This is a genomic window from Lentzea sp. NPDC092896 (genome assembly GCF_044754905.1).
Lineage (GTDB): Bacteria > Actinomycetota > Actinomycetes > Mycobacteriales > Pseudonocardiaceae > Lentzea.
In genome coordinates, this window is sequence record NZ_JBIVPX010000002.1 from 113,078 (window position 1) to 322,568 (window position 209,491).

The 209,491-nt window shown below is 69.6% G+C and carries 165 protein-coding genes (1 of these 165 only partly in view); 82 read left to right on the plus strand and 83 right to left on the minus strand.

All coding sequences use genetic code 11. The features are described 5' to 3' along the window. Positions 1-899: the 5' portion of a cellulase family glycosylhydrolase gene (locus ACIQF0_RS12070; protein WP_401028084.1), read on the minus strand. Its footprint begins 697 nt before the window's first position; the window shows 899 of its 1,596 coding nt (coding positions 1-899); the start codon lies at positions 897-899; its stop codon lies off the left edge, out of view. A 23-nt stretch (positions 900-922) separates the two neighbouring features. Continuing rightward, positions 923-2,938 (minus strand): cellulose binding domain-containing protein, encoded by a 2,016-nt coding sequence (locus tag ACIQF0_RS12075; RefSeq protein ID WP_401028087.1) that lies wholly within the window; start codon positions 2,936-2,938, stop codon positions 923-925. 301 nt (positions 2,939-3,239) lie between these two features. Between ACIQF0_RS12075 and ACIQF0_RS12080 the strand changes: the two genes are divergently transcribed. Then, positions 3,240-3,902: a lytic polysaccharide monooxygenase gene (locus ACIQF0_RS12080; RefSeq protein WP_401028090.1), complete on the plus strand. Its 663-nt coding sequence runs from the start codon at positions 3,240-3,242 to the stop codon at positions 3,900-3,902. A 59-nt stretch (positions 3,903-3,961) separates the two neighbouring features. Here ACIQF0_RS12080 and ACIQF0_RS12085 read toward each other — a convergent pair whose 3' ends face one another. From ACIQF0_RS12085 to ACIQF0_RS12100, 4 genes are all read right to left on the minus strand, one after another. Further along, positions 3,962-6,277 carry a beta-L-arabinofuranosidase domain-containing protein gene (locus ACIQF0_RS12085; protein WP_401028093.1) on the minus strand — a complete coding sequence of 772 codons (2,316 nt, stop codon included), beginning with the start codon at positions 6,275-6,277 and terminating at the stop codon, positions 3,962-3,964. A gap of 321 nt (positions 6,278-6,598) precedes the next feature. After that, the gene (locus ACIQF0_RS12090; protein WP_401028096.1) at positions 6,599-9,280 is read right to left on the minus strand and encodes a BTAD domain-containing putative transcriptional regulator; all 2,682 of its coding nucleotides are present in this window, start codon (positions 9,278-9,280) and stop codon (positions 6,599-6,601) included. A 13-nt stretch (positions 9,281-9,293) separates the two neighbouring features. Continuing rightward, on the minus strand, positions 9,294-9,680 hold the full coding sequence (locus tag ACIQF0_RS12095; protein WP_401028099.1) for a hypothetical protein: 387 nt from the start codon (positions 9,678-9,680) through the stop codon (positions 9,294-9,296). Continuing rightward, complete coding sequence (locus ACIQF0_RS12100; RefSeq protein ID WP_401028102.1) at positions 9,677-10,594, minus strand: alpha/beta hydrolase; 918 nt, start codon at positions 10,592-10,594, stop codon at positions 9,677-9,679. The genes ACIQF0_RS12095 and ACIQF0_RS12100 overlap by 4 nt, the downstream gene beginning before the upstream one ends. A 22-nt stretch (positions 10,595-10,616) precedes the next feature. On the opposite strand from ACIQF0_RS12100, the gene ACIQF0_RS12105 reads away from it, so the two are divergent. The 4 genes from ACIQF0_RS12105 to ACIQF0_RS12120 all read left to right on the plus strand — a co-directional run bounded on the left by ACIQF0_RS12105 (position 10,617) and on the right by ACIQF0_RS12120 (position 13,154). Next, on the plus strand, positions 10,617-11,165 hold the full coding sequence (locus tag ACIQF0_RS12105) for a PH domain-containing protein (RefSeq protein ID WP_401028105.1): 549 nt from the start codon (positions 10,617-10,619) through the stop codon (positions 11,163-11,165). Positions 11,166-11,234: 69 nt separating this feature from the next. After that, a complete protein-coding gene (locus tag ACIQF0_RS12110) occupies positions 11,235-11,654 on the plus strand; it encodes a pyridoxamine 5'-phosphate oxidase family protein (protein ID WP_401028107.1) in 420 nt (139 codons plus the stop codon). A 215-nt stretch (positions 11,655-11,869) separates the two neighbouring features. Beyond that, a complete protein-coding gene (locus ACIQF0_RS12115; protein WP_401028109.1) occupies positions 11,870-12,178 on the plus strand; it encodes a hypothetical protein in 309 nt (102 codons plus the stop codon). Between the two features lie 100 nt (positions 12,179-12,278). Then, positions 12,279-13,154: a cellulose binding domain-containing protein gene (locus ACIQF0_RS12120; protein ID WP_401028111.1), complete on the plus strand. Its 876-nt coding sequence runs from the start codon at positions 12,279-12,281 to the stop codon at positions 13,152-13,154. Here ACIQF0_RS12120 and ACIQF0_RS12125 read toward each other — a convergent pair. From ACIQF0_RS12125 to ACIQF0_RS12135, 3 genes are read right to left on the minus strand one after another with little or no spacing between them, the layout of a single operon-like run. Then, on the minus strand, positions 13,126-13,458 hold the full coding sequence (locus ACIQF0_RS12125; RefSeq protein ID WP_401028114.1) for a DUF4387 domain-containing protein: 333 nt from the start codon (positions 13,456-13,458) through the stop codon (positions 13,126-13,128). The two genes, ACIQF0_RS12120 and ACIQF0_RS12125, sit on opposite strands and share 29 nt — an antisense overlap. Beyond that, positions 13,451-14,833 (minus strand): acyclic terpene utilization AtuA family protein, encoded by a 1,383-nt coding sequence (locus ACIQF0_RS12130; RefSeq protein WP_401028117.1) that lies wholly within the window; start codon positions 14,831-14,833, stop codon positions 13,451-13,453. The genes ACIQF0_RS12125 and ACIQF0_RS12130 overlap by 8 nt, the downstream gene beginning before the upstream one ends. A gap of 14 nt (positions 14,834-14,847) precedes the next feature. Next, positions 14,848-16,104 carry an MFS transporter gene (locus ACIQF0_RS12135; RefSeq protein WP_401028120.1) on the minus strand — a complete coding sequence of 419 codons (1,257 nt, stop codon included), beginning with the start codon at positions 16,102-16,104 and terminating at the stop codon, positions 14,848-14,850. A gap of 81 nt (positions 16,105-16,185) precedes the next feature. On the opposite strand from ACIQF0_RS12135, the gene ACIQF0_RS12140 reads away from it, so the two are divergent. Continuing rightward, positions 16,186-16,935 carry a GntR family transcriptional regulator gene (locus tag ACIQF0_RS12140; protein WP_401028123.1) on the plus strand — a complete coding sequence of 250 codons (750 nt, stop codon included), beginning with the start codon at positions 16,186-16,188 and terminating at the stop codon, positions 16,933-16,935. Here ACIQF0_RS12140 and ACIQF0_RS12145 read toward each other — a convergent pair. Beyond that, positions 16,924-17,658: an alpha/beta fold hydrolase gene (locus tag ACIQF0_RS12145; protein ID WP_401028125.1), complete on the minus strand. Its 735-nt coding sequence runs from the start codon at positions 17,656-17,658 to the stop codon at positions 16,924-16,926. The genes ACIQF0_RS12140 and ACIQF0_RS12145 overlap by 12 nt on opposite strands. A gap of 65 nt (positions 17,659-17,723) precedes the next feature. Here ACIQF0_RS12145 and ACIQF0_RS12150 point away from each other — a divergent pair, with 65 nt between their 5' ends. Next, entirely contained in the window at positions 17,724-18,146 is a 423-nt protein-coding gene (locus ACIQF0_RS12150) for a MarR family winged helix-turn-helix transcriptional regulator (RefSeq protein WP_401028128.1), read from the plus strand. Here the strand turns inward: ACIQF0_RS12150 and ACIQF0_RS12155 are convergent, their stop codons facing one another. The 4 genes from ACIQF0_RS12155 to ACIQF0_RS12170 form a co-directional block, all read right to left on the minus strand. Then, complete coding sequence (locus tag ACIQF0_RS12155) at positions 18,147-19,235, minus strand: alanine racemase (RefSeq protein ID WP_401028130.1); 1,089 nt, start codon at positions 19,233-19,235, stop codon at positions 18,147-18,149. Further along, positions 19,232-20,161 carry an ornithine cyclodeaminase family protein gene (locus ACIQF0_RS12160; RefSeq protein WP_401028132.1) on the minus strand — a complete coding sequence of 310 codons (930 nt, stop codon included), beginning with the start codon at positions 20,159-20,161 and terminating at the stop codon, positions 19,232-19,234. The genes ACIQF0_RS12155 and ACIQF0_RS12160 overlap by 4 nt, the downstream gene beginning before the upstream one ends. After that, entirely contained in the window at positions 20,158-20,889 is a 732-nt protein-coding gene (locus ACIQF0_RS12165; RefSeq protein WP_401028135.1) for a transcriptional regulator, read from the minus strand. The genes ACIQF0_RS12160 and ACIQF0_RS12165 overlap by 4 nt, the downstream gene beginning before the upstream one ends. Positions 20,890-20,967: 78 nt before the next feature. Beyond that, positions 20,968-21,717 carry an SDR family NAD(P)-dependent oxidoreductase gene (locus ACIQF0_RS12170; protein ID WP_401028137.1) on the minus strand — a complete coding sequence of 250 codons (750 nt, stop codon included), beginning with the start codon at positions 21,715-21,717 and terminating at the stop codon, positions 20,968-20,970. Positions 21,718-21,808: 91 nt separating this feature from the next. Between ACIQF0_RS12170 and ACIQF0_RS12175 the strand changes: the two genes are divergently transcribed. Beyond that, positions 21,809-22,408, plus strand: a complete 600-nt coding sequence (locus tag ACIQF0_RS12175; RefSeq protein ID WP_401028140.1) for a TetR/AcrR family transcriptional regulator — start codon at positions 21,809-21,811, stop codon at positions 22,406-22,408. Between the two features lie 6 nt (positions 22,409-22,414). Here ACIQF0_RS12175 and ACIQF0_RS12180 read toward each other — a convergent pair whose 3' ends face one another. The 6 genes from ACIQF0_RS12180 to ACIQF0_RS12205 are packed head-to-tail and all read right to left on the minus strand — an operon-like array spanning position 22,415 to position 30,784. Beyond that, positions 22,415-23,254 (minus strand): LacI family DNA-binding transcriptional regulator, encoded by an 840-nt coding sequence (locus ACIQF0_RS12180; protein ID WP_401028143.1) that lies wholly within the window; start codon positions 23,252-23,254, stop codon positions 22,415-22,417. Next, complete coding sequence (locus ACIQF0_RS12185; protein WP_401028149.1) at positions 23,244-25,700, minus strand: glycoside hydrolase family 2 protein; 2,457 nt, start codon at positions 25,698-25,700, stop codon at positions 23,244-23,246. Before ACIQF0_RS12185 ends, ACIQF0_RS12180 begins: the two co-directional genes overlap by 11 nt. Then, on the minus strand, positions 25,697-26,452 hold the full coding sequence (locus ACIQF0_RS12190; RefSeq protein WP_401028151.1) for an ABC transporter ATP-binding protein: 756 nt from the start codon (positions 26,450-26,452) through the stop codon (positions 25,697-25,699). Before ACIQF0_RS12190 ends, ACIQF0_RS12185 begins: the two co-directional genes overlap by 4 nt. Continuing rightward, entirely contained in the window at positions 26,449-28,122 is a 1,674-nt protein-coding gene (locus ACIQF0_RS12195; RefSeq protein ID WP_401028154.1) for a dipeptide/oligopeptide/nickel ABC transporter permease/ATP-binding protein, read from the minus strand. The genes ACIQF0_RS12190 and ACIQF0_RS12195 overlap by 4 nt, the downstream gene beginning before the upstream one ends. Continuing rightward, a complete protein-coding gene (locus ACIQF0_RS12200) occupies positions 28,119-29,117 on the minus strand; it encodes an ABC transporter permease (RefSeq protein WP_401028157.1) in 999 nt (332 codons plus the stop codon). Before ACIQF0_RS12200 ends, ACIQF0_RS12195 begins: the two co-directional genes overlap by 4 nt. 2 nt (positions 29,118-29,119) lie before the next feature. Then, positions 29,120-30,784: an ABC transporter substrate-binding protein gene (locus ACIQF0_RS12205; RefSeq protein WP_401028160.1), complete on the minus strand. Its 1,665-nt coding sequence runs from the start codon at positions 30,782-30,784 to the stop codon at positions 29,120-29,122. A gap of 137 nt (positions 30,785-30,921) precedes the next feature. On the opposite strand from ACIQF0_RS12205, the gene ACIQF0_RS12210 reads away from it, so the two are divergent. The 10 genes from ACIQF0_RS12210 (at position 30,922) to ACIQF0_RS12255 (ending at position 40,111) form a co-directional block, all read left to right on the plus strand. Beyond that, complete coding sequence (locus ACIQF0_RS12210) at positions 30,922-32,151, plus strand: ROK family protein (RefSeq protein ID WP_401028163.1); 1,230 nt, start codon at positions 30,922-30,924, stop codon at positions 32,149-32,151. 72 nt (positions 32,152-32,223) lie between these two features. Continuing rightward, positions 32,224-32,838, plus strand: a complete 615-nt coding sequence (locus ACIQF0_RS12215; RefSeq protein WP_401028166.1) for an NPCBM/NEW2 domain-containing protein — start codon at positions 32,224-32,226, stop codon at positions 32,836-32,838. Positions 32,839-32,920: 82 nt separating this feature from the next. Beyond that, complete coding sequence (locus ACIQF0_RS12220) at positions 32,921-33,376, plus strand: hypothetical protein (protein WP_401028168.1); 456 nt, start codon at positions 32,921-32,923, stop codon at positions 33,374-33,376. A gap of 158 nt (positions 33,377-33,534) precedes the next feature. Then, entirely contained in the window at positions 33,535-34,458 is a 924-nt protein-coding gene (locus ACIQF0_RS12225) for a carbohydrate ABC transporter permease (RefSeq protein WP_401028171.1), read from the plus strand. Further along, complete coding sequence (locus ACIQF0_RS12230; RefSeq protein ID WP_401028173.1) at positions 34,448-35,281, plus strand: carbohydrate ABC transporter permease; 834 nt, start codon at positions 34,448-34,450, stop codon at positions 35,279-35,281. Before ACIQF0_RS12225 ends, ACIQF0_RS12230 begins: the two co-directional genes overlap by 11 nt. Before the next feature lie 15 nt (positions 35,282-35,296). Beyond that, positions 35,297-36,604: an ABC transporter substrate-binding protein gene (locus tag ACIQF0_RS12235; RefSeq protein WP_401028176.1), complete on the plus strand. Its 1,308-nt coding sequence runs from the start codon at positions 35,297-35,299 to the stop codon at positions 36,602-36,604. Further along, positions 36,601-37,683 carry a Gfo/Idh/MocA family protein gene (locus ACIQF0_RS12240; protein ID WP_401028179.1) on the plus strand — a complete coding sequence of 361 codons (1,083 nt, stop codon included), beginning with the start codon at positions 36,601-36,603 and terminating at the stop codon, positions 37,681-37,683. Before ACIQF0_RS12235 ends, ACIQF0_RS12240 begins: the two co-directional genes overlap by 4 nt. Continuing rightward, the gene (locus ACIQF0_RS12245) at positions 37,665-38,546 is read left to right on the plus strand and encodes a PmoA family protein (protein ID WP_401028182.1); all 882 of its coding nucleotides are present in this window, start codon (positions 37,665-37,667) and stop codon (positions 38,544-38,546) included. Before ACIQF0_RS12240 ends, ACIQF0_RS12245 begins: the two co-directional genes overlap by 19 nt. Continuing rightward, complete coding sequence (locus ACIQF0_RS12250) at positions 38,540-39,253, plus strand: cupin domain-containing protein (protein WP_401028184.1); 714 nt, start codon at positions 38,540-38,542, stop codon at positions 39,251-39,253. Before ACIQF0_RS12245 ends, ACIQF0_RS12250 begins: the two co-directional genes overlap by 7 nt. Before the next feature lie 75 nt (positions 39,254-39,328). Next, positions 39,329-40,111 (plus strand): family 16 glycosylhydrolase, encoded by a 783-nt coding sequence (locus ACIQF0_RS12255; protein ID WP_401028186.1) that lies wholly within the window; start codon positions 39,329-39,331, stop codon positions 40,109-40,111. A gap of 43 nt (positions 40,112-40,154) precedes the next feature. Here ACIQF0_RS12255 and ACIQF0_RS12260 read toward each other — a convergent pair whose 3' ends face one another. Continuing rightward, positions 40,155-43,844, minus strand: a complete 3,690-nt coding sequence (locus ACIQF0_RS12260) for a glycoside hydrolase family 2 TIM barrel-domain containing protein (RefSeq protein WP_401028189.1) — start codon at positions 43,842-43,844, stop codon at positions 40,155-40,157. A 238-nt stretch (positions 43,845-44,082) separates the two neighbouring features. On the opposite strand from ACIQF0_RS12260, the gene ACIQF0_RS12265 reads away from it, so the two are divergent. Continuing rightward, complete coding sequence (locus ACIQF0_RS12265) at positions 44,083-45,474, plus strand: BNR repeat-containing protein (protein WP_401028191.1); 1,392 nt, start codon at positions 44,083-44,085, stop codon at positions 45,472-45,474. 152 nt (positions 45,475-45,626) lie between these two features. Next, complete coding sequence (locus tag ACIQF0_RS12270) at positions 45,627-47,387, plus strand: rhamnogalacturonan lyase (protein WP_401028194.1); 1,761 nt, start codon at positions 45,627-45,629, stop codon at positions 47,385-47,387. A 59-nt stretch (positions 47,388-47,446) separates the two neighbouring features. Here ACIQF0_RS12270 and ACIQF0_RS12275 read toward each other — a convergent pair whose 3' ends face one another. Continuing rightward, on the minus strand, positions 47,447-48,454 hold the full coding sequence (locus tag ACIQF0_RS12275) for a GDSL-type esterase/lipase family protein (protein WP_401028196.1): 1,008 nt from the start codon (positions 48,452-48,454) through the stop codon (positions 47,447-47,449). Next, positions 48,451-50,700, minus strand: coding sequence for a rhamnogalacturonan lyase (locus ACIQF0_RS12280; protein WP_401028199.1), 2,250 nt, complete (start codon positions 50,698-50,700; stop codon positions 48,451-48,453). The genes ACIQF0_RS12275 and ACIQF0_RS12280 overlap by 4 nt, the downstream gene beginning before the upstream one ends. A gap of 97 nt (positions 50,701-50,797) precedes the next feature. On the opposite strand from ACIQF0_RS12280, the gene ACIQF0_RS12285 reads away from it, so the two are divergent. Further along, positions 50,798-53,014: a glycosyl hydrolase family 95 catalytic domain-containing protein gene (locus ACIQF0_RS12285; protein WP_401028202.1), complete on the plus strand. Its 2,217-nt coding sequence runs from the start codon at positions 50,798-50,800 to the stop codon at positions 53,012-53,014. Between the two features lie 45 nt (positions 53,015-53,059). On the opposite strand, the gene ACIQF0_RS12290 is transcribed toward ACIQF0_RS12285, so the two are convergent. Together ACIQF0_RS12290 and ACIQF0_RS12295 are read right to left on the minus strand one after the other, a co-directional pair. Then, positions 53,060-54,352, minus strand: a complete 1,293-nt coding sequence (locus tag ACIQF0_RS12290) for a jacalin-like lectin (protein ID WP_401028205.1) — start codon at positions 54,350-54,352, stop codon at positions 53,060-53,062. Next, the gene (locus ACIQF0_RS12295; protein WP_401028207.1) at positions 54,352-56,268 is read right to left on the minus strand and encodes a ricin-type beta-trefoil lectin domain protein; all 1,917 of its coding nucleotides are present in this window, start codon (positions 56,266-56,268) and stop codon (positions 54,352-54,354) included. Before ACIQF0_RS12295 ends, ACIQF0_RS12290 begins: the two co-directional genes overlap by 1 nt. Positions 56,269-56,595: 327 nt before the next feature. Between ACIQF0_RS12295 and ACIQF0_RS12300 the strand changes: the two genes are divergently transcribed. From ACIQF0_RS12300 to ACIQF0_RS12310, 3 genes are all read left to right on the plus strand, one after another. Continuing rightward, positions 56,596-58,857: a cellulase family glycosylhydrolase gene (locus ACIQF0_RS12300; RefSeq protein ID WP_401028210.1), complete on the plus strand. Its 2,262-nt coding sequence runs from the start codon at positions 56,596-56,598 to the stop codon at positions 58,855-58,857. Between the two features lie 139 nt (positions 58,858-58,996). Next, positions 58,997-62,116: a family 78 glycoside hydrolase catalytic domain gene (locus ACIQF0_RS12305; RefSeq protein ID WP_401028213.1), complete on the plus strand. Its 3,120-nt coding sequence runs from the start codon at positions 58,997-58,999 to the stop codon at positions 62,114-62,116. A gap of 119 nt (positions 62,117-62,235) precedes the next feature. Then, entirely contained in the window at positions 62,236-63,117 is an 882-nt protein-coding gene (locus ACIQF0_RS12310) for a lysostaphin resistance A-like protein (protein WP_401028216.1), read from the plus strand. Here the strand turns inward: ACIQF0_RS12310 and ACIQF0_RS12315 are convergent. From ACIQF0_RS12315 to ACIQF0_RS12350, 8 genes are read right to left on the minus strand one after another with little or no spacing between them, the layout of a single operon-like run. Next, the gene (locus ACIQF0_RS12315; RefSeq protein ID WP_401028219.1) at positions 63,081-64,400 is read right to left on the minus strand and encodes a rhamnulokinase family protein; all 1,320 of its coding nucleotides are present in this window, start codon (positions 64,398-64,400) and stop codon (positions 63,081-63,083) included. The genes ACIQF0_RS12310 and ACIQF0_RS12315 overlap by 37 nt on opposite strands. Continuing rightward, a complete protein-coding gene (locus ACIQF0_RS12320; RefSeq protein ID WP_401028222.1) occupies positions 64,397-66,421 on the minus strand; it encodes a bifunctional aldolase/short-chain dehydrogenase in 2,025 nt (674 codons plus the stop codon). The genes ACIQF0_RS12315 and ACIQF0_RS12320 overlap by 4 nt, the downstream gene beginning before the upstream one ends. Beyond that, positions 66,421-67,575 (minus strand): L-rhamnose isomerase, encoded by a 1,155-nt coding sequence (gene rhaI / locus ACIQF0_RS12325; RefSeq protein ID WP_401028225.1) that lies wholly within the window; start codon positions 67,573-67,575, stop codon positions 66,421-66,423. Before rhaI ends, ACIQF0_RS12320 begins: the two co-directional genes overlap by 1 nt. 18 nt (positions 67,576-67,593) lie before the next feature. Beyond that, entirely contained in the window at positions 67,594-67,905 is a 312-nt protein-coding gene (locus ACIQF0_RS12330) for an L-rhamnose mutarotase (protein WP_319974774.1), read from the minus strand. Position 67,906: 1 nt separating this feature from the next. Then, positions 67,907-68,968 (minus strand): rhamnose ABC transporter substrate-binding protein, encoded by a 1,062-nt coding sequence (rhaS, locus tag ACIQF0_RS12335; RefSeq protein ID WP_401028229.1) that lies wholly within the window; start codon positions 68,966-68,968, stop codon positions 67,907-67,909. Beyond that, positions 68,965-69,924: an ABC transporter permease gene (locus tag ACIQF0_RS12340; RefSeq protein ID WP_401028232.1), complete on the minus strand. Its 960-nt coding sequence runs from the start codon at positions 69,922-69,924 to the stop codon at positions 68,965-68,967. Before ACIQF0_RS12340 ends, rhaS begins: the two co-directional genes overlap by 4 nt. Continuing rightward, the gene (locus tag ACIQF0_RS12345) at positions 69,917-70,960 is read right to left on the minus strand and encodes an ABC transporter permease (protein WP_401028235.1); all 1,044 of its coding nucleotides are present in this window, start codon (positions 70,958-70,960) and stop codon (positions 69,917-69,919) included. Before ACIQF0_RS12345 ends, ACIQF0_RS12340 begins: the two co-directional genes overlap by 8 nt. Further along, positions 70,957-72,474: a sugar ABC transporter ATP-binding protein gene (locus ACIQF0_RS12350; RefSeq protein WP_401029918.1), complete on the minus strand. Its 1,518-nt coding sequence runs from the start codon at positions 72,472-72,474 to the stop codon at positions 70,957-70,959. Before ACIQF0_RS12350 ends, ACIQF0_RS12345 begins: the two co-directional genes overlap by 4 nt. 108 nt (positions 72,475-72,582) lie before the next feature. Here ACIQF0_RS12350 and ACIQF0_RS12355 point away from each other — a divergent pair, with 108 nt between their 5' ends. Beyond that, positions 72,583-73,596: a LacI family DNA-binding transcriptional regulator gene (locus ACIQF0_RS12355; RefSeq protein ID WP_401028238.1), complete on the plus strand. Its 1,014-nt coding sequence runs from the start codon at positions 72,583-72,585 to the stop codon at positions 73,594-73,596. 69 nt (positions 73,597-73,665) lie between these two features. Beyond that, the gene (locus tag ACIQF0_RS12360; protein WP_401028241.1) at positions 73,666-74,802 is read left to right on the plus strand and encodes a serine/threonine-protein kinase; all 1,137 of its coding nucleotides are present in this window, start codon (positions 73,666-73,668) and stop codon (positions 74,800-74,802) included. 1 nt (position 74,803) lies between these two features. Here ACIQF0_RS12360 and ACIQF0_RS12365 read toward each other — a convergent pair whose 3' ends face one another. The 5 genes from ACIQF0_RS12365 to ACIQF0_RS12385 all read right to left on the minus strand — a co-directional run bounded on the left by ACIQF0_RS12365 (position 74,804) and on the right by ACIQF0_RS12385 (position 81,393). Further along, entirely contained in the window at positions 74,804-76,393 is a 1,590-nt protein-coding gene (locus ACIQF0_RS12365) for a CocE/NonD family hydrolase (protein ID WP_401028244.1), read from the minus strand. After that, positions 76,390-76,968 carry a TetR/AcrR family transcriptional regulator gene (locus ACIQF0_RS12370; protein ID WP_401028247.1) on the minus strand — a complete coding sequence of 193 codons (579 nt, stop codon included), beginning with the start codon at positions 76,966-76,968 and terminating at the stop codon, positions 76,390-76,392. The genes ACIQF0_RS12365 and ACIQF0_RS12370 overlap by 4 nt, the downstream gene beginning before the upstream one ends. Before the next feature lie 40 nt (positions 76,969-77,008). Then, positions 77,009-78,004 carry a TerC family protein gene (locus tag ACIQF0_RS12375; RefSeq protein ID WP_401028250.1) on the minus strand — a complete coding sequence of 332 codons (996 nt, stop codon included), beginning with the start codon at positions 78,002-78,004 and terminating at the stop codon, positions 77,009-77,011. A gap of 67 nt (positions 78,005-78,071) precedes the next feature. Next, complete coding sequence (locus ACIQF0_RS12380) at positions 78,072-80,372, minus strand: glycoside hydrolase family 3 N-terminal domain-containing protein (RefSeq protein ID WP_401028253.1); 2,301 nt, start codon at positions 80,370-80,372, stop codon at positions 78,072-78,074. A 7-nt stretch (positions 80,373-80,379) separates the two neighbouring features. Then, positions 80,380-81,393, minus strand: coding sequence for a LacI family DNA-binding transcriptional regulator (locus ACIQF0_RS12385; RefSeq protein ID WP_360035549.1), 1,014 nt, complete (start codon positions 81,391-81,393; stop codon positions 80,380-80,382). Positions 81,394-81,515: 122 nt separating this feature from the next. Here ACIQF0_RS12385 and ACIQF0_RS12390 point away from each other — a divergent pair, with 122 nt between their 5' ends. Genes ACIQF0_RS12390 through ACIQF0_RS12410 form a run of 5 tightly spaced genes read left to right on the plus strand, consistent with a single transcriptional unit; the run spans position 81,516 to position 87,147 of the window. Further along, entirely contained in the window at positions 81,516-82,793 is a 1,278-nt protein-coding gene (locus tag ACIQF0_RS12390; RefSeq protein ID WP_360035546.1) for an extracellular solute-binding protein, read from the plus strand. Beyond that, positions 82,793-83,764, plus strand: coding sequence for a carbohydrate ABC transporter permease (locus tag ACIQF0_RS12395; protein WP_401028257.1), 972 nt, complete (start codon positions 82,793-82,795; stop codon positions 83,762-83,764). Before ACIQF0_RS12390 ends, ACIQF0_RS12395 begins: the two co-directional genes overlap by 1 nt. A 1-nt stretch (position 83,765) precedes the next feature. After that, positions 83,766-84,581 (plus strand): carbohydrate ABC transporter permease, encoded by an 816-nt coding sequence (locus ACIQF0_RS12400; RefSeq protein WP_401028260.1) that lies wholly within the window; start codon positions 83,766-83,768, stop codon positions 84,579-84,581. Between the two features lie 18 nt (positions 84,582-84,599). Further along, positions 84,600-85,592, plus strand: coding sequence for an endo-1,4-beta-xylanase (locus tag ACIQF0_RS12405; protein WP_401028262.1), 993 nt, complete (start codon positions 84,600-84,602; stop codon positions 85,590-85,592). A gap of 13 nt (positions 85,593-85,605) precedes the next feature. Next, positions 85,606-87,147 carry a glycoside hydrolase family 43 protein gene (locus tag ACIQF0_RS12410; protein ID WP_401028265.1) on the plus strand — a complete coding sequence of 514 codons (1,542 nt, stop codon included), beginning with the start codon at positions 85,606-85,608 and terminating at the stop codon, positions 87,145-87,147. 4 nt (positions 87,148-87,151) lie between these two features. Here ACIQF0_RS12410 and ACIQF0_RS12415 read toward each other — a convergent pair whose 3' ends face one another. From ACIQF0_RS12415 to ACIQF0_RS12430, 4 genes are all read right to left on the minus strand, one after another. Further along, entirely contained in the window at positions 87,152-87,631 is a 480-nt protein-coding gene (locus ACIQF0_RS12415) for a roadblock/LC7 domain-containing protein (RefSeq protein WP_360036070.1), read from the minus strand. Between the two features lie 5 nt (positions 87,632-87,636). Further along, complete coding sequence (locus ACIQF0_RS12420) at positions 87,637-88,011, minus strand: hypothetical protein (RefSeq protein ID WP_360035531.1); 375 nt, start codon at positions 88,009-88,011, stop codon at positions 87,637-87,639. 191 nt (positions 88,012-88,202) lie between these two features. Further along, entirely contained in the window at positions 88,203-89,042 is an 840-nt protein-coding gene (locus ACIQF0_RS12425) for a cellulose binding domain-containing protein (RefSeq protein ID WP_401028268.1), read from the minus strand. A 284-nt stretch (positions 89,043-89,326) separates the two neighbouring features. Then, positions 89,327-90,328 carry a LacI family DNA-binding transcriptional regulator gene (locus ACIQF0_RS12430; protein WP_401028271.1) on the minus strand — a complete coding sequence of 334 codons (1,002 nt, stop codon included), beginning with the start codon at positions 90,326-90,328 and terminating at the stop codon, positions 89,327-89,329. A 212-nt stretch (positions 90,329-90,540) separates the two neighbouring features. Between ACIQF0_RS12430 and ACIQF0_RS12435 the strand changes: the two genes are divergently transcribed. Then, positions 90,541-91,524: a LacI family DNA-binding transcriptional regulator gene (locus ACIQF0_RS12435; protein ID WP_401028274.1), complete on the plus strand. Its 984-nt coding sequence runs from the start codon at positions 90,541-90,543 to the stop codon at positions 91,522-91,524. Positions 91,525-91,686: 162 nt separating this feature from the next. After that, positions 91,687-92,376, plus strand: a complete 690-nt coding sequence (locus ACIQF0_RS12440; protein WP_401028277.1) for a hypothetical protein — start codon at positions 91,687-91,689, stop codon at positions 92,374-92,376. 4 nt (positions 92,377-92,380) lie between these two features. On the opposite strand, the gene ACIQF0_RS12445 is transcribed toward ACIQF0_RS12440, so the two are convergent. Together ACIQF0_RS12445 and ACIQF0_RS12450 are read right to left on the minus strand one after the other, a co-directional pair. Continuing rightward, entirely contained in the window at positions 92,381-93,358 is a 978-nt protein-coding gene (locus ACIQF0_RS12445; RefSeq protein WP_401028280.1) for an acetylxylan esterase, read from the minus strand. Between the two features lie 27 nt (positions 93,359-93,385). Further along, on the minus strand, positions 93,386-96,193 hold the full coding sequence (locus ACIQF0_RS12450) for a glycoside hydrolase family 3 C-terminal domain-containing protein (RefSeq protein ID WP_401028283.1): 2,808 nt from the start codon (positions 96,191-96,193) through the stop codon (positions 93,386-93,388). 160 nt (positions 96,194-96,353) lie between these two features. Here ACIQF0_RS12450 and ACIQF0_RS12455 point away from each other — a divergent pair, with 160 nt between their 5' ends. From ACIQF0_RS12455 to ACIQF0_RS12490, 8 genes are read left to right on the plus strand one after another with little or no spacing between them, the layout of a single operon-like run. Continuing rightward, positions 96,354-98,036: a hypothetical protein gene (locus ACIQF0_RS12455; RefSeq protein WP_360035510.1), complete on the plus strand. Its 1,683-nt coding sequence runs from the start codon at positions 96,354-96,356 to the stop codon at positions 98,034-98,036. Further along, entirely contained in the window at positions 98,033-98,989 is a 957-nt protein-coding gene (locus tag ACIQF0_RS12460; protein WP_401028288.1) for an ABC transporter permease, read from the plus strand. Before ACIQF0_RS12455 ends, ACIQF0_RS12460 begins: the two co-directional genes overlap by 4 nt. Positions 98,990-98,994: 5 nt before the next feature. Next, positions 98,995-99,963 (plus strand): carbohydrate ABC transporter permease, encoded by a 969-nt coding sequence (locus ACIQF0_RS12465; RefSeq protein ID WP_401028291.1) that lies wholly within the window; start codon positions 98,995-98,997, stop codon positions 99,961-99,963. A 6-nt stretch (positions 99,964-99,969) separates the two neighbouring features. Beyond that, positions 99,970-100,998, plus strand: coding sequence for a LacI family DNA-binding transcriptional regulator (locus tag ACIQF0_RS12470; protein ID WP_401028294.1), 1,029 nt, complete (start codon positions 99,970-99,972; stop codon positions 100,996-100,998). 29 nt (positions 100,999-101,027) lie between these two features. Then, positions 101,028-103,064 (plus strand): TIM-barrel domain-containing protein, encoded by a 2,037-nt coding sequence (locus ACIQF0_RS12475; protein WP_401028297.1) that lies wholly within the window; start codon positions 101,028-101,030, stop codon positions 103,062-103,064. After that, on the plus strand, positions 103,061-105,028 hold the full coding sequence (locus tag ACIQF0_RS12480) for a beta-galactosidase (protein WP_401028301.1): 1,968 nt from the start codon (positions 103,061-103,063) through the stop codon (positions 105,026-105,028). The genes ACIQF0_RS12475 and ACIQF0_RS12480 overlap by 4 nt, the downstream gene beginning before the upstream one ends. Continuing rightward, positions 105,025-106,479, plus strand: coding sequence for a glycoside hydrolase family 43 protein (locus ACIQF0_RS12485; protein ID WP_401028304.1), 1,455 nt, complete (start codon positions 105,025-105,027; stop codon positions 106,477-106,479). The genes ACIQF0_RS12480 and ACIQF0_RS12485 overlap by 4 nt, the downstream gene beginning before the upstream one ends. Positions 106,480-106,491: 12 nt before the next feature. Then, positions 106,492-107,586, plus strand: coding sequence for an SGNH/GDSL hydrolase family protein (locus ACIQF0_RS12490; protein WP_401028307.1), 1,095 nt, complete (start codon positions 106,492-106,494; stop codon positions 107,584-107,586). A 4-nt stretch (positions 107,587-107,590) separates the two neighbouring features. Here the strand turns inward: ACIQF0_RS12490 and ACIQF0_RS12495 are convergent, their stop codons facing one another. The 6 genes from ACIQF0_RS12495 to ACIQF0_RS12520 all read right to left on the minus strand — a co-directional run bounded on the left by ACIQF0_RS12495 (position 107,591) and on the right by ACIQF0_RS12520 (position 113,412). Next, entirely contained in the window at positions 107,591-108,016 is a 426-nt protein-coding gene (locus ACIQF0_RS12495; protein WP_401029921.1) for a nitroreductase family deazaflavin-dependent oxidoreductase, read from the minus strand. 29 nt (positions 108,017-108,045) lie between these two features. After that, entirely contained in the window at positions 108,046-108,876 is an 831-nt protein-coding gene (locus ACIQF0_RS12500) for an expansin EXLX1 family cellulose-binding protein (RefSeq protein WP_401028310.1), read from the minus strand. Continuing rightward, entirely contained in the window at positions 108,873-109,835 is a 963-nt protein-coding gene (gene yjfF, locus ACIQF0_RS12505) for a galactofuranose ABC transporter, permease protein YjfF (RefSeq protein WP_401028313.1), read from the minus strand. The genes ACIQF0_RS12500 and yjfF overlap by 4 nt, the downstream gene beginning before the upstream one ends. Continuing rightward, a complete protein-coding gene (locus tag ACIQF0_RS12510; RefSeq protein WP_401028316.1) occupies positions 109,832-110,812 on the minus strand; it encodes an ABC transporter permease in 981 nt (326 codons plus the stop codon). Before ACIQF0_RS12510 ends, yjfF begins: the two co-directional genes overlap by 4 nt. Next, a complete protein-coding gene (locus ACIQF0_RS12515; RefSeq protein WP_401028319.1) occupies positions 110,809-112,341 on the minus strand; it encodes a sugar ABC transporter ATP-binding protein in 1,533 nt (510 codons plus the stop codon). The genes ACIQF0_RS12510 and ACIQF0_RS12515 overlap by 4 nt, the downstream gene beginning before the upstream one ends. Before the next feature lie 102 nt (positions 112,342-112,443). Next, complete coding sequence (locus ACIQF0_RS12520) at positions 112,444-113,412, minus strand: ABC transporter substrate-binding protein (protein WP_401028322.1); 969 nt, start codon at positions 113,410-113,412, stop codon at positions 112,444-112,446. 163 nt (positions 113,413-113,575) lie between these two features. Between ACIQF0_RS12520 and ACIQF0_RS12525 the strand changes: the two genes are divergently transcribed. From ACIQF0_RS12525 to araA, 6 genes are all read left to right on the plus strand, one after another. After that, entirely contained in the window at positions 113,576-116,047 is a 2,472-nt protein-coding gene (locus tag ACIQF0_RS12525; RefSeq protein ID WP_401028325.1) for an alpha-L-arabinofuranosidase C-terminal domain-containing protein, read from the plus strand. After that, positions 116,044-117,480, plus strand: coding sequence for a family 43 glycosylhydrolase (locus ACIQF0_RS12530; RefSeq protein WP_401028328.1), 1,437 nt, complete (start codon positions 116,044-116,046; stop codon positions 117,478-117,480). The genes ACIQF0_RS12525 and ACIQF0_RS12530 overlap by 4 nt, the downstream gene beginning before the upstream one ends. Positions 117,481-117,588: 108 nt before the next feature. Further along, positions 117,589-118,575, plus strand: coding sequence for a LacI family DNA-binding transcriptional regulator (locus ACIQF0_RS12535; RefSeq protein ID WP_401029924.1), 987 nt, complete (start codon positions 117,589-117,591; stop codon positions 118,573-118,575). Between the two features lie 686 nt (positions 118,576-119,261). Then, on the plus strand, positions 119,262-120,935 hold the full coding sequence (gene araB, locus ACIQF0_RS12540) for a ribulokinase (RefSeq protein WP_401029926.1): 1,674 nt from the start codon (positions 119,262-119,264) through the stop codon (positions 120,933-120,935). Then, positions 120,935-121,588, plus strand: a complete 654-nt coding sequence (locus tag ACIQF0_RS12545; RefSeq protein WP_360035462.1) for an L-ribulose-5-phosphate 4-epimerase — start codon at positions 120,935-120,937, stop codon at positions 121,586-121,588. The genes araB and ACIQF0_RS12545 overlap by 1 nt, the downstream gene beginning before the upstream one ends. A 17-nt stretch (positions 121,589-121,605) precedes the next feature. Next, a complete protein-coding gene (araA, locus tag ACIQF0_RS12550; RefSeq protein WP_401028331.1) occupies positions 121,606-123,108 on the plus strand; it encodes an L-arabinose isomerase in 1,503 nt (500 codons plus the stop codon). Here araA and ACIQF0_RS12555 read toward each other — a convergent pair. Continuing rightward, on the minus strand, positions 123,078-123,905 hold the full coding sequence (locus ACIQF0_RS12555) for an alpha/beta fold hydrolase (protein ID WP_401028334.1): 828 nt from the start codon (positions 123,903-123,905) through the stop codon (positions 123,078-123,080). The two genes, araA and ACIQF0_RS12555, sit on opposite strands and share 31 nt — an antisense overlap. A 154-nt stretch (positions 123,906-124,059) precedes the next feature. Here ACIQF0_RS12555 and ACIQF0_RS12560 point away from each other — a divergent pair, with 154 nt between their 5' ends. The 3 genes from ACIQF0_RS12560 to ACIQF0_RS12570 all read left to right on the plus strand — a co-directional run bounded on the left by ACIQF0_RS12560 (position 124,060) and on the right by ACIQF0_RS12570 (position 127,976). Beyond that, the gene (locus tag ACIQF0_RS12560) at positions 124,060-124,827 is read left to right on the plus strand and encodes a hypothetical protein (protein WP_401028336.1); all 768 of its coding nucleotides are present in this window, start codon (positions 124,060-124,062) and stop codon (positions 124,825-124,827) included. A 156-nt stretch (positions 124,828-124,983) separates the two neighbouring features. Then, a complete protein-coding gene (locus ACIQF0_RS12565; protein ID WP_401028338.1) occupies positions 124,984-126,960 on the plus strand; it encodes an RICIN domain-containing protein in 1,977 nt (658 codons plus the stop codon). A gap of 77 nt (positions 126,961-127,037) precedes the next feature. After that, complete coding sequence (locus ACIQF0_RS12570; protein WP_401028340.1) at positions 127,038-127,976, plus strand: cellulose binding domain-containing protein; 939 nt, start codon at positions 127,038-127,040, stop codon at positions 127,974-127,976. Here ACIQF0_RS12570 and ACIQF0_RS12575 read toward each other — a convergent pair whose 3' ends face one another. Next, positions 127,977-128,960 carry a LacI family DNA-binding transcriptional regulator gene (locus tag ACIQF0_RS12575; protein WP_401028343.1) on the minus strand — a complete coding sequence of 328 codons (984 nt, stop codon included), beginning with the start codon at positions 128,958-128,960 and terminating at the stop codon, positions 127,977-127,979. 74 nt (positions 128,961-129,034) lie between these two features. Between ACIQF0_RS12575 and ACIQF0_RS12580 the strand changes: the two genes are divergently transcribed. From ACIQF0_RS12580 to ACIQF0_RS12605, 6 genes are all read left to right on the plus strand, one after another. Beyond that, on the plus strand, positions 129,035-130,207 hold the full coding sequence (locus ACIQF0_RS12580; RefSeq protein WP_401028346.1) for an MFS transporter: 1,173 nt from the start codon (positions 129,035-129,037) through the stop codon (positions 130,205-130,207). Positions 130,208-130,424: 217 nt separating this feature from the next. Further along, the gene (locus ACIQF0_RS12585) at positions 130,425-132,608 is read left to right on the plus strand and encodes a pectinesterase family protein (protein ID WP_401028349.1); all 2,184 of its coding nucleotides are present in this window, start codon (positions 130,425-130,427) and stop codon (positions 132,606-132,608) included. Continuing rightward, the gene (locus ACIQF0_RS12590; RefSeq protein WP_401028351.1) at positions 132,605-133,480 is read left to right on the plus strand and encodes a carbohydrate ABC transporter permease; all 876 of its coding nucleotides are present in this window, start codon (positions 132,605-132,607) and stop codon (positions 133,478-133,480) included. The genes ACIQF0_RS12585 and ACIQF0_RS12590 overlap by 4 nt, the downstream gene beginning before the upstream one ends. Next, positions 133,477-134,358, plus strand: coding sequence for a carbohydrate ABC transporter permease (locus ACIQF0_RS12595; protein WP_401028354.1), 882 nt, complete (start codon positions 133,477-133,479; stop codon positions 134,356-134,358). Before ACIQF0_RS12590 ends, ACIQF0_RS12595 begins: the two co-directional genes overlap by 4 nt. A gap of 7 nt (positions 134,359-134,365) precedes the next feature. After that, complete coding sequence (locus ACIQF0_RS12600) at positions 134,366-135,634, plus strand: ABC transporter substrate-binding protein (protein WP_401028356.1); 1,269 nt, start codon at positions 134,366-134,368, stop codon at positions 135,632-135,634. Continuing rightward, a complete protein-coding gene (locus tag ACIQF0_RS12605) occupies positions 135,631-136,776 on the plus strand; it encodes an enolase C-terminal domain-like protein (RefSeq protein ID WP_401028359.1) in 1,146 nt (381 codons plus the stop codon). The genes ACIQF0_RS12600 and ACIQF0_RS12605 overlap by 4 nt, the downstream gene beginning before the upstream one ends. A 33-nt stretch (positions 136,777-136,809) precedes the next feature. On the opposite strand, the gene ACIQF0_RS12610 is transcribed toward ACIQF0_RS12605, so the two are convergent. Further along, complete coding sequence (locus tag ACIQF0_RS12610) at positions 136,810-137,574, minus strand: pectate lyase (protein ID WP_401028362.1); 765 nt, start codon at positions 137,572-137,574, stop codon at positions 136,810-136,812. A 191-nt stretch (positions 137,575-137,765) separates the two neighbouring features. Between ACIQF0_RS12610 and ACIQF0_RS12615 the strand changes: the two genes are divergently transcribed. The 7 genes from ACIQF0_RS12615 to mmuM all read left to right on the plus strand — a co-directional run bounded on the left by ACIQF0_RS12615 (position 137,766) and on the right by mmuM (position 147,755). Further along, positions 137,766-138,677, plus strand: coding sequence for a polysaccharide lyase family 1 protein (locus tag ACIQF0_RS12615; RefSeq protein WP_401028364.1), 912 nt, complete (start codon positions 137,766-137,768; stop codon positions 138,675-138,677). Between the two features lie 244 nt (positions 138,678-138,921). After that, positions 138,922-141,798 carry a glycoside hydrolase family 48 protein gene (locus ACIQF0_RS12620; protein WP_401028367.1) on the plus strand — a complete coding sequence of 959 codons (2,877 nt, stop codon included), beginning with the start codon at positions 138,922-138,924 and terminating at the stop codon, positions 141,796-141,798. 11 nt (positions 141,799-141,809) lie between these two features. Continuing rightward, positions 141,810-143,075, plus strand: a complete 1,266-nt coding sequence (locus ACIQF0_RS12625; protein WP_360035414.1) for a lytic polysaccharide monooxygenase — start codon at positions 141,810-141,812, stop codon at positions 143,073-143,075. Then, complete coding sequence (locus tag ACIQF0_RS12630; protein ID WP_401028371.1) at positions 143,075-143,527, plus strand: hypothetical protein; 453 nt, start codon at positions 143,075-143,077, stop codon at positions 143,525-143,527. The genes ACIQF0_RS12625 and ACIQF0_RS12630 overlap by 1 nt, the downstream gene beginning before the upstream one ends. Before the next feature lie 20 nt (positions 143,528-143,547). Next, on the plus strand, positions 143,548-145,293 hold the full coding sequence (locus ACIQF0_RS12635; protein ID WP_401028373.1) for a glycoside hydrolase family 6 protein: 1,746 nt from the start codon (positions 143,548-143,550) through the stop codon (positions 145,291-145,293). 235 nt (positions 145,294-145,528) lie between these two features. Further along, positions 145,529-146,551, plus strand: coding sequence for a LacI family DNA-binding transcriptional regulator (locus tag ACIQF0_RS12640; protein WP_360035406.1), 1,023 nt, complete (start codon positions 145,529-145,531; stop codon positions 146,549-146,551). A 358-nt stretch (positions 146,552-146,909) separates the two neighbouring features. After that, complete coding sequence (mmuM, locus tag ACIQF0_RS12645) at positions 146,910-147,755, plus strand: homocysteine S-methyltransferase (protein WP_401029929.1); 846 nt, start codon at positions 146,910-146,912, stop codon at positions 147,753-147,755. Between the two features lie 65 nt (positions 147,756-147,820). On the opposite strand, the gene ACIQF0_RS12650 is transcribed toward mmuM, so the two are convergent. The 3 genes from ACIQF0_RS12650 to ACIQF0_RS12660 all read right to left on the minus strand — a co-directional run bounded on the left by ACIQF0_RS12650 (position 147,821) and on the right by ACIQF0_RS12660 (position 151,917). Beyond that, positions 147,821-149,113 carry a cellulose binding domain-containing protein gene (locus ACIQF0_RS12650; protein WP_401028376.1) on the minus strand — a complete coding sequence of 431 codons (1,293 nt, stop codon included), beginning with the start codon at positions 149,111-149,113 and terminating at the stop codon, positions 147,821-147,823. Positions 149,114-149,136: 23 nt separating this feature from the next. Further along, a complete protein-coding gene (locus tag ACIQF0_RS12655) occupies positions 149,137-150,459 on the minus strand; it encodes a PHB depolymerase family esterase (RefSeq protein WP_401028379.1) in 1,323 nt (440 codons plus the stop codon). 84 nt (positions 150,460-150,543) lie between these two features. Beyond that, positions 150,544-151,917 carry an endo-1,4-beta-xylanase gene (locus ACIQF0_RS12660; RefSeq protein WP_401028382.1) on the minus strand — a complete coding sequence of 458 codons (1,374 nt, stop codon included), beginning with the start codon at positions 151,915-151,917 and terminating at the stop codon, positions 150,544-150,546. 569 nt (positions 151,918-152,486) lie between these two features. On the opposite strand from ACIQF0_RS12660, the gene ACIQF0_RS12665 reads away from it, so the two are divergent. From ACIQF0_RS12665 to ACIQF0_RS12690, 6 genes are all read left to right on the plus strand, one after another. Continuing rightward, a complete protein-coding gene (locus ACIQF0_RS12665) occupies positions 152,487-153,824 on the plus strand; it encodes a glycoside hydrolase family 6 protein (protein WP_401028385.1) in 1,338 nt (445 codons plus the stop codon). 70 nt (positions 153,825-153,894) lie between these two features. Beyond that, positions 153,895-154,017, plus strand: coding sequence for a hypothetical protein (locus ACIQF0_RS12670; RefSeq protein WP_401028388.1), 123 nt, complete (start codon positions 153,895-153,897; stop codon positions 154,015-154,017). Beyond that, a complete protein-coding gene (locus tag ACIQF0_RS12675) occupies positions 153,999-155,045 on the plus strand; it encodes a LacI family DNA-binding transcriptional regulator (RefSeq protein ID WP_401028391.1) in 1,047 nt (348 codons plus the stop codon). The genes ACIQF0_RS12670 and ACIQF0_RS12675 overlap by 19 nt, the downstream gene beginning before the upstream one ends. A gap of 206 nt (positions 155,046-155,251) precedes the next feature. Then, entirely contained in the window at positions 155,252-156,715 is a 1,464-nt protein-coding gene (locus ACIQF0_RS12680) for a non-reducing end alpha-L-arabinofuranosidase family hydrolase (RefSeq protein ID WP_401028394.1), read from the plus strand. Positions 156,716-156,771: 56 nt separating this feature from the next. Continuing rightward, positions 156,772-158,400, plus strand: a complete 1,629-nt coding sequence (locus tag ACIQF0_RS12685; RefSeq protein ID WP_401028396.1) for a glycoside hydrolase family 27 protein — start codon at positions 156,772-156,774, stop codon at positions 158,398-158,400. Next, the gene (locus ACIQF0_RS12690) at positions 158,397-160,325 is read left to right on the plus strand and encodes a family 43 glycosylhydrolase (protein ID WP_401028399.1); all 1,929 of its coding nucleotides are present in this window, start codon (positions 158,397-158,399) and stop codon (positions 160,323-160,325) included. Before ACIQF0_RS12685 ends, ACIQF0_RS12690 begins: the two co-directional genes overlap by 4 nt. On the opposite strand, the gene ACIQF0_RS12695 is transcribed toward ACIQF0_RS12690, so the two are convergent. Together ACIQF0_RS12695 and ACIQF0_RS12700 are read right to left on the minus strand one after the other, a co-directional pair. Further along, entirely contained in the window at positions 160,312-160,542 is a 231-nt protein-coding gene (locus ACIQF0_RS12695; protein ID WP_401028402.1) for a sigma factor-like helix-turn-helix DNA-binding protein, read from the minus strand. The genes ACIQF0_RS12690 and ACIQF0_RS12695 overlap by 14 nt on opposite strands. Positions 160,543-160,554: 12 nt before the next feature. Continuing rightward, entirely contained in the window at positions 160,555-162,072 is a 1,518-nt protein-coding gene (locus ACIQF0_RS12700; RefSeq protein ID WP_401028404.1) for an AMP-binding protein, read from the minus strand. A gap of 207 nt (positions 162,073-162,279) precedes the next feature. Between ACIQF0_RS12700 and ACIQF0_RS12705 the strand changes: the two genes are divergently transcribed. Then, positions 162,280-162,612, plus strand: a complete 333-nt coding sequence (locus ACIQF0_RS12705) for a hypothetical protein (RefSeq protein WP_401028407.1) — start codon at positions 162,280-162,282, stop codon at positions 162,610-162,612. A 1-nt stretch (position 162,613) separates the two neighbouring features. Here the strand turns inward: ACIQF0_RS12705 and ACIQF0_RS12710 are convergent, their stop codons facing one another. The 7 genes from ACIQF0_RS12710 to ACIQF0_RS12740 all read right to left on the minus strand — a co-directional run bounded on the left by ACIQF0_RS12710 (position 162,614) and on the right by ACIQF0_RS12740 (position 174,121). After that, positions 162,614-163,699, minus strand: a complete 1,086-nt coding sequence (locus tag ACIQF0_RS12710; RefSeq protein WP_401028410.1) for an aldose epimerase family protein — start codon at positions 163,697-163,699, stop codon at positions 162,614-162,616. Between the two features lie 13 nt (positions 163,700-163,712). Next, positions 163,713-166,748: a family 43 glycosylhydrolase gene (locus ACIQF0_RS12715; protein ID WP_401028413.1), complete on the minus strand. Its 3,036-nt coding sequence runs from the start codon at positions 166,746-166,748 to the stop codon at positions 163,713-163,715. Positions 166,749-166,824: 76 nt separating this feature from the next. After that, a complete protein-coding gene (gene mmsB / locus ACIQF0_RS12720; RefSeq protein WP_401028415.1) occupies positions 166,825-168,039 on the minus strand; it encodes a multiple monosaccharide ABC transporter permease in 1,215 nt (404 codons plus the stop codon). Further along, positions 168,039-169,541 carry a multiple monosaccharide ABC transporter ATP-binding protein gene (gene mmsA / locus ACIQF0_RS12725; RefSeq protein WP_360036062.1) on the minus strand — a complete coding sequence of 501 codons (1,503 nt, stop codon included), beginning with the start codon at positions 169,539-169,541 and terminating at the stop codon, positions 168,039-168,041. Before mmsA ends, mmsB begins: the two co-directional genes overlap by 1 nt. Before the next feature lie 27 nt (positions 169,542-169,568). Further along, positions 169,569-170,654, minus strand: a complete 1,086-nt coding sequence (gene chvE / locus ACIQF0_RS12730) for a multiple monosaccharide ABC transporter substrate-binding protein (protein WP_093589882.1) — start codon at positions 170,652-170,654, stop codon at positions 169,569-169,571. 180 nt (positions 170,655-170,834) lie between these two features. Further along, a complete protein-coding gene (locus tag ACIQF0_RS12735) occupies positions 170,835-173,399 on the minus strand; it encodes a glycoside hydrolase family 9 protein (RefSeq protein WP_401028419.1) in 2,565 nt (854 codons plus the stop codon). Between the two features lie 122 nt (positions 173,400-173,521). Beyond that, complete coding sequence (locus ACIQF0_RS12740) at positions 173,522-174,121, minus strand: TetR/AcrR family transcriptional regulator (protein WP_401028422.1); 600 nt, start codon at positions 174,119-174,121, stop codon at positions 173,522-173,524. A gap of 87 nt (positions 174,122-174,208) precedes the next feature. On the opposite strand from ACIQF0_RS12740, the gene ACIQF0_RS12745 reads away from it, so the two are divergent. Beyond that, positions 174,209-174,766, plus strand: a complete 558-nt coding sequence (locus tag ACIQF0_RS12745; protein ID WP_360035362.1) for an NADPH-dependent FMN reductase — start codon at positions 174,209-174,211, stop codon at positions 174,764-174,766. Positions 174,767-174,769: 3 nt separating this feature from the next. Here ACIQF0_RS12745 and ACIQF0_RS12750 read toward each other — a convergent pair whose 3' ends face one another. From ACIQF0_RS12750 to ACIQF0_RS12785, 8 genes are all read right to left on the minus strand, one after another. Continuing rightward, complete coding sequence (locus ACIQF0_RS12750; protein WP_401028425.1) at positions 174,770-175,102, minus strand: hypothetical protein; 333 nt, start codon at positions 175,100-175,102, stop codon at positions 174,770-174,772. 79 nt (positions 175,103-175,181) lie between these two features. Beyond that, positions 175,182-176,204 (minus strand): LacI family DNA-binding transcriptional regulator, encoded by a 1,023-nt coding sequence (locus ACIQF0_RS12755; RefSeq protein ID WP_401028428.1) that lies wholly within the window; start codon positions 176,202-176,204, stop codon positions 175,182-175,184. Next, the gene (locus ACIQF0_RS12760; RefSeq protein WP_401028431.1) at positions 176,201-177,577 is read right to left on the minus strand and encodes a GH1 family beta-glucosidase; all 1,377 of its coding nucleotides are present in this window, start codon (positions 177,575-177,577) and stop codon (positions 176,201-176,203) included. Before ACIQF0_RS12760 ends, ACIQF0_RS12755 begins: the two co-directional genes overlap by 4 nt. A 2-nt stretch (positions 177,578-177,579) precedes the next feature. Continuing rightward, a complete protein-coding gene (locus ACIQF0_RS12765) occupies positions 177,580-178,395 on the minus strand; it encodes a carbohydrate ABC transporter permease (protein ID WP_401028434.1) in 816 nt (271 codons plus the stop codon). Beyond that, entirely contained in the window at positions 178,392-179,351 is a 960-nt protein-coding gene (locus ACIQF0_RS12770) for a carbohydrate ABC transporter permease (protein ID WP_401028437.1), read from the minus strand. The genes ACIQF0_RS12765 and ACIQF0_RS12770 overlap by 4 nt, the downstream gene beginning before the upstream one ends. Then, positions 179,351-180,631, minus strand: a complete 1,281-nt coding sequence (locus ACIQF0_RS12775; protein WP_401028439.1) for an extracellular solute-binding protein — start codon at positions 180,629-180,631, stop codon at positions 179,351-179,353. The genes ACIQF0_RS12770 and ACIQF0_RS12775 overlap by 1 nt, the downstream gene beginning before the upstream one ends. A gap of 229 nt (positions 180,632-180,860) precedes the next feature. Continuing rightward, the gene (locus ACIQF0_RS12780; protein ID WP_401028442.1) at positions 180,861-181,883 is read right to left on the minus strand and encodes a LacI family DNA-binding transcriptional regulator; all 1,023 of its coding nucleotides are present in this window, start codon (positions 181,881-181,883) and stop codon (positions 180,861-180,863) included. Positions 181,884-181,995: 112 nt separating this feature from the next. Next, on the minus strand, positions 181,996-184,638 hold the full coding sequence (locus tag ACIQF0_RS12785; protein ID WP_401028445.1) for a glycoside hydrolase family 9 protein: 2,643 nt from the start codon (positions 184,636-184,638) through the stop codon (positions 181,996-181,998). 218 nt (positions 184,639-184,856) lie between these two features. Between ACIQF0_RS12785 and ACIQF0_RS12790 the strand changes: the two genes are divergently transcribed. Beyond that, the gene (locus tag ACIQF0_RS12790; RefSeq protein ID WP_401028448.1) at positions 184,857-186,905 is read left to right on the plus strand and encodes a cellulase family glycosylhydrolase; all 2,049 of its coding nucleotides are present in this window, start codon (positions 184,857-184,859) and stop codon (positions 186,903-186,905) included. On the opposite strand, the gene ACIQF0_RS12795 is transcribed toward ACIQF0_RS12790, so the two are convergent. Further along, positions 186,889-187,851 carry an alpha/beta hydrolase gene (locus ACIQF0_RS12795; protein ID WP_401028451.1) on the minus strand — a complete coding sequence of 321 codons (963 nt, stop codon included), beginning with the start codon at positions 187,849-187,851 and terminating at the stop codon, positions 186,889-186,891. The two genes, ACIQF0_RS12790 and ACIQF0_RS12795, sit on opposite strands and share 17 nt — an antisense overlap. 98 nt (positions 187,852-187,949) lie before the next feature. On the opposite strand from ACIQF0_RS12795, the gene ACIQF0_RS12800 reads away from it, so the two are divergent. Further along, a complete protein-coding gene (locus tag ACIQF0_RS12800) occupies positions 187,950-188,927 on the plus strand; it encodes a helix-turn-helix domain-containing protein (RefSeq protein WP_401028454.1) in 978 nt (325 codons plus the stop codon). Here ACIQF0_RS12800 and ACIQF0_RS12805 read toward each other — a convergent pair. Beyond that, positions 188,924-189,574, minus strand: a complete 651-nt coding sequence (locus tag ACIQF0_RS12805; RefSeq protein WP_401028456.1) for a TetR/AcrR family transcriptional regulator — start codon at positions 189,572-189,574, stop codon at positions 188,924-188,926. The two genes, ACIQF0_RS12800 and ACIQF0_RS12805, sit on opposite strands and share 4 nt — an antisense overlap. A gap of 117 nt (positions 189,575-189,691) precedes the next feature. On the opposite strand from ACIQF0_RS12805, the gene ACIQF0_RS12810 reads away from it, so the two are divergent. Further along, positions 189,692-191,071, plus strand: a complete 1,380-nt coding sequence (locus ACIQF0_RS12810; protein ID WP_401028459.1) for an MFS transporter — start codon at positions 189,692-189,694, stop codon at positions 191,069-191,071. Here ACIQF0_RS12810 and ACIQF0_RS12815 read toward each other — a convergent pair. The 3 genes from ACIQF0_RS12815 to ACIQF0_RS12825 all read right to left on the minus strand — a co-directional run bounded on the left by ACIQF0_RS12815 (position 191,064) and on the right by ACIQF0_RS12825 (position 193,399). Beyond that, positions 191,064-192,011 (minus strand): alpha/beta fold hydrolase, encoded by a 948-nt coding sequence (locus tag ACIQF0_RS12815; RefSeq protein ID WP_401028462.1) that lies wholly within the window; start codon positions 192,009-192,011, stop codon positions 191,064-191,066. The genes ACIQF0_RS12810 and ACIQF0_RS12815 overlap by 8 nt on opposite strands. Positions 192,012-192,077: 66 nt before the next feature. Continuing rightward, positions 192,078-192,551: a GNAT family N-acetyltransferase gene (locus ACIQF0_RS12820; protein ID WP_401028465.1), complete on the minus strand. Its 474-nt coding sequence runs from the start codon at positions 192,549-192,551 to the stop codon at positions 192,078-192,080. Next, complete coding sequence (locus ACIQF0_RS12825; RefSeq protein ID WP_360035316.1) at positions 192,548-193,399, minus strand: NAD(+)/NADH kinase; 852 nt, start codon at positions 193,397-193,399, stop codon at positions 192,548-192,550. The genes ACIQF0_RS12820 and ACIQF0_RS12825 overlap by 4 nt, the downstream gene beginning before the upstream one ends. Before the next feature lie 166 nt (positions 193,400-193,565). Here ACIQF0_RS12825 and ACIQF0_RS12830 point away from each other — a divergent pair, with 166 nt between their 5' ends. From ACIQF0_RS12830 to ACIQF0_RS12845, 4 genes are read left to right on the plus strand one after another with little or no spacing between them, the layout of a single operon-like run. Then, positions 193,566-194,183: a M15 family metallopeptidase gene (locus tag ACIQF0_RS12830; RefSeq protein ID WP_401028468.1), complete on the plus strand. Its 618-nt coding sequence runs from the start codon at positions 193,566-193,568 to the stop codon at positions 194,181-194,183. After that, positions 194,168-195,271: an alanine racemase gene (gene alr, locus ACIQF0_RS12835; RefSeq protein WP_401028471.1), complete on the plus strand. Its 1,104-nt coding sequence runs from the start codon at positions 194,168-194,170 to the stop codon at positions 195,269-195,271. The genes ACIQF0_RS12830 and alr overlap by 16 nt, the downstream gene beginning before the upstream one ends. Continuing rightward, a complete protein-coding gene (locus ACIQF0_RS12840) occupies positions 195,268-196,221 on the plus strand; it encodes a D-alanine--D-alanine ligase (protein WP_401028473.1) in 954 nt (317 codons plus the stop codon). The genes alr and ACIQF0_RS12840 overlap by 4 nt, the downstream gene beginning before the upstream one ends. Beyond that, entirely contained in the window at positions 196,218-197,210 is a 993-nt protein-coding gene (locus tag ACIQF0_RS12845; protein WP_401028476.1) for an acyltransferase family protein, read from the plus strand. The genes ACIQF0_RS12840 and ACIQF0_RS12845 overlap by 4 nt, the downstream gene beginning before the upstream one ends. Here the strand turns inward: ACIQF0_RS12845 and ACIQF0_RS12850 are convergent. The 4 genes from ACIQF0_RS12850 to ACIQF0_RS12865 all read right to left on the minus strand — a co-directional run bounded on the left by ACIQF0_RS12850 (position 197,164) and on the right by ACIQF0_RS12865 (position 204,129). Then, on the minus strand, positions 197,164-198,183 hold the full coding sequence (locus ACIQF0_RS12850) for a glycoside hydrolase family 5 protein (protein ID WP_401028478.1): 1,020 nt from the start codon (positions 198,181-198,183) through the stop codon (positions 197,164-197,166). The genes ACIQF0_RS12845 and ACIQF0_RS12850 overlap by 47 nt on opposite strands. 238 nt (positions 198,184-198,421) lie before the next feature. Further along, positions 198,422-201,967 (minus strand): helix-turn-helix domain-containing protein, encoded by a 3,546-nt coding sequence (locus tag ACIQF0_RS12855; protein WP_401028480.1) that lies wholly within the window; start codon positions 201,965-201,967, stop codon positions 198,422-198,424. Between the two features lie 36 nt (positions 201,968-202,003). Then, positions 202,004-203,125 (minus strand): M20/M25/M40 family metallo-hydrolase, encoded by a 1,122-nt coding sequence (locus tag ACIQF0_RS12860; protein ID WP_401028482.1) that lies wholly within the window; start codon positions 203,123-203,125, stop codon positions 202,004-202,006. Beyond that, positions 203,122-204,129 carry a pyridoxal-phosphate dependent enzyme gene (locus tag ACIQF0_RS12865; RefSeq protein WP_401028484.1) on the minus strand — a complete coding sequence of 336 codons (1,008 nt, stop codon included), beginning with the start codon at positions 204,127-204,129 and terminating at the stop codon, positions 203,122-203,124. The genes ACIQF0_RS12860 and ACIQF0_RS12865 overlap by 4 nt, the downstream gene beginning before the upstream one ends. Positions 204,130-204,198: 69 nt before the next feature. Between ACIQF0_RS12865 and ACIQF0_RS12870 the strand changes: the two genes are divergently transcribed. Continuing rightward, the gene (locus tag ACIQF0_RS12870) at positions 204,199-204,429 is read left to right on the plus strand and encodes a hypothetical protein (protein WP_360035291.1); all 231 of its coding nucleotides are present in this window, start codon (positions 204,199-204,201) and stop codon (positions 204,427-204,429) included. Here the strand turns inward: ACIQF0_RS12870 and ACIQF0_RS12875 are convergent. Beyond that, positions 204,426-205,283, minus strand: coding sequence for a LysR family transcriptional regulator (locus tag ACIQF0_RS12875; protein ID WP_401029932.1), 858 nt, complete (start codon positions 205,281-205,283; stop codon positions 204,426-204,428). The two genes, ACIQF0_RS12870 and ACIQF0_RS12875, sit on opposite strands and share 4 nt — an antisense overlap. A gap of 86 nt (positions 205,284-205,369) precedes the next feature. On the opposite strand from ACIQF0_RS12875, the gene ACIQF0_RS12880 reads away from it, so the two are divergent. Genes ACIQF0_RS12880 through ligA form a run of 3 tightly spaced genes read left to right on the plus strand, consistent with a single transcriptional unit; the run spans position 205,370 to position 209,034 of the window. Beyond that, positions 205,370-206,182, plus strand: coding sequence for an LLM class flavin-dependent oxidoreductase (locus ACIQF0_RS12880; protein ID WP_401028486.1), 813 nt, complete (start codon positions 205,370-205,372; stop codon positions 206,180-206,182). Next, complete coding sequence (locus ACIQF0_RS12885) at positions 206,182-206,982, plus strand: alpha/beta fold hydrolase (protein WP_401028489.1); 801 nt, start codon at positions 206,182-206,184, stop codon at positions 206,980-206,982. The genes ACIQF0_RS12880 and ACIQF0_RS12885 overlap by 1 nt, the downstream gene beginning before the upstream one ends. A gap of 57 nt (positions 206,983-207,039) precedes the next feature. Next, entirely contained in the window at positions 207,040-209,034 is a 1,995-nt protein-coding gene (ligA, locus tag ACIQF0_RS12890; protein WP_401028492.1) for an NAD-dependent DNA ligase LigA, read from the plus strand. Positions 209,035-209,491: the final 457 nt, after the last annotated feature.

The window sequence follows — 209,491 nt, forward strand, 5'->3', positions numbered from 1 at the left end:
GCGTACTCGTGCGGGGAGTAGACCAGCCGGCCGGGCACGGACAGGCGCACCGGGAACTGGCCCGCCTTCGACAGGTTCCCGCCCCACCAGCCGCAGTCCTCGTCGTTGGACGGGTCGCCGTCCCACACGTTCGACAGTCCGCCGCTCGGGCAGCTCACGCCCTCGACGAAGATCAGCCAGTTCGGCTGCACGCCCAGGATCGCGTTGCCCGCGCGTTCGGCGGCCAGCCGCCAGTCGCGGGCGGTGTCGCCGCAGCCCCAGCACGAACCGGTCGCGGCCGGGTTGGTGCCCTCGGCGTGCGGCTCGTTGTGCAGGTCGGCGCCGATGACCGTGGTGTTGCCCGCGTAGCGCTGGGCGAGCATCTTCCAGTCGGTGATCCAGGTGCTCTCCGGGACGCCCGCCGTGTACCAGAGGGCGCTCTGGCCCGCGCTGGTCGGCCGGTGCCGGTCGAGGATGACGCGCATCCCCTTCTGGCCCACGTAGTCGATGACCTTGTCGAGGATCTGCAACGGGGACAGGCCCACCAGGTCGGGATTGGTGTAGTCGTTGATGCCGGTCGCTCTGGCGTCGGACTTCAGCGCGTCGTTGGAGAACGGGACGCGCAGCGTGTTGTAGCCCAGCTGCGCCATGTGGTCGAGCTGCTGGCGCCACGTGACGCTGGCCCACAGGCCGTGGAAGGTCTTGTTGTCTGTCTCCATCCCGAACCAGTTGATGCCGGTCAGCCGGACCGTCGCGCCGGTGCTGTCCAGGATCCTGCTCCCGCTGGTGTGCAGGTACCCGGTGCCCGTGCCGCCCGCCGCCACCGCAGTGACCTGGCCGGTGGTGCCGATGGCGACCAGTGCGCTCGCGGCCGTCACAGCCGCGAGCAGCGCGCCAAGAACCTTGTTCCGCCGCTTCATCCGCTCTCCTTCGAGCAAGAGGTTCACGCCGCCGTGCGGCAGAGCGTTCCGTTGAGCCTGAACACCGCCGGTGGGATGTTCGGTCCGGTGTAGTTGCCGACGTAGCCGACGCCGATGGTCGCGTCCGGTTCGATGCGGGTGGATCCCGTGACGGTGACCGCGGTCCCGGTCTGGGCCCACGTCGCGTTCCAGCCCGAGCCCACCTGCTGGCGCCCGGTGGGCCAGTCGAACGTCAGCGTCCAGTCGGAGATCGGGTGGGTGCTGGTGATGTCGATGCCGCCGACGTACCCGCTGCTCCAGTCGGACACTGTGGACAGTCGCACGGTGCAGGTGCTCTGCGCGGGACTGCCGGTGGTGATCGTGAGCGGGGGAGAGGCCCAGGACACGACACCCGCGGCGGTGCGCGCCAGCACGTTGACCGTGTACCTGGTGCCGGGGTTGAGGTTGCCGACGGTGAACGAGGTGCCGGACGTCTCGCCCCACTGCTCGCCGGTCGTGCCGAGCTGACGGTGGACCTCGTACTTCACGACGCCGGGAACCGGTGGCCAGGTGATCGTCGCGGTCCGGTCGGTGACCTGGGCCGAGACCGGTTGTCCTGGCGCGGCGGGGAGTTGAGCCGGAGCGGACGGGTGCAGGACGAGCGTCGTGAGCGAGAACGGCGGCAGCGTCCGGCTGAGCGCGGTGCCGTCGGTCGAGGTCGAGATCTCGGTGGCACCGTTGGTGAACGTGTGGACCGTCGGCGAGGCGGCGGACGGCGAGTAGCCGGCGTAGTCGATGGCGACCGTGCGCGCGTTGTCCGGGTCGGAATTGAGCAACAACACCGCGAGATCACCGTTCGGCCGCCGTGCCGCGTGCGCCCGGACCGACGGGTCGCCGGAACCCGCGCGGACGAGCTGATCACCGGGGCGGGCGAAGAGACCGAGCATCTTCAGCGCGTGGTACGGCGCGAACGGGGTGTTCAGCGGCGGCTCACAGGCGCCGTCCTCCAGGCAGGTTCCGCTGGAGAGCAGGCCGAAGTCGTCGTAGTCAGGCTGACCGGCCACAGTGGACGCTCTGGCGGGACCGTTGTGGGTGTTCCACCAGTCGACGGTGAAAACGCCGTTCTCCAGCAACGAGGTGTAGGCCTCGGCCGCGAACAGCGCGCCCGGCTGGGTGTTGCGGCCGTACGTGGTGTTCAGCTCGGTCATGGCGATCCCGATGCGGTCCGCGTCCGGCCCGGCGTACTGGGAGATCTGCCGGCGCAGCAGGTACGTCATGTCGGTGACCTGGTCCGCGCTCGCCATCGTCTCCGCCGCCGTCGACCCGCTCGGGTACCAGTGCACGACGACGAAGTCCACGTGCGGGCCCGCGATCGAGAGCACCGTCTGGTTCCAGCTCGCGGCGTCACCGGCGGCGACGATCGCGTCCGGCCAGTTCGCCGGCGTGGTGAGCACGGCACCGATCTTGATCGTCGGGTCGACCGCCTTCATCGCCTGTGCGTAGGCCACGGTTTCCCTGGCGTAGCCGGCGGGACTCTTGTCGGGGTGGTCGTCCGCCTCCCACGCGGAGCCGTAGTGGCCGTTGCCGTAGAGCTCGTTGCCGATCTCCCAGTACTTGGCGCCGTACCCCTTGGTGATGTTGGCGTAGCGCACCCAGTCGGCGGCTTCCTGCGGCGTGCCGGTGCCGTAGTTCGCGATGATGATCGGCTGCGCCTGAGCCCGGCGCACACCGCTCATGAACGTGTCGAAGTCCGTGTTCGGCGCGACGTACCCGCCGGGGGCCGTGTGGTCCTTCCAGTGGTAGATGTCGCCGTACGAACCGCCTGGGTACCGCATCATCCGCACGCCCGCGTCTCCGAGCAGGTCGGCCACCGAGTTCGTGCCGAGCTGGCTGTCCCAGATCGCGTGGTTCACGCCGAGCGCGGTGTCCGGCACGGTGGCCAGCCCCGCCCTCGCGTTGACCACGACGGTGGCGTCGGGCGCACCGGACGCGGTGGTCGGTGCGGCCGGTAGTCCGGCCGCCACGAGCACGGCCACCAGGAGAAGGCGGCGCCTTGCCATGCGCATCACGTCCTCGTCGACGATTCTGGGAGCGCTCCCAGAATCGTGGCCCGGTCGTGGGTGGTCAAGAGGACGTTCTTCGCGTGGTCCACATTCGACAGTCGAATCGAGTCGAAGCGTTGGGGGAATGCGAAAACTGCGAACGCGGTGTGAGGTCGGCCGACTTGGATTCGACGGGGCTCGCGTCGTCTCTGTCACTCAATGCATCGTTGCGATCTCGGAGGGTTACGGATAGCCTGAATTTGGGAGCGCTCCCAGATCGATCGCTGTTGCTCGATCATCGGAGAATGGAGGCTCAACCATGCGTCCGCGCACTACCTCCGGTTCCGTCGCCAGACGTCGAGGCATCATCGCCGTGATCGTCGGCGTGCTGGCCTGCACCGTCCTCTGGGCCCCACCGGCCTCGGCGCACGGCACCATCGTCGGCCCCGCGACCCGCGCCTACCAGTGCTGGCAGACCTGGGGCAGTCAGCACACGAATCCCGCCATGCAGCAACAGGATCCCATGTGCTGGCAGGCCTTCCAGGCCAACGCCGACACCATGTGGAACTGGATGAGCGCGCTGCGGGACGGGCTCGGCGGGAACTTCCAGGGCAGGACCCCGGACGGACAGCTCTGCAGCAACGCCCTGTCCCGCAACAACTCCCTGAACACACCTGGCCGGTGGAAGACCACCAACGTCGGCAGCACCTTCTCGATGCACCTGTACGACCAGGCCACTCACGGTGCCGACTACTTCAGGGTCTACGTGAGCAAGAACGGGTACGACCCCACCACCCAGAGACTCGGCTGGGGCAACCTCGACTTCATCACGCAGACCGGCAGGTACGCCCCTGCCAAGGACATCACGTTCAACGTCCAGACCTCCGGCGCCTACCGCGGACACCACGTCGTGTTCACGATCTGGCAGGCCTCGCACCTGGACCAGGCCTACATGTGGTGCAGTGACGTGAACTTCGGTTAGAAGATCCGTCCGATGTGGTGCGTGCCCTCGGTGCTTCCCGTGGGCACGCACCCACGTCGTCAGTTGGCGACCAGGCGCCAGCGGTTGTCCGTGCTGCCGTTGTCGGAGTCCTGCACGACCTGCGCGCCCGCGCTGGTGGAACCGTTGAGGACGCCGAGCAGCTTGCCGCTGTTGGCGTTGCGGACCTTGTGGGTGCCGTCGCCGTTGGGGATCAACGTCCACCTGTGGTCGGCGGTCCCGTTGTCCGACCATTGCAGGACGCGGGCGTTGTCGGCGGTGGACATGTTCTCCACGCCCAGCACCTTGCCGCTGTGGACGTTGCGCAGCCGCACGTCGGATCCGTCGGTGACCAGCTGCCAGTTGTGGTCGGCGGTCCCGCTGTCGTGCCACTGCACGGCCAGGCCGCCGTCCGAAGTGGACATGTTCTGGACGCCCAGCACCATGCCGGTGCCGGCGTTGACCAACCGGTAACTCGTCGTGCCGCCACCGCCGGTGCTCCAGTAGACGGTGTAGTTGAAGCCGTGCGCGTCGTGGAACGGCCCGAGGTTCACCTGCGTGCCGTTCGCCGTCGCGGTGAACGCCAGCGACGACGTGCTGGTGCGGGTGACGGAGCCGATGTCCAGCGAGGGCAACGCGGACAGGCCGGTGTTGCCGTAGTTGCCCGCCAGCACGGCCGGGCCGTAGGTCAGCGCGACGACGTTGGCGCTGTCGTTGGCCGGCTGGGCGACCACGCGCATCGGCAGCCGCAGCGTCACCACGTCGCCGGACGTCCACGTTCGAGTCAGGGACGCGTAGGTGCCGGGTGTGGTGGTCACGTTCTGCGCGACGCCGTTGACGCTGATCGTCGCGCCCGTGGTCCAGGCGGGGATGCGGAACCGCATCGTCCACGACCCGCCCGCGTTGCCGGTGACGGTCAGCGTCGTGGTGTCGCTCGCCGGGTAGCTCGTGGTCTGGGCGACCGTGATGGCGCGGGACGACCACGTCAGCACCGACGGCGTGTAGAGGTTCACCGTGAGCGTGGTGCCGCTGAAGAAGTAGACGGAGTCGGCGAGCTTGGTGTTGGTCTCCAGCGCGGTGCCCTGGCAGCACCAGAACGTGCCGTAGTCCGTGCTCCAGTTGCCGCCGCCCCACGCGGGACCGGTGTTGCCGCGCCGGTGGCCGGGGTTGAGGCCGGTGAAGTAGCAGATGTTGCCGTGGGGGTCCGCCGGGTTCTGCTGGCCGATCAGGTGGTTGAGCAGCGCGCGCTCGTAGTAGTCGAAGTAGGCCGCGCGGCCGGGATCGGTCAGCCACAGCTCGCGGGTCAGCTTGAGCATGTTGAAGGTGTTGCACGCTTCGCACGTGTCGGTGTTGAGGTAGGCGGCGATGGCGTTGGGCGCGCGGAAGTGCTCTGCCTGGCTGTTGCCGCCGATGACGTAGGTGTGCGCGCCGACGGTGATGGTCCAGGCGTTGGCGGCGATGTCGCGGTAGCGGGTGGTCCCGGTCGCCTTGTACTCGCGGGCCGCGCCGATCCACTTCGGTACCTGGGTGTTGGCGTGCAGGCCGTTGAGCCTGTCCTGGTTGGTGGCGAGAGGATCGAACACCGCGGCGTGGTCGAACCGCTGGGCCGTCGTCAGCCAGCGGGAGTCGCCCGTCTGCTGGTAGAGGTCGGCGAGCACCGCGTTCATGCCGCCGAACTCCGTGCCCAGGACGCTCTGCATCGTGCTGTAGGACAACCGGGCCGTGCGCCAGTCCACCCACCCGGCGAGGCGCAGCAGCACGTCCCGCGCCTGCGTGTTACCGATGTAGCGCCATGCGTCCAGCAGTCCGGCAAGGGTCTTGTGCAGGGCGTAGTACGACACGGACTTGGGCGAACCTGCCTCCATCGCGTCGAAGTCCGACTCCGGGAAGCCTGACAGATAGCCGGAGTTGAACCCCGCCGCCGAGTTGTTCGCCTGGCACTTGGCCAGCTCGGCCACCAGGTGGTTCGCCTTGTCGCGGCACGTCGTGTCGCCCAGGACCGCCCACGCCTGCGCCCAGGCCGTGAGGAAGTGTCCCTGGCTGTGCGTGCGGAACGGGAAGTCCGGCGCTTCCCAGCCGCCGAGCGCGGCGGCGCCGTTCGTCGACAGCCGGTGGTTGGCGCGGAAGTTGTAGAGCAACCGGTCGACGTCGACGAACCTCAGGTAGGACAGCGTCCGGCTCTGGTTGTCCAGCCATCGGCCCTGCGTCAGCCGGACCTCGGACAGGTCGAACGGGTGGGCGGACACGCCCGCGTCGCCACGGGCAGGGGGCACGGTGGCGGCGTGGGCCGGCCCTGCCATCAGCGACGGTGCCGTGGTCGCGACGGCGGCCACCCCCGCGGCTTGGAAGAGCCTGCGTCGACTCAACGATGAGGACATGAGGATGCTCCAGTCGCTCGGTTCAGCGCTGGATGTTAGCGCTAACTTCGCTCGACTGGCAGGCATGGAGTCGAATAGTCGAATGGAGGTCGGTAGGCGGCTGATGGGTCGATTGAGTCGACGCGAGCTGGTGTTAGCGCTCACATGACGGTCGGTCCACGATGGTCAGAGGTCGTGGCCTGATCTGGTACTCGCGGGCGGCGTCGACCAGGAGTTGGTGCGCAGCCAGTTCGGCGGGTGCATGCAGCTGGTCCTGGTGGTGTGTCGGCAGGACGCGCCGAGCCGGAACCGCTGCTACCGGCTCGTTCTGATCCCGTGCGGTCATGTTCGGGGCCGGAGTTGCTCGCGCAGGCGCCCGGCCTCCTCCTCGCGGCCCTGTTGTTCGAGCATGCCCAGCGCCCGTTGCCAGACCTCGGCGGCCCGTTCGGCCTGGCCGAGCGCGAGGTGGGTGCGGCCGAGGTTCATCAACGTGTTGGCGGTGCCGTAGTCGTCGTCCGCCGTCCGGTACAGCTCGATCGCGCGCTCGTAGTGGGTGATCGCCACCGCGTGGTTGCCGCTCTGGTGCTCGACGCGGGCCAGGGTGTCGACGGCGGTCGCCTCGCCGTGCCGGTCGCCGAGTTCGTGCAGCAGTTCGAGGGCTTTGGTGGCGGAGAGGCGGCCCTGTGCGGTGTCGCCGACCTCCGCCGCGCAATGGCCGATGTTGTTGTGCGCCATGGCGATCAGCATCTTGTTGCCGGACTTCTCGTAGTGCGGGAGCGCGGCCTTGGCGTGGTCGAAGGCGCGTCCGTAGTCCGACCGGCTGGCCCACAGCCACGCGGCTGTGCCGTGCGCGTCGGCGAGCGGCAGCGGCTCCCCGACCTGTTCGGCGAGGGCGAGTGCCTCGCTCAGGTGGTGCTGGGCCTCGTCGTGCCGCTGGACCTGGCCGAGACTGCTGCCCATGATCCGGTGCGCGACGGCCCGGTCCGCCGGGTCCTTCGCCGCGTCGATGGCCGTCTGCCACATGGCCAGCCCGTCGTCGAGATGGCCGCGCTGCTGGTGGTACGCGTGCGACACCCTGGCCAGCAGCACGACCTTGTCGTTCCAGCCGCGCCAGGCCGCCGCCTGCTGCACGGCCAGACGCGTGCCCCGTTCCGCGTCGAACCACGCCCGCGCACCGGCTTTGTCCGTGGCGGCGGTGATGTGCGTGCCGGGGACCGGGTCGTCGAGGCTGATCAACGGGCGGTGCGGGTCGATCAGCCGGTCGTTGGCGTGCGCGGTGTGGACGTGGTGGTCGACCAGGCGGCGCAACGGCTCGTCGTGGTCGGTGTGCTTGGCCTGCTCGGCCGCGTAGGCCCGGACCAGGTCGTGCATCCTGCCGCGGCACCCGGTGCCGATCGAGACCAGCGACGCCTGTTCCAGAGACCGCAACGTCGTTCGCGCGTCCTCAACGGACAGACCGGCGAGGCTGGCCGCCGCGGTGAGATCGATGTCCTCGCCGGGCGCGATTCCCAGCAGTGCGAACAGGTCCCGTTGCCGGCTGGTCAGCGCCCGGTACGACCACGACAGCACGACCGGCACGCTGACGCTGGAGTCCGCGTCCAAAGCGTCGAGCCCGAGTTCCTCCAGCTGCCGGGTGATGGCGGCGAGCGACAGGTCGGGTTCGGTGAGAATCCGCGCGCCCACGATGCTCAGCGCGAGCGGCAACCCGCCGCACAGCGCGATCAGCCTGGCCACCGCGAGAGGTTCGGCGCTCAGCCGGCTCGCGCCGATGCGTGCCGCCAGCAACGTGTTCGCGTCGCCGTCGGCGAGCACCTCCAGACCGACGGCCTTCGCGCCGAGCCCCGGCAGTCTGTTCCGGCTGGTCACGAGCACGCGGCAGGTGTCGCCACCGGGCAGGAGCGGCACGACCTGGGAGGCGTCGGCGGCGTTGTCGACGACCACGAGCAGCCGCCGGCGCGCGGTGAGGTCGCGGAACAACGCGGCTCTGGACGACGAATCGGGCGGAACGGCCGCGGCGTCGAGTCCGAGCGCGTGCAGGAACCCGCGGATGGCGACGTCCGGTTCCATCGGCGTCTCGTCGGGGCTGAACCCGCGCAGGTCCACGAACAGCTGGCCGTCCGGGAAGCGGCCCAGGTTGCGGTGCGCCCACTGCAACGCGAGCCACGTCTTGCCCATGCCGCCCGCGCCCGCGATCGTCGCCACGCCGGCCGTGCGCATCGCGTCGTCCAGTTCGGTCAGGTCCTGCTCGCGGCCGACGAACTGCGCCGGCGCGGACGGCAGCTGCCTCGGCACGACGTGGCGCGGTTCGGGATCGCTGAGCAGCAGTTTCCCGTGCAGCTCACGGAGTTCCCTGTTCGGTTCGGCGCCGAGCTCACCGATCAGCCGGGCTCGGACCGCGCGGAACTCCTCCAGCGCCTCGGAGATCCGGCCCGCCTGCGCGAGGGCCCGCATGTGTTGTGCGGCAACGCGTTCGTCCAGCGGGTTCGTCGCGGCACGTGCGGAGACCGCCGCGAGCAGTTCGGGGCCCTGACCGAGCCGCAGCCGTGCGTCGAGGAGATCGAGTTCGGCGGCGGTGCGTTCGGCGGTGAGCCGGTCGCGGGCCTCGCCGGCCCAGTCGCCGCCGATGCCGGTCAGCGGTTCGCCCCGCCACAGCGTCAGGGCTTCGGTGAGGACGCCGACGTCGTCGGTCAGCCCGCGGGCCTCGTCGCGGAGCTTCCTGAACCGCGCGAGGTCCACAGAGGACTCGTCAGCGACGAGCACGTACCCGGTGGGCCGGCCGACGAGCGTGACGGCGTCGGCGAAGGCGTGGCGCAACCGGGAGAGGTAGCTGTGCAGCGTGGCCCGCGACCGCTGCGGCGGGTCGGCACCCCAGACGCGTTCGATCAGCTGCCGCACGGTCACGACCTTGCCGACGTCGATCGCCAGCGCGGCCAGCACGCACCGCTGCCGCGCGTGCCCCAGCTCGACGGGGTGACCGCCGACCCGCGCGCTCACCTCTCCGAGCAGCGTGATCTCGACCGTCACGGCGGCCCTCCGATCAGCTGTCCTTCTCGGCGGCGAGGAGCGACACGACGGCCAGCCCGGTGTTGACGGCGGAGATGATCGTGGTCAGCTTCGCCGCCCTGGCCGGCAGCTCGCCGCGCCTGCCAGCGTAGACAGCGGCGGCGGTGTCCGTGGCGTGAATGAGCACGGCCTGCCGCAGCACTCGGCGGGCGTTCGCGTCACCGCTCTTCAACGTCAGCAGGTCCACGCCGAGGACGAGCGTGCGGATGCCGAACATGCGGGCCGGGTAGACGAACCGCTTGTCGTCACCCAGTTCGTCACCGAGGCTCTTCGCCATCCGGTCGGCGGCGACCAGGCCCAGCGCGCCGTTGAAGATCCGGACGCAGGCCAGAGCGGTCCGCGTGACATCGCCCAGCTTCATGTCGCCACCTCGTGTTGATCACTGTTGAACCGAGTCCAGGAGAGCCTGACCATGAGCCACTGCTCGATGTCGTGCCAGGCCGCGCGGGCCATGCCGTTGTCCCGGTTGGTGAAGCCGTGCCGCGACTCCGGGTAGATCTTGAGGTCGACCTCGCCACCCGCCCCGACGATGCGGGCCGCCATGGCCAGGTTGTCCTCCAGGATGACGTCCTGGTCGCCGACGACCATCAGGAAGTCCGGCAGTCCGCGCAGGTCACCGTAGACGGGTGAGATGTCCGGGTTCGTCCTGTCCTGCACGTGGCCCGCGTAGGCCTCGATGAAGTACTCGTCCGCGATCGACCGGCCGGCCGGGGTCAGCCCGCTCATGTCGTAGGTGCCGGCCTGGAGGACTGCGCCCGCGACCCGGCCCGCCTCGCCCCGGTCGCGCAGCCGCAGCAGCGTGGTGACGACGAGGGTGGATCCCGCCGAGAAGCCGCCGATGACGAGCCGGTCCGTGCCGAACTGCTCCTCGGCCTGGTCGAGCAGCCAGAGCGCGGCCGTCTCGGCGTCGTCCGGAGCGGCCGGCCAGGGGTGTTCCGGGGCCAGCCGGTAGTCGACGCTCACGACGACGGCCCCGACCGCGTTCGCGAGCCGCTGGTTGCGGGCGTCGTCCTGGGCCGCGGAACCCATGAAGAAGCCGCCGGCGTGGAAGTCCAGGTAGACCCCTCGGGGCGTGCCCTCCGGCCTCAGGATCCGGACGGGCACCTGGCGGCCGCGGGCCTCGACCACGGTGTTGTCCTCGGCTGGGGCGACCCGGAAGCTCCGCAGCTCGTCCGCGTTGCCCGGGCCGCGCCGGACACCTCGCTCGGCGTTCGTCCGGCGCGACTCCTCGACGTGCGCGGCCAGTTCCGGGTCGATGAAGGTCTCCAGGTTCATGGACAAGTCCTATCGTGTGGCCATGAGCCGGGGCAGGGCGGCAGTGGTGCTGCGCAGGAAGTTCGACAGCGTCCTCAGCTGGACCGTGACGGTGGGCATGCTGGTCACGACCGTGTACGTGCTGCTCTCCCCGTTCCCCGGCAACGGGTTCGCCCAGCGGCTGGAGTTCATCGCGATCATCGCGCCGATCACCTGGTTCGTGTGGATGGTCGGCGCGCACGCGGCGGTGAAGATCTACGGCTCGGGCGTGCTGGTCGTGAACTGGTTCCGCGCGTACTGGGTGCCGTGGGCCGACCTCGCGTCGGTCGAGTCGGAACGCGAGGTCCACCTCGTCACCACCGACGGCGAGCGGATCAACGTCGCCGCGGGCGCGTTCTCCGTGGCCAGTTCCCTGAACGGAAGCCGGGTGCAGCACCGGATCCGGGAGGAGATCGAGCGGCGCCGGCCGGACCCCGTGCCTGCGGAGACCGGGGTGCGCAGGAGCTTCGACCTGGTGTTGTGGCAGTTCGCGGGCGTGGTGGGGGTCCTGCTCGTCATCGCGTGGATCGGCGCGCGGACCACCGCGATCTAGACGGTTGGACAGGTGACGCGGCTTCTCGCCCATGTGCCGGTCGTGATCAGGCCGTGTTCAATCGGGCCCATGAGCGATTCGCTGACCACCGAGGACCTGGAGTTCCTGAGCCGCCCGCTGTACGGGTTCCTGTCCGTCGCGGCGGGGCCGGTTCCGGCGCAGCCGCGACCGGTGTGGTTCGAGGCCACGGCCGAGGGGACGATCCAGCTGTTCACCGACCCGAACTCGCTGAAGGTGCGCCGCCTGCGCCGCGATCCCCGCGCCTCGATCGTCGTCGCCGCCCCGGTGGGGGAGCGCGAGCGGTGGCTGGCGGTCTCCGGCGCCGTCACGGTGGAGTCCGGCGGAGCGCACGAACTGGCCGAACGCCTGGCCGCCCGCTACTGGGACGCCGACGACCCGTCGCGTGTCGCCGACCTCGCCGAAATCCTTGGCACGGAACAGGTCAGGCTCGTCCTCCAGCCGGACGACGTGCGCCGGTTCGTCTACTGAGCCGTCAGTTCCACGGTGGATCCCGTTTCCAGCGCACGCCGTAGACGCCGGGTGCCGCGTCCGGCTGGGTGATCACCCGGAAGTACTCGTCCTCGGCCAGTGACCGGTCGAAGACGCAGTCGTACTCGATGACGAACGTCTCGTCGCGCCGGTAGACCCGGTCCGGCAGCGGCGGCCTCGGTCAGGAGCACGCGGACCGGCGCGTTCGAGCCGAGGTGGCTGATCATCGCGGCGACCGCGCGCAACGACTCGGCTCGTTCCGGCCGGTTCCGGCTCGACTGCTAGCTGCTCAGCGTCGCCAGGCCGATCGCAACGCCGCGCCGAACTCGGCCTGGCTCATCTCTCCTCCGGGGAAGACGCAGGATTTCCAGAGTTCTTCCAGAGACTCGCGTCGTGCCAGGCACTGCGCTCGCTTCGCGAACGGTCGCGCGGCGACGCCCGTCGAGTCCGTCGAGTGGGTCGTCGAACCGCCTTCGTCCGAACTGGACCTGGCGCTCGCGGGCGAGCAGGTGGTAACGCGCTGATCACCTGGGCCGACAGTCCAGCAGTGAGTCGCGTGAGGACGGTGCACGAATCGTTTTGTGCCAAGCGACTTCCGTGTCGGGTGGACGGTCGGGGGTTGTGGTGGCGCGCAGGTATCTGCTGGTGACGTTGTTGTGCATCGGCGCGTGCTCGGCCCAACCCGCGGCGCCGTCACCGTCGCCGCAGACCTCGGTCCAGGTGCCGACGCTGGTCAACGAGGTGGTGCCGCCGCAGGACGTGCTGACCGTCGTGCGGGACGTGGTCGACGGCCGCACCGTCGAGTTCGCCGACGGCACGAAGGTCCGCGTCGCCCTGCTGGCGGAACCGAAGGAGTGCTTCGCGAAGGCCGCGCTCGACTTCGCGAGATCGAAGCTGCTGGCGAGCTCCGTCAGGTTCACCGTTCTGTCGATCGGCGAGGTGAACCTGGAGTTGGAGGACGGCACGGACTACGCGGTGCTCGCGGTGCGGCAGGGCGCGTTGAAGCCCGAAGGCGTCGACGGCGGGCCGTTGATCGCGGCACGGGACGAGGCCACCGCGGCCAAGCGCGGTTTGTGGGGGCCGCCGTGCGAGGGCTCCGACACGACCAAGCCCGCTCCTTCCACGACCACGACGACCACGGCCCCGCCGCCGACCGCCGCGGCCCCGCCCAAGCCGGCGAAGGCCTGCGCCGCCGCCTACCGGATCACCGGGCAGTCGCAGGGCAGGTTCCAGGCGACCCTGACCGTGCGCAACACCGGTACCGAGGCGGTGAACGGCTGGTCGCTGCTCTGGACGGTGTCGAACGGGGACACCCTCCAGAACGTGACGAACGCTACCGGCCGGCAGTACGGGTCGATCGTCAGCGTCGCCAACGAGACCGCCAACCGTCAGATCGCCTCGGGCGGGTCGGTGCAGCTCGGGATCACCGGCACCACGCGCAGCACGCACAAAGCGCCGACCGCGTTCGTCTTCAACGGCCTGCAGTGCGCGGTGGAGTAGCCAGCGAGGCCAGCGGGACGTGGTGCTGTCCGGCGTGGATGTCGCGGTCCAGCAACCCACCCTGCGGAACGGGGCGGGGGAACGAGATCTTGACGACGTTCAGCGACGGGATCCGGAAGATCTGCACGTCCTCGGCGCGCACGCAGTAGAGGAACGCGATGGCGTCCTCGTTGATGATCTCCGGTGCGGCCGCCAGCGCGTAGTCCTCGGGGTTGCGCATGAACAGTTCCATCGTCACCCAGAACGGTCCGGCGTTCTTGGAACGGACCTCCAGCGCGATGTCGCCGAACGTGGTCTCAGCCATGGGAGTGCGCCTTCCGGTGCTCGGTGCGGAACATCTCGGTGGGGGTGCGGGTGTCGACGACGTGGTTGAGCACGAACTCGTAGACGGGGCCGCGTTCGGTCTCGGCGGGGGAGGTCGCGAACGCGAGGCTGGGCAGGTAGGCCATGTCCGGGGTCGGCAGGTGCAGCATCAACGGGTTGGCGACCTTGGCGACGGCCGTCGCGAGCTCCTGGGTGGCGGCGCGGACCAGCAGCATCACGCCGATCTCGCGCGGGGGACGGGTGGCCGGTTCGAGCGAGCCCAGCACGGCGTCGTAGCCGTAGCGGCGCAGGTCGAACGAGTAGTCGGCGCTGTCGAGGCCGAGGGTCTGCTCGACGCGGGAGGTGAAGACCTTGACGAACAGGTCGGTCCAGTCCTCGATGTTCGCGAGGATGTGCTCGTCGCGGATGGCCGTGAACGACATCGTCTCGTAGCCGGTGATCCTGGCGCCCTCGAGCTTGACCGTGTGCTGGGCGGCCGGGTGGAACTGCGAGCCTTCGACGCGCACGCGCCGTTCGTCCAGCGCCGTGTAGGTGGCCTCGGTGACGTCCAGTTCGCCGGCGGGCTCGCGCATCCGGAACGGGTTCACCGTCTCGTAGAGCATGTGCGCGGCAACGGAGATCGGCGTGCAGGCGGCGTCGGGGTCGAGCGGTTCGATGGTGAAACCGGTGTGGTCGATGGTGGCGAGAACGCCGCCGGTGCGCGGGTTCGTCGTGCACTGCCCGCCGCACTCGACGATCTTCGCCGCGTGCCAGGCCGGACCCGCCGGCATGCCCCTCATCAACGGCACGGCGGCGGCGAGGGCGGTGTCGGTCGCGCGGCCCGCGAGCACCACGTCGGCTCCGGCGCGCAGCGCCTCCTCGATCGGTTCGTGGCCCATCATCCCGACGATGTGGGTGCAACTGTCCACAGTGGTCTCGTTCAGCGCGGCGGCCGGTGCCAGCGGATGCACCGCGCGTTCCCGGAGGCGTGTCTTGACGAAGTCGGCGCGTTGCCCGCTGAAGATCGTCGCGACGGACAGGTCGAGCTTCTCCTCGCACAGGACGTCCTCGACGATCCCGGCGACCCAGGCGACACCCGAGTCGGTTCCGCTGGTGCCGCAGGACCCGACGATCAGCGGGATGCGGGCCTGGGCGGCGGCGCGGAGCAGGATCCTCAGGTCGCGGGCGACGGCGGCGGCGGTCGTCTTGGCGGTGCCCGAGCCGAGGTAGTGCGGGCCCGAGTCCGTCGAGCCACCGTCGACGGCGATGACGTCGGCGCCCAGCTCCAGCCCTCGGTCCACGGAGGACTGGGTGAAGCCGGCGCCGAGCATGCCGGTGGGCGTCAGGACGCGGACAGCTCCCGTGGGAGCGTTCATAAGAGTTTTCCTTTCTACAGCGAGACGGAGTGACGTCGGCTCAGGACGCCGACGCGCAGGATCACGGCGGTGGCGAGCGCGGTGATGAGGGCGATGTCGAGCAGCATGTAGCGCCAGCCGGTGATGTCGACCATCGCGCCGACCACTCCCGGTCCGATGAACCCGCCGGCCGCCCAGCTCACCGTGTACAGGCCCGTGTACACGCCGATCACGCGGGCGGACGGCGCCAGGTTCCACAGCACGACGGCGGCGTTGATCAGGAACCCGGACGCTCCGGCGGCCGCGACGCAGAAGGCGATGACGGTGGTGGTGGGGGTCGGCACGAGGCTGCCGAAGGCGAGGGAGGCGCCGAAGACGACCATCCCGATCGTCATCGTCCGGATGCGCCCGATGCGTTCGGCGAGCAACGCGGCGGGGTAGGCGGCGAGGAGGAACGCGACACCGCTCGGGAACGTGAGCGAGCCCGCCTCACCCCGGGACAGGTCAAGGGTCTCCATGCCGTACGGGGTGAACAACGACCGCGAGGAGAACCAGGCGGACGCGAACAGCAGCACCGCGGTGACGACGAGCAGCCGGCTGCGGTTGGGGTCGCGCAGGATGTCCTTGGCCAGGTCGCGCAGCCGCACGGACGACTCGTCGTGGGCGTCCTCGGTGAGTGCGAGCTGGTAGCCCCTCGACGTGTTGTCGCGCACCCGTGAGACGAGAACGGCCGTGCACACCAGCATGATCAGGGCGGGGACGGTGAACGCGAGCTTCGGGTGGTCGTCCACCATGAACGCGCTGATGAGCGCGGACACGATGACCGTCGTGCCGGAGGCGATCTTCACCACCGCGTTGGCCCTGCCCCGGCGGTCCGGCTCGATGAAGTCCGGCAGCAGCGCCTGGGCGATGGGCTTGAAGCTGTTGCCCACCAACGAGTAGACGAAGATGACCGCGATCAGCGCCGGCAGCGCGGTCGCCAGCGGGATGAAGACGAACAGCACCGCGGCGAGTGGCATGCCGACCGCCAGATAGGGAATCCGGCGGCCCCACCGCGTGCGGGTGTTGTCCGAGCGGTTCGCGATCCACGGCTGCACGAAGATGCCGAGCAGGTTGTCCATGCCCATGAGCAGGCCGACGATCGCGGTGCTGGCGATGTGCTCGCGCAGCAGCGGCGGCACCTGGGCGTCGTAGAAGTCCCAGGTCGTCTCCTGCGCGAACACGGCGAGCGCGACGAAGAACGTGATGCGCCTGGTGAGCCGCCGGTCGACCGGCGCGGCGAGTGACGACATCAGAAGCCTCCGTTGGCTCGGGAACGTCGCGGCGACCCCCAAGTTAGGATGCTATAGCAAAATAAGCAAGCAATAGCTTAGATGCTTGTCGTAGTATCGGTGCTCGTGATGGCCGACAAGGATCCTCAGTCCGACACGCTGGCAGGCCGGGCCTACCGCTCGGTCCAGGAGGCCATCGCCGCAGGTGGCCTGGCCCCCGGCGAGAAGATCACCGAACGCGGCCTCGCCGAACGGCTGTCGATGAGCCCCACGCCGGTGCGCGAGGCCATCCGCAGGCTGGAGCAGGACGGCCTGATCGAGAGGGTCGGCCCGCGCACGGTCGTCGTCGCGGACATCGGCGCCTCCGCCGTCGAGGACCTGGCCGAGGTCGAGATCGCGCTGCGCGGCCTCATCGCCCGGTTCGCCGCCCGGCACGCGACCACCGCCCAGCTCGACGAGCTCGACGCCGTTCTCGACGAGGCGGACGACCTGCTGATCGTCATCAAGCAGCGCGACGCCGAGGGCCGTCCGGTCGAGAAGCACCTCAACGTCCTGCTGGACACCATGCAACGCTTCAACGACGCGGTCGCCGCCTGTGCGGGCAACGCCGTTCTGGCCAGGCTGCTGGAGCAGACCAGGGTGTTCACCAGGGCGGAGCGCCGGACCCGGATGCTGGACCGGGTGCTCGCGAACCACGAGTTCGGCCTCGACCGCTACACCAGTCACCGCGCCCTGGTCCGCGCGCTGCGTGCGGGCGACTCGGCCGCCGCGGAGCAGATCACGATCGACGACGTCCGCGGCGGGCTGGCCGACCTGCGGCGCGAGCCCGGCCAGGTGCCGTCAGCGAACTGAGAGCACCGCGTCGAGCAGTGCCTCGGGTGACTCGACCTGTGGCAGGTGCCCGGTACGGGGCAGCAGGGTGAACGTCGCCTGGGGGAAAGCGGCGGCGAACGCCTTGCCGTACTCGGGGGAGACGATGCCGTCGCTCTCGCCCCACATCACGTGGGCCGGCACCGGAGTTGCGCCGAGCCGTTCGGCGAGCGTCGGATCGGCCATCGCCGGACCGGTGTAGCCGAGCAGGGCCTGCACGTCCGGGCCCGGTCCGGCGGTTGCGGGCTGCGAGGTCTGGCCGGGCTGCGGGGCCTTGCTCGGGTCGTGCCACGAGAGCTTCCGCAGCTCTGCCGGCGAGAGGCCGCGGACGTCGGTGACGGGGTGGCCGTCGACCTCGACGCCGATCCCGTTGGCGATCACCGCGCCGCTCACCCGCGGGCTGCCCAGCAACGCGATCTCGGCGGCCACCCAGCCGCCGAAGGAGTTGCCGAGCACGGTGACGTTCGTGAGGTCGAGGCGGTCGAGCAGGTCGACGTACGTCCGGGCCAGGCCGGCGACGCCGACGAGGTCCGCCGGTTTCGGGGTGCCGCCGAAACCGGGGTGCGTGGGCAGCAGCACCCGTGCGTGAGCGTGTTCGGCGAGCAGGTGGGCGAAACCGGTCATCGTCGGCACGCCACCGCCGCCGTGCAGCAGCAGGAACGTCCGGGTGCGGTCGAGGTCCAGCAGGGTCAGCTCAGGAGTCATATAAGGAACCTTAGATAAGGATCCTTATATAAGCAACCTGTCTTCAGTCGGGTAGGCTGACCCGCATGCCTCACCGTCCCGCCGACGTCGGCCTGGCCGTCAAGCGCCTGCAGCACCGCCACCACCGAACGATGAGCCACGCGCTGGCGCCGCTCGGGTTGTCGCTGGTGCAGTGGGACACGCTGCGGCACCTGGCCCGCAACCCGGACGCCTCGCTGCACGACCTCGCGGTGCTGACCTTCCAGACCGACCAATCCTTCGGGTCGCTGGCCACGCGGATGGCCGACCGCGGCCTGATCGAACGGGTGCCGGGACCGGGACGGCCTGTGCGGCACCGGCTCACCGAGGAGGGGGAGAGGCTGCTCGTGGCAGGCCAGGACCTCGCCGACGGTGTCCTGGACACGTCGTTCCGGAACCTCTCGGCGGCTCAGCTCGACCAGCTGGGTGACCTGCTCGCCCTCGCGCTCGGCGCCGACCCGACGGCGTGATCACCAGCCGCGCAGGCGGCTCCACGTGGTGCCGTCGACGACGTGGTAGCGGTCGTGCTGGGCGGCGGTGGCGCAGGCGTGGTTGGGCAGGATCCGCAGGCGGGTGCCGATGGGCAGGTCGGGTACCGGCTTGCCGTCGCGCGTGCTCAGAACGCCGTGTTCCTGGCTCGCCCCGGTCATGAGGAGATCGGGGATCAGCTCGCCGTGCTCGTCGGCGACGAGTCCGTAGCCCTGGTCGACGGCCTGCGCCTGCGTGCCGCGGTCCCGTGAGGTAGCCATCCAGCCGCCGTCGGTGAGCACCCAGTTCTTGTCGTGCCGGTGGCCGATCACGGTGACGACCACGGAGAGCGCGAGGTCGTCCACCTCGCAGACGCCGATGCCGGCCATGACGAGGTCGAAGAAGACGTAGTTGCCGGCGCGGACCTCGGTGACGCCCGCCAGATCGGTCGCCGCGTGCGCGGTGGGCGTCGAGCCGACGCTGACGATCGGGCAGCGCAGCCCGGCGGCCCGCAACGCCTCGGCGGCGGCCACGGCGACGTCCCGCTCGTTCTGCGCGGCCTGGTGCAACGCCTCTGGTGTGTAGGCGAAGTAGGACTCGCCCGCGTGGGTGAGCACCCCGGCGAGGTGCGGGCCGAGTGACTGTCCGATGTGGACGAGTGCGGGATCGTCGGGTGCGATGCCGCCCCGGTGCCCGTCGCAGTCGATCTCGACCAGGGCGGGGATCCGGAGGTTCTCCTCGGCAGCGAAACGGGTCAGCGCCTCAGCTTGCGCGAGGGTGTCGAGCAGGACGGTGAGGGTGACGCCGCGACGCAGCAGGGCGGCGACGCGAGGCAGTTTGTGCGGATCCAGGCCGACGGCGTAGAGGACGTCCCGGTAACCCGCGTCGGCGAAGTGCTCGGCCTCGGCGAGGGTGGACACCGTGATCGGCCCGTCCCCGTGGACCCGCCGCGCGACCTCGACGGACTTGGACGTCTTCACGTGCAGCCGCAACGGCACGCCCAGTCCGTGCAGGTGGTCGCGGAGCCGGGCCGCGTTGCGGTCCAGCCGGTCCGTGTCGATCAGGGCGTACGGGGTGTCCACAGTGGTCATTCGGAGTCTCCGTGGGAAGCGGCGCGGCGACGCAGCAGGGCGGCGGCGAGAGTGAGGTCCTGCAGGGCGAATCCGGAGCTGTCGAACACCGTCACGTCCTCCGGTGAGGTGCGCCCTTCGGCGTCGCCGGCGAGCACGGCGCCGAGTGCGACGGGCACGGAGCCGGCGTGCTGGAACTCGCCGATGGTCCGGGACTGCTCGGGGAGGTCGCAGAACAGCGAGGCGCGGTCGTACAGCGCGACCGGCAGCTCCTGCTTGCCGGGACCGTCGGCCCCCATGGCGGAGATGTGCGTGCCCGGTGCGACCCAGCTCGCGTCGAACAGGGGCTCGCGGGCGGTGGTGGCCGTGACGAGCACGTCCGCCGCGACGACCCCGGTCCGGGCGTCGACCGGTTCGGCCTTCAAACCGGTCACGGCGGTCACCTCAGCTGCGAACGCCTGTGCCGCGTCCGCGCGTCTGCCGACGACGAAGACCCGGTCGATCGGCCGCACCCGGCTCACGGCGCGGACCTCGTGCAGGGCCTGGTGCCCGGTTCCGATCACGGTCAGCGTGCGGGAGTCGTTGCGGGCCAACGTGTCCACGGCGAGCGCGTCGGCGGCGGCCGTGCGGTAGGCGTTGGCGGCCGCGGCCTCGACGACCGCGCTCAGCCGACCGGTGGCGGGGTCGAGCAGCACGATCGTGGAGCTGTGGCGGGGGAGTTCCACGTTGTCAGGCCAGAAGCTGCCGATCTTCACGCCGACGAGGTCACCGGCGGCGCCCGACTTGAGGGTGAACCTGTTGTGCGGCAACGACTGCCCGATCACGACCGGGAACGTCGCGCCCGTCGCGGTGGCCAGGAACGCCTCGCGGGCGGCGGCCAATGCGAGGTCGTCGTCGACGAGGGCGGCCGACTCGGACTCGCTGACGAAGGCGGGGCTGTCGGTCACGGGGTGTCCTTCTTCAGCTCGGCGAGGTCGTTGTACAGACCGGTGCGGGAGATGCCCAGTCGCTGGGCGATACGTCCTGGCGCGCCGCGCAACGCGAACACGCCGGCCTCGTTCAGCGACCGGACGAGCACCAGCCGCTCGTCCCGTCCCAGTGCCGCGACCGGCACGGCGTGCGCGCGTTCGGCACGTTCGATCAGCGACTCGACCACCTGGTCCAGGTCACCGGAGAAGTTCGTGGACGCGGTCGGTTCCTCCAGCGCGGACAGGCCGAGCAGGTCCGAGAGCACGCCGGTCGCGCGGTTGATCGCCGAGACGTCGATGTTGACGCACAACGCGCCGATCAACGTCCCGTCGACGTCGCGCAACGGCAGAGTCGTGCACTTGAGCACCCGCCCGTCCTGCGCGCGGGTGACGTAGCCGACCTCGTTGCGGGCGTCGTCCCCGGCGGCGAGGACGCGCAGGCCGATCTCGCTCATCGCGTCGCCGACTTCCCTGCCCGTGACGGATCCGGCGACCGCGACGACCGATCGTTCCTGGTCGCGGTAGTCGTGCAGCACCACCTCGCAGCTTCGCCCGAACGTCGCCGCGATGCCCTCGACGACGGGGGACAACGCGGCGAACACGGCGTCCGCGGTGGTGTCTTGGTGGGTGTCGACACGCGTGCGCTTTTCTCGCGTGTCGACACCCACCAACTCGGCTTCCAGGGATGTCACAGCGGGGTCTCGCACGGGGTCTCCAGAACTGAACGAAGTGTCAGATGCTGGACAAAGTGTCACACGTGCGAGTTCCCGGCGTCCAGTGAGGGGTCAGATCTGGTTCTCGCCGCCGTCGACGTACACGTTGGCGCCGAGCATGAAACTGCTGTCCGGGGACGCGAGGAAGGCCACCGCCGCCGCGACCTCGTCCACGTGACCCATCCGCCCGATCGCGATCCGGGCGGCCTCGTTCGCCTTGAACGCCTCCGCGTTCTGCTCGCCCACGAGCTCGGTGATCCCGTTGGTGTCGGTCGGTCCCGGCGAGATGGCGTTCACCCGGACACCGCGGTCCTTGAGCTCGTTCGCCCAGGCGCGCGTGAACGTCCGCAGCGCCGCCTTGGACGCGGCGTAGATCCCGAATCCGGCGGTGCCCCTGTCGGCGGCGGTGGACGCGTTGATGATCACCGAGGCGCCCTTGTTGAGGAGCGGAATCGCTTTCTGCACCGTGAAGATGGTGCCCTTCACGTTGACGCCGAAGGTCTGGTCGTAGTCCTCTTCGGTCATCGTCTCGATGGTCGCGAACGACGCGGTGGCCGAGTTGGCGAACAGCACGTCCAGGCCCTGGCCGTGGGCGGCGACCGTCTCGTAGAGCCGGTCCAGGTCGTCCGGGTTCGTGATGTCGCCCGGCACCGCCGTCACGTTCCGGCCGATGGCCTCCACGGCCTCGTCCAGCTCGGCCTTGCGGCGGCCGGTGATGAACACGTGCGCACCCTCTTCGACCAGTCGTGCCGCGGTGGCCCTGCCGATGCCTCGCGTGCCGCCGCCGGTGATGACCGCGGTCTTGCCTTCCAGCCTGCGCATTACCTGACCTCCACGCTTTTGTGCACCGATCGGTGCATATTGCGACCGTAGCACTTCCGCACCGATCGGTGTGGAAGGGTAGGATGAGGCCGTGGAGAAGGCTCAGATCGGTCGGCCGCGAGAGTTCGACGCCGAGGAGGCGCTCCAGAAGGCGATGGTGGTCTTCTGGGAGCAGGGGTACGAGGGCGCGAGCCTCGCCGACCTGACCGAGCGCATGGGGATCTCCCGCAAGAGCATGTACGCGGCCTTCGGCAACAAGGAGGAGCTCTTCCGCAAGGCGTTGCAGCGCTACTCGGAAGGCACGGTCTCTTACGCCGTCGAAGCCCTCCAGGCAGCGACCGCCCGCGAGGTCGCGGAGACGTTCCTCGGTGGCTCGGTGCGCGCCAACACCCGGCCCGGCTGCCCCGTCGGCTGTCTCGGGGTGCAGGGCGCGCTGGCCGTCGGCGAGGCCGGACGGGTCGCGCGCGACATCCTGACCGAGTGGCGCAACGGGGGGCAGGGGCTGCTGCGCGACCGGTTCGAACGGGCCGTCGCGGAGGGTGACCTGCCCGCCGGCGCCGATCCGGACCTGATCTCCCGCTACGTCATGACGATCGCGAACGGGATGGCCGTGCAGGCGGCCGGTGGCGCGTCCCGCGAGGACCTCCAGCGGGTGGCCGACGCCGCGCTGCGGAGCTGGCCACCGGCCTGAGGTGTCCTAAATGGACGCGGTGGTCGTCGTGCCGCGCGGCAGATAGCGGGCGGTCGGCGACCAGCGCGGGGTGACGGGGCCGCCGTCGATCCGTTCGAGCACCGACTCCGCCACCGACACACCGAACTGGTGCACGTCGACGCTCATCGTCGTGAGAGCGGGGGAGGCGAGCCGGCACAGCGTCGAGTCGTCCCACGCCACCAGGCTCACGCTCGCCGGCACCGCGACACCGAGTTCGGCTGCCGCGGCGAGTCCGGCGACCGCCATCACGTCGTTGTCGTAGAGGATCGCGGTGGGCGGCTCCGGTCCGCTGAGGAGCGAGGCGGTGAGCTTGGCACCCGCCTCCTCCGAGTAGTCGCCCTCGACGATCACCGGGTCGACACCGGCCTGCGCGCACCCGGCCAGCAACGCGTCCGTGCGGGCCCGCGTGTGCAGCAACGCCGACGGGCCGGTGACCCTGGCGATCCGCTGGTGCCCCAACGAGAGCAGGTGCCCGAGCGCCTCGGCGACCGGGCCGGCGTGGTCGGTGCGGACCGAGGGCAGCACCGGGTCGTCGCCGACGACGACCGCGGGCAGCGCGATCTCGGCGAGCACGGCGGGGCGTGGATCGTCCACCACCGGGTTCACCACCACGACGGCGTCGACCAGACCGCGACTCGCCCAGCGGCGGTAGGCGGTGATCTCGGCCTCGTGGTCCGCGACGACGTGCAGCAGGACGGACAGGTCGCGCTCGGCGAGCCGTTCCTCGATTCCCGCGATGAACTCCATGAAGAACGGCTCGACGCCGAGCAGGCGCGCGGGCCGCGCGAGCACCAGCCCGATCGCGCCGGTCGGTTCAGCGGGCATCGGGCACCACGCAAAGGTCGTTGGCGCAGCGGAGAACCAGTGGATCGGTGAAAGCCGCCGGATCGACGAAAGCGTCCGTGCGGATGTGGAACACGCGCACCTCTCCGGCCAGCATCGGCACGAGCGAGTCGTCGGCGACCGCGTCCGGCGCGACCCGGTCGGCCAGGATCGCGACGTCCTGGGCGAACGAACCGGCGCGCACCTCGACCTCGTAACCGCCCGGCACGGCGTGTGCCTGGGCGGAAAGGGGACGCGGGTCGTACGCCAGCTCGACGTCCTCCCGGAACGGCAGGATCGCGCGGGCTTCGGCGGTGGTCGCCACCATCACCTCCGCGTCGTCGTTCGCCGGTCGCAGCAGCGCCTCGTCGAGGTCCAGTGCGAGGACCGAGCGAGGTGCCACCGTCCGGCGCAGTCTAGTCAGGTGCAGCGTGACTCCCCGGAACGTCTGGCGCTCCAAGGTGAGGTGCGCGTCCCACGGCTCGTCGTGGTCGTTGACGGCGATGAGCACCAGCCGGTCGCCGCGTGGCTGGAAGGTGAGCAGCCGGGGCGCGCAGGCGTGCCGCAGCCCGTACCAGAGCGGTTTCACCCGTTCCTCGCTGTCGATCGCCGCCCAGGACGTGACGGGCCAGCAGTCGTTGAGCTGCCAGACGATCGCACCGGCCGTGCGTGGCCACCACGAACGGAAGTGCTCGATGCCGAAGGTCACCGCTCGCGCCTGGTTGAGCTGCGTCGCCCAGTGCCAGTCCTCGAAGGCCGACGGCACCGGCAGGTGCGGTGCCAGGCCGCGCGCGAGCTTTCCGTTGCCGTCGTCCGCTTTCTGGTGCGCCAGGAAGCTCGGCGAATCCGGGGTCAGCGGCTCGTCGTGGATCCACCGGGTCAGCGTGGACCACGCCGGCGGGCCCTGGAACCCGAACTCCGAGCAGAACCGCGGCACGTGGTCGCGGTAGCGCTGGTAGCCGACCTGGTTCCAGACCTGCCAGTCGTGGCGTGTGCCGTGGTTCTCGTCGTTCGGGTGCACGCCGTCGACCGGGCTGTACGGGCTGCTGGGGCAGTAGAACCGGGTCGGGTCGAGCTCGGCCACGATTCCCGGCAGCAGGTCGTCGTAGTAGCCCAGACCCCACGTCCGGCCGTCGAGCTGCTCCGGCCAGCCCCAGTCGGCGAACCCCCACAGGTTCTCGTTGCCGCCGTTCCAGAGCGCCAGCGAGGCGTGCGACATCAGGCGCACGACGTTCTCGCGGGCCTCGGCCTCCAACTCCCCGCGCACCGGCTCCTCCTCCGGGTACGCGGCGCAGGCGAGCGGGAAGTCCTGCCACACCAGGACTCCGCGTTCGTCGCAGACGTCGTAGAAGTCGTCGGACTCGTAGATCCCGCCGCCCCACACCCGCAGCAGGTTGACGTGCGCGGTCACGGCCTGGTCGACCCGCCGTGCCAGCCGGTCGCGGGTGATCCGGGTGAGGAAGTGGTCGTCGGGAATCCAGTTGGCGCCCTTGACGAAGACGGGCTTGTCGTTGACGGCGATCGTGAACGGGGTGCCGTGCTCGTCCGGGGTCGTGTCGACGGTGATCGTGCGGAACCCGATCCGCTTGGCAGTGCTGTCGAGCTGTTCGGATCCGCGCAGCACGACATCCAGGTTGTAGAGCGGTTGGTCGCCGTACCCGGTGGGCCACCAGAGTTCGGCGCCGGGCACGTCCACGCGGGCGACCACCGTCGTCTGACCTGCCGGCACGACGACGGTGCGCTTGTGCGCGCCCACGGTGATCAGCAGCGTCAGGGTCTCGGCGGCGTCCGGCGCCCACTCGACGTCGACGTGCAGCTCGACCTGGCCGGTCCCGTTCGGGGCGACGGTCACGATCGGACGGACTCGGGCCAGCCGCGCGGTGTGCCAGCGCTCCAGCCGGACCGGCCGCCAGATCCCCGCGGTCTGCAGGTCCGGTCCCCAGTCCCAGCCGAAGCTGCAGGCCATCTTGCGGATCATGTTGAACGGGTGGGCGTTGACGTGCTCGCGCCGGCCCAGCGCGGCCTCGACCTTCTCGGCGTGGGTCAGCGCGGAGGAGAACGACACGGTGAGGTCGTTGGCACCGTCCACGAGGAACGGCCGGACGTCGAAGCGGTGGCCGCGGTGCATGTTCGCGGTGTGGCCGAGCAGGTGGCCGTTGAGCTCGACGGCGGCGATGGTGTCCAGGCCGTCGAAGACGAGCTCGGCCTGTCCGGACGGGACGGCGGCGGCGAGGAACCTGGTGCTGTACCGCCAGTCCGCGCGGTGCGTCCAGGCCAGCTCCTCCTCGGCGCGGTCGAGGAACGGATCGGTGATCAGCCCGGACGCGAGCAGGTCGAGGTGGGTGCTGCCGGGCACGGTCGCGGGCACCGTCCTGCCCCGGACGTTGTCCGGCACCTCGTTCGTGGTCGCGGTCAGCTGCCAGCCGTCGTGCAGGTACTGCCGGATCAAGACGGACCTCCCTGGAGGAAGCGGGTTTCGGGGTCGGGCGCGGCGGCGGCCAGCTGCCGGGTGTACGGGTCCTGGGGACGCAGCAGCACGTCGTCGCCAGGACCGCGTTCGACGATGCGGCCCCGGTGCATCACCAGGACCTCGTCGGAGAAGTGCCGGGCGGTGGCGAGGTCGTGCGTGATGTAGAGGACGGCGAGGTCCTCCTCGCGGCGCAGCCGGTCGAGCAGCTTGAGCACGCCGAGCCGGATCGAGACGTCCAGCATGGACACCGGTTCGTCCGCGACGATCACCGTGGCACCCGGTGCGAGCGCGCGGGCGATGGCGACGCGTTGCCGTTGCCCGCCGGACAGTTCGTGCGGACGGCGGCGCGCGAAGTCCGGGGTGAGGCTCACCCGCTCCAGCAGGTGGGGCACCTCCGCCCGAGTGCGGCCGTGCAGCAGCAACGGCCGGGCGAGGTGGTGTTCGACGGTGTGGAACGGGTTGAGCGACGCGAACGGGTCCTGGAAGATCATCTGCACGTGGTCGCGGTACCGGCGCGACGGCACCGGTTCGCCGTCCGGCCCGGTCAGCGCGATCTCGCCGGAGGTGGGCCGGACCAGGCGGGCGATCATCCTGGCGATCGTCGACTTCCCCGACCCGGACTCGCCGACGAGCGCGACGGTCCGGCCGGCGGTGAGCGTGAACGAGACACCGTCGACCGCGCGGTGCCGGTGGAACGTCTTGCTGAGGTCGCGGACTTCCAGCGTGGTCATCGGATCAGGGCTCCTCGCTCGCCGGTCATGCTCGGGAACGACGCCAGCAGCTGCCGGGTGTACGGGTGCTGTGGCCGCAGGTAGATCTCCTCGGCGGACTCGTACTCGACCACCTCGCCGTCGCGCATCACCGCGATCCGGTCGCTCAGCTCCAGCAGCAACGGCAGGTCGTGCGTGATGAACACGACCGCGAAGCCCAGCTCGTCGCGCAAGCGCTTGATCTCGTTCAGGATCTCGCGTTGCACCAGCACGTCGAGCGCGGTCGTGGGTTCGTCCATGATCATGACCTGCGGTTCGAGCAGCAGCGCCATGGCGATCATGACGCGCTGCCGCATGCCGCCGGACAGCTCGTGCGGGTACGAGCCGAGCCTCGCCGGGTCGACCCCGACGAGCCGGAGCACCTCAACGCACCGGGCTTCACGGTCCGAAGTGGACGTCGACGGGCGGTGCGTGCGCAGGACGTCCTGCAGCTGCGCGCGGACCGGGGTGACCGGGTTCAGGGAGTTCATGGCGCCCTGGAAGACCATGGACAGCTTCACCCAGCGGAACGCGCGGAGCTCGGCCGGGCCCAGCGCCAGCACGTCGATGCCGTCGAACACGACCGAACCGGACGTGACCTCCGCCGGTGGCCGGTGCAGGCGGTTGATCGCGTAGGCGAGCGTGGTCTTGCCGCACCCGGACTCGCCGGCCAGGCCGAGGATCTCGCCCCGCCGCAACGTCAGCGACACGTCCTTGACGGCGTGCACGGGTGTGGCGCCCTGGTAGACGACGTTGAGGTTCGTGACCGTCAGGACGGCGTCCTCGTCGGCCACCGCAGGTGTGGTGGCCACGACGTCCCGCCTGCGGCGCGGCCGTTCGCGCAACGCCGGGTTGATGATCTCGTCGATGCTGAAGTTGATGAGCGACAGCGCGCCGCCGAACAACGCGATGATCAACCCCGGCGGGACGAACCACCACCACGCGTCCCGTTGCAGCGCGAACCCGTTCTGCGCGTAGTAGAGCATCGTGCCGAGCGTCGACGAGTCGGCCGCGCCGAGCCCGAGGAACGACAGGCCCGCCTCGCTCAGGATCGCCAGCACGACGGCGAACACGAACTGGGAGGCCAGGATCGGCAACAGGTTCGGCAGGATCTCGACGCAGATCACCCGCCAGGTCTTCTCGCCGGAGACCCGTGCCGCGGCCACGTAGTCCCGGTTGCGCAACGACAACGTTTGCGCGCGCAGCACGCGGGCCGCCGCCGCCCATCCGGTGATCGCGAGCACCAGCGAGATCGTCCACGTGCCGCGCTGGTCCGCGGGCACGAATCCGGCGACCACGATGACCAGCGGCAGGCCGGGGATCACCAGCATCACGTTGGAGAACAACGAGAACACCTCGTCCACGGCCCCGCCCGCGTACGCGCCCACGATGCCGAAGATCCCGGACAGCACGGTCGCCATGACTCCGACGAGCAGGCCGATCCACAACGACCCGCGGGTGGCGTGGGTGAGCTGGGCCAGCACGTCCTGACCGGTGACGGTGGTGCCCAGGAGATGCTCGCCGCCAGGCGGGACGAGACCGATGTCCCTGATGGTGGCCGGATCGCCGGTGAGCAGTGGACCGAGCAGTCCGAAGAGGACGATCAGGCCGGCCAGGCCGAGCCCGGCGCCGAGTTTCCCTGACCAGGTCATGACACCGTGCTCCGATCCCTCGTGCGGGCGTCGATCAGCCCGTACAGCAGGTCGACGACCAGGTTCGCGCCGAGCACCGCGACCGTGATCACCAGGAAGATCCCCTGCATCAGTGCGTAGTCGTTGTTCTGCACGGCCTGCAGCAGCTTCGAGCCGATGCCGGGGTAGGAGAACACCTGCTCGGTGACGATCGACCCGGACACCACGAACCCGAGCGAGATGGCGAACCCTGCCACGGACGGCAGCACGGCGTTGCGGGCCGCGTACCGGACCATCACCCGGCTGCCGGTCAGGCCCTTGGCCCGCGCGGTCAGCACGTAGTCCTCCGACATGGCCGAGACCATCATGTTGCGCATGCCGAGCAGCCAGCCGCCGACCGACGAGACGACGATCGTCAGCGCGGGCAGGATGCCGTGGTAGAGGGCCGAACCGAGGAACTCCGGACTCCAGCCGGGATTCAGGACCACGTCGTAGCCGCCGTTGAGCGGAAACCAGCCGAGCCCTGACGAGAGCAGCGCGACCAGGATCAGCGCCAGCCAGAAGTACGGCACCGCGGCCAGCATCGTGGTCGCGGGCACCAGCGAGTCGAGCCAGGTGCCGCGCTTCCAGCCGACGAGCGCGCCGAGCCCGATGCCCAGCGCGAACGAGATCAGCGTCGCGAGCCCGACCAGCACGACGGTCCACGGCAGCGAGGCGCCGATCACGTCGGAGACCTTCGCCGGGAACGCGCTGACCGACACCCCGAGATCACCGCGCAGCAGACTGCCCAGGTACGCCACGTACTCCTGAACGAACGACTCGCGCCCGCCGGTGCCGAGCAACGTCTCGTAGGCCTGCCGCGCGGCGGGGTCGACGGACCCGCCGCGCTGCTGGAGCTTGGCCATCAGGATGTCCACCGGGTTGCCCGGCAACAGCCGCGGGATGACGAAGTTCAGCGTCACCGCCGCCCACAGCGCCGCCAGGTAGAAGGCGACCTTGCGCAGGTGGTAGCCCATCGTCAGGACCCGGCGGGCTTGAGCTTCGCGTACACCTGCGAGGCGTCCGGCCGCTTCCACACGGCGGGGAACGCGTACAGGTCGTCCTTGGTGGGCCAGCCGGTGAAGGCCTTGTCGTTGTACTCGTTCGGGATGCCGCCGGTCAGCACCGGGATGTACGGCATGGACTTCTCGAGTTCGACCTGGATGGTGTCGTAGTACTGCTGCCGCGCGGGGTTGCCCCGGTCGGTCTTCTTGAGCTCGGCCAGCGCGGCGTCCACGACCGGGCTGCTGAACCGGGCGAAGTTCGGGTTGGCCGCCTCACCGACCGGCGCCGTCGTCGCGGTCGAGAAGAAGTAGCTGTAGGTGTAGTACGGATCCGGCGCCGGGCCCTGCTCCACCGAGTCGATCAGCAGCTCGAACTGGCCGCGGCCGCGCGCGTCCGCCCACTCGTTCCACGACAGCTGCTGCGGCGTGATCTTGATGCCGATCTGGAGCAGCTGCTGGCTCAGGGTCTCGAGCGCGGTGATGTAGTCGGTCCAGCCGGCGACCACCTTCACGGTCAGCGCCAGCGGCTTGCCGTCCTTGGCGTAGATGCCGTCCGGGCCCTTGGCGTAGCCGGCGGACGTGAGCAGCTCCGCGGCCTTGGCGACGTCGGCGTTCATCGGCGCCATGCGGTCGGTGAGCTTGCTCGACAGCAACGAGGTGTCGCGCGGTTGCAGCGTGAAGCCGGGGGACATCTCGCTGCCGGTGTTCTGGAACGCCAGCGAGTTGATCTGCGTGCGGTTCATCCCGTGGTAGATCGCCTGGCGCACGGCCGGATCGGTCTGCGCGCCCTGACAGCCGAGCTGCGCGTTGGAGCAGGTGAACAGAGAGACCTGGTTGAGCGGCAGCGTGACGACCTTGTAGCCGGGGTAGTTCTTCTCGACGTCCTTGATGTCGGGGATCGGGCCGGTCTGCCAGTCGATGGACCCGGCCTTGAGCGCGTCCACGCCGGCCTGGTTGCCCGACAGCGACAGGTAGCGCACCTGCTTGAGCGCGGGCTCTCCGCCCCAGTACTTCGGGTTCGCCTTGAGGGTGAACGACTGCGCCTTGAACTCGCCGAGCTGGAACGGGCCGGTGCCGACGGGGTTCGGGTTCACCTCGGTGGCGGGCGTGGCGTAGTTCTTCCAGATGTGCTCCGGCATGATCCACAGCTGGCCGAGCACCTGCGGTCCGTCCATGTAGGACGGTTCGGGGAACTTGACGACCACGTGCGTGTCGTCGACCGCCGTCGTCGTGCCCTTGAAGCCCGTCTTGTTGACGGCCGGGGTCTTCGCGACCATGTCGAGCGTGAACTTCACGTCCTCGGCGGTGAACTTCTCGCCGTCGGACCAGGACACGTCGCTTCTGAGCGTGACCGAGAGCTCGGTGCCCTCCGGGTTCCACTTGAACTCGGTGCCGAGCATGGGTTTCGGCGGCTGGTCCTTCGCGATGTTGTAGAAGAACAGCGGCTCGTAGATCGTGCCGGGCCCCTCGATCTGGGTGGGGGCGTAGGGGTTGAAGTTCAGCTGGTAGTCGCCGGCCTGCCCGGTGTAGACGACGAGCGTGTCCCGGGACCGGCTCGTTCCGCCGGATCCGGAGCAGGCGGCGGTGGCCGCGACGACCACCGCGAGACCGAGTGAGACGAGCCGCTTGTGCAGGAACATCGTTGATCCTCCCGTGGGCTGGGTGGTTCGCGGCGAGGATTCTTCAGTTACTAAACAAAGAAAGTCAACGACTCGGGATGCTTTACTGATCCCGAACTTGTCGATGTGCCAAGTTCGTCGTTCGACGGAGGAGTGCGGTGAGCGGACCGGCGCGGGTGACCCACGCGAGCACCAGGGCGGCGGTGCTGGACCTGGTCAGGGCGGCGGGCATGATCAGCCGGGTCGGCCTGGTCAACGCCACCGGCCTGACCGGCGGCACGATCTCCACGGTGGTGCGCGGCCTGATCGACGAGGGCCTGGTCGCCGAGACCGGGCACGCCGAGTCGACCGGCGGCAAGCGCCGGGTCATGTTGCAGCTCAACCACTTCGCGCGCTACGCCGTCGGCGTGCACCTCGACGACGCGCGGATTACCTACGTGCTGACCAACCTCGGCGGGGCGGTCGTCGCGAGGATCTCGCGCGCCGGTGCCGGTGTCGACGAGCCGGCGGCCGTGGTCGCCAGGGTGGCCCGCGAGGTCGACGCACTGATCGACAGCGTGGGCGTCGAACGCGATCGAATCCTGGGGCTGGGACTCGTCGCGGCTCGTCCGTCGGAGCACCACGAGTTCGGCCGGGCGCTGGAGCGTGCGACGGGACTGCCCGTCGTGCTCGACCACGACGCGACCGCGGCGGCGATCGGCGAGCACTGGTCCGGCGGTGTCGGCGCGACCTCGACGTTCGCCGCGCTGTTCATGGGGACCGGCATCGGCGCGGGTGTTGTACTCGGCGGTACGACGTATCGCGGGCCGAGTGGGCACACCGGCGAGATCGGCCACGCCTGCCTCGACATCGACGGCCCGCGGTGCTGGTGCGGTGCGAAGGGATGTCTGGAGGTGCTGGCCGGACCCGCCGCCGTCGTCGAGCAGGCACGGGCCGATCGGGCGCTCACCCGTGCGGCGGGTCTGGTCGGCGGCCGGACCCGCGCCGCCACCCCGGTCGCGGCGGACTTCGCGGCGATCAGCAGGGCGGCCCGGCAGGGCAACACCCGCGCGGTGGCGTTGCTGGAGCGATCCGCCCGCTACGTCGCGGCGGCGGCCCGCACGCTCGCGAACGTGCTGGACCTGGAGGTGCTGGTGCTCACCGGCCCGAGTTTCGCCATCGCGGGCTCGGTCTACCTGCCCGTGCTGCGCGCCGAGCTGGACAGCGCGTTCATCGCGCGCGACGTCCACCCGATCTCCGTGCGGCTGTCGCCGTCGGCCGCGTCGGCACCGGCGATCGGCGCGGCGGCGATCGTGCTGCAGTCGGAGTTGGTGCCGCGGCGGCAGGGGCTGCGGCTGCCGGACGACCTGGCGGCGGAGGAGCCGCCGGTGTTCCAGGCATTGCGCTGAATGGAGTTTCTTTTTGTCTCAAAAGGAGCTGGCTCTGTAACAAAGAGGTGTCCATCCCAGACAATGCCGGGCATGACTAGGCAAGACAGTGGCGCAAGTCACATAGCCAGGCGATGGATCGCGGTCGCGGCCGCCGTGATCATCGTGCTGGTGGTCGGGACATCCGTGCTCGTCAGCGGAGTGTTGAGCGGCGAAGAGCCGGCGGCCACCGTCCTCACCACGGCGCCGGCCGCGCCTCCGCCGCCCGTCGAGGACTGGTACGACCTCACCACCTACCAGACGGTCGAGTCCGGCGCCGGGCACGAGACCCTGGCGTCGATCAGCATCGGGGTGGGCAAGGAGCCGTTCGCCCGGGCCATCCGGGGTTCGGCCGGCTCGTCGGCGACTCAGCCGGCCAACTTCCGCACCTGGTCCACCGCGGGCAGGTGCACCCGGCTGTCGGTGTGGATCGGCAAGGACGCGGCGTCGCTCCAGACCGAGGGGGTCGGCCAGTTCGTGATCAGGGCCGACGAGGCGGAGGCCGTCACCCGGCAGGCGAGCATCGACGACGCTCCCCAGCACGTCGAGGTCGACATCTCGGACGTCGACCGGCTGACGTTGCTGGACGTGCGCGCCGGTCGCGACGCCGCCAACGCCTGGGGGACCCCGCGGGTGTTCTGCTCCGCGCCGCCCGGCAAGGCCGTCTGACCGGCTCGTCCGGCGCTGGCGAGGCTTTGCGTTGTGGTGCAATAGCTTCAGCACGCGTGGGTGAGCGCTGTTAACTGCCGCCATGGTTTCGAGAACCTTCAGCAAGATCGCCGGCCGGATCGCGGCCGCCGCCGTGGTCGCGCTCTCGGCTGTCGCCGTCGCCGCTCCCTCCGCCGGTGCCGCCGATCAGGAGTTCATCTACTCGGGGCAGGACTACGGGTACGCCGGGGCGACGTTCGACTGGACCGGGCGGAGTTCGGTGGGCAACATCGACCTGCTCGTGTCGGACTGGGGCTGTGACGCCAAGCCGGTCTACGCCTACTTCCTGTTCTACAACGGGTCGCTGCACCCCGACACGACGCCGACGCGCCGGTACGACTACTCCGGCTGTGACAAGGAGGACTACTCCTCCTACAACAACCTGACGTGGTCGATCAGCGGCGACTCGATCACCTACATGGGCGTCGTCGTCTGCCGTGACGCGTCGAACGGCCCGTGCAAGGTGGGTGGGCTCTCCGGGCGCAACCCCTACGCGTAGGGACCAGGTCCACAAAGGACCCGCGTCGAACGGGTCGTCGAACAGAGACGCGGCTGTTCGACGACCCGTTCGACTGCATTCGACAGCCCTGCTTGACGCTCGTGGTGCACCGATGCAGACTCCGGAAAGCGTTTTCCAGACGACGGGGTCGGGAGTTCATGAGCGCACTCGACGAACTGCGGGGGCTGCGTCGCAGCGGCACGCAGGTGCGCAAACGGGACAACAGGGCCGCGTTCTGGTTCCTGGTGCCCTGGTTCGCCGGACTGCTCCTCGTCACGGTCGGACCGGTGCTCGCTTCCTTCGGACTGGGCTTCACCAGGTACAACCTGATCCAGCCGCCGAAGCTCATCGGATTCGACAACTTCGCCCGCATCCTCAGCGACGCGCGCCTGCACAACGCGTTGCGGGTGACGTTCACCTACGTGCTCGTGTCGGTGCCTCTGCAACTGGCGTGCGCGCTGGGTGTCGCGTTGCTGCTCAACCGCGGGCTGCGCGGGCTCGCGTTCTACCGCTCGGCGTTCTACCTGCCGTCGCTGCTCGGGTCGAGCGTGGCGATCGCGGTGCTGTGGACGCAGGTCTTCGGCACCGAGGGCCTGGTGAACCGCGTGCTGGGCTTCTTCGGGGTCGAGGGCAAGGGGTGGATCTCCGACCCGGACACCGCGCTGTCGACGCTGATCGTGCTGAACGTGTGGACGTTCGGCTCGCCGATGATCATCTTCCTGGCCGGGCTGCGGCAGATCCCCGAGGTCTACTACGAGGCCGCCGCGATCGACGGCGCGGGCAGGTGGTCGCGGTTCTGGCGGATCACGCTGCCGCTGCTGTCGCCGATCCTCTTCTTCAACCTGGTGCTGCAGATCATCCACGCGTTCCAGTCGTTCACACAGGCGTTCGTCGTCTCCGGCGGCACCGGCGGGCCGTCCGACTCGACCATGTTCTACACGCTCTACCTGTACCAGCAGGGTTTCAGCCGGTTCGACATGGGTTACGCGTCGGCGCTGGCCTGGTTCCTGCTGCTGATCATCGCGGCCTTCACGGCGATCAACTTCTGGGCGGCCAGGTACTGGGTGTTCTATGACGACTGAGCGGCTCGCCAAGTTCGCCAAGCACGCCGGCCTGGTCCTGATCGGGTTCGTGATGCTGTACCCGGTGCTGTGGATGGTCGTCAGCTCGTTGCGGCCGGGCGACGAGATCTTCCGCAGCCCCGGGCTGATCCTCGACAGTCTCCAGACCGAGAACTACACCGAGGGCTGGAACGCGCTCACGCCGTCGTTCGGGACCTACCTGCTGAACTCGGCGATCCTGGTGCTGGGCTGCATCGTCGGCAACCTGGTGTCGTGCTCGATGGCGGCCTACGCGTTCGCCCGGCTGCAGTTCACCGGCAAGCGCTGGTGGTTCGGGATCATGCTCGGCACGATCATGCTGCCGATCCACGTGATCATCGTGCCGCAGTACGTGCTGTTCTCGAACATCGGCTGGGTCAACACGTTCCTGCCGCTGATCGTGCCGAAGATCCTCGCCACCGACGCGTTCTTCGTCTTCCTGATGGTGCAGTTCATCCGCGGTCTGCCACGCGAACTCGACGAGGCGGCGCGCATCGACGGGTGCGGGCATCCGCGGATCTTCCTGCGGATCGTGCTGCCGCTGATGAAACCGGCGCTCGCGACCACGACGATCTTCACGTTCATCTGGACGTGGAACGACTTCTTCAGCCAGTTGATCTACCTGACGGACCCGGACATGTACACGGTTCCCGTCGCCCTGCGCTCGTTCGTCGACTCGACGGTCGCCACGTCGTGGGGCTCGCAGTTCGCGATGAGCGTCGTGTCGCTCCTCCCGATCTTCCTCGCGTTCCTGATCGGCCAGCGGTACCTCGTCCAGGGGATCGCCACGACCGGGGGCAAGTAGCCGAAAGGACAGCTCATGTTCAGAGGTGTTCGCCGCGGTGCCGCGTGGGTGGTGCTGCTGTCGCTGACCGCGTCCCTGGCGGCGTGCGGGTCCGGGTCCGACGCGGGTGGCGACCTGACGACGGAGAAGGTCACGCTGCGCTTCACCTGGTGGGGTGCCGACGACCGGCACAAGCGGACCCAGCAGGTCATCGAGATGTTCCAGAAGAAGCACCCGAACATCACCGTCAAAGGCGAGTTCAAGGAGTGGAACGGCTACTGGGACAGCCTCGCCACCACCATGGCGGCCAACGACGCGCCCGACATCATGCAGATGGACGAGCTCTACATCGCCTCCTACGCCGAGCGCGGCGCGTTGTTCGACCTGAACGAGGCCAAGAAACACCTCGACACCGCCAACTTCGACCAGAAGGCGCTCGCGACCGGTGCGATCGCGGGCAAGCAGTACGGGTTGCCGGTCGGCCTGGGCATGTACTCGATCATGGTCAACCTCGACCTGCTGGCGAAGTACAACATCCCGGTGCCCGACGACACCAAGTGGTCGTGGGACGACCTCAAGAAGATCGGCGAGCAGGTGTCGAAAGCCGGTGGCGGCGCGGTGTTCGGCGTCCAGTCGCCCGGCATCAACGACGCGGCCGGCCTGAGCATCCGGGCCCGGCAGCAGGGCAAGGCGATGTTCGACGCGGACGCCAAGGTCGTGCTGCCGCAGGAGATCGCGCGCGACTACTGGCAGTACATCCTCGACCTGGCCAAGTCCGGGATCGCGGCGCCGCCCTCGGTGACCGTCGAGAAGGCCTCCGCCGGGCTGAACCAGTCCGCCACCGCGACCGGCACCGCGGCGTTCGGCCTGTGGTGGAACACCCAGCTCACCGCGCTGACCGCCGCCAGCGGCGCCAAGCTGAAGCTGCTGCGGCTGCCCGGCGAGACCCAGGGCGCCGCACCCGGCGCCTACTACAAGCCGTCGATGTTCTGGTCGGTGTCCTCGCGGTCGAAGTACCCGGCCGAGGCCGCCGCGTTCGTGAGCTTCCTCGCCAACGACGAGGAGGCCGCGAAGATCCTGCTGACCGAACGCGGCGTGCCCGCCAACCAGAAGATCCGCGAGGCGATCGCGGGGCAGCTCAAGGAGACCGACAAGGCCGCCAAGGAGTACCTCGACACAGTCCCGGTCAGCGACCCGCCCAGGATCACGCCGAACGGTGCCAGCACCCTCGACACCATCCTCAAGCGGCACACCGAGGACGTGCTGTTCGGCCGGACCACGCCTGACGCGGCCGCGGCGTCGTTCATCAAGGAAGTCCAGTCCGAAGTGGACGCGGCGAAGTGAGGCGCGCCGCCGTCATCGGCACGGGTGCGATCGCGGCCGCCCACGCCGAAGCGGTGCGGGCGGCGGGAGGACGGATCGAGCTGGTCGCGGTGGTGGACGTGGACGCCGGTCGTGCGACGGCGTTCGCCGAGGAGTGGGGTGTGCCGCGCACACACCTCACTCCGGCCGCGCTGCTCGACGCGGAGGACCTGGACCTGGTGCACATCTGCACACCGCCGCGCTCCCACGTGCCGCTCGCGCTGGAATGCCTCGCCGCGAACGTGAACGTGCTGCTGGAGAAGCCGCCGGCGTTGTCGCTCAGCGAGATCGACATGCTGATCGCGGCGGAGCGCGGCTCGACCGGCCGGGTCGCGACGGTGTTCCAGCACCGCTTCGGGCCTGCCGCGATCCGGTTGCGGCGGCTGGTCTCCGAGGGGGTGCTCGGCCGGTCGTTCGTCGCCAAGTGCGACACGCTCTGGTATCGCGGCGACGCCTACTTCGACGTGCAGTGGCGCGGGACGTGGGAGAGCGAGGGCGGCGGGCCGACGATGGGTCACGGCATCCACCAGTTCGACCTGTTGCTGTCGGTGCTCGGGCCGTGGCAGGAGATCCGGGCGGTGGCGGTCCGACAGGCGCGGAACGTGCAGACCGAGGACGTCTCGCTCGCGCTGGTGACCTTCGCCGACGGCACGGTCGCCTCGGTGATCAACTCCCTGCTGTCGCCCCGGGAGACCTCGCAGCTGAGATTCGACTTCGAGCGCGCCACGATCGAGGTCGAGCACCTCTACGGCTACACCGACGCGCATTGGACCATCACCCCCGCGCCAGGCCACGACGAGGTCGTCGGTGTCTGGCGCGGCGAGCAGCCGCTGGTCGTGAGTGGCCACCGATGTCAGCTGGCGGCGTTGCTGGACGCGCTGGACAGCGGCGAGACGCCTCCGGTGACCCTCGCGGACGCCAGGAACACGATGGAGTTCGTCGCGGCGCTCTACGCCTCCGCGTTCACCGGTGCCGTCGTGAAGGCCGGCGAGATCGGCCCGGACAGCCCGTTCTACGCGACGATGGAAGGAGTCGGTGCCCCGTGGGCGGATCCCCGGTGATCACCCGGCAGGACGACGAGGTGCTCGCCGTGTCGGTGGGCGACGTCGAGCTCTTCTCCTACGTGCACCGGCCGTCGACGCCGGCGTTCGAGGGCCCGAAGCCGTACCTGCATCCCGTGCGCACGCTGGCCGGTGACGTGGTGACGGCGTTCCGTCCGCACGACCACCGCTGGCACAAGGGCGTGCAGATGACCGCGACCGACGTGTCGGGGGAGAACTTCTGGGGTGGCGTGACGTACGTGCGCGACCAGGGGTACGTGGTGCTGCCGAACGTGGGAACCATGCGGCACGAGAAGTTCGAGGTCGACGGGGTCCGGATCAACGAGCGGCTGTCCTGGTTCACCGAGGCGGGAGAGCGCTGGGTCGGGGAGACGCGCTCGTTCTCGGTGCGGGACGTCGAGGACGACTCGTGGACGCTGGAGTTCGCCACGACGTTGACCAACCTCCGATTGGAGCCGTTGGTCTTCGGCAGCCCGACGACGAACGGCCGGGAACTCGCCGGCTACACCGGTTTCTTCTGGCGCGGCCCGCGGTCGTTCACCGACGGCACGGTCATCGCGGCCGACGGGGGAGCGGGGCAGGAGATGATGGGCAAGGCCGCGCGGTGGCTCGCGTTCGTCGGCCGCCACGACGAGGTGGATCGCTCGTCGACGCTGCTGTTCCTGGACCACCCGGACAACAAGGGCACACACTGGTTCGTGCGGAGCACACCGTTCGCCGCGGTCAACCCGTCGTTCGCCTTCCACGACACGGTCGAGCTGGCCGCGGGCGACGCGCTGAACCTGCGCTACCGGCTCGTCGTGGCCAACGGCGAGTGGGACCGGGCACGACTGGAATCCCATGTGGAGGAACATCCGTGGTGACGCCGTTTCCCGGTGGGGTGGGGATCTCCGGGCTGAGGGTGTACGACTGGCCGGCGGTGGACGGGGTCTGCGGCGGCTCGCCGCACGTCCACCTCGCCTGTTCGGAGTGCTACTACGTGATCGGCGGGCAGGGCAGCGTCCAGACCCTGACCCGGCGCGGGTTCGCCGAGACGCCGTTGCGCGAGGGTACCGTCGCCTGGTTCACCCCCGGCACGATCCACCGCCTGGTCAACGACGGCGACCTGCGGATCCTGGTCGTGATGCAGAACAGCGGCCTGCCGGAGGCGGGGGACGCGGTGTTCACGTTCCCCGCCGGGGTGCTGGCCGACGCGGAGAACTACCCCGCGCGCGCTCAGGCCGGTGACGAGGAGTCGGCCAGGCGGCGCAAGGACCTTGCCGTCGAGGGATTCCAGGAGTTGCGGCGACGCGTCGAGGCGGGTGAGGACTCCGCGCTCGACGACTTCTACCGCTCCGCGGTGCGGCTGAAGCAGGACGTTCTGGACGCCTGGGAGAAGCGGTGGCGGGCCGGGGCACTGGCATCGGCCGAACGCACCGGTGAGCAGCTGAACCGGTTGCGGGACGGCGACATCGGCCACCTCGCCGAGGCGGACGTCCACGTGATGCGCGCGGAAGGGCCGCAGCGGTTCGGCATGTGCGGCCGGCTCGACGTCCACGACCCGGCGGAGGGCAGCTCGCCGCACGACTGACCTCGTCGAGTCGAACGGTCCGTCGAATCGACGAAACTGTTGTGCGGCAACAAGTCTGTGCTGGACAGTGAGGCGATGAGAATCGCAGCAGGCGCACTCGTCGCCGTCCTCACAGCGGCTTCCCCGACTCCCGCGAACGCGGCGGCGTGGGAAGAGGTGATCGGGACGGGCTCCTTCGGCGGCTACGGCGCGCTGGAGTCGGAATGGAACTACCGCTACCCGTGGGGCTCCGACCACAACGGCTCGGCCAGGATGTACGCGAGTTCCAGCGACCACAACCACGTGTCGCTGTCCGGCGGCGTGCTGACCGTCAAGGCGACGCGCATCTCGTGGGACGAGGGCAACAGCGGGGCCGATCCACATCTGCCCATCCGCTACCACTCCGGCGCGATCCACGCGAAGGAGCACGTGGTGGTGAACGACCAGTTCCCGAACTGGGAGGTGAAGGGCGACTTCCAGGCGCCGTCGACCCGTGGCACCTGGCCCGCGTTCTGGCTGACCGGGGTCAACAGCTGGCCGCCCGAGAGCGACATCCTGGAGTTCAAGGGCGACAACCGGAACTGGTTCAACACCTTCCGGACGTCCAGTGACGTGTCGAGCTCGATCGTCGGGGTGTCCTCGCCGGGCTCGTGGCACACCTACCGGGCCTGGATGACCAAGGTGAACAGCACCGACGTCGACATCCACTACTACCTCGACGGAAAGTGGATCGCCCAGCACACCGCGAGGAACTTCGTCGGCAAGCCGCTCTGGGTGATCATCAACCTGCAGATGGAGGGCTCGTCCGGCAGCCCCGGCCCGACCGCGGAGACCGTCTACCGGGCCCGCAACGTCTACATCGGACGCACGCGGGCGTGAAAAGCGAGGTGGCCCCGGAGAGCGCCGGGGCCACCTCCACCGGTCAGGCCCCCGCCGGAAGGCCCGACCAGGCCTCTTGCGACGTCAGCGGTCGCATCGTGATCGTGTACTCGTAGGTGCTGTCAGGACGGACCTGGTTGCGCGGCCGCACCGGGTTCGGCGTGTCACCGACACCGGTCACGGCGTGGTCGGCGTGCAGCGTGAAGTACCCCTTGTTGCGCTGCAACATGAATGGGTAAGCGGCGCGCTCGATGTCGTCGTACTGCGTCACGCTGACCTCGGAAGCGCCCGACACCAGCAGACCGGACGTGCGGCCGTCGGTGAGCAACGCCCACCGGGTGTCGGTGTGGTTGCCGTGGTCCTGCGGACGGTGGTACTCGACGTACTGGTCGGCCACCGAACTGGAGTGCACCCCGATCGGCGTGCCGTCCTTGCGGTCGACGTAGCTCTCCGCCTTCCTGCCGTACCAGGAGAACTCGGAGTAGCGGTCGGGCACGGACAGCTGGACACCGATGCGCGGCAGGTACGGCAGGGTCCGCATGGAGCCCTGCGGCGTCACCCGGTGCCCGAGTCGCAGCACACCGGCCGAGTCCACCGCGTAGACCATCGTCTGGTCGAACCACGCCCCGCTGACACCGGGCGCGGCCACCTTGCTGTCCACGATGATCCGGGTGGTCCTGTGGCCGTCCTTCTCCACGCGCACACCGGACACGGTGGTCTCCAGGCGGTCCAGGCCTGCCTTGCGCCAGTCCTCACCCTCGGCGCGGCCCCACGTGTAGGTTTCGTTGCTGATCGGCGCACGCCACGCGTCGAGCTTCGGGCCACTGGCGAGCAGTTCGCGGCCCCACGACTTCATGGACGTCAGCGCGCCGGACTTCTTGTCGACCGTGTAGGTGGCACCCGCCGCCGTGGCGGTGACCTTCTGGGCATCCTCCTGGGTGAACACGACGGCCCAGTCGAGCGACGCCTTGTCCAGACCGGGAACGCGGCTGCCGCCCAGCGGGAACTGGTCGTGCGCGAGCACGTGCCCGGCCGGCAGCAGCGGCGCCGCGGCCGACGCGACGGTCTCGACGGTCAGGAACCGTTCCCGATCCGCGTCGTTGACCGGGACCGGCAGCGAGATCGCCGCGGTCGAGGCTGCGGCGACGCGCAACGGCTGTTCGCCGTTCTTGACCACCCGTGAGCCTTCGGTGACCCGCCAGCGCAGGGTGAGGTCGTCGGTGCCGGTGAACTGCCGCTCGTTGGTCACCGACAGCACGCCGCCGGAGTATCCGAACCGGATCGGCTGGTGTGCCCACGCCATCTGCGTGGTCTCCGGCTGCGGCTTGCGGTCCGTGCCGATCAGACCGTCCACACCGGACAACGTCGACCCGTACGCGAAGTGCGTGCCGCGTTCCCGCACGCTGTCGAAGTCGAGCGCCAGCACGGCGCCACCGGCCGGGACGGAGGAGGCACCGAGTTCCGTGGCCGGCAACGCCCGGTCGTAGACGCGCACGTCGTCGACCTCGCCACGGGACATCCAGCCGACGGTCGACGGGTCGTTCCACGACATCTCGAAGTCGCGGCCGATGTTCACGTCCGCCGCCGAGTGGTCGATCGCGCCGGTGAACGGCAGGGTGCCCACCTCGGCGCCGTCGATGTACAACCGCAGCGCGGTGCCGTCGTACGTGCCGCTGACCCGGTGCCACTTGCCGTAGAAGTCGGCGGGCACCTTCGCCTGCACGGCACGCCACGTGCCGCTGTGGACGAAGAACTCGAGCGTGGTCTCGTTCTTCATCTTGAGCGTCCACTGGTGGTCGCCCTTGGCGATGATGGGGAACTGGCCGGTCCACTTGCCGGGCTTGACCCACGCGTCCAGTGTGAGCGCGGTGCCGGTGATGTCGAGCCTGCGGTCGCGGTAGACCTCGACGAAGTCGTCGAGCCCGGACAGCGACAGCGCTTTGCCGCGGTGGCCGTCGACGAGCTTCGGTGCGCCCGACAACAGTGCGGTGATGTCGTTGCCCGAGCTGTCCGGCGCGATTCGGGTCTTCTGCCTGATGTTCTGCTCGGCCCAGTCCCAGATGAAGCCGCCCTGGGTCTGCGGGTTGGCCCGGATGATGTCCCAGAACTCCCGGAAGTTGCCCAGGCTGTTGCCCATCGCGTGGGCGTACTCGCCGAAGATCAGCGGTTTGGTCGTGCTCTTCGCCTGCTCGGCGAACCTCTCCGGCGACGGGTAGCGCGGTCCCCACACGTCGGCGAACGGCGCGTCGCCGTCGGGGTTGTTGGACTGGTGGTAGATCGGCCTCGACGGGGCGTTGGCCTTGAGCCACTTCGCCATCTCGTAGTGGTGCGCGCCGAGCCCGGCCTCGTTGCCGGTGTCCCAGAGGAAGACGCTCGGGTGGTTCTTGTCGCGTTCGACCATGGCGATCAGCCGGTCCAGGAAGGTGTCGCGCCACTCCGGCTGGTTCGCCTGGCACCACCGGGCGCAGTTCTCGTGGTTGTGGGTCTCGATGTCGACCTCGTCGTCGATCCAGATGCCGTGCCGGTCGGCGAGGTCGTAGAAGTACGGGTCGCTCGGGTAGTGCGAGGTGCGCACGGCGTTGACGTTGAGCTGCTCCATCAGCGCCACGTCGCGTTCCTGCGCCGCACGCGGGACGTGCCGGCCGTGGTCCGGGTCGGTCTCCGCGCGGTTGACGCCCTTGAACAGCACGCGCTTGCCGTTGACCAGCAAGGTCCGGTCCCGGATCTCGATCTCGCGGAAACCGGTGGTGTCGCTGGTGATGTGCGTGACCTTGCCGTCGGGTGCGGTCAGCGTCAGCACGACGGTGTAGAGGTTCGGCGTCTCGTCGGTCCACTTCGCCGGGTCGCGGACGGGCAACGTGAGGCGTGCGGTGCTGCTGTCCGTCTCCTGGCTCACCGAACCGACTTCGGCTCCGCGAGAGTCACGCAGGCTGGCGGTGACGCGGTGCGTGCCGGTCGTTCCGCCGGGTTTGTGGCCGAGTTCGACGTCCGCGGTGAGGGTCGCGTCGGTGTAGGTGGCGTCGAGGTCGGTCCTGAGGGTGACGTCCTGGATGAACGTGGCGGGCGTCGAGTACAGCGACACCGAGCGGAAGATGCCGGAGTACCGCCACTGGTCGTAGTCCTCGAGGTAGGAACCGGCGCTCCAGCGGTGCACCTGGACGGCGATCTTGTTGCGGCCCGGTCGCAGCGCGGAGGAGATGTCGAATTCGGCCGGGGTGTAGCCACCCTGGTCGTAGCCGATGTATTTGCCGTTGACCCACACGAAGTAGCCGGACGTCACGCCTTCGAAGCGCACGAACGTGGCGCGCTTCGTCCAGTCGGCGGGCACGTCGAAGTCACGGACGTACGCGCCGGTCGGGTTCACGTCGCGGGGCACGCGGGGCGGGTCGTCCGGCTGCACCTCGGTGGCGATGTTGCGGAAGATCGGGTGGTCCAGGCCGTCGGTCTGCCAGGTGTGCGGCACGGTCACCGCGCGCCAGCCCGAGGTGTCGTAGTCGTCGGCGTAGAACCGCGCGGGAACGTCGGCGGGCCTGTCCGCCATGGAGATCCGCCACTGGCCGTCCAGCGACCGCGTGAACGGGGTGCGCTCGTCACGACGCGCGGCCGCGCCGACATCCGCCTGGGGGAGCAGCAACGCGTGGTGCGGTTCCTGTCCCTCGGCGATCCTGCTCGGATCCTCGAGGTAGGCGTGCACGTCCGGAGGTGGGTCCGCGGCGGAGGCGATCGGTGTCATCGAACCCGCCGCAACCAGGAGGACCGTGGCAAGAACAATCGCACGCCGCACGCTGAACCTCCATGTTCAGACAGAACTGAACACAAGTGAACAGTTGGGCCGGAAGGGCGACAAGGGGCCACGAGGTCCGTGCCGTTCACATGCCACCGCTGTTATCGAACAGGTCGACGCTTGCGTTCGATTTTGTTCGACTTCACGCTCCGGGGGACAAGCCGAACCGCGACCAGCCGGGGGAACCGTGAAGAGGACAGCTCTGAGCCTGGTGGCCGCGGTGCTGCTGGCGTCGCCGGGAACCGCGATGGCGGCGCCGGCGGTCAGCCTCGTGAGCGACACGCTGCTCGATCCGTCCGCGCTGTACTTCGTGTCCTACGACGGAGTGGTGAACAACAACTCGTTCCAGCAGGACGCGATCCTGACCTATCAGGGACGTCAGTACGCCACCTGGTACACCGCGAGCCGCGAGGCCGTGGTCGCGCGGCGGACCGCGGGTGGTGCGCAGTGGGAGACCGTGGTCCTGCCGCACCGGCTCAGCGTCGACGACTCGCACAACGTGATCTCGCTGGGAATCTCCCCGCAGGACAACGCGATCCACGTCGCTTTGGACACCCACAACACGCGCTTGTTCTACTTCCGGTCGCAGCCGGGCCTCGCGACCGGCGCCCAGCAGTGGAACGCCGCCGCGTTCGGTCCGGTGCAGCGCACGCTCGGCGGTGTCGAGCTCGGGTCCATGACCTACCCGCAGTTCGTGGTGACGCCCGAGGGCAGGCTGCAGTTCAGCTACCGCACCGGTGGTTCCGGCAACGGTGTCAACGAGCTCGCCGAGTACTCCGGCGGCACGTGGCGCAAGCTCGGCGGCTGGTCGTCCGCCACCGGTTCGTACACCGGCCCGAACGGCGTGGTGTCCACCACCCGCAACATGTACCTGCACGGCCTGACGTATGACCGAAGTGGACGGTTGCACGCCGCTTTCACCTGGCGTGAAGGCAATGCCGGCGTGCTGTGCGACGCGGGCGGGCTGACCAACCACGACACCGGGTACGTCTACAGCGACGACCGCGGCCGGACGTGGCGCAACGGCGCCGGAACCGCGGTGGGCACCACCGGTGGCACGCCGGTGAACGTCAACTCGCCAGGACTGGTGGCCGATCCGCTCGACCCGAACCACGGCCTGATGAACCAGGAGAGTCAGGCCGTGGACTCCCAGGGCCGGCCGCACGTGGTGATCAGCTACGTCCCCGGCCGGTTCACCCAGTGCGTGTCGAACTACGCGCAGCAGCGCACGCAGTACGGCCGCACCTTCCACGTCTTCCGCGGAGCGGACGGCAGGTGGACCAAGATGGAGGTCCCGATCCCGCCGAACCACAGCCAGCGCACGAAGATCGTGTTCGACCGGGACGACAACGCGTACCTCGTGCTGCCGCGCGGGAAGATCGTGGCGGCGAGCAGGGCCAGCGGCTGGACGGACTGGACGACGTTGTTCGACCGCCCGTCGCTGCGGGCGTTCGGCGAGGTGAACGTGGACTCGTCCCGTGTCGCCTCCCAGGGGATCTTGTCGGTGCAGTACCAGCAGACCTCCAGCGGCACCACGCCGTCGCCGATCCGCGTCGCCGACTTCCGGCTGGGAGCCTGACCCCGTTTTGGTGAGTGGCGTCGAATCCAGGTCGAAGAAATCGCCCTCCGCGCATTCGATTTTTCGACGCTACCGTTCCTCCTGGTGAAACGTTTCAATTCTGCGGATCACTTCTGGGAGAACGAGTTCCGGTGTCAGGAGGGTGATCGACGATGAGACGGACAACGATGTCAGCGCTGCTCGCGGCGATACTCGTCGCGAGCGGTGTTCCGGCGCTCGCGGCCGAACCGGTGGGTGCCGACCGCGGACTGGTCAGCATCAGGTCGGTGCGCGGTGACGGCAACTTCGTGTCGTGGCGGCTGCTCGGTTCCGACGCCACCGACGTGGCGTTCAACGTCTACCGCGACGGGGTGAAGGTCACCCGCGCACCGGTGACGACGGCGACGAGCTATCTCGACGCGGGTGCGCCCGCGACCGCGTCCTACTCGGTGCGTCAGGTGAGCGGAGGCGTGGAATCGGCGGCGGCCACGCGGTCCGTCGGCACCCTGGCGACGAGCAGGGACGTCCCGATCCAGAGTCCGGGATCCGGTTACGTGGCGAACGACGCGTCGGTCGGCGACCTGGACGGCGACGGCGAGTACGAGATCGTCCTGAAGTGGGATCCCGCTGACGCCAAGGACAACTCGCAGGCGGGCCGCACGGGCAACGTGTACCTGGACGCGTACGAGCTCAGCGGAGCCAGGCTCTGGCGCGTCGACCTCGGCCGCAACATCCGGGCGGGCGCGCACTACACGCAGTTCCAGGTCTTCGACTACGACGGTGACGGCAGGGCCGAGATCGCCGTGAAGACCGCGGACGGCACGCGGTCCGGCACGGGACAGGTGATCGGCAACGCGAGCGCCGACCACCGCAACAGCGACGGCTACGTCCTGACCGGGCCGGAGTTCCTCTCGGTGTTCCGCGGCACGGACGGCGCGGTGCTCGACACCGAGAACTACGTGCCACCACGCGGAACCGTTTCGTCGTGGGGTGACAGCTACGGCAACCGGGTCGACCGCTTCCTGGCCGCCACCGCGTACCTGGACGGCTCGCGGCCGAGCATCGTGATGGCCCGCGGGTACTACACCCGCAGCGTGATCTCGGCGTGGGACTTCCGGGGCGGGCAGCTGACCCAGCGCTGGACGTTCGACTCGGCGTCCCAGTCGAACCGTTCGGCCTGGGAGGGCAAGGGAAACCACAACCTCTCCATCGCCGACGTGGACGCCGACGGCCGCGACGAGGTCGTCTACGGCTCGATGGCCATCGACGACAACGGCCGCGGCCTGTGGCAGAACAGCACCCACCACGGCGACGCCCTGCACGTCGGCGACTTCATCCCGTCCAGGCCGGGGCTGGAGGTCTTCAAGCCGTCGGAGTGGACGACCGAGGTCTCGCACTGGATGGGCGACGCGCGCACGGGTCAGATCATCTGGAGCGCGCCGTCGTGCGGCTGCGACAACGGCCGCGGGGTCGCCGCGGACATCTGGGCCGGCAACCCCGGCGCGGAGGCGTGGTCGGCATCCGTGGGAGGTCTGCGCAGTGCCACCACAGGAGCCCAGGTCGCCGCGCGGAAGCCGGGTTCGATCAACTTCGTGATCTGGTGGGACGGTGACGCGCAGCGCGAGTTGCTCAACGGCACCACGATCGACAAGTACGGCACCAACGGCGACACGCGGCTGCTCACCGGTTCGGGCGTGGCCTCCAACAACGGCACCAAGTCCACGCCGGCGTTGCAGGCGGACATCCTCGGCGACTGGCGCGAGGAGGTCATCTGGCGGACTTCGGACAGCAGCGCGTTGCGGATCTACTCGACGACCGAGCCGACGACGATCCGGCGGGCCTCGCTGATGGAGGACCGGCAGTACCGGGAGGCGGTGGCGTGGCAGAACACCGCCTACAACCAGCCGCCGCACCCGAGTTTCGCCTCGCCCTGATGTGCGTCGCCGAATCCGCGAACGGGTCGCCGTTCGCGGATTCGGTTCCTTTGCGCGGTCTAGATCCTGGCCGCGATGATCGGTGCCAGCCGGTCGGCGATCTTGCGATGGCCCTGGTCGTTGGGATGCACGTTGTCCGACGTGTCGGTGGCCTCGTCGATCCAGCCCATGGTGTCGACGAAGTGCACGTTGCCGTCACCGCCATCGGTGAGCGTCCGCACCGCAGCCTGGGTCTCCGGGAGGTACCGCTTGCGGAACGTCCCGAGCGCGAAGATCGCCGCCGTCGGGTACTTCTCCCGCGCACGCCGCAGCAGCGTGACGTAGGAGGAGCGGAACTCGTCCTTGGTGACGCTGTGGCCGACGTCGTTCGTGCCGAGGTTGATCACGACGGCGTTCGCCTTGTAGCGACCGAAGTTCCACGCGGGCGCGTTCAGCGCCAGGCCGGTGCGCAGGAAGCCCTCGCGCATGCTCAGGCAGCCGTCCGCCGCCGGGTGCAGGCACGCGCCGCCCACCGCGATCTGCGTGTGGCCGGCCTTCAGCTTCTCGCCGGTCAGCCAGCCGTACGCGGTGAGCGCCTGCTTCGACGACAACTGGCCGACGGTGATCGAGTCGCCGACGAACTCGATGATCTTCGACGGCACGGCGGGCGCGAACGTGCGGGCGCCGGTGTCGATCTCGATGCCCTGGTACACCGCGTCGCCCTTGTAGGAGCCCGCGATCGGGCGGTAGGAGACGCGCAGGGTGTGGTTGCCCGCGGCCAGTGGCGCCGGGGTGAGGTCCACGGTGCCGGTCCGGTTCACGTAGGACACGTCAGGCCCGCCGTCGATGCTCACGAAGAAGTCGATCGCGCGGCGCTGCCTGAGCTTCACCGTCCGGCCGGTGAAGCCGACGACGAGGTAGGCGCCCGCCCACTCGGAGACGTGGGCGCTCGACGCGCTCGTGTTCCAGCGGCCGAAGTACCTGACGTTCGGGTCGGTGGGCGGGCTCGTGGTGGCGGCGGACGCCGCCGGGGCCACGACGGAGGTGCTCACGAGCACCACCGCCGTGACGAGAAGTCGTGTGATCATGATCCGGCCAATCGGTGCGAGGGCAGGGGAACGCGTGACCAGTCGACGTCCGAGGCGAGGTAGAAGCTCGGGTACGAGGGCTGGTTGTAGGTGGTCTGCTGGCGGGCGACCTCGACGCGGTACTGGCGGTCGTGCATGAGCGTGTACATCTTGTGGTGCGTCGGTTCGGTGCTGAGGTAGAAGCGCAGGGCCGAGCTGTCCTGCGTGCGCACGACCAGTTCCTCGCGCCAGTCGCCGAAGACGTCGGCCACGAGCGACGGGTTTCCCTTGGTGCCGTTGTTGGCGCGCGTTCCGGTGGCGGTGAGCAGCGTGCCTCGCCGCCAGTCCTCGACGGCCGGCGTCACGTCCTGGGCGCCGGTCACGATCTGGGTGGTCAGGTCACCGGCCCAGCGGATGCTCATGTTCGTTCCGGGAGAACGGTTCTCGAGCCTGCGGCCGTCCGCGCTCCAGATGCCCGCGGAGTCCGAGCCGTTCGGCATGGACGCCCACGTCTCGAGGCCGGGCACGTCCGGGCGGACATCGCCGATCATGCCTCGGCCGGTGTCCATTCCGGAGTAGGCGCCGTAGATCGTCGCGCCGGTGCGGGCGTCGCGCAGCGCGTAGCCGTACGGGGCGGAGCGCGCGCCCTCGTGGACCATGTAGATCTCGAGACCGGGACGGTTCGGATCGATGTCGGTGACGTGCAGGGCGTCACCGTGCCCGACCCGGACCTCGGCTCCCGGTTCCGCGCTGCCCGGTGGCAGCACACCGACCGAGCTGTAGGTCAACGAGCCGTCGTCGTCGAGCGTCGCGCCACCGTAGATGATCTCCTGCCTGCCGTCGCCGTCCACGTCGGCGACGCTCAGCGAGTGCGAGCCCTGCGTCGTGAGCTTGGCGTGACTCGGGTTTGCGCCGTCACGTCCGTGCGGGGTGTCGCGGAACGGGTTCGTCATCGGTACCCAGCCGCTGTCGACGAGCCAGCGCTTCCTGAGCCGCCTGCCGTCCCAGTCGTAGGTCGCCACGGTGGAGCGGGTGTAGTAGCCGCGCGCGAAGATCGCGGACGGACGCTTGCCGTCGAGGTAGGCGACTCCCGACAGGAACCGGTCGACGCGGTTGCCCGGTTCGATGCGGGGCATCGCGTAGTCGCCCCACATCAGCCCGTCGTCGGTGCGGCCGGGTTCGTAGCGGACGGTCTGCAGCTCGCGTCCCGTGGCGCCGTCGAACACCGTCAGGTACTCCGGGCCGTCGACGATGAAACCGGCGAACTGGCGCAGCTTGTTGTTGGCGCTGCGGGACGGCGCGTAGACGTCGATGAAGTGGTCGACCACTGCTGCGGCGTCCTCTGTGGACAGCGGGTAGGCGTACCGCGGCTCGATGCCGAACGCCTGCTCGAGCGTCGCGGGCCACCGGCCGGCGACCACCTCGGGATGGTCGTCCCAGCCGCGGAACACGCCGATGAGATGGTCGCGGTAGCCCTCCGGGCTGAGCCGGTAGTCGTCGGTGTGCCGATATCCCGCGCGCACGTCCTCCCGTGGCATCGTGATGTACCGCTCGCGGCCGTCACGAGTGCCCGGCGCGGTCTTCGTCATCAGCTCCGCGCGGCCGTCACCGTCGAAGTCGTAGACCAGGAACTGGGTGTAGTGCGCGCCCGCCCGGATGTTCACGCCGAGGTCGATCCGGTGCAGCAGCGTGCCGTCGAAGCGGTAGGTGTCGAGGTACACCGGTCCGGTGTAGCCGACCTGCGAGACGTCCTTGGAGTTGCCGGGATCCCACTTCACGACGTACTCGTACTGGCCGTCGCCGTCCACGTCACCGACGCTGACGTCGTTGGCGGAGTAGGTGTAGCGCTCACCGGCCGGCGTCACGCCGTCCGCGGGCTTGTGCAGCGGCAGGTCGTGGTGTGGCGCCGTCCAGGCCGTCACGGACTTGCTGCGCCCCAGCGGCACACCGCGTCGCACGGGAGCGACCTGGTATCGCGCTCCAGGTGCCGCGCCGGTGTCGACGTACGTGGTGCTGTCGGTGACGGTCGCGATGCGCCTCCCGTCCCGGTAGACCGCGAAATCGGGTCCCGAGAGGCCGGTGGCGGTGGCGCCGGTGGCCTCCTGGCCGAGCAGGCGCCAGCTCAGGTGCACACCGCCCTCGACCGAGGCCGCGACGAGCCCGCGGTCGAGGTGTTCACCGGGCGTGGGGTGCGCGGCGGCGGGCAGTTGCCCGGCCAGGGCGGCGGTGAACACGAACGGCAGCAGAACCCCTCGTCGCAGATCCACGACGGCTACCATGAACCCTGTCCAGCACCTGACGCAAGGGTCTGAATGTGTTGCTGCATAATGCGGAAAGCGTTTTCCTGATTTACCGTCGAATCGAGTGCGTCGTTCGACGGAAGAGGTGTCGAACGAGTCGAATCGCCCTGGTGGCGCCGCGGTGACCCGCCTGTGGTTCGAGGCCCCCGCCGCGGCGTGGGAGGAAGCGCTGCCGCTGGGCACCGGCAGGCTCGGCGCGATGTGCTTCGGCGGCGTCGACGCCGAACTGGTGCAGCTCAACGACGACCGGCTGTGGACGGGCTCGCCGCTGCCGGCGCCGTCCGGTGATCCGGACCTGGTGGAACAGGCCCGTTCGCACGTGCTGGCCGGCTCACCTCGCGCGGCGGAGGAGGTGCTGCGACGCCTGCAGGGGCCTGACACCGCGAAGTACCTGCCGCTGGCGGAGGTCTCGCTCGTCAGCGGACCGGGCAGGGCCGAGGCCTACCGGCGTGAGCTCGACCTGCGCACCGGCACGTACTCGGTCTCCTACCGGACCGGGCGGACGGCGGTGCGGCGGGAGGCCGTGTGCCACGCGGGCCTGCACGTCCTGGCGCTGCGGGTGACCGGTGCCGGGGTGAGCCCGGTGCTGCGCGGGTCGTTGCCAGGAGAACACTTCACCTCGTCCGGCGGGATCGTGGGGGTGCGGGGCGTGGTGCCGTCCGGGATGGCCTGGGCGGCGGTCGTGGCGGTGGACGGCGACACGGTCTACGTCACCACGGAGGCCGGTTACCGCGGGCCCGGCACCGCGCCGGTGGACGATCCCGCCGAGTGCTCCCGCGCGGCGCTCGAACGGGTCGAACAGGCCCGCGGGCTGGGCTGGGCGACGTTCCGCGACCAGGCAATCCAGGCCCATCGGGCGCTGTTCGACCGGGTGAGCCTCCAACTGGGCCCGGTGCCGGACCTGCCGACGGACGAGCGGATCGCGCGCCCCGACCGGGCGTTGCCCGCGCTGCTGTTCCAGTACGGCCGCTACCTGCTGATCACCAGCTCCCGGCCGGGCACGCTGCCCGCGAACCTGCAGGGCGTCTGGAACCCGCACACCGATCCGCCGTGGCGCGGCAACTACACGCTCAACATCAACCTGCAGATGAACTACTGGCCGGCCGAGGTCACCGCGTTGCCCGAGTGTCACGAGCCGCTGCTGGAGTTCGTCGCGCGGCTGGCCGGACCCGGTGCGGCGACGGCGAAGGCGCTCTACGGCGCGCCGGGGTGGGTGGCGCACCACAACAGCGACCCGTGGTGCCTCACCACCCCGGTCGGCGCCGGCGCCGGCGACCCGGCGTGGGCGAACTGGCCGATGGCCGCGGCGTGGCTGTGCCGGCATCTCCTGGACCGCTACGCCTTCACCGGTGACGTCGGCTGGTTGCGTGACCACGCGTGGCCGGTGCTGCGCGGGGCGGCCGAGTTCTGCCTGCACTGGCTGGTCTCCCGCGACGGCGTGCTCACGACGGCGCCGTCGACGTCACCCGAGAACCACTACCTGGCCGGGGGAGAGCCGGTCGCGGCCGGCGTCGGGTCCACCATGGACCTGGCGTTGACGGCGGACCTGTTCGCCGGCCTGGTCGAGGTCGCGGACGTGCTGGGGCTGCGCGACGACGTCGTGGACGAGGTGCGGAGGATCGAGCTGCCGCCACCGCCGATCGGGTCGCACGGCGGCCTGCTGGAGTGGGCCGACGAGGTACCTGACGCGGAGCCGGGCCATCGGCACGTGTCGCACCTGTACGGCCTGTATCCCGGTGATCAGATCGATCCCGTGCGCACTCCGGCACTGGCCGAGGCCGCCCGGCGTGCGCTCGTCGCCAGGGGAGACGCGGGCACGGGTTGGTCGCTGGCCTGGAAAGCCGCTTTGTGGGCCCGGCTCGGTGACGGCGACCGCGCGCACACGTTGCTCTCGATGTTGCTGACGGAGGCGACGGAAGGAAGTCCGCACGGCGGCGGGGTGTACCGCAACCTGCTGTGCGCGCACCCTCCGTTCCAGATCGATGGCAACTTCGGTGCCACCGCGGCGATCGCGGAGATGTTGTTGCAGAGCCACACCGGCGAGCTGCGCCTGCTGCCCGCGCTCCCCTCGGCCTGGCCGACCGGGGTGGTGCGCGGACTGCGGGCACGAGGCGGAGTGGTCGTCGACGTGTGGTGGGACGGAGGGGAGCTGAAAGCTGTCGCGCTGCGCACTCTCCACGGGGAGAGGACAGTTGTCGTGACGTGCCAGGGACATGCGGCAGAAGTGACGATCCGTCCGGACGTTCAGCTGATGCTCGGTGAGAAGCTCGTCCCGCGGTGACGAACGTTCGCGCCCAGGCACCTGCCTGGGCGCGAACGTCGTCGCTCAGGCGGGCACGAAGATCGCGCCGAGCCGATCGATCTCGGTGCCCGACCGGCCGGTGAACCCGGCGATGCGCCAGCCCGGCGGTGCCGTGACGGTGAGCGTCTCCCCGGTCGGCTGACCCGCCGAGAGCGTGCGTCCGCGGTTGGTGGTGAACGCGGCCGAGAACACCCGCGTGCGTCCGTTGTACTTGCTCTGGGTCAGTTTCGCGGACACGAAGTGTTCACCCGGTTCGAGCGTCAGGGACGTGGCCGTTCCGCCAGAGCCGCCGTGGGTGAGCGTCGTGCCGTTCGTGAGCGTGGCGGCGATCTGGTCCAACCTGCTGGCACCGCGCAATGTGAGCGTGCGCACGGCACCCAGGTCGACTGCCGCCACGTCGGTGAACGGGCTGCCGTGCGGACCACCGGCTTCGGCGCTGAGCTGGATGCCGTCGTCCGCCGTCCAGTCGAACCGCGCGGCGATCGGGTAGTGGTCGGACAGCGGTTTGCCCTGTGCGTCCACGAACGCCGCGTTGTCGTTGCGGTAGTCGCGAGCGGTCAGCGTGATCTGCCGGTTGCCCCGGTACAGGATCTTGTCGACGACCTCGCACGAGTCGGTGAGCGCCGCCGGGTCGCACACCAGCGCCGGGTCGCCCGCCGCCGGTGCCTGGCCGCCGCGTTCGAGCTGCACCCACGCGTCGGTGAGTCCGATGGTGGTGACCAGTTCGCGGATGTTGTCGTCCGCGCGGGTGTAGCGGGTGTTGGTGTCTCCCATGACGATGACCGCGTTGCCCGCCGAGTTCGCGGCGATGAAACGGGACAGCTGGGTGATGTTCGACCGGCGTGCGGCGAGGTCCGCGTTCTCGGTACCGGCGTTGGGGTGCAGGTTGTAGAGGTCCACGGACACGCCCGGGGCCAGCTCGACGCGCTGGTATGAGAAGCCCTTGGGCGTGAGGCAGTCCGTGCCGTTGCAGGACGACCACTTCGTGCGTTCGAGATCGCTGTAGGGCCGGTGCGACAGCGTGTTCAGGCCGCTGCCGAACGGGACGCCACCGGTCGTGGGTGTGCGGTGGGCGTGGTTGTCACCCGCGTACAGCGCCGCGTGGTAGTTGAAGTCCTCCTGGACGTTGACGATGTCGTAGGGCGCGAGACGCGGGCTGATCAACGGGGTGTTCACGGCGGGGTCGCCGGAGGAGAGCGGTTCCGGCAGGCCCGCCACGTTGTAGGTCAGCACCTCGAAGCTGCCACCGGTGGTGGCGTGTGCCGGCGTGGCGAGCGCTGCCAGCACCACGGGGATCAGGAGCAGGGGTCTGATCATCAGTTTCGCGTCCACTTCTGGTTGGCGGCGCCGTTGCACTTCCACAGCACGAGTTTCGTGCCGTTGGCGGTCGCCGCGTTGTAGGCGTCGAGGCAGAGACCGGACTGCACGCCGGTGATGGTGCCGTCGGCGTTGAGGTTCCACTGCTGGTTGGTGCCACCGGTGCACTCGTAGATGGCGACCTTCGTGCCGTTGGTGGTGCCGTGGTCCCACGCGTCGAGGCACTTGTTGCCGTAGACCACGAGTTCCTTGCGGGTTGTGAGCGTGAACGTCTGCTGCTCGCCGCCGTTGCAGTCCCACAGCTGGGCCTGCGTGCCGTTGGTGATGGTGTTGCCGTTGATGTCCGCGCATCGGCCGGACTGCGAGCCGATCACCTCGGTGCCCGCCGTGCCGGGCAGTTCGCGCACCTCGACGGCCGTCACCCCGGTTCCGGACAGCGTCAGCGAGTTGGTTCCCTTCGCCAGGGCCACGATCGCGGACACGGTGCCCCGGGGCGTCGGCGGAAGCGCGAGCGTGGTGGGGATCTGGCCGCCGTTGACCTGCAGGGTGGACTGGCGGGCGACGCGATCGGCGTTGGTGTACTCGAACGTGGCGACCGCCAGCCCGCCGGCACTGGCGGTGATGCCGGTGGCGCGGGAGTTCGCGACGGGGTAGGTGGCGGCGCTCGCCTCCGTGCCGGCGACGGACAGCAGCACCGCGTCGCCCGCCGGAACCGTCACGCTGTGGCTGCCGTTGGTGATCGGCGTGGCGATGCCGCTCCACAGGTCGCGTGCGGCCGCCATCCGGCCGGCCAGGCCGAGATCCGCCAGCCTGACGGTCATGGTGGCCGCCGAGGACGTCCGGTTGAGCAGGGCCACCGCCCTGCGTCCGCTGCCGGACAACACCTTCGCGTAGACCTGCTGGTCGCGGACGTCCTCCGCGACCTCCACGGCGGGCAGTCCGCGCGGGTCCTGGCCCACGGCGAGCACCTCGCGGTTGGTCAGCACCCCGAGCGCGCTGTCGTTCAGCCTCGTCAGGTCGTTGCCGAGCAGCATCGGCGAACCGCCGACCGCCCACAGACCCATGTGCACCCGGCTCGCCGCGGCGGACAGGCCGGGCATGCCGATCATCATCATGTCCGGGTCGTTGTAGTAGCCGGTGTGCTGCGCGGTCGGCCGCTGGTTCTTGTCGAAGTTCTCGTGGACCATGCCGATCGACGGCGTCTCGTGCGCGAAGATGATGTCCGTTCCGGTGCGCCACAACGGGGCCATGCCCGGCGCCCAGTTCCACGGGTCGTTCTTGCCCCACTCGCAGATCGACAGCACCAGCTCACGTCCGGTGGTGGCGCTCGCCTTGGCCGCGGCGTCGCTGAGCGCCCGGTAGGTGGTGGGCGCGTCGAGCTGCTCGACGTCGGCGCCGCACCAGTCGACCTTGACGTAGTCGAAGCCCCAGCGGGAGAACCGCAGCATGTCCTGCTCGTAGTGCCCCTCGCTGCCGGTGCCGGCGTGCGGCGGGCCGGGAGTGGGGAAGTAGTAGCCGCAGCCGTTCTTGCCGGCGTCGGTGTAGATCCCCGCCTTGAGTCCCTTGCCGTGGATGTAGTCGGCGATCGCCTTCATGCCACCGGGCCACTGGGCCTCGTCGACGGTGATGTCGCCCGCGCCGTCGCGGGTGCCCTTCCACCAGCCCGAGTCGATGTTGACGTACCGGTAGCCGGCGGCCGCGAGCCCGGACGACACCAGCGCGTCGGCCTGCGCCTTGATCACGTTGTGGTCGATGTTCTCGAAGAACGTGTTCCACGAGGCCCAGCCCATCGGCGCGGCGGGCACCCGGACCTGGTTCCCGGAGATCGCGGGCCCGGCGGAGGCAGGTGTACCGCCGATCGCGGTGACGGTGCTCAGGGCGACTATCAGAACGAGTAGTCGTGTGAACGTTAACATGAGGGGTTGGGACTCGCTTTCCGCTTTTGCAGGGGGATTCGAGGAAAGAGAATTCGGGCAGGATGTGAGCGCTGCCATAATCTAGTCGCGAACTCGGGCCGTCAACGGTTCGGCGAATGTTCGCGGTCGATTCGACGAATGCGTTCGACGGTATGACAGAGGCCGTCCGGCCGGACAAAGCCGAGGTCAGCCGGATGTCCGCACCGGACAGGCTCCGCCGGTGGGCCACTCGGCGGTGTCTCCGGGTGATCGGCTGGCTAGTGTCCGAATTCTGGGAGCGCTCCCAGAATTCCCCGAGAATAATCGAACATTCCCCTGGAGGTCGTCGTGACCTTGCGATTTCTCCGAGCGGTGGTGACCGGGCTGCTGCTGGCCGCCTGTGTCGTCATCGCTCCCGCCGCGGTGAACGCCGCCGCACCAGCGCGAGTGATGGCGCTCGGTGACTCCATCACCGGCTCCCCGGGGTGCTGGCGGGCGCTGCTGTGGAAACACCTGCAGGACACCGGGTACACCGACGTCGACTTCGTCGGCTCACTCCCGGCGCAGGGCTGCGGTTTCGCCTACGACGGTGAGAACGAAGGCCACGGCGGGTTCCTCGCGACCAACATCGTGCGGGACAACCAGCTTCCCGGCTGGCTCTCCTCGGCGCGGCCGGACGTCGTGCTCATGCACCTCGGCACCAACGACGTGTGGAACAACATCCCCGCGAGCACGATCCTCAACGCCTACACCGCGTTGCTCGGCCAGATGCGGGCGAGCAACCCCGCGACCAAGCTGATCGTCGCGCAGATCATCCCCATGAACCCGTCGAACTGCTCCGCGTGCGGGCAGCGGGTGGCCGACCTGAACGCCGCGATTCCCGGCTGGGCGCGGGCGAACAGCACCACGGCGTCCCCGATCACGGTGGTGGACCAGTGGACCGGGTTCGACACGGCCGCCGACACCGGCGACGGCGTGCACCCCAACAGCACCACCGGCATCCAGAAGATCGAGAGCCGCTGGTACCCGGCACTGGTGGCGGCGCTGCGGTCGCAACCCGCGGCGGTGGGTCTGCACGTTGAGGGAACGCGGGTCGTGGAGGGCAACGGCGCCACGTTCGTCATGCGCGGCGTGAACCACGCGCACGTCTGGTACCAGAGCCAGACCAGGGCGTTCGCGGACATGAAGACCTTCGGCACCAACACGGTGCGCGTCGTGCTGGGCAGCGGGCAGCGGTGGGGACCTACTCCGGCGGCGGAGGTCTCGAGCGTCATCTCGCTGTGCAAGCAGAACAAGCTGATCTGCGTGCTGGAGGTGCACGACACCACCGGTTTCGGCGAGCAGAGCGGCGCCGCGAGCCTGGACCAGGCCGCGACCTACTGGATCAGCGTGGCCGACGCGTTGAAGGGGCAGGAGAACTACGTCGTCGTCAACCTGGGCAACGAGCCGTTCGGCAACAACGCCTCGGTGAGCGCGACGTGGGCCAGTGCCACGAGCAGCGCGATCAGCAGGCTGCGCGGCGCGGGACTCCAGCACCTGATCATGGCCGACGCGCCGATGTGGGGCCAGGACTGGGGCAACATCATGCGCGACAACGCGGCGTCGGTGTTCAACGCCGATCCGTTGCGCAACACCGTGTTCTCCATCCACATGTACGGCGTCTACGACACCGCGGCCGAGATCAACGCCTACTTCGACGCGTTCCGGACCGCCGGCCTGCCGCTGGTGGTGGGGGAGTTCGGGCACAACCACAGCGACGGCGACCCGGACGAGGCCACGATCATGGCGCAGGCCCAGGCACGCGGCCTCGGTTACCTCGGCTGGTCGTGGAGCGGCAACAGCAGCGACGTCGGCTACCTCGACATGACCAACTCGTTCAACCCGGCGAGCCTCACCTCCTGGGGTGAGCGGTTCCTCAACGGCGCCAACGGGGTCCGGCAGACCTCGAAGGAGGCCACGATCTACGGAGGTGGCGATCCCGGCGACACCGTGGCGCCCTCCACACCGGGCACTCCGGTGGCGTCGGCGGTCACGTCCACCGGCCTCACGCTGAACTGGACGGCGTCGACCGACAACGTCGGCGTCACCGGCTACGACGTGCTGCGCGCCGTCGGCAGCGGCGCGTTCACCGCGGTGGGCTCGGCGGCGACCGCCACGTACGCCGACTCCGGTCTCTCGCCGTCGACCACCTACCGGTACCAGGTGCGGGCGAAGGACGCCGCCGGCAACGTGTCGGCGAGTTCCGGCATCGTGTCGGCGACGACCGGCGCGGGTGGCGGCACCGGTGCCTGCAAGGTCGGCTACTCCGGCCAGAACTGGGGCGGTGGCAACGGTTTCACCGCCAACGTCACCATCACCAACACGGGCACCTCCGCGGTCGACGGCTGGACGCTGGCCTTCAGCTACGCAGGCGGCCAGAAGGTCACGCTGCCCGGCTGGGGAGCGACGTTCGCCCAGTCCGGTGCCGCGGTCACCGCGACCAACCTGACCTGGAACCGCACGCTGGCGCCGAACGCGTCGGTGGGCATCGGGTTCAACGGCACGTACAGCGGGTCGAACCCCGCGCCGACCTCGTTCACCCTCAACGGAAGCACCTGCACGACCGGTTGACGTTTAAACGATTCAACCGGTGATGTCCGATTGCGGACAGCCTGCTCCCGCAGTCCTTGACACTCCGACCAGCTCGCCACAGTCTTGCCCTCGACGCCGCGATTGAAACGTTTCATCCAGCGACGAAGGTGGAGACGACGTGCGCAGACGTGAGTTCCTCAGGACATCGGCTGTCGGGCTGTCCGCGACGGCGCTCCCGGTCGGGGTGGCGCACGCCGGGCCGGTCGACAAGGCTGGTGGCATGCGGGTCGTGCGCACGACCGTCGAGTACGCGGAAACGCTGCTGGGCACCGATGTCACGGCACCTCGCCTCGGCTGGGTGCTGGCGGCGGAAGGCACCGGCGCACAGCAGACCGCCTATCAGGTCGAGGTCGGCACCGCGCCCGGACGGTCGGACGTGTGGCAGTCCGGCAAGGTTGGTTCTGACCGGACCGCAGGGGTTCCGTTCGCGGGCAAGGAACTGAAGCCGCGCACGCGTTATCACTGGCGGGTGCGCGTGTGGGACGGCTCCGGCCGGGTGTCGGCGTGGAGCACGACGAGCTGGTGGGAGACCGCCCTGCTCGGCACGCCGTGGCAGGCGCGGTGGATCGGTGCCGCGGACACGTCTATCACCTTCGCCGGTGCCTCGTGGATCTGGTCGGCGACGTCGCCGGTGGAGAGCCGGTGGTTCCGGACGTCGATCGACCTTCCGGCGGACGCGGTCAGGGCCAGGCTCGTCGCGACCGCGGACGACGACTTCACCTTGTACGTCAACGGTTCTGAGGTCCTGCACGTCCCGGAGCAGGTCGACGTGTGGAAGGTCGGGCAACGCGCCGACGTGACCCGCCTGGCCGGCCGCCGGATCGTGCTGGCCGCCCGTGCCACCAACAGGTCGACAGGACCGGCCGGGCTCCTGCTGCGGCTCGTGGTCGATCTTCCCGACGGTCAGCGCGAGATCGTCACCGGTCCCGGCTGGAAGGTCGCGCAGACCGAGCACCCCGGCTGGCAGACCCCGGACTTCGACGACTCCGCGTGGACACCGGCGACCGTGCTCGAACCGTACGGCCAGGGGCCGTGGGGAGCGAACGTCACGGTCAAGGAGCAGCCCGCGCCGTTGCTGCGCAGGGAGTTCGCGCTCACAAAACCGGTCAAGCGCGCCCGGCTGTACGTCAGCGGCCTCGCGTACCACGAGACCGAGATCAACGGACGGCGCGTCGGCGACCGGGTGCTGGATCCCGGGTTCACCGACTACGACAACACCGTTCTGTACGCGACGCACGACGTCACGAGCCTGGTTCGCAGTGGCCGCAACGCGATCGGCGTGACGCTGGGCCGCGGCTTCTACGGCATGAAGACGCCGAACGTGTGGCGGTGGGAGCGCCCGCCGTGGCACGACGAGCCGAAACTGCTGGCACAGCTGGAGATCGACCATCCGGACGGTACCCGCACGACCATCACGTCGGACGAGGAATGGCGCCTGACCGACGGCCCCACGGTGTCGAACTCGCTCTACACCGGCGAGACCTACGACGCCCGCCTCGCCCCGCGCGACTGGACGAAACCGGGCTTCGACGACGGTGCGTGGCAGCGCACTTCCGTCAGGCCGGCGCCGAAGGGCACGCTGAAGGCCCAGGAACACGAACCGATCCGCGTGATCGAGTCGGTCACGCCGACTGTGAGCGTGCTCAAGCCAGGTGTGTTCGTCGCCGACATGGGCCGCACGATGTCCGGTTGGACGCAGCTCACCGTCACCGCACCCGCCGGCACCCTGGTGCGGCTCAAGCACGGCGAGACGCTGAACTCCGATGGCAGCGTTCACATGGAGAACGGGCACGTCACCGCCAACCGCATCCAGCTCGACGAGTACGTCTGCGCCGGTGGCGCGGAGACGTGGGAACCCAAGTTCTCCTACAAGGGCTTCCGCTACGTCGAGGTGACCGGACTGACGGCGGCGCCAAAGCTGGTCGGCCGGCTGGTGCACTCGGACGTGCCGCGGGCCAGCACCTTCCGCTGCTCCGAGCCGTTGTTCGAGCAGTACGACGCCGCGATGCGCCGCACCGTCGCGAACAACCTGCACGGCATCCCCACCGACACCCCGACCTACGAGAAGAACGGCTGGACCGGCGACGCGCAGGTCGGCGCGCCGTCGATGCTCGCCGAGTTCGGCATGGCGAAGTTCTTCACCAAGTGGCTCGGCGACCTCGCGGACGGCCAGGACGCGGCCGGCCAGCTCCCGGTGATCGTGCCGAGCGGCGGCTGGGGCTACCGCGAACTGGCGCCCGCTCCCGAGTGGACGACCGTGTACCCGTTCGTGCTCAGGGAGATGTACCGGATCTACGGCGACGACCGGTTGCCCGCGCAGCACTGGCCGGTGCTCACCCGCTACCTGGACTGGGAGATCGGCAGGCTGCGCGACGGCCTCGCGATCACCGCGCTCGGCGACTTCCTGCCGCCCGACTCCGGCGGCATCCCGCCCGAGGACACCAGACTCACCGCCACGGCGTACCTCTACCGCGCGTTGGTGCACACCGCCGAACTCGGTGACGTGATCGGCAAGCCCGTCCCGCGCTACCGGGAGGTGGCCGCGAACCTGTTGTCAGCCTTCAACACCACCTTCCTGGACGGCTACTACCGCACCGCCAAGGACACCGACTACCGGCAGACGTCCAACGCGATCCCGCTCGCGTTCGGCATGGTGCCCGCGGGCTCGATCCAGGCGGTCGCGGACAAGCTGGCCGCCGAGGTCCGCGCGAACGGCAACCACGTCAACGTCGGCTGCCTCGGCGCCAGCGTGCTGCTCCAGGCGTTGGGCGACAACGGTCACGCCGACGTCGCACACGCCATGGCCACCGAGCGGTCGTACCCGAGCTGGGGCCACTGGTTCTCGAACGGCGCCGACACCATGTGGGAGATGTGGGACACCGGCACCCGTTCCCGCAACCACTACTTCAAGGGCACCATCGCGCAGTGGCTGTACGAGCACGTCGCCGGCCTGCGGCCGGGCGACGCGGGCTACCGGACGTTCACGGTCCGGCCCTCCGCGACCGCTCTGGCGTGGGCGCGGATGGAGTTCGAGAGCGTGCGCGGCCGCATCAGCGTGGGGTGGGCGAAGGTCGACGGCGTGCTGCGCCTGACCGTCGAGGTGCCGGTCGGGTCGACCGCAGAGGTCCACGTGCCGCATGCCAGCGGTGTCGCGGTGGTGAAGGTGCCGCACGGGAAGTGGAGGTTCACCGGGGGAGGGAGCGCCGCAGCGGCGGCGACCGCCGAGCCGGCTTCCTGAGGCCGGCAACGTGCCGCGTTCTGACGGACGCGGCGCGCTGCTGTCCCCCGTGAGAGCTACTCCCGGCTGTCCTCTCCGGTGGGATTCGCCCGGCGGTTTCGCTGCCTAGCGTTTGAGCCATGGAACCCAGTGCACTCCCCGAGGACAGCCGTCCATCCACCGAGCCGTCCGCGCCCCGGCTGCGCAGGTTCAGGTTCCCGGTTCTCTTCGTCGCGCTGTTCGCCGTGATGCTCGCGGTGGTCGGCATCGACACGCTCGTCGCACCGCTGCCTCTGCTCGCACTGCCGGTCGGGATCGGCCTGGCCGCGGCCGGGATCGTCTGCTACCGCAGGCTGTCCCGGGCCGTGGAGGGGCGCGAGGACGTACCGGAGCTGGCGCCGGACCGGTGGCGCGGGCTGGGCAGGGGAGCGCTGCTCGGGTTCGGCCTGTTCTGCGCCCTGATGCTGGCGATCCTGGTGTTCGGCGGCGTCGACGACCTGTCCTGGGGATCGTTCTTGGGCTTCCTGGGCCTCGCCGGAATGATGTCGAGCGTCGCGGTCATGGAAGAGGTGCTGTTCCGCGGCGTGCTCTTCCGCATCCTGGAGGAACGCGCGGGGACCGTGATCTCGCTGGTCGTGTCGTCACTGCTGTTCGGCGCGACGCACCTGGTCAACGTCAACGCGACGCTGTGGGGCGCGCTGGCGATCGGCCTCACGGGCGGCGCCATGCTCGCCTCCGCCTACGTCGTGACCCGGTCGCTGTGGTTTCCGATCGGCCTGCACTTCGCCTGGAACTTCACCCACGCCGGCGTCTTCGGCATCGCGGTGTCCGGGTCGGAGGACGTGCCCAACGGACTCCTGCACACCACCCTGTCCGGTCCGTCGGTGCTCACGGGCGGCACGTTCGGCCCGGAGGCCAGCCTGATGGCGCTCGTCGTGTGCCTCGCGGCCACGGTGGTGCTGCTGCGCCGGGCTTCCCGCGCCGGTCAGATCCGTCCGCGCCCGGTTCGCGTCGGCAAGTAGCGCCGCAGCGGCTGCGACTGCCGCACCAGCTTCCTGAGATCGGCGAGAGTGCCGTGGGCCGCGCCCACGGCACGCGCCTGCACCAGGACGTTGCCCAGCGCGGTCGCCTCGGCCGGGCCCGCCACGACCGGCAGACCGCACGCGTCGGCGGTGAGCTGGCAGAGCAGCTCGTTGTTCGAGCCGCCGCCGACCACGTGCACGACCTCGACCTCCTTGCCGGACAACCGCTGCGCGTCCGCGACGGCGTCGCGGTGGGCCAGCGCGAGACTGTCCAGGATGGACCGCACGATCTCCGCTCGCGTCAGGGTCTTCCCGCACCACTGCTGGATCCGGGCGGGCATGTCGCCGGGCGGGAGGAACACCGGGTCGTTGGGGTCGAACACGGATCCGGACGCGTGCGCGGCTTCCCGCAGCAACGGGTCCAGGTCAGCGGACCACGTGCGCAGGCATTCCTGCAGGAGCCAGAGGCCCATCACGTTGCGGAGGTAGCGGATCGTGCCGTCCACGCCGCCCTCGTTGGTGAAGTTGGCGGCGCGGCTTTCTGCGGTGAGCACCGGGAAGTCGAGTTCGACGCCGACCAGGGACCAGGTGCCGCACGAGATGTAGGCGAACCTGTCCGTCTCGGCGGGCACCGCTACGACGGCGGACGCGGTGTCGTGCGAACCGACCGCGGTGACGGGGATGCCCTTGAAGGTTCCCGCGAGGTCGCCTGGATGGCGCAGGGGCGGGAGCAGGCCGGGTGGGAGGTCGCGGGTCAGCTCGGGGGACCACTGTCCTGTTCGGACGTCGATCAGGCCCGTCGTGGTGGCGTTGGTGTACTCGGTGCCGCGTTGGCCGGTCAGCCAGTAGGAGAGCAGGTCCGGGATCAGCAGGAGCTGGGAGGCCTGGGGGAGCAGGGGTTCTGCCATCAGCTGGAACATCGTGTTGAACGGCTGGAACTGCAGGCCGTTGATCTCGTACAGGCCCTCGGCAGGCGTGATGCCGTCGGTGCGGGAGTCGCGGTAACAGACGGGATTGCCCAGCAACTCGCCGGACGTGTCGAGCAGGCCGTAGTCGACCGCCCAGCTGTCGATGCCGATGCCGGCCAGGCTGCCCGCGAGCCGCAGGCCGTCTAAAACCTCGTGGTAGAGGCGGGGCAGGTCCCAGAGGAGGCGGTCGCGGTGGTGCACCGGCCCGTTGGCGAACCGGTGCACCTCCTCGATGTGAACGTCGCCATCGGTGAAGACCCCTCGCACCACGCGGCCGCTGGACGCGCCGAGGTCGATCGCCGCGACCGCCGTCATCGCAGGAACGCCGCTGCTACACCGGCGTCGACCGGCACGTGCAGGCCGGTGGTGAGGGACAGGTCGCCTGCCGTCAGCGCGAACACCGCCGCCGCCACGTGTGAGGGCAGCACCTCGCGCTTGAGCAGGGTGCGCTGGGCGTAGAACTCGCCGAGCTTCTCCTCGGGCACGCCGTAGACGGCGGCGCGCTGGGCGCCCCAGCCTCCGGCGAAGATCCCGGAGCCGCGGACCACGCCGTCGGGGTTGATGCCGTTGACGCGGATGCCGTCCCCGCCGAGTTCCGCGGCCAGCAGACGGACCTGGTGCGCCTGGTCGGCCTTGGCCGCTCCGTAGGCGACGTTGTTCGGGCCGGCGAAGACCGCGTTCTTGCTGGAGATGTAGATGAGGTCGCCGCCCATGCCCTGCGCGCGCATGACCTTGGCCGCCTGCTGCGAGACCAGGAACGAACCCTTGGCCATCACGTCGTGCTGGAGGTCCCAGTCGGCCTCGGTGGTGTCCTCGAGAGGCTTGGAGATCGACAGGCCCGCGTTGTTGACCACCAGGTCCACGCCGCCGAACGCGAGCGCCGCCGCACGGAACGCCTCGGCGATGCCCGCGGCGGACGTGACGTCGGCCGTCACCGGCACCGCCACGTCCGAGGAACCGAGGCTGGCAGCGACTTCCCGCGCGCTGTCACCATCCCGGTCGGCCACCACGACGCACGCGCCCTCGGCGGCCAGCCTCTGAGCGACCGCGCGACCGATGCCCGAACCACCACCGGTGACGAGGGCGACGCGGGTGGCGAGCGGCTTGGGCTTCGGCATCCGCTGGAGCTTGGCCTCCTCGAGCGACCAGTACTCGATGCGGAACTTCTCCCGTTCGTCGATCGGCGCGTACCGCGAGACGGATTCGGCGCCCCGCATGACGTTGATAGCGTTCACGTAGAACTCTCCGGCCACGCGCGCGGTCTGCTTGTCGCGGCCGAAGCTGAACATCCCGACTCCCGGGACGAGCACGATCGCCGGGTCGGCGCCCCGCATCGCAGGGCTGTCGGGGGAGGCGTTCCGCTCGTAGTAGGACCGGTAGTCCTCGCGGTAGGCGTCGTGGAGTTGCTCCAAGCGCGCGACGACGTCCGTCAGCGGAGCGGTCGGCGGCAGGTCGAGCACCAGCGGCCGGACCTTGGTGCGCAGGAAGTGGTCGGGACACGACGTGCCGAGCGCGGCCAGTTCCGGATGCCGTTCCCGCGCCAGGAAGTCGAGCACCACGTCGGAGTCGGTGAAGTGGCCGACCTGCGGGCTGTCCGTCGAGGCCAGACCGCGGATCACCGGCGCCAGCGAGGCAGCCAGAACCCGCCGCTCCTCCGGGGACAGCGGCGCGTGGACCACGGGCCCGAACGGCTCGGCGCGGCCGTGCTCGTCCAGGTAGCGCTGGGCGGTCTCGATGATCTCCAGCGAATGCGACTCGCACTCCTCGCTGGTCGCGCCCCACGCCGTGATGCCGTGCCCGCCCAGGACGACGCCGATCGCCTGCGGGTGGTCCCGCTTGATGGCGGCGATGTCCAGCCCCAGCTGGAAACCGGGCCGCCGCCACGGCACCCACGCCACGCGCTCGCCGAAGCACGCCTTGACCAGCGCCTCGCCGTCCGCGGCCGTCGCGAACGCGATGCCGGCGTCCGGATGCAGGTGGTCGACGTGGGCGGCGTCGACCAGGCCGTGCATGGCCGTGTCGATCGACGGCGCCGCGCCTCCCTTGCCGTGCAGGCAGAAGTCGAACGCGGCGACCATCTCGTCCTCGCGCTCCACGCCCGGATAGACGTCGGTCAGCGCGCGGAGCCGGTCGAGCCTGAGCACCGCGAGCCCGGCCTCCCGCAACGTGCCCAGATCACCGCCGGATCCCTTGACCCACATCAGGTCCACGGGCTGCCCGGTCACCGGATCCGTCTCGGATCCCTTGGCCGAGGTGTTGCCGCCCGCGTAGTTGGTGTTGCGCGGATCGGCGCCGAGCCGGTTGCTCCGCCCCAGCAGCGCTTGGACCTGCTCCATCACGCACCCCACCCGGCGGCCTCGCCACCGACTCGTTCCCTGACGACCTGCTCGGCGTACCCGGACCGCCGGTACGCGGCCATCGGATCGGGGTCGAGACCCATCTCCTCGCGGAGCTCCCGCAGAAGTGGCCGCACATCGGTGTTGTAGGCGTCCATCACCGCGGCGTTGGCGCCCAGCACGTCACCGGCCCGCTGCGCCTCCGACAACGCTGCCTGGTCGACCAGGAGCGCCTTCGCCGTCGCCTCCTGGACGTTGAGCACCGACCGGATGATCGCCGGGATCTTCGGCTCCAGGTTGTGGCACTGGTCGAGCATGAACGCGATGCCGGCGGCGGGCTTCAGCGCGTCCGCCAGCACGATCTCGTGCATGATCCGGAACAGCTGGAACGGGTCCGCCGCCCCGGCCATCAGGTCGTCGTCGGCGTAGAAGCGCGAGTTGAAGTCGAACGCGCCGAGCTTGTCCGCCCGCAGCAGGAACGAGACGATGAACTCGATGTTCGTGCCGGGGGCGTGGTGCCCGGTGTCGATCACGACCTGCGCCCGTTCGCCCAGCTGCAGGCAGTGCGCGAACGCCGTGCCCCAGTCCGGCACGTCGGTCGCGTAGAAGGCGGGCTCGAAGAGCTTGTACTCCAGCAACATCCGCTGGTCGGCGCCGAGCCGTTCGTAGGTCTCGGCCAACGCCTCGGCGAGCCGGTCCTGACGGGCGCGGAGGTTGTCCTGGCCGGGGTAGTTCAGGCCGTCGGCGAACCAGAGCTTGAGATCGCGCGATCCCGTCTGGTCCATGATGTCGACGCACTCCAGCAGGTGCCCGATCGCCTTGCGCCGCACCGTCGCGTCCGGGTGGCAGACGCTGCCGAGCTTGTAGTCGTCGTCCTGGAACACGTTGGAGTTGATGGCCCCGAGCGCGACACCGCGATCCCGCGCGTACTCGGACAACTTCCCGTAGTCGTCGACCCTGTCCCACGGGATGTGCAACGCGACGGTCGGCGCGATGCCGGTGAGCCGGTGCACCACGGCGGCGTCGTCGATCTTCTCGTACGGCGTGCGCGGAACTCCCTGCTGCGCGAACACCTTGAACCGGGTGCCGGAGTTGCCGTACGCCCACGACGGCGTCTCGATCCGCTGCTCGCGCAGCGCGTCCTTCACACTCATGGTTCTCCCCAAAGCATTTCAGTCGAGGTGGAAGACCTCGTCGAGCGGCCGCATCCGTTCGTCGGCGTTGCCGTCGCCGTCGAAGAACTCCGCCATCTCGGCCTGCCAGCGCGCGTTGACCTCGGTGCGCGCCATCTCCGCGAGCGCCGAGTCGAAGTCGTCGCACTCGAGGTAGCCGATCAGCAGGCCGTCCTCAGCGAGGAAGAGGGAGTAGTTGCGCCATCCCGCTTCGCTGAGGGCGGCCCGCATCTCCGGCCACACCTCGCGGTGCCGCGCCCGGTAGTCGTCGAGACGACCGGGGCGGACCCGCAAGGTGAAGCAGACGCGCACGTCAGAAGTCGAACTTGTCGATGTTGTCCTTGGTGAACACGGTCGGCGGGCCGAGCACGACCTCGCCCTTGGCGCCGATCGTGTAGTCGCCGAGCTCACCGGCCTTGTACTTCTCGCCCTCGGCACCGGTGATCTGCCCGGACGCGAGCGCGGCGGCGGTGTAGGTGGCGAGGTAGCCGAGCTTGCTCGGGTCCCACAGCGCGAACGACTTCACGGTGTCGTCCTGGACGAACTTGCGCATCTGGTTCGGCGTGCCCAGACCGGTGAGCTGCACCTTGCCCTTGTACTCCGACGAGCTGAGGTACCGGGCGGCGGCCGCGACACCGACGGTGGTCGGCGAGATGATGCCCTTGAGGTTCGGGTGCGCCTGCAGCAGACCCTGCGTCTTCTGGAACGACGTCTGGTCGTCGTCGTTGCCGTACGCGGTCTCCACGAGCTTGAGACCGGCGTACTCGGGCTTCGCGAGCTCGGTCTTCATGACCTCGATCCACGCGTTCTGGTTGGTGGCGTTGGGAGTCGCGGACAGGATCGCGATCTCACCGGACCCGCCGACCGCCTCGGAGATCAGCTTCACCTGGCCGGCGGCGATCTCGGTCGAGGTGGCCTGGTTGATGAAGACGTCGCGCGCGTCCGGCGCCGCGTCGGAGTCGAACGTGACGACCTTGAGCCCTTGTGAACGTGCGCTCTTCAACGCGGGCGCCACCGCGTTGGCGTCGTTCGCGGAGATCACCAGCGCGTCCTGCTTCTGCTGCGCGGCGGTGTTGATGTAGGTGACCTGCGAGGAGGCGGCCGCGTCGGACGGTCCGGTGGCCTTGAGTTCGGCCTTGATCGCCGTGCCCGCCTGCTCGGCACCCTTCTGCGCCACGGTGAAGTACGGGTTGTTGACCTGCTTGGGCAGGAACGTGATCTTCAGACCCTCTTTGAGCGCCGCGTTGGGATCGCCCTTGGCGGCGTTGGTGGCGCCGCCGGTCTGATCACCGGCGCTGTCCTTGGTGGTGCCACCGCAGGCGGTGAGTGCGACTGCCCCGGACATCACCAGGGCAAGCACAAGACGTGTCTTCATGGCGCGGCCTTTCTCAGACTTCCAACGCGACGGGTGACGGACGGGGCGAGAACGCTCACCAGCAGCAGGAGGCCGGTGACGATGGTGAGGACCTCGGTGGAGGTGTCCTGCAGGATCAGGAGGTTGCGCAGACCGCCGAGCAGCAGCACGCCCGCGAGCACGCCGAAGAGCGATCCCTTGCCACCGAAGATGGAGACGCCGCCGAGCAGCACCGCGGCGACGACGGCCAGTTCGAGCCCGACGCCGTTGTCCGCGCGGGCGCTGGAGAAGCGGAACGTGTAGACGATGCCCGCGATCGCGGCCACGGCCCCGGCGAGCACGAACAGGGACAGCTTGACGCGCTTGACCCTGATGCCGGAGAAGCGCGCGCCCTCCTCGTTGGAGCCGATCGCGTAGACGGACCGGCCGAACGAGCTGGCGTGCAGGGCGATGCCGAACAGGACGGCGAGGATCGCGGCCAGCACGATCGGATACGGGATGTCCGTGCCGGGCAACGGAGTCGTGCCGAACGAGGTGTAGCTCGCCGGGAAGTCGGCGACCGCGGTGTCGCCCAGCACGACCAGCGCGAGGCCGCGGTAGAGCGCGAGCGTGCCGATGGTGACGGCGAGCGAGGGCAGCCCGAGGCGGGTGACCAGCAGGCCGTTGACCGCTCCGCACACCGCGCCCACGACGATCACCGCGGGCAGGATCGTCTCGAGCGACCAGCCCGCGTTCCACAGCCAGCCGATCAGCGCGCTGGACAGGCCGAGCACGGACGCGACGGACAGGTCGATCTCGCCCGCGACGATCACCAGCGTGAGCGGGAGGGCGATCAGCGCGATCTCGCCGATGTCGAGGCCGAGGTAGAAGAGGTTGCCGCCGGACAGGAACGAGCCGTCGGTGCTCACCTGGCCTGTCAGCGCTACCACGATCAGGAGGAACACCAGCGCGGTCTCCCACCGCAGGAGGTTACGCATGGCTGGTCCCTTCGGAGGTGCGCAGGGCTTTCGCCAGTCGCAGTGCCAGGAGCCGGTCGACGGTGATCGCGCTGAGCAGGAGCGCGCCCGCGATCGCCTGCTGCCAGAACGCGGGGATCTGCAACACCACCAGGCAGCTCGTGATCGTGCCCAGCAGCAGTGCGCCGAGCGCCGCGCCGGTGACCGTGCCGGAGCCGCCGAAGATCGCGACGCCGCCGACCACGACCGCCGCGACGACCTGGAGTTCGAGGCCGGTGCCCGCGGCGGCGTCGACCGTGCCGTAGCGGGCGACCCACAACGCACCCGCGAGACCGGCGATCAGCCCGGAGATGGCGAACGTGGTGAGCGTGCGCTTGGCGACCGGGATGCCGGCGAGCGTCGCGGCCTCCGGGTTCGAGCCGATCGCGTACAGCTCGCGGCCGGACCGGTAGGAGCGCAGGTAGACGGCGGCCACCACGATCACCACGACGGCGACCAGCACGAGGATCGGGATGCCGAGGACGCGGCTGCTGCCCAGGTTCAGCAGGGCGTCGGGGAGGTTGGCGGCGTTGACCTGCTTGCCTTGGGCCAGTGCGTAGTCGACGCCCCGGAACACGTACAGCGTGCCGAGGGTGACCACGAGGCTGGGGACGTTGCCGAGCGCGACGAGCAGGCCGTTGAGCAGGCCGCACGCGAGGCCGACCACCACGCCGAAGCCGATGCCCAGAACCAGTGGGGTGCCGGGGTTGTCGGCGAAGTGCTGGGCGGTGAGGAACGCGGACAGGCCCAGCACCGAGCCGACGGACAGGTCGACGTTGCGGGTGATGACGACGAGCGTCTGGCCCACCGCGAGGAGCGCGACGATCGACGCGTTGAGCAGGAGGTCGCGGAGGCTCTGGGGCTGGACGAAGCGCGGGTTGACGATCGCGGTGGGGACGACCACGAGGGCCAGCGCCACGACGATGCCGAGTTCGCGGACCCGGCCGACTCGGGTGCTGAGGCGACGGGCGGCGGTGCGCCGGGAGGGGGCGACGGCCGGGGTGAGCTGAGTGGTCACGGCGCCACCACCTGTCCCGCGGCCGCCATCGCCACCCGTTCCTCGGTCGCCTCGGCCCGTGACAGTTCCTCGACCAGACGGCCTTCGTGCATCACGAGCATGCGGTCGGCCATGCCGAGCACCTCCGGCAGTTCCGACGAGATCATCAGCACCGCCACGCCCTGACCGGCCAGTTCGGACAGCAGCCGGTGCACCTCGGCCTTCGTGCCTACGTCGATGCCGCGCGTGGGTTCGTCGACGATCAGCACGGACGGGTTGCGCGCCAGCCACTTCGCCAGCACGACCTTCTGCTGGTTGCCGCCGGACAACACGCCGACCGGGTCGCTCAGCTTCGAGAACTTCAGCCGCAGCTTCACCGCCCAGTCCTGGGCGAGCGCGCGTTCACTGCGACGGCGCAGCAAGCCGAACTTCGAGAGCCTGCCCAGTGAGGCGAGCGCGGTGTTGCGTTCGATGGACGCGTCCATCACGAGTCCTTGCTGGCGGCGGTCTTCCGGCACGAACCCGACGCCCGCGGCCATCGCGGCGGTGGGGGAGCCGTACTTCAGCTTCCGGTTGTTCACGTGCACAGAGCCCGCGTCCGGCCGGTCGATGCCGAAGATCGCGCGGGCGACCTCGCTGCGGCCGGCGCCGACGAGTCCGGACAGAGCGACGATCTCGCCCGCGCGGACGTCGAACGACACGTCGGTGAACACGCCCTCACGGGTCAGGCGCTGCACCGAGAGCAGCACCTCGCCGGCGGTGGTGTCCTGTTTGGGGAAGAGCTGGGACAGCTCACGGCCGACCATGCGGCGCACCAAGGAGTCCGGTGTCTCGTCGGTGAGCTCGCCGGACCACACGAACTCGCCGTCGCGCAGCACGGTGGCGCGCTGGCACAGCTCGAACACCTCGCCGAGCCTGTGCGAGACGAACAGCACGGCGGCGTCCTGCGTGCGCAACGCCTGCACCACCCCGAAAAGCCGCTGGACCTCGTGGGCGGACAGGGCGGCGGTCGGTTCGTCCATGACGATCACGCGGGCGTCGAACGACAACGCCTTGGCGATCTCGACGAGCTGCTGGTCCGCGATGGACAGTCCGCGCGCCGGCCGGGCCGGATCGAGCTTGACTCCCAGGCGCGAGAACAACTCCGACGTGCGCGCGTGCATCGTGGCGACGTCGATGCGGCGACCGAACCCGAGCGGCTGGCGGCCCATGAACACGTTCTCGGCCACCGACAGGTCGCCGAACAGCGTCGGTTCCTGGTAGATGATCGCGATGCCCGCGGCGAGGGCGTCGGCGGGACCGGAGAACCGTTGCGCGGAGCCGTCGACGAGCACCTGACCGGCGTCCGGGCGGTGAACGCCGGCGAGTGTCTTGATCAGCGTCGACTTGCCCGCGCCGTTCTCCCCGAGCAACGCGTGGGCCTCGCCGGGCAGCAGGCGCAGCGACACCCCGGACAACGCGCGGACGGCGCCGAAGGACTTGCTCACCTCGTCCAGTGTCACCACGGGAGGTCGGTCCACGTCCGTCTCCTCGATGTTGAAACGTTTTAACGCCTGAGTTACGAGCACTCTGGGTGTGTTACGGCACCATGTCAAGGGTTGCGGGGTACGATTCGTTGTCACGTTTCAACAAAGGAGCCGCCGGTGAAGCCGTCAGTGGGCATCCGCGACGTCGCGCAGCACGCCGGCGTGTCCAACGCGACCGTCTCGAACGTGCTGAACCGCCCCGACGTCGTCGCCCCGGCCACGCGCCAGCGAGTCCTGGCCGCCATCGAGGAACTCGGCTTCGTGCGCAACGAGTCCGCACGCCAGCTCCGCGCGGGCCGCAGCCGGGTGATCGCCTACGTCGTGCTCGACGCGGCGAACCCGTTCTTCACGGACGTGGCGCGCGGCGTCGAGGACGCGGCCAGGGAAGCGGGCATGGCCCTGTTCCTGTGCAACAGCGCCTCGGACGACGGCCGCGAGCGCGAGTACCTGGAACTGCTGCACGAACAACGCGTCGAGGGCATCCTGATCACCCCGGTCGACGCGGAGAGCGCGCAGGTCGCCGAACGCGGCACGCCCGTCGTGCTGGTCGACCGCGAGGCGACGGACGGCACGCGCTGCTCGGTGGCCGTGGACGACGTGCTCGGCGGCGAACTGGCGGTCACCCACCTGATCGAGAACGGTCACACCCGCATCGCGATGGTCGGTGGTCCGCTGTCCATCCAGCAGGTGCGCGACCGGCGTGAAGGCGCCCTGCGAGCGCTGACGAACGCGGGCCTGCCTTTGGACGCGCTCACGTTCCTCGAGACCAAGAGCCTGCAGGTCGCGGAAGGCCGGGAAGCGGGGGAGCGGCTGGTCGGCCTGCCCGCCTCCCGTCGTCCCACGGCGGCGTTCTGCGCCAACGACCTGCTCGCGCTCGGCCTGCTCCAGTCGATGACGCAGCAGGGCCTGCGCGTGCCCGACGACCTCGCCGTCGTGGGGTACGACGACATCGAGTTCGCCGCGGCCGCCGCCGTTCCGCTCACGTCCGTGCGCCAGCCGCGTGAGCAGCTCGGCCGCACCGCCGCCCAGCTGCTGCTGACGGAGAACGAGCCGGGCCACGAGCACCGGCACGTGAAGTTCCAGCCGGAGCTCGTGGTCCGTGCCTCCACCTCGGTCAAACGTCGACCTTGAGCTGGACGGTTGGATCACCCGTCGGATGGGCACCCACGTGTGGTCCCGCCCGAACGGAAAGGCCTTCCCATGCCGCCGGACAGTGTTCTGCTCGCCGACCGGTACCGGCTGGGCGAGGTGCTCGGCACGGGCGGGGTCGCGGAGGTGCGCCGGGCCAGGGACGTCCTGCTGGCACGCGACGTCGCGATCAAGCTGTTCCGGCCCGGCGAGGACCTCGCGGCCGCACACCGCATCGACAACGAGATCTGCGCGCTCGCGGGACTGTCGCATCCGGGCCTGGTCACGGTCTACGACGCGGATCCGGGCAGCGAGACGCCGTACGTGGTGCTGGAACTCATCGAGGGCAGCACACTGCGCGAGCGGGTCGCGGACGGGCCGATGGAAGTCGAGGACGTGCGCCGGGTGGGTGCGGCACTGGCTGACGCCCTTGCGCACGTTCACACGCGTGGCCTCGTTCACCGTGACGTCAAGCCCTCCAACATCCTGCTCGACGCCGACGACCAGCCGCGCCTCGCCGACTTCGGCCTCGTTCGGTTCACCGACGGCGCCAGTCTGACCAGGACCGGTCACGTCGTCGGCACGGCCGCCTACCTCGCGCCGGAGCAGGTGCGCGGCGAGGAGGTCACCGCCGCGGCCGACGTCTACGCGCTGGGCCTGGTGCTGCTGGAGTGCCTGACCGGACGCCGTGAGTACGAGGGCGCGGAGGTCGAGGCCGCCGTCGCCCGGCTGCACCGGCCGCCAGTGGTGCCGGACGACCTCCCGTTCGACCTCGTGCGCCTGCTTTCCAGGATGACGTCGTTGAGCGCGGCCCGCCGTCCCTCCGCGAGGGAGTGCGCCAAGGCCCTGCTCACGCCGGCGGCAGACCCGCCGACTCTCGTGGTCGAGGCACCGGCCCGGCCGCCCCGTTCGCGCGGACTGCTCGCGGCCGCCTCGATCGTGGTGCTGATCTCGGCGATCGGCACGGGGATCAGCGCCTGGAACGGCGCCACGTCCACGGGTTCCGAGCCGCCGGAGACCACAGCGCCTGCCTCGACCTCGACCTCGACTCCGGCTCGCACCGCGGACTTCACCCCCACACCGGTCGTGGTGCAGCCGACCGCTCCGGCCATCGCGCCGGCACCCGTTCAGGTCGTGGACAAGGGCAAGCCGGGCAACAGCGGCAAGGGCAACTCCGGCAAGGGTAAGGGCAAGCGGGACGGCACCTGACTCAGCGCACGGGGAGGATGATCGAGGACGGACGATCCGGTCCACAGTGGACCGTCTGGTCCGCCGCGATCATCGTCGTGGCCGTCGCCCTCGGCTCGCCGGTGCCGGGATTGCGTGCGTAGCGGGGGAACGCACCGCTGGAGACCTGCACCCGGATGCGATGTCCGCGCCGGAATCGGTACGCCGTCGGCCACAACCGGACAGCGGCGCACTGCGGTTCTTCCGCCGACGTCAGGCTCACCAGGCCGTCGCACACGTTCCACGAACGCCCGTCCGGATCGACGTCGCAAAGACGAACGAACACGTCGGCGTGCGCGCGCGACGAGGAGAACCAGATCTCCGCGCTGACCTCGCCGATCACCTCGACGTCGTCATCCAGCACAGGCGTGGTGTAGGTGAGCACGTCCGGCCGTGCTTCCAACGAGGTGTTGTCGACGCGGCCACCGTCGCGCGCCAGACGCACACCGCCGGACGCCGGGGTGGGATCCGTCGGATCGTAGTGGAACGTGTCCACTGAGGACTCTTCGGGCACCGCGGAACCGAGCGCACCGCCCGAACCCAGGTGGAAGCGCGTGGGCGAGTAGCCGGAGGGCGGCCAGGAGTCGAACGAGCGCCACGCGTCCTCGCCCATCACGTACAGCCGGACCGCGGCACGTTGTGGTGGCTCCTCGCCGCGTGCGTGCGCGAGGCCGAACTCCAAGGCCTCGTCGATCGGCGGGGCCATGACCTCCGTGTGGGTCCACGGCCCGACGGTCAGCCGCGCGGAACGGCCGTTGTCCTGCAACGCCTGGAAGTCGCGCAGCTGACCGGGCAGGAAGATGTCGTACCAGCCGCCGATGGAGCTGACCGGCACGGTCACGCCGGCGACCCGGTGGCTGTGGTCGAACTCCTGCCAGCGCGGTGAATCGGCGTCGTGGGTGAGGATGTCCTGGATGTAGCCGGAACGCGAGCCGAACGCCGCGATGTCCCCTTCGCGCAACGGAAGCGTCCGCAGTGCTCGTGCGGTCTTCTTGTCCTGGAACGTCTTGCGCAGCATCGCCAGCGGTCGTTGCTGGGTGCCGACCAGCACGCCCCACTCGAACGGCGTCTCCAGCGACATGCCGTCCGCGCGCAGGAACTCGAGCGTCAGCGCGGACTCCGTCACCACCGGGATCATCGCCTTGACCTGCGGTGGCACCTGGTCGGCGACCGCCCACTGCACGTGGCCGAGGTAGCTCAGGCCGTAGAGCACGATCGCGTCGCTCCACGGCTGCTCCACCAGCCAGTCGAGCGTCGCCAGGCCGTCCGCGCGTTCCTGGCGCATCGGGTCGAACGTGCCGCCGGAGCCGAACCCGCCCCGCACGCTCTGGATCACCACCTGGTAGCCGCGCTCGGCCAGCGGCCTCGCCATGACCGTGCCGAACAGGCGCCGGCCGTACGGGGAGCGGATCAACGCCGTCGGCAGCCCGTCGCCGCCGGAGCGCGGCATCCACCGGTCCGCGAGCAGGTCCACGCCATCGGGCATCGGAACACGCAGATCCCGCCGCACCACGACGTCGCGGGTCAGCGGAGGTGAGAGCTTCAGCCCGCGCTGAAGAAGACGGCTGATCATCGGGGCTCCAGGAGTAGTGAGATCACGCTCATCAGCCGGTCGGTGAACGTCTCCGGATCGGGCGCGCCCGCGACCACCCAGGACGTGACGAACGATCCGGCGCCGCCCGTGACGAACGCGGCGAGGTCCTCTGCGGCCTGCTCGGGGAGCCGGCCGCGGTGCAGGTGCTCGACGGCCTGCCGGTTGACCGGCAGCAGCAGGCTGATGAGCCCGCGGTCCAGGGCGAACGCGCACGAACCGGTGAGCAGGGCGCGGTAGAACACGCGGTGGTCGGCGAAGTGCCGGGCCATGGCGAGGGTCTCGGCGCGCGGGTCCACGGCCTGGCTGAAGTCGGTGAGACGGGGCAGCAACTCGCGCCGGGCGAGGTCGAGCCCCGCTTCCAGCAGCAGCGAGTCGAGATCGCCGAAGTGCTGGTAGACGGCTCGCCTGCTGACGTCGGCGGCCTCGGCGATCTCGGACACGGTGATCGCCGCCGTGCCCCGTTCGGTGACCAGGTCGATCACGGCCCTCAGCACGGCCGCGCGGGTGCGGCGCACCCGGCGGTCGCGTGCGGGCTCGACCTCGCGCAGATCCATGCGCCAGATCGTGTGACAGCTGTTACTAAGTAGTCAAGTGTTACTTATCTTCGTCGCGGTGGCCGCGCAGCGAACCGGGGTGGGCCTTGGCCGCCGGGTCGTTGCGCGTCTTGATCAGGCTGGCGACGGTGACGATCACCAGGATCGCGATGATCACGCCGAGGCTGAGCGGCGTCGGCACCTCGGGCACGCTCGAGGAGATGTCCACGTGCGCCCAGTGCAGGATCAGCTTCACGCCGATGAACGCGAGGATGATCGCGAGCCCCGCCGACAGGTACACCAGCCGGTCCAGCAGGCCCTTGACGAGGAAGAACAACGCGCGCAGGCCGAGCAGCGCGAACGCGTTGGCGGTGAACACGATGTAGGGCTCCTCGGTCACGCCGAACACCGCGGGGATCGAGTCGAGCGCGAACAGCAGGTCGACGCCGCCGATCGCGACCAGCACGACGAACAACGGCGTGGCGAACCGCTTGCCGTCGACACGGGTGAAGATCTTGCCGCCGACGTAGTCGTCCGTGACGGGCAGGAGCTTGCGCGCGGTCTTCACGACGACGTTGTTCTCGACGTCGGGGTCCTCGTCGCGGTGCCGGAACAGCTGCACGGCCGTGAAGATCAGCAGCAGCCCGAACAGCAGGAACATGAACGAGAACAACGACAGCAGCGTCGCGCCGACCGCGATGAAGATGCCGCGCATGATCAGCGCGAGCACGATGCCGAACGTCAGCACCTTGTGCTGGTGCTCCTCCGGCACGAGGAACGTGGTCATGATGATCACGAAGACGAAGAGGTTGTCGACCGACAGGCTCTTCTCGACGATGTAGCCGGCGAAGTACTCCGCGCCGAACCCGCCGCCGTGCGCGCTCGCGAACCACACGCCGAAGCCGATGGCGACGGCGATGTAGAACACCGACCACAGGCTGGCCTCGCGGAAGCCGATCCGGTGCGGCCGCCACGCCGCGATCACGAGGTCGGCCGCCAGCAGCAGGACGATCACCCCGATCGTCATCGCCCACGTCAGTCCGCTGATCTCCAGCACAGAACACCCCTCTGGCAGCCCGGTCCGTCCGCAGTGGACGTTACCGGGCCGCCAGGGGGTGAGCCTGCTAGGAACTCGCGGTGAACTCCGGTGTCGCGGTGCGGTCGAACCCGACCCGCCGGGCGGGCCCGGTCATCGCGAGCTTGAGCGCGGTGTGGATGTTCGCGCTCGACGTGCCGACGTGGAGCTCGACGTCACCGGGATCGACCTGGCGATGGCCCGCGCGACCGGTGTACGAGGTGAGGTCCGCGTGCAGCCGTGCGGTGACCGTGCGGGTCTGGCCGGGAGCGAGATCGACCTTCAGCGCGCCGATCAGCTGCCGGACGGGCCGCGCGACCTCCGCCACCGGGTCGTGCAGGTAGATCTGGACGACCTCGGTGGTCGGGACGTCCATGTCGTTGCGCACGACCACGTGCACGCTGCAGATGCCGTCAGTCGGCCACTCACGTTCCTCACAGCCCGCAGTCACCCAGGTGGCGGGTGCGTAGGAGAGTCCGTGGCCGAACGGGAACAGCGGGGTCGGGTCCACGTTGCTGATGTCGGTGAGCTTTCCGAGCGGTGCGCTGAGGTAGGTGGAGGGCTGACTCGAGCCGGCGCCGGGGAAGCTGACCGGGAGCCTGCCGGACGGGTTGACGCGTCCACTGAGGACACCCGCGAGCGCGGGCCCGCCCTCCTGGCCGGGGTAGAAGCCGCAGACGACGGCGGCGAGCCGGTCGGCCTGCCGGGACAGGTCGTAGGGCCGGCCGGACAGCAGCACGAGCACCACCGGCATTCCGGTGCCGAGCACCGCCTCCAGCAGTTCCTCCTGGCGGCCGGGCAGCTTCAGGTCCGTGACGTCGCAGCCCTCGCCGGACGTGCCGTTGCCGAACAGTCCCGCCTTGTCACCCAGCACGACGACGCAGACGTCCGCCTGCCGCGCGGCCTCGACGGCCTCGGCGATGTCGTCGTCGGTTCCGCCGAGCACGGGACAGCCGGGCGCGAACACCACCTCGTGGTCGGCGCGCAACGCCTCCACGACCGTCGTGACCTCGATGCCCATCTCCACGTCCGGGTGGTGCACGCCGACGTGCATCGGGAACGAGTAACAGCCCATCATCGCGCCGGGCTCGTCGGCCCGCGGTCCCACGACGGCCAGGCGCTTGCCGGCCAACGGCAGCACGCCGTCGTTCTGCAGCAACACGATCGAGCGTTCGGCCACCTCACGGGCGAGCGCGCGGGACTCCGGGTCGTCCAGGTCGAGGTCCGCGCCGGGCGCGGGGGAGTAGCCGGGATCGAGCAGGCCCAGCTCCACCTTCTGCGTCAGCACACGGGTCAGCGCCCTGTCGACGAGCGCCGCGTCCACCCGTTCGAAGTAGAGGCCTTCCAGCAGGGGTTCGCCGTAACAGTCCACAGTGGGCAGTTCGACGTCGATGCCCGCGGTCAACGCCTGCGCGGCGGCGTCCTCACGACCGGCGGCGACCCCGTGCAGCTTGTGCAGGAACGCGACCGAGAAGTAGTCGGACACCACGGTGCCGGTGAAGCCGTACTCGCCGCGAAGCCGGTCCGTGAACAGCGTGACGTCCGCGGCGGCGGGCACGCCGTCGTTGTCCGCGTAGGAGTTCATGACCGACCTGACGCCGGTCCGCAGCGCCATCTCGAACGGCGGCAGGATCACGTCCGCGAACTCGCGCGGCCCGATCGACACCGGCGCGTGGTTGCGTCCCGCGCGGGAGGCCGAGTAGCCGGCGAAGTGCTTGAGCGTGGCCACGATCCCCGCGGACTCGAGGCCCGCCACGTAGGCCGAGCCGATGGTGCCCACCAGGTGCGGGTCCTCGCCGATGGTCTCCTCGACCCGGCCCCAGCGCAGGTCGCGCGTGACGTCCAGGACGGGCGCCAGACCCTGGTGGATCCCGAGACGGCGCATCGAGCCGCCGAACCGCTCGGCCATGCGCCGCACCAGGTCCGGTTCGAAGGTCGCGCCCCAGCACAGCGGGGACGGGTACACGGTCGCCTGCCACGCGGCCAGTCCGGTCAGGCACTCCTCGTGCGCCATCGCGGGAATCCCGAAGCGGCTCGCCTCGATGATCTGCCGCTGGGTGCGGGCGAGCGTGTGCGCGCCGACGTCCGGCGCGATCGGCCGGGTGCCGAAGACACGGGTGAGCTGGCCGATGCCGTGGCGGGTCAGCTCGGCGAAGTCCTGCGGCGCCACGGCGAACTCGTGCTGGTGCGGGGCCATCTCGCCGGCGGCGTCGATGCCGGCCCAGATCCCTTGCAACTGCGCGATCTTCTCCTGTGGCGTCATCCGTGCGACGAGGTCGCTCACACGGGCGGCCACGGGGGCGTGCGGGTTCCGCCAGAGTTCGTCCGGCGTGGTGGCTTCTGTCGTCACGACAACCTCAGGGGGTCAGTGGGCGGGTCGACTGCCGGACGACCAGTTCGGTGCCCAGGGTGATGTGGGTGTCGCCGGGCTCGGTGCCGTTGATGAGCCGCACCAGCAACTCGACGGCGCGGTGGCCCATCTCGCGGATCGGCTGCTCCACCGTCGTGAGCGGCGGCGTGCACAGCGCGGACTCGGGGATGTTGTCGAAGCCGACCACCGACAGGTCCTCCGGCACCCGCAGCCCGAGCTCGCGGGCGGCCGCGATGGCCGCGATGGCCGTGGTGTCGTTGGCGGCGAAGACGGCAGTGGGCCGGTGGGGCCGGCTGAGCAGGGACCGCGTGGACGCGGCGGCCACGTCCGCGTCGTAGTCGCCGCGGCAGACCAGGCTCTCGTCCACCTCGACGCCCGCGCTCGCGAGCGCTCCCCGGTAGCCGGTTTCGCGTTGCTGCGCGGATTTCAGGTCCGCGCGGCCGGTGAGCATCGCGATCCGGCGGTGGCCCAGCGCGAGCAGGTGCTCGGTCGCGAGCCGTCCGCCGTTCAGGTTGTCGGAGTCGACGGTGGGCAGCGCCGCCCGACCGGTGTGCGGGTCGACGGCGACGACGGGGGTGCCGGGCAGGCCTTCGAGGTCGACGGCCGGCGTGACCAGCACGGCGCCGTCGACGAGGGTGCCGCTCAGCCGGGTGAGGTAGCGCTGTTCCCAGCCCTGCGGGTCGCCGGTGCGACCGCCCGCCGAGTACACCACCAGCTCGAAACCGGTGCCGCGGATGGCATCCGCCGCGCCCTTGAGCAGTTCGGTGCTGAACGGCTCGATGTCGGCGACCAGGATCCCGATGACGTTCGTGCGGTGGTTGCGCAGGCTCTGCGCGACCAGGCTCGCCTCGTACCCCAGATCCTTGATCACGGCCGTGACCCGCGCGAACGTCTCCGCGGAGACGCCGTACCGCTGGTTGAGCACCTTGGACACGGTGGCTACCGAGACGCCGGCCTGAGCGGCGACGTCCTTGATCGTGACGCGAGAGCGTGGAGGCACCGGGTCAGGCTAGCCGTGTAAAACGTTATCGACAACGATTGACACGGAGCCGATTTGGCGGGAGTCTCTGGCCCCAACACACGCAGTCCAACTCGGCCGACGTCGTCAGGAGTGGACCAGAAATGCGTTCCAGAAAGCCCCTTGCCCTCTTCGCCGCCGCGGCACTCGCGCTGGCAGGGTGCAGCGGTGGCGGCGGTGATGCCTCCACCGAAGGTCCCGTCACGCTCACCTGGTGGCACAACCGGACCACCGAGCCGATGAAGTCGAAGTGGCAGCAGATCGCCGACGACTTCCACAAGGCGCACCCGAACACCTCGTTCACGATCGAACCGCTGCAGAACGAGCAGTTCCAGACCAAGGTGCCGCTCGCCCTGCAGGGCAACACGCCGCCGGACATCTTCCAGCAGTGGGGCGGCGGAGCGCTCGCCGACCAGCTGAAGTCCGGCAAGATCGCCGACATCACGCAGGCCTCGTCGGGCTGGATCGGCCCGCTGGCCAAGAACGCCGACGGCTGGAAGGTCGGCGGCAAGCAGTACGGCACGCCGTACCTGATGCACGCCGTCGGGTTCTGGTACCGCAAGGACGTCTTCGCCACGGCAGGGGTCACGGCGCCGCCGACCACGATGGACGAGCTGAACGCGGCCGTCGCGAAGCTGAAGACCGCGGGCGTCGTGCCGATCGCGCTCGGTGGCAAGGACCGCTGGCCCGACGCGTTCTACTGGGCCTACTTCGCGGTGCGCCAGTGCTCGGTCGACACCCTGAAGAAGGCGGTCGAGAAGACCGAGCTCGCCGACCCGTGCTTCCTCAAGGCCGGCGAGAACCTCAAGAGTTTCCTGGACACGAAACCGTTCCAGGACGGGTTCGTCGGGACGCCCGCTCAGCAGGGGGCGGGCAGCTCGGCGGGCCTGGTGGCCAACGGCAAGGCGGCCATGGAGCTGCAGGGCGACTGGGATCCCGACGTGATGCAGGCGCTCACGGAGGACAAGGAACTCGGCTCGAAGATCGGCTGGTTCCCGTTCCCGAGCGTGCCGGGCGGCCAGGGCGATCCGAGCGTGCTGCTCGGTGGCGGTGACGGGTTCTCCTGCACCACCCGTGCGGCCAAGGCGTGTGCCGAGTTCCTCGGTCACCTCGTCGGCGACGACGTGCAGAAGATCCTCGCCGAGACCAACTCCGGTCTGCCGGTGACCCCTGCCGGGGTGGCCGCGCTGAAGAGCGAGCCGCACAAGCAGATCGCCGAGGCCATGACCAAGGCGTCGTTCGTCCAGTTCTACTTCGACACCGCGTTCCCGACCAAGGTCGGTCAGGCCCTCAACGACACCATCGCGAACTTCTTCGCTGGTCAGGGCGGACCCGACACCATCGTGAAATCGGTGAGCGAAGCAGCAGCCGGGAACAAATGATGAGTGCCGCGATCACCACGCGGCCGCCGACCGCCCCCGTGCCGCACGCGCCAGCGGCCGGGGGCACCCGGCGGCGTTCCCGACTACGCCCCCGCCTCGAACTCGCGTTCCTGCTGACACCGGCTCTGCTGCTGTTCATCGGGTTCGTGCTGATCCCGATCGGCGTCGCCGGGTACTACAGCCTCTACTCGTGGAACGGCTTCGGCCCGCTCACGGACTTCGTGGGGCTGGACAACTACGTCGACGCCTTCTCCGGTGACGTCTTCCAGGGCGCCATCGGGCACAACCTGATCATCGCCACGCTGTCCGTCGTCGTGCAGCTGCCGTTGAGCATCGGACTCGCGTTGCTGCTCAACCGGAAGCTGCGCGGCCGGACGTTCCTGCGCATGGTGGTCTTCGCGCCGTACGTGCTGTCCGAGGCCGTGACCGCGGTGATCTGGCTGCTCATGTTGCAGCCGGGCGGGTTCATCGACGAGATCCTGCGCGCGGTGGGCCTGGGCGGTCTCGTGCAGCTGTGGCTCGCCGACCAGTCGCTCGTGCTCTACACGCTCTTCGTGGTGATCACGTGGAAGTACATCGGTTTCGGCGTGATCCTGCTGCTGGCCGGTCTGCAGGGCGTTCCTCCCGAGCTGCGGGAGGCCGCCGCGCTCGACGGCGCGAGCGCCTGGCAGACCACCCGGCACGTCGTGCTCCCGTTGCTGGGACCGACGATCAGGATCTGGGTGTTCCTGTCCGTGATCGGGTCGCTGCAGCTCTTCGACCTGGTCTGGATCATGACGCTGGGTGGTCCCGCCAACGCGTCGACGACCATGGCCACCTACCTGGTCGACCACGGCTTCAAGCGCTACGAGTTCGGATTCGGCAGCGCGGTCGCGGTGATCCTGTTCATCATCTGCTTCCTGTTCGCGTTGCTGTACCAGAGGTTCGCTCTGCGTCGCGACACCCAGGGCGCGTTGACGGGAGTGCGCTGAGATGTCACGTCGTAACACCGTCGGCTACCTCGCCGCGTTCGCCGTCATCGGCATGACGGTGGTGCCGCTGTTGTTCGTGGTGCTGGGCGGTTTCCGCACCACGGCCCAGATCAACTCGTCGCCGGCAGGGTTGCCCGGCCCGTTCGTGTGGGACAACTACCGGGAGGTGGTGACCTCACCGCAGTTCTGGCGCCTGCTCGGCAACAGCGCGCTGATCGCGGTGATCGCCACGACGCTGGCGGTCGTGCTCGGGTCGATGGCGGCGTTCGCGTTGTCCCGCTACGCGTTCCGGGGCCGCGAGGCGTTCTACACGCTGTTCACGCTGGGGCTGCTGTTCCCGCTCGGCGTGGCGACGCTGCCGCTGTACCTGTGGCTGCGTCAGCTCAACCTGCTGGAGAACCCGCTCGGTGTCGCGATCCCGGAGGCGGCGTTCTCGTTGCCGGTCACGATCGTGATCCTGCGGCCGTTCATGAACGCGATCCCCGGTGAGCTGGAGGACGCCGCCCTGCTCGACGGCGCGGCCAAGCTCGGCTTCTTCTGGCGGATCCTGCTCCCGCTCTCGCGGCCGGCGCTGATCACGGTGTCCGTGCTCGCGTTCGTCACCAGCTGGAACTTCTACCTGTTGCCGTTGCTGGTGTTCAACGACTCCACGAACTTCACGCTTCCGCTCGGCGTGGCGATGTTCCAGTCCGAGCACTCCCAGGACACCGCGAAAATCCTCGCCTTCACCGCGTTGTCCATGATCCCCGCGCTCACGTTCTTCGTGCTCGCCGAACGCCGCATGGTCGGGGGACTCACCGGTTCTGTGAAGGGCTGACTCACAAGGGAGTGATTCATGCGAACCCGATTAGCGGCCGGTGTTGCCGTGCTGTTGCTGGCGTTGCCGGTTCCCGCTTCGGCTTCAGGGCCGTTGAAGAGCGTCACCAACAGGTACGTGGGCAGTGCGGTGGCCGTCCAGCACCTGAACGCCGAAGCCGACTACAAGAAGGTGCTGACGCGGGAGTTCGACAGCGTCACGCCCGAGAACGAGATGAAGTGGGGCGTCGTCGAAGCCGTTCGCGGCCAGTACGACTGGTCCGGCGCGGACACGATCGTGGCCTACGCCAAGAAGACCGGCAAGACCGTGCGCGGGCACACGCTGGTCTGGCACAGCCAGCTGCCCGACTGGGTCGGCGGGCTGGAGGCCGCGGAGCTGCGAACCGTGGTCAAGGACCACATCAGAACCGAGGCAGGCCGCTACCGCGGGAAGATCCGCGCGTGGGACGTCGTCAACGAGGCGTTCAACGAGGACGGCACGCGCCGGCCGACGGTGTTCCAGGAGAAGCTCGGTGACCGCTACATCGCCGACGCGCTGCGCTGGGCCCACGCGGCCGACCCGAAGGCCAAGCTCTACATCAACGACTACAACATCGAGGGGCTCAACCCCAAGAGCGACGCGACCTACGAACTCGTCAAGTCGTTGAAGCGGCAGGGTGTGCCGATCCACGGTGTCGGCATCCAGGGACACCTCTCGCTGATGTACGGCTTCCCTTCGGGCATGAAGGAGAACATCGCCCGCTTCGCCGCGCTCGGCGTGGACGTCGCGATCACCGAGGCCGATGTGCGGATCCCGTTGCCCGTCACGCCCGAGAAGCTGGACGCGCAGGCGAGCTACTTCGGCCAGGTCTGGGACGCCTGCCACGCGGTGCGGCGCTGCGTCGAGTTCACCACGTGGGGCTTCACCGACCGGCACTCGTGGGTGCCCGACGTGTTCCCCGGTGAGGGCGCGGCCTGCCTGTTCGACGAGAACCTGCGGCCGAAGCCCGCGTACACCAGGCTCAACCCGTAGCGGGAGCGTCCACTTGACACAGTTCGAGAACCCGATTCTGCCCGGCTCGCACCCCGATCCCTCGGTGTGCCGGGCGGGATCGGACCACTACCTCGTCACCTCGACCTTCGAGTACTTTCCCGGCCTGCCGATCTACCACAGCAGAGACCTGGTGCGCTGGCGGCTGCTCGGGCACGTGCTGGACAGGCCGTCCCAGTTGCCGCTGCAGGGCGTCCGGGCCTCCGGTGGTCTGTACGCGCCGGCGATCCGCTACCACGACGGCGTGTTCTACGTGGTCTGCACGCTGGTCGACGGCACGGCCAAGAGCGGCAACTTCGTCGTGACGGCAACCGATCCGGCCGGGGAGTGGTCGGAGCCGCAGTGGCTGCCGGAGGCCGGCGGGTTCGACCCGTCGCTGTTCTTCGACGAGACCGGCCGCGCGTGGTGGACGGCGACCCGCGAGGTGCCCGGCGGCCGGTCCGGGCAGACCGAGGTCTGGTTGCGCGAGTTCGACCCGGTGGCGTTGGAGCTCATCGGCGAGGAACACGTGCTGTGGACCGGCTCGATGCGCGACTCCGTGTGGCTCGAAGCACCACATCTGTACAGAGTGGACGGTAGGTACGTGCTGCTGTGCGCGGAGGGCGGCACCGACTTCGAGCACTCGGTGGTCGTGGCGACGGCCGACGACATCACCGGGCCGTATCGCGGTTCGCCGCTCAACCCGGTGCTGACCCACCGCCACCTCGGCCGGGACCACCCGATCGCGGCCACCGGGCACGCGGACCTGGTGTGCACGCGGGAAGGCCAGTGGTTCGCGGTGCTGCTCGCGACCCGGCCGTACGGCGGCTACTACTACAACCTCGGCCGCGAGACGTTCCTCGTGCCGGTGTCCTGGGAGGCGGGCGGCCCGGTGTTCAGTCCTGGCACCGGTCGCGTCGAGGCCCGCTACGACGTTCCCGCGCTGCCCGCGCACCCGTGGCCCGAGATCGACCCGACCGACGACTTCGACGCACCCGTCCTCGATCCCGCCTGGCTGTTCCTGCGCACGCCGGACGAGGTGTTCTGGTCGCTGACCGACCGGCCCGGCCACCTGCGGCTTCGCGTGCGCCCGGAGTCGATCACCGACCTGGTCACGCCGAGTCTCGTCCTGCGGCGTCAGCAGCACCAGGACTTCCACGCGTCCTGCGCGCTGGAGTTCGCACCGGCGGACCCGGCCGACGCCGCGGGACTGGTGCTGCTGCAGAACAACGACCACCACGTCCGGCTCCTGCTCGGCGCCGGCCGCGAGGTCGCCCTGGTGTGCCGGGCGGGCGGACGTGACGAACTGCTGGCCACGACGCGACTGTCCGGCGATGCGGTGCGGCTGGGCTTCGAGGCGATCGGGCAGGAGTACCGGGCACTGGTCGCCAGCGGTGCCGACGAGTGGCGGACGCTCGGCGAGCCCTTCGACGGACGGGTGCTCAGCACGCAGGCGGCGGGCGGGTTCACCGGTGTCCACATCGGACTGTACTCGACCGGCTCCGGCGGGAACTGGGCCGACTTCGACAGCTTCACCTACCGGAGCCTTCCCGGCTGACCGATCACCGGCGAGCCGCGACCGCCTGTTGCAGCAGGGTCAACGCGTGTTTGGCCACGACGTTGAACATGCCCATCGTCGTGTCGCGCTCGCCGAGCACCACCAGCAGCGTGTCGGCGTCGACCCCGAACACGCCGACCTGCCCGGAGTCGCCCTCGAAGAACACCGCTCGCGGGCTGCCGACCCCGGCCTGCGAGGTGAACTGGGTCGCGAGCCCCGCTGCCGCCGAGGCCATCGCGGCGACACCGTCGTCCTCGATGCCACGCGTGACGCCGCACAGCACCAGGCCGTCCCGCGTCGCGACCAGCACGCCGTTGATCGCCACGGAGTCCATGCTGCCGTGGACCTCTTCCAACGCCTCGGTCATCAGCTTCGCGACGGCGCTCGCCGGTACCTGCCGCTCCGGTGCGGGAGGTGCCTCCGACAACGGTCCGCGCCGGCGCAGGGGCAGTCCGCCGGGCGTCTGCGGCGACTGGGTGTGCATCTCGCTCACACCGTGAGGTCGGCTTCGATGGACTTGAGGCTGTGCCTGGCCAGCGCGAGGTTGGCGCGCTCCCGGTCCAGCACGAGGTAGAGGAACAGCTTCGAGTCGCTCCGCTTGCCCGTCGTGAGCAGGCGGATCAGGTGGTACTGGCGGTGCAGGGTGATGAGGATGTCCTCGATCTCGTCGTTCAGCTTGAGTGCGGACATCACCCGCTGCTTGGCCCGCACGACCTCGGTGTTGCCGGCCGCGGCCACCTCCAGGTTCAGCCAGTCGCCACCACCGATCGAGCCCAGTGACATGCCGCTGTCGTAGTCGACGAGCGCGGCACCCACGGCACCGGTGATCGTCATGGCTTCCTTGAGCGCTGTGTCGATGTTCATGCGACTGCTTCTCCTCGTACCCGGCCGGTCACGCGCGGCGACGATCTGCCGGAAATTCGCTGGCAGACCGCGTGATCGAATCACCCTACGTCGCCACGGCGGGGCGGGGGACAGGTCCGTTCGGAGCAACGTGCGAAGTGCACAGTCCGTTTTGGACCGAACGGAAACGGCGCATGTTTCTACAAAGGACCTCAGGCGAGCGAACAGGCGTGCCCGTTCAGGGCGAAGGTGCGGGGCGTGGTGCTGGTCCCGGACGCGGTGAAGCCCAGCAGCAACGACTCTCCCGCGGGGATCGCGACGTTGTACGGCACGGCGGTGGCGGAGATGTCCCCGCCGGTCTGCTTCGGCGTCGCGTTCCACATCTCGGAGACCGTCTGCCCGCCGGCGAACGTCCACTGCAACGTCCAGCCGTTGATCTCCGCGGCACCGGTGTTGCGCAGGGTGACGTCGGTGCGGAACCCGCCGGGCCAGGTGTGGGTGACGACGTAGGCGACCGAACACCCGGTCACCGGCTTCGGCGCCTGCGGTGCGGCGGGCGTGGACGCGGCCGGCGCGGTGGGAGCAGGGGGCGCGGTGGCGCTGGGTCCGACGCAGGGCGGGCCCCACTGCCCGAGCCGCTTGGAGGTCGCGGACGCCTCCGCCTCCCGCATCGCGCGGTCGTCGGGGTTCTCGTTGCGCGCCATGCCCATTTCGACCGCGAGCAGCCCGTAGTCGGTGCCGTCCGCCAGCCGCAGCGACACGACGGGTTCGCCGTCCGGTGTCCGTTCGACGGGCTTCTCGAGCAGCATCGTCCTCGCGAACGTCGTGGACGCGTCGGTCCAGCACGCGTCCGGCGCGGCGAGGCCCTTGACGCGCACCTCCTCGCCGTCGGAGAGCCGCACGGTCCGGACGTCCACGACGGTCTGGACGGTCGCGGAGTACGCGGTTCTGAGCGGAGGCTCGATGATCGAGGGGAACGCGGGCGGCGTCGAGGTGACGGTCGGTGGCGCCGGTTCCCCGCCGCAGCCGGCGACGCCGATCAGCAGAACCACGGCGATCGCAGGCCACCTGCCAGGTCTGGTTCCCGGAGCGGTCCGCGCGTGGCCTCGTGATCGTGTCATTGGTCCTCTGCCGGGATGCGGCGAACACCAGGAGGAGTTCGCCCGAACGGTCGATGTGATCCCGGGAGGCTACGACCTTTCGGCGGAGTGCGGAAGATCTTTCGCATCAATGAAAAGTGTTCTTCGACGCTTTCGAGTCGAATGTCGTCGAACGCGCGACGTACCGCAGAAATGGTGAACAACGTTGCCGGCTTTTTCTCGCCGAACGCGCGGGATCAGCGGGCGGCGGTGCTGCCGCGATCGGTGAGCAGCGGCTGGAGGAGACGGACCTCCGGCGCGAGTTCGCGGCCCAGCCGGGCCATCACCATCTCGACCGCGATCGCGCCGAGCTCCTGTGCGGGAACGGCGATCGAGGTGAGCGGGACCGGCAGGTTCGCCGCGACGTCGTCGGGGCACAGCGTGATCACCGACAGGTCGCCGGGGACGTCCAGCGACCGGCGCCGCAGTTCGAGCAGCAACGGGCCGAGGACCGCCTCGTTGTGTACCACCAGTCCGGTGGTGCGGCGGTCCGGGTGCAGCACGTCGTCCAGGCATTCGGACACCGCGTCAAAGCCGGGCGCGCACGAGTGGACCGTGGCGAGCAGTCCGCGTTTGGCGGTCTCGCCCTGGAACCCGGCCAGCAGTCGCGCGGCGTAGCTCGTGCCGCGTTCGTAGACCGACGGAGGCGAGCCGATCAGTGCGATCGAGCGGTGACCGCGCTCCGCAAGATGGCTCGCCATCTGCCTTCCCGCAGTGGCGAAGTCGAGGTCGACGCAGCTCAGACCCTCGTGGTCGTCGGGCATGCCGAGCAGGACCACCGGCGCGTCGACGGCGCGCAGTTCCGGAACACGGGGATCGGCGCTCTCGACGTCCATCACGACGATCGCGTCCGCCATGGACCGCGCGATGACGCGGTGGGCCTCGCCGGGACCCGCCTCCTTGGTCAGCAGCAGCACGTCGTAGTCGTGGTCACGGGCGCGCGCCACGATCGACGACACGAACCGCATGATGATCGGCATGTTCTGGTCGGAGTGCAGCGGCACGACCAGGCCGACCACGCGCGACCGGTTCGACGCGAGCGCCCGCGCTCCGGCGTTCGGGTGGTAGCCCAGGGTCACGATGCTCTGCTCGACGCGGCGCTTGGTCTCCTCGGAGATGGTGCGCTTGCCGCTCAGCACGTAGGAGACCGTGCTCATCGAGACGCCGGCGTGGTGGGCGACCTCCTTGATCGTGATCATGCCCGCCCTTCGCGCCGGTTCGTCGCGAGCATCGTAGTGCGTGGAACCGGTGTGGTCGAACAGCTGTCGAACGCCGCCACGACAATGGTCGAACTCGTCGAACAGGTGCACTGCGCTTGACGTGCGGGTTTCGCCTGTGTCACATTCGGAAACCTCGTTCGAAGCGCTTCGATTCAATTCGGTTCAGGCGCTGCGGAACCGGAGGTGTCGGCGTGGTCACCATTGTGGACGTGGCGAGGCACGCGGGTGTCGCGCCCAGCACGGTTTCGTACGTGCTGACCGGCAAACGCCCGGTTTCGGCCGACACCCGATTGCGGGTGGGGGAGAGCATTCGGCTGCTCGGCTACCAGCCGCACGCGGGGGCGCGGGCGCTGGCGGGCAGCAGGACGAACGTGCTGGCCCTCGTCCTGCCGCTGCGGGAGGGCGTGCACCTGCCGGTCGTGATGCGGTTCGCCTCCTCGGTCGTCACCACCGCCCGCGAGCACGACATGGACGTGCTGCTGGTGACCGCGAACGAGGGCGCGGCCGGACTCCGCCGAGTCGCCGGCACCGCCAGGGTGGACGGGTTCCTCGTGATGGACGTGGAGCTGGACGACGAGCGCGTGCCGGTGCTGCGCGAACTCGGCCGCCCGGCCGTCCTGCTCGGGCATCCCGCCGTGTCGAACGGCCTGACCTGCGTCGATCTGGATTTCGAGGCGGCGGGCGCGCGGTGCGTCGACCACCTCGTCGAACTAGGGCACCGCACCATCGGCTTCCTCGGGGCACCGGGAGCGGTCTACGCGCGCAACACGGGATTCGCGCAGCGCACGCTCGCGGGCTTCAGCGCCGCGGCCATGCGGCGCGGTGTCGCGTCGACCGCTCTGCCCGCCGAACGGCACCGTGACGCCGTACGCGCCGTGGTCGGGACGCTGCTCAGAGAGCTGGCACGGATGACCGCGCTGGTCGTGCACAACGAGGCGGTGCTGGGCCTGGTCGTGGAGTGCCTGCGCGCCGAGGGGCGTCGCGTGCCGGAGGACGTCGCCGTGGTCGCGATCTGCCCGGACGAACTGGCCGAACAGCTGCGGCTGACCTCGGTGCGGCTGCCGGCCGACGTGCTGGGGCGGCGCGCGGTCGAGTTGCTGATGGCCAAGCTGAACGGGCAGCAGCCCCCGGCGCTCACGCTGCTGCCGCCGAAACTGTTCAGCCGGACGGGATGAGGCGTGAATCGGATTCGCCGCACACCTGTCCGTGAATCACCGTCGAATTTTTTCGCTCGGTCGCGTTCGATGATTTCGATGTTAGGTTGAATTCAGCGAATCGCTTCTGTTTCTCGGGCGGCGCGAATTCCGTTCAACGGTGTGCGGAAGGAAAAATCGAAGATGAAAATCGTGCGTGCATTTGTCGTCGTGATGGCGGCCGCCCTGACGGTCTCCCTGGGGGCCGGACCCGCGTCCGCCGCGGCCTGGAGTTCCTCGGACAGGTGGGGAACGTGGTCGAACGGCGGCTACACGGTCCGCAACAACATCTGGGGCAACGGGTACGGGCCGCAGACGGTCTGGGCCAACTCCTACAGCAACTGGGGCGTCTGGGCGAACCACCCCAACACCGGCGGGATCAAGGCCTACCCGCACTCCGAACGGCAGGTGAACCGGCGGCTCAGCTCGCTCGGGAGCCTGTCGAGCAGCTTCAACGTGTCCTATCCGAACTCCGGCGCCTACACGACCGCCTACGACATCTGGGCCGGCAACAACGCCTACGAGATCATGCTGTGGATGAACAAGGTCGGCCCCGTCGGCCCGATCGGGGCGCGCGAGACGACGGTGTCGGTGGGCGGCCACACCTGGGACGTCCACCGCGGCTCGAACGGCGCGAACCAGGTGTTCTCGTTCGTCCGCACGTCCAACACCGGGTCCGGCACGGTCAACGTCAAGGCGGTCATGGACTGGATCCGCAACCGCGGCTGGTTCGGTGACGTCACGGTCGGCGCCGTCCAGTTCGGCTACGAGATCACGTCTTCCAGTGGCGGTCTCAACTTCACCACCAACAGCTACTCCGTCTCGTTCGGCTGAGTGGTCAGGGCGTCAGACCGCGGTCGCGCAGCCACTCCAGCTGCGTGACCGGGTTGGACCCGTACCCGCCACCGTGGTCGGCGAACGGCCACACGGTCATGGTCCGGTCCTCGCCCGCGTAGTGGTTGAAGGCGGCGTACACAGTGGACGGTGGGCAGACCGGGTCCATCAGCCCGACGCTGAACAACGCCGGCGCCGTCGCCCGTTGCGCGAAGTGGACGCCGTCGAAGTAGGACAGCGTGGTGAATGCCGGTTCCACGCGGTGCCTGCTGTGCCGGCGCAGGTACTCCGCGATCTCCACGTACGGGCCCTCGGCGCACAGCTCCGCGCCCCGCCGGAAGTGGCACAGGAACGGCACGTCCGGCATCGCGGCCGCGACGCGGTCTCCCGCCAGCCCGGCGACCGCGATCGTCAGCCCTCCGCCCTGGCTGCCGCCCGCGACGACCACCCGTTGCGGATCCACGCCCGGCAGGTGCGCGACCGCGTCCACGGCGCGGACGCAGTCGGTCATGAGACGGCGGTAGTAGTAGTCGTCCGGCGAGTCGATGCCGCGCGTCATGAAACCCTTGACCCACTGGGTTCCCCCTCCCGCCACGCGGTCCGGGGTGTCGTGGCCCTGGCCGCGGCTGTCGACCACGAGCTGGGCGTACCCGGCGGCGGACCACAGCAGGTGGTCCGTGGGCAGGCCGCGCCCGCAGCTGTAGCCGAGGTACGTGACGACGACGGGCAGCGGGCCGTCGCTGCCCCGCGGGCGCAGCAGCCAGGCTGACACCGGTTCGCCGCCGTAACCGGGGAAGCGGACGTCGGCGACCTCGACGGTGCGCAGCAGGTGCCGGTCGGTGACGTCGGTGGCCTCCACCGCGCCCCCGGCGGCGCGGGCCTCGCCGAGGGTGCGGTCCCAGAACTCGTCGAAGTCCGGTGGTGCCTGCATTTCCGGGCGGTAGACGACGAGTTCGTCGAGCGGGGCGTCCGTCAGCGGCATCGAGACTCCTTCAGGCGGGTGCGGTGCTCAGTCTGCTGCGGAGAAGCGGAACGACGTGAGCCGGAACGAGCCTCGCAGAACCACCCGCAGGTCGTGCACCCCGGTCAGAGCCGAAGGCAGCTCCGCCGCGATGGTCGTCCACTCGTAACGGCCGCCGGTGTCCGGCACCGGGAGCTCCGCCAGCACGCCCTCGTTCGTGCTGAACTCCAGGCGGGCCAAGGGGTTCTCCGCGCAGACCTCCGCCTCGACGCGGACCGCGCCCGACAGGTCGATCCGCCCGAACCGCAGCGTGGCCGGCCGGTCGGCATCGGTCGGCGTGACCGCGTCACCGGTCACGCGGGTGGCGTCGACGAGGGTCACGTTGTCGTAGTCGTCGAAGTCGGCGGCCAGTTGCCGGCCGGTGCGGGGTGCGGGAACCGGTCCCACCAGCGTGAGCGGGGCGGTGAGCACGACGTCCCCGGCGGAGCGGGCGACGAGAACCTCGTAGGTGCCGGGATCCACCGCGAACGCACCGGTCGTGACGTCCCAGTGGGCGAGCCGGTCCATGGGCAGCCGGAAGGACAGAACCCTGCTCTCACCGGGAGCCAGCGCGACTTTGCGGAAGTCGGCGAGCCGCAGCAACGGGGCGTCGTACCGCGCGTGCAGCGCGCGGACGTAGAGCTGAACGACGTCGCTGCCAGTTCTGGTTCCGGTGTTCGCCAGCGTCAGCGAGAGGTCGATCGCGCTGTCCTGGGTGGCGGTGTCCGACGACAGGATCAGGTCGCGGTGGGCGAAAGCGGTGTAGGACAGGCCGTGGCCGAACGGGTACAGCGGCGCGGCGCGGTGGTACTGGTAGGTCCAGCCCGCCTTGATGATGTCGTAGTCGAGCGGGTGTGGCAGCGCGTCGTCGCCGCGGTACCAGGTCTGCGGCAGGCGTCCGCCGGGATCGGCCTCGCCGAACAGGACGGCGGCCAGCGCCCGGCCCGTCTCCTGCCCGCCGTGCGACGTCCACACCACCGCGGGCAAGTGTTCGTCCGCCCAGTCCAGGGCGTAGGGATAGCTGCTCATCACGACCAGCGCCGTGTCCGGCCGGACTCCCGCGACCGCGCGCAGCAGTGCGTCCTGGGCGGCCGGGAGCGCGATCCCCCTGCGGTCCTCGGTCTCCCGTCCGTGGATCAGCGGGTGGTTGCCGAGGACCACCACCGCGACGTCCGCCGACAGCGCGGCGGCCAGTGCCTCCGCGGTGCCGTCGCGCAGGACCTCGCGCTCCCAGCGCTCGGCGGCGTCGGCGGTCTCCCCGGTGACGCTCACCCTGCCGTCGACGGGATCGACGACGGCGTACCGGCCCGTGAGCACGTTCTGCAGCAACACCGAATCCTCGACGGGCACGAGGCGGAACGTCTCGCGGACGTCCCAGCTCTTGATCAGCTCCTGGTCGGCGGCGAGCGAGGTGTCCTGGAGGCTCAGGTAGCGGCCGGACTCCGCCGACCGCAGCGTCAGCACGCCGTCGCCCCAGTCGACGACGTCGAACGGCGTCTTGCCCAGCAGTTCGCCGCTGGTGCGCGAGCGCAGCGCGATCCGGTCCGAGCCGTCCGCGACGACCACCTCGCTTTCGCCCAGCACGGATCGGAGTCCACTCGCGACGGTCACCTGGTACGGAAGCGTGCCGCTGTACCAGTCCTCGCACACCACGTCGGCGAGCGGGCCGATCACGGCGATCCGCGACGTGCTGCCCGGGTCGAGAGGGAGCAGTCCTTCGTTGCGCAGCAGCACCACCGATTCGGTCGCGGACCGCAGCGCGAGGGCGCGGTGCCCGGCGCAGCCGATGACCTCAGGGCCGATGGTGGCGTACGGGTCGAGATCGGGGTCGAACTCGCCGAGGCGGAAGCGGATCTCCAGCTGCCGGCGAACGGCGCGGTCCACGTCGTCCTCGTCGATCAGGCCGCGCTCGAGCGCCTCGCGGAGCCTGCCGATCGGGACGGCGCTGTCCTGCCCGTGATCGGTGAAGCTGTCGATGCCCGCCCTGAGCGCGGCGGCGTGGGACTCGGCGTGGTCGTCGAAGTAGTGCTCCGGGTCCACCAGGTTGGACGGCGCCTCCGCGTCGCTGACCACGAACAGCTCCTGGTCGGTCCAGTGGCGCAGTTCGTCGTTGATGAGCGGCGTGACGTGGCACGGGCGGCCGTTGACCAGGTTGTAGCCGGCCATGGCGCCGGTGGCGGCGCCCGAGGCGATCACGGGGCGGAAGGCCGCGAGGTCGTACTCCTGCAGCACGCGCGGGCGCAGGCCGGAGGAGCTGACGCAGCGGTCGTCCTCGTTGTTGTAGGCCAGGAAGTGCTTGAGCACCGGGGCCGCGCGCAGGAACCGGTGGTGCTCGCCCGCGAGGCCGCGGCAGAACGCCGTGCCGATCCGCGCGGTGTGCACCGGGTCCTCGGAGTAGCCCTCCTCGTTGCGGCCCCAGCGGGGGTCGCGCAGCAGGTTCAGCACCGGAGCCCACGCCTGCAGGCTGTTCCTGCCCGTGCCGACGGCGGCCCGGCGGTGGTAGTGGAACGCCCTCAGTTCGACCGAGGTGGCCTCGGCGACGCGGCGCACCAGCTCCTCGTCCCAGGTCGCGCCCAGCCCGACCGCCTGGGGGAACACGGTGGCGGGGCCCAGCCACGCGACGCCGTGCAGCGCCTCGGACCCGGTGCGGAACGCGTCCACGCCGAGGCGGGGGACGGCCGGTGAGTACTGGTGCAGCATCGCGATCCGCTCGTCGAGCGTGAGCCGCGCGAGAAGATCGTCGATGCGCTTGCGCGTCGACAGCGCGGAGTCGCGAAAAGGCAGCCCATCGAGGGCGGGCACGGACTCGGAAACCACGTGGTGACCCCTCAGCTCAGTGCTGGCGTTGAAGCGTTTCGACGTTGTCACGCAGAGGTTTCTGCTGTCAACGGTCTTGTCTGATGCGACCTGCGTCACTAACCTCCCCGGCATCTGTTTAAGCGCTTCGACACTTCAACGATGAAGGATCGGTTCCGCCATGGGCAACGAGTTGAACCGCAGAAGCTTCCTGAACGCCGCCGTCTCGGCGGCAGGGCTCGTCGCGCTGGGACCACTGCTGTCCGCCTGCGGAAGTGGTCCGGCGCAGCGGGCAGGAGTGGGCTCGGAGGCCGCGCTCAAGGCCGTGTTACCGGCCTACGTGCCGAACACGTCGATCAAACCGGACATCCCGTCGGTCATGGGCGGCCCCGACGCGATGACGAACCCCGGCTTCCTCAGCTACCCGGCCGACCGGGTCGCCACGGTGTCCGGCGTCCCGGGCAAGGGCGGGAAGTACTCGGCGGTCACGCCGCTCTGGGGGACCATTCCGCCCGCCGACAACGCGTTCTACGCGGCCATGAACAAGGCTCTGGGCGTCCAGCTGGAGATGAAGCCCGCGGACGGCAACAACTACAACACCATCATCCCGACGATGACCGCCTCGAAGCGGCTGCCGGACTGGATCCAGCTGCCGACCTGGTGGAACTCCCAGATGAACGTCGGCGGGCTGGTGGGGAACCAGCTCGCCGACCTGACGCCCCACCTGTCCGGCGACAACATCAAGAAGTACCCCAACCTCGCGGCCATCCCGACCGCCGCGTGGCGCACCGGCGCATGGGGCGAGAAGCTCTACGGGATCCCGTCCTTCGCCTCCGGCTTCCAGATCGCGGGCACCCTCTACTACCGCCGCGACCTCTTCGACGCCAGGGGCATCACCGCCGACCAGGTCAAGTCCGCCGACGACCTGATGAGGCTCGGCAAGGAGCTGACCGACGCCAAGAGCGGTGTGTGGGCGTTCGACGACGTCTACCGCTACCTCTACACCTCCTTCGGCGCACCGCTGAAGTGGCGGGTGGACAACGGAAAGCTGGTCCACCTGTTCGAGACCGAGGAGTTCTACGCGGCGCTCGACTGGAACAACCGGCTCGCCGCCGCCGGGTACGTGCACCCCGACGCGCTGGCGGGCGACAACGCCAACGGCAACACGCGGTTCTACGGCGGGAAGACGCTGATCTCCAGTGGTGGCACGGGAGCGTGGAACCTCGCCGACCTCCAGTCCGGCAGGGCCGCCGACCCGAACTACCGGCGCGGGGCGTTCAACGTCATCGCCGCCGACGGCAAGAGCACGCCGCGGGTCGACATGGGCGCGGGCGCCAGCATCATGAGCTACCTCAACATCAACCTGAAGCCGGAGCAGATCGAGGAGTGCCTGGCCGTCGCGAACTACCTCGCCGCGCCGTTCGGCTCCGCCGAGTTCACGATGGTCAACTTCGGTGTCGAGGGCACCCACTTCACCATGGTCGGCGGCGTGCCGACGGCGACCGAGGCCGGCAAGAAGGAGGTCCAGGCGCAGACCTACCCGTTCCTGGCCTCGCCCGCCGCCGAGGTCAGCAGTCCCGGCGCCGACTTCGTCACGAGGGACTACACCTCCTGGCAGGCCGCCAACGTGAAGGCGCTGGCCAAGCCGGTCTTCTGGAACATGAACATCAGCATGCCCCAGGCGCAGGCCACGGCGGACGCCGCACAGCAGGTCGAGGACGCGATCAAGGACTGCATCCACGGCAAGAAGACGGTGGCCGCGGTGAAGGACGCCGTGGCGAGCTGGAAGACCAGTGGTGGCGGGGACAAGCTCATCCAGTGGACGAACGACAACGTCCTGCAGAAGCACGGCACCGGGCAGTGACCACGGCGGCCCCGCCGCGGCCGGACCGCGCGACGCGACCGGCGCGGCTGAACTGGCGGGTGAGACTGCGCCGCGACCGTTCGCTGATCCTGATGACGCTGCCCGCCGTCGTCCTGCTGCTGGCCTTCAACTACGTCCCGCTGTTCGGGCTCGTCACCGCGTTCCAGGAGTACGACCCGCTGGCCGGGATCTGGTACAGCACGTGGGCGGGGCTCGACCAGTTCCAGCGGCTGTTCGGCGACGCGCTCTTCTGGAACGCGGTGCAGAACACGCTGTACCTGAGCTTCGTCCAGCTGGTCCTGTTCTTCCCGGTGCCGATCGCGCTGGCCCTGCTGCTCAACTCCGTGCTGTCGCAACGGGTGCGCAACTTCATCCAGTCGGTCGTCTACCTGCCGCACTTCTTCTCGTGGGTGCTGGCCATCACGATCTTCCAACAGATGCTCGGCGGCGCGGGCGCGCTCAACCACTTCCTGCGCAACAACGACATCGGCACGTGGGACGTCATGACGAACCCGGACACCTTCGCGCTGCTGGTCTCCGCCCAGGTGATCTGGAAGGAGGCGGGCTGGGGGATCATCGTCTTCCTGGCCGCGCTCGCCGCCGTCAACACCGACCTCTACGAGGCCGCGGCGGCGGACGGTGCCGGGCGGTGGCGGCGGCTGTGGCACATCACCCTGCCCGGCCTGCGCGGCGTCATCGTGCTGATGCTGGTGCTGCGCCTGGGAAACGCGCTGACCGTCGGCTTCGAGCAGTTCCTGATCCAGCGCAACGCCGTGGGCTACGACACGGCCGACGTGCTGGACACCTTCTCCTTCTACTACGGCATCGCGACCGGCGACTACAGCTACGGCGCGGCGGCGGGCCTGTTCAAGAGCGTGATCTCGCTGTTGCTCATCTGGGGTGCGAACAAGCTGGCGCACGCCTTCGGCGAAGACGGGTTGTACCGGAGGTGACCGACGTGCTCACGATCGAACGCACCCTCGAGGCTGCGGAAACTGCTGCGCCGCAAGTGGTTCGCAAGAAGAAGCGGCACACCCGGCCGGCGTGGGAGGAACCGCCGACGATCGCCGGCGAGGCGGCCAAGGGCATCACCCTCGGCGGCGTGCTGCTGGTGATGCTGGTGCCTCTGTGGATCATCGTGGTGACCAGTCTGTCCACCCAGGGCGCGGTCAACCGCGCCGGTGGACTTGTGATCTGGCCCGACGGACTGACCTTCGAGGCCTACCGGGTGATGCTGGAGGACACCACGGTGCGCACCGCGCTGCTGGTGAGTCTCGGCATCACCGCGGCCGGCACCGCCGTGTCGATGGCGGTCTCGGTCCTGTGCGCCTACGGCCTGTCCCGGTCGCGGTCGTTCGCGCACCGCTTCCTGCTGACCCTGTTGATCGTCACCATGTTCGTCAACGGCGGCCTGATCCCGACCTTCCTGGTCGTCACCGGGCTGGGCGGCTACGGCCAGTGGTGGTCGCTGATCCTGCCGAGCGCGATCTCCGTCTTCAACATCCTGATCCTGCGGTCGTTCTACTCCAGCACCTCGGCCGACCTGATCGAGGCCGCGCGGATCGACGGCGCGGGGGACTGGCGGATCCTGTGGTCCATCGTGCTGCCGACCTCGCGCGCGGTGACCGCGGTGATGGCGCTCTTCTACGGCGTCGGCTACTGGAACTCCTTCTTCAACGTCATGTTGTACATGCCGACGGACAGCGAGAAGTGGCCGCTGCAGTACGTGCTGTACACGTACGTCAACCGGGGCAACGGCATGCCGGGCTCGGTCAACTCCGGCTTCGGCACGGCGTTCTCCCAGACCGCGCCGCTGTCGCTGCAGATGGCCGTGGTGGTGCTGACGCTCGTGCCGTTGCTCCTCGTTTATCCGTTCGTGCAGAAGCACTTCCGCACGGGCGTCCTGACCGGCGCGATCAAGGGCTGAGCATCCATGGTGACCATTGCCGACGTGGCCAGGCACGCGGGCGTGTCGTCCAGCACGGTGAGCTACGTGCTCAGCGGCAAGCGCGCGATCTCCGAGGAGACCCGGCGCCGGGTGCGCAGTTCCGTGCGGGAGCTCGGATACCACCCCAACGCCGGTGCGCGGGCCCTGGCCGCGCGGCGGTCGCACATCATCGCGTTGATGGTGCCGTTGCGCACCGACGTCTACGTCCCGGTCATGATGGAGATCGCGATCGCGGTGACCACGTCGGCCCGTCAGCACGGGTACGACGTGCTGCTGATCACCAACGACGAGGGGCCGGACGGGGTCCGCAGGATCGCCGCCAGCGGCCTGGCGGACGGCTTGATCCTGATGGACGTCGAGCTGGACGACGAACGCATCCCGGTGCTGCGCGCGCAGGGCACCCAGGCCACGCTCATCGGCCTGGCCGACGACGTGCGCGGACTGTCCTGTGTGGACCACGACTTCGTGGCGGCCGGGGCGTTGTGCGCGGACCACCTCGCCGATCTCGGTCACCGCGAGATCGCGTTCATCGGCTACGGGTCCGGGGTCTACCACCGGCACGCCGGGTACGCCGAACGCACCCTCGCCGGGTTCCGCGACCGGGCGGGGCAGCGAGGTCTGCGCTTCCTGCACCGGACCTGCGAGGGCACCTACGAGAGCACCGCGGGCACCCTCGCCCGCGTGCTGGCCGACCGTCCCGGCACCACCGGGTTCGTGGTGCAGAACGAGGGCGCGATCGGCCCGTTGCTCACCCTGCTGCGCACCAGCGGGCGGACCGTGCCCGAGGACGTCTCGGTGATCGCGTTGTGCCAGGACCAGCTCGCCGAGCAGTTCGCGCCGAGGCTCACGGCGGTGACCGGGTCCGCGCAGGAGCTCGGCCGGGTCGCCGTGGAGCAGATCGTCGGCAGGCTCGCCGTGGCGAGCGACGGCGGCCGTCCGGACGACGACCAGGCACTGCTCACCCCGACCTTGACCGTGCGCGAGAGCACGGGACCCGCGCCACTCCTTCCCTGACCCACTCCGCACTCGTGAGGAGCTTCCGCATGCCCCAGTACTTCCGAGACCTCGGCACCGCGCTGGAATGGCGGGCGAGGGGCGAGACGCTCCGAGTCGAGGCGTGGGGCTCCGACGCGGTCCGCGTGCGCGCCACTCCCGCTGGTCCGCTGCTCGACGACCTCCCCGGCGCGTTGCTCGGCACGCCACCGGACGGCGGCCCGGTGGAGATCAAGATCTCCGAGCACCACGCCACCCTCGTGCACGGCGCGCTCACCGTCCGGATCGACGCCGGCACCGAAGGCGCCCTGACCCCGGAACTGGGGGCGGCCGCCGGCAGGCTGACGTTCACCAGGACCGAGGACGGCACCGAGCTCCTCGCGGAGGAACCGGCCCACTTCTGGTGGCCGGGACCGCGTCTCGCCACCGCGACGGGCAACGGCCATCACCGGCTGGAGCAGCGTTTCCGCGCCTACCGAGGAGAACGGCTCTACGGCCTCGGCCAGCACACCCACGGCCTGCTCGACCAGAAGGGCGCGGTCATCGACCTCGTCCAGCGCAACGCCGAGGTCACCATCCCGTTGCTGGTCTCCGACCGCGGCTACGGCCTGCTGTGGAACTCGCCCGCGATCGGGCGGGTGGAGCTCGCGGAGACCGGCACCCGCTGGGTGTCCGACAGCGCCCGCCAGATCGACTACTGGATCACCGCGGGCAGGCCTGCCGACGTGCTGCGCCGCTACGCGGACGTGACGGGGCACTCGCCGGAACTTCCCGAGTGGGCTTCCGGTTTCTGGCAGTGCAAGCTGCGCTACCGCACCCAGGAGGAACTGCTCGAGGTCGCCCGCGAGTACCGGCGGCGCGGGCTGCCGTTGTCCGTGATCGTCTGCGACTTCTTCCACTGGACCCACCTCGGCGAGTGGCAGTTCGACCTCTCCGAGTGGCCCGATCCGGCGGCGATGGTCCGCGAGCTGGACGAGATGGGCGTCAAGCTGATGGTCTCGGTCTGGCCCTCGGTCAGCCCGGCCAGCGAGACCTACCACCCCATGCTGAACCAGGGCCTGTTCGTCGGTACGGAGTTCGGGCCGATGGCGCACGCCGACTGGCCGGACAAGGGGCTCGGCGCCTACTCCGCCCAGGTCGCCTTCTACGACGCCACCAACCCCGAGGCGCGCGAGTACGTCTGGGACCGGATCCGGCGCGGCTACCACGACCTCGGCATCTCCGTGTTCTGGCTGGACGCGGGCGAACCCGAGCTGAAGCCCGGGCACCAGTACAACCTGCGCTACCACGCGGGCCCCGGTCTGGAGGTCGGCAACCTCTATCCGCGCGAGAACGCCCGGACCGTCCACGAAGGACTCACCGCGGCGGGGGAGACCGAGATCATCTCGCTCAACCGCTCCTCGTGGGCGGGCGCGCAGCGCTACGGCGCCGCGCTGTGGTCAGGGGACATTGGCACGGACTTCGCCACGCTGCGCACGCAGATCAAGGCAGGGCTGAACGTGATGATGTCCGGAATCCCGTGGTGGACCACGGACATCGGCGGCTTCCACGGCGGCGACCCCGACGATCCCGCCTACCGCGAGGTCCTCGTGCGCTGGTTCCAGTACGGCACCTTCTGCCCGCTGTTCCGCCTGCACGGTTTCCGCGGCGACGAGCAGGTGCTGGAGCCCGCGATGACCGGGCTGGCCAACGAGGTCTGGTCGTACGGCGAGGAGGCGTACGAGATCCTCGCCGCGCATCTGAGGCTGCGGGAACGCCTGCGCCCCTACGTGATGGAGCAGATGCGCACGGCCTCCGAGACCGGTGTGCCGCCGATGCGGCCGGTGTTCCTGGAGTTCCCGGACGACCCGGCGGCCTGGCGCGTCGAGGACGCGTTCCTGCTCGGCCCCGACCTGCTCGTGGCTCCGATCACCGAGGCGGGCGCCCGTGAACGCGACGTCCACCTGCCCGCCGGCGCGCGGTGGACCGACGCGTGGACCGGCGAGGAGCACGACGGCGGGCGGACGGTCACCGTCGCCGCACCGCTGGACCGCATCCCGCTGTTCCTGCGCGACGGCGCCCGGTTGCCCGTGCGGGAGGAGACGTGATCGCGAAACGGTTGGGGGGACTGGCTTTCGGCGGTGACTACAACCCCGAGCAGTGGGACGAGCGGGTGTGGAAGGAGGACGACGAGCTGATGCGCGAGGCCAGGGTCAACCTGGCCACGGTCGGAGTCTTCTCCTGGGCCCTGCTCGAACCGGAGGAGGGTCGCTACGACTTCGAGTGGCTCGACGCGCATCTGAACCGCCTGCACGCCAACGGGGTCGCGGTCGACCTGGCCACGCCGACCGCCTCGCCGCCGCCGTGGTTCACGCTGGCCCACCCGGACGCCATGCCGGTCACTCGCGACGGCACCAGGCTGGTTCACGGCAGCCGCGACACCTACTGCGTCAGTGCCCCGGCCTACCGCACCGCGGCCCGGCGCATCGCCTCAGCGCTCGCGCAACGCTACGGCGACCATCCCGCGGTCGCGTTGTGGCACGTGCACAACGAGTACGTGACGTTGTGCTGGTGCGAGCACACCGCCGCCGCGTTCCGGGTCTGGCTGCGTGCCCGGCACGGTTCGCTGGACGCGCTCAACGAGGCGTGGGGGACGGCGTTCTGGAGCCAGCGGTACGGCAGCTGGGAGCAGGTCCTGCCGCCGCGCGCCACCCAGTGGCACCGCAACCCCGGTCTGACCCTGGACTTCAGCCGGTTCTTCTCCGACGAGGTGGTCGCCGCCTACGCCGAGCAGAGGGACGCGATCCGCGCGCACAGCGACCGGCCGGTGACGACGAACATGATGCAGCCCGGCTACCAGAACGTCGACCTGTGGGCGCTGAGCCGTGAGGTGGACCTGGTCGCGATCGACCACTACCCGGACCGGCCGGGTCTCGACGCGGCGGCGGACGTCGCGTTCGCCGCGGACCGGGCCCGCTCGTTCGGCGGCGGCAGGCCGTGGCTGCTGATGGAACAGGGCACCAGCACGGTCTACGACCAGGGCCGCACGCTGGCCAAGGAACCCGGCGAGATCCTGCGCCACTCGCTCGGCCACATCGCGCGCGGCTCAGACGGGGCGCTGTTCTTCCAGTGGCGCCAGTCGAAGGCGGGCGCCGAGCAGTGGCACTCGGCGATGGTCCCGCACGCCGGTCCGGACAGCCGCGTCTTCGCCGAGGTGAAGGCGACGGGCGAGGCAGTGTCCCGGCTCGGGGAGCTCGCGGGCTCGACCGTGACCGCCGACGTGGCCGTGCTGCACGACTCCGACGCCTGGTGGGCGATGAGCTCGGACGGCCTGCCTTCGTCCGAACTGGACTACCACTCCGCGCTGCGGAAGGCGCACCGGGCGTTGTGGGACAACGGGGTCGTCACCGACTTCGCGCACCCCGAAGCGGCCCTGGGCCGGTACCGGCTGGTCGTCGCCCCGGCGCTGTACCTGCTCTCCGACGCGGGCGCGGAGAACCTGCGCCGCTACGTCGTCAACGGCGGAACGTTGCTGGTCCAGTACTTCAGCGGGGTCGTCGACAGCCGTGGGCACGCCCGGCTCGGCGGCTGTCCGGCAGCTCCGCTGCGCGAGGCGCTGGGCATCCGGGTCGAGGAGTACCGGCCGTTGCGGTACGAGGAACGGATCGTCCTCTCGGACTCCTCGCACGGCACGGTCTGGAGCGAGTCGGTACGCGCGCAGGGCGCGGAGACGATCGCCGCGTACACGCACGGCGCGCTCGCAGGCTCTCCCGCGCTGACCCGGAACCGTTGCGGCGCGGGCGATGCCTGGTACCTGTCGACGCGGCTCGACGACGCGGACCACACAGCACTGGTGTCCCGGCTGCTGGACTCGGCCGGCGTCGTACCCGCCCTGCCCGGCCTGGAAGTCGTGGTGCGCCAAGGCGAGAACGGCCGCCGCTGGCAGTTCGTGCTCAACCACGGCGCCGAACCCGTGTCCCTGCCCGAAGCCGCCCACGACGTGCTGACGGGGGGACCGGTGCGGGAGGTGCCACCCGGCGGATGCGCTGTCCTGGCGGGAGGTCCGCGGTGATCCCCGTGATCCCTGGAATGCACCCCGACCCGAGCGTGTGCCGGGTGGGCGAGGACTACTACCTGGTGTGCTCCAGCTTCGAGTACTTCCCGGGCGTCCCGGTCTTCCACAGCAGGGACCTGAAGAGCTGGACCCAGATCGGCAACGCCCTGGAGCGCCAGAGCCAACTGCGGCTGACCGCCGAAACGCCGTCGTCGGCGGGGATCTACGCACCGACTCTGCGCCACCACGACGGCCGTTTCTGGCTGGTCGTCACGAGTGTGAGCGACGGCGGCGGCAACAGGGTGTTCACCGCCACCGATCCGGCCGGGCCGTGGTCCGACCCGGTCCCGTTGCCCGGCGTCGGCGGCATCGACCCGGACCTGGCCTGGGACGACGACGGCAACTGCTGGTGCACGGTCGCCGGGGTGCGGCAGTACCGCGTCGACCCGGCCACCGGCGAGACGTTCGGCGAACCGCGCCCGCTGTGGTCCGGCACCCCCGGCGCCAAGGCACCGGAAGCGCCGCACCTGTACCGGATCGGCGACCACTGGTACCTGCTGATCGCCGAGGGCGGCACCGAACGCGGCCACGCCGTCTCGATCGCCCGCGCCCCGTCGCCGGACGGCCCGTTCGAACCGTGCCCCGCCAACCCGATCCTGAGCCACCGCGGCACCGACGAGCGCGTCCAGAACACCGGTCACGCGGATCTGGTGCGGGCGCCGGACGGTGCGTGGTGGATGGTGCTGCTCGGCGTGCGGCCCGGCGGCGGCACCCCCGGCTGGCACGTGCTCGGCCGGGAGACCTTCCTGGCACCGGTGACCTGGACCGACGGCTGGCCGGTTGTCGGGGAGCTGGTGTCCGGCGCACCCGGTTCCCCCGCGCCGGAACGGGACGACTTCGACCTCGCCGAGCTGCGGCCGTGCTGGGTCTCCCTGCGCGACCGCCCGGAACGGCACTGCACCACGAAGGAACGCCCTGGCTGGCTCACGCTGCACGCCCGCGGGTCCGGAATGGACGATCCCGCCGTCGTGTTCGCCGGGCGGCGCCAGCAACACCCGTCCTGCCTCGCCCGCACGCTGCTGGACCCGTCGGAAGGGCGTGGCGGCCTGGCGGTCCGGCTGGACGAGGAACACCACTACGAGATCGAGGCCGCGCACGGGGAGGTGCGGGTCCTCGCGCGCATCGGACCGGTGGGCACCGTGGTCGCCTCCCGGCCGTTGCCGGACGGACCGCTGGTTCTTCTCGTGCGCGTGGAGGAGGCCCGGAACCCGCGGGACGCGCGCTCCGGGCCCGACACCCTGTCGTTCGGCGTGGAGGAACCCGGCGGGACCTTCACCGCACTCGCCACGCTCGACGGCAAGTACCTCTCGACCGAGGTCGCCGGTGGGTTCACCGGCCGCGTCATCGGCCTGTACGCCGCGGCGGGCACCGTTCACTTCGACTGGTTCGAGTACCAGCGGCTCAACTGAGAGCGAGGGTTCATGTTCGGATCACGCAGGAAAGCACAGGCAGTCCTCGGTGCGGTGGTGGCCCTGGTGGCCGCCGTCGTGCCGGTCACCGCGTCCGCGGCGGGCCCGCTGGCCACGGCGCACACCGCGGGCCGGGTCACCGCGTCCGGCCAGTACACCTGGCCGGGGGTCTACTTCGAGGGCCGGTTCCGCGGCACCGGCGTCGGGATCGTCCTCAACGACGCGGTGAACGACTACGACGTGCAGATCGACGGCGCGACGGCTGCGACGCTGGTGACGCCGGGACGCACGACGTACTGGGTCCGCAACCTGAGCAACGCCCAGCACCGCGTGCGCCTGGTCAAGCGGACCGAGAGCCCCTGGGCGGCGGGGGAGTTCGGCGGCTTCGTCGCCGCGAACGGCGGGACCGTTCTCGCCAGGCCGGCGGCACGGACCCGGCAGATCGAGTTCATCGGCGACTCCCTGACCGCGGGCTACGGCAACCTCTCGACCACCCGCGACTGCTCCGCGAACGGCGGCGTCACCCGCAACACCAACACCGACATCAGCTTCGGGGCGCTCGCCGCGAAGGCGCTGAACGCCGACTACCAGGTCAACGCGTTCTCCGGCCTGGGCATGGTGCGCAACTACAACGGTCACACGCCCGGAACCAGCTACCGCACCTACTACGACCGGGCGCTGCTGCACGTCGACGGCGACGTGTGGCGCAATCCCGGCACGTGGCGCCCGCAGCTGGTCGTGGCCGGCCTGGGCACCAACGACTTCTCCACCACGCTCAACCCCGGCGAGCAGTGGCCGACCCAGGACAGCCTGGTCACCGCGTACAAGTCCGCGTACCAGGGCTTCCTCGACAAGCTGCGCACCCGGTACGGCCCGGCCACGACGATCGTCGTGAGCGTCCCCGAGGCCTCCGGCGCGTTCGCCGACGCCGTCCGCCAGGTCGTGCAGGACCGCAACGCCCAGGGCGACAGCCGGGTCCGCCACTGGAACTACAGCGACCCGGCGCTGGACCGCCTCGGGTGCGACTGGCACTTCTCGGCGCGCGACCACCGGCTGATCGCGGGGAAGCTCGGCGACTACCTCGCCACGCTTCCCCTCCGGTGGTGACGGGCTACTTCGGGTCGAGCACGAACAGCGGGATCAGCCGGTCGGTCTTCTCCTGGTACTCGGCGTAGTTCGGGAAGGCCGCGACGGCACGCTCCCACCACTCGGCCCGTTCGGCGCCGTCGACCTCGCGGGCGACGTAGTCCTTCGCCTCGGTGCCGTCCTGCAGGACGATCTCCGGGTGCGCTTTGATGTTGAAATACCAGGTCGGGTGCTCGGGTGCGCCGCCCTTGGACGCGACGACCGCGTAGCTGCCGTCGTGCTCCACGCGCATGACCGGGGTGTAGCGCAGGGCGCCGCTCTTCGCACCGCGCACGGTCAGCAGCACGATCGGCCTGCCGACGACCTTGATGCCCTCGGTCGTGCCGGTCTCGAGGATCTTCTTCGTCTGCTCCTGGACCCACTCGGTCGGGCTGAGCTTCACATCTGCCATGTCCACGATCAACAACGTCCGCGCCGGTCTCATTCCCCGGCGCGGGCGAACTGCAGGGTCGTGGCCTGGACCGCGTCCGGCCTGACCGGCAGGGCGTTCACCACCAGACGTTCGCCGTGGACGTCGGTGACCGCGATGGCCCCGCCGCACCCGACGCCGTCTTCGGCCAGGAAGTAGTTGTACTCGGCGCGTTTCAGCTGCCGCCACTGCCCGCCCGCCTGGACCTCCAGTCGTGCCACGGGGTTGCGGTGATCGAGGACCTGGATCCCGCACCAGTACTGGCTGGACCCGGACTTGTAGCGGATCGCGATGGTCTTCGGCGTCTCCGGGCTGACGAGGGTCCAGGTGATCGGGATCTCGCCCTTCACAGGTGGTGCCAGCATGGCGAAGGCCTGGGCGCTGAGGTCCAGCTGTCCCGGACGGCACGGCGCCGGGCAGAGGTTCGTGATCCGCACCGTGATGCTCTTCCCACCGGCCTGGACCAGGACGAACGCACCGCACGCGGCGGAGTTCTCGTAGTCCGCCACGTTCATCGCCGCGGTCAGCGGATCGGGGCCGGGATCGTACGAGCACGCGCCGCCGCCGTCGGAGTCGTAGAACGTCGCCACGCCCTTGCGCTGCTCGCCCGGCTTGATCTTCCCGGCCAGGGGAGCGCCCTGGGGCGTCCTGACCGGGCTCGGGACGGTCGTGGTGGTCGCGGGTGGAGTGGTGGTCGTGAGCTGGGTGGTGGTCGTGGGTGCGGCGCCCGCGCCCGCCACAGCGGTGCCCGCGATGCCCTGCGGCTCACGCAGCACCACCACGCCGACGACCGCCACCAGCAACGCGACCAGGGCGAACAGCAACAGCCGGGGGCGAGTCACCGCCGGACTATAGTCCGCTGCACGGCGATGAACACCAGCAGCAGAACGCCGATCACGATCTTGGTCCACCACGAGCTGAGCGTGCCCTGGAACGAGATCAGCGTCTGGATCGTGCCGAGCACCAGCACCCCGGCCAGCCCGCCGAGGACGTACCCGACCCCGCCCGCCAGCAGCGTTCCGCCGATGACGACGGCCGCGATGGCGTCGAGCTCCATGCCGACGGCGTGCAGGCCGTAGCCGGACAGCATGTAGAGGCTGAACAGCAGGCCTGCCAGCGACGAGCACAGGCCGCTGATGACGTAGACGCCCACCTTGACGCGGGTGGTCGGCAGGCCCATCAGCAACGCGGACGACTCGCTGCCGCCGACCGCGTAGACCGTGCGGCCGAAGCGGGTGCGGTGCAGGACGTACATCGCGGCGGCGACGACGAGCAGCGCGATCACGACGTTGTAGGTGATGGTCACGCCGCCGGGCAGCTCGATCGCGGCGGTGGCGACGTCGCGGAACGTCCTGTCCTTGATGGACACCGACTCCACGCTGATCACGAAGCACAGGCCGCGAGCCAGGAACATGCCGGCGAGCGTGACGATGAACGGCTGGATGTCGAACTTGTGGATCACCAGGCCCATCAGCAGACCCAGCGTCGAGCCGGTGAGCAGGACGGCGACGATGACGAGCGGGACCGGCCACCCGGCCTGCAGCCCCGACGCCGTGACCATTGTGGACAGTGCGACGACCGAGCCGACCGACAGGTCGATGCCACCGCTGAGGATCACGAACGTCATGCCGGCCGCGAGCACGATCAGGAAGGCGTTGTCGATGAACAGGTTCGCGATCACCTGGCCGGACGCGAACCCGTCGTAGCGGGCCGAGCCGACGCCGAACGCGAGGACGAACAGCGCGACGGTCGCGAGCACCGGCAGGAACCGCGACGGCACCCGCGGGGCGAGAGTGGTCATGAGACGGCCACCTTCCGGAAGCTCAGTGCGGCGCGGGCCTTCGGCGCCTGGACCAGGCACACGGCGATGACGACGATCGCCTTGAAGACCAGCGTCACCTCCGGTTTGACGCCGATCGTGTAGACGGTGGTGGTGAGGGTCTGGATGATCAGCGCGCCGAGCAGCGTGCCGGTGAGCGAGTAGCGCCCGCCGGCGAGCGAGGTGCCACCGATGACGACGGCGAGGATCGCGTCCATCTCGATCCACAGCCCGGCGTTGTTGGCGTCGGCCGCGCTCACGTTGGAACTGATCATCAGCCCGGCGATGCCCGCGCACACCGCGGCGAACACGTAGACGGTCCAGATGATCGTGCGGGACCGCACCCCGGCCAGCCGTGACGCCTCCGGGTTCACACCGACGGCCTCGATCAGCATGCCGAGCGCGGTCCGCCGGGTCACGAACGCCACCAGTCCCAGCACCAGCAGGGCGATCAGGATCGAGACCGGCAGCACCACGAACCCGGCGCCGACCTGGCGGTAGGCGGTGTTGTTGACCGTGACGATCTGCCCCTCGGTCACCAGCATGGCGACGCCACGTCCGGCGGTCATCAGCACGAGGGTCGCGATGATCGGCTGGATGCCCAGCCCGGCCACCAGGAACCCGTTCCACAGACCCAGAACCGCGCACAGCACCAGTGCGATCGCCATGCCCGCGAACGCAGTGGTGGCACTGTCCGACGTTCCGATGTGGACACACGTGACGGCGCCCGCGATCGCCGCCACGGCGCCGACCGAGAGGTCGATGCCGCGGGTGGCGATCACCAGCGTCATGCCGAGTGCGATCAGCAGGGTCGGGGCGCCGTTCTTCAGCACGTCGACCAGGCCGCCGTAGAGGTGGCCGTCCTGCATGCGCAACGCGAAGAAGGAGGGCGTCACGATCAGGTTGAGCAGCAACAGCGCGACCAGCGCCAGCAGCGGCCACAACAGCTTGTTCTTCACGAGACCACCTTCTCCGGCGCGGCCCCGCCCGCGATCAGTTCGACGACCTCGTCGACGCCGGTCACCGAGCCGTCCAGCTCGGCGATCTTGCGGCGGTCGCGCAGCACGACGATGCGGTCCGCGATGCGCACGACCTCCTCCAGTTCCGCGGAGATGAACAGGATCGCGGTGCCCTCCGCGGCCAGCGTGGTGACGAGTTGCTGGATCTGCGCCTTCGCGCCGATGTCGATGCCCCTGGTCGGCTCGTCCAGGATCAGCAGCCGCGGTTCGGTGACGAGCCAGCGCGCCAGCAGGACCTTCTGCTGGTTGCCGCCGGACAGGGTGCGCACCAGCGCGTCCGGGTTCGCGGGCCGGATGTTCAGTGCCTTCAGGTACTTCTCGACGAGCTGGTCCTTCGTCCTGCGTGGCAGCGGACGGGTCCAGCCGCGGGCCGCCTGCATCGCGAGCACCAGGTTGTCGCGGATCGAGAGATCCGCGACGAGGCCCTCGCCCTTGCGGTCCTCCGAGCTGAACGCGATGCCCGCCGCGATCGCCGAGCGGGGGCCGCGCAGGCGCAGCGGCTTGCCGTCCACGAGCAGCCTGCCGGAGTCAGCGCGATCGGCACCGAAGAGCAGCCGGGCCAGTTCGGTGCGGCCCGACCCGAGCAGTCCGGCGAGGCCGACCACCTCGCCCGTGCGGATCTCCAGGTCGAACGGTTCGATCGCGCCGCGCCTGCCCAGACCCGTCGCCTCCACCAGCACCGGGCCCTGGGCTTGGCGCTCCTCCGCGGCGTGCTCGATCGCCTCCAGCGTGCCGAGGTCGCGGCCGATCATCTGCGCGATGAGCGTGCGCCGGTCCACGTCCGCGGTGAGGTGCTCGCCGACGAGGGTTCCGTTGCGCAGCACCGTCATCCGGTCGGAGATCTCGTAGACCTGGTCGAGGAAGTGCGACACGAACAGGATCGCGACGCCCTCGTCGCGCAGCACGCGCATGATCCGGAACAGCTCCGCGACCTCCCCGGCGTCCAAACTGGACGTCGGTTCGTCGAGCACGAGCACGCGGCAGTCGATCGCGATCGCACGGGCGATCGCGACCAGCTGCTGCACCGCGATCGGGTGTTCGCCGAGACTCGACGCCGGATCGATGTGGACGCCGATGCGCGCCAGCACCTCCGCGGCACGCCGGCGCATCGCCGGGAAGTCGATGCCACCGAACCTGCGAGGTTCGCGGCCCAGCAGGATGTTCTCCGCGACCGTGAGGTTCGCGCAGAGGTTGACCTCCTGGTACACCGTGCTGATCCCGGCGTGCTGGGCCTCGCCGGGGGAGGAGAACGCCACGTCGTCGCCGGCCAGCACGACCTGCCCCGCGTCGGGGCGGTGCACACCGGTCAAGGTCTTGATCAGGGTGGACTTGCCGGCGCCGTTCTCGCCCATGAGGGCGTGCACCTCACCCGGGAACAGCCGGAAGTCGACGTCCTGCAACGCCTTCACGCCGGGAAACGCGAGGCTGATGCCCCGCATCTCGACGACAGGTGGCGGAGACTCGGTCATGGGCCCTGGCTCTCGTCGTTCTGGCCGAGGGGCCCGTCACCCGATGCGCGGGAGTGACGGGCCCTACGGGTCTGGGGTGTCCTTTCCTGGTGGGGGAAGGACTCAGTACTGGCGCTGGGGGAGTGCGGCCTTGGCCTGCTCCTGGGTGAACGTGCCCTCCACGGTCACGACCCGCTCCGGCACCTGCTCGCCCTTGACGACCTTCTTCGCGAGGTCCATCAACTGCTTGCCCAGCAACGGGTTGCACTCGACGATGAAGTTGATCTCGCCGTTGGCCAGTGCCTGCATGCCGTCCTTCACCGCGTCCACGGTGATGATCTTGATGTCCTTGCCGGGCACCTTGCCCGCCGCCTTGATGGCCTCGATCGCGCCCAGGCCCATGTCGTCGTTGTGCGCGTACACCACGTCGATCTTCGGCTGGGACTTGAGGAACGCCTCCATGACCTGCTTGCCGCCGGAGCGGGTGAAGTCACCGGACTGCGACGCGACGACCTTGATGTCGGGCTTGGCCGCGATCTTCTCCTCGAAGCCCTTCTTGCGGTCGATCGCGGGCGCCGCGCCGGTGGTGCCCTGCAGCTCCACCACGTTCGTCGCGCCGGAGGCGTTGGCCACCATCCAGTCGCCCGCCTTGCGGCCCTCCTCGACGAAGTCGGAACCGAGGAACGTCTTGTACAGCGACGTGTCGTCGGAGTCGATCGAGCGGTCGGTGAGGATCACGGGGATGTTGGCGCGCTTGGCTTCCAGCAGCACGGTGTCCCAGCCGGTCTCGACGACCGGGCTGAACGCGATCACCGACACCTTCTGCTGGATGTAGGAGCGGATCGCCTTGATCTGGTTCTCCTGCTTCTGCTGCGCGTCGGAGAACTTCAGGTCGATCCCGGCGGCCTTGGCCTCGTCCTGGACCGACTTGGTGTTGGCGGTGCGCCAGCCGCTCTCGGCACCCACCTGGGCGAAGCCCATCGTGATGGTGTCACCGCTCGACGAACTGGTGCCCCCACCACCTCCCGAACCACACGCGGTGAGCGCGCTCAGCAGGACCACGCTGGCGACTGTCGTGATCTTCTTCAGCACTGGGGTTCCTCCGGGGTGACGACGGTGTCGCGGAGCTCGACCGCGTGTCCGCGGTTGTCAGGTGGACAAGAGTGAACGCTCACAACTGTCGCGTCAAGGGCTTGCTCGTAACGAGTTCGCAGCCCTATGTTAACGCTCACTTCCGAGCTTGGGGAGGAAACCCGTGCCCCGCAAGCACGTCCTGCTGAGCGCCGCCCTCGCGGCCAGTCTGCTCGTCGCCGTTCCCGGATCAGGGGCGGCCGCCGAGACCGACTACACGCTCAAGATCGACGCCACGAAGAAGGGCGCTTCGATCGACGATTCGATGTACGGCGTCTTCTTCGAGGACATCAACCGAGCCGCCGACGGCGGGCTGTACGCCGAGCTGGTGCAGAACCGCTCGTTCGAGTACGACCCCGCTGACAACGCGAGCTACCACGGCCTGACGTCATGGGCGCCGCACAGCGGCACAGTGGACGTCGCCGACGACACCGGCCGGATGAACGAGCGCAACCGCCGCTACCTGAAACTGGGCCTGCCCGCCGGCGTCATCAACTCCGGCTACAACAGCGGGATCGCGGTGCAGAGCGGCCAGCGCTACGACTTCTCCGTCTGGGCGCGCACCGACCAGGCGGGCACCCCGCTGACCGCCACCGTCACCGACCCGGCCGGAACGGCACTGGGCGACCCGGTGAAGATCGAGGTCCGCGGCGACGGCTGGACCCGCTACGCCGGTACCGTCCGCGCGCGGAAGACCTCGACGACCGGCAGGCTGCTGGTCACCGGCGGCGGCACCGGAACCCTGCGCCTCGACATGATCTCCCTGCTGCCGCAGGACACCTTCAAGGGCCACGGCCTGCGCCGCGACCTCGCCGAGAAGGTCGCCGCTTTGAAACCTGGCTTCGTCCGGTTCCCCGGCGGCTGCCTGGTCAACACCGGCAGCCACTACGGCTACGACGCGCCGAACTTCGAGCGCCGCCGCTCGTACCAGTGGAAGGACACCATCGGTCCGGTCGAGCAACGCGCCACCAACTCGAACTTCTGGGGCTACAACCAGTCCTACGGCCTCGGCTACTTCGAGTACTTCCAGTTCTCCGAGGACGTCGGCGCCATGCCGCTGCCCGTCGTGCCCGCGCTGGTCACCGGCTGCGGCCAGAACCGCGCCACGGACGACCCGGCGTTGCTGGCCAGGCACGTCCAGGACACGCTCGACCTGATCGAGTTCGCCAACGGTCCCGCGGACTCGGTCTGGGGACGCAAACGCGCCGAAATGGGCCACCCCAAGCCGTTCAGGCTGACCCACCTCGCGGTCGGCAACGAGGAGAACCTGCCCGACGAGTTCATGGCCCGCTTCACGAAGTTCCGCGACGCGATCAACGCGAAGTACCCGGACATCACCGTCGTCAGCAACTCCGGCCCCGACGACACCGGCGGCACGTTCGACCGCCTGTGGCAGCTGAACAAGCAGGCCGGCGTGAAGATGATCGACGAGCACTACTACAACAGCCCGAGCTGGTTCCTCGAGAACAACAACCGTTACGACTCCTACGACCGCAACGGTCCCAAGGTGTTCCTCGGCGAGTACGCCTCGCAGGACAACAGGCACTTCAACGCGTTGAGCGAAGCGGCGTTCATGACCGGCCTAGAACGCAACGCCGACGTCGTGAAGCTGGCCTCGTACGCGCCGTTGCTGGCGAACGAGGACTACGTCCAGTGGCGCCCGGACATGATCTGGTTCAACAACCACGCCTCGTGGGGCTCGGCCAGCTACGAGATGCAGAAGCTGTTCATGACGAACGTGGGCGATCACGTCGTGCCGAGCACCGCGTCCGCCACGCCGTCCACCCGGGCACCGATCACCGGTGCCATCGGGCTCTCGACGTGGGCGACCGCCGCGAGCTACGACGATGTGAGCGTTACCAGCGCGTCCGGACAGGCGTTGTTCAGCGACGACTTCTCCGGCACCGACGCGCAGTGGACGAAGTCGGGCCGTGGCGCGTGGAACGTCGTGAACGGCGCGTACGTCCAGTCCGACGCGGCCGCCGAGGACACGCTCGTCACCGCGGGCGACAAGACCTGGCGTGACTACACGCTGAACGTCAAGGCCACCAAGCAGTCCGGGCGCGAGGGCTTCCTCGTCGCGTTCGGCGTGCAGGACACCGGCAACTACTACTGGTGGAACCTCGGCGGCTGGAACAACACCCAGTCCGCGGTGGAGAAGGCCGTCGGCGGCGGCAAGAGCACGCTGATGAGCAACAACACGCGCATCGACGCCGGCCGCACGTACGACGTGCGCGTCGAGGTCCGCGGGCGGCACGTCGCGTTGTACCTCGACGGCCAGAAGTGGGGCGAGTTCACCGACGACAAGCTCGCCGAGCCGTTCCGGCAGGTCGTCACCCGCGACCTCGCCACCGGCGAGCTGATCGTCAAGGTCGTGAACGCCCAGGACAACGCCGCTCGCACGCGCGTCGACCTCGGCGTCCCGGTGGCGTCGACGGCGCGGGCGACCGTGCTGCAGGGCCGTCCCGACGACATGAACACCGAGTTCACCCAGCCGATCCGTCCCCGCGCCGAACAGGTCCGGGTGGCGAGCAGCTTCACGCACACGTTCCCGCCCAACTCCGTCACGTTCCTCCGGATCAGGAGCCGCTCGTGATCACCCGACGATCCCTGCTGGCCACGGGCGGTGTGCTCGCCGCGACCGGGGCACTCGCGTCCGCCGCGCCCGTTTCCGCTGCCGCCGAGCCCGCCGCGGAGGTGCCGACCCGCAACCCGCTCGTCGAACAGCGCGCCGACCCGTTCATCACGCCGCCGACCGACGGCATGTACTACCTGACCGGGTCCGTGCCCGAGTACGACCGGGTCGTGATCCGTGGCGCGTCCACTCTGGACGGTCTGGCTTCGGCTCGTGAGCGCACCATCTGGCGGCGTCCGGCGTCCGGCAAGATGGGTGGCTACATCTGGGCGCCGGAACTGCACCGCGTCGACGGGAAGTGGTACGTCTACTTCGCCGCCGGCGACAAGGACGAGCCGTTCCGCATCCGCACCTACGTGCTGGAGTCGCCGAACGCGGACCCGCGCGAAGGCGGCTGGGTGCTGCGCGGGCAGATGGTGACGGCGTGGGACACGTTCACATTGGACGCGACCACCTTCGCGCACCGCGGCAAGCGCTACTTCCTGTGGGCGCAGAGCGAGCCCGGCATCGCCACCAACTCGAACCTCTACATCGCCGAGATGGCCTCGCCGCTGGCGTTGAAGACCACCCCGGTGCGCATCGCGACGCCCACGCTGTCGTGGGAGGTGCTGGGCTTCAAGGTGAACGAGGGACCCGCGGTGCTGATCCGCAACGGCCGCGTGTTCGTCACGTACTCCGCGAGCGCCACCGACGCCCGGTACTGCATGGGCCTGCTGACCGCCGATGAGAACGCGAACCTGCTGGACGCGCGGTCGTGGACGAAGTCGCCGAACCCGGTGTTCGCGACCCATGCGCCGACGTCGCAGTACGGGCCGGGGCACAACTCGTTCACCACGGTGGGTTCCACCGACGTGCTCGTCTACCACGCCCGCGACTACCGCGACATCACCGGCGACCCGCTGTTCGACCCGAACCGGCACACCCGCGTGCAACGGTTGCACTGGAACGCGGACGGCACGCCTTCGTTCGGCGTTCCCGTCGGCCGCGGCGGCCCGATCTCGCGGCTGTCGCCTTTGGACGCGCCCGCGCTGGTGGTCCGGCACTACGAGTACCGGCTGCGGGTCGACGGCAACGTTCGGGAGGTCGCCGACAGCCAGTTCCGTTTCGTGCCGGGATTCCTGGGTGCCGGCACGGTCGCGGTGCAGTCGGTGAACTTCCCGGACCGGTACGTGCGGGTGGACGGGGACGCGATCCGCATCGACCCGTTCGAGGACACCGACGCGTACGGCCGGGCGGCGAGTTTTGTTCGCGTGCCGGGACTTGCGGACCGTGCCGCGGTTTCGCTCCGTGTCGGCGCGGACACGTATCTCGCCCACGACAACGGTCGCGTGGTGTTGTCCAGACCAGGAAGCGACCGCGACGCGCGCCGACGTGCCACATTCCGGCTCGAATAAGTGGACAATGAGCACTGCATCGAAGCCGACCTGGTGTTATCGCTAACATCACCGGCGCAGATCGAAGATCGGAGACCGCTCGTGGAGAAGACGTCGCGTGACCCCGCGATGACCGATGTGGCACGACTTGCCGGGGTGTCCCACCAGACGGTCTCGCGTGTGCTCAACAACCACCCGAACGTCCGCGAGCAGACCCGGCTACGGGTGAAGGCGGCCATCAAGGAGCTCGACTACCGCCCCAACCGGGCCGCTCGCGCACTCGTCACCGGCAAGACGCAGCTCATCGGCGTGGTCGCGCAGAACTCGACGCTGTACGGCCCGGCCTCGTTGCTGTCCGCCTTCGAGGAGGCGGCGGGCGAGGCCGGGTTCGCGGTCAGCGTCGGCAGGGTGAAGGTGCTCGACCGCGACTCCATCGCCGCCGCCGTCGAACGGCACCGCGACCAGCGCGTGGCCGGCATCGTCGTGATCGCGCCGAACTCGTCGGCCGCCGACGCACTGGCCGACGTGCCCGCCGGCGTGCCGCTGGTGACCGTGGACGGCGACCCCGACAGGTCGACGCCGCTGGTCACCGTCGACCAGGCGAAGGGCGCGTTCGACGCCACGAAACACCTGATCGACGCCGGCCACGAGACCGTCTGGCACGTGTCCGGCCCCGCCGACTGGTTCGACGCGGCGGGCCGCGTGCAGGGCTGGCGCGCGGCACTCGACGCCACCAGCGCCGAGGTGCCGCCGGTGGTGGCGGCCGACTGGAGCGCGGCCTCGGGCTACCGGGCTGGGCAGATGCTGGCCAGGATGCCCGAGGTGACGGCCGTGTTCTGCTCGAACGACCACCTGGCCCTCGGCGTGCTGCGGGCCATGAGCGAACGCGGCAGGAACGTCCCGCACGACGTGAGCGTCGTGGGCTTCGACGACGTGCCCGAGGCCGCCTACTTCATCCCGCCGCTCACCACCGTGCGCCCGGACTTCGCCGCCGTGGCGCACGAGACGCTCGGCCTGCTGCTGGAGCAGATCAGCGACGGCGAGACCACCCGGCCGCGCCGGACGGTCGCGCCGACCCTGGTGAAGCGGAACAGCGTGGCCCCGCCGTCCCGGTAGTTCCGCGCTGGTAGTCCTGCGTCGGAGGCTTCGGCGGCTCGCATCCCTGTCTCCAGGGATGAGCGGGGAACGTGCGTGCTTCGGGTGTGGTCCCGTGTGGCGTCGGGTCCGTGGCGGTCCGGCTGGTCGTCGGGGTGCGGGTGTGGTGTGGCGTCGAGTCCTTGGCGGTTCCGCTGGTTGCCGGGGTGCGGGTGCGGTGTGGCGTTGAGTCCTTGGCGGTCCCGCTGGTTGCCGGGGTGCGGGTGCGGTGTGGCGTTGAGTCCTTGGCGGTCCCGCTGGTTGCCGGGGTGCGGGTCCGGCGTGGCGTCGAGTCCTTGGCGGTTCCACTGGTCGCCAGGGTGCGGGTCCTGCGCGGCATCGACACCTCGGCGGTCCCGCTGGTTGCCGGGTGCGGGTGCGGTGTGGCATCGAGTCCTCGGCGGCCCCATTGGTTGCCGGGTGCGGGTCCCGTGTGGCATCGACACCTCGGCGGTTCCGCCGGCCGTCGAGCGGGGAGTCCCGGCGGCACGCGGGGAAGCGGCTGCGGCCGGCACCGGACGCGGCCCGGCCCGCACCGGTGCTGACGCGGGTCTGTTTGTCGTGCGCTCACCTCCCTGCGCATTTCCCTCACTCGCAGGGAAATCACGATGTATCGGGCGCATCTTGACTCCCTGATTGTTAGCGATAACACTCAGGTCGTGACTGACATGACGATCGACCGCGACGCGTGCGTGGTGGGTGTCGACTTCGGCACGCTGTCCGGCCGCGCCGTGGTCGTGCGCGTCCGCGACGGAGCCGAGCTCGGCACCGCGGTGCACGAGTACCGCCACGCGGTGGCGGACCAGGTGCTGCCCACCACCGGCCGGCCGTTGCCGCCGGAGTGGGCGCTGCAGGTCCCGGCCGACTACCTCGACGTCCTGCGCACCGCCGTCCCGCAGGCCGTCGAGGCGGCCGGGATCTCGGCGGCACAGGTGATCGGCATCGGCACCGACTTCACCGCCTGCACGATGGTGCCGGTCACGGCGGACGGCACACCGTTGTGCGAGCTGCCGGAGTTCGCGGAGAACCCGCACGCCTACGTCAAGCTCTGGCGCCACCACGCCGCCCAGCCTCAGGCCGACCGGATCAACGAGCTCGCGCGGCAGCGCAAGGAGCCGTGGCTCGCGCGTTATGGCGGCCTGATCTCCTCGGAGTGGGAGTTCGCGAAGGGCCTGCAGGTGCTGGAGGAGGCGCCCGAGGTCTACGCGGCGATGGCGCGGTGGGTCGAGGCCGCGGACTGGATCATCTGGCAGCTCACCGGCACCTACACGCGCAACGCCTGCACCGCCGGCTACAAGGGCATCCACCAGGACGGCGAGTACCCGAGCGAGGAGTTCCTCGGGGAGCTCAACCCCGGGTTCGCCACGTTCGTCGCCGACAAGCTCGACCATCCGCTGTCCGCGCTCGGGGACAGGGCCGGTGAGCTGACCGCGCAGGCCGCCGGGTGGACCGGGCTGCCGCAGGGCATCGCGGTGGCGGTCGGCAACGTCGACGCCCACGTCACGGCGCCCGCCGCGCAGGCCGTCGGCCCCGGCCAGATGGTCGCGATCATGGGCACCTCCACCTGCCACGTGATGAGCGGCGAGGTGCAACGCGAGGTGCCGGGCATGTGCGGCGTCGTCGACGGCGGCATCGTGCCGGGACTGTGGGGCTACGAGGCCGGGCAGAGCGGCGTCGGCGACATCTTCGCGTGGTTCCTGCGCAACGGCGTGCCGCCCGCCTACCACGACCAGGCGAGCGAGCGCGGTATCACGGTGCACGAACTGCTCTCCGAGCTGGCAGCGCGACAGGCGGTGGGGGAGCACGGGCTCGTCGCGCTCGACTGGCACAGCGGCAACAGGTCCGTGCTGGTCGACCACGAGCTGTCCGGGGTGATCGTCGGTCAGACGCTCGCCACGAAGGCGGAGGACGTCTACCGCGCACTCCTCGAAGCCACGGCGTTCGGCACCCGCGTCATCGTCGACACCTTCACCGGCGCGGGCGTCCCGGTGACCGAGCTCGTGATCGCCGGTGGCCTGGTCAAGAACACGCTGCTGATGCAGATCTACGCCGACGTCGTGAACCTGCCGCTGTCGGTGAGCGGCTCGGCCCAGGCCCCCGCGCTCGGCTCCGCGATGCACGCGGCGGTGGCCGCGGGCGCGTACCAGGACATCCGCGCGGCCGCCGTCGAGATGGGATCGGTGCGGCGCAACGTCTTCACACCCGTCCCGGAGAACGTCAAGGCCTACCAACGGCTCTTCGACGACTACCTGGAGCTGCACGACTACTTCGGCCGCGGTGCCAACGATGTCATGCACCGGCTGCGCGGGTACCGCCGAGCCGCACTGGAGGGGAAGAGCTGATGTCCGCCACGGCAGAACTCCGCCGCACGGTCGCCGAACTCCACCGCGAGCTGACCCGCTACGAGCTGGTGAGCTGGACCGCCGGCAACGTGTCGGCGCGGGTGCCAGGCCACGAGCTGATGGTGATCAAGCCGTCCGGCGTGTCCTACGACGAACTGGGTCCGCACGCGATGGTCGTGACGGACCTGCACGGCACCCTCGTCGAAGGCGAGCTGGCGCCGTCCTCCGACACCGCGGCCCACGCGTACGTCTACCGGCACATGCCTCACGTGGGCGGTGTCGTGCACACGCATTCTCCTTACGCGACAGCGTGGGCGGCGCGCGGGGAGCCCATCCCGTGCGTGCTCACCATGATCGCGGACGAGTTCGGCGGCGACGTCCCGGTCGGGCCGTTCGCGTTGATCGGCGACGACTCGATCGGCAAGGGGATCGTGGAGACCCTCAGCGCCAGCAGGTCTCCTGCCGTGCTGATGCGCAACCACGGCCCGTTCACCGTCGGAGCCACCGCCCTCGCGGCTGTGAAAGCCGCGGTGCTGCTGGAAGACGTCGCCCGCACCGTCCACTTCGCACTCCAGCTCGGCAAGCCGGACGTGATCGAGCAACAGCACGTCGACCGGCTCTACGAGCGCTACCAGAACGTTTACGGCCAGTGAGCCCAGAAGGAGAGCACATGCCGGACAAGCCCCAGATCTGGTTCCTCACCGGCAGCCAGCACCTCTACGGCCCCGAGACGCTCGACCAGGTCGCGGCCCAGTCCCAGCAGATCCAGCGGATGCTCAGCGAGTCCGGCCGGATCAGCGCGGAGATCGTGTGGAAGCCGGTGCTCACCGACTCCGGCGCCATCCGCGCGATCATGCAGGAGGCGAACAACGACCCCACGTGCGTCGGCGTGATCGCGTGGATGCACACGTTCTCGCCGGCGAAGATGTGGATCACCGGGCTGGACCTGCTGCGCAAACCGTTGCTGCACCTGCACACGCAGCTCAACGAGGCGCTGCCGTGGTCCACCATCGACATGGACTTCATGAACCTCAACCAGGCCGCGCACGGCGACCGCGAGTTCGCCTACGTGCAGACCCGGATCGGGGTGGCGCGCAAGACGGTCGCCGGGCACGCGAGTGATCCCGTGGTGGCCGAGCGGATCGACGGCTGGGCTCGCGCCGCCGCCGGTCGGGCGCACCTGCGCGGCCTGAAGCTGGCGCGGTTCGGCGACAACATGCGCGACGTCGCCGTGACCGAGGGCGACAAGGTCGAGGCGGAGCTGCGGTTCGGCGTCTCGGTCAACACCTACGGCGTCAACGACCTCGTCGCCGTGGTCGACGCGGTACCCGACGCCGGCATCGACCTGCTCGTCGCCGACTACGCCGAGACCTACCGGCTTTCACCGGAGCTGGCACGCGGCGGAGAGCGGCACGACTCGCTGCGGTACGCGGCCCGCATCGAGATCGGTCTGAGGTCCTTTTTGGACGACGGCGGGTTCGGCGCGTTCACCACGAACTTCCAGGACCTGGGCGGGTTGCGGCAGCTGCCGGGCCTCGCCGTGCAACGTCTGATGGCGGACGGCTACGGCTTCGGCGGTGAGGGCGACTGGAAGACGTCGGCGCTGCTCGCCGCCGTGAAGGCCATGGGCACCGGCACCGGTCGCGGCACGTCGTTCATGGAGGACTACACCTACCACTTCGGGCCGGGCACGCCGAAGATCCTCGGCGCGCACATGCTGGAGGTCTGCCCGACGATCGCCGCCGCGCAGCCGTCCTGTGAGGTCCACCCGCTGGGCATCGGCGACCGGGAGGACCCGGTGCGTCTGGTGTTCGACGCCGCGCCCGGTCCCGCCGTGGTGGTCGGACTGGCCGACCTCGGCGACCGGTTCCGCCTGGTGGCCAACGAGGTCACGGTGGTGCCGCCGGACGAGCCGCTGCCGAAGCTGCCGGTCGCACGGGCCGTGTGGCAGCCGGCGCCGTCGCTGTCGACGTCAGCGGAGTGCTGGCTCACCGCGGGCGGACCGCACCACACGGTGATGACCCAGGCGGTCGGAGCCGAGGTGCTGCGGGACTTCGCGCAGATGGCCGCCACGGAGCTCGTGCTGATCGACTCCGCGACGACCCCGGCCTCGTTCACCGACCGGCTGCGCTGGAACTCCGCCTACCACCGCCTGGCACTGGGAATCAGCTGACGCGCGTGGAACTCGGCGATCTGCCGCCACATCGCGGCGGGGTTGGAGTACATGGGGAGCTGCCCGCTGTGCGGGATCTCCGCGAGCTCCACCCCGTTCGCGTCGAGGATCGGCAGGTAGGAGAGGTTCGCGCACTGCTCGCCGTAGAGGTACATCCGCGGACAGGGCAGTGACAGGAACTTCTGCAGGAGGTTCCCGTGGTCGGCGAGTTCGACCATGGACCGGAAGAGGGTGGGCACGGCACCGCGCCGGACCTTGTTCGGGAGGTTCGCCGCGTACAGGCCGCCGCCGTAACACGGTGTCTCGCGGCTGCGTTCCGCGAGCCTGAAGAGGTAGTCGCCGGGATCGCGGTGGTTCAGCGCCTCCCGGCTCAGCACGCAGTCCTCGGGTGCCAGCACGCCCTTGATGTTGACGAAGCTCAGCACCCGGCCCGGTTCCCTGTGAGCCAGGAGAAGCGCCGTGAGTGCTCCCGTCAGGTGCCCGACCACGTGGAACCGGCCGATGCCCGCGCGGTCGAGCATCGCCCGCGCGGTCTCCGCCAGGAACGGCACGTCGACCTCTCCCAGGCCGGAGCACTCCGTGGCGCCCGCACCAGGTGCGTCGTAGGCGAGGAACGGGCGCCCGGCGAACTCGTGTCGCTGGAGGACGTCGAGGTAGTCCTCCTTGCTCGTGCCGAACCCGTGCAGGAAGACGACGGGGGCGTCGACGCCCCCGCGCCGCACCGACGCGACCTTGAGGTTCACCCCGTGCACGCGCAACGGGATCTGCTCGTGGACGACTCTGTCTGCCGATGGCATGGCTGTTCCCCGGTTCTTCGCAGGTGCGGGACTGCGGAATGAACCGTGAGCATGCCAGCAGCTGTGAACGCTCACAAGTGGTTGAACTTTTTGCTTTCCCGGTCCGTATCCCGTTCTGCCGGCACAAAACGTCCCCTAGTCGTGAGGTTCGAATATGTCGAGAGCGCATGCACGACCCCAGCGAAGCAAGCGGGTGCTCGTGGCCGGGGTCGCCGTCGCCGCAACGCTGACAGCGGTGACCGCGGCCGTCGCCTTCGCGGGCGGGGAGACCACCACCGGCGCGATCGCATGTCCGCAGCCCGTCGTCCCGGCGGTGCCGGCCGCGGCGCAGGCCGAGGTCCAGCGAGAGCTCGCCAACCTCGACAAGCAGATCGCGGAGGCCAACAACCGGCTGCGCACGTCGGCCGGCGAAGGCGGGCCGAACTTCGTGCAGAACGCGATTCTCGGCCCGTTGGCGAGCAAGCGGGTCGCGGCGCTGAACCGCATCGAGACCGCCATCGGCAGGGTCGCCGCGAAGCCGGAGGGGCTGGAGAGGTTCGCGACCTGCGGACTTGGTCAGGCACCCGCCGTGTCCGCGCCGCCGACGACGTCGAAACCGGCGTCTACGGGTACGAACACCGGTACCGGATCGGCGGCCGGGCAGGTCGTCGAATGCCCGCTGCCGGTGGTGCAGAACGTGCCGGCGGCCGCGCGCGCCGAGGTCGACCGCGAGCTCGCCAACCTCGGCAAGCAGCTGGCGGAGGCGAACGAGCGGCTGCGCACGTCGGCCGGTCAGGGCGGGCCGAACTTCGTGCAGAACGCGATCCTGGGCCCGTTGGCCGGCAAGCGCGCCTCGGCGCTGGACCGCATCGCGATCGCCATCGGCCGCGTGGGCACGCGGCCTCAGGGACTGGAGCGCTTCGCCACCTGCACGCTCAAGTAACTCTCCTCGGGGTTCGAGCGTGCGGGCCCGTCTCCTCGGGGCGAGCGTTCCAAAGGGGCCTGCCGGACGGACGCGCCTCCGTCCGGCAGGACCTTGACGCGCGAGTAGGTTCTCGATAGATGTTAGCGTGAACATCGCGCGTTCAACGGAGAACCGATGACCAGACTTCTTGCTCTGCTTGCCGTTTCGGCGCTGTCGCTGGCCACCGCGGTCCCCGCCGTGGCCGCCGTCGACACCGTCACGGTGAGACCGGATCCGACCTATCAGCAGGAGCCGTTCCAGGGCTGGGGCACGAGCCTGGTGTGGTTCGCCAACGCCACGGGCGACTATCCGGACGAGATCCGCAACCAGCTGGCGGAGCTGCTGTTCGGTGAGGACGGGCTGAACCTCAACATCGCGCGGTACAACATCGGCGGCGGCAACGCCCCGGACGTGCCGCAGTACCTGCGGGCGGGTGCCGCGGTCCCGGGGTGGTGGAAGGCGCCGGCAGGCACCACCCGCGCGGACACCGACTGGTGGAAGCCGGGCGACGCGCGTTTCTTCGACACCGCGGCGGATCCGCGTCAGCGGTGGTGGGTCGACCGGATCAAGAAGGACGTGACCCGCTGGGAGTCCTTCAGCAACTCGCCGCCGTGGTTCCAGACGGTGAGCGGGTACGTCTCCGGCGGCTTCGACCCGAACGCGGACCAGTTGCGGGAGGACCGGATCGGCGACTTCGCCGCCTACCTCGCCCAGGCCACCGCGGAGCTGGAACGGGCCCACGGCATCAAGTTCGCCACGGTCGACCCGTTCAACGAGCCCAACACCTCCTACTGGCGCACGACGCTCGGCCCGGACGGCAACCCTACGGGCGGCCGCCAGGAGGGCGCGCACATCGGGCCCGCCCTGCAGGCGAAGGTGGTGCCCGCGATGGCGGAGGCGTTGCGCGCCAACCGGCTCAAGGCCACCGTCTCCGCGCCGGACGAGACCAACCCCGGCATCTTCGCCGCCGACTGGGCGGGCTATCCCGCCTCGGTGCGCACGCAGGTCGGCCAGTTGAACGTGCACACCTACGGCACGGGGCGCCGCACGTCCGCCCGCGACATCGCCAAGGGCGCCGGCAAGCCGTTGTGGATGAGCGAGGTCGACGGGCACTGGGGCTTCGGCCAGAGCTTCACCAGCATGGACCCCGGTCTCGGCATCGCGGAGCGCGTGATCGACGACCTGCGCGAGCTGGAACCGCGCGCGTGGCTGCTGTGGCAGGCCGTCGAGGACTACAACAACATGAAGCCCGGTGCCGAGTCCGCGGACGGCATGAACTGGGGCGTGATCCAGATCCCGTTCGACTGCGAGGCCCAGGACACGCTGGCGACCTGCCCGGCGCGCGTCAACACGAAGTTCCACGCGCTGCGCAACTTCACGCACTTCGTGAAGCCCGGTGATCGCCTGGTGAAGGTCAACACCACGACCGACGTGGCGGCGGTGCGCAACACCGAGCTGAAGTCGTTGGTGCACCTGAACAAGACCGATCAGGCGCAGTCCGTGACGCTGGACCTGTCGGCGTTCGGGTCGGTGCGGCAGAACGCGTCCGTCCGGCCGGTCGTGACGGACCAGTACGGCGCGTTGGTGAAGGGTGCGGCCGTGCGGGTCAAGGACCGCAGGGCGACGCTTTCCGTGCCGGCGAAGTCGGTCGTCACGTTCGAGGTGAGCGGTGTCAGCGGCGTCGACCGCGAGGCGGCGCTGGGCGGGCAGTACCGGCTCACCGGGGCGCAGAGCGGCAAGTCGCTCGCGCCGTCGGGCACCTCGCTCGTCCAGCGCACCGCCGACGCGACCGCGGCCGACCAGGTGTGGCGCGTGGAGCGCCGAACTGGAGGCTACGACAACCGCGCCCAGTTCTCCGTGGTCAACGCCGCCACGGGCCAGCGGATCGCGGCGGCCGGTGGCAACGTCGTGCTGACTTCCTCCGACGGCCCGGCCGCGAGATGGGTGCTCTCGTCCACCGGGGACGGCACGTGGACCTTCGTCAACCAGGAGAACGGAAGTCTGCTCGACGTGGTCGGCGAGTCGCGTGAGGACGGTGCCAGAATTGGTTTGTACCAAGCGACTTCCGGTGCCAATCAGCGTTGGTCGGCGACCGCCGTTCCGAGCAGGTAGTCCACTCCGAACGGTCGATTGAGCCGGGCCCGTGACCCTCTAGGGTAGTTGAGGGTTCAACGACAATTGGGGTAACGGTGTCGCGCAAGCTTTGGCTCGTGGTTCTGGTCCTGCTCACCGGAGCATGCACGGCAGGGCCGCCGTCGACGGCGCCGTCCACCCGGACGCCCTGGAAACCGCCCACCCTCATCAACGAGGAGGCGCGGTACGAGGGCGTGCTGCACTTCGTGCGTGACGTGATCGACGGCCGGACCGTCGAACTGGCGGACGGCACGAAGGCCCGCATCGCGCAGCTGGCGGCACCCCCGCCCTGCTGGGCGGACGGCGCGTTGTCCTTTGCCAGGACGACGCTGCTGGCCAGCGCCGTCCGCATCAGTCCCGTCGTCTCCGGCGACGTGAACCTGGTGCTGGAGGACGGCACCGACTACGCGTTGCTCGCGGTGCGTCAGGGCGTGCTGCGGGCGGAGGGGGTCGACGGCGGCGCGTTGCTCTCGGCGGAGTCCGAGGCGGCCGGTGCCGACAGGGGCCTGTGGGGACCACCGTGCGAAGGTCTCGACGCGGCCCCGCCCCCGGCCGCCACCACGGGTCTGCCGGCACCGGGCACGACCGCGGTGCGGCCGCCACCGGCCCCGGCCATCACGACCACGACGCCACCCCGTGCCGCGCCCACGACCACGCCGCCGAAGCCTCCCGCGCGGACGTGCGCGGTCGCCTACCGCATCTCCGGTCAGTGGCCGGGTGGCTTCCAGGCGAATGTGAGCGTGCGCAACACCGGTTCCACGTCCGTCAACGGCTGGACGCTGCGGTGGAGTTTCGCGAACGGGCAGACCGTCACCGACATGTGGAACGCGAGGGCGCGGCAGTCCGGTGCGACCGTCGACGCCGCGAACGCCGACTACAACCCGCAGATTCAGCCGGGCGGTTCGGTGTCGATCGGATTCAACGGAACGGTCCGCGCCGGGAACTCCGCTCCCGGCGCTTTCACGCTCAACGGCCAATCCTGTTCGGTCGAGTGATCACGCGCTCTCCCGCACGACGAGTGCGGAGGGGTAGAACGTCGCCCCCGAGGTGTCGCGGCGGTCGAGGACTGCCTGTGCCGCGGCGGCGGCGATGTCCTCCACCGGGTGCGTGCTCGTCGTGAGCGCCGGACGGCTGAGCCCGGCGAACGCGATGTCGTCGAACCCGGCGACGGCCACGTCCCCCGGCACCCGCACGCCCAGCGCGTGAAGTCCGTCGAGGACACCCAGCGCCGTGAGGTCGCTGAGCGCGAACACCGCGTCGGTGTCCGGCCACCGCGCCATGATCTCGACGGCCGCCTCGGCACCTCGCGCGGCCGTGAAATCTCCCGGTACGACCCTGGGCTCGCCGCCGCTGTCGTGCAACACCTTGCGGTACGCCTCGACGGCGCGGTCGCCGCAGGGCAACCAGGCCGGACCGGTGACCATCGCGATCCGGCACCGGCCCGTGCGCACGAGGTGGCGCACGACGCCGTCGGTTCCGGCGCGGTTGTCGACGTCGAACGACGGCACGTGCCGCGTCCCGACCCCGACCGCGGCGACCCGTCCGCGCAGCTCCCGTGGCACGGTCTCCAGCGCCGGCCGCGTCGGGTTCACCACCACGAGGCCCCCGAGCCCGCGGCCGTCGGCGAGGCGGGCGAGTGAGCCGGGATCGTCCAGGGGCAGCCAGTGCAGGGAGACACCGACCTCGCGCTCGGCGGCGACGTGCGCCGCCGACGTCAGGACGCGGCCGACGTACGGGTCGTCGAGCACGGCGGCGGTGTGGCCGATGACCGCGATCGCGAGGCGCGTGCCCGTGCGGGTGACCAGCGCGCGGGCGGAGGCGTCCGGCACGTATCCCAGCGCGGCCACGGCGGCTGTGACACTGTCCCGTGAGCGTTGTGATGCCGGGCCCTGCCCGGTGATGACCCGCGAGGCGGTGGCCCGGGACACGCCTGCGGCCCGTGCCACGTCGTCGAGCGTCGCGGTGTGTACTCCCGTCATCTCAGCAGTATTGCGGTGGAAGCGCTTCCATGTGTGGGGTAAGTACTTCAGTATCGAGAAAGGGAGGGACCGGGATGTCCGTCACGGTGCCGCGCAGTCAGGTCCGAGCCGCCGCAGCGGGGGTCGCGGTGACCTTCGGACTCAACGGAGTGGCGGTGGCGACGTGGTTCGCCCGCGTGCCCGCCGCCCGTGACGCGCTGGGCCTGACGCCGGGCGCGCTGGGGTTGCTGCTGCTGTCGATGTCCGTGGGCGCCTGCCTGGCGATGCTCACCGCGGGCGAGGTCACGCACCGGCTCAGGCCGAAGCGGACGGTGAGCCTGTCGGCCGTGACGGTCGCGCTGGGACTCGCGGTGGCGGGCGTCGGCATCGGCGCCTACCCGTCGCCGGTGGTGACGGCGATCGGGATCTTCGTGCTCGGCTACGGCTCGGGGTTGTGCGACGTGGCGATGAACGTCGAGGCCGCGGAGGTGGAACGCGCTCTCGGCAAGACGGTGATGCCGCGCTTCCACGCCATGTGGAGCCTCGGCACGGTGGCCGCCGCCGGCCTGGCGTCGTTCGCGGCGTGGGCGGTCCTGCCCGTGACCGCGCACCTGGCCGTGGTCGCCGTGATCGTCGCCGGCGGCACGCTGGTGGCCGCGCGCACGTACTGCCTGGCAGCCGAGGCCGAGCAGGGCAGCAGCAGCGGGGTCATGGCGGCGTGGCGGGAACCGCGCACGTTGCTGATCGGGCTGCTGGTGCTGGTGTTGGCGTTCACAGAGGGCACCGCGAACGACTGGGTGGCGGTCGCGTTCATCGACGGCTACGAGGCCGACCCGGCACTGGGCGCCCTGGTGTTCGGCGTGTTCGTGACGACGATGACGTTCGGCCGGATCTTCGGCACCATCGCGCTGGACCGCTGGGGCCGCGTCCCGGCAGTGGTCCTCTCGATGCTGCTGGCCGCTTCCGGCGTGGCGCTGGCCGTGTTCGCCGGGTCGTTCGGCGTGGCGGTCGCCGGTGTGGCCGTCTGGGGACTCGGGACCGCGCTGGGCTTCCCCGTGGGCATGAGCGCGGCGGCCGACGATCCGGAACGCGCGGCGGCACGGGTCAGCGTCGTCGCGGTGATCGGCTACACCGCGTTCCTGGCGGGGCCGCCGCTCGTCGGGCTGCTCGGCAACCAGTGGGGAGTGTTGCGGGCATTGCTGGTCGTGCCGTTCCTGCTGTTGCCTGCGCTGGTGCTCACGCCTTCGCTGCGGCAGCCCCAGGGCTGAGCCTTTCCAGGCCGTCGGGACACGAACGCCGCGATCAATTTTGATCGCGGCGTTTTTCTGTTCGACGGCATTCGATTCGAAGAATCGTCGAACGCCGTGCCGAATCGTCGAATGAATTCACTTCGTTGACGCATGCCGGAAGCATTCGTAATACTCGGTTCACGACCGTGGACCTTGTTCAAGAATGTGAATCCTCCTTTCCGAAGGGTATTCCGTCATGCGGCTTTTCGTTGGCGCGCTGGTACTGGCCTGCGCGACCGCCGGGGTGGTGAGCCCTTCGGCGCACGCCGGTCACGACCCGGCGCGGCAGGTGCTGCCCGCGGGGGACGGCTGGGCGTCGGCCGGGCCGGGCACCACCGGGGGAGCGGCGGCGCCCGCCGCTCACGTGCACGAGGTGCGCACGCGGGCTGAGCTCGTCGCGGCGCTGGCCTCGCCGGGACCGCGGATCATCAAGGTCAGGGGCGTGATCGACGCGAACACCGGCGACGACGGGAAACCGTTGCGGTGTGAGGACTACGCGGCCGACGGCTACACGCTGGCGGGTTATCTCGCGGCGTACGACCCGGCGGTCTGGGGATGGGAACGCGAACCGGAAGGAGCGCTCGAGGACGCGCGGGTCGCGTCGGCGAAGAAGCAGGAAGCGGTCATCGGGCTGAACGTCCAGGCCGACACGACGATCGTCGGAGTCGGCCGCGGCGCCGGCATCACCGGTGGCAGCCTGCGGATCCACGGCGTGCGCAACGTGATCGTGCGCGACCTGACCTTCCGCGACACCCGTGACTGCTTTCCGCAGTGGGATCCCAACGACAACAGCCCCGCCTCCCCGCCCGGCAACTGGAACTCGCTCTACGACTCGGTCTCGCTGCAGCGGTCCGAGAACGTGTGGGTCGACCACAGCACGTTCACCGACGAGCCGAACGCCGACAGCACCCAGCCGCTCCACTTCGGACGGCCGTACCAGGTGCACGACGGCCAGCTCGACATCACGAACGGGTCCGACCTCGTCACCGTGTCCCGCAACGTCTTCGCCGAGCACGGCAAGACCATGCTGATCGGCTCGTCGAACAGCTCCACGACCGATCCGGGCAAGCTACGGGTCTCGGTGCACCACAACGTCTTCCGCGACGTGCTGGAACGCGCACCGCGCGTGCGGTTCGGCCAGGTGCACGTCTACAACAACCTTTACGAAGGCGCGCAGACGTACAGCTGGGGTGTCGGCGTCAGGTCCCAGATCTACGCGCAGAACAACTTCGTCAAGGGCATCGCGCCGCAGGAGGTCGTCTACAACTGGGGCGGCACGGCGCTCACCGACACCGGCAACCTGGTGGACGGCAGGCCGGTGAGCCTGGTGAACGCTCACAACGCGGCGTTCCCGGACAAGGCCCTCGGCACGGACGCCGGGTGGACGCCGACGCTGAACCGCGGTCTCGAACCCGCGCACCGGGTCAGGCACCTCCAGGCGGGTGCGCCACCGGCGGGCAACCACCTGGTGGTGGGCCAGGGTTTCGCCACCGTGCAGGCCGCGATCGACGCCGCGCCGGCCGGAGGCGTGATCACCCTGCCGACGGGCGTGTACCGGGAGGTCGTCAAGATCCCGGCCACCAAGCAGAACCTCACGCTGCGGGGCGCCACCGGACGCGCCCAGGACGTGGTGATCGACTTCGACAACGCCAGCGGCACCAAGAAGCCCGACGGCACCACCTACGGCACGACCGGTAGTGCCACCGCCACCATCGCGGCCAACGGCTTCACCGCCCGCGACGTCACCTTCCGCAACTCGTTCGACCGCAAGCAGCATCCGGAGATCACGGCCACGCAGGCCGTCGCGGTCAAGGCCACCGGCGATCGAATGCTGTTCGACCGCGTGCGCTTCGAAGGCCACCAGGACACGCTGTACGCCGACACCCCGGACGTGGCCACGCGGTCGCGGCAGTACTACCGGGACTGCGCGATCACCGGCGACGTCGACTTCCTCTTCGGCCGGGCGACAGCGGTCTTCGAACGGGCGACGATCACCGCGCTGAACCGCGGCGGCGACCCCAACGGCTACGTGACCGCCGCCAGCACCCGCAAGGACAACCCGCACGGCTTCCTGATCGTCAACTCGAAGATCCTCAGCGACGCCCCGGCCGGCACGTACTTCCTCGGCAGGCCGTGGCATCCCGGCGGTGACCCCGACGCGATCGCCCAGGTCGTCATCCGCGACACCGCGCTGCCCGCCGCGATCAAGGCCGCGCCGTGGACCGACATGTCCGGATTCCCCTGGCGTGGCGCGAGGTTCGCGGAGTACCGCAACACCGGCCCCGGCGCGGGCACCGGAACAGATCGCCCGCAGCTCACCGCCGAGCAGGCGCGACTGCACACCAAGGACGCCTACCTGAGCGGGTGGAACCCCGCGTGAGGACTCGCACGTGGGCGCCGTACGCCCTGATCGCCCCGACGCTCGCGCTGATGGCGGTGTTCCTGGTCTACCCGATCGCGAGCGTCGGGTGGTTCAGCCTGCGTCAGCACACAGTCACTCAGCCCTGGAAGAACGGCTTCATCGGGTTCGAGAACTTCCGGCGGATGCTGTTCGAGGACCAGCTGTTCTGGCAGAGCCTCACGTTCAGCGCCAAGTGGGTCGCCGTCGAAGTGGGACTGCAACTGGTGCTGGGGCTCGTTCTCGCACTGATCGTCAACGAGACGTTCGTCGGCCGTGCGCTCGCCAGGTCCCTGGTGTTCTCGCCGTGGGCGGTGTCCGGGGTGCTCACCACCGGCATCTGGATCCTGCTCTACAACCCGTCGACGGGCATCTTCCAGCAACTCGCCCAGTGGGGCATCGGCGATCCCGGCACGTCGGTGCTCGGCGATCCGGCGACCGTGTTCCCCGCGACCGTCGTCACCGAACTGTGGCGCGGCGTGCCGTTCTTCGCGATCCTGCTGCTCGCCGACCTGCAGACCATCCCGAACGACCTGTACGAGGCCGCGTCCGTCGACGGCGCCGGGCGATGGCGCCGGTTCGTCAGCGTCACGTTGCCGCACCTGCGGGACGCGATCGTGCTGTCCACCCTGCTGCGCGCGGTGTGGGAGTTCAACAACGTCGACCTCATCTACACGCTCACCGGCGGTGGACCGGCGAACCAGACCACCACGCTGCCCCTCTACGTCGCGCGCAAGGCCGTGGACTCGCACGACTTCGGCTACGGATCCGCGCTGACGATGGCCGGCTTCGTGATCCTGCTGTTCTTCTCCATCCTCTACCTGAGGCTGTCCAAGTTCGGGAGCCGGGCATGACCCAGACGCTCACCCGCCCGGCCACGGTCCTGGAACCGCCGCCGGCACCGCCTCGACGCAAGCGGCACCGCGATCCGAGCCGGTACTTCCGGCTGCACCTGCCGCTGGTGCTCTACCTGTTGTTCACGCTCATCCCGTTCTACTGGATGCTCGTCTTCGCTTTCAGGCCGACGGGACAGACCGCGCTCGTGCCGTGGCCGATCACGTTCGAGCACTTCGACACCGTGTGGAACGGCATCGGCTTCGGGCTCTTCTTCCAGAACAGCCTGATCATCGGGGTCGGCACGCTGGTCGTGGTCACCGTGTTCGCGCTCATGGGCGGCTACGCGCTGGCGCGCTTCAAGTTCCGCGGCCAGCGGGTGTTCCTGCTGGCGTTGCTGTGCACGCAGTTCATCCCCGGCGCGATGATGCTGATCCCGTTGTTCGTGATCTTCAAGTCCGCCGGGCTGCTGAACAGCCTCACCGGCCTGGTGATCGCGGACACCGCGTTCCAGCTGCCACTGGCGCTGATCCTGATGAGCGGGTTCGTGCGCAACGTCCCGGTCGAGCTCGAAGAGGCCGCGATGGTCGACGGCTGCTCGCGGCTGCGCGCGTTCTTCGCGGTGACGCTGCCGCAGCTCAAGCCCGCGATCGTGGCCGTCGGATCGTTCGCGTTCATCGGTGCCTGGAACAACTTCCTGTTCGCGCTGATGTTCGCGAGCAGACAGGACAAGTTCACGCTGCCGGTCGGGCTCAGCTACGCGCTGGGGGAGTTCAACACCGACTTCGGCGCTCTCGCTGCGGGCGGCGTCGTCGCCGCGGTGCCGGTCGTGCTGGTTTTCGCCGTGGTGCAACGGTTCCTGGTGCAGGGACTCAGCGCAGGCGCGGTCAAAGGATGAGGGAGACATGAGAAGACTGCTGGTCGCGCTGGCACTGGTGCTGAGCGCGTGTTCCGCTGGACAGGACGGGCCCACGACGATCACGTTCTGGGACAACAACGGCGGCCCCGGCCGCACCCCCATCTACCAGGAGCTGATCAAGCGGTTCGAGGCGGCGAACCCGGACGTCAAGGTCGAGTACGTCGGCATTCCCAGCGCGTCGGTGCAGCAGAAGTACGACACCGCCATCGCCGGCGGGTCCACTCCGGACGTCGGCGGCGTCACGACGTCCTACCTCGCGCACCTCATCGGCCAGGACGCGCTCGAGCCGGCCGACGACCGGGTCGAGAACGGTGCGCTGAAGGGAAAGCTGCTCAACGGCCTGCTGGAGACCGTGCGGCAGACCGCGCCCGACGGCAAGCTCTACGCGATTCCGGCGTCGGGCAACATGGACATCATCTGGTACCGGTCGGACCGGTTCGAGGAAGCCAAGATCGCGGAACCGTCCACCTGGGACGATCTGACCAAGGCCGCCACCCAGCTGACGAAGCCGGCGGCCAACCAGTACGGCTTCACGATTCGTGGCGGTGCCGGATCGGTCTTCCAGCTGTTGTCCGAGGCCTACTCCTACTCCGCTGTCGACAAGTTCTACGACGGCGGCAAGAGCACGGTCGCGGACCCGCGCAACGCCGAGCTCGTGCGCAAGGTGGCCGAGCTGTACAAGAAGGCCACGCCCGAGGCCGACGTGAACAACAGCTACACGCAGATGGTCGCGCAGTTCACCGGCGGCACGGTGGCGATGATGCACCACAACCTGGGCTCGACCGCGGACGTGATGAAGGCGCTCGGCCCGGAACGCGTCGCCGCGATGCCGTTGCCGAAGGGGCCGTCCGGCAAGCGCACGGTGGTGCCGAACCCGACCGACGGCTTCGCGGTCTTCAAGGGCGGCAAGAACCGGGAGGCGTCCTGGAAGTTCGTCGAGTTCCTGACGTCGGCCGAGAGCAACGGCTACTGGAACGAGAAGGTCGGCCAGATCCCGGCGAACACCGACGTGCGCGGTGCCGAGTGGATCCAGAAGAACCCGGCCGTGAAGATGGCGCTCGGGGTGCTGGAGGACCCGGCGACCGTGCTCGTGCCCGCGCCGGTCTACCTGCCCGAGTACTCCTCGATCACCAAGACCGACACCGAACCGCTGTACCAGAAGGTGTTGCTGGGACAGATGTCGGCGCAGGAGTTCCTCGACCAGCTCGCGGCGAAGCTCACCACCGCCCAGCAGGACTGGGAGAAGCGCAAATGATCGAACGGGTGGTCGTGCGCACGTTCACCACCACCGCGGCCACGTCCGTCGATCCGGAGGGGCACCGCCATCCGGCGTCTGAGCACGAGGTGACCGAGGCGCTGCTGGAGATCACCGACGCCGACGGCGCCACCGGGTACTGCCAGGTGCAGCCGGACCAGCTGCGGCCCGCGGTGCTGGACAAGCACGTGCGGCCGGTGCTGCTGGGGCAGGACCCGTGGGACCGCGAACGGCTGTGGCGGCTGCTCGCGCGCCGGCAGCGGGGCGCGCACGGCGGGTTCACCGACCGCGCGCTCGGGTTCGTCGACCAGGCGCTGTGGGACCTCGTCGCACGCAAGGCGGGGCTGCCGGCGTGGAAGATCGCCGGGGGTGCCCGCGACCGGATCCCGGCCTACGCCAGCACGATGTGCGGTGACACGGACGGCCTCGCGACACCGGGCGACTACGCGGACTTCGCGAAGCACCTCGTGTCGGTGGGCTACCGGGCGATCAAGCTGCACACGTGGATGCCGCCGGTGCCCGGCGCGCCCACCGTCTCCCGTGACGTCGAGGCGTGCCAGGCGGTGCGGGACGCGGTGGGACCGGACGTGGCGCTGATGCTCGACGCGAGCCACTGGTACTCGCGGACCGAGGCGCTGCGGCTCGGCAGGGCGTTGCAGGAGCTGGACTTCTACTGGTTCGAGGAGCCGATGGAGGAGGCGTCGATCAGCTCCTACCGGTGGCTGGCCGAGCAGCTGGACATCCCGGTGATCGGCCCGGAGGTGGCGTGGGGCAAGCACCTCACCCGCGCCGAGTGGATCGCCGCCGGCGCCTGCGACATCCTGCGGGCGGGCCCCGCGGGCAGCGGCGGCATCACGCCGGTGCTCAAGACCGTGCACCTCGCGGAGTCGTTCAACATGGACTGCGAGATCCACGGAAACGGGTCGGGCAGCCTCACCGTGCTCGGGGCGACCGACGCCGGCCGCTGGTACGAACGCGGTCTGCTGCACCCGCACGTCGACTTCGACCGCGTCCCGCCGCACCGGAACGCCATCGCCGATCCGCTGGACGAGAACGGGTGCGTGTCGCTGCCGGTGATTCCCGGAATTGGCGACGACTGGAATTTCGAACACATCGGAGTTCACACTCTTGAAGTGTGGTGAGAAATGCCCCGGCCAGTGGCCGGGGCATTTCCTCTAGCGGTAGGTCAGGTCCGAGGACTTGAACAGGCAGTTCGTGCTGTCCGCCCCGGTGCCGATTTTCTTCGGCTCACCGCTCGTGACACCCTGGTACTTGTCGCAGATCGCGATCTTCTTGCTGCTGTCCCCGACGATCGTGATCTTCGAGAACCGCGCGGTGTCGCCGTAGTTCGTGTTGATGCCGACCAGCGACTTGCCGGGCGAGAACGCGGTGATGTTCTCCAGCACGACGTGCCGCTTGTGCTGCGTGCCGCAGTTGCCGCAGGACCGGTAGAGCTTGCCGAAGTCGTCCACCTGGAAGTTGCGGATGATCATCGTGCCCGGCCCGTTGTGCTGGAAGACCTTGTCCGACGCCTTGCGCGCGCCGCCACCGCTGATGGTCATGGTCTGCGACGACGACGTGCCCTTGAACGTGGCCGCGTCCTCGCCGACGTCCTCCCACCACACGTTGCTGAGCGTGCAGGTGCCGAGGCAGTGGACCCCGTCCGCGGCCGGCGCGCCGAGCACGACGTTATTCAGCGTCGCGCCGTCGGCCAGCTGGAAGATCGGGCCCTGGTCCTCGTTCTGGCCGCCGGAACCGAGGCTGCCGGTGCCGTAGAACCGTTGCATGCCACCGTCGTAGCCGCTCGACCCGACCTTGATGGTCGTGCCGACCGGTTTCGACCCGGAGGGCGTGGGGAAGGTGCTGCCCGAGGCCTGGGCCTGAGGTGCGAGAAACGCGGCCAATGCCGCGGCCAACACCAATGGTGCGAGTTTCTTCATGTGTGCTCCGCTTGCAGGGGGATATGCGGCGATAATTCGATGGTAGGGAGAGGATCTTTCCTGTCAACTTCTTTCGATTGTTCGAATCGAATATCTTCGAATTGGTTGACCGCTGCGGCGCGCGCTGGTTGTGTGAGTTGTACCGCCGCTCACCAATTGGAAGGCATGGAATGATTCCAAAGCGTGCAGCATTGATTTCCGCAGTAGCGCTGGTCGCCGGCGCTGTTGCAGTTCCCCAGGCCGCGGCAGCCCCGTTCGGGCTGGTCGGCTGGGCCACTCAGGGCGGTGGCACGACCGGTGGCGGTAGCGCTTCGCCGGTCACGGTCACCACGGCATCCGCGTTCGTCGCGGCCGCGAAGTCGACGAGCGCGGCGGTGATCCGGGTCTCCGGCACCATCTCGCTGTCGAGCATGACGAAGGTCGCCTCGAACAAGACCATCGAGGGTGTCGGCTCGTCGTCGACGATCACCGGGCAGGGCCTGAACATCGCCAACGCCTCGAACGTGATCGTGCGCAACCTCAACTTCGCCAACTGGGGTGACGACGCGGTCAACGTGCAGTACTCCACCCGCGTGTGGATCGACCACAACACCTTCTCCAACGGCTACGACGGTGCGGTCGACGTCAAGCGGGCCTCGGACTACGTCACGGTGTCCTGGAACAAGTTCACCAGTCACAACAAGACGATGCTGCTGGGCCACAGCGACGACAACGGCTCGGAGGATCGCGGCAAGCTCCGGGTGACCTACCACCACAACTGGTTCGCCGGGACGCAACAGCGCCACCCGCGCGTGCGGTTCGGCAACCCGGTGCACGTCTACAACAACTATTACGGCGGTGTGACCGACTACGGCGTCGCGTCGACCGTCGAGGCCGGGGTCCTGGTCGAAGGCAACTACTTCGAGAACACCGAGGACCCGTTCCACCGCGGTGAGGGCAGTTCACCCGGTGGCTCGCTGGTGGCGCGCAGCAACCACTTCGTCAACTCGGGAACGGGCGACCAGGGCGGCTCGGTCAAGAGCATTCCCTACTCGTACCCGCTGGACGGCGCGAGCAGCGTGAAGAGCGTGGTCACGGCCGGTGCGGGAGCCGGGCGCGGCTGACGAGACCAGGGGGCGCCCGAAGTGGCGTGGGCGCCCCCACCCTTCGTCTGGGACCGCTCCCAGAATTCCACTCGAAGGGAGCAGCAAGAGGAACCGGCAGACGAATTGCCGTTGCTCCGCAAGGACCAAACCCCAGTGCCCTTCGGCTGATCGTCGACTGCACCGGCGGCCAGTTGGCCGATGTGGTCCACGTTACAGTGCCGTGAACTCTGGGAGCGCTCCCAGTTGTCGAGAGGGCGGCGGCATGACTCGACGAACAGTGGCGTTGGTGGCTGCGGCGGTGGTGTTGATCGGCGGCGTTCCCGCCGTCGCGGCACCGCTCGCGGTGGCCTGCACCGTCACTTATCAGATCACCAACGAGTGGAACACCGGATTCGGCGCGGCTGTGTCGATCCGCAACGACGGGGAGGCGCTCAACGGCTGGAACCTGACCTGGACGTTCCCGGACGGCCAGCGCGTCACGCAGGGCTGGAGCGGCAACTTCACGCAGACCGGCGCGGTGGTGAGCGTGACCAACCCGGCCTGGGCGCCGAGTCTGCCCTCGGGCGGCACCGCGCAGGTGGGCTTCAACGGCAGCAAGGGCTCGACGAACCGGCCACCGACGGACTTCGCCGTGAACGGCGTGTCCTGCACCGGCCCCAACCAGGCACCGTCCGTGGCACTGACGGCGCCGACGAGCGGCAGCAGCTACACCCTGCCCGCGCAGATCCCGCTGGCGGCGACCGCGCAGGACACCGACGGAACGGTGGCCAAGGTCGACTTCTACGCCGGTGACACGCTGATCGCGACCGACACCAGTTCGCCGTACACCGGCACGTGGACGTCGGCGCCGGCCGGTGATCACAGCATCACCGCGCGGGCGACGGACAACCGCGGCGCCACCACGACCTCGGCACCCGCCGCGGTCAAGGTCCTGTCCGGACCGGCGGTGGTGGCCTCGCCGAGCACGGTCTCGGTCAAGCAGGGGCAGACGGGGACGTTCGACGTCTCCCTGGCCACGGCACCGAGCCAGCCGGTCACGGTCACGATCGCCCGCAGCGGCAGCTCCGACCTGACCGCGAGCCCGACGACGCTCACGTTCTCCGGCACCGCGAAGCAGACGGTGACGGTGACGTCGGCGAACAACGGCGGCTCGCTCGGGACCGCGACGTTCACCGCGTCGGCCACCGGGTACAGCCCGGCGAGCGTCACGGTCAACGAGATCGATCCGTCCACATCGGACTTCAACAAGGCGTTCCTCGACCAGTACAACAAGATCAAGGACCCGGCGAGCGGCTACTTCCGCAAGTTCGGCGACCTGCTCGTGCCGTACCACTCGGTCGAGACGCTGATGGTGGAGGCACCGGACCACGGTCACCAGACCACGTCCGAGGCGTTCAGCTACTACCTGTGGCTGGAAGCGAGCTACGGCCGCGTCACCGGTGACTGGGCGCCGTTCAAGTCCGCGTTCGCGTCGATGGAGAAGTTCATCATCCCCGCGAAGGCCGACCAGCCGACCAACGACAAGTACGACCCGTCGAAGCCGGCGACCTACGCGCCCGAGCACCCGAGGATGGACGCCTACCCGTCGACGCTCGACGGCACCGTTCCGGTGGGCCAGGACCCGATCGCGGCGGAGCTGAAGTCCGCGTACGGCAACTCGGACGTCTACGGCATGCACTGGCTGATCGACGTCGACAACACCTACGGCTTCGGCAAGTGCGGCGACGGCACGACGGCGCCCGCGTACATCAACACCTACCAGCGCGGCTCGTCGGAGTCGGTGTGGGAGACCATCCCGCAACCCTCGTGCGACACGTTCAAGCACGGTGGCCCCAACGGCTTCCTGGACCTGTTCACCAAGGACTCCTCCTACGCCAAGCAGTGGAAGTACACCAACGCACCGGACGCGGACGCCCGCGTGGTGCAGGTGGCGCTGCTCGCCCAGCAGTGGGCGACGGCGCAGGGCAAGGCCGGCGACATCTCGTCCGAGATCGGCAAGTCCGCGAAGTTGGGCGACTACCTGCGGTACGCCATGTTCGACAAGTACTTCAAGCGCATCGGCAACTGCACCAGCCCCTCGTCGTGCCCCGGCGCGACGGGCAAGAACAGCGCGCACTACCTGATGTCCTGGTACTACGCGTGGGGCGGCGCGACCGACACGTCCGCGGGCTGGGCGTGGCGCATCGGTGACGGTGCCTCGCACCAGGGCTACCAGAACCCGTTGGCGGCGTACGCGTTGTCGAACGTGGCCGCGCTCAAGCCGTTGTCCGCCACCGGACAGCAGGACTGGGCGACGAGCCTGAGCCGGCAGCTCGAGATGCTGCAGTGGCTGCAGTCGGCCGACGGTGGTCTGGCCGGTGGCGTCACCAACAGCTGGGAGGGGCAGTACGCCTCGCCTCCGTCCGGTACGCCGACGTTCTACGGCATGTACTACGACGCCCACCCGGTGTGGCGCGACCCGCCGAGCAACCGGTGGTTCGGCTTCCAGGTGTGGGGGATCGAGCGCACGGCGGCGCTGTACCGGCTGACCGGGGACGCGCGCGCCAAGAAGATCCTCGACAAGTGGGTGCCGTGGGCGATCGCGAACACCACGACCGGCACGAACTTCCAGATCCCCTCGGACCTGGAGTGGTCGGGAGCCCCGGACACGTGGAACGCCACCAACCCCGGCTCGAACGCGAACCTGCGGGTCCGCGTGCTCAACCACAGCCAGGACGTCGGCGTGACCGCGTCGTTCGCCAAGGTGCTGCTCAACTACGCGGCGAGGTCAGGCAACGCGCAGGCCAAGACCACGGGTGAGTCGTTGCTGACGTCGTTGCTGTCGCACCAGGACAGCCTCGGCATCGCGGTGCCGGAGACCCGCACGGACTACAACCGGTTCGACGACGTCTACAACACCAGCACGCGCGAAGGGCCGTACGTGCCGAGCGGCTGGACCGGCAAGATGCCGAACGGTGACCAGATCGGGCAGGGCTCGTCGTTCCTGTCGATGCGGTCGATGTTCCGCAACGACCCGCAGTGGCCGAAGGTCCAGTCCTATCTGGACGGTGGACCGGCACCGACGTTCACCTATCACCGATTCTGGGCGCAAGCCGAGATCGCCACGGCGTTCTCCCTGCACGCCGAGATCTACGGGTGAGGAGTCCCGAGATGAGGAAACGCATAGCGCTCCTGACAGTCGCGGTCGCGGTCGGCGCGGTTCTCGTGCAGACCGGCGGCACGGCGGTCGCGCACGGGTCGATGGTCTGGCCAGGCAGCCGTACCTACCTCTGCTACGAGGACGGTCGCGCCGGCAGCGGTGGCGGCGACATCCAGCCCACCAACCCGGCGTGCGTCGCCGCGGTGGCCCAGGGCGGGAAGCAACCGTTGTGGGACTGGTTCGGCAACCTGATCAGCAACGCCGCCGGACGCCACCGGGAGATCATCCCCGACGGCAACCTGTGCGGTCCCACCACGAAGTACGCCGCCTACAACCTCACCCGCTCCGACTGGCCGTCGACGCAGGTGCAGGCGAACAGCACGGTCACGTTGCGGTACAACGCATGGGCGCCGCACCCCGGCACCTGGGAGCAGTACGTCACCAAGGACGGCTTCGACGTGACGAAGCCGCTCAAGTGGTCCGACCTCGAGTCGACGCCGTTCAACTCGGTGACGAACCCGCCGCTGGCGAACGGCGAGTACGCCTGGCAGGCCCGGCTGCCCAACAAGTCCGGCCGGCACGTCATCTACTCGCTCTGGCAGCGTTCGGACAGCCCCGAGGCGTTCTACAGCTGTTCGGACGTCGTGTTCGGCGGAGGCACCGGCACGCCCGACACCACCGCGCCGTCGGCACCCGGCACCCCTGTCGCGTCCAGCGTCACCAGCAGCTCGGTGAAACTGGACTGGAGCGCGTCGACGGACAACATCGGCGTGACGGGCTACCGGGTCTACAACGGCAGTCAGGTGGTCGCGACCTCCGCGACCAACTCGGTGACCGTCACCGGTCTGACCGCGGACACCCAGTACTCGCTGACGGTGGTCGCGACGGACTCGGCGGGCAACGCGTCAACGGCGTCGTCGGCCGTGGCGGTCAGAACATCGAGTGGTGGCAGCACCGGTTCCTGTTCGGTCGCGTACACGCGGCCGAGCACGTGGAACGGCGGATTCACCGCGAACGTGACGGTGTCGAACAGCGGCACCAGCGCGATCAGCGCGTGGCAGCTCGTGTGGGCTTTCCCTTCGGGACAACAGCTCTCGCAGGCCTGGTCGTCGACGGTCACCGTCGCGAGCGGGCAGGCGACCGCGAAGGGCGTGTCGTACAACGCGGACATCCCGGCCGGAGGTTCGGTCACGTTCGGGTTCAACGCCACGACGACGTCCACACCGGCTGATCCGACGTCCTTCACGCTCAACGGATCCGCGTGCGCCATCCGGTGATGAGGGCCCTGGTCGCCCTCCTGGTGGTGGGTTCGGTCGCGTTCGCCCTCCTCGTAGGACGCGCCGAACCCACCCCTGACCTCAGCAGGGGCGTCGACGGCGTCGCCGAGTGGCTGCACGAGCTGACCGACGAGTGCGCGAGCGTCAAGCGGGACGACGACTTCACCGGATTCGCAGGTCCGGTGCGGTCGAAGGTCTACGCCCCGTTCATCGCGGAGTGGGGGACCTGCGCCAAGCAGCCGTACGAACGGCTGGGGCTGCTGATCCTGCGGCCGGGCCTCGAACAGGCCTGGCTGGCCGCGCTCGCGAGCGGCGAGGTCCGGGGCGACCCGGACCTCGCGTTCGGGGACGGGTTCGCGCTCACCGGCTCGATCGGCATGGAGTACCTCGGCCTGAAAAGACTTGAGTGCACGCCCACCGCGTGTTCGCTCATGGAGATCAAGCACCATTGACAGACAGGAGATCCGGAGCAATGAAGCTCAACGGACAGAGGCGGTGGGCCGCGGCGGGAGTCGTGGTCGCCACCACCGCGGCGACGATCGCGGTGGCGCTGACCGCACCACCCGCGGGCGCCGCACCCGGTTGCCGTGTCGACTACACGGCGAATGCCTGGGGTGGCGGTGGTTTCGGTGCCGCGGTGAAGATCACCAATCTCGGCGACGCCGTGACGGGCGGCTGGACGCTGAAGTTCGCGTTGCCCGGCAGCCAGCGCGTGGCGCAGGGCTGGAGTGCGAACTGGACGCAGTCGGGCGCCAACGTGACGGCGACGAGCATGTCGTGGAACGGGAGCCTGGGCACCAACGCGTCCATCGACATCGGCTTCAACGGCTCTGGCGCCGCCAGCGGTGACGTGAACCCGACGACGTTCACCCTGAACGGCACGGTGTGCACCGGAGCGCCGACGACCACTACGACGACCACCACCACGACGACCACCACGACGACGAGCGGCAACCCGAACCCCGGCACCAAGGTCGACAACCCGTACGCCGGCGCGAAGGTCTACGTGAACCCGGACTGGTCGGCCAAAGCGAGCGCGGAGTCGGGCGGCAGCAGGATCGCGAACCAGCCGACCGGCGTGTGGATGGACCGCATCGCCGCGATCAGCGGCACCACCGGTGCCCGCGGGCTGGCCTCGCACCTGGACGAGGCGGTGCGCCAGGCGGCGGGCTCACCACTCGTCATCCAGCTCGTGATCTACAACCTGCCCGGCCGTGACTGCGCGGCGCTGGCCTCCAACGGCGAGCTCGGGGCCACGGAGATCAACCGCTACAAGACCGAGTACATCGACCCGATCGCGTCGATCCTCGCCAGGCCCGCGTACGCGAACCTGCGCATCGTGACCGTGGTCGAGATCGACTCCCTGCCGAACCTGGTCACCAACGTGACGCCGCGACCCACCCAGACGCCGCAGTGCGACGTCATGAAGGCGAACGGCAACTACGTCACCGGTGTCGGCTACGCGCTGGCGAAGCTGGGCGCGGTCCCGAACGTCTACAACTACCTGGACATCGGGCACCACGGCTGGCTGGGCTGGGACGACAACTTCGGCCCGTCGGCCGAGCTGCTCTTCCAGGCCGCCAACGCGTCCGGCGCGACGAAGGCCAACGTGCAGGGCTTCATCGCCAACACCGCCAACTACGGCATCCTGACGGAGCCGAACTTCTCGATCGACGAGACGGTGAACGGCACGTCGGTGCGTCAGTCGAAGTGGGTGGACTGGAACCGCTACACCGGTGAGCTGCCCTACGCCCAGGCGTTCCGGCAGCGGGCCGTGCAGGCGGGCTTCGACGCGAACGTCGGCATGCTGATCGACACCAGCCGCAACGGCTGGGGCGGCGCGGCCCGTCCGGCAGGTCCTGGGCCGAAGACGACGGTGGACACCTACGTCGACGGCGGCAGGCTCGACCGGCGCATCCACCTCGGCAACTGGTGCAACCAGTCCGGGGCCGGCATCGGCGAACGGCCGAAGGCGGCGCCCGCGTCCGGCATCGACGCGTACGTGTGGATCAAGCCGCCGGGTGAGTCCGACGGCGCGAGCGAGGACATCCCGAACAACGAGGGCAAGGGCTTCGACCGGATGTGCGACCCCACGTACACCGGCAACCCTCGGAACAACAACAACCTGTCCGGCGCGCTCGGGAACGCGCCGCTGTCCGGGCACTGGTTCTCCGCCCAGTTCCAGGAGCTCATGCGCAACGCCTACCCGGCGCTGTGAGCAACTGGATGTGAACGTGCCCATGCGGCCGGCCCTGTCGTTCGGGGCCGCGCCGTGTGGGCGCGCTCTTCCTACCTGCTCTCGTTTTCTGTCGGGCAAGTTTCCAGACAGTGCTGAATTCGTCTGGACCACCCGAATTGCGCAATGTTAACGCACACATAACCCTTGATGTCATCAGAAGGTGCTCCCTATGGTGTCGACACGCTCACTGAGCGCAAGCGCGAAAGGAGGCTGTGTGGTCACCATCGCGGACGTCGCAAGGCACGCCGGGGTAGCCCCGAGCACGGTCTCCTACGTCCTCACGGGCAAGCGGTCGATCTCCGCGGACACGAAGTCGAGAGTCCGCGAGAGCATCAGGGCGCTGGGCTACCAGCCGCACGCCTCCGACCGCACGATGTCGGCGGGCCGGACCAACGTGATCGGGCTGGTGCTCCCGCTGCGGGCGGGCACGCACCTGCCCGCGGTGATGCGCTTCGTCACGGCGGCGGTGACGACAGCGCGCAGGTACGACATGGACCTGCTGCTCATGACCGCGGACGACGGCGCGGCGGGCCTGCGCCGCGCCGCGAACAGCGCCCAGGTCGACGGGTTCCTCGTGATGGACGTGGAGATGGACGACGACCGCGTGCCGCTGCTGCGGCAGCTGTCCAAACCGTCCGTCCTCATCGGACATCCGGCGGCGGCGCGCGGACTCACCTGCGTGGACCTGGACTTCGAGGCCGCCGGCGCGAAGTGCGTCGACCACCTCGCCGACCTGGGTCACCGCTCCATCGGCTTCCTCGGCGCGCCGAGCGCCGTCTACCGGCGCAGCACCGGCTTCGCCCACCGCACCATGAACGGGTTCAGCGCGGCCGCCATGCGCAGGGGAGTCGCCGCGACGGCACTGGCCGTCGAGGGCGACCACGACTCGGTGCTCAGGGCGACCAAGGCCCTGATCCGCGCACACCCGTCGATGACGGCGCTCGTCGTGCACAACGAGGCGGCGCTCGGCTGGATCACCACCTGCCTGCGCGCGGCCGGCCGGCAGGTACCGGGTGACGTGGCGGTGGTCGCGATCTGCCCGGACGAGCTGGCCGAGCAGACCTCACCGCTGCTCACCTCGGTGCGCCTGCCGGCGGAGGAGCTCGGCAGGCACGCCGTCGACCTGCTCGTCGCCAAGCTGGAGGGCAAGCAGCCGCCACCGCTGATGTTGTTGCCGCCCAGGCTGTCCCGCCGGGCGAGCACCCCGGACCAGGCCGCGCACCGCGGCACGGCCTGACCGGCTCGGACCGGCGACGCCGGGACAGCGTCCGCGCGTGTGGACTTGCGGCGCGCACACGCGGATGTTTCCGGTGGTCGCCCTGGAGGAGTGCGCGATCTGTGTAATCGCGCACTCCTCCTCCCTCGTCGATGCCTTCGTCCGCTTTCGTCTCGCGGGCGGTGTGACGGACGGTCGTTGGGACGGGTGTCGTTCTGCGTGGACATTCGGTGCGCGTGGAACGACATGCCCTGGGATCGTCCTGGAGGAGTGCGCGACTCACGGCGGAGCGGTCGTCGCGCACTCCTCCTCCCTTTAGGCTCACCGGGTGGAACTGGCAGAGGCTTTGGCACAGCGGGTGGTCGTGCTCGACGGCGGCATGTCGACGGCGCTGGAACTCGCCGGGCACGACCTGTCCGACTCGTTGTGGTCGGCGCGGTTGCTGCTCACCGATCCGGACGCCGTGCGCGCCGCGCACCTCGCCTACTTCCTGGCGGGTGCCGAGGTCGCGATCACCGCGAGCTACCAGGCCAGCTTCGCCGGTTTCGCGCGGCGCGGGATCAGCGAGAGCGAGACGGCGCGCCTGCTGCGGTCCAGCGTCGCGCTCGCCCGCTCCGCCGCGTCCGATGTGGACGGACCGCGCTGGGTGGCGGCGTCCGTCGGGCCGTACGGGGCGGTGCTGGCGGACGGGTCGGAGTACCGCGGCCGTTACGGGCTGAGCCGGCAGGAACTGGCCGACTTCCACCGCCCGCGCGTAGAGGAGCTGTGCGCGGCCGGGCCGGACGTGCTCGCGATCGAGACCATCCCGGACCTCGACGAGGCCGAGGCCGTGCTGGAGGTGGTGCGCGGCAGTGGCGTGCCGGCCTGGCTCTCCTACAGCGTGCGCGGTGACCGGACGTGCGCCGGGCAGCCGTTGGAGGAGGCGTTCGCGGTCGTCGCGGGGGTCGGCGAGGTGATCGCCGTCGGCGTGAACTGCTGCGCGCCGGAGGACGTGGCGGGCGCGGTCGCCGTGGCCCGCGAGGTGACCGGGCTGCCGGTCGTGGTCTACCCGAACAGCGGGGAGCGGTGGGACGCGCGCGAGCGGTCCTGGACGGGCGACGGGACCGGCTTCGCCGCGCTGGCGGGGGAGTGGGCCGACGGCGGCGCGCGGATGGTGGGCGGGTGCTGCCGGACCGGGCCGGACGCGATCGCCGTTCTGGCGGAGAGCCTTGCCACGAGGCCGTGACCAGGCGAACGGCCTGCCGGCCCCCGTCCGGCCGGCAGGCCGTCGCGCTTACTGCGGGGTGGTGGTCAGGCGACTGCGCAGGCGTTCCCGTTGAGGCTGAACGACGCCGGTGCCGCCGCGTCGCCGGTGTGGGTGGCCTGGAAGCCGATGGTGATCGACGAGTTCGGTGCTATTTCGGGGTTGTAGGAGACGTTTCTGGCCGTCACCTGTCCTGAGGAGGGTGAGTAGGTCGCGCTCCACCCGGAGGTGATCGTCTGCCCGCCCGGCAGGGTGAAGGCCAGCGCCCACCCGGAGACCGGCGCGGAACCGGTGTTGGCGATGGTGATGTTCGCGGTCAGGCCGGTGTTCCAGGCGTTGACGACGGTGCTCACCCGGCAGGCCGTGCCGCCGGGCGGCGAAGTGGTGGTCGTTGTTGTCGTCGTCGTGGTGGTCGTGGGCCCGCCGCCGGTGAACTGGGTGATGAACGTCCAGGCCTCGCCGGAGGTCCAGGTGCGCCAGCCGTCGCCGCCCGAGTCGATCGGGCCGGGTGTGTGCCCGCCGTCGAACGCCGCCCACACCACGGGGTAGCCCGCCCGGCAACCGCTGTAGGCGGTGACGACGTGCGTCCGGCTGCCCGCGCTCGGTTCGCGCGGGTTCTGCGCTGTGCAGCCGTTGTTGCGCACGAACGTGTCCCGCAGCGCGCGGCCTTGTCCGATGCCCAGGACCGTGTCGCTGATGCCGTGGATGCCCAGGTACCCGATGGGCTGGGTGCCGCCGTCGCAGCCGCTGAGCTGCGCGCCGGAGTAGGCGACCACGGCGCGGAACACGGTGGCGCGAGCACAGGCCACCGCGTAGGACATGGCTCCGCCGTAGCTGAAGCCACCGGCGAAGCGCTGGGTCGTGTCGATGCACAGCCCCGAGTCGAGCAGTCCGACGAGGTCGTCGACGAACCTGAGGTCCTGGCCGCCGGGGTTCGCCCAGCCGTTGTTGTTGCCCTGCGGGGCGACGAAGATCGTGCCGTTGTTCGCGGCGTCGGCGAGCCTTCGCAGCCCGTAGTAGGACCAGTTGTAGCCGTCACCGCCGCCGGAATCGACGTCGTTCGCGGTGCCGCCCAGCCAGTGGAAGCCCACGAACAGCCGGTACTGGCGGTTGTTGTCGTAGTTGGGAGGCAACCGCAGGATGTAGGAACGGTTCTGGCCGCCGCTGCTGATGGTGTGCTGGCCGCTGGTCAGCGTCGGTGCCTTGCCGCATCCGGCCGTCGCGGCCGTCGCGCCGGTCTCGCCGGCGGCCGGACCGCCGAGGGCGATGCCGGCCGCGCCCAGCAGGACCACGGCACTCGCGATGGCCGCCGCTGTCACGGACCTGTGTTGATGGAACATCGTCGTTCCTCCGGTCGTCGCGTTCAGGCCGCGCCGCAAGGCACTCCGTTGAGCGTGAAGCCGCTCGCGGCGGCGCTGTTGCCCGTGTGCGTGGCCTGGAAGCCGATCGACACCTGGGCGGAGGGCGCGATCTGCCCGTTGTAGTTGACGTTCGTCGCGGTCACCTGGCCAGTGGTCGGGGAGTAGGTGGCGCTCCAGCCGCCCGTGATGGTCTGCCCGCCGGGAAGCGTGAACTGCAGCTTCCAGCCGTTCACGGCCGTCGGGGACGTGTTGGTGATGGTGATCGTCTCGGTCAGGCCGGTGTTCCAGGCGTTGACCGACGCCTTGACCGAACAGCCCTGGGACGGCGGCGGAGTGGTCGTGGTGGTCGTCGTCGTGGTGGTGGTCGTGCTGGTGGGCGGGCGATCGAGGCCCAGGAACGTGATGGCGTACCCGACCATTCCCGCGGTCGGCACGTCGTGCCCGGTGCCCTGGGCGCTGATCCCCTCGACGACGGCCGCCGTGCCGGTGGCGCCGTAACGGGTGCGGGTCCAGTTCGACTGGGGCTGGTCGGTGGACACCGGTGTCCTGCTCACCCCGTGCAGGTTCGTCCACTGGTCGAGCGCCTCACCGAAGTTCGGGTACGCCAGCGTGGTGTCGTTGGTGCCGTGCCACAGCTGCATTCGCGGGTAGCGACCGGTGTAGCCGGGGTACATCGCCCTGGCCTGGTCGCCCCACTGCTGCGGGGTCTTCAGGAGGGTTCCGCCCGAGCACTGGCTGTTCCACATCGATCCGTCGGTCGTCGCGAAGCAGCCCGCGGGGACGCCGGCGAACGCCGAGCCGGCGCTGAACACGTCGGGGTACTCGGCGGCGAGCACGTTGGTCATCATCGCGCCGGACGAGATGCCCGCGACGACGATGCGATCCGGGTCCACGTTGTAGCGCTGGCGTGCGTACGACACCATCGACATGATGCCGGTGGAGTCGCTGCCTCCGTTGCGGCGCAACGCGTTCTGCGTGGAGACGTCGAAGCAGTGACCGTCCCTCGTCGCTTCCGGGTAGACGATCACGTAGCCGTTGCGGTCGGCGGCGGAGACGAAGTCGCGTCCACCACCGTTGTGCACCGCGCTCGCGGAACCGGTGCAGTAGTGGATCATCACGAGGAGTGCGGGGCGAGCCGCGACCGCGTCGGGCGCGTAGACGTACATGTTCAGGTTGGTCGGGTTGGCGCCGAAGTTCGTGACGCGCACGAGTGAGGCGGCGCTCGCCGGCTGGGGCACGAGCGAGAGCGCGACGGCGGCGGCCAGCAGAGCCGCGGCCGCGATGATGGCAGCGGTGCTGCTCCAAAGCTTCCGGGTCAAGGTCATCGAGGTCTCCCGAGGGCAGGCGGGCTCCCGCGGAGGACGTCTCGTCCGATCCGCGGGAGCCTGTCCGGTGGGTGGTGCGGGACGTCAGCTCGCGGCGCAGGCCGGGTTCAGACCCGCCCCGCTTCCGCTGCCCTGGAAGCCGAACTCGGTGGACCCGCCGGCGGGCACGTTGGCGTTGTAGTCCACGTTGGACCAGACGACGGTTCCGTTGTTGCCGCTGCGGGTGGCACTCCACGAGCCCGTGACGGTGCCGTTCGACAGGGTGGTGGTGACCTTCCAGCCGCTCAGTGCGCTGGAACCCGCGGTGACCTTGATCGTGGCCACGAAGCCCTCGCCCCACTGGTTCAACGACACCGACGCGCTGCAGGCGCCAGGAACGGGGTCGTTGCTCGTGGTCGTCGTGGTGGTGGTCGTCGTCGTTGTCGTCGGGTCGGTGCCACCACCCGCGTTGAGCGCGTTCAGCGTGGAGTTGTAGGCGGCCTTCTTGTTGCCGCTGCCGTCGAACAGCAGCGGGGTGCCGGAGGCGCGCCACGAGTCGGTGTCGCGGATGCCCCACACGGTGATGCCGGTGCACCGCGAGACGGCGAGACAGGCCCGCGTCACGCGGTCGTAGCTCGACGCCTGGGAGCTCCCGGAGCCCTCGATGTCCAGTTCGGTGATCTGCACGTCCACGCCGAGGTTGGCGAAGTTCTGCAGGGTGGTCTGGTAGTTGGAGGGAACGGGGCTCTGCGAGTTGAAGTGGGACTGGAAGCCGACGCAGTCGATCGGGACGCCGCGGGACTTGAAGTCCTGCACCATCCGGTAGACGCCCTGGGTCTTCGCGTGCGACCAGTCGTCGGTGTTGTAGTCGTTGTAGCAGAGCTTCGCGCCGGGGTCGGCCGCCCGTGCCGCGCGGAAGGCGGCCTCGATCCAGTCGTTGCCGGTGCGCTGCAGGTTGGAGTCACGGCGTCCGCCGCCGCTGCCGTCGGCGTAGGCCTCGTTGACGACGTCCCAGGCGTAGATCTTGCCGCGGTAGTAGGTCGCGACCTGCGTGACGTGGTTCAGCATCGCGTTGCGCAGCGACGTGCCGGACATGTTCTGCATCCAGCCGGGCTGCTGCGAGTGCCACGCCAGAGCGTGCCCGCGGACTCGCTTGCCCTGGTTGCGGGCCTGGTTCAGGATCCGGTCGCCGTTGCCGTAGCTGAACTGGTTCTGGTTCGGCTCGGTCGCGTCCATCTTCATCTCGTTCTCGGCCGTGACCATGTCGAACTCGCGGTTCAGGATCCCGGTGTAGGTCGAGTCACCGAGTCTGCTCGCCGAGACCGCGGTACCGAAGTAACGGCCGCTCTGCTGGGCGGCCGCGCCGAGGGTGGTCGCCGCGTTCGCGGCGGGTGGTGCGATCAGGGTGGCGCCGATTACCGCTGTCGCGACCGTGGCAATGATCGGGATCAGGGCCACTGACTTCGATGTCAGTTTCATCATTCACACTTTCGCAGGAACACCCGTCGCGGGGTGTGATGGGCAGGGTCAGCTCACGAGATCCGGTGCGCCAGGGCCGGATCCCGTTGAGCGACAACGAGTGTCGCAGCTCGCTGTTCGCGCTCACAAGAACGCGTTGTCGAATTCGACAGCAGGTTGACCTGATCGGCGTAGGAATGTAGGGGAGCGCTCCCAGTGTGAACTCCAAACCGTTTGAGCACATTCGTCGAACAAGTTTCGAAACTTCTTTCCGCTAAAGTGAGCGCTAACAACTTCAGCGTTGACCGAACTTTGTTTCGCGGCTACATTGGCCGCAACTCGTATTCGCTTTCCGCGGCGCTGGTCCGATGTGGACCTGGTGCTCGACCACTCGGCGGTGGAATTCGCACGCCGATCGTGGGAGCGCTCTCACGCGCCGTGATCCCTCATGCCCACCAGCGACGATGCTGCGAGGACCCTGAATGAGAGCAACCGATCCGGCTCGCGCCGGTGCTTCCCCGTCGACCCGTGCCGCCCCGCCGGGTTCGTCTGATCCGCGAATGTCGACCAGCACTCGGAGAGGAAGCACGATGGCACGGTGGAAGCGGGGAACGGGCGCGTGCGTGCTCGCGGGCGCGGTCGTCACCGGGGTCACCGCCCTGGTCGTCGGCACCGGCGCGAACGTCAGCGCCGCCGAGTCGGCGTTCTACGTCGACCCGTCGAGCTCGAGCGCGCGGTGGGTGGCCGCGAATCCCGGCGACTCGCGGGCGCCGGTCATCCGCGACCGCGTCGCCTCGGTTCCCCAGGCCCGGTGGTACACCACCACCAACACCTCGACGGTGCGTTCGGAGATCAGCTCCTTCGTCGGTGCCGCGGCCTCCGCCGGGAAGATCCCGATCCTGGTGGTCTACAACATCCCCAACCGCGACTGCGGGGGTGCCAGCGGTGGCGGGGCGCCCTCGCACGAGGCCTACCGGGCCTGGGTGGACGAGGTGGCCGCGGGCCTGGCCGGCCGTCCGGCGACGATCGTGCTGGAACCGGACGTGCTGCCGTTGATGACCACCTGCCAGAACACCGACCAGCAGAACCAGACCAAGGCGTCGATGGCCTACGCGGGCAAGAGGCTGAAGTCCGGTTCCGGCCAGGCGAAGGTGTACTTCGACATCGGGCACTCCGCGTGGCTGGCCCCGGCGGAGGCCGCGAACCGGTTGCGCGGCGCGGACATCTCCAACAGCGCCGACGGCATCTCGACCAACGTGTCGAACTACCGCGCCACGTCCGACGAGGTGAACTTCGCGAAGAACGTCCTCAACGCCGTCGGGGACAGCCGTCTCAAGGCGGTCGTGGACACCAGCCGCAACGGCAACGGTCCCGCCGGCAGCGAGTGGTGCGACCCGGCCGGCCGCGCGATCGGCACGCCCAGCACGACGAACACGGGTGACTCGAAGATCGAGGCGTTCCTGTGGGTCAAGCTGCCGGGCGAGTCGGACGGCTGCATCGCGCCGGCCGGTCAGTTCGTGCCGCAGCGGGCCTACGACCTCGCGATGGCGGCGGGGCCGATCACGACGACCACGACCACCACCACGACGACCACCACCACGACGACGGGCGGCAATCCGGGCGGTGGGTGCAAGGCGACCCATCGCGTGGTCAGCCAGTGGAACGGCGGCTACACCGGCGAGATCGTGATCGAGAACCGCGGACCGGCGATCAACGGCTGGACCTTCACGTTCTCGGCACCCGGCGTGTCCGTCACCCAGGGCTGGAACGGCACCTGGACCGACACGGGCGACGTGGTCCGGGTGGCGAACGTGGCGTGGAACGGCTCACTGGCGTCCGGCGCCACGCTGAGCATCGGGTTCAACGCGAACTACAACGGCACTCCGCCGTTCGCGTCGCCGGTGCTGAACGGCGTCGCCTGTTCCTGAGGCGAGGAAAGCGGGTCCCGTCACCGCATCGCCGTGACGGGACCCGGCGTCGTGCGCGGCGGAGTCCTGTGTGGACGCACGACTGCCACCGGTCCGGGTGAAGCGGGTGGCCACGACCATCTCGCGGCACTTCGGCCGTGACGTGGCGTGGCCCGTAGGGGAGGCGGAGCCGCGGTGGGACGAACGCGCGTGACCCTGGCCGACGTCGCGGCGGCGAGCGGGGTGTCGGTCACGACCGCGTCGCTCGTGCTGACCGGCCGGGCGCGGGAACTGCGCATCTCCGAGGCGGCCGAGCGGCGCGTGCGTTCCACGGCCCGGGAACTGGGCTATCGGCGTGGCGCCCTCGTGCCGAGACCCCGTCCGGGACGCTCGCGGACGATCGGGTTCGTGCTCGACACCCTCGCCTCGTCCGCGCCGGCCGGCGACGTGGTCAGGGGCGCGCTCGAGGCGGCGCACCGGCGTGGGTCGGTGCTGTTCGTGGGGGAGACCCGGGGTGACCCGGTGGAGGAACGGGCGTTGTTCGAGGCGATGTGCGACCGGCGTGCCGACGGCATCGTCCTCGCCGCCACGCACCCGAGGCCGGTCGCCCTGCCGGACGGTCTGCGCGACGTGCCGGTGGTGCTGCTCAACGCCACCGCGTCCCGTCCCGGTGTTCCGTCGGTGATGTCCGACGAGAGGCAGGGCGGCCGTTCGGCGGCACGTGTACTGGTCGAGGCCGGGCACGTGCGCGGCGTGCACCTGATCGGCGTGGGTCCCTGCGACGACCCACCCGGCGGCGTCGCGGCCGTGGAGCGCCTCGCGGGGATGCGCGAGGTGTTCGAGGCCGCGGGCGTGCAGGTCGCCGGCGCGCATCGCTGTCCGGAGTGGACTCCGCAGGAGGGCTACGACGCGACCCGGCGGCTGCTGGGGGCTCATCGGCCTCGCGCGTTGGTGTGCTTCGACGACCGCCTGGCGTTCGGGGCCTGCCAGGCGCTCGCCGAAGCCGGGCTCTCCGTGCCCGGCGAAGTCTCCGTGCTCGGGTTCGGCGACCACCCCGTCGCCTCGTGGATGCGGCCCAGGCTGACCACCGTCGCCGTGCCGCACCACGAGCTCGGCGCAGAGGCGGTCAGGATCCTGGTGGAGATCGTGGAACGGCGGCCTCGCGGTGTTCGGGCTCCGCTGGTCCACCGGGTGCCGATGCCGCTGCGCGACGGCGGCTCAGTGGCACCGCCGCGACGCTGAGGCCCGGTTGTTCGCGTTAACAGCCGGATTGGCCCAGATGGCGCTTCTGGCGGATCTGGATCAGGATCCGCTAAAAGTTAGCGCTCACATTTAGCTTTGACCCTGCGGGACGGGGTCTTCTACATTGCTGGGAGCAGCCCCTGTCGCTGATCTCCCGCGCCAGTGCGTGATCCTGCTGCCGCTCCCTCCGACGACGAAGGGTGATCATGGTCTTCGCACGATCGTTCACATCCCTGCGTGCCCGGCTCGCGGCCGCCGCCGCGGTACCGCTGATCGCCGTGACCGCACTCGCCGCGGTGACGGTGCCTCCCGCCGCGGCCGCGCCGGGCTGTTCGGTGACGTACTCGGCACCATCCCAGTGGGACGGTGGGTTCACGGCGAACGTCAGCGTCACCAACCTCGGTGACGCGATCAACGGCTGGACGCTCACCTGGAGCTTCGCCGCGGGCCAGCAGGTGAAGCAGGCCTGGAGCGCCGAGGCGACCCAGTCGGGGAGCCAGGTGACCGCGCGCAACGTCTCCTACAACGCGACGATCCCCACCGGCGGCCGGGTCGAGTTCGGCTTCAACGGCTCCTCCTCGGGAACCACCAACCCGAACCCCACGGCGTTCACGCTCAACGGCACCCTGTGCACCGGCGACGTCGGACCCACGACGACGACCACGACCACCACCACGACCACCACGACGACCGGCAACCCGCCGGTGGGCAGTCTGCCGTCGAGCTTCCGCTGGAACTCCAGCGGAGTGCTGATCAGCCCGAAGCCGGACGCCACGCACGCGAACGTCGCGGTCAAGGACCCGAGTGTCGTGTACTACAACGGCAAGTACCACGTCTTCGCGTCCACGTACACCGACGGCTACAACCTGATGTACACCAGTTTCAGCGACTGGTCCCAGGCGTCGGCGGCACCGCACTACTACCTCGACCGTTCGGGTGTCGGCACCGGTTACCGGGCCGCGCCGCAGGTGTTCTACTTCGCGCCGCAACGCCTCTGGTACCTCGTCTACCAGACCGGCTCGAACGCCTCGTACTCCACGACGTCCGACATCTCCAACCCAGCGTCCTGGTCCACGCCGAAGAACTTCTACGCCAACGGGATGCCGCAGATCATCCGCGACAACATCGGCAACGGCTACTGGGTCGACTTCTGGATGGTGTGCGACACCGCGAAGTGCTACCTGTTCTCCTCCGACGACAACGGCCACCTCTACCGGTCGGAGACCAGCCTCGCGCAGTTCCCCAACGGTTTCACCAACACGGTGATCGCCATGCAGGACAGCAACCGCAACCGGTTGTTCGAGGCGTCCAACGTCTACAAGATCGCCGGGAAGAACCAGTGGCTGCTGGTGCACGAGGCGATCGGGTCCGACGGCCGCCGCTGGTTCCGCTCGTGGACCGCGTCCTCCATCGCCGGTGCGTGGACCGCCCTGGCCGACAGCGAGTCGAACCCGTTCGCCCGCGCGAACAACGTGACGTTCCCGGGTGGACAGTGGACCCGCGACATCAGCCACGGCGAGATGGTGCGCACGAACGTCGACCAGACGATGGAGATCAGTCCCTGCAAGCTCAGTTACCTCTACCAGGGCCTGGATCCCAACGCCGGCGGTGACTACAACCGGCTGCCCTGGCGGCTCGGCCTGCTGACGCAGACCAACTCGACCTGCTGATCCTCGAGGCGCCGCCGGACACCCGGCGGCGCCTTCCCTGCCAGAGAGGGGCGACGATGCCCGTCCGGTCCAGGAAACTCACGCACCTCGCCGCCGTGCTGGCGGTGGCGTTGGCGACCCTCACCGTCCACGCCCCCAACGCACCCGCGGCGCCCGGCAGCCCGGCCCTGACCCCGCCACTGGGCTGGAACAGCTGGAACAGCTTCGGCTGCGGCATCACCGAGGGCCAGGTCCGCCAGGCCGCCGACGCGATGGTGTCCTCGGGCATGCGCGACGCCGGCTACCAGTACGTCGTCGTGGACGACTGCTGGTTCGACCCTCAGCGAGACTCGGGCGGCACCCTGCGCGCACACCCGTCGAAGTTCCCGAGCGGGATGAAGGCGCTGGGCGACTACATCCACGCGCGCGGCCTGAAGTTCGGCATCTACCAGGTGCCGAACGAACGCACCTGCGCGCAGACCACCGGGGCACACCCCGGTTCGACGGGCAGCAAGGGCCACGAGGTCCAGGACGCGACCACGTTCGCCTCGTGGGGCGTGGACTACCTGAAGTACGACTGGTGCTCGGGCGCCGGGAGCAGGGACGAGCAGGTCGCGCGGTTCACGATCATGCGGGACGCCCTGCGCGCCACCGGCCGGCCGATCGTCTACAGCATCAACCCCAACAGCTTCCACGCGATCACCGGCGACAGGTACGACTGGAGCGAGGTCGCCGACCTGTGGCGCACCACCGAGGATCTGCTGGACATCTGGCAGAACGGCAACACCAACAGCTACCCCATGGGCGTGGGCAACGTCGTCGACATCACCGCCCCGCTCGCCATGCAGGCCGGTCCCGGCCACTGGAACGACCCGGACATGCTGGTCGTCGGACGCCCCGGCCTCACGCTCACCGAGTCGCGGTCGCACTTCACGCTGTGGGCGCTGATGGCGGCGCCGCTCATGGCGGGCAACGACATCCGCACCATGTCCGCCGACGTCAGCGCGGTCCTGCGCAACCAGCGCCTGATCGCCGTGAACCAGGACAGTCTCGGCGCGGGCGGGCGCCGGGTGCGCGACGACGGCGCCACCGAGGTGTTCGCCAAACCGCTCGCGGACGGCTCGGTCGCCGTCGGCCTGTTCAACCGGGGCAGCGGCACCGCGACAGTCGCCACCACGGCCGCCCAGATCGGCCTGTCCGGCAACGGCTTCACGCTGACCGACCTCTGGACCGGCGGCACGTCGGGCGCGATCTCCGCCACCGTGGCGGCGCACGGCGTCACCGCGTTCCGGGTGACCGGCGGCAGCCCGCTGGCGAACACCACCTCCCGGCTGCGCGGCGCCGGGTCGAACCGCTGCCTCGACGTCGAGAACGGTTCTACGGCGGCCGGGGCCGCGGTCGTGATCCAGGACTGCCTCACCCCCGCCTCCCAGCGGTGGACCTCCTGGACGAACGGCGAGGTCCGCGTGTTCGGTGACAAGTGCCTCGACGCGTACGACCAAGGCACCGCCAACGGCACGAGGGTCATCGTCTGGCAGTGCAACGGCCAGGCGAACCAGCGCTGGACGCTGGGCTCCGACGGGACGCTGCGCAACACGAACGCCGGTCTGTGCCTCGACGTCGAACGGGCCGCGACCGCCAACGGCTCGAAGCTGGTGCTGTGGACCTGCAACGGCCAGACCAACCAGAGGTGGTCGCGATCATGAGGTGGGCTCCCAGCGCGGCGGCCGTGTCCGCCCTCACGCTGATGGCCGCGGGACTCGCCGCCGGCACGACCGCACAGGCCGCTCCCGGCTGTTCGGTCACCTACACCAGGACCTCCGAGTGGCAGGGCGGCTTCGGCGCGTCCGTGTCCGTCACGAACACCGGTGACGCGATCACCGGCTGGACGCTCGAGTGGGCGTACGCCTCCGGCCAGCAGGTCGGGCAGCACTGGAACGCGGTGATCACGCAGAGCGGCGGCGAGGTCAGCGCGCGCAACGCCTCCTACAACGGATCCGTGCCCACCGGCGGCAAGGTGGAGTTCGGGTTCAACGCCACGTCCGGCTCCGCCAACCCCGACCCGGTGTCGTTCCGCCTCAACGGAACCACCTGCAACGGCGGCGCGGAACCGACCACCACCACGTCGGCACCCCGGCCGTCGTCGTTCAACAACCCGGTGCTGTGGCAGGACTTCGCGGACATCGACATCATCCGCGTGGGCGACGCTTACTACTACTCGGCGTCGACCATGCACTACTCGCCGGGAGCGCCCATCCTGCGTTCCTACGACCTGGTGAACTGGGAGTTCGCCGGACACTCCGTGCCACGCCTGGACTTCGGCTCCAAGTACGACCTGAACGGCAGCAGGGGGTACGTGCGGGGGATCTGGGCCTCGTTCCTCAACCACCGCAAGAGCAACAACACCTTCTACTGGGGCGGGTGCGTCGACTTCGCCCAGACCCACATCTACACCGCCACGGCCGTGGACGGTCAGTGGTCGAAGCTGTCCACGATCAACAAGTGCTACTACGACGCGGGAATGCTGGTCGACGACAACGACACGATGTACGTCGCGTACGGCAACACCACGATCAGCGTCGCGCAGCTGTCGGCGGACGGGAAGTCGGAAGTGCGTTCGCAGCAGGTGTTCCAGACACCGTCCAGCATCGGCACCTTGGAAGGCGCGCGGTTCTACAAGCGCGACGGCAACTACTACATCTGGCTGACCAGGCCCGCGAACGGCCAGTACGTGCTCAAGTCGTCGAGCCCGTTCGGCCCGTACACCGTCCAGCAGGTGCTGCTGAACATGCCCACGCCGATCCAGGGCGGGGGAGTGCCGCACCAGGGCGGCATGGTGCAGACGCAGAACGGCGACTGGTACTACCTGGCCTTCGTGGACGCCTACCCCGGCGGCCGCGTGCCGGTGCTCGCGCCGATCACCTGGACCTCCGACGGCTGGCCGCGCATCACCACCGTCAACGGCGGCTGGGGCGCGAACTACCCGATGCCGAACCTGCCGTCGCGTCAGGTCGAACCCATGACCGGGGTGGACGTCTTCGGCGGCACCGCGCTCAAGCCGCGGTGGGAGTGGAACCACAACCCGGACCCCACGAAGTACAGCGTCGGCAACGGGTTGCGGCTGTCCACCGCGACCGTCACCAACGACCTGTACAACGCCCGAAACACCCTCACCCACCGAATACAGGGCCCGACCTCCACGGCCACCGTCACCCTCGACCTCGCGTCGATGCGCGACGGCGACCGCACCGGACTGGCCATGCTGCGCGACTCCTCGGCGTGGATCGGGATCAAGCGCGACAGCGGCCGCACCCGCGTGGTCATGGTCAACGGCCTCACCATGGACAGCAACTGGAACACCACCGGCACCGGCTCCGAGGTCGCGAGCGCGAATCTCACCGGCACCCGGATCTGGTTGCGCGCCAACGCCGACATCCGTCCCGGCAGCGGACGGCAGGCCCGGTTCTCCTACAGCACGGACGGCGTGAACTTCGCGTCACTGGGCAGCGGCTTCACGCTGAAGAACGACTGGCAGTTCTTCATGGGTTACCGGTTCGGCATCTTCAACCACGCCACGCTGGCGCTGGGCGGCGCGGTCACCGTCCAGCGCTTCGAACTCACGACTCCATGACCCCGTTCTCCTGCAACGCGAGCCTCAACGCGCGCAGGCCGTGGAGCAACCGCGTCTTCACGGTGTCCTGCGGCAGATCCAGCGCGTCGGCGAGCGCGGCCACGGACTCACCGCGGTAGAAGGCCCGCACGATCACCACCCGGTGTTCGGGTTCCAACGCGGACAGCGCGTCGGCGACCAGCGAGTCGCCGGCGCGCTGTCCGCCGAAGGCGTCCATGGAGGCTCGCACCTAGGAGCGGAAAGCCGGAGAGAGTCCGTCCAACCGGGACAGCAGCGCGCGCCGGTCGACCCTGCCGCGCTCGGTGGTCGGCAGCGCGTCGACCGGAACGATCAGCGTGGGCACGCAGTAGTGCGGCAGCCGCTGGGAGACGGTGCGCCTCGCCACCTCCGGCGCCGCGGTGCGGGGACTGATGAACCCGACGAGCCTGCCGTCGTGCACCAGGGTCGTGGCGCGCTCGCAGTCCGCCGCGCCCTCCAGCGCCGCGGTGACGGTGTCCAGCTCGAACCGGTACCCGAGCACCTCGACCTGGTCGCCGGTGCGGCCGTGGTGCTCCAGTTCGCCGTCGGCCGTCCACCTGCCGAGGTCGCGCGTCCAGAACATCAGGTGATCTCCGCCGAGGAACGGATCGGGGCGGTACCGCAGCGCTGTCAGGTCGAGATCGCCCACGTAGCCGGCGGTCACGCCCGTTCCGCCCACCCACATCTCGCCGATGGCGCCGATCGGGCACGGCCGCAGGTCGTCGTCGAGCACGTACACGGTCGTGTTCGGCACAGGCCGCCCGATGGTGAGTCGTCCGGTGCCGGCTTCGTGGCGCTGCATGGTGTTGACGACGGTGACCTCGGCAGGGCCGCAAGCGTTGTAGAAGGTCACTCGGCGGGACCACGTGTCCGCCAGCGCCTGCGGGCACCGTTCACCGGCGACCACGACCGTGTGGATCCGTTGACACGCATCAGGGTCCAATGACACCAGCACACCGGGGGTGGCGATCACCACGTCCACCGACCGCGCCGTCCGTTCGGCGTCGTCGCCGCGGAGAACGAGCGTGCCGCCGTTCGCGAGCGTGCCGAGCACCTCCCACATCGCCAGGTCGCAGGCGATGTTCTGCAGCTGCGCCACCCTGGTCCCCGGTGCGACGGCCAGTGATCCGGGAGCGGTGAGCAGGAGGTTGCACAGGTTGGCGTGGGTCACGCGCACACCGCTCGTGCCGGTGAAGACGACGGCGGCGACGTCCGAGTCGGCGGTGATCGTGCGGCAGAAGGTGCTCACGCCGGGCAGGGTGTCGATCGCGATGACCGAGGCGAGGTGGCCGGGCACCGCGTCCGCGCTCGTGGTGAGCACCACGTCGATGCGCGCGGCGCGGACGACGTGCCGCAGATGAGCCTCCGGCGTGGTGCTCACGTCCTGAGGCACGTAGGCCGCTCCTGCTTTGAGCACCGCGAGAACGCCCACCACCATGGAGATCGATCGCGTCAGGAACAGTCCCACGTGGTCGCCGGGGCGCACGCCACCGCGGATCAGGTACTCGGCCAGCAGCCCGGCTCTGGCGTCGAGCTCCGCGTAGGTCAGCGACTCGCCGAGGTGTTCCACCGCCGTCGCGTCCGGACGCCGCGCGGCGTGCGTCTCGAAGGCGTGGTGGACGTGGTCGAACGGCGGGGTGCGGATCGGTCCGGCACCGAACGTCCGGAACAGCGCGCGGTCGGCCGCGGACAGCTCCCGAAGGGCGGATTCCTGGAACTCGGCTGCCATGGCAGGCCCTTCCCTTGAGCGGTGTGCCGTCACGTGAACGACAGTGACCCCTCGGAAGTTCTCGCGTTGTCGATTCAGCAGTCGAATCGATTAAGTCCTTGTGTCCCAGCGCCTTGCACGGCCTGCTGTCGCCTGGCCGTCACCCATGCGGCTGATCATCGGCCTCTGCGTTTGTCATAGTCGTCTGCGCATATGAGCATCTGTCCTATGACGACTGTCGAGCACGCTCCCGCCGAGCTGCACCGCCACACCCACGGTCCCGGCTGCGGTCACGACGCCCTCGTGCACCGCGACCACGTCGACTACCTGCACGACGGGCACCTGCACCGCGAACACGTGACGGATCGCGGCGTGCACTACGACGAGTGCGACAAGTGCAGGTGCGCGCACTGCGCGGACTCGTGCGCGCAGTGCGACTGCTCGGAATGCGACTGCCCGACCTGCAACCACGCCCAGTGCGCGTGCGACAGCTGCACTGACTCGTGTGCCAACTGCACGTGTGCTGAATGCAGCTGCCCCACGTGCTCACACGCGGCGTAGCTCAGTCCGTGGTGGACAGTTGGAAGACCGTCTCCTGGTGGTAGACGTCGCCGGGCCGCAGCACCGTGCTGGGGAAGTCCTGGCGGTTCGGCGAGTCCGGGAAGTGCTGTGCCTCCAGGGCGAAGCCGGCGCCGCGGCCGTACGGGCGGCCGCCGGTGCCGACCAGGTCGTCGGTCAGGAAGTTGCCCGAGTAGAACTGCAGGCCCGGCTCGCTGGTCCACAGGGTCAGCAGCCGCCCGGACACCGGATCGCAGGCCTGCGCGGCGAACGAGGCACCGGACGAGTCCAGCACCCAGTTGTGGTCGTAGCCTCCCGCGATCCGCAGCTGCGGGTGGGCCGCGCGGATGCGGGCGCCGATCGCGGTCGGCAGCCGGAAGTCGAACGGGCTCGCCTCGACCGGCACGGGACCTCCCACGGGGATCAGGGCCTCGTCGACGGCGCAGAACCGGCTCGCGTTGAGCATCAGCGACTGGCGGTGCACGTCGCCGCTGCCTTCCCCGGCCAGGTTCCAGTAGGTGTGGTTGGTCATGTTGAGAACGGTGGGCGCGTCCGTCGTCGCGCGGTAGGTGATGCTCAGGCGGTTGTGCCGGTCGAGCCGGTACGTCACCTGCGCGTCGACGGCGCCGGGGAAGCCGCCGTCCCCGTGCGGGCTCATCAGTTCGAGCCGCACGCCCACGCTGTCCGACTCGTGCAGTTCGGTCGCGGACCACACCCGCGTGTCGAAGCCGGCCGGTCCGCCGTGCAGGGTGTTCGGGCCGTTGTTGAGCGGAAGCTGGTGCTGGACGTCGTCGAGGGTGAAGGCGCCGCGCGCGATCCGGTTGGCGTACCGGCCGATCACGGCGCCGAAGAACACCCTGGTCGCGTCGGCCCGGCTGTTCGCGACGTAGTCGTCGAGCGAGCCGAAGCCGAGCACCACGTTGGCGGGAACGCCGTGGCGGTCCGGTGCCTCCAGTGACTGGATCACCCCGCCGTAGTCCAGCACCCGCACGGTGAGGCCACCCGGCCACGCCAGGACGTACCGGTGGACGTCGGTGTCACCGACCCGGCCGAACTGCTCCCGGCGTAGCTCGGGTTCCCGCTGCGACATCGAACTCCTCGGGTCAGTTGATCAGGGCCCGGCAGTGCTGCGGCCGGATCCGTTGTGGTGCGACGCTCTCCAGGGTCGGCGTGACCGGGACGATGGAGCCGTCGCGGCCGAACCTCATCCTGTCGATCGTGGTCTCGCGGTGCGTGCCGTCCCCGCCGGGGATGGCGAAGCGGTGGTACACGAGGTACCAGTCGTCGGTGCCCGGCACCTGCAGCATCGAGCTGTGCCCGGTGCCCTTGACCCCGAGCTTCAGGTCCTTGCCCAGGATCAGGCCGCGGTTCGTGAACGGGCCGGTGGGGCTGGGCGCGGTCGCGTAGGCGACGCGGTAGTCCTCGCTGCGGGTGTCGTCGATCGACCAGCTCAGGTAGTACGTACCCTTCCGCTCCACCATGAACAGGCCCTCCCGGAAGTCCGTCAGCCCGGTGAGCCGGGAGATCTTGGCCGAGTCATAGGAGATCATGTCACTGTTCAGCGGTACGACGTAGGCCTCGCCGTTTCCCCAGTACAGATAGGGCTGTCCGGAGCGGTCGATGAAGACGGCCGGGTCGATGGCCTGGCCGCCACCGGTAGGGTTGCGCGCGATCAGCGGCTGACCGGAGTCGACGAACGGGCCGGTCGGGGAGTCGCTCACCGCGACGCCGATCTTGGCCTCGGCGCAGAAGTAGAAGTAGTACTTCCCGTCGCGTTCGGCGATCGTCGGCGCCCAGGCGTTGCGGTCCGCCCAGCTGACCCCGGGACCGAGGTCGAGGATGACGCCCTCGTCCGTCCAGTCGACCAGGTTCTTCGACGACCACGCGGAGAACTTCGTGCCGCTCCAGCCGTCGAAGCCGTCCGTGGTCGCGTAGATGTAGTAGGTGTCGCCGAACGCGACGATGTTCGGATCGGCGTTCAGGCCGGGCAGCACGGGGCTGCGCATCTCGTGCGCCTCGACCGTCCACACGCGACTCTCCCGGCCCAGCCTCACGGTGAACTGCCGTGGTGAGCGCAGATCGACCGGGCCGCTGGGAGTGATCGAGGCGCCCGGAGCGAGGCCGAAGTCGAGCTGGATCCGGCGCAGGTCGGTGCCCGGCCGCACGGGCAGCACCACGCTGCCCGGTTCGATGACCGCGGGTGCTTTGAGCGAGTTGTGCGCGACTGACCGGATCAGCGTCGCGTTGAACGGCAGCGCGGCCACCTCGGTGCTCGCGAGCGCCCGGTTGTAGAGGCGGACGTCCTTCATCCTGCCGAGGAACGTCCTGTCGGCCGCGTACACGGATCTGCCCAGGTAGTTGGCCGCCGTGATGCCACCGCCGAGGTCGGACGGCCTGATGGTGACGGCGGTGTTCCGCGCGACTTCGACGCCGTCGAGGTAGAGCACCTCCACGCCGTTGCCGACGGTCAGCGTCACGTTCTTCCAGACCCCGCGCGGCAGTGCGCGACCGGAGTTCACGCCCTGCTCCGTCGTCCAGTTGCCGGTCGCGATCGCGCCGCGATAGCCGTCGCCGGTGCTGAACAGGTAGCCGTTGCCGACGCCGTTCGGCGCGGTGTTGCCGAACCCGTAGAGGAAGTACGGCGTCTGCTGGGCCGGATCCACCAGCACGTCCGCGGAGATCGTGGCGGCCGGAGCGCCCGTCAGCATGTTGTTCGGCAGCTGGACGTGTCCGCCCTTGAGCGACAGGGATCCCTCGGACCAGGTGGCGTCGCCGGCGAGCACGCCGTCGTAGCCGTGCCCGGTGGCGTCGGCGGCGGAACCGCTGAGCGGCCAGTGCGCGACGAGGCCCTGCGCGTCGGCCTTCACGGGAGCCGGGGGAGCGGTGAGCCTGGTCAGCTCGGCCTGCGTCACCGGGAGCACCGTGCCGTGGCGCGGAGAGGTGGGCAGGCGGGCGCCCGTGGACATGGTCCACTTGCCGGAGGCCAGGTCGGTGGTCTCGAACGGCACGTAGCCGCGGCCGCCGTACTCGTCGATGAACAGGTACCACTTGTTCTCGGTGTTGGACTTGAACCCGGTCGGGCCCTCACCGGCGCTCAGCCCCGGACTGGTCGAGGTGGCCTTGCCGATGCACTCGGCGACGAAGTCGTACCGCGGGTTCAGCAGGTCCGCCGACTTCTCCGCGGTGATGTACTTGCTGCACGGCGAGGACGACGAGTTGTTCCGTTCGTCCTTGGTGTACCGGTAGTAGGTGCCGTTGTGCTCGATGACCGTCGAGTCGATCACCGAGTAACCGGGGTCGATCCACACCTTCGCCGGACTGAACGTCACGAAGTCGCGCGTGGTCGCGTACATCATCCGGTTGTAGCTGTCGCCGGTGTGGCCAGGATCGGTCTCCGCGTAGAGCTTCGAGGCCCAGTAGACGACGTAGCTGCCGCGCTGGGCGTCCCAGAACGCCTCCGGTGCCCAGGTGTTGCCCGCGGTCGGCGGCGAGACCTGGACGCTGCGCTGGCGCGACCAGTTCCGGAGATCCGTCGACTCCCAGACCATGATCGACCGGCTGCCGCTGCGTTGCGCCGCGTCCCAGCCCCGTCCGCCGTTGATCTTCAGATCCGTTGCCAGCAGGTAGAACTTGTCGCCGTCGGGGGAGCGCAGGATGAACGGGTCGCGCACGCCCAGTTCGCCGAGACTGGACTTCAGCACCGGCTGGCCGCCGTTGACCTCGGAGAAGTCCAGCGGGTTGTTCCCGTTGCTGGCGGCGGCGTAGATCTGCTCGCCGATCGGGCTGCCTTCACCCGTGAAGTAGAAGAAGCTGTAGCCCGCCAGCGGTTCCTTGACGGGCAGCGGCGTGACGGTGGCGGTGAGCGCGCGGGTGGCGCTTTGCTGCCCACGGCTCACCTTCGCCGTCAGCACGACCTTGGTGGGTTTGCCGCCCGCAGGAGGGCGGCTCACCTCACCGGTCGCGGTGATCACCTTGGCGTTGGACGACTTCCACGTGATGGTCGTGTCGTTCTCGCCGGTCGCGGGGAGGGTGAGATTCCCGCGGACATCGTCGAGGTTCGGGACGTCCAGCGCGTTCGCCGCTGTCCGCACGAGCGGTTCGGCGGCGGCCGGGGTGATGGGGACCAGGGCAGCCGACATGGCCACCACGAGGCCGAAACGGCGCAGGGATAACAACATCGTTGTTGTTCGCCTTCCGGGGTGGAGAGAGGGGATTTCAGGCGCGGCGCTTGGTCCACACGTCGTAGGCGACCGCCGCGAGCAGGACGAGACCCTTCACGAGCATCACGCGTTCACTGGGCGCGCCGATCAGCGACATGCCGTTGTTGATCACGCCCATGATCAGGCCGCCGGTGATGGCGCCGACGACCTTGCCGACGCCGCCCTGCACCGCCGCACCGCCGATGAAGGCGGCCGCGATGGCGTCCAGCTCGAACGACATGCCCGCCGTCGGGCCCGCCTGGTTGAGCCGACCGGCGAAGATCACGCCGGCCAGCGCGGCCAGCGCGCCCATGTTCACGAACACCCAGAACGTGACGGCCTTGACCTTCACGCCGGACAGCGTGGCGGCCTGCAGGTTGCCGCCGATCGAGTAGATGTGCCGTCCGAACACGGAGTTTCCGGCCATCAGCGAGTAGCCGAGCGCGAGCGCCGCGAGCAGCACCAGCACCCACGGCAGGTTGCGGAACCGGGCGAGCTGCACCACGACGGCCATCACGACGACACCGACGCCGACGATCTTGAGGATGAACACCGGCATCGGCTCGACGACCTGGCCGTAGCCGAGCCGGGCCGCGCGCTTGCGCCACTGCGACAACGCGAACCCGGCCACGAACGTCAGGCCGGCGAGCAGGCTCACCAGGTCGGCGCCGCCGAGCGGGCCGAGAGCGACGTTGCCGAGGTAGCCGCCCGTGAAGCCGTTCGCCAGCGAGCGGATCTCGTCCGGGAACGGCCCGATGCCCTGGTTGCCCAGCGTCGTCAGCGTGAGCGCGCGGAACACCAGCATGCCCGCCAGCGTGACGATGAACGCCGGGATGCCGAAGTACGCGATCCAGTAGCCCTGCGCGGCGCCGATCAACGCGCCCGAGAGCAGCGTCAGCAGCACCGCCACCGGCCACGGCAGTCCCCATTGGACGGTCAGCACCGCACAGATCGCCCCGGTCAGCGCCACGGTCGAGCCGACCGACAGGTCGATGTGCCCGCCGATGATCACCAGGATCATGCCGATCGCGAGGATCAGCACGTAGGAGTTCTGCACGATGATGTTCGAGATGTTCTGCGGTTGCAGCAGGGCGCCGTCGGTCAGCACCGCGAACAGGACGACGATCAACGCGAACGCGACGTAGATGCCCGACTGCCGCGGGTTGATCGAGAACCGCCGGGGCTGGGCCGGAGGGGCGGCGGCGGGAGCGGGCGCGATCTTCGTGGTCATCAGCTCTGTCCTCGCGTCATGTACTGCATCAAGCGTTCCTGCGTCGCCTCTGCACGGGTGACCTCGCCGGTGATGCGGCCCTCCGACAGCGCGTACACGCGGTCGCACAGGCCGAGGAGCTCCGGCAGCTCCGAGGAGATCACCAGCACCGCGCGGCCCTGGGCGGCGAGCTCGTTGATGATCGAGTAGATCTCGTACTTCGCGCCGACGTCGATGCCGCGCGTCGGTTCGTCGAGGATCAGCACGTCCGGGTCGGTGAACATCCACTTCGCCAGCACGACCTTCTGCTGGTTGCCGCCGGAGAGCGTGCCGGTCACCGTCGACACGGCGGACGTCCTGATGCCCATCGACTTCCGGAACCGTTCCGCGACGGTGTACTCCTCGTTCTCGTTCACCCACCCGCGGTTCGCGAGCTTGCCCAGCGCCGCCGCGGAGACGTTGCGCTGCACGCCCTCGATCAGGTTGAGCCCGTACTTCTTGCGGTCCTCGCTCACGTACGCGAGGCCGTGCCGGATCGCGCCGCGCACGGTGCGCGTGTCGATCTCCTGGCCGTCCTTGACCACGCGCCCGGAGATGCCGACGCCGTACGAACGGCCGAAGACGCTCATCGCGAGTTCGGTGCGGCCCGCGCCCATCAGGCCCGCGAGACCGACGATCTCCCCGCGCCGCAACGACAACGTGGCGTTGTCGACGACCACCCGGTCCGGCTGGGCGGGACTGTGCACCGTCCAGTCCTCGATGCGCAGCACCTCCTCGCCGATGTCGGGCGTGCGCGGCGGGAACCGGTGCTCGAGGTCGCGGCCGACCATGCCGGAGATGATGCGTTCCTCGCTGAGTCCCTTGGCGGGCAACGTCTCGATGGTCTTCCCGTCGCGCAGCACCGTGACGGTGTCGGCGATCCTGGTGACCTCGCCCAGCTTGTGGGAGATGATCACCGAGGTGATGCCCTCGTCCCGCAGGCCTTCGAGCAGGTCCAGCAGGTGCTGGGAGTCGTCGTCGTTCAACGCGGCCGTCGGCTCGTCCAGGATCAGGAGGCTGACCTCCTTGGACAGCGCCTTCGCGATCTCGACGAGCTGCTGCTTGCCGACGCCGAGGTCGTTCACCGGGGCCGTCGGGTTCGCCCGCAGTCCGACGCGGTCGAGCAGCGCCTGGGCCTCGTGGTTGGTGCGGTTCCAGTCGATGAACCCGCGCCGGGACCTCTCGTTGCCCAGGAACAGGTTCTCCGCAACGGAGAGCTGGCCGCACAGCGCCAGCTCCTGGTGGATGATCACGATGCCGCGGCGCTCGCTGTCGCGAATGCCGTCGAACGCGCACGGCTCGCCCTCGAAGAGGATGTCGCCGTCGTACGTGCCGTGCGGGTGGACCCCGGACAGCACCTTCATCAGCGTGGACTTGCCCGCGCCGTTCTCTCCGCAGATCGCATGGATCTCACCGCGCCGCACGGTCAACGAGACCTCGTGCAGCGCGGTGACACCCGCGAACCTCTTGGTGATGCCGCGCATCACCAGGATGTCGTCGGACACGTCGAGTTACCTGAGCTGGTCGGCGGTGTAGTAACCGGAGTCGATCAGCTCTTTCTGGTAGTTCGCCTTGTCCACGGGGACGGGCTGGAGCAGGAACGACGGCACGACCTTGTTGCCGTTGTCGTAGTCCTTGGTGTTGTTGACCTCGGGCTTGCCGCCCTTGAGCACCGCGTCGGCCATCTTCACCGTGACGTCGGCGAGCAGGCGGGTGTCCTTGTGGATCGTGGAGTACTGCTCACCGGCGATGATCGACTTCACCGAGGCGACCTCGGCGTCCTGACCGGTGACGATCGGGTAGGCCTGGCCTGCCGAGCCGTAGCCGCCGCTGCGCAGCGCGGAGAGGATGCCGATCGAGATGCCGTCGTAGGGGGACAGGACGCCGTCGACCTTGGCACCGCCGTAGGTCGAGGTGAGCAGGTCCTCCATGCGCTTCTGCGCGGTGGCGGGGTCCCAGCGCAGGATCGCGACGGTCTTGAAGTCCTTCTGGCCCGACTTCACCACGAGCTTGCCCTGGTCGACGAGCGGCTGGAGCACGGACATGGCGCCGTTGAAGAAGAACGTGGCGTTGTTGTCGTCCGGTGAGCCGGCGAACAGCTCGACGTTGAACGGGCCCTCGCCCTTGGTCTTCAGACCGGCCAGCAGCGAGTTGGCCTGCTCCACGCCGACCTTGAAGTTGTCGAAAGTGGCGTAGTAGTCGACGTTCGGGCTCTTGCGGATCAGCCGGTCGTAGGCGATCACCGGGATCTTCGCGTCGGCGGCCTGCTGCAGCTGCGAGGTGATCGCGGTGCCGTCGATCGAGGCGACGATCAGGAGCTTGGCGCCCTTGGTGATCTGGTTCTCGATCTGGTTGGCCTGGGTGGGGATGTCGTTCTCCGCGTACTGGAGGTCGACCTTGTACCCCTTGCCCTCCAGGGCCTTCTTGATGTTGTCGCCGTCGTGGATCCAGCGTTCGGACGACCGCGTCGGCATGGTGACGCCCACCAGCGCACCCTCGCTGGAGCTCGTCTGCTGGTCGACCGTCTTCTGCGCCGAACCACAGGCGGCGAGGGTGACGGCGAGTGCGGTGGTGGCCGCGATCCTGGCAAGCCTCATTGCTTCTCCTCGATGTCACCGACAGGCAACAGTGCTGTAGGCGGCGAGTGTTATCGCTAACAACATGCCCGTCAAGTTTCATCTGGATAACAGCAGGTAGTTCCTGTTAGCGCTCACAGACGTCGTAAACGCCGAGCGCCCGCTGCCACCGAGGTGACAGCGGGCGCATCCCTGGTTCGGTCAGGCCTTCTTGCAGGTCTTCCCGTTGATGGTGAAGGCGGCCGGGTCGGCTCCGGAGCCGGAGCCGTTGAATCCGATGTGGATGGTCTGGCCCGGCTGGACCTGCCCGTTCCACGGCATGCTGGCCGCCGTCACGTCACGCCCGGTCTGGCTCCACGTCGCCGACCACCCGGCGGTGACCTTCTGGGTGCCGGGGAACGCGAACCCGAGCTTCCACGACGTCCACGCGGCGGTGCCGGTGTTGGTGATCTTCACCTGTGCGGACAGGCCGTCGGGCCACCGGCCGGCGGTGAAGCCGACCTCGCAGTCCGGCTTCGGCGTGGTGGTCCCGGACTTCTCCGCCGCCCAGCCCGACACCCAGGCGAGCGCGGAGTTCCAGTTCACCGCGACCTCGTTCACCGAGTACGCGCCGATGTCGTCCACCCAGCACTTCTGCTGCGGGCAGCCGACGAGCAACCGCTGCGCCACCGGGTCCTGCAGCGCGCTGTTCGGGCCGCCGGACAACGAGCCGGGCGGCGCGATCGGCAGCGTCGGGTCGTTCTGGTTCGCCCAGAACCGGTGGTGGGCGTTGCGCATCGCCTGGTCGCCGTAGCCCGCCACGTACGAGGTGCTCAGCGGGTTGCGGCCGAGCACGTAGTGCAGCGCCTCGAACACGCCGTCGCGGTACTTGGCGGCACCGGTGAAGTCGTGGGCGAGTGCGAGCACCTGGGCGTTGTTCAGCACCGACGAGTTCGAACCCCAGACGTACCCGGCCGTGCTGTTGTCGTACGGCGCGGCGTAGCCCATCCCCGCCATGGCGGTCAGGTGCTGGTCCGCGACGGTCGCGAACGCGGCCTTGATCGCCGAGACGTCCGCGGCGGGCAGTCCGCTGGGTGCCAGGGCGAGCGTGATGTCACCCAGCGGGGCCGTGCCGCCCCAGTGGAAGCCGGCCCTGCTCAGGCTCGCCGCCTTGTAGTGCGGCGAGGTGGTCACGTCGGTCCGGTAGGCGCTGTCGCCAGTGGTCGCGTACAACTCCGAAGCCGCCCAGTAGAACTCGTCGCTCACGGTGTCGTCGCTGTACGCGCCACCGCCGGTGCCGTCGTTAGGGTCGGCGAGCTTGGCGGGATTCGCCTTGGCGGCCGTGTAAGCCTTGCGCGCCGCCGTGAGCAAAGTGGCCGAGTACGTGGCGTCGATGCCCTTCCACAGCCGGGACGCCTGCGCGGCGACCGCGGCCAGGTTCAGCGTCGCGGCGGTGCTGGTCGCGGACAGCCGGCGCGGCTGGTCGTCCAGTTCGGGCCGGGTCGGCAGGGCCGTCCAGTTCGCGTCGTGGATCTTGTGGTGCGCCATGCCGTCCGGTGCCTGCATCTTCAGCAGGAAGTCGACCTCCCAGCGCGCCTCGTCGAGCAGGTCCGGCACGCCGTTGGTCTTCTCCGGGATGGCGAGCGTGCCGTCGCGGAACGCGGACGCGTCACCGACGCGGGTGGCCCGCTCGTAGGAGTTGAGCAACTGCCAGGCCGCGATGCCGCCGTTGACCACGTACTTGCCGTGGTCGCCCGCGTCGTACCAGCCGCCGCGCACGTCGAGCGTGTAACCGCACGCGAGGTCGGCGCGGCACGGCACGTTGTTGTCGCCCTGGTTGGGCGCGACGTTGACGTGACCGGCGGGGCGGGAGTACTCGTCACCGACGTACTGCGCCTCGATCGGAGTGCCGCTGCGCTGGTGGTAGAAGAACGCGAGCGAGTCGTAGCGCAGCCGCTTGATCGGGTCGGCCGAGATGTCGAACGGGAAGCTGCTGTCCTCGCCCACGGACAGCGTGTAGCCGGTGCCGGCCGTGTCGAACGACGAGAAGTCGATCTGGTGCACCGAGTCGCCGGACGTGGCGTCCGCGCCCTTCGGCGTGCTCTGGCCGGTGGCGACGGCCGTGCCCGCGGAGTTCTTGAGCGTCCACGTCTGTGGCGTCGTGGCCGTGGAGACGAGGGTGGCGCGCTTGGGCAGACCCGGCACGTACCCCACCAGGTCGACCTGGACCTTCTTGGCAGGGTTGGGATTGACGCCACCGGGCGGCTTCACGCCGCCGACCAGAGAGACGTTGTCCACGCAGATCGTGTTGTCCGCCGCCTGACCGCCCAGCTGGAACGCGACCTGGCCGTTGCCCGCGTCGGGGAAGTCCAAAGTGGACGTGAAACTGAACGAGAAGTGTTGCTTCTCGGGGGAGAGTGTGAACTGCTGGCTCGCGATCCCGCGGTACGGGCTGACGCTCTCGCCCGCGGCGGCCGTGACGGGCTGCGCGATCGTGGCGTGGGCGTCGAACGAGAACGTGTAGGACTGGCCGGTCTCGAAGGGAACGCCGTTCTGGCCGATCAGCGCGTCCCACGGGTTCGTCGTGCCACCGGTGACCGCCGCGCACAACTCGCCGCCGGTGACCCGGTTGGTCACCCCGGCGCCGCTCCACCACGGATCGGGGGAGCCGCTGTCGAACGTTCCGTTGAGCACGCGCTCGTAGTCCGCCGCGGCGGCGGGTGCCGCGAGCGGGAACGCGGCGAGCGCCACGAGCAGGGTCGTGGCGAGCAGGCGTGGGGATCTCATGAGCGTGAGGTTCTCCGTCCACGTTGACGAATGTCTGGGAGCGCTCCCAGAGCGACCGTAGGGCGAGTCGGCAGACGGCGGCAAGCCCTCTGCGGCATTCGACGGACGATTCGACGCGGAGGTCAGCCCAGGAGTCGGTCGAGGAGGCCGTGCCACCCGGCTTCGAGCCGCTCGGGTGACATGCCGTGGTCACGCACGAGGTGGTCGGCCAGGACGACGTCGATCGAGGCGAGCAGGGTGTGGGCGAGCAGTTCGACGTCGGCGCCGGGGAGGAGTTCGCGCAGCAGCACGACCAGGTGCCGGTGGCGCAGCTGGTCGGCCGGGACCGCGAAGCGGCGGTCCGGCGGTGGTTCGGCCGCCAGGTAGAGGTCGCGGTGCTCGCGCTCGTGGCGCAGCAGGGCCGGGCCGAACGCCCTGAGCCGCGTGGCGGCGTCGGCGCCCGGTCCGAGCGGTGGAGGGCCGCTCAGGAACGCCTCCTGGAACCGGATCTCGGACTGGTCCAGCAACGCCCGCAGCAGTCCGTTGCGGTCGCCGAAGCGCCGCGACACCGTGCCCTTGCCGACGCCCGCTGCTGAGGCCACGGTCTCCATCGTGATCGCCGCGGCGCCTCGTTCGGTCGCGATGCGCGTCGCGACTTCGAGCAGCAGGGCACGGTTGCGCACGGCGTCCGCGCGCAGGTTCGTCCCCGGCCCGGTCAGCGGGACGGATGTGCCGTCGATCACCTCCGAAGCCTAGACGGAAGATAAACGGGACGCGTCCCGTTTAGGGTGGTAGTCGTTCAACCACACCGTGTACTCAGGAGTCGCGCCATGACCGTCCGCATCCTCACGCTCGTCGGCAGCCTTCGCGCGGGCTCGCACAACCGCAGGCTCGCCGAGGCCGCGGTCCAGATCGCGCCGGAGCACGTCGAGATCGGCGTGTTCGACGGCCTGGGGACCGTTCCGTTCTACAACGAGGACATCGACGCCGAGGGCACCGTGCCCGCCGCCGCGGCCGAGCTGCGGGAGGCCGCCGCGCAGGCTGACGCGCTGCTGCTGGTGTCGCCCGAGTACAACGGCACCATTCCGGCCGTGCTGAAGAACGCCATCGACTGGCTGTCGCGTCCGTACGGCGCCGGCGCCCTGTCCGGCAAGCCCGTCGCCGTCGTCGGCACCGCGTTCGGCCAGTACGGCGGCGTGTGGGCGCAGGACGAGGCGCGCAAGGCCGTCAAGATCGCCGGTGGCGTACCCGCCGAGGACCTGACCCTGTCGATCCCCAGCTCCGTGATCCGCTTCGCCGAGCTGCACCCGGTCGACGACCCGGAGGTCACCGAGAAGCTGGCCGCGGTCATCGAGGGCCTGGCCGGTCGCACGGCCGCGACCGTCTGACGCTCAGCGCATCGTGACGGCGCGCCACTCCTTCGCGTCGTCGTGGGGACCGGTGCCCGGACGGTTGTCCTGGTACCAGTCCTCGATGCGGCGCCGCCCCGCGTCGGTGATGTGGTAGCCGAGGTGGTCACCGACGGGTGCCGTGATCAGCTCGGCCTCCAGCGCCTGCCTGATCGCGTCCCGGCGGCACATGCTCTGCAGCAGCCACGGCCACACCATTCCCTGCGCGGTCATCCACAGCACGCGCAGGATCGCGGTTTCCGGCAGTTCCGGATCGTCCGGTGACTCGTCGAAGAATCGGCCCGCCTGCATCCGCAACCCCCGCCCGTCTCTCACTGGTACGTCGTAATACGGCCTGGTGGGGGCACTGGTTCAGGATTCCGGGCGATTACTTCCGGGATGAATGCAAGCGTGATCAGGCGCTCGCCCGGCGCACCAGCGACGTGGGCAGCAGCATGGACTGAGGCAGCTTCTCCTCACCGGCCAGCTCGGCCAGCAGCCGCCAGGTCATGGTCCGGCCGAACCCCTCCACGTCCTGTCGCACGGTGGTGAGCGGCGGCACGGCCGTCGCGGCGAGCACGGAGTCGTCGAACCCCACCACCGCGACGTCGTCCGGGATCCGGTAGCCGCGCGCCTGGAGCACCCGCAACGCGCCCAGCGCCATGATGTCCGCCGCCACGAAGACGGCGTCGAGATCAGGTGCTCTGAGCAGCAGCTCCTCCATCGCGAGCGCACCGCTCTCGGGCGTGAAGTCGCTGCTGTGCGCCACGAGTTCCACCGGCATGCCGTGTTCGGCGAGCCCGCACCGCCAGCCGCTCAGGCGATCCATGCCGACCGCCATGTCGTGCGGCCCCGCGATCGTGGCGATCTTCTCGCGGCCCAGGGAGATGAGGAACCGCACGGCTCCCAGCGCGCCGTTGAAGTTGTCGGCGTCGACGAACGGGACGGAGCCGCCCGCGAGCGGACGGCCGCCCACCACGATGGGCAGCCCCGTCTCGTGCAACGTCCTGGGCAGCGGGTCGTCGCCGTGCAGGCTCACCACGAGGGCGCCGTCGACGTGCCCACCGGTGAGGTACGCGACCTGGTCCTCGCCGTCGTGCGGCCGGTTCATCATCAGCAGGAGCTGCACGTGCCGCCCCGCGAGCTCGGCGTGCACCCCGCGCAGCATCTGGGCGAAGAACGGGTCGGCGAGCACCCGGCTGCCCTGCTCGGAGATCACCAGCGCGATCGCGTTCGCCCTGCTGCCGGCCAGGGTGCGCGCGGCGTGGCTCGGGCTGTACCCGAGCAGCGCGATCGCGCGGTGCACCGCCTGGCGCGACCGCTCGCTCACGTACTTCTCGCCGTTGATCACCCTGGAGACGGTGGACTTCGACACCCCGGCCACGCGCGCGACCTCCTCGATGCGCGGGCCGGGGCGGCGACTCCTGCCTTCCGTCATGAGACGGCGACCAGCGCGTTGTCGCGCGCCACCCTGCTGTACCACCTCGCACTCATCTTCGGCGTGCGAATCTGGGTGTCGTAGTCGACGTGGACGATGCCGAACCGCTTCGCGTATCCCTCTGCCCACTCGAAGTTGTCCAGCAGCGACCAGCAGAAGTAGCCGCGCAGGTCGACGCCCGCCTCGATGGCCGCGTGGGCGGCCCGAAGGTGGGAGGCGATGAAACCGGTGCGGTCCACGTCGTCGATCGCGCCGGTACCCGAGAAGTCGTCGCGGAACGCGGCGCCGTTCTCGGTGATGTACAACGGAAGCCGCGGGTAGTCCTGGTGCACCCGCATCAGCACGGCGGTGAGCCCGTCCGGCCTGACCTCCCAGCCCATGTCGGTCATCGGGGCGTCCCGCGGCGGGAACGACGCGTGTTGCACACCGACCCACGGCGACGGACCGGTCTCCCCGTTGGGCGTGGAGCTGACGTAGTGCTCGGTGTAGTAGTTGACGCCGAGCATGTCCATCGGACCCGAGATGACGCCGAGGTCGCCGTCCTTGACGTGCTCGCTGAACCCGAACGGTTCGAGGTCCGCGACGATGTCGGCCGGGTACTCACCGCGCAGCAACGGGTCCAGGAAGATCCGCTGCTGCAGCCCGTCGAGCCGGCGCGCGACGTCGAGGTCCGCCGGGTTGCCGGGATCCACGGGGATGATCGGGTACATGTTGAGCGTGATGCCCACCTTGGCGTCCGGCTGGGCGGCGCGGATGGTGTCGGCCGCGAGCCCGTGCGCGAGCAGCAGGTGGTGCACCGCGGCGACCGCCGCCGCGGGCTCGGTGCGACCGGGTGCGTGGATTCCGCCCGCGTAGCCGAGGAAGGCCGAGCACCACGGCTCGTTCATCGTCGTCCAGGTGCCGACGCGGTCACCGAGCGCCTCGACGGTGGCGGCCGCGTAGTCGGCGAACCGGAACGCGGTGTCGCGGTTCGCCCAGCCGCCGGTCTCCTCCAGCTTCTGCGGGAGGTCCCAGTGGTACAGCGTGGGCCACGGCGCGATGTCGTGCGCCAGCAGCGAGTCGATCAACCGCTTGTAGAAGTCGAGCCCCGCCTGGTTGACCTTCCCGCCGTCCGGCCGCACCCGCGGCCAGGCGATCGAGAACCGGTACGCCTTGAGTCCGAGGTCCGCCATCATGGCGACGTCCTGCTCGAACCGCCGGTAGTGGTCGGCGGCGGGTTCACCGCAGTCGCCGCCCACGACCTTGCCGGGCTGCCGGCAGAACTCGTCCCAGATGGAGTCGGTGCGGCCGTCCACGTCGGTCGCACCTTCCACCTGGAACGCCGCGGTCGCGGCACCCCACAGAAAACCCTGTGGGAAAAGAATGTTCTCCATTTTCACCCCTTGACGGCGCCCTGCATGACACCGGCGACGATCTGCCGCCCGAGTACGAGGAAGACGATGAGCACCGGAACCGTCGCGAGCGTGGTTCCGGCGAGGACGAGCGAGTAGTCGACGTAGTAGCCGCTCTGCAGCTTCTCCAGGGCGACCTGGAGAGTCGGGTTGTCGGCGTTGAGCACGACCAGCGGCCACAGGAAGTCGTTCCAGGACTGCATGAACGTGAACACGCCGAGCATGGCGGCTGCCGGTCGGGCGGCGGGGAGTGCGACGTGCCAGAACGCACGCCACAGGCTGCAGCCGTCCATCCGCGCCGCCTCGACGAGCTCGTCGGGAATGGCGTCGAGCAGGTACTGCCGCATCCAGAACACGCCGAACGCGGTGACGAGGTTCGGCACGATCACGGCTTCCAGTTCGCCGGCCCAGCCGAACTCGGCCATCGCCATGTACAGCGGGATGATCCCGAGCTGGGTGGGCACTGCCAACGTTGCCACCACGAACAGGAACAGCACGCCCCGGCCGCGGAACTTCAGCTTGGCGAAGGCGAACCCGGCCAGCGTCGACAGCAGCACCACCGAGAACGTCACGGTGCCGGACACGATGAAGCTGTTGCCCAGGGCCTTCCAGAACGGGACGGTGTCGAACACCCGTGCCGCGTTGGTGAAGAAGTTCCCGCCGGGGATCAGCGTGAAGTCGCCGGTGAGGACAGCGTTGTCGCGGCTGGCGACCAGGAACGACCAGTAGAACGGGAAGGCCGAGCCGAGCACGAACGCGGCGAGGAAGCCGTAGATCGCGAAGGAGGGACGTTTCATCATCGGACGGCCCTCCTGGTGATGAAGAAGTTGAGGCCTGCCACGGCGATCACGACCATGAACAGCACCCACGCGATCGCGGAGGCGTAGCCGAGGTCGAGGCCCTGGAAGGCCGACTGGTACAGGTAGAGCACGACGGTCTGGTACTGGTGCTCCGTGCCGCCACCGCTGCCGCCGGACGGCTCGAACAGCTTCGGCTCGGTGAAGATCTGCAGGCCGCCGATGGTCGAGGTGACGATCACGAAGATCAGCGTCGGCTTCAGCATCGGGAGCGTGATGCTGAAGAACCGTCGCAACGCGCTCGCGCCGTCGACCAGCGCGGCCTCGTAGACGTCCCGCGGGATCGCCTGCATCGCCGCCAGGACGATCAGCGCGTTGTACCCGGTCCACCGCCAGTTGACCATCGACGCGATGGCGACGTGGCTGCCGAAGGTGCTGGCCTGCCAGTCGATCGGGCCGATGCCCACCGTGGTGAGGACGCTGTTCACCAGGCCGTACTGCGGGCCGAACAGGTTGCCGAAGATGATCGTCAACGCCACCAGGCTGGCCACGTAGGGCAGCAGCACGCCCATCCGCCAGCCGGTGCGGGCCCGCAGGTTCGCGTTCAGCAGCGCCGCGATCACCACCGCGACGATGATCTGCGGAACGCTGGAGAGCACGAAGATGCTGAAGGTGTTGAACAGCGCGTTCCAGAACTGGTCGTCCTCGAACAGCGTCTTGTAGTTCTCCAGGCCGATGAACGCCGGCTCGTCAGCGCCGACCTCCCAGTCGAACAGGGAGACGTAGGCAGTGTAGAGCAACGGGAACAGCCCGATCGCCCCGAAGAGCACGAAGAATGGTGCCACGAACAGGTACGGCGAGAATCTGGCGTCCACATTGGACATGCGGTACCGCCGCGGAGGCCGCGGGCGAGACTCCTGCTCTCGCCCGCGGTCCACCTTGGAAAGAGTGGCCGTCACTACTTGGCCGCCTTCTGCGCGCCCTCGACGGCGGTCTTCCAGGCCTCGTCGGCGTTCTTGCCCTGCTCGACCGACTGCAGCGCCGGGCTGAACACCGTCTCCTGGATCTGGCCGTCGGCCGGGCCCTTGTACTGCGCGGCCTTGATCTTCTTGGCCTGCGTGGCGAACAGCGCGCCGGCCTTGACGTCACCGAAGTAGGCGTTGGTCTGATCCAGCAGCTCCGGCGCGTCGAGCGCCTTCACCTGGCTCGGGAACGTGCCCTTGGCCTTGAACGCCTTGATCTGCTGCTCCGGCGCGGTCAGCCAGGCGGCGAGCTCGGCGGCCTTCTTCGCGTTCTTGCTCTGCTTCGGCACGGTCAGGTACGAGCCACCCCAGTTGCCGCCACCGTTCGGGAACGCGTCGGTGACCGCCCACTGGCCCTTGTTCTCGGGACCGGCCTGGGACTCGACCACGCCGAGCATCCACGACGGGCAGGTCTTGGTGGCGAACTTGCCGAGCTTGAAGCCGGTGTTCCACTCGTTGCTGAACGCGCCGAGCCGGGCCGACTGTCCCTTCGCGACGGCCGCGGTCACCGTCGTCCAGTTGGCCTTGATGGCGGTGTTGGTGTCGACGACCAGCTTGTCGGACTTGTCGTAGTAGCCGGTCTCGAGCTGGTTGTGCATGGCGTTGTAGACCTGCGCGGCGCTGTCGAACCAGGCGACGCCGGGAGACTTGGCGATGAACTGGTCACCGGCGGCGAAGTAGCTGTCCCACGTGGCGAAGAGCGCCTTGACGCCCTCGGGGTCGGACGGCAGGCCGGCCTTCTCGAACAGGTCCTTGCGGTAGCACATGGCGAGCGGGCCGATGTCGGTCCCGTAGCCCATGAGCTTGCCGTCCTTGGTGGTGACCGCCTCGGTCTTCCACTTCAGCCAGCGGTCGTCCTCGACCTTCGGGCCGATCTCCTTGAGATCGTTGAACTGCCCGGCCTTCGACATGAACTGGCTGAGGTAGCCCTCCTCGACGCCCTCGATGTCGGCGAGCCCGGAGCCGGCGCCCAGCTTGGTGAAGAGGTTCTGGTGGTGCGGCTGGCCCTGTCCGGTCTTGCGCTGGGTGATCTTGATGTCCGGATGAGCCGCCTCGTACTCCGTGAACAGCTCTTCGTAGCCGAACTCGTTGAACGTGGCGATCGTCAGCTCGGTCTTTCCGTCCGCGGTCTGACTTGCCCCGCCTGATCCGCACGCTGTGGTGACGGCGGCGGTCGTGGCGGCACAGATCAGCACGCTGATCCAACGGTGTCGCACGGGAGAACTCCTCTGGTCTCGGCGGCGAGGTCTGGGAGCGCTCCCAGATGCGGAGGAGTGTCGTACTGGCTTCGAACGTGTGTCAAGACACACTTCGGCCCGCACCAGGCGTTTTCGATGTCACTCGGCCGGGTGACCTCGGGGTTCATGACTCAGGTCACGGTTGGGAAACCTGGGAGCGTTCCCGGAAGTGTGTCCGATGGGTTAACACTGCGTGCTTCATCCGGCACTAAGCGCTCGCACGGCGCACCAGGGAGGTCGGCAGCAACAGCGACGGCGGAAGCCCGTCCTCGCCGGCCAGTTCACCCAGCAGCCGCCACGTCATCGTGCGGCCGAGTTGCTCGACGTCCTGCCGGACGGTGGTGAGCGGGGGAGTGGCGGTGGAGGCGAGCAGCGAGTCGTCGAATCCGACGACCGCCACGTCCTCGGGAACGCGCTTGCCGCGTGCGTGCAGCACCTGCAGCACGCCCAGCGCGATGATGTCGGCGGCGACGAACACGGCGTCGACGTCGGGCGCGCGGTCGAGCAGTTCGGTCATCGCGCGAGCGCCGCTCTCCGGCGTGAAGTCGGCCTCCGCGACGAGGTCCGCCGGCAGCCTCGCCTCGCCGAGCCCACGCCGCCAGCCGCTGAGCCGGTCGAGGCCCGCCGCCATGTCGCGCGGGCCCGAGACGGTCGCGATCCTGGTGCGCCCCAGCGAGACCAGGTGCCGCACCGCGTCCAGGCCGCCGGTGAAGTTGTCCGAGTCCACGAACGGGACCGAGCCGGAGCCCAGGGGGCGTCCGGCCACGACGACCGGCAGGCCGATCTCCTGCAGCCGGTGCGGCAACGGGTCGTCGCCGTGCAGGCTCACCAGCAGCGCGCCGTCGGCGTGGCCGCTCGCCAGGTAGGTGAGGAGGTCGTCGTGGCCCTCCGGCTGGCTCAGCATGAGCAGCAGCTGGATCTGCCGCCCGGTCAGTTCGGCGTGCACCCCGCGCAGCATCCCGGCGAAGAACGGGTCGCCGAGCACCCGGCCGCTCTGCTCGGAGACGATCAACGCGATGGCGTTCGCCTTGCTGCCCGCGAGCGAGCGCGCGGCCTGGTTCGGGCTGTACTTCAGGTGGGTGATCGCCGTGTGCACGGCGTCACGCGCCCTGGCGCTCACGTACGGCTCGTCGTTGATCACCCTGGAGACCGTGGACTTGGACACCCCGGCCAGTCGGGCGACCTCCTCGATCCGGGGGCCGGGCCGTCGTTGCCGGTCGATCTCCGTCATGACGTCCATCGTAGGGCCGTGAGAGCGCGTTCATGGCACGACGCTGTGCCATGAACGCGGCTGGGGTCGGGGCGGGACGCCTGCACGCGCAGAACGTCCCGCTCCGAAGTCGTCAGGGCTCGGCACCCCACGCGAGTACGCCACCTGTGTGGGCGGTGATCCGGTCGAAGTCGGTGAGAGCACTGCTGATCCGGTAGCTGTGGTCGTCGGACTGGACGAAAGTGGACCAATCGGACTTCGCGGTCCTCACCTGTATTTCGCCTGTGCTCGCGCCCGCGGCGAGGCTGCCGGAGGTGAAGGACACCTCCAGGTACGCGTCGGCTCCGGTGCGTCCGGTCGCGAGCTTGACCACCCGCACCTGGATGCCGGCGCAGCCGATCTGCGCCCAGTCGCACCAGGTCTGGTACGTCGCCGCCGGTGCCTCGCCGGTGAACCAGTACCGGATCGTCGTGGTGGTCAGGCTGACCGGCGAGGTGCCCCGGTTCGTGAGCTGGAGGGTGGCGCCGATCTGGTTCGACGTGGCCGCGCCGGATCCCTTGTGCTGCACGGAGAGCGTGGTCGCCGTGCCGGGGAGTGTGCGCGTCGGGATCGGAGTGCCGGCCGCGGAGACGTTGCCCGCCGCGTCTCTCGCGCGCACCGAGAACGAGTACGGCGTGTCCGGCGTGAGACCGGTGACCCGCAGACTGGTCGTCGTCGCTGTGCCGACGACTGCGGTGCCGTTGAGCACGTCGTACCCGACGACTCCGACGTTGTCGGTCGAGGCCGCCCAGCTCAGCGTGACGCTGGTGGCCGTGGCGCCAGAGGCGGTCAGTCCACTCGGGACTGACGGTGCCTCGCTGTCCTCGGTCACGCCGCCGGGTTCGGTGCCCCACACCGTCCTGCCGTCCTGGCGCAGCACGATCCGGTCGGTCTGGGCGACGGTGTTGCCGCTGCCCAGGCCCGTGTGGGACCAGTCGTTGGCCGGGTCCCACGTGCCGGAGCTGGTGATCCGGAACTGGACCTCCTTGCGGTACGCGGACTGGCCGGCCGGAGCCACGCCGGGGCACGGGATCTCCACGTAGTACACCGCGCCGCGGTACTGCGCCGGCGCACTCGGTGTGCCGCACTGGTTGTAGTTCGTGGTGACGGTGATCTGGCTCGGAGTGGTGGCGCCGTCGAGGGTGAAGTAGTAGCGCAGCGTGCCGTTGAACGTCCGTGCCGGCCACGCGCTCTTGTTGAGCACGAACGCCTTGATCTCGGTGAACTGCGCGGCGCTCTGGTTCACCGACGCCTGGACGGTCAGCTCGGGGCCGTCGGGCGTCTCTGCCACCGGGAAGGTGGTGAGCGGGGTGCCGCCGAACTCGCCGTACAGGCGGGCCAGAGCGCCGGTGAAGCCAGCGTTGTAGTCGAGCGCGACCTCGTTCATCACGTAGTCGCTGCGGCTGTCGGTGTAGGCGTCGTTGTTGGTGCTGGGGCCGCCGACCAGCGCGCCGTAGAGCACGTGCCGGCTGGTCGTCGGCTCCTGGATGCTGTCGGCCCACGAACCGTGCGCGGTGCGGTGGTGCGGGTTGCGCGGCGGGTTGGTGCCGAAGCCGACGACGTAGCTGGAGTTGCGCGGGTTGTCGCCGAGGGCGTAGTTCACCTGCCGCACGCCGAAGTCGTGGTAGGTCGCGGCTCTGGCACTGTCGCGAGTGGACAGCCAGTCCGCGTAGGTCAGGGCGGCGAACGCGGTGTTGGCGGCGTAGCGCAGCGATCCCCAGCTGTCGAGCACCGCCTGGCCGCCGGGGGAGTAGCGGACCCGGTTGCCGTTGTAGCCCGTGGTCCAGAAGTCCAGCCAGCGGTTGGCGTCGGTGATGTAGGTCTGCTCGCCGGTCAGCTTGGCCATCAGGACGTAGGCGCCGTAGGACTTGTCGTCCCAGGCGATGGTCCACTTGTAGGAACGTTCGGTGCTCTGCGGTTCGGTGCCGAGCTTCTGGTACTCCGTCTTCGCCTTGGTCAGGAAGCTCGCGTCACCGGTGGCGCGGTGCAGCCAGATCGCGCCCCAGACGAGCTCGTCCTGGTAGCCGCTCCAGGAGTTGTAGTAGTTCGCGGCGTCCGTGATGCACGAGCTGTACTTGCCGCGATAGGTGTCCGCGAAGCTGTAGAGCTGTTTGGCGTGCGTGAGCAGAGTGGCCGCGTAGGTCGGGTCGGTGTCCTTGAAGACCATGGAGGCCGACGCCATCGCCGCCGCGTACTCGCCCGCGAGGTCGGAGCCGGGGCACGAACTGTCCACTTTGTACGACGGGCGGGCCATCGGCATGACCTCCGCCGATCCCCACCAGGCGTGGTCGGGGTTGCCCGCGCCGACCTGCCCGTAGACGACGTTCGGGGACGGGTGCGCCTTGATGATCCAGTCGGTGCCGTGCCTCAGGTTCGCCATGAGGTGTGAGAGCTGGCCGGAACCCGCGTAGGCGGCCCGGTTCTCCACGGCTCCCCAGGCGAGCATCGACACGCTGAACGCGAAGGGCAGCCCGAACTTCACGTGGTCGCCGGCGTCGTAGAAGCCGCCGGACAGGTCGAGTCCGACGTCGGCGCCGTCGCGCACGGCCGAGTCCGCGCGCCAGCTGACGCGGTTGCTCGCGGGCAGTGCCCCCGAGCGTTGGGCGTCGTAGAACCAGACCGACTTCTGCAACGCCTCCGCGTAGTTGAACGCGGGTGCGGCGGCCGATGGTGGCGCCAGTGGACCGGCCATCCCCGCGAGCACCGCGACGAGGACGGCTGCCACAGCTCTCGACATGCGACTCTGCACGTCAGCCTCCGATGACAGGGTTTTGGACTCTTCTGGGAGCGCTCCCAGATCGGGACTGTAACGGTCATGAAAGCGGTCCGACAGGGGTGTGAACTCGTTCGACGGCGCATCGACCACAGTTCGACGACTCACTTTTCGAGCGTGTTGATGCTGGTTACAGTCCGGCTCCGAACTGGGAACGTTCCCAGGTTGCGGAGGTGGGTGTCATGACCGGAAGGCGCATCGTCGCGCTGACCGCGGCGTTCGTGTCGGTGGCCGCGAGCATCGGCTTGGCGGTCGTGGCTCCCGCGGCCGCGGCACCGGGCTGCAAGGTGGACTACGCGGTGCCGAGCCAGTGGCAGGGCGGGTTCACCGCGAACGTGTCGGTGACCAACGTCGGTGACCGGGTCGACGGCTGGCGGCTGACCTGGACGTGGCCGTCCGGCCAGCAGGTGACGCAGGCCTGGAACGCGACCGTCACGTCGTCGGGCAGCCAGGTCGCGGCCGCCGACGCGGGCTACAACAAGGTGATCGAGCCGAACGCCAAGGTCTCGTTCGGCTTCAACGGCAGCTGGTCCGGCACGAACACCGCGCCGGAGTCGTTCGCGCTCAACGGGGTCACCTGCACCGGCGGCACCGGTCCGACCCCGACGACGACCACCACGACCACCACCACGGGAAATCCGGTGCCGGGCGACGCGATGGCGCAGGTCGCGGCGATGCAGCCGGGCTGGAACCTCGGCAACACGCTGGACTCGACCGGGAGCGACGAGACGTCCTGGGGCAACCCGCGGGTCACGGAAGCCTTGCTGGACAACGTGAAGGCGCAGGGTTTCAAGAGCATCCGCGTCCCCGTCACGTGGGGCCAGCACCAGGCGTCAGACCACACGATCGAGGCGGCGTACCTCAACCGCGTCAAGGAGGTCGTCGGCTGGGCACTCGCGGACGGCTTCCAGGTGATGATCAACATCCACCACGACTCGTGGCAGTGGATCTCGGCCATGCCGTCCGACCGGACCGGCGTGCTCACCCGTTACAACGCGATCTGGACGCAGCTCGCCGCGGCCTTCAAGGACTCGCCGGGAAGGCTCGTCTTCGAGAGCGTGAACGAGCCGCAGTTCACCGGCAGCTCAGGTGACGCCCAGAACGCCCAGCTGCTGCACGAGTTGAACGCGTCGTTCCGCGACATCGTGCGGCGCTCCGGCGGCAACAACGCGAGCCGCCTCCTCGTGCTGCCCACCCTGCACACGTCGTCCGACCAGGCGCGGCTCGACGAGCTGGCGACGTCGATGCGCGGGTTCAACGACCCCAACCTGATCGCGACCGTGCACTACTACGGGTACTGGCCGTTCAGCGTGAACGTGGCCGGCGGCACCCGGTACGACGCGACCGCCCAGAAGGACCTGACCGACTCGTTCGACCGCGTGTACAACACCTTCGTCGCCCGCGGAGTGCCGGTGATCCTCGGCGAGTACGGGCTGCTCGGGTTCGACCGGCACACCGGCACGATCGAGCAGGGCGAGAAGCTGAAGTTCTTCGAGCACCTCGGCTACTACGCGCGCACCAAGAAGATCACCACGATGCTGTGGGACAACGGCCAGCACCTCGGCCGCACGTCCTTCCAGTGGAGCGATCCCGAGCTGATCGCGCAGATCAAGTCGAGCTGGGCCACCCGTTCCGGCACGGCGTCGAGCGACCAGGTGTTCAGCGCCCGGTCGAGTGCCGTCACCGCCAAGACGATCACGTTGAACACCAACGGAACCACGTTCACCGGCCTGCGTCAGGGCACGACGGAACTGGTGCGCGGCACCGACTACACGATCTCCGGCGACCAGCTCACGCTGACCGCCGCGGCGATGACCCGGCTGAGCGGATCACGGGCTTACGGCACGAACGCCGTGCTGTCGGCCCAGTTCTCGGCCGGCGTGCCGTGGCGGATCAACCTGATCACCCACGACGTCCCGGTGTTGTCCGCCGCGACCGGCACCACCGCCGCGTTCTCGATCCCGACCACCTTCCGCGGCGACCTGCTCGCCACGATGGAGGCGAAGTACGCGGACGGGTCGAACGCCGGACCGCACAACTGGACTTCCTTCAAGGAGTTCGACCGGGCGTTCGCGCCGAACTACACCACCGGCGCCACGACGCTCACGCCGGAGTTCTTCGCCGAGGTCAACGACAACGCGCGGGTGACGCTGACGTTCCACTACTGGAGTGGCGCCACCGTCACCTACTACGTCACCAGGTCGGGCAGCGCGGTCACGGGGAGCCTGTGACCTTCAGGCCGCGGCGCAGCGCCTCGATCTCGTCGGCGAACATCCGGCGCGTGATCTCCGCGCTCTGGACGAGCGAGGAGCCGTGGAACGTCGCGGGGTAGAGGCGCAGTTCGGTGGGCACACCGGCGTGCGCGAGCCGCCGTGCGTACTCGACGCCCTCGTCGCGCAACGGGTCGTACTGGCACGTGGTGACGAACGCGGGCGGTAGTCCGGAGAGATCGGTGGCCCTGGCCGGGGCGGCGTACGGCGAGACGTCGTCGCCGCCCGGTTCGGTGCCCAGGTAGGCGGTCCAGCTGTAGATCGCGTTGGGACGGTTCCACAGCGGGGTGTCGACGTAGTCCCGCATCGACTCGGTGTCGAGCCGGTCGTCCAGCTCGGGGATGCCGAGGAACTGGAAGGCCAGCTCGGGGCCGCCGCGGTCGCGTGCCAGCAGCACGGTTCCCGCGGTGAGCCCGCCGCCCGCGCTCTCCCCGCCGATGCCGAGCCGGGCCGGGTCGATGCCCAGCTCGTCGGCCTTGGCCGCAGCCCAGGTCAGTGCCGCGTAGCAGTCCTCGACCGGCGCCGGGAACGGGTGCTCGGGCGCCAGCCGGTAGTCCACCGACACGACGACGACGTCCAGCTCGTCCACGATCTTCAGCACGTGCGCGTCGAACATCGCTACGCTGCCGACGACGAACCCGCCGCCGTGGATGTAAACCAGGCCGGGCACCTGGCCCGTGCTGCCGGAGCGGCGGTAGATCCGCACCGGGACGTCCGGAGCGCCGGAGGGACCGGGAATCGTCTCGTCGCGGACGTCGATCGGGTTCGCCGGTTCGTACGCCGGCACCAGGCCGGCCAGTTCCGACTGCTGGGAGCGGGCGGCCACCAGGGCGTCGTAGTCGGTCATGACCACCTGCGGCAGCATGTCGAGCCAGGGCAGGAGTTCCGGATCGATGTCGTAGCTCATGGGGTCAATCCTCGGCTCGATGTGGCGGTGCGGGCAGCCGACACGTGGCGGGCGATTCGGCCACCCGGCCAGCCACCTGTCGGGGCTATGGTGGCGTGATGCGAGGCCTGCTGCTGAGGTTGTCCGGGCTGGACGCCGACGCCGAGAGCGCGGTGAGGGTGATCGGGTTCTTCGATCGCCTGATCACCGAGCGCGCGGGCCTGGACGCGTTGGTGCGCAGCACGTCCGAACTCGCCGGGTGCCCGGTCGGCCTGAGCGCCCCGGGACAGGGACTGGCGCTGCGAGCCGACGCCGGTGGTGCCGTCACGGCGGGCTCGGCGCCCGCGCGGGCCTCCGTCCGCGCTCTCGAAGGCGGCGTGCAGGTCTGGGTCGCGCGCGAGGGCACGCCCGCGCCGCTGGACGACATGTTGCTGGAACGGTTCGCGATCGCCGCCGCCGTGCTGCTGGAGCACTCCAGCGTGCCGCTGCCGGAGCTGGGCGATCCGGCGTTGATCGAGCTCGTGCTGTCCGAAAGCGTTGGTACCGCGGAACGATCCCGCGCCCTGCACCTGCTCGGCATCGCCGCCACGGCACCGTTGCGCGTGCTCGCGGCGACCGGCGAGGTGCCCGGCCGGTCGGTGCTGCTGGGGAACGTGCGGGCGGTGCTGGGCACCGAGGTCCCCGCCGTGGACGGGCGTCTCGGCGTCGGGCCGCTGCTGCCCGCGATCGAGGCGGCCAAGGCGTGGCACGCCGCGCGCACGGCGTTGCGGTACACATCGGACGGTGAGCCGGTGGTGTGGTGGGAAAGGCTCGGCGGGCTGGCACTTCTGGCCGAGCAGCTCGACTCCGCCGACATCGCGGCGCTGCCGGACGTGCGCGCGCTCGACCGGCTGGCCGCGGAACCGGGCATGATCACGATGCTGGACGCGTTGTGCGCCACCGGTTCGGTGCGCAAGGCCGCGGCGGTGCTGCACCGGCACCACAGCACGATGACCGTCCGGCTCGCCCGCGCCGAGTCGGTGCTCGGGTTCGAACTCGACTCGGCGGGCCGGTTCCGGCTCCACCTGGCGTTGATGTTGCGGCGCCTGCTGGACTAGGCGCTCACGGGTGCCCGCCACAGGCCCACGAGCGCGTCCACCAGGCCCGTCGCGGTGTCGTGCCAGCTGGCGCGCGGGGTCGGGGTGTTGTCGGCCAGGGCGCGCTCGCGTTCGGCGATCATGTGCACCAGCAGCTGGCGGGCCATGTCGTGGCGTTCGGCGCGCACGTCGTCCGGCAGGTCGGCCAGACAGGCGTTCAGGCCCGCCAGGATGCGCACCTGCGACGGTGACGAGCGGGTCTCCTCGATGATGATCGGCCGCAGCGTCGGGTCGGTCATGACCTGCGCGCCGAAGCGGGCGAACCAGGTGGGGCTGCCGACCGCGTCCAGGTGCTCGGTGACCGGCCGGACGAGACAGCTGAGCCAGTCGCGGATGTCAGGGGAGTCGCCGAGCTCGGAGACCATGCGCTGCCGGATCTCCTCGACCTGGGCCAGGTGCTTGCGCGCGATGGCGCGGACGAGGTCGGCCTTGGTGCCGAAGTGGTAGCCGACGGCCGTGTTGTTGCCCTGGCCCGCCGCCTCGCTGACCTGGCGGTTCGACACGGCCAGCACCCCGTGCTCGGCGAACAGGCGTTCCGCGGCGGTCAGGATCAGCTCACGGGTGGCGTGCGCCCGTTCGGCCCTCGTCGGGTTGTCGACCTTGCTCATCACGTCACCATCTTCCACCGGGAGCTGCTCCGGACATCGCGGACATCCTTCGCGCGGGGCGTTCAAGATGCCCGCCCGCTCCAGATTAAGTCAAGTGACTGACTTAGACTCGGTGACGTGCTCCTCGAAGAAACGCCTCCGGTGACCCGTCCGAACGTCGTCGTGGCAGTCCTCGCCCTGGGCGGCATCACGGTGGCGCTGATGCAGACCCTGGTCATCCCGCTCCTGCCGAGGTTCCCCTCGCTGCTGAACTCCTCGCCGGGCGACACCACCTGGGTGATCACGGCGACGCTGCTGGCCGGCGCGGTCGCGACGCCCGTCGTCGGCCGGCTCGGCGACATGTACGGCAAGCGCCGCATGCTCGTCGTCAGCCTGGTCCTGCTGGTCGTGGGCTCGGTGATCGCCGCGCTGAGCTACTCGCTGGTGCCGCTCGTCATCGGACGCGTGGTGCAGGGACTGGCGGTCGGTGTCATCCCGCTCGGCATCAGCATCATGCGGGACGAACTGCCGGTGGAACGGCTGGCCGGGGCGACCGCGCTGATGAGCGCCTCGCTCGGCGTCGGCGGTGCGCTGGGCCTGCCAGCGGCGGCGATCCTGGTCGAGCAGACCGACTGGCACATGCTGTTCTGGACGTCGGCGGGCGTGGGCACCCTGGTGCTGGCCGCGGTGCTGGTCTGCGTGCCCGAGTCCCCGGTCCGCAGCGGCGGGCGGTTCGACGTCCCCGGTGCCCTGGGGTTGTCGGTCGCGCTGGTCTGCCTGCTGCTCGGGGTGTCGAAGGCGTCGGTGTGGAGCGGCGGCACGGTCACGAGCCTGTTCGTCGTGGCGGCCGCGGTGCTCGGGCTGTGGGGCTGGTGGGAGCTGCGGTCACCGCGGCCGCTGGTCGACCTGCGCACCACGGCCCGGCGTCAGGTGCTGCTGACGAACATCTCGTCGCTGGTGTTCGCGTTCGCCATGTTCGCCCAGTCGCTGGTGCTGCCGCAGGTGCTGCAGCTGCCGGCCTCGACGGGGCACGGACTCGGGCAGTCGCTGCTGGTCACGGGCCTGGTGCTGGTGCCGTCCGGACTGGTCATGATGGCGACGTCACCGGTGGCCGCGCGGATCTCGAACGCACGGGGCCCGCGCGCCACGCTGATCCTCGGCACGCTCGTGGTCGCCTTCGGATACGGCGCGGGGATCTTCATGCTGACCGCCGTGTGGCAGCTCGTCATCATCTCGGCCGTGATCGGCGCCGGCATCGGCCTCGGCTACGGCGCGATGCCCGCCCTGATCATGGGCGCCGTGCCGACCTCGGAGACCGCCGCGGCCAACAGCCTCAACGCGTTGATGCGCGCGATCGGCACGTCGGTGTCGAGCGCCGTGGCGGGCGTCGTGCTCACTCAGGTCGGCGTGCCGTTCAGCTTCCAGCTCATCCTGGGCCTGGGCGCCGCGACCGCGCTGCTGGCAGCCGTGGTCGCGGCGTTCATCCCCTCGGCACGTCCGGTGAGGCAGGTCAGCTGAAGAACCGGACGATCTCGCCCGTGACGAAGTCCGGCTGCTCCTCGGCCAGCCAGTGGCCGGACCCGTCGACCCGGACGACCTCGAACTGGTTCGCGACGTTCGGCAGCGCCCCGAGAAACTGGTCGTAGGACGAGATCGAGGCCAGGCCCAGCACCGGCGGCACGAGCTTGGCGTACGTCTTGCCGTCCGCGATGTCCTGGTGGAAAGCCTGGTACCAGCCGTTGCTGGCGCGGATGGCGTCCGGCGAGTTGTAGTTCTGCGCGTAGATCCGCCGCGAGCGTTCGTCGATGGCGGACGGCGTGAACGCGGTGTTCGCGAACAGCCAGTCGATCAGGTACCGGAACCGCCCGGCCAGCAGCTGCTCCGGCAGCCCCACGACCTGGTTGAACGCGAACCACCACACGCTGAACATGCCCGGCGGCGGCAGCAACGGGATCTGGTAGAAGCTCTCGTCGGGGTGCAGCACGTCCATGAACGCGACCTTCTTCGTCGCGTCGGGGAAGTTGGCCGCGAAGGAGAACGCGACCATGCTGCCCAGGTCGTGCCCGACGACGTTGACCTTGGCGTACCCGAGCTTCTTGACGAGCTCGTGCAGGTCCGTCGCCATCGTCTTCTTGTCGTACCCGCCGGCCGGCTTGTCCGATCCGCCCTGCCCGCGCATGTCGACCGCGATCACCCGGAACTTCGCGGCCAGCGCGGGCAGGATCTTGTTGTACAGCCACCAGGTCTGCGGCCATCCCGCCAGCAGCACGAGCGGCTCGCCCTTGCCGCCCGTGACGTAGTGCAGGCGCACCCCGTTGACCTGTGCGTAGTTGTGCTTGAAACCGGGGAGGTCCGGCTCGGCGACCTTCCGCTCGGCGTCGGCACCGGCGGTCCCGGCACTCGCGGCGAGTGCGGCGCCCGCACCCAGCGCGAACACTCTGCGCCTGTTCAGTTCCATGTCCTTGCCCCCATCCGTTGCTCGGCGCGGACATCCGAACAAGCGGCGCTCGAGCACGACTGGAGATCAGGGGACGAGGTGGTAGGCGACCGTCGGCCAGACGGCGTCCTTGACCTCCCGGTCCTCGTCGCGGGCGGGATCGCGGACGAACCCGGCGCGTTCGGCGACCTTGCGGGAGCCGACGTTGTCGCGGTGCGTCCACAACTTCAGCTCGGCGACGGTGTGGTGAGCGAGGATCCACGCGACGAACTCGGTGAGCGCCCTGGTCGCCAGCCCCCGGCCGCGGGCGTGAGCGGCCACGAGGTAGGACACGTGGCCGACGCCGTCCTCGAAGTCGACGGCCACGTTGCCGCAGCGTTCCCCCGCGGCCTCGATGCAGAACGACGCGGTGGCGGGGTTCGTGGGCAACGCCCTGATCGCGCCGGCGACCTGCGCTTCCGTGATCGTGGGCGGGTCGGTCGTGTAGCGCTGGACCTCCGGGTCCCTGGTGGCCTCCGCGTACCAGGCCGCGTCCTCGACGGTCCACTCGCGCAGCCTCACCCCAGTTCGGCCGAGTCCGTGAGCCGCAGCTTGCGGCGCGCCCGCTGGTAGAACGTCGTCATCCCGAGCCGCACCACCCGCGCGGCACCGGCACGGCCGCGCAACGACACCCGCTGGCCGGGTTCGACGTAGCCCGCGACCATGCCGTCCACCTCGACCGCGAGGCGGCCGCTGGACGGCAGCAGGTCGAGGTCTACCTCGTCGTTCACCGACAGCACCACGCCCCGGCTGTAGGCGGAGTGCGGGGCCGCGGGGGTGACGAGCAGGGCCTCGACGGACGGGCTGGTGATCGGGCCGCCCGCGGAGAAGCTGTAGGCGGTGGAGCCGGTCGGGGTGGCGACGATGACGGCGTCGGCGGCGTAGCTGACGAACGGCTGGCCGGCCACGCGGACGGCCACGCGGGCGCTGCCCTCGCCGGGGATGCGGACGACGGCGACGTCGTTGAACGCGGTGACCTTCTGGTCGTTGAAGTGCGCGTCCACGGCGAGGCGGGGTTCGACGGTGAAGTCGTGGGCGTCGATGGCGCTCAGGGCGGCGGGCAGGTCCGGGACGTCCACCTCGGCCAGGAAGCCGAGTTTGCCCAGGTTGACGCCGAGGACCGGGGCTCGTTCGCCGTCGGCCATGCGCATGGCGCGCAGCATCGTGCCGTCGCCGCCCAGGCTCACCAGCAGGTCGGCGCGGCGGCCCAGTTCCTCCGCGGTGACCGGGGTGGCCTCGCAGCGCAGGCGCTGGATCTCGGTGGAGATGCCGAGGATCTCGACACCGCGGTTGGTCGCCCAGCCGAGGACTGCCTCGACGGCGGCGGCGGAGTCTCGTTGCGGGTGCAGCACCAGGCCGGCGGCGTGCACGTCAGTTCGTCCTCTGTCGGGTCACGACGCCAGTCTGCCGAATTCCGGACGGACGTGCGCCCCTCGTCCGAACGGCTGATGCCCACGCGTGCGAACCGGCCGTTCGGCGGGCGGGCGTGGCCTCGAGGAGGAGTCCGGAGTGGACTTCCGTTTCTAGGTTGGCCACATGACCATCCTGCTAGCCGATCCGATCGTGCGCGCCGTCCGCGTGCTCGACAACGGGGATCCTTTGGTGCCATTGGACCACGCACCTGGAGTGTGGGTGCGGGAAGGGCTCGCGCGGCGGCTCGACGTGGCCCGCGCGCTGCTTCCGTCCGGTGTGGACCTGCGGGTGATCGAGGGGCACCGCAGCATCGCCGACCAGAGCGCGATCATCGAGCGGTACACCGCCGAGTTGAGTGAACTGCACCCCGCTGCCGACGCCGTCGAACTCGGCCGGTTGTCCAGCCGGTTCGTGGCACCGCTGGCCGTCGCGCCGCACGTCGCGGGCGCCGCGGTCGACCTGACGCTGGTCACGACGTCGGGTGCCGAGCTGTGGATGGGCACGGAGGTCGACGCCACTCCCGAGGAGAGCGACGGCACCTGCTTCTTCGCCGCGCCGGTCGACGACGAGGCCCGACACAACCGGACCGTGCTGGCCGCCGCCCTCGGTGGTGCCGGCCTGATCAACTATCCGACCGAGTGGTGGCACTGGTCCTACGGCGACCGCTACTGGGCGTTGCTGACCGGGGCCGACCACGCCGTCTACGGACCAGTGGAGGTGCCTGCGTGGGCGCGCGCGTGACGAGCCTGCGCCAGGTCTCGGCCGGTCCGTCGCTCTCGGTCGACCTCGCCGCGGTGGCCGCGAACACGCGTCGGTTCGTGTCGCTGGCCCGCGGTGGCGTCATGGCGGTGGTGAAGGCCGACGGGTTCGGGCACGGGCTGGGCGACGTCGCCCGTACCGCGGTGGCCGCGGGTGCCACCTGGATCGGAGTCACCTCGCTGGCCGAGGCCGTGCAGGTGCGGGAGTCCGGTGTGGACGTTCCGGTGCTGAGCTGGCTCAACCCCGTCGACGCCGACGTGCGGACGGCGGTCCGGTACGGGATCGACCTGAGCGTGCCGAGCCTTCCGCACCTCGCGGCGATGGAGGCCGGGGTGCGCGTGCACCTCCAGCTGGACACGGGAATGGCGCGGGACGGGGCTGCGCCGGAGACCTGGTTGTCGCTGATGTCGGCGGCACGTCGTGCGGAACTGGCCGGGAGGGTCTCGGTCGTCGGAGTGATGGGACATCTGCCTTGTGCCGACACGCTTGGAGCGAATGAGCCCGGGAAGCGGGCGTTGCTGCGGGGAGTCGCGATGGCGCGCCAGGCGGGCCTGCGGCCGTCCGTGCGGCATCTCGCGGCCACGAGCGCGGCGCTGACGGACCCCGGCACCCACCTGGACGTCGTCCGGATCGGGGCCGGACTGGTGGGGATCGACCCGTCCGGGACCACCCGGCTGCGCTCCGCGTTGCGGTTCACGGCGCCGGTGGTCCAGGTGCGGCGGGTCGCCGCCGGAACCGGGGTCGGCTACGGGCACGCGTACGTGACGGACCGTGCGACGACGTTGGCGTTGCTGCCGGTGGGCTATGCGGATGGCCTGCCGCGCAACGCTTCCGGCAACGCGGAGGTGTGGCTGGCGGGACGGCGCCGGCCGGTCGCCGGGGTGATCTCGATGGACCAGGTCGTGGTCGACGTCGGGGACGACGTGGTGGAGCCGGGGGACGAGGCGGTGGTGTTCGGGCCGGGGGACGACGGCGAGCCGACGGCGGGGGACTGGGCGCGGTGGGCGGGAACGATCCCGCACGAGATCGTGACGGGCATTGGGGCGAGGGTGCGGAGGAGCGTTCGATGAGGGGGATCCGCGTCGCCGTGATCGGCGGCGGGCAGAACTGCGAGCACGACGTCTCCGTGGCTTCGGCGGCGTCGGTGCGCGCGGCGCTCGACCCGGCGAAGTACGAGGCCGTGGCGCTCACGATCGGCCGCGACGGCCGGTGGTACGGCCAGAACGGCCAGGTGCTCGACACGCTGACGTCCGGCAGCCTCGCCGCCGCGCTCGACGTGATCGCGACCTGCGACGTCGTGTTGCCGCTGGTCCACGGTCCGTTGGGCGAGGACGGCACGCTGGCCGGCCTGTGCGAGCTGGCGGGCGTGCCGTACGTGGGCTCGCCGCTGCGGGCCGGTGCGCTCGCGATGGACAAGTGGGCGACCAAGCTCGTCGCCGAGGCCGTCGGGGTGCGCACGGCGAAGGCCGCCCTCGTCACCAACGCGTCCACTGTGGACTTCACCGGTCCTGTGGTGGTGAAGCCGGTGGCGGCGGGGTCGAGCTTCGGGGTGAAGCTCGTCGAACGCGAGGAGGATCTCGAACCCGCTGTGCGCCAGGCGCTGGAACTGGACGACCGCGTGCTGGTCGAGGAGGTCCTGGACGGCCGGGAGATCGACATCGCGGTCCTCGACGACCCGGAGGAGGGCCGCAGGACCGGGCCGCCGCTGGAGATCCAGGTTCCCGGCCTCTTCGACACGACCGTGAAGTACGACGGCAGCGCCACCTTCCTGATCCCGGCCCCGGTGGCGGACACCGAGCTCAAGGCGCTCGAAGACGCGGCGCTCGCGGTCTACGAGGCCCTCGGCTGCCGTGGCCTGGCACGGGTCGACTTCTTCCTCACGAAGGACGGCCTGGTGCTCAACGAGGTCAACACCATGCCGGGCATGACGGCGGAGTCCCAGGTGCCCAAGATGTTCGCGGCCGCCGGACTGTCCTATTCGGACCTGCTGGACAAGCTCGTCCGGGGAGCGATGCGGTGAAGCGGATCGCCGGGCTGGACGTGTTGCGCGGCATCGCGATTCTTCTCGTGATGCTGCGCCACGCGTTCCCTGACGTGTTCCCCGGTGCGGGTGTGGTCGGCGTGGTCGTGTTCTTCACGCTGAGCGGCTACCTGATCACCGGTGTCCTGCAACGGGAGCTGACGAACACCGGACGCGTCGACTTCAAGCGGTTCTACCTGCGCCGGGCACGCAGGCTGTTGCCCGCGTTGCTGGCGCTGACAGCGATCTTCGCGATCGTCACGCTCGTGTTCGATCCGCTGGGGGAGCGCGACAAGCTGCTCAGGACGGTGGTCGTGCTGGTCACGTTCACCGGCAACCTGCCGATCAGCGGGGTCAGCCCGGCGGCGTTCCACGGCTGGACGCTCGCGACCGAGGAGCAGTTCTACCTGCTGTGGCCCGCCTTGCTGGCGTTCGCGTGGGTGCGCAACCGGACCGGTGCGGCCCTGGTCGTCACGGCGCTCGCGGCACTGGCCGCCTGCACGGCGACGCTCGTCTGGCTGTGGCCGAACGCCGACAACGCCTACGCGCTGCCGACGTCGTGGTTCGTGTGCTTCGTGATCGGCGCCGCGACCAGGCTGAAACTCACGACCGCGCCGCGCTGGGCCGTGCCGATCGCCCTGACGGGTCTGGCGGTGCTGTCGGTGATCCCGCTGCGGGGCCACGCGCTGACCTACCTGGTGGCCGGCCCGGCGATCGCGGCCTGCACGGCCGTGCTGCTGCTGGTCTGGTCGAAGTGGGAGCAGGTGGCGACGCCGATCCGCCCGCTGGTGGCGCTCGGCACCCTGTCCTACGGCGCCTACCTGTGGAACTACCCGCTGACGCTGTGGCTGCGGCCGGAACTGGGCGCCGCCGCCGGGCCGATCGCGGCGGTGCTCACGATCGTGGCGGCGGCGCTCAGCTGGCGTTACGTCGAGGAACCGGTCATGCGGCGAGGTAGCCGTTCACCAGAGCGAGCCAGCCCGGCTTGAGGTGCCACCCGTCCGGTTCGGAGGGGTCGGCGTAGTAGATGCCGTGCGTGTCCGGGTTCGTGCCGCTGATCCGGTAGGTCCACCACGCCCAGCCGATGCCGTTGTCGTCGAAGGCCCCCAGAACCTTGCGGGCCTTCGCCTTCGCGTCGTCGTCGCCGCTCTCGACGCCCACCTGGTTGATCCACACCGGCACGTCGTGCGCGGCCCGGAAACCGGTGATCTGCCCGATCCGGTTGAGCGGCTCGGCGAAGATGAAGTAGTTGCAGGTGTAGATGATCTTCGGGTCCACCGTCGTGTACGCGCCTTCGAGGTGGGCGCAGCTGTAGTTGTCGTTGGGCCCCACGACGATCGGGGTTCGGCGGTCGACACCGCGGATCACACCGATCATCTCGTCGTAGAACGCCTTCACCCCGGCGTCGTTCACCCCGATCGGCTTGGGTTCCGGCAGGATCTCGAACGCCCCCACGAACGCCTTGGTCTTGTAGCGCCGCACGAGGAACTGCCAGACCTCCTTGAACTCCTGCTTCATCGCGGCGTTCGTCCAGAAGTTGTCCGGACGCCCACCGGCGCCCTGCCCGTAGTCCGAGTCCACGAACAACGTGATCCACAGGCCCGCGGCGCTCGCCTGCTCGACGGTCTGGTCGAGCAACGCCAGATGACCGGCCTTGATGTGACTGGGGTTCGCGGGGTCCGGGTCACGGCTGTCGACGCCGTCCTTCCACTCGCCCCACCAGCGCAGCGGGATCCGCACCGAGTTCGCGCCCGCCGCCACGTTGTCAGCCGGGTCCTGCGGCTGGACCGTCCCCCACTGCCCCCAGTTGTAGCCCTGCAGCACGATCGGGTGCCCGGCCGGATCGACCACGTCCGCCCCGGACACCGACAGTCGCGCCGGTACGGCCGCGCTCGCGGGCACGCTGCCCAACGCCAGCACGACCGCCGTGGCTAACCCGAAGACCACCTGTCTCAGCTTCACGAGAAGTCCCCTCTCAAGATCGGCAAGAACCGTTCGGGTCGATACGGTGCCGCAGCGGGAACCGGGCGTGGTTCGGACTTTGTTCGGGAAACGTCAAGATCGCGGGGTTGTTCACCGTTGTTTCTTCAGCTCACGGCCTCGACCGTGAAGAACCTTCTCCGGCTAGAACAGGCGGCAGGAGAAGGGGGAGCACCATGAGTGAAGAGGTGGGTCTGCCGCGATCGTCGCTCTGACGACGTCATCGCGGGCAGGGCGGGGTGGGGTCGATGTCCGGGAAGTGGCGGTTCCAGTCGGGGGCGGACAGGGGCGGCGACACCGTGGCGCAGATGCGTGCGGCAGCGTGCTCGGCATCGGCCTCCCACGCTCGAACGGTCCGGTCGCCACCCGCGCTGAGCAGCGTGTGGCCGTCGGGCAGGAACGCCAGCGCGTACACCCGCTCGGTGTGTCCGGACAGGGTGGCGAACGGGGTGCGGTCGGCCACCCGCCACAGCCGCACGTCGTGGTCGGCGCTCGCGCTGGCCAGGGTGGTGCCGTCGGGGGAGAACGCGATGGCGTGCACGGTGTCGGTGTGGCCGGTCAGCTCGGCCGTGAGGGTGCCGGCGGCGACGTCCCAGATTCGGACGGCGAAGTCGGTGCTGCCGGTGGCGAGGAGCTTGCCGTCCGGGCTGAACGCGACCGACTTGACGGCGTGCGTCTGGCCGGTGAGGTGGGTGATCACCCGGCGCTGGGCGACGTCCCAGATCCGGGCGCTGAAGTCACCGGAACCGCTGGCCAGGAGGCGGCCGTCGGGGCTGAAGGCGAGTGCCTCCACGGTGTCCGAGTGGCCGAGCAGGGTGCCGAGCGAGGCGCCCGTCGCCGCGTCCCACAGCACGATGGTCCGGTCGGTGCCGGCGGTGGCGATGGTGGAGCCGTCCTGGCTGATCGCCATGGCGTTCACGGCGTCGGCGTGGCCCGCGAAGTCGGGGAGCTTCACCGGGGTGCCGCTGATGTCCCACCGGTGCACGCGGTGGTCGGCGCTGGCGGCCAGCAGGATCCTGCCGTCCGGGGAGAACCTGACCGTGTTGACGGCGTCGGCCGGCCCGGTCAGGACGGTGCGGAGCCTGCCGTCCTGCCACAGCTTCACCGTGCGGTCGTAGCCGCCGGTCGCGACCATCTTGCCGTTCGTGGCGACGGAGTAGACGGAGTCGCTGTGGGCTTGAAGCAGCTCGCCGGGCAGGTCCCAGAGCCGGACGGTGTGGTCGTCGCTCGCGGTCGCCAGCGTCGATCCGGCGAACGTGGCCGCGACGACCGCGGCGGTGTGGCCGGTCAGCACGAGCGGGTCGGCCTGGCCGAGGTCCCAGACGCGCGCGGTGCGGTCGACCGAGGTGCTCGCGAGCAGGCCGTCGGGGCTGAACGCCAGTCCGCGCACGACGTCCGTGTGCCCGGACAGGATTCGCGGCTCACCGCCGTTCGTCGGCCAGACCTGGATGTCGCGATCCCGGCTGGTGGCGATGCTCTGACCGTCCGGGCTGATGGCGACCGCGTGCACCGGGCCCTTTCCGGCGAGAGCGCGCGAGGCAGGGGTGCCGGTCAGGTCCCACAGCAGCGCGGTGCCGTCGTTGGCGCCGGCGACGAGTTTGGAGCTGTCCGGGCTGAACGCGAGCGAGATGACCGAGTCGGAGTGGGGCAGTTCGGCGATCCGGCGCGGCTGGCGCAGGTCGGTGAGGTCCCAGAGCCGGACGATCCGGTCCGTGCTCGCGGTGGCCAGGATCCGGTTGTCGCCGCTGAACGCCACCGCGTTGACCTGGTCGTTGTGCGTGATGGTGGCGAGCACGTCTCCGGTGCTCGAATCCCACAAACGGGCCGTGTGGTCCCATCCGGCCGTGGCCAGGAGCGCGCCGTCGGTGTTGAACGCGACCTTGACGACGTTGTCGGTGTGGCCGTTGAGCGTCGAGACTTCCCGCGGGTGGTGCGGGTCGGTGAGGTCGACGACCTCGACCGTGCGGTCCTTGCTGGAACTGGCGAGCAGGTGGCGTCGCGGTGAGTACGCGACGGCGTTGACGTTGTCGCGGTGGCCGGTCAGACGGGTGGCGTAGAACGGCGTGAACGCGCTGAGCACGGCGCTGCGGGCGTCGGGCGTGGGGGAGAGCCGGTAGGCGGCGAGCGCGAGCTGGGCGGCCTGCGCGGGATCGGTGCCGCGCAGGCGTTTGGCGTCCTGCGCGACCTTCTGCGAGAGCGCGCTGTTGCGCTGCTTGGTGGCCTCGGACGAGGCCTGCATGGCCGTCACGCTGATGCCGGTCGTGATGATCAGGAGCAGGGTCAGCAGGCCGACGAGGACCTGAAGGCGCCGCCTGCCTTGGCGGGTGCTGGCGAGTTCGGCGGACTCGGCGGTGACGCTGGTGGTGAGGAACTCGCGTTCGCGGGCGGTGAGCGGATGCGGCGGGTCCGTGAGCCACGGGCGGAACGACCCGAGGCGTGCGCCGCGCACGAGCGCGCCGGGATCGCGGTGCAGCGACTCCCACACCGCCGCGGACTCGGCCAGGTCGCGGTGGGCGCGCAGGCCGTCGCGGTCGGCCGCGAGCCACTCGCGCAGGCGCGGCCAACAGCGGATCAACGCCTCGTGCGTGATCTCGATCCGGTCGTGGTCCACGGTGATCAACCGATGTGTCGTCAACGCTTCCAGGACCAGCGCGGCATCCGGTTCGTCGTCGAGTTCGCTGCGGGAGATCCGGCGTTTGGTGTCCTCGGTGCCGTCGCCGATCGCGGTGAGCCGGATGAACAGGGACCGCACGACCTCCTGCTGTCGTTCGGTGAGTCCGGCGAACACCGACTCGGCCGTGCGGGTCAGGGCGCCCTCGAACCCGCCCGCGGCGCGGAAGCCCTGCAGCGTCAGGGTGTTGCCCTTGCGGCGGTGCCAGGTCTCCAGCAACGCGTGGGAGAGCAACGGCAGCGCGCCCGCCTGCTCGACGCAGTTCGCGACGAGTTCGGCGACGAGCGCGGTCTCGACTGTGTGCCCGATGCGCCGGGCGGGCTGGATGATCGCGGCGCGCAGCTCGTCGGTGCTCATCGGGCCGACGGTGATCTGGGCGCTGCCCATGGCGTCGACCAGTGCGGGGAAGTCCGTGCAGTGGCCGTAGAAGTCGGCCCGCACGCCCAGCACGACCCTCCGCGCGGTCAGCATGTCGACGAACCGCCGGCGGGTGTCGCGGTCCTCGCAGAGGGTGAAGATCTCCTCGAACTGGTCGACCACGAGAACGGTGTCCGGCGTCGCGTCCTTCAGCGCCCTGGCGCACTCCTCCAGCGGCGCCGGACCGGGCGTGAACAGCACGGCGTGGTCGCCCAGCCGGGGCATCAGACCGGCCCTGAGCAGCGACGACTTGCCCGCGCCGGACGCGCCGACGACCACGACGACCCGGTCGTCACCGACCTGGCGGGTGAGCCGGTCGATCAGGCGGTCGCGGCCGAAGAACCGTTCGGCGTCCTGCTGCCCGAACGCGGTCAGCCCCGCGTAGGGCGAGCCGACGTCCTGCTCGGGCTGGGTTTCGTCGGCGGCCGTGGCGTACCAACGGCGTTCCCACTCCTCCTCCGACCCGCCGCACGCCCGGACGTAGGCGAGTGTGACCTGCAGCGTCGGCAGCTTGCGCCCGGCGGCGGCCTGGGACAGCGCCGCCTCCGAGTAGTGCGTCACCGAACTGAGCTGGCGGTAGGTGGGGCTGCCCGCCCTCTCCCGCAGCGACCTGAGCTCCCGCGCGAACGTGAGCACCGCCGAGTCGCCCGTGTCGAGCGGTCTTTCCTTGCGTGGCATCCCCGGTTCCCCCTCGTGCTTCCCGGGAGAAGAACCCTAGCCGCAGAAGTCGGTGATCGTGGCGGTCAGCACCTCGGTCAGGCGGTCGAGGGAGGCCAGGTCGACGTACTCGGTGGCCGCGTGGGCACCCGCGCCGTCGACCCCGAACAGCAGGCAGGGGATGCCGGCGCGGTCCAGCAGGGCGCAGTCGGTCCAGAACGGCTCGGCGCGGATCACGGGTGGCTCGCCCAGGTTCGCGATGAGCGTGCGGACGATCCCGGCTTCGGGGTCGGCCTCGAAGGGATCTCTGGCGAGGCCTCGGGTGAGCGTGGCGGTGAAGTCCGGGACCGTCTCCGTGAGGTGGTCGAGGATGGTGCGGAGCTCGTCCTCGGTCTGCTGCGGGGACTCTCCGGGGACGGTGCGGCGTTCGAGGGTGATCCGGCAGGTCGCCGGGTAGGTCGAGGCCTCCTCGCCGCCGCTGATCAGGGACGCGTGGACCGTGCCGGTGCCGAGCAGGTGGTGCTTCGGGCCGTCGGCGAGGTCTCGGCCGAGTTGTTCGAGTGACACCAGGAAGTGGCCGGCCTTGGCGATCGCGTCGATGCCGAGCTCCGGCCGTGACCCGTGGGCCGCCCTGCCCCCGATCTCGACGTCGAACCACACGAAACCCTTGTGCGCCAGCGTGACCTCGAGGTGGCTGGGTTCGGTGACGATGGCGGCGTCGGCGGTGAAGTGGTCCAGGACCTCCTCCGTGCCGGAGCTGCCGTGTTCCTCGTCGGCCACGCACGCGACGATCACGTCGCCGCGCAGTGGGCGTTCGGTGGCTCTGGCGGCGGCGATCATCATGGCCGCGATGCCGCCCTTCATGTCGAACGTGCCGCGGCCGAACATCCTGCCGTCTTCGATCTCCGGTGTGAGCGGGTCGCCGTCGTAGCCCGCGAGGCCGACCGTGTCGAGGTGGCCGTTGAGCATCAACGACTTCCCGCCGCCGGTGCCCTTCCTGACGGCGACGAGCGACGGCCTGCCCGGTCGTCGCTCCAGGCGGTGGACCTCGAAGCCGTTGCGCTGGAACCAGGTGGCGCAGAAGCCGGCGATCTCCTGCTCGCCGTTGCCGCCGGGGACGAGGTCGGGGTTGACCGAGTCGATGGAGATCAGGTCGGCCAGCAGGTCACGTGGGTTCACGGGCGTCCTTCGGTGCTGATGAGCACGACGGTGGCGAGGTCGCCGAGCTCGTTGCGGATGGCACGCAGTCCGGCGAGAGGGGCGGCGCCGCACGGTCCTGAGTGGACGTTCTGCGCGTGGAGGTCGTGCATCGCCTTGGTGCATTCGGCTTCGGAGATGGACACGGCGGCGTCCAGGCCGTTGCTCAGGTACGGCCAGGAGGTCGCGGACGGTGTGCCGCAGTTGAGTCCGGCCATGATCGTGTCGCCCGTGGGGATGGTCTTGAGTTCGCCCGCTCGCAGGCTTTCCAGGACGCAGGCGGCGTTGTCGGGCTCGACGGCGAGGAGCCGCGTGCGGGAGTCGCGGCTGCGGTAGTGCGTGATCACGGCCTGGGCGAACGAGCCGACGCCGACCGGGACGACCACCAGGTCCGGTTCCGCGTCGAGCTGCTCGTCGATCTCGTGGCAGAGCGTGCCGTAGCCCTCGACGATCCAGGCCGGGATCTCCTCGTAGCCTGGCCGGCCCATGTCCTGCACGAGGATCCCGTCCGCCGCGGCGGCGCTGGCGACCGCGTCGTCGTACGTACCATCGACGACGGTGACCTCGGCGTTCTCCGCCCGGATGGCCTCGATCGCCTGGGCGGGCACCGTGTTCGGGACGAAGACGTGAGCGCGCTGGCCGCGCAACCGGGCCATCCTGGCGACCGCGCGGCCGTGGTTGCCGTCGGTCGCGGTGGTGAGCGTGACCGGCCCGGTTCGATCCTGAAGAACGCGGTGAACGGCCCAGGACGCGCCCAGAGCCTTGAAAGCGGGCAGGCCGAGCCGGGAGGATTCGTCCTTGACGAACAGGCGGCCGATCTCGAGTTCCGCGGCGAGAGCCGGCAGCTCGGTCAGCGGAGTGGGCGCGTAGCCGGGCAGCCGGGCGTGGAAGTCCCGCACCTCGGTGGGCGCGGGCGGGCATCGCCAGCTGCGGGCCTCTGGCCGCGAGAACTTCATGAAGGACAGCGTGCTGGTGGCGCGGATCATCGGTCCAGCGCATGTTTTCGACGTGTATCGGTGGAAGAATCCGAAGAGTGGGCGAGGAGGAGGTGCCGGATGAGCGACGAGGAGCTGATCGTCGAGTTCGCGTTGACCCGCCTCGACCACCCTCTTCTCGACCTGGAGGAGGTCGCCGCGCTCGTGGTCAGGCGGGGCGGGCCCGAGCGCATGGTCGAGTTCGCCGGGCAGACCCTGGTGCACCGCGACGAGCTGCGGGGAGCGGTGTTCGAGGCGGCCGTCGAGCACGTCCTGCGGGTGGTGCTGATGCTGCGCGGGCCGCGTGACTAGAGCTCGGCGGCGGTCTGCTTCGTGAGCTCGATGACTCGGGTGGCCAGCGGCGACAGCGTCCGGTTCGCCTGCCAGGCCAGGTAGATCTCGCGCGGGGCCAGCGCCGGTTCGAGTTCGTGCGTGGACAGGTCGTCCTCGACGTCCAGCGCGAGCCTCGGCATCACGGCGACGCCCATGCCGGCGCGGACCATCGAGATCACGCCCCGGTTGTCGGCCGTGCGGAACACGATCAGCGGCGCGACCCCGGCGTCGGCGTAGACCCGTTCGACCCTGGCCTGGTCGCAGATCGGCGGCTGGGCGACCATCGCGGCGCCGTGCAGGGCCCGCAGCGGGACCGGGCCGTCCGGGAACTGGCCGCGGCGGGTGACCAGCACGTACGGGTCGTCGAGGATCTTGACCTGCTCGGCGTCCCTGACCCGTCCGTCGAAGAAGACCAGGTCCAGGCCGTCGGCGCTGGGCTGGTCGGTCTCCTCCTCGAACAGCCGGATGTCGGCGCCGGGGTGTTCGGTGAGGATCTGGCGCACCACGGTCGGGAGGATGACGTTGGTGACGCTCTGGAAGGTGCCGATGTCGACGCGGCCCTCGCCGGCCTTGAAGCGTTCGACGGCGTCCTCGGTGGCGGCGGCTCTGGCCAGGAGTTCGCGTCCGTGGGCGAGCAGTACCTCGCCCAGAGGGGTGAGGCGGACCGGTTTCGGGCCGCCCGGGCGGTCGAACACGGCGCCGCCGACGGTCTTCTCCAGCGCGGCGACCTGCTGGCTCACGGCCGACTGCGTGTAGCCGAGACGGTCGGCGGCCTTGCCGAAGGTGCCTTCGGCGGCCACTGCGTCCAGGGTGGCCAGGTGGCGGAGGTCCATCACAGGCCTGACTATAAGCTTCACTGGTCTTTCTGAGTAGAATCTATCGCTTTTGTTAATGTTCTTCGGTTTCTAGCGTTGCTCTCATGAACCCACGATGTGCTCTCTGGTTGCCGCTGTTCGACGCGCTCGCCGATCCGTTGCTCATCGCTCGCCTCGCCGCCGAGGCCGAGGAGGCGGGCTGGGCGGGGCTGTTCGTCTGGGACCACGTCCGCTGGCGCGAGCCGGTCACGCACGTGGCCGATCCGTGGATCACGCTGGCCGCCGTCGCCTCGGCCACCTCGCGGTTGCGGTTCGGCCCGATGGTGTCGGCGGTCGCCCGGCGGCGGCCGGTGAAGCTGGCCCGCGAGACCGCGTCGCTGGACCTGCTCGGCGGTGGCCGGCTCGTGCTCGGGGTGGGGCTCGGGAGCGACCGGTTCGCGGGTGAGTTCTCGCGGACCGGGGAGGAGTGCGACGACCGCGTGCGCGGCCAGATGCTGGACGAGTCGCTGGAGATCCTGCGGGCGGCGTGGTCCGGGGAGGTCGTGCATCATCGCGGCGCGCACTACACAGTGGACGGTGTGACGTTCCTGCCTCGGCCCGTGCAGAAGCCTGGTGTGCCGGTGTGGGCCGCTGGGTTTCCGGGGAAGGTGCGGCCGATGCGTCGTGCCGCTGCTCTGGACGGCTTCTTCCCCGTGAACCTGTCGTCTGCCGGTGAGTTCGCTGACGCGGTGGGGCAGGTGGAGGCGCTGCGGACGGGTGACGGGCCGTTCGACTACGTCTGCGAGGTCTCTCCTGGTGAGGACGTCACGCCGTACGTCTCGGCCGGGGCGACCTGGTGTCTGACCGCCTTCGACCCCGCTGCTTTGTCCGTGGATCACGTGCGTGGCGTGCTGCGCGATGGACCGGCGGTGCGGTGATGCGCGTCAACGGGGTGGAGTTGTGCGTCGAGACGTTCGGGGATCCTGCCGATCCGGCTGTGTTGCTGATTCACGGCGCGTGCGCGTCCATGTTGTGGTGGGAGTCGGAGTTGTGTGCGGCGATCGCGGCGCGTGGGCGGTTCGTGATCCGTTACGACAACCGCGACACGGGGCTGTCCGTGAGCTATCCGCCCGGTGAGCCGGGGTACGCGCTGTCCGACCTGGTGCTGGACGCCGTGGGGATCCTGGACGCGTTGGGCGTGGACCGCGCTCATGTGGTCGGACGGTCGATGAGCGGGGCCATCGCGCTGGCGTTGGGCGTCGATCACGCGGACCGGGTGCTGTCGCTGACGTTCGTGGCGACCACGACCGGCGATCCGGACCTGCCGCCGATGACCGAGGCCTTTCTGGAGGCTTCGAGTGCGGAGTCTTCGTCCGATGTGGAGTCCATCGTGTCGGTGCTACGGGCATATGCGGGCACTTCGCCGTACTTCGACGAGGACGCCGTGCGTCTCTTGGCTGTGGAGGACGTGGCACGGACGGTGAACGTGGCGTCGGCGATGACGAACCACTTCCGCATGGAGTTCGACGCACCGCGTGGGGGCGGGTTCGGGGACGTCGTCGCTCCCACTTTGGTGGTGCACGGTTCGCTCGATCCGGTCTATCCGCCTGCTCACGGGGAAGCTCTGCGTGACGCCGTGCCGGGTGCGTCGCTGCTGGTCCTGGACTCGGTCGGGCACGATCTGCCACGTCCGGTGTGGCCCGCGTTCGTCGACGCCCTGGTGGAGCACACGGCTTGAGCGGTGCTCGATCGCGGCTGCACGGAATTGTCAGGGGTGCCGGGTAACGTCCCGTTCATGAGTGCTGCGGGGGATCGGATTCAGGAGCTGGCGGCGCGGATCGTCGAGCTGCGTGACGCGTACTACCAGGGCGAGCCGCTGGTGGCGGACGCGGAGTACGACGCGATCGAGGACGAGTTCCGTGCTCTGGTCGCGAAGCACCCGAAGCTGGCGCCGAAGGACAACCCGCTCGACCACGTGGGCGCGCCGTCGGTGCTGCACGCGCCCGTGCGGCACTCACGGCCGATGCTGTCCTTGGAAAAGGCGAACAAGCCCGAGCAGGTCGAGTCGTTCTTCTCGCGGTTCCCCGGCCAGCCCGTGGTCGTCATGCCTAAACTCGACGGTCTGTCGCTGGCGCTCGTGTACGAGAACGGCCGGCTCGCGCGCGCTGTCACCCGTGGCGACGGCACGACGGGTGACGACGTCACGTTCCTCACGCGCGCGCTGTGCGACGGCGTGCCGGACAAGGTCGAGGCGCCGGGCCGCGTCGAGGTGCGCGGCGAGTGCGTGATGCTGCGCTCGACGTTCGACACGTACAACGCGGCGCACCCGGACAAGCCGCTGATCAACCCGCGCAACGCCGCGGCGGGCACGTTGCGCGCGAAGGACCCGAAGGCGGTCGAGGGCCGGCGCATGCAGTTCTTCGCGTTCGACCTGACGACGGAGCCGGAGAGCGCCGACTCCGACCTCGACGCGGGCCTGCGCAAGCTGGGCTTCAGCGTGGCGGAGATGAAGCACTGCTCCACCGCGGCCGAGGCGCAGGAGCTGATCGGCGGCATCGAACAGGCCCGCAACTCGCTCGACTACGACCTCGACGGCGCCGTGCTGCGCCTGGCGAACCGCGACGCGTTCGCCGCCGCGGGCACCCGTTCGTCGTCTCCGCGCGGCGCGATCGCCTACAAGTTCGCGGCCGAGGAGAAGACGACGGTGCTCAAGGACGTCGTCTGGGACGTGGGCAAGACCGGCAAGATCGCGCCGGTCGCGTGGCTGGAGCCGGTGTTCGTCGGCGGCACCACGGTCACCCGCGCGACGCTGGCCAACCAGGAGGTCATCCGCTCGAAGAACATCAAGATCGGCGACACGGTCCTGGTCCGTCGCGCGGGCGACGTGATCCCGTTCGTCGCGGGCGTCCTGGACGAGTCGAAGCGCACGGGTGACGAGCGCGAGATCGTCCCGCCGTCCGACTGCCCGTCGTGCGCGCAACCGCTGACCGAGCAGGGCAACAGCCGTGAGCTGTTCTGCACGAACGCCGTCTGCCCCGCCCAGACCGTGCGCCGCCTGATCCACTGGTCGTCGCGCGCCGCCGCCGACATCGACGCCATCGGCCAGGTGTGGATCGAGCGCCTCGCCGAGACCGGCGACCTGGTGAACCCGTCCGACTTCTACACGCTCACCAAGGAACGCCTGCTGGAGTTCGACCGCGTGGGCGAGATCTCCGCGACCCGCATGATCGAGTCGATCGACCGCAGCCGCGCCGTGGGCCTGCGCCGGGCCATGATCGGCCTCTCGATCCCGATGGCCTCGGAGGGCACCGCGGCCCGCCTGTGCCGCGCCGGCTTCGGCTCCCTGGAAGAGGTGGCCGACGCGGGCGTCGAGAAGCTCGTCGCCGTCGAGGACATCGGCCAGAAGGTCGCCGAGTCGATCAACTTCCACCTGGCCCGCCTGCGCCCGGAGATCGAACGCCTGCGGGAGCGCGGCGTCTCCCTGGAGGTCCGCCAGGAGGACCTGCCACCGGTAGTGGTCGCCGGCGCGCCCCTGGAGGGCAAGTCCGTCGTGATCACGGGCTCGATCAGCGACCCGCGCTCGGGCGAGAAGGTCACCCGCCCGACGTTCCAGAAGATGTGCGAACGCGCCGGCGCCACCGCCGCCTCCTCGGTCTCGGCCACCACCGACCTGCTCATCACGGGCGAGGGCGTGGGCGCGAGCAAGCTGACGAAGGCGGAGAAGCTCGGCGTCGAGGTGGTCGACCAGGGCGAGATCTGGACGAAGCTGATCGCCGCCGGAGTCGCCTGACCCGCTGATGTGAGAAGCCCCCACGCTGCCTGGGGGAGGACGGCAGCCTGGGGGCGAGTGTGGGTGGTCGGTGCGGCGGTCGCCTCTCGGCGGTGGGCACGACGCGGCTCCGGGTGAACGGTGTTCCGCGAGGGCGTTTGTGTTGGGGCCCGGGGACTCGTTCCGCGCCGACCGTCTCGTACAACGGTGCGGGGTTCCGTTGTGTTTCCTGGTGATCTGTGTGCTCGCTCACCGCTCGGAGTGCTGAGTTCCTGGCTTCGCAAGGGATCGAGCGCGTCCGGTGAGGGATTCTCGGTGGTGCAAGGGAATCCCGGTGAGGAGGAAGACCCTCAAGCTGTCTGGGGGTGTACAGCTTGAGGGCCGAGCCTGTGGTCGGTGCGGCGGTCGCCTCTCGGCGGTGGGCACGACGCGGTTCCAGCCGAACGGTATGCCGCGAAGGCGTTTGTGTTGGGGCCCG

Bases quoted from the DNA above. Each gene is read 5' to 3' on its own strand.
- ACIQF0_RS12075 (WP_401028087.1), bottom strand. From the start codon at position 2,938: ATGGCAAGGCGCCGCCTTCTCCTGGTGGCCGTGCTCGTGGCGGCCGGA.
- ACIQF0_RS12080 (WP_401028090.1), top strand. From the start codon at position 3,240: ATGCGTCCGCGCACTACCTCCGGTTCCGTCGCCAGACGTCGAGGCATC.
- ACIQF0_RS12085 (WP_401028093.1), bottom strand. From the start codon at position 6,277: ATGTCCTCATCGTTGAGTCGACGCAGGCTCTTCCAAGCCGCGGGGGTG.
- ACIQF0_RS12095 (WP_401028099.1), bottom strand. From the start codon at position 9,680: ATGAAGCTGGGCGATGTCACGCGGACCGCTCTGGCCTGCGTCCGGATC.
- ACIQF0_RS12100 (WP_401028102.1), bottom strand. From the start codon at position 10,594: ATGAACCTGGAGACCTTCATCGACCCGGAACTGGCCGCGCACGTCGAG.
- ACIQF0_RS12105 (WP_401028105.1), top strand. From the start codon at position 10,617: ATGAGCCGGGGCAGGGCGGCAGTGGTGCTGCGCAGGAAGTTCGACAGC.
- ACIQF0_RS12110 (WP_401028107.1), top strand. From the start codon at position 11,235: ATGAGCGATTCGCTGACCACCGAGGACCTGGAGTTCCTGAGCCGCCCG.
- ACIQF0_RS12125 (WP_401028114.1), bottom strand. From the start codon at position 13,458: ATGGCTGAGACCACGTTCGGCGACATCGCGCTGGAGGTCCGTTCCAAG.
- ACIQF0_RS12130 (WP_401028117.1), bottom strand. From the start codon at position 14,833: ATGAACGCTCCCACGGGAGCTGTCCGCGTCCTGACGCCCACCGGCATG.
- ACIQF0_RS12135 (WP_401028120.1), bottom strand. From the start codon at position 16,104: ATGTCGTCACTCGCCGCGCCGGTCGACCGGCGGCTCACCAGGCGCATC.
- ACIQF0_RS12140 (WP_401028123.1), top strand. From the start codon at position 16,186: ATGCTTGTCGTAGTATCGGTGCTCGTGATGGCCGACAAGGATCCTCAG.
- ACIQF0_RS12145 (WP_401028125.1), bottom strand. From the start codon at position 17,658: ATGACTCCTGAGCTGACCCTGCTGGACCTCGACCGCACCCGGACGTTC.
- ACIQF0_RS12150 (WP_401028128.1), top strand. From the start codon at position 17,724: ATGCCTCACCGTCCCGCCGACGTCGGCCTGGCCGTCAAGCGCCTGCAG.
- ACIQF0_RS12155 (WP_401028130.1), bottom strand. From the start codon at position 19,235: ATGACCACTGTGGACACCCCGTACGCCCTGATCGACACGGACCGGCTG.
- ACIQF0_RS12170 (WP_401028137.1), bottom strand. From the start codon at position 21,717: ATGCGCAGGCTGGAAGGCAAGACCGCGGTCATCACCGGCGGCGGCACG.
- ACIQF0_RS12180 (WP_401028143.1), bottom strand. From the start codon at position 23,254: ATGCCCGCTGAACCGACCGGCGCGATCGGGCTGGTGCTCGCGCGGCCC.
- ACIQF0_RS12190 (WP_401028151.1), bottom strand. From the start codon at position 26,452: ATGACCACGCTGGAAGTCCGCGACCTCAGCAAGACGTTCCACCGGCAC.
- ACIQF0_RS12195 (WP_401028154.1), bottom strand. From the start codon at position 28,122: ATGACCTGGTCAGGGAAACTCGGCGCCGGGCTCGGCCTGGCCGGCCTG.
- ACIQF0_RS12200 (WP_401028157.1), bottom strand. From the start codon at position 29,117: ATGGGCTACCACCTGCGCAAGGTCGCCTTCTACCTGGCGGCGCTGTGG.
- ACIQF0_RS12205 (WP_401028160.1), bottom strand. From the start codon at position 30,784: ATGTTCCTGCACAAGCGGCTCGTCTCACTCGGTCTCGCGGTGGTCGTC.
- ACIQF0_RS12215 (WP_401028166.1), top strand. From the start codon at position 32,224: ATGACTAGGCAAGACAGTGGCGCAAGTCACATAGCCAGGCGATGGATC.
- ACIQF0_RS12220 (WP_401028168.1), top strand. From the start codon at position 32,921: ATGGTTTCGAGAACCTTCAGCAAGATCGCCGGCCGGATCGCGGCCGCC.
- ACIQF0_RS12225 (WP_401028171.1), top strand. From the start codon at position 33,535: ATGAGCGCACTCGACGAACTGCGGGGGCTGCGTCGCAGCGGCACGCAG.
- ACIQF0_RS12230 (WP_401028173.1), top strand. From the start codon at position 34,448: ATGACGACTGAGCGGCTCGCCAAGTTCGCCAAGCACGCCGGCCTGGTC.
- ACIQF0_RS12235 (WP_401028176.1), top strand. From the start codon at position 35,297: ATGTTCAGAGGTGTTCGCCGCGGTGCCGCGTGGGTGGTGCTGCTGTCG.
- ACIQF0_RS12255 (WP_401028186.1), top strand. From the start codon at position 39,329: ATGAGAATCGCAGCAGGCGCACTCGTCGCCGTCCTCACAGCGGCTTCC.
- ACIQF0_RS12260 (WP_401028189.1), bottom strand. From the start codon at position 43,844: ATGACACCGATCGCCTCCGCCGCGGACCCACCTCCGGACGTGCACGCC.
- ACIQF0_RS12270 (WP_401028194.1), top strand. From the start codon at position 45,627: ATGAGACGGACAACGATGTCAGCGCTGCTCGCGGCGATACTCGTCGCG.
- ACIQF0_RS12275 (WP_401028196.1), bottom strand. From the start codon at position 48,454: ATGATCACACGACTTCTCGTCACGGCGGTGGTGCTCGTGAGCACCTCC.
- ACIQF0_RS12290 (WP_401028205.1), bottom strand. From the start codon at position 54,352: ATGATCAGACCCCTGCTCCTGATCCCCGTGGTGCTGGCAGCGCTCGCC.
- ACIQF0_RS12295 (WP_401028207.1), bottom strand. From the start codon at position 56,268: ATGTTAACGTTCACACGACTACTCGTTCTGATAGTCGCCCTGAGCACC.
- ACIQF0_RS12310 (WP_401028216.1), top strand. From the start codon at position 62,236: ATGGAACCCAGTGCACTCCCCGAGGACAGCCGTCCATCCACCGAGCCG.
- ACIQF0_RS12315 (WP_401028219.1), bottom strand. From the start codon at position 64,400: ATGACGGCGGTCGCGGCGATCGACCTCGGCGCGTCCAGCGGCCGCGTG.
- ACIQF0_RS12320 (WP_401028222.1), bottom strand. From the start codon at position 66,421: ATGGAGCAGGTCCAAGCGCTGCTGGGGCGGAGCAACCGGCTCGGCGCC.
- rhaI (WP_401028225.1), bottom strand. From the start codon at position 67,575: ATGAGTGTGAAGGACGCGCTGCGCGAGCAGCGGATCGAGACGCCGTCG.
- rhaS (WP_401028229.1), bottom strand. From the start codon at position 68,968: ATGAAGACACGTCTTGTGCTTGCCCTGGTGATGTCCGGGGCAGTCGCA.
- ACIQF0_RS12340 (WP_401028232.1), bottom strand. From the start codon at position 69,924: ATGCGTAACCTCCTGCGGTGGGAGACCGCGCTGGTGTTCCTCCTGATC.
- ACIQF0_RS12360 (WP_401028241.1), top strand. From the start codon at position 73,666: ATGCCGCCGGACAGTGTTCTGCTCGCCGACCGGTACCGGCTGGGCGAG.
- ACIQF0_RS12365 (WP_401028244.1), bottom strand. From the start codon at position 76,393: ATGATCAGCCGTCTTCTTCAGCGCGGGCTGAAGCTCTCACCTCCGCTG.
- ACIQF0_RS12370 (WP_401028247.1), bottom strand. From the start codon at position 76,968: ATGGATCTGCGCGAGGTCGAGCCCGCACGCGACCGCCGGGTGCGCCGC.
- ACIQF0_RS12390 (WP_360035546.1), top strand. From the start codon at position 81,516: ATGCGTTCCAGAAAGCCCCTTGCCCTCTTCGCCGCCGCGGCACTCGCG.
- ACIQF0_RS12395 (WP_401028257.1), top strand. From the start codon at position 82,793: ATGAGTGCCGCGATCACCACGCGGCCGCCGACCGCCCCCGTGCCGCAC.
- ACIQF0_RS12400 (WP_401028260.1), top strand. From the start codon at position 83,766: ATGTCACGTCGTAACACCGTCGGCTACCTCGCCGCGTTCGCCGTCATC.
- ACIQF0_RS12405 (WP_401028262.1), top strand. From the start codon at position 84,600: ATGCGAACCCGATTAGCGGCCGGTGTTGCCGTGCTGTTGCTGGCGTTG.
- ACIQF0_RS12415 (WP_360036070.1), bottom strand. From the start codon at position 87,631: ATGCACACCCAGTCGCCGCAGACGCCCGGCGGACTGCCCCTGCGCCGG.
- ACIQF0_RS12420 (WP_360035531.1), bottom strand. From the start codon at position 88,011: ATGAACATCGACACAGCGCTCAAGGAAGCCATGACGATCACCGGTGCC.
- ACIQF0_RS12430 (WP_401028271.1), bottom strand. From the start codon at position 90,328: ATGATCACGATCAAGGAGGTCGCCCACCACGCCGGCGTCTCGATGAGC.
- ACIQF0_RS12440 (WP_401028277.1), top strand. From the start codon at position 91,687: ATGAAAATCGTGCGTGCATTTGTCGTCGTGATGGCGGCCGCCCTGACG.
- ACIQF0_RS12445 (WP_401028280.1), bottom strand. From the start codon at position 93,358: ATGCCGCTGACGGACGCCCCGCTCGACGAACTCGTCGTCTACCGCCCG.
- ACIQF0_RS12455 (WP_360035510.1), top strand. From the start codon at position 96,354: ATGGGCAACGAGTTGAACCGCAGAAGCTTCCTGAACGCCGCCGTCTCG.
- ACIQF0_RS12470 (WP_401028294.1), top strand. From the start codon at position 99,970: ATGGTGACCATTGCCGACGTGGCCAGGCACGCGGGCGTGTCGTCCAGC.
- ACIQF0_RS12475 (WP_401028297.1), top strand. From the start codon at position 101,028: ATGCCCCAGTACTTCCGAGACCTCGGCACCGCGCTGGAATGGCGGGCG.
- ACIQF0_RS12490 (WP_401028307.1), top strand. From the start codon at position 106,492: ATGTTCGGATCACGCAGGAAAGCACAGGCAGTCCTCGGTGCGGTGGTG.
- ACIQF0_RS12495 (WP_401029921.1), bottom strand. From the start codon at position 108,016: ATGGCAGATGTGAAGCTCAGCCCGACCGAGTGGGTCCAGGAGCAGACG.
- yjfF (WP_401028313.1), bottom strand. From the start codon at position 109,835: ATGACCACTCTCGCCCCGCGGGTGCCGTCGCGGTTCCTGCCGGTGCTC.
- ACIQF0_RS12515 (WP_401028319.1), bottom strand. From the start codon at position 112,341: ATGACCGAGTCTCCGCCACCTGTCGTCGAGATGCGGGGCATCAGCCTC.
- ACIQF0_RS12535 (WP_401029924.1), top strand. From the start codon at position 117,589: ATGACCGATGTGGCACGACTTGCCGGGGTGTCCCACCAGACGGTCTCG.
- araB (WP_401029926.1), top strand. From the start codon at position 119,262: ATGACGATCGACCGCGACGCGTGCGTGGTGGGTGTCGACTTCGGCACG.
- ACIQF0_RS12545 (WP_360035462.1), top strand. From the start codon at position 120,935: ATGTCCGCCACGGCAGAACTCCGCCGCACGGTCGCCGAACTCCACCGC.
- araA (WP_401028331.1), top strand. From the start codon at position 121,606: ATGCCGGACAAGCCCCAGATCTGGTTCCTCACCGGCAGCCAGCACCTC.
- ACIQF0_RS12555 (WP_401028334.1), bottom strand. From the start codon at position 123,905: ATGCCATCGGCAGACAGAGTCGTCCACGAGCAGATCCCGTTGCGCGTG.
- ACIQF0_RS12560 (WP_401028336.1), top strand. From the start codon at position 124,060: ATGTCGAGAGCGCATGCACGACCCCAGCGAAGCAAGCGGGTGCTCGTG.
- ACIQF0_RS12565 (WP_401028338.1), top strand. From the start codon at position 124,984: ATGACCAGACTTCTTGCTCTGCTTGCCGTTTCGGCGCTGTCGCTGGCC.
- ACIQF0_RS12575 (WP_401028343.1), bottom strand. From the start codon at position 128,960: ATGACGGGAGTACACACCGCGACGCTCGACGACGTGGCACGGGCCGCA.
- ACIQF0_RS12580 (WP_401028346.1), top strand. From the start codon at position 129,035: ATGTCCGTCACGGTGCCGCGCAGTCAGGTCCGAGCCGCCGCAGCGGGG.
- ACIQF0_RS12585 (WP_401028349.1), top strand. From the start codon at position 130,425: ATGCGGCTTTTCGTTGGCGCGCTGGTACTGGCCTGCGCGACCGCCGGG.
- ACIQF0_RS12595 (WP_401028354.1), top strand. From the start codon at position 133,477: ATGACCCAGACGCTCACCCGCCCGGCCACGGTCCTGGAACCGCCGCCG.
- ACIQF0_RS12600 (WP_401028356.1), top strand. From the start codon at position 134,366: ATGAGAAGACTGCTGGTCGCGCTGGCACTGGTGCTGAGCGCGTGTTCC.
- ACIQF0_RS12605 (WP_401028359.1), top strand. From the start codon at position 135,631: ATGATCGAACGGGTGGTCGTGCGCACGTTCACCACCACCGCGGCCACG.
- ACIQF0_RS12610 (WP_401028362.1), bottom strand. From the start codon at position 137,574: ATGAAGAAACTCGCACCATTGGTGTTGGCCGCGGCATTGGCCGCGTTT.
- ACIQF0_RS12620 (WP_401028367.1), top strand. From the start codon at position 138,922: ATGACTCGACGAACAGTGGCGTTGGTGGCTGCGGCGGTGGTGTTGATC.
- ACIQF0_RS12625 (WP_360035414.1), top strand. From the start codon at position 141,810: ATGAGGAAACGCATAGCGCTCCTGACAGTCGCGGTCGCGGTCGGCGCG.
- ACIQF0_RS12630 (WP_401028371.1), top strand. From the start codon at position 143,075: ATGAGGGCCCTGGTCGCCCTCCTGGTGGTGGGTTCGGTCGCGTTCGCC.
- ACIQF0_RS12635 (WP_401028373.1), top strand. From the start codon at position 143,548: ATGAAGCTCAACGGACAGAGGCGGTGGGCCGCGGCGGGAGTCGTGGTC.
- mmuM (WP_401029929.1), top strand. From the start codon at position 146,910: ATGTCGACGGCGCTGGAACTCGCCGGGCACGACCTGTCCGACTCGTTG.
- ACIQF0_RS12650 (WP_401028376.1), bottom strand. From the start codon at position 149,113: ATGTTCCATCAACACAGGTCCGTGACAGCGGCGGCCATCGCGAGTGCC.
- ACIQF0_RS12655 (WP_401028379.1), bottom strand. From the start codon at position 150,459: ATGACCTTGACCCGGAAGCTTTGGAGCAGCACCGCTGCCATCATCGCG.
- ACIQF0_RS12660 (WP_401028382.1), bottom strand. From the start codon at position 151,917: ATGAAACTGACATCGAAGTCAGTGGCCCTGATCCCGATCATTGCCACG.
- ACIQF0_RS12665 (WP_401028385.1), top strand. From the start codon at position 152,487: ATGGCACGGTGGAAGCGGGGAACGGGCGCGTGCGTGCTCGCGGGCGCG.
- ACIQF0_RS12680 (WP_401028394.1), top strand. From the start codon at position 155,252: ATGGTCTTCGCACGATCGTTCACATCCCTGCGTGCCCGGCTCGCGGCC.
- ACIQF0_RS12685 (WP_401028396.1), top strand. From the start codon at position 156,772: ATGCCCGTCCGGTCCAGGAAACTCACGCACCTCGCCGCCGTGCTGGCG.
- ACIQF0_RS12690 (WP_401028399.1), top strand. From the start codon at position 158,397: ATGAGGTGGGCTCCCAGCGCGGCGGCCGTGTCCGCCCTCACGCTGATG.
- ACIQF0_RS12695 (WP_401028402.1), bottom strand. From the start codon at position 160,542: ATGGACGCCTTCGGCGGACAGCGCGCCGGCGACTCGCTGGTCGCCGAC.
- ACIQF0_RS12700 (WP_401028404.1), bottom strand. From the start codon at position 162,072: ATGGCAGCCGAGTTCCAGGAATCCGCCCTTCGGGAGCTGTCCGCGGCC.
- ACIQF0_RS12705 (WP_401028407.1), top strand. From the start codon at position 162,280: ATGACGACTGTCGAGCACGCTCCCGCCGAGCTGCACCGCCACACCCAC.
- ACIQF0_RS12710 (WP_401028410.1), bottom strand. From the start codon at position 163,699: ATGTCGCAGCGGGAACCCGAGCTACGCCGGGAGCAGTTCGGCCGGGTC.
- ACIQF0_RS12715 (WP_401028413.1), bottom strand. From the start codon at position 166,748: ATGTCGGCTGCCCTGGTCCCCATCACCCCGGCCGCCGCCGAACCGCTC.
- mmsB (WP_401028415.1), bottom strand. From the start codon at position 168,039: ATGACCACGAAGATCGCGCCCGCTCCCGCCGCCGCCCCTCCGGCCCAG.
- mmsA (WP_360036062.1), bottom strand. From the start codon at position 169,541: ATGCGCGGCATCACCAAGAGGTTCGCGGGTGTCACCGCGCTGCACGAG.
- chvE (WP_093589882.1), bottom strand. From the start codon at position 170,654: ATGAGGCTTGCCAGGATCGCGGCCACCACCGCACTCGCCGTCACCCTC.
- ACIQF0_RS12735 (WP_401028419.1), bottom strand. From the start codon at position 173,399: ATGAGATCCCCACGCCTGCTCGCCACGACCCTGCTCGTGGCGCTCGCC.
- ACIQF0_RS12745 (WP_360035362.1), top strand. From the start codon at position 174,209: ATGACCGTCCGCATCCTCACGCTCGTCGGCAGCCTTCGCGCGGGCTCG.
- ACIQF0_RS12755 (WP_401028428.1), bottom strand. From the start codon at position 176,204: ATGACGGAAGGCAGGAGTCGCCGCCCCGGCCCGCGCATCGAGGAGGTC.
- ACIQF0_RS12760 (WP_401028431.1), bottom strand. From the start codon at position 177,577: ATGGAGAACATTCTTTTCCCACAGGGTTTTCTGTGGGGTGCCGCGACC.
- ACIQF0_RS12765 (WP_401028434.1), bottom strand. From the start codon at position 178,395: ATGATGAAACGTCCCTCCTTCGCGATCTACGGCTTCCTCGCCGCGTTC.
- ACIQF0_RS12780 (WP_401028442.1), bottom strand. From the start codon at position 181,883: ATGACGGAGATCGACCGGCAACGACGGCCCGGCCCCCGGATCGAGGAG.
- ACIQF0_RS12785 (WP_401028445.1), bottom strand. From the start codon at position 184,638: ATGTCGAGAGCTGTGGCAGCCGTCCTCGTCGCGGTGCTCGCGGGGATG.
- ACIQF0_RS12790 (WP_401028448.1), top strand. From the start codon at position 184,857: ATGACCGGAAGGCGCATCGTCGCGCTGACCGCGGCGTTCGTGTCGGTG.
- ACIQF0_RS12795 (WP_401028451.1), bottom strand. From the start codon at position 187,851: ATGAGCTACGACATCGATCCGGAACTCCTGCCCTGGCTCGACATGCTG.
- ACIQF0_RS12800 (WP_401028454.1), top strand. From the start codon at position 187,950: ATGCGAGGCCTGCTGCTGAGGTTGTCCGGGCTGGACGCCGACGCCGAG.
- ACIQF0_RS12805 (WP_401028456.1), bottom strand. From the start codon at position 189,574: ATGAGCAAGGTCGACAACCCGACGAGGGCCGAACGGGCGCACGCCACC.
- ACIQF0_RS12815 (WP_401028462.1), bottom strand. From the start codon at position 192,011: ATGGAACTGAACAGGCGCAGAGTGTTCGCGCTGGGTGCGGGCGCCGCA.
- ACIQF0_RS12830 (WP_401028468.1), top strand. From the start codon at position 193,566: ATGACCATCCTGCTAGCCGATCCGATCGTGCGCGCCGTCCGCGTGCTC.
- ACIQF0_RS12840 (WP_401028473.1), top strand. From the start codon at position 195,268: ATGAGGGGGATCCGCGTCGCCGTGATCGGCGGCGGGCAGAACTGCGAG.
- ACIQF0_RS12855 (WP_401028480.1), bottom strand. From the start codon at position 201,967: ATGCCACGCAAGGAAAGACCGCTCGACACGGGCGACTCGGCGGTGCTC.
- ACIQF0_RS12865 (WP_401028484.1), bottom strand. From the start codon at position 204,129: ATGATCCGCGCCACCAGCACGCTGTCCTTCATGAAGTTCTCGCGGCCA.
- ACIQF0_RS12870 (WP_360035291.1), top strand. From the start codon at position 204,199: ATGAGCGACGAGGAGCTGATCGTCGAGTTCGCGTTGACCCGCCTCGAC.
- ACIQF0_RS12875 (WP_401029932.1), bottom strand. From the start codon at position 205,283: ATGGACCTCCGCCACCTGGCCACCCTGGACGCAGTGGCCGCCGAAGGC.
- ACIQF0_RS12880 (WP_401028486.1), top strand. From the start codon at position 205,370: ATGAACCCACGATGTGCTCTCTGGTTGCCGCTGTTCGACGCGCTCGCC.
- ACIQF0_RS12885 (WP_401028489.1), top strand. From the start codon at position 206,182: ATGCGCGTCAACGGGGTGGAGTTGTGCGTCGAGACGTTCGGGGATCCT.
- ligA (WP_401028492.1), top strand. From the start codon at position 207,040: ATGAGTGCTGCGGGGGATCGGATTCAGGAGCTGGCGGCGCGGATCGTC.